239 protein-coding genes, 3 tRNA genes, 3 pseudogenes and 2 riboswitches are annotated in these 230,686 nt (G+C 41.6%); of the genes and pseudogenes, 136 read left to right on the top strand and 109 right to left on the bottom strand.

The features are described from left to right. Positions 1–32: 32 nt before the first annotated feature. Entirely contained in the window at positions 33–161 is a 129-nt protein-coding gene (locus tag ACC612_RS01410; protein WP_371852700.1) for an AN1-type zinc finger domain-containing protein, read from the bottom strand. A 323-nt stretch (positions 162–484) separates the two neighbouring features. On the opposite strand from ACC612_RS01410, the gene ACC612_RS01405 reads away from it, so the two are divergent. Together ACC612_RS01405 and ACC612_RS01400 are read left to right on the top strand one after the other, a co-directional pair. After that, positions 485–1,504, top strand: a complete 1,020-nt coding sequence (locus ACC612_RS01405; RefSeq protein ID WP_371852669.1) for an acyltransferase family protein — start codon at positions 485–487, stop codon at positions 1,502–1,504. 399 nt (positions 1,505–1,903) lie between these two features. Beyond that, complete coding sequence (locus ACC612_RS01400) at positions 1,904–2,350, top strand: tellurite resistance TerB family protein (protein ID WP_371852668.1); 447 nt, start codon at positions 1,904–1,906, stop codon at positions 2,348–2,350. Between the two features lie 106 nt (positions 2,351–2,456). Here ACC612_RS01400 and ygiD read toward each other — a convergent pair whose 3' ends face one another. Together ygiD and ACC612_RS01390 are read right to left on the bottom strand one after the other, a co-directional pair. Beyond that, a complete protein-coding gene (gene ygiD / locus ACC612_RS01395) occupies positions 2,457–3,284 on the bottom strand; it encodes a 4,5-DOPA dioxygenase extradiol (RefSeq protein ID WP_371852667.1) in 828 nt (275 codons plus the stop codon). Positions 3,285–3,342: 58 nt separating this feature from the next. Then, on the bottom strand, positions 3,343–3,564 hold the full coding sequence (locus ACC612_RS01390) for a YwbE family protein (protein ID WP_371852666.1): 222 nt from the start codon (positions 3,562–3,564) through the stop codon (positions 3,343–3,345). A gap of 414 nt (positions 3,565–3,978) precedes the next feature. Here ACC612_RS01390 and ACC612_RS01385 point away from each other — a divergent pair, with 414 nt between their 5' ends. From ACC612_RS01385 to ACC612_RS01375, 3 genes are all read left to right on the top strand, one after another. Continuing rightward, positions 3,979–4,164, top strand: coding sequence for a CxxC-x17-CxxC domain-containing protein (locus tag ACC612_RS01385; protein WP_371852665.1), 186 nt, complete (start codon positions 3,979–3,981; stop codon positions 4,162–4,164). A 512-nt stretch (positions 4,165–4,676) separates the two neighbouring features. Beyond that, complete coding sequence (locus ACC612_RS01380; protein WP_371852664.1) at positions 4,677–5,567, top strand: DMT family transporter; 891 nt, start codon at positions 4,677–4,679, stop codon at positions 5,565–5,567. Positions 5,568–5,666: 99 nt separating this feature from the next. After that, on the top strand, positions 5,667–6,143 hold the full coding sequence (locus ACC612_RS01375; protein WP_371852663.1) for a hypothetical protein: 477 nt from the start codon (positions 5,667–5,669) through the stop codon (positions 6,141–6,143). 67 nt (positions 6,144–6,210) lie between these two features. On the opposite strand, the gene ACC612_RS01370 is transcribed toward ACC612_RS01375, so the two are convergent. From ACC612_RS01370 to ACC612_RS01325, 10 genes are all read right to left on the bottom strand, one after another. Next, the gene (locus ACC612_RS01370) at positions 6,211–6,633 is read right to left on the bottom strand and encodes a phosphate-starvation-inducible PsiE family protein (RefSeq protein ID WP_371852662.1); all 423 of its coding nucleotides are present in this window, start codon (positions 6,631–6,633) and stop codon (positions 6,211–6,213) included. A gap of 275 nt (positions 6,634–6,908) precedes the next feature. After that, positions 6,909–7,991, bottom strand: a complete 1,083-nt coding sequence (locus ACC612_RS01365; protein WP_371852661.1) for an MFS transporter — start codon at positions 7,989–7,991, stop codon at positions 6,909–6,911. Between the two features lie 166 nt (positions 7,992–8,157). Then, the gene (locus ACC612_RS01360) at positions 8,158–8,724 is read right to left on the bottom strand and encodes a LemA family protein (protein WP_371852660.1); all 567 of its coding nucleotides are present in this window, start codon (positions 8,722–8,724) and stop codon (positions 8,158–8,160) included. A 21-nt stretch (positions 8,725–8,745) separates the two neighbouring features. Further along, entirely contained in the window at positions 8,746–10,518 is a 1,773-nt protein-coding gene (locus ACC612_RS01355) for a DUF2207 domain-containing protein (RefSeq protein ID WP_371852659.1), read from the bottom strand. Positions 10,519–10,676: 158 nt separating this feature from the next. Further along, complete coding sequence (locus ACC612_RS01350; protein ID WP_371852658.1) at positions 10,677–11,447, bottom strand: CPBP family intramembrane glutamic endopeptidase; 771 nt, start codon at positions 11,445–11,447, stop codon at positions 10,677–10,679. 152 nt (positions 11,448–11,599) lie between these two features. Further along, positions 11,600–12,181: a flavin reductase family protein gene (locus tag ACC612_RS01345; protein ID WP_371852657.1), complete on the bottom strand. Its 582-nt coding sequence runs from the start codon at positions 12,179–12,181 to the stop codon at positions 11,600–11,602. A 188-nt stretch (positions 12,182–12,369) separates the two neighbouring features. Beyond that, positions 12,370–12,969, bottom strand: a complete 600-nt coding sequence (locus ACC612_RS01340) for a YkgJ family cysteine cluster protein (RefSeq protein ID WP_371852656.1) — start codon at positions 12,967–12,969, stop codon at positions 12,370–12,372. Positions 12,970–13,137: 168 nt separating this feature from the next. Continuing rightward, positions 13,138–13,908 carry an iron export ABC transporter permease subunit FetB gene (gene fetB / locus ACC612_RS01335; protein ID WP_371852655.1) on the bottom strand — a complete coding sequence of 257 codons (771 nt, stop codon included), beginning with the start codon at positions 13,906–13,908 and terminating at the stop codon, positions 13,138–13,140. Further along, positions 13,905–14,561 carry an ATP-binding cassette domain-containing protein gene (locus ACC612_RS01330; protein WP_371852654.1) on the bottom strand — a complete coding sequence of 219 codons (657 nt, stop codon included), beginning with the start codon at positions 14,559–14,561 and terminating at the stop codon, positions 13,905–13,907. Before ACC612_RS01330 ends, fetB begins: the two co-directional genes overlap by 4 nt. A gap of 17 nt (positions 14,562–14,578) precedes the next feature. Then, complete coding sequence (locus tag ACC612_RS01325) at positions 14,579–15,016, bottom strand: MarR family winged helix-turn-helix transcriptional regulator (protein ID WP_371852653.1); 438 nt, start codon at positions 15,014–15,016, stop codon at positions 14,579–14,581. Between the two features lie 616 nt (positions 15,017–15,632). On the opposite strand from ACC612_RS01325, the gene ACC612_RS01320 reads away from it, so the two are divergent. Beyond that, positions 15,633–19,100, top strand: coding sequence for a UvrD-helicase domain-containing protein (locus ACC612_RS01320; protein WP_371852652.1), 3,468 nt, complete (start codon positions 15,633–15,635; stop codon positions 19,098–19,100). A gap of 130 nt (positions 19,101–19,230) precedes the next feature. Here the strand turns inward: ACC612_RS01320 and ACC612_RS01315 are convergent, their stop codons facing one another. From ACC612_RS01315 to ACC612_RS01290, 6 genes are all read right to left on the bottom strand, one after another. Further along, a complete protein-coding gene (locus ACC612_RS01315) occupies positions 19,231–19,782 on the bottom strand; it encodes an adenylate kinase family protein (protein ID WP_371852651.1) in 552 nt (183 codons plus the stop codon). 24 nt (positions 19,783–19,806) lie between these two features. Beyond that, positions 19,807–20,394, bottom strand: coding sequence for an aminodeoxychorismate/anthranilate synthase component II (locus tag ACC612_RS01310; RefSeq protein ID WP_371852650.1), 588 nt, complete (start codon positions 20,392–20,394; stop codon positions 19,807–19,809). Beyond that, on the bottom strand, positions 20,394–21,965 hold the full coding sequence (gene trpE, locus ACC612_RS01305) for an anthranilate synthase component I (RefSeq protein WP_371852649.1): 1,572 nt from the start codon (positions 21,963–21,965) through the stop codon (positions 20,394–20,396). The genes ACC612_RS01310 and trpE overlap by 1 nt, the downstream gene beginning before the upstream one ends. Next, positions 21,958–22,611: a phosphoribosylanthranilate isomerase gene (locus tag ACC612_RS01300; RefSeq protein WP_371852648.1), complete on the bottom strand. Its 654-nt coding sequence runs from the start codon at positions 22,609–22,611 to the stop codon at positions 21,958–21,960. The genes trpE and ACC612_RS01300 overlap by 8 nt, the downstream gene beginning before the upstream one ends. After that, positions 22,598–23,656: an anthranilate phosphoribosyltransferase gene (gene trpD, locus ACC612_RS01295; protein ID WP_371852647.1), complete on the bottom strand. Its 1,059-nt coding sequence runs from the start codon at positions 23,654–23,656 to the stop codon at positions 22,598–22,600. The genes ACC612_RS01300 and trpD overlap by 14 nt, the downstream gene beginning before the upstream one ends. Positions 23,657–24,225: 569 nt before the next feature. After that, entirely contained in the window at positions 24,226–25,704 is a 1,479-nt protein-coding gene (locus tag ACC612_RS01290) for a cobyric acid synthase (protein WP_371852646.1), read from the bottom strand. 120 nt (positions 25,705–25,824) lie between these two features. Between ACC612_RS01290 and cbiT the strand changes: the two genes are divergently transcribed. Genes cbiT through ACC612_RS01255 form a run of 7 tightly spaced genes read left to right on the top strand, consistent with a single transcriptional unit; the run spans position 25,825 to position 30,101 of the window. Next, the gene (gene cbiT, locus ACC612_RS01285) at positions 25,825–26,376 is read left to right on the top strand and encodes a precorrin-6Y C5,15-methyltransferase (decarboxylating) subunit CbiT (RefSeq protein WP_371852645.1); all 552 of its coding nucleotides are present in this window, start codon (positions 25,825–25,827) and stop codon (positions 26,374–26,376) included. A 16-nt stretch (positions 26,377–26,392) separates the two neighbouring features. Then, positions 26,393–27,004 (top strand): cobalt-factor II C(20)-methyltransferase, encoded by a 612-nt coding sequence (locus ACC612_RS01280; protein WP_371852644.1) that lies wholly within the window; start codon positions 26,393–26,395, stop codon positions 27,002–27,004. A 16-nt stretch (positions 27,005–27,020) separates the two neighbouring features. Further along, positions 27,021–27,752, top strand: a complete 732-nt coding sequence (gene cobM, locus ACC612_RS01275; RefSeq protein WP_371852643.1) for a precorrin-4 C(11)-methyltransferase — start codon at positions 27,021–27,023, stop codon at positions 27,750–27,752. Continuing rightward, on the top strand, positions 27,722–28,261 hold the full coding sequence (locus ACC612_RS01270) for a cobalamin biosynthesis protein CbiG (RefSeq protein WP_371852699.1): 540 nt from the start codon (positions 27,722–27,724) through the stop codon (positions 28,259–28,261). Before cobM ends, ACC612_RS01270 begins: the two co-directional genes overlap by 31 nt. Continuing rightward, entirely contained in the window at positions 28,258–28,611 is a 354-nt protein-coding gene (locus ACC612_RS01265; RefSeq protein WP_371852642.1) for a cobalamin biosynthesis protein, read from the top strand. The genes ACC612_RS01270 and ACC612_RS01265 overlap by 4 nt, the downstream gene beginning before the upstream one ends. Next, entirely contained in the window at positions 28,580–29,386 is an 807-nt protein-coding gene (gene cobJ / locus ACC612_RS01260) for a precorrin-3B C(17)-methyltransferase (protein ID WP_371852641.1), read from the top strand. The genes ACC612_RS01265 and cobJ overlap by 32 nt, the downstream gene beginning before the upstream one ends. Then, positions 29,376–30,101 (top strand): precorrin-8X methylmutase, encoded by a 726-nt coding sequence (locus ACC612_RS01255; RefSeq protein ID WP_371852640.1) that lies wholly within the window; start codon positions 29,376–29,378, stop codon positions 30,099–30,101. Before cobJ ends, ACC612_RS01255 begins: the two co-directional genes overlap by 11 nt. A 37-nt stretch (positions 30,102–30,138) precedes the next feature. Here the strand turns inward: ACC612_RS01255 and ACC612_RS01250 are convergent, their stop codons facing one another. From ACC612_RS01250 to ACC612_RS01225, 6 genes are all read right to left on the bottom strand, one after another. Continuing rightward, on the bottom strand, positions 30,139–30,819 hold the full coding sequence (locus ACC612_RS01250; RefSeq protein ID WP_371852639.1) for a cytochrome c biogenesis CcdA family protein: 681 nt from the start codon (positions 30,817–30,819) through the stop codon (positions 30,139–30,141). Then, a complete protein-coding gene (locus ACC612_RS01245; RefSeq protein ID WP_371852638.1) occupies positions 30,816–31,298 on the bottom strand; it encodes a thioredoxin family protein in 483 nt (160 codons plus the stop codon). Before ACC612_RS01245 ends, ACC612_RS01250 begins: the two co-directional genes overlap by 4 nt. 90 nt (positions 31,299–31,388) lie before the next feature. Continuing rightward, complete coding sequence (locus ACC612_RS01240) at positions 31,389–32,075, bottom strand: 2,5-diamino-6-(ribosylamino)-4(3H)-pyrimidinone 5'-phosphate reductase (protein WP_371852637.1); 687 nt, start codon at positions 32,073–32,075, stop codon at positions 31,389–31,391. A 54-nt stretch (positions 32,076–32,129) separates the two neighbouring features. Then, positions 32,130–32,981, bottom strand: coding sequence for a CBS domain-containing protein (locus tag ACC612_RS01235; RefSeq protein WP_371852636.1), 852 nt, complete (start codon positions 32,979–32,981; stop codon positions 32,130–32,132). 18 nt (positions 32,982–32,999) lie between these two features. Beyond that, positions 33,000–33,455: a universal stress protein gene (locus tag ACC612_RS01230; RefSeq protein ID WP_371852635.1), complete on the bottom strand. Its 456-nt coding sequence runs from the start codon at positions 33,453–33,455 to the stop codon at positions 33,000–33,002. Positions 33,456–33,475: 20 nt separating this feature from the next. Then, positions 33,476–34,579 (bottom strand): amidohydrolase family protein, encoded by a 1,104-nt coding sequence (locus tag ACC612_RS01225; RefSeq protein WP_371852634.1) that lies wholly within the window; start codon positions 34,577–34,579, stop codon positions 33,476–33,478. A 426-nt stretch (positions 34,580–35,005) separates the two neighbouring features. On the opposite strand from ACC612_RS01225, the gene ACC612_RS01220 reads away from it, so the two are divergent. The 3 genes from ACC612_RS01220 to ACC612_RS01210 all read left to right on the top strand — a co-directional run bounded on the left by ACC612_RS01220 (position 35,006) and on the right by ACC612_RS01210 (position 36,076). Further along, positions 35,006–35,320 carry a DUF167 domain-containing protein gene (locus ACC612_RS01220; RefSeq protein ID WP_371852633.1) on the top strand — a complete coding sequence of 105 codons (315 nt, stop codon included), beginning with the start codon at positions 35,006–35,008 and terminating at the stop codon, positions 35,318–35,320. 84 nt (positions 35,321–35,404) lie between these two features. After that, positions 35,405–35,530 (top strand): hypothetical protein, encoded by a 126-nt coding sequence (locus tag ACC612_RS01215; RefSeq protein WP_371852632.1) that lies wholly within the window; start codon positions 35,405–35,407, stop codon positions 35,528–35,530. Between the two features lie 24 nt (positions 35,531–35,554). Further along, positions 35,555–36,076 (top strand): toprim domain-containing protein, encoded by a 522-nt coding sequence (locus tag ACC612_RS01210; RefSeq protein ID WP_371852631.1) that lies wholly within the window; start codon positions 35,555–35,557, stop codon positions 36,074–36,076. On the opposite strand, the gene ACC612_RS01205 is transcribed toward ACC612_RS01210, so the two are convergent. The 3 genes from ACC612_RS01205 to ACC612_RS01195 form a co-directional block, all read right to left on the bottom strand. Beyond that, complete coding sequence (locus tag ACC612_RS01205) at positions 36,073–36,495, bottom strand: DUF356 domain-containing protein (RefSeq protein ID WP_321420278.1); 423 nt, start codon at positions 36,493–36,495, stop codon at positions 36,073–36,075. The two genes, ACC612_RS01210 and ACC612_RS01205, sit on opposite strands and share 4 nt — an antisense overlap. Positions 36,496–36,591: 96 nt before the next feature. After that, complete coding sequence (gene proC / locus ACC612_RS01200; RefSeq protein ID WP_371852630.1) at positions 36,592–37,407, bottom strand: pyrroline-5-carboxylate reductase; 816 nt, start codon at positions 37,405–37,407, stop codon at positions 36,592–36,594. A 20-nt stretch (positions 37,408–37,427) separates the two neighbouring features. After that, complete coding sequence (locus tag ACC612_RS01195; protein WP_371852629.1) at positions 37,428–37,910, bottom strand: multiprotein bridging factor aMBF1; 483 nt, start codon at positions 37,908–37,910, stop codon at positions 37,428–37,430. A gap of 83 nt (positions 37,911–37,993) precedes the next feature. Here ACC612_RS01195 and ACC612_RS01190 point away from each other — a divergent pair, with 83 nt between their 5' ends. Together ACC612_RS01190 and ACC612_RS01185 are read left to right on the top strand one after the other, a co-directional pair. After that, positions 37,994–39,286, top strand: coding sequence for a proteasome-activating nucleotidase (locus tag ACC612_RS01190; RefSeq protein WP_371852628.1), 1,293 nt, complete (start codon positions 37,994–37,996; stop codon positions 39,284–39,286). A 49-nt stretch (positions 39,287–39,335) separates the two neighbouring features. Then, positions 39,336–39,926, top strand: a complete 591-nt coding sequence (locus ACC612_RS01185) for a DUF99 family protein (RefSeq protein WP_371852627.1) — start codon at positions 39,336–39,338, stop codon at positions 39,924–39,926. A gap of 7 nt (positions 39,927–39,933) precedes the next feature. On the opposite strand, the gene glmM is transcribed toward ACC612_RS01185, so the two are convergent. After that, positions 39,934–41,274 carry a phosphoglucosamine mutase gene (glmM, locus tag ACC612_RS01180; RefSeq protein WP_371852626.1) on the bottom strand — a complete coding sequence of 447 codons (1,341 nt, stop codon included), beginning with the start codon at positions 41,272–41,274 and terminating at the stop codon, positions 39,934–39,936. 113 nt (positions 41,275–41,387) lie between these two features. Here glmM and larE point away from each other — a divergent pair, with 113 nt between their 5' ends. From larE to ACC612_RS01165, 3 genes are read left to right on the top strand one after another with little or no spacing between them, the layout of a single operon-like run. After that, complete coding sequence (gene larE, locus ACC612_RS01175; RefSeq protein WP_371852625.1) at positions 41,388–42,179, top strand: ATP-dependent sacrificial sulfur transferase LarE; 792 nt, start codon at positions 41,388–41,390, stop codon at positions 42,177–42,179. Further along, positions 42,160–42,600: a GNAT family N-acetyltransferase gene (locus tag ACC612_RS01170; RefSeq protein ID WP_371852624.1), complete on the top strand. Its 441-nt coding sequence runs from the start codon at positions 42,160–42,162 to the stop codon at positions 42,598–42,600. The genes larE and ACC612_RS01170 overlap by 20 nt, the downstream gene beginning before the upstream one ends. 1 nt (position 42,601) lies before the next feature. After that, positions 42,602–43,153: a DUF531 domain-containing protein gene (locus ACC612_RS01165; protein ID WP_371852623.1), complete on the top strand. Its 552-nt coding sequence runs from the start codon at positions 42,602–42,604 to the stop codon at positions 43,151–43,153. Positions 43,154–43,188: 35 nt separating this feature from the next. Here ACC612_RS01165 and ACC612_RS01160 read toward each other — a convergent pair whose 3' ends face one another. The 6 genes from ACC612_RS01160 to ACC612_RS01135 form a co-directional block, all read right to left on the bottom strand. Beyond that, positions 43,189–44,667 (bottom strand): phenylalanine--tRNA ligase subunit alpha, encoded by a 1,479-nt coding sequence (locus ACC612_RS01160; protein ID WP_371852622.1) that lies wholly within the window; start codon positions 44,665–44,667, stop codon positions 43,189–43,191. Positions 44,668–44,697: 30 nt separating this feature from the next. Next, positions 44,698–45,996: a tryptophan--tRNA ligase gene (locus ACC612_RS01155; protein ID WP_371852621.1), complete on the bottom strand. Its 1,299-nt coding sequence runs from the start codon at positions 45,994–45,996 to the stop codon at positions 44,698–44,700. Between the two features lie 113 nt (positions 45,997–46,109). After that, positions 46,110–47,318, bottom strand: coding sequence for a radical SAM/SPASM domain-containing protein (locus ACC612_RS01150; protein WP_371852620.1), 1,209 nt, complete (start codon positions 47,316–47,318; stop codon positions 46,110–46,112). After that, positions 47,319–47,735: an ATPase domain-containing protein gene (locus tag ACC612_RS01145; protein WP_371852698.1), complete on the bottom strand. Its 417-nt coding sequence runs from the start codon at positions 47,733–47,735 to the stop codon at positions 47,319–47,321. Positions 47,736–47,927: 192 nt separating this feature from the next. After that, entirely contained in the window at positions 47,928–48,536 is a 609-nt protein-coding gene (locus ACC612_RS01140) for a translation initiation factor IF-2 subunit beta (protein WP_371852619.1), read from the bottom strand. A 32-nt stretch (positions 48,537–48,568) separates the two neighbouring features. Further along, positions 48,569–49,087, bottom strand: a complete 519-nt coding sequence (locus ACC612_RS01135) for a 50S ribosomal protein L16 (protein WP_371852618.1) — start codon at positions 49,085–49,087, stop codon at positions 48,569–48,571. A gap of 216 nt (positions 49,088–49,303) precedes the next feature. Between ACC612_RS01135 and ACC612_RS01130 the strand changes: the two genes are divergently transcribed. From ACC612_RS01130 to ACC612_RS01120, 3 genes are all read left to right on the top strand, one after another. Beyond that, a complete protein-coding gene (locus ACC612_RS01130; RefSeq protein WP_371852616.1) occupies positions 49,304–49,855 on the top strand; it encodes a molybdenum cofactor biosynthesis protein B in 552 nt (183 codons plus the stop codon). A 111-nt stretch (positions 49,856–49,966) separates the two neighbouring features. Beyond that, a complete protein-coding gene (locus ACC612_RS01125) occupies positions 49,967–50,665 on the top strand; it encodes an RAD55 family ATPase (RefSeq protein WP_371852615.1) in 699 nt (232 codons plus the stop codon). Positions 50,666–50,767: 102 nt separating this feature from the next. After that, positions 50,768–51,028 carry a YhbY family RNA-binding protein gene (locus ACC612_RS01120; protein WP_371852614.1) on the top strand — a complete coding sequence of 87 codons (261 nt, stop codon included), beginning with the start codon at positions 50,768–50,770 and terminating at the stop codon, positions 51,026–51,028. A gap of 9 nt (positions 51,029–51,037) precedes the next feature. Here ACC612_RS01120 and ACC612_RS01115 read toward each other — a convergent pair whose 3' ends face one another. The 5 genes from ACC612_RS01115 to ACC612_RS01095 are packed head-to-tail and all read right to left on the bottom strand — an operon-like array spanning position 51,038 to position 53,647. After that, positions 51,038–51,367: a DUF190 domain-containing protein gene (locus ACC612_RS01115; protein WP_371852612.1), complete on the bottom strand. Its 330-nt coding sequence runs from the start codon at positions 51,365–51,367 to the stop codon at positions 51,038–51,040. A gap of 24 nt (positions 51,368–51,391) precedes the next feature. Continuing rightward, positions 51,392–51,751 carry a CrcB family protein gene (locus tag ACC612_RS01110; RefSeq protein ID WP_371852611.1) on the bottom strand — a complete coding sequence of 120 codons (360 nt, stop codon included), beginning with the start codon at positions 51,749–51,751 and terminating at the stop codon, positions 51,392–51,394. A 1-nt stretch (position 51,752) separates the two neighbouring features. Continuing rightward, positions 51,753–52,127 (bottom strand): fluoride efflux transporter CrcB, encoded by a 375-nt coding sequence (crcB, locus tag ACC612_RS01105; protein WP_371852610.1) that lies wholly within the window; start codon positions 52,125–52,127, stop codon positions 51,753–51,755. 38 nt (positions 52,128–52,165) lie between these two features. Continuing rightward, positions 52,166–53,356: a molybdopterin molybdotransferase MoeA gene (locus ACC612_RS01100; RefSeq protein WP_371852609.1), complete on the bottom strand. Its 1,191-nt coding sequence runs from the start codon at positions 53,354–53,356 to the stop codon at positions 52,166–52,168. Between the two features lie 6 nt (positions 53,357–53,362). After that, on the bottom strand, positions 53,363–53,647 hold the full coding sequence (locus ACC612_RS01095; RefSeq protein WP_371852608.1) for a ubiquitin-like small modifier protein 1: 285 nt from the start codon (positions 53,645–53,647) through the stop codon (positions 53,363–53,365). A gap of 460 nt (positions 53,648–54,107) precedes the next feature. Between ACC612_RS01095 and ACC612_RS01090 the strand changes: the two genes are divergently transcribed. The 4 genes from ACC612_RS01090 (at position 54,108) to dprA (ending at position 57,742) form a co-directional block, all read left to right on the top strand. Continuing rightward, the gene (locus tag ACC612_RS01090; protein ID WP_371852607.1) at positions 54,108–54,704 is read left to right on the top strand and encodes a hypothetical protein; all 597 of its coding nucleotides are present in this window, start codon (positions 54,108–54,110) and stop codon (positions 54,702–54,704) included. A gap of 1 nt (position 54,705) precedes the next feature. Continuing rightward, the gene (locus tag ACC612_RS01085) at positions 54,706–55,716 is read left to right on the top strand and encodes a hypothetical protein (RefSeq protein WP_371852606.1); all 1,011 of its coding nucleotides are present in this window, start codon (positions 54,706–54,708) and stop codon (positions 55,714–55,716) included. 184 nt (positions 55,717–55,900) lie between these two features. Beyond that, a complete protein-coding gene (locus tag ACC612_RS01080) occupies positions 55,901–56,467 on the top strand; it encodes a phosphoribosyltransferase family protein (protein WP_371852605.1) in 567 nt (188 codons plus the stop codon). Between the two features lie 9 nt (positions 56,468–56,476). After that, positions 56,477–57,742, top strand: a complete 1,266-nt coding sequence (gene dprA / locus ACC612_RS01075; protein ID WP_371852604.1) for a DNA-processing protein DprA — start codon at positions 56,477–56,479, stop codon at positions 57,740–57,742. Between the two features lie 55 nt (positions 57,743–57,797). Here the strand turns inward: dprA and ACC612_RS01070 are convergent, their stop codons facing one another. The 4 genes from ACC612_RS01070 to ACC612_RS01055 form a co-directional block, all read right to left on the bottom strand. Beyond that, positions 57,798–60,962 (bottom strand): HEAT repeat domain-containing protein, encoded by a 3,165-nt coding sequence (locus tag ACC612_RS01070; protein WP_371852602.1) that lies wholly within the window; start codon positions 60,960–60,962, stop codon positions 57,798–57,800. A gap of 436 nt (positions 60,963–61,398) precedes the next feature. Then, positions 61,399–62,526, bottom strand: coding sequence for a TIGR04083 family peptide-modifying radical SAM enzyme (locus ACC612_RS01065; protein WP_371852697.1), 1,128 nt, complete (start codon positions 62,524–62,526; stop codon positions 61,399–61,401). A 364-nt stretch (positions 62,527–62,890) separates the two neighbouring features. After that, positions 62,891–63,079 carry a hypothetical protein gene (locus ACC612_RS01060; RefSeq protein ID WP_371852601.1) on the bottom strand — a complete coding sequence of 63 codons (189 nt, stop codon included), beginning with the start codon at positions 63,077–63,079 and terminating at the stop codon, positions 62,891–62,893. Positions 63,080–63,307: 228 nt separating this feature from the next. After that, the gene (locus ACC612_RS01055) at positions 63,308–63,973 is read right to left on the bottom strand and encodes a lysostaphin resistance A-like protein (protein WP_371852600.1); all 666 of its coding nucleotides are present in this window, start codon (positions 63,971–63,973) and stop codon (positions 63,308–63,310) included. A 173-nt stretch (positions 63,974–64,146) separates the two neighbouring features. Between ACC612_RS01055 and ACC612_RS01050 the strand changes: the two genes are divergently transcribed. Continuing rightward, a complete protein-coding gene (locus ACC612_RS01050; RefSeq protein WP_371852599.1) occupies positions 64,147–66,465 on the top strand; it encodes a nitric oxide reductase activation protein NorD in 2,319 nt (772 codons plus the stop codon). Between the two features lie 214 nt (positions 66,466–66,679). Continuing rightward, complete coding sequence (locus ACC612_RS01045; RefSeq protein WP_371852598.1) at positions 66,680–67,405, top strand: alpha/beta fold hydrolase; 726 nt, start codon at positions 66,680–66,682, stop codon at positions 67,403–67,405. 161 nt (positions 67,406–67,566) lie between these two features. Here ACC612_RS01045 and ACC612_RS01040 read toward each other — a convergent pair whose 3' ends face one another. From ACC612_RS01040 to ACC612_RS01010, 7 genes are all read right to left on the bottom strand, one after another. Next, positions 67,567–68,856: an MFS transporter gene (locus tag ACC612_RS01040; protein ID WP_371852597.1), complete on the bottom strand. Its 1,290-nt coding sequence runs from the start codon at positions 68,854–68,856 to the stop codon at positions 67,567–67,569. Continuing rightward, positions 68,853–69,689, bottom strand: coding sequence for an MmRce1 family CPBP family CAAX prenyl protease (gene mmrce1 / locus ACC612_RS01035; RefSeq protein ID WP_371852596.1), 837 nt, complete (start codon positions 69,687–69,689; stop codon positions 68,853–68,855). The genes ACC612_RS01040 and mmrce1 overlap by 4 nt, the downstream gene beginning before the upstream one ends. 302 nt (positions 69,690–69,991) lie before the next feature. Then, the gene (locus tag ACC612_RS01030; RefSeq protein ID WP_371852595.1) at positions 69,992–75,517 is read right to left on the bottom strand and encodes a choice-of-anchor L domain-containing protein; all 5,526 of its coding nucleotides are present in this window, start codon (positions 75,515–75,517) and stop codon (positions 69,992–69,994) included. Between the two features lie 174 nt (positions 75,518–75,691). Continuing rightward, a tRNA-Pro gene (locus tag ACC612_RS01025) sits at positions 75,692–75,769 on the bottom strand. Positions 75,770–75,893: 124 nt separating this feature from the next. Further along, positions 75,894–76,445 (bottom strand): UbiX family flavin prenyltransferase, encoded by a 552-nt coding sequence (locus tag ACC612_RS01020; protein WP_371852696.1) that lies wholly within the window; start codon positions 76,443–76,445, stop codon positions 75,894–75,896. A 5-nt stretch (positions 76,446–76,450) separates the two neighbouring features. Next, positions 76,451–76,801, bottom strand: coding sequence for a hypothetical protein (locus tag ACC612_RS01015; protein ID WP_371852594.1), 351 nt, complete (start codon positions 76,799–76,801; stop codon positions 76,451–76,453). Positions 76,802–76,803: 2 nt separating this feature from the next. Further along, positions 76,804–78,000 (bottom strand): HD domain-containing protein, encoded by a 1,197-nt coding sequence (locus ACC612_RS01010; RefSeq protein WP_371852593.1) that lies wholly within the window; start codon positions 77,998–78,000, stop codon positions 76,804–76,806. 79 nt (positions 78,001–78,079) lie between these two features. On the opposite strand from ACC612_RS01010, the gene cofD reads away from it, so the two are divergent. From cofD to ACC612_RS00960, 10 genes are all read left to right on the top strand, one after another. Beyond that, complete coding sequence (gene cofD, locus ACC612_RS01005; protein WP_371852592.1) at positions 78,080–78,997, top strand: 2-phospho-L-lactate transferase; 918 nt, start codon at positions 78,080–78,082, stop codon at positions 78,995–78,997. A gap of 113 nt (positions 78,998–79,110) precedes the next feature. Beyond that, the gene (hpt, locus tag ACC612_RS01000; RefSeq protein WP_371852591.1) at positions 79,111–79,668 is read left to right on the top strand and encodes a hypoxanthine/guanine phosphoribosyltransferase; all 558 of its coding nucleotides are present in this window, start codon (positions 79,111–79,113) and stop codon (positions 79,666–79,668) included. A 1-nt stretch (position 79,669) separates the two neighbouring features. Beyond that, complete coding sequence (dph2, locus tag ACC612_RS00995; protein ID WP_371852590.1) at positions 79,670–80,662, top strand: diphthamide biosynthesis enzyme Dph2; 993 nt, start codon at positions 79,670–79,672, stop codon at positions 80,660–80,662. Between the two features lie 17 nt (positions 80,663–80,679). Then, positions 80,680–81,282: an METTL5 family protein gene (locus ACC612_RS00990; protein WP_371852589.1), complete on the top strand. Its 603-nt coding sequence runs from the start codon at positions 80,680–80,682 to the stop codon at positions 81,280–81,282. Positions 81,283–81,415: 133 nt separating this feature from the next. Beyond that, positions 81,416–82,144, top strand: a complete 729-nt coding sequence (locus ACC612_RS00985) for an exosome complex RNA-binding protein Csl4 (RefSeq protein WP_371852588.1) — start codon at positions 81,416–81,418, stop codon at positions 82,142–82,144. A 32-nt stretch (positions 82,145–82,176) separates the two neighbouring features. Beyond that, on the top strand, positions 82,177–82,455 hold the full coding sequence (locus tag ACC612_RS00980; RefSeq protein ID WP_371852587.1) for a DNA-directed RNA polymerase subunit L: 279 nt from the start codon (positions 82,177–82,179) through the stop codon (positions 82,453–82,455). Between the two features lie 112 nt (positions 82,456–82,567). Next, the gene (locus ACC612_RS00975) at positions 82,568–83,143 is read left to right on the top strand and encodes a flavodoxin family protein (protein WP_371852586.1); all 576 of its coding nucleotides are present in this window, start codon (positions 82,568–82,570) and stop codon (positions 83,141–83,143) included. Between the two features lie 21 nt (positions 83,144–83,164). Next, positions 83,165–84,328, top strand: coding sequence for an O-phospho-L-seryl-tRNA:Cys-tRNA synthase (gene pscS / locus ACC612_RS00970; protein ID WP_371852585.1), 1,164 nt, complete (start codon positions 83,165–83,167; stop codon positions 84,326–84,328). A 97-nt stretch (positions 84,329–84,425) separates the two neighbouring features. Then, entirely contained in the window at positions 84,426–85,316 is an 891-nt protein-coding gene (locus ACC612_RS00965) for a mechanosensitive ion channel domain-containing protein (RefSeq protein ID WP_371852584.1), read from the top strand. Positions 85,317–85,387: 71 nt separating this feature from the next. After that, a tRNA-Gly gene (locus ACC612_RS00960) sits at positions 85,388–85,459 on the top strand. 28 nt (positions 85,460–85,487) lie between these two features. Here ACC612_RS00960 and ACC612_RS00955 read toward each other — a convergent pair. From ACC612_RS00955 to mer, 4 genes are all read right to left on the bottom strand, one after another. Further along, positions 85,488–85,694, bottom strand: coding sequence for a hypothetical protein (locus tag ACC612_RS00955; RefSeq protein WP_371852583.1), 207 nt, complete (start codon positions 85,692–85,694; stop codon positions 85,488–85,490). 131 nt (positions 85,695–85,825) lie between these two features. Then, positions 85,826–86,344: a nicotinamide-nucleotide adenylyltransferase gene (locus ACC612_RS00950; RefSeq protein WP_371852582.1), complete on the bottom strand. Its 519-nt coding sequence runs from the start codon at positions 86,342–86,344 to the stop codon at positions 85,826–85,828. A 13-nt stretch (positions 86,345–86,357) separates the two neighbouring features. Then, positions 86,358–87,389: a F420H2 dehydrogenase subunit FpoF gene (gene fpoF / locus ACC612_RS00945; protein ID WP_371852581.1), complete on the bottom strand. Its 1,032-nt coding sequence runs from the start codon at positions 87,387–87,389 to the stop codon at positions 86,358–86,360. Positions 87,390–87,403: 14 nt separating this feature from the next. After that, positions 87,404–88,384 carry a 5,10-methylenetetrahydromethanopterin reductase gene (mer, locus tag ACC612_RS00940; protein WP_371852580.1) on the bottom strand — a complete coding sequence of 327 codons (981 nt, stop codon included), beginning with the start codon at positions 88,382–88,384 and terminating at the stop codon, positions 87,404–87,406. Positions 88,385–88,772: 388 nt separating this feature from the next. Between mer and ACC612_RS00935 the strand changes: the two genes are divergently transcribed. From ACC612_RS00935 to afpA, 8 genes are all read left to right on the top strand, one after another. Continuing rightward, a complete protein-coding gene (locus ACC612_RS00935; protein WP_371852579.1) occupies positions 88,773–89,012 on the top strand; it encodes a DUF2180 family protein in 240 nt (79 codons plus the stop codon). Positions 89,013–89,024: 12 nt separating this feature from the next. Continuing rightward, the gene (locus ACC612_RS00930; protein WP_371852578.1) at positions 89,025–89,240 is read left to right on the top strand and encodes a DUF2180 family protein; all 216 of its coding nucleotides are present in this window, start codon (positions 89,025–89,027) and stop codon (positions 89,238–89,240) included. 25 nt (positions 89,241–89,265) lie between these two features. Then, a complete protein-coding gene (locus ACC612_RS00925) occupies positions 89,266–89,631 on the top strand; it encodes a carboxymuconolactone decarboxylase family protein (RefSeq protein WP_371852577.1) in 366 nt (121 codons plus the stop codon). Continuing rightward, positions 89,601–91,133, top strand: a complete 1,533-nt coding sequence (locus ACC612_RS00920; protein ID WP_371852576.1) for a multiheme c-type cytochrome — start codon at positions 89,601–89,603, stop codon at positions 91,131–91,133. Before ACC612_RS00925 ends, ACC612_RS00920 begins: the two co-directional genes overlap by 31 nt. Positions 91,134–91,194: 61 nt before the next feature. Next, positions 91,195–91,386: a ferredoxin family protein gene (locus ACC612_RS00915; RefSeq protein WP_371852575.1), complete on the top strand. Its 192-nt coding sequence runs from the start codon at positions 91,195–91,197 to the stop codon at positions 91,384–91,386. A 35-nt stretch (positions 91,387–91,421) separates the two neighbouring features. Then, positions 91,422–92,066: a flavodoxin family protein gene (locus ACC612_RS00910; protein WP_371852574.1), complete on the top strand. Its 645-nt coding sequence runs from the start codon at positions 91,422–91,424 to the stop codon at positions 92,064–92,066. Then, positions 92,056–92,751, top strand: a complete 696-nt coding sequence (locus ACC612_RS00905) for a ferredoxin--NADP reductase (protein ID WP_371852573.1) — start codon at positions 92,056–92,058, stop codon at positions 92,749–92,751. The genes ACC612_RS00910 and ACC612_RS00905 overlap by 11 nt, the downstream gene beginning before the upstream one ends. A 16-nt stretch (positions 92,752–92,767) precedes the next feature. Continuing rightward, positions 92,768–93,313, top strand: a complete 546-nt coding sequence (gene afpA / locus ACC612_RS00900; RefSeq protein ID WP_371852572.1) for an archaeoflavoprotein AfpA — start codon at positions 92,768–92,770, stop codon at positions 93,311–93,313. A 4-nt stretch (positions 93,314–93,317) separates the two neighbouring features. On the opposite strand, the gene ACC612_RS00895 is transcribed toward afpA, so the two are convergent. Both ACC612_RS00895 and ACC612_RS00890 read right to left on the bottom strand, forming a co-directional pair. Continuing rightward, the gene (locus ACC612_RS00895) at positions 93,318–94,136 is read right to left on the bottom strand and encodes a hypothetical protein (RefSeq protein WP_371852571.1); all 819 of its coding nucleotides are present in this window, start codon (positions 94,134–94,136) and stop codon (positions 93,318–93,320) included. 4 nt (positions 94,137–94,140) lie between these two features. Next, positions 94,141–95,244: an inositol-3-phosphate synthase gene (locus ACC612_RS00890; RefSeq protein WP_371852570.1), complete on the bottom strand. Its 1,104-nt coding sequence runs from the start codon at positions 95,242–95,244 to the stop codon at positions 94,141–94,143. Between the two features lie 270 nt (positions 95,245–95,514). Here ACC612_RS00890 and ACC612_RS00885 point away from each other — a divergent pair, with 270 nt between their 5' ends. The 7 genes from ACC612_RS00885 to ACC612_RS00855 all read left to right on the top strand — a co-directional run bounded on the left by ACC612_RS00885 (position 95,515) and on the right by ACC612_RS00855 (position 102,484). Beyond that, positions 95,515–96,006 (top strand): ferritin family protein, encoded by a 492-nt coding sequence (locus ACC612_RS00885; protein WP_371852569.1) that lies wholly within the window; start codon positions 95,515–95,517, stop codon positions 96,004–96,006. Next, entirely contained in the window at positions 95,978–97,222 is a 1,245-nt protein-coding gene (locus ACC612_RS00880; protein ID WP_371852568.1) for an FprA family A-type flavoprotein, read from the top strand. Before ACC612_RS00885 ends, ACC612_RS00880 begins: the two co-directional genes overlap by 29 nt. A gap of 42 nt (positions 97,223–97,264) precedes the next feature. Then, positions 97,265–97,540, top strand: coding sequence for a ferredoxin-thioredoxin reductase catalytic domain-containing protein (locus ACC612_RS00875; protein WP_371852567.1), 276 nt, complete (start codon positions 97,265–97,267; stop codon positions 97,538–97,540). A gap of 203 nt (positions 97,541–97,743) precedes the next feature. Next, complete coding sequence (locus ACC612_RS00870; RefSeq protein WP_371852566.1) at positions 97,744–98,211, top strand: PAS domain-containing protein; 468 nt, start codon at positions 97,744–97,746, stop codon at positions 98,209–98,211. Next, positions 98,199–99,173 (top strand): carbohydrate kinase, encoded by a 975-nt coding sequence (locus ACC612_RS00865; protein WP_371852565.1) that lies wholly within the window; start codon positions 98,199–98,201, stop codon positions 99,171–99,173. The genes ACC612_RS00870 and ACC612_RS00865 overlap by 13 nt, the downstream gene beginning before the upstream one ends. Continuing rightward, the gene (locus ACC612_RS00860) at positions 99,170–101,848 is read left to right on the top strand and encodes a cation-translocating P-type ATPase (protein WP_371852564.1); all 2,679 of its coding nucleotides are present in this window, start codon (positions 99,170–99,172) and stop codon (positions 101,846–101,848) included. Before ACC612_RS00865 ends, ACC612_RS00860 begins: the two co-directional genes overlap by 4 nt. 285 nt (positions 101,849–102,133) lie before the next feature. Beyond that, a complete protein-coding gene (locus tag ACC612_RS00855) occupies positions 102,134–102,484 on the top strand; it encodes an ArsR/SmtB family transcription factor (RefSeq protein WP_371852563.1) in 351 nt (116 codons plus the stop codon). On the opposite strand, the gene nikR is transcribed toward ACC612_RS00855, so the two are convergent. After that, complete coding sequence (nikR, locus tag ACC612_RS00850; protein WP_321420220.1) at positions 102,481–102,903, bottom strand: nickel-responsive transcriptional regulator NikR; 423 nt, start codon at positions 102,901–102,903, stop codon at positions 102,481–102,483. The genes ACC612_RS00855 and nikR overlap by 4 nt on opposite strands. 148 nt (positions 102,904–103,051) lie before the next feature. On the opposite strand from nikR, the gene purC reads away from it, so the two are divergent. Beyond that, positions 103,052–103,765 carry a phosphoribosylaminoimidazolesuccinocarboxamide synthase gene (gene purC / locus ACC612_RS00845; RefSeq protein WP_371852562.1) on the top strand — a complete coding sequence of 238 codons (714 nt, stop codon included), beginning with the start codon at positions 103,052–103,054 and terminating at the stop codon, positions 103,763–103,765. Positions 103,766–103,786: 21 nt separating this feature from the next. Continuing rightward, entirely contained in the window at positions 103,787–105,262 is a 1,476-nt protein-coding gene (locus ACC612_RS00840) for a phytoene desaturase family protein (RefSeq protein ID WP_371852561.1), read from the top strand. Here ACC612_RS00840 and ACC612_RS00835 read toward each other — a convergent pair. From ACC612_RS00835 to yciH, 7 genes are all read right to left on the bottom strand, one after another. Next, complete coding sequence (locus ACC612_RS00835) at positions 105,251–105,943, bottom strand: TIGR00153 family protein (RefSeq protein ID WP_371852560.1); 693 nt, start codon at positions 105,941–105,943, stop codon at positions 105,251–105,253. The two genes, ACC612_RS00840 and ACC612_RS00835, sit on opposite strands and share 12 nt — an antisense overlap. Next, the gene (locus tag ACC612_RS00830) at positions 105,940–106,977 is read right to left on the bottom strand and encodes an inorganic phosphate transporter (protein ID WP_371852559.1); all 1,038 of its coding nucleotides are present in this window, start codon (positions 106,975–106,977) and stop codon (positions 105,940–105,942) included. Before ACC612_RS00830 ends, ACC612_RS00835 begins: the two co-directional genes overlap by 4 nt. Positions 106,978–107,073: 96 nt before the next feature. Next, positions 107,074–108,297, bottom strand: coding sequence for an Nre family DNA repair protein (locus ACC612_RS00825; protein ID WP_371852558.1), 1,224 nt, complete (start codon positions 108,295–108,297; stop codon positions 107,074–107,076). Next, positions 108,294–108,656: a transcriptional regulator gene (locus tag ACC612_RS00820; protein ID WP_371852557.1), complete on the bottom strand. Its 363-nt coding sequence runs from the start codon at positions 108,654–108,656 to the stop codon at positions 108,294–108,296. The genes ACC612_RS00825 and ACC612_RS00820 overlap by 4 nt, the downstream gene beginning before the upstream one ends. Positions 108,657–108,673: 17 nt before the next feature. After that, complete coding sequence (locus ACC612_RS00815) at positions 108,674–109,048, bottom strand: iron-sulfur cluster assembly scaffold protein (RefSeq protein WP_371852556.1); 375 nt, start codon at positions 109,046–109,048, stop codon at positions 108,674–108,676. Beyond that, positions 109,045–110,208 carry a cysteine desulfurase NifS gene (nifS, locus tag ACC612_RS00810; RefSeq protein ID WP_371852555.1) on the bottom strand — a complete coding sequence of 388 codons (1,164 nt, stop codon included), beginning with the start codon at positions 110,206–110,208 and terminating at the stop codon, positions 109,045–109,047. The genes ACC612_RS00815 and nifS overlap by 4 nt, the downstream gene beginning before the upstream one ends. A gap of 114 nt (positions 110,209–110,322) precedes the next feature. Beyond that, entirely contained in the window at positions 110,323–110,631 is a 309-nt protein-coding gene (gene yciH / locus ACC612_RS00805; protein WP_292351396.1) for a stress response translation initiation inhibitor YciH, read from the bottom strand. 76 nt (positions 110,632–110,707) lie between these two features. On the opposite strand from yciH, the gene ACC612_RS00800 reads away from it, so the two are divergent. After that, the gene (locus ACC612_RS00800; RefSeq protein WP_371852554.1) at positions 110,708–111,061 is read left to right on the top strand and encodes a DUF192 domain-containing protein; all 354 of its coding nucleotides are present in this window, start codon (positions 110,708–110,710) and stop codon (positions 111,059–111,061) included. A gap of 111 nt (positions 111,062–111,172) precedes the next feature. Further along, positions 111,173–113,320 carry a phosphoribosylformylglycinamidine synthase subunit PurL gene (gene purL, locus ACC612_RS00795; RefSeq protein ID WP_371852553.1) on the top strand — a complete coding sequence of 716 codons (2,148 nt, stop codon included), beginning with the start codon at positions 111,173–111,175 and terminating at the stop codon, positions 113,318–113,320. Between the two features lie 39 nt (positions 113,321–113,359). Here the strand turns inward: purL and ACC612_RS00790 are convergent, their stop codons facing one another. Continuing rightward, complete coding sequence (locus ACC612_RS00790; protein WP_371852552.1) at positions 113,360–113,557, bottom strand: DUF378 domain-containing protein; 198 nt, start codon at positions 113,555–113,557, stop codon at positions 113,360–113,362. Positions 113,558–113,808: 251 nt separating this feature from the next. Here ACC612_RS00790 and ACC612_RS00785 point away from each other — a divergent pair, with 251 nt between their 5' ends. Together ACC612_RS00785 and ACC612_RS00780 are read left to right on the top strand one after the other, a co-directional pair. Continuing rightward, positions 113,809–116,046, top strand: a complete 2,238-nt coding sequence (locus ACC612_RS00785; RefSeq protein ID WP_371852551.1) for a CDC48 family AAA ATPase — start codon at positions 113,809–113,811, stop codon at positions 116,044–116,046. A gap of 36 nt (positions 116,047–116,082) precedes the next feature. Next, on the top strand, positions 116,083–116,346 hold the full coding sequence (locus ACC612_RS00780) for a PRC-barrel domain-containing protein (protein WP_371852550.1): 264 nt from the start codon (positions 116,083–116,085) through the stop codon (positions 116,344–116,346). A gap of 22 nt (positions 116,347–116,368) precedes the next feature. Here the strand turns inward: ACC612_RS00780 and ACC612_RS00775 are convergent, their stop codons facing one another. Continuing rightward, a complete protein-coding gene (locus tag ACC612_RS00775; protein ID WP_371852549.1) occupies positions 116,369–117,049 on the bottom strand; it encodes a phosphoglycolate phosphatase in 681 nt (226 codons plus the stop codon). A gap of 37 nt (positions 117,050–117,086) precedes the next feature. Then, positions 117,087–118,064 (bottom strand): DNA repair and recombination protein RadA, encoded by a 978-nt coding sequence (radA, locus tag ACC612_RS00770; RefSeq protein WP_371852548.1) that lies wholly within the window; start codon positions 118,062–118,064, stop codon positions 117,087–117,089. Between the two features lie 194 nt (positions 118,065–118,258). Between radA and ACC612_RS00765 the strand changes: the two genes are divergently transcribed. The 3 genes from ACC612_RS00765 to ACC612_RS00755 are packed head-to-tail and all read left to right on the top strand — an operon-like array spanning position 118,259 to position 119,929. Continuing rightward, complete coding sequence (locus tag ACC612_RS00765) at positions 118,259–118,717, top strand: phosphopantetheine adenylyltransferase (RefSeq protein ID WP_371852547.1); 459 nt, start codon at positions 118,259–118,261, stop codon at positions 118,715–118,717. 43 nt (positions 118,718–118,760) lie between these two features. Further along, a complete protein-coding gene (locus ACC612_RS00760) occupies positions 118,761–119,093 on the top strand; it encodes a hypothetical protein (RefSeq protein WP_371852546.1) in 333 nt (110 codons plus the stop codon). After that, the gene (locus ACC612_RS00755; RefSeq protein WP_371852545.1) at positions 119,093–119,929 is read left to right on the top strand and encodes a TIM barrel protein; all 837 of its coding nucleotides are present in this window, start codon (positions 119,093–119,095) and stop codon (positions 119,927–119,929) included. The genes ACC612_RS00760 and ACC612_RS00755 overlap by 1 nt, the downstream gene beginning before the upstream one ends. Here the strand turns inward: ACC612_RS00755 and ACC612_RS00750 are convergent. The 8 genes from ACC612_RS00750 to mutS form a co-directional block, all read right to left on the bottom strand. After that, a complete protein-coding gene (locus ACC612_RS00750; protein ID WP_371852544.1) occupies positions 119,926–121,317 on the bottom strand; it encodes an energy-coupling factor ABC transporter ATP-binding protein in 1,392 nt (463 codons plus the stop codon). The genes ACC612_RS00755 and ACC612_RS00750 overlap by 4 nt on opposite strands. 8 nt (positions 121,318–121,325) lie before the next feature. Further along, positions 121,326–122,108, bottom strand: a complete 783-nt coding sequence (gene cbiQ, locus ACC612_RS00745) for a cobalt ECF transporter T component CbiQ (protein ID WP_371852543.1) — start codon at positions 122,106–122,108, stop codon at positions 121,326–121,328. A 183-nt stretch (positions 122,109–122,291) separates the two neighbouring features. Beyond that, on the bottom strand, positions 122,292–122,582 hold the full coding sequence (locus ACC612_RS00740; protein WP_371852542.1) for an energy-coupling factor ABC transporter substrate-binding protein: 291 nt from the start codon (positions 122,580–122,582) through the stop codon (positions 122,292–122,294). After that, positions 122,579–123,286 (bottom strand): energy-coupling factor ABC transporter permease, encoded by a 708-nt coding sequence (locus ACC612_RS00735; RefSeq protein WP_371852541.1) that lies wholly within the window; start codon positions 123,284–123,286, stop codon positions 122,579–122,581. Before ACC612_RS00735 ends, ACC612_RS00740 begins: the two co-directional genes overlap by 4 nt. A 222-nt stretch (positions 123,287–123,508) precedes the next feature. Then, positions 123,509–124,093: a cobalt-precorrin-7 (C(5))-methyltransferase gene (locus ACC612_RS00730; protein WP_371852540.1), complete on the bottom strand. Its 585-nt coding sequence runs from the start codon at positions 124,091–124,093 to the stop codon at positions 123,509–123,511. Next, positions 124,090–125,106, bottom strand: a complete 1,017-nt coding sequence (locus tag ACC612_RS00725) for a cobalt-precorrin-5B (C(1))-methyltransferase (protein ID WP_371852539.1) — start codon at positions 125,104–125,106, stop codon at positions 124,090–124,092. Before ACC612_RS00725 ends, ACC612_RS00730 begins: the two co-directional genes overlap by 4 nt. A gap of 41 nt (positions 125,107–125,147) precedes the next feature. After that, positions 125,148–126,980, bottom strand: coding sequence for a DNA mismatch repair endonuclease MutL (mutL, locus tag ACC612_RS00720; protein WP_371852538.1), 1,833 nt, complete (start codon positions 126,978–126,980; stop codon positions 125,148–125,150). 1 nt (position 126,981) lies between these two features. Further along, positions 126,982–129,642 (bottom strand): DNA mismatch repair protein MutS, encoded by a 2,661-nt coding sequence (gene mutS, locus ACC612_RS00715; protein ID WP_371852537.1) that lies wholly within the window; start codon positions 129,640–129,642, stop codon positions 126,982–126,984. Between the two features lie 509 nt (positions 129,643–130,151). On the opposite strand from mutS, the gene ACC612_RS00710 reads away from it, so the two are divergent. From ACC612_RS00710 to ACC612_RS00685, 6 genes are all read left to right on the top strand, one after another. After that, positions 130,152–131,021 (top strand): hypothetical protein, encoded by an 870-nt coding sequence (locus tag ACC612_RS00710; protein ID WP_371852536.1) that lies wholly within the window; start codon positions 130,152–130,154, stop codon positions 131,019–131,021. Positions 131,022–131,151: 130 nt separating this feature from the next. Next, positions 131,152–131,664 carry a hypothetical protein gene (locus ACC612_RS00705; RefSeq protein WP_371852535.1) on the top strand — a complete coding sequence of 171 codons (513 nt, stop codon included), beginning with the start codon at positions 131,152–131,154 and terminating at the stop codon, positions 131,662–131,664. Positions 131,665–131,757: 93 nt separating this feature from the next. Continuing rightward, complete coding sequence (locus tag ACC612_RS00700; RefSeq protein ID WP_371852534.1) at positions 131,758–132,393, top strand: hypothetical protein; 636 nt, start codon at positions 131,758–131,760, stop codon at positions 132,391–132,393. Then, positions 132,383–133,030, top strand: coding sequence for a hypothetical protein (locus tag ACC612_RS00695; RefSeq protein ID WP_371852533.1), 648 nt, complete (start codon positions 132,383–132,385; stop codon positions 133,028–133,030). Before ACC612_RS00700 ends, ACC612_RS00695 begins: the two co-directional genes overlap by 11 nt. A gap of 684 nt (positions 133,031–133,714) precedes the next feature. Then, complete coding sequence (locus ACC612_RS00690; RefSeq protein WP_371852532.1) at positions 133,715–134,764, top strand: hypothetical protein; 1,050 nt, start codon at positions 133,715–133,717, stop codon at positions 134,762–134,764. A 78-nt stretch (positions 134,765–134,842) separates the two neighbouring features. Continuing rightward, the gene (locus ACC612_RS00685) at positions 134,843–135,244 is read left to right on the top strand and encodes a hypothetical protein (RefSeq protein WP_371852531.1); all 402 of its coding nucleotides are present in this window, start codon (positions 134,843–134,845) and stop codon (positions 135,242–135,244) included. A 50-nt stretch (positions 135,245–135,294) separates the two neighbouring features. Here ACC612_RS00685 and ACC612_RS00680 read toward each other — a convergent pair whose 3' ends face one another. Both ACC612_RS00680 and ACC612_RS00675 read right to left on the bottom strand, forming a co-directional pair. Next, positions 135,295–136,581 (bottom strand): hypothetical protein, encoded by a 1,287-nt coding sequence (locus ACC612_RS00680; protein WP_371852530.1) that lies wholly within the window; start codon positions 136,579–136,581, stop codon positions 135,295–135,297. Positions 136,582–136,679: 98 nt separating this feature from the next. Then, positions 136,680–137,498, bottom strand: coding sequence for a Dna2/Cas4 domain-containing protein (locus ACC612_RS00675; RefSeq protein WP_371852529.1), 819 nt, complete (start codon positions 137,496–137,498; stop codon positions 136,680–136,682). Between the two features lie 131 nt (positions 137,499–137,629). Between ACC612_RS00675 and ACC612_RS00670 the strand changes: the two genes are divergently transcribed. From ACC612_RS00670 to cyaB, 5 genes are read left to right on the top strand one after another with little or no spacing between them, the layout of a single operon-like run. Beyond that, the gene (locus ACC612_RS00670) at positions 137,630–138,370 is read left to right on the top strand and encodes a helix-turn-helix domain-containing protein (protein WP_371852528.1); all 741 of its coding nucleotides are present in this window, start codon (positions 137,630–137,632) and stop codon (positions 138,368–138,370) included. A 31-nt stretch (positions 138,371–138,401) separates the two neighbouring features. Further along, entirely contained in the window at positions 138,402–139,451 is a 1,050-nt protein-coding gene (locus ACC612_RS00665; protein WP_371852527.1) for a hydroxymethylglutaryl-CoA synthase, read from the top strand. A 10-nt stretch (positions 139,452–139,461) separates the two neighbouring features. Continuing rightward, entirely contained in the window at positions 139,462–140,634 is a 1,173-nt protein-coding gene (locus ACC612_RS00660; protein WP_371852526.1) for a thiolase domain-containing protein, read from the top strand. A 5-nt stretch (positions 140,635–140,639) separates the two neighbouring features. Next, complete coding sequence (locus tag ACC612_RS00655) at positions 140,640–141,029, top strand: Zn-ribbon domain-containing OB-fold protein (protein WP_371852525.1); 390 nt, start codon at positions 140,640–140,642, stop codon at positions 141,027–141,029. Position 141,030: 1 nt separating this feature from the next. Continuing rightward, complete coding sequence (cyaB, locus tag ACC612_RS00650; protein ID WP_371852524.1) at positions 141,031–141,555, top strand: class IV adenylate cyclase; 525 nt, start codon at positions 141,031–141,033, stop codon at positions 141,553–141,555. Between the two features lie 80 nt (positions 141,556–141,635). Here the strand turns inward: cyaB and metG are convergent, their stop codons facing one another. After that, positions 141,636–143,681: a methionine--tRNA ligase gene (gene metG, locus ACC612_RS00645; RefSeq protein WP_371852523.1), complete on the bottom strand. Its 2,046-nt coding sequence runs from the start codon at positions 143,679–143,681 to the stop codon at positions 141,636–141,638. A 252-nt stretch (positions 143,682–143,933) separates the two neighbouring features. After that, entirely contained in the window at positions 143,934–145,142 is a 1,209-nt protein-coding gene (locus ACC612_RS00640) for an ISL3 family transposase (protein WP_371852522.1), read from the bottom strand. A 123-nt stretch (positions 145,143–145,265) separates the two neighbouring features. Here ACC612_RS00640 and ACC612_RS00635 point away from each other — a divergent pair, with 123 nt between their 5' ends. Next, on the top strand, positions 145,266–145,442 hold the full coding sequence (locus ACC612_RS00635) for a PLDc N-terminal domain-containing protein (RefSeq protein ID WP_371852521.1): 177 nt from the start codon (positions 145,266–145,268) through the stop codon (positions 145,440–145,442). 739 nt (positions 145,443–146,181) lie between these two features. On the opposite strand, the pseudogene ACC612_RS00630 reads toward ACC612_RS00635, so the two are convergent. Together ACC612_RS00630 and ACC612_RS00625 are read right to left on the bottom strand one after the other, a co-directional pair. Next, positions 146,182–146,685: pseudogene (locus tag ACC612_RS00630) on the bottom strand (IS1634 family transposase); the annotation flags it as partial. Beyond that, positions 146,684–147,061, bottom strand: coding sequence for a winged helix-turn-helix transcriptional regulator (locus ACC612_RS00625; RefSeq protein ID WP_371852520.1), 378 nt, complete (start codon positions 147,059–147,061; stop codon positions 146,684–146,686). The pseudogene ACC612_RS00630 and the gene ACC612_RS00625, both read right to left, overlap by 2 nt. 184 nt (positions 147,062–147,245) lie before the next feature. On the opposite strand from ACC612_RS00625, the gene fae reads away from it, so the two are divergent. Then, the gene (gene fae / locus ACC612_RS00620) at positions 147,246–147,749 is read left to right on the top strand and encodes a formaldehyde-activating enzyme (RefSeq protein ID WP_371852519.1); all 504 of its coding nucleotides are present in this window, start codon (positions 147,246–147,248) and stop codon (positions 147,747–147,749) included. Between the two features lie 739 nt (positions 147,750–148,488). Then, on the top strand, positions 148,489–149,562 hold the full coding sequence (sppA, locus tag ACC612_RS00615; protein WP_371852518.1) for a signal peptide peptidase SppA: 1,074 nt from the start codon (positions 148,489–148,491) through the stop codon (positions 149,560–149,562). A gap of 64 nt (positions 149,563–149,626) precedes the next feature. Here sppA and ACC612_RS00610 read toward each other — a convergent pair whose 3' ends face one another. Then, positions 149,627–150,205 (bottom strand): DNA-3-methyladenine glycosylase I, encoded by a 579-nt coding sequence (locus ACC612_RS00610; protein WP_371852517.1) that lies wholly within the window; start codon positions 150,203–150,205, stop codon positions 149,627–149,629. Positions 150,206–150,327: 122 nt separating this feature from the next. On the opposite strand from ACC612_RS00610, the gene ACC612_RS00605 reads away from it, so the two are divergent. The 3 genes from ACC612_RS00605 (at position 150,328) to ACC612_RS00595 (ending at position 152,055) form a co-directional block, all read left to right on the top strand. Next, positions 150,328–150,975 (top strand): class I SAM-dependent methyltransferase, encoded by a 648-nt coding sequence (locus ACC612_RS00605; protein ID WP_371852516.1) that lies wholly within the window; start codon positions 150,328–150,330, stop codon positions 150,973–150,975. A 70-nt stretch (positions 150,976–151,045) separates the two neighbouring features. Then, entirely contained in the window at positions 151,046–151,780 is a 735-nt protein-coding gene (locus tag ACC612_RS00600) for a SagB/ThcOx family dehydrogenase (RefSeq protein WP_371852515.1), read from the top strand. Continuing rightward, positions 151,777–152,055, top strand: a complete 279-nt coding sequence (locus ACC612_RS00595; RefSeq protein ID WP_371852514.1) for a helix-hairpin-helix domain-containing protein — start codon at positions 151,777–151,779, stop codon at positions 152,053–152,055. The genes ACC612_RS00600 and ACC612_RS00595 overlap by 4 nt, the downstream gene beginning before the upstream one ends. Positions 152,056–152,351: 296 nt before the next feature. Here the strand turns inward: ACC612_RS00595 and ACC612_RS00590 are convergent, their stop codons facing one another. From ACC612_RS00590 to ACC612_RS00575, 4 genes are all read right to left on the bottom strand, one after another. Beyond that, a complete protein-coding gene (locus ACC612_RS00590; RefSeq protein WP_371852513.1) occupies positions 152,352–154,124 on the bottom strand; it encodes a histidine kinase N-terminal 7TM domain-containing protein in 1,773 nt (590 codons plus the stop codon). Between the two features lie 434 nt (positions 154,125–154,558). After that, entirely contained in the window at positions 154,559–155,485 is a 927-nt protein-coding gene (locus ACC612_RS00585) for a ribose 1,5-bisphosphate isomerase (protein WP_371852512.1), read from the bottom strand. 71 nt (positions 155,486–155,556) lie between these two features. Then, positions 155,557–156,075, bottom strand: a complete 519-nt coding sequence (locus tag ACC612_RS00580; RefSeq protein ID WP_371852511.1) for a pentapeptide repeat-containing protein — start codon at positions 156,073–156,075, stop codon at positions 155,557–155,559. Between the two features lie 115 nt (positions 156,076–156,190). After that, positions 156,191–156,508, bottom strand: a complete 318-nt coding sequence (locus ACC612_RS00575) for a nucleotidyltransferase domain-containing protein (RefSeq protein ID WP_371852510.1) — start codon at positions 156,506–156,508, stop codon at positions 156,191–156,193. A gap of 128 nt (positions 156,509–156,636) precedes the next feature. On the opposite strand from ACC612_RS00575, the gene ACC612_RS00570 reads away from it, so the two are divergent. The 5 genes from ACC612_RS00570 to ACC612_RS00550 all read left to right on the top strand — a co-directional run bounded on the left by ACC612_RS00570 (position 156,637) and on the right by ACC612_RS00550 (position 161,416). Next, positions 156,637–157,068, top strand: a complete 432-nt coding sequence (locus ACC612_RS00570) for a DUF61 family protein (RefSeq protein WP_371852509.1) — start codon at positions 156,637–156,639, stop codon at positions 157,066–157,068. A 114-nt stretch (positions 157,069–157,182) separates the two neighbouring features. Next, positions 157,183–158,550 (top strand): NAD-dependent succinate-semialdehyde dehydrogenase, encoded by a 1,368-nt coding sequence (locus ACC612_RS00565; protein ID WP_371852508.1) that lies wholly within the window; start codon positions 157,183–157,185, stop codon positions 158,548–158,550. Between the two features lie 14 nt (positions 158,551–158,564). Then, the gene (locus tag ACC612_RS00560) at positions 158,565–160,199 is read left to right on the top strand and encodes an acetolactate synthase large subunit (protein WP_371852507.1); all 1,635 of its coding nucleotides are present in this window, start codon (positions 158,565–158,567) and stop codon (positions 160,197–160,199) included. 244 nt (positions 160,200–160,443) lie between these two features. Continuing rightward, positions 160,444–160,698 (top strand): DUF4405 domain-containing protein, encoded by a 255-nt coding sequence (locus ACC612_RS00555; RefSeq protein ID WP_371852506.1) that lies wholly within the window; start codon positions 160,444–160,446, stop codon positions 160,696–160,698. A 460-nt stretch (positions 160,699–161,158) separates the two neighbouring features. Further along, positions 161,159–161,416 (top strand): DUF4405 domain-containing protein, encoded by a 258-nt coding sequence (locus ACC612_RS00550; RefSeq protein WP_371852695.1) that lies wholly within the window; start codon positions 161,159–161,161, stop codon positions 161,414–161,416. Between the two features lie 62 nt (positions 161,417–161,478). On the opposite strand, the gene ACC612_RS00545 is transcribed toward ACC612_RS00550, so the two are convergent. Then, positions 161,479–161,784 carry an antibiotic biosynthesis monooxygenase gene (locus ACC612_RS00545; protein ID WP_371852505.1) on the bottom strand — a complete coding sequence of 102 codons (306 nt, stop codon included), beginning with the start codon at positions 161,782–161,784 and terminating at the stop codon, positions 161,479–161,481. Positions 161,785–161,890: 106 nt separating this feature from the next. Between ACC612_RS00545 and ACC612_RS00540 the strand changes: the two genes are divergently transcribed. The 11 genes and pseudogenes from ACC612_RS00540 to ACC612_RS00490 all read left to right on the top strand — a co-directional run bounded on the left by ACC612_RS00540 (position 161,891) and on the right by ACC612_RS00490 (position 169,946). Then, a complete protein-coding gene (locus ACC612_RS00540) occupies positions 161,891–162,694 on the top strand; it encodes a class I SAM-dependent methyltransferase family protein (RefSeq protein ID WP_371852504.1) in 804 nt (267 codons plus the stop codon). An 11-nt stretch (positions 162,695–162,705) separates the two neighbouring features. After that, positions 162,706–163,521, top strand: a pseudogene (locus ACC612_RS00535) (D-aminoacyl-tRNA deacylase); the annotation flags it as partial. 432 nt (positions 163,522–163,953) lie between these two features. Then, positions 163,954–164,061, top strand: a pseudogene (locus tag ACC612_RS00530) (ribonuclease Z); the annotation flags it as partial. Between the two features lie 95 nt (positions 164,062–164,156). Continuing rightward, entirely contained in the window at positions 164,157–165,260 is a 1,104-nt protein-coding gene (ftsZ, locus tag ACC612_RS00525) for a cell division protein FtsZ (RefSeq protein WP_371852503.1), read from the top strand. A gap of 195 nt (positions 165,261–165,455) precedes the next feature. Further along, complete coding sequence (locus ACC612_RS00520; protein ID WP_371852694.1) at positions 165,456–165,659, top strand: protein translocase SEC61 complex subunit gamma; 204 nt, start codon at positions 165,456–165,458, stop codon at positions 165,657–165,659. Positions 165,660–165,663: 4 nt separating this feature from the next. After that, positions 165,664–166,125 carry a transcription elongation factor Spt5 gene (locus ACC612_RS00515; protein WP_371852502.1) on the top strand — a complete coding sequence of 154 codons (462 nt, stop codon included), beginning with the start codon at positions 165,664–165,666 and terminating at the stop codon, positions 166,123–166,125. A 45-nt stretch (positions 166,126–166,170) separates the two neighbouring features. Continuing rightward, a complete protein-coding gene (locus ACC612_RS00510) occupies positions 166,171–166,653 on the top strand; it encodes a 50S ribosomal protein L11 (protein WP_371852501.1) in 483 nt (160 codons plus the stop codon). Between the two features lie 150 nt (positions 166,654–166,803). Further along, complete coding sequence (locus ACC612_RS00505; RefSeq protein WP_371852500.1) at positions 166,804–167,445, top strand: 50S ribosomal protein L1; 642 nt, start codon at positions 166,804–166,806, stop codon at positions 167,443–167,445. Beyond that, on the top strand, positions 167,445–168,479 hold the full coding sequence (locus ACC612_RS00500) for a 50S ribosomal protein L10 (protein WP_371852693.1): 1,035 nt from the start codon (positions 167,445–167,447) through the stop codon (positions 168,477–168,479). The genes ACC612_RS00505 and ACC612_RS00500 overlap by 1 nt, the downstream gene beginning before the upstream one ends. 39 nt (positions 168,480–168,518) lie before the next feature. Continuing rightward, positions 168,519–168,830: a 50S ribosomal protein P1 gene (gene rpl12p / locus ACC612_RS00495; RefSeq protein ID WP_371852499.1), complete on the top strand. Its 312-nt coding sequence runs from the start codon at positions 168,519–168,521 to the stop codon at positions 168,828–168,830. 141 nt (positions 168,831–168,971) lie between these two features. After that, positions 168,972–169,946, top strand: a complete 975-nt coding sequence (locus ACC612_RS00490; protein WP_371852498.1) for a radical SAM protein — start codon at positions 168,972–168,974, stop codon at positions 169,944–169,946. Between the two features lie 13 nt (positions 169,947–169,959). Here ACC612_RS00490 and ACC612_RS00485 read toward each other — a convergent pair whose 3' ends face one another. Then, positions 169,960–170,730, bottom strand: a complete 771-nt coding sequence (locus ACC612_RS00485) for an S-adenosyl-l-methionine hydroxide adenosyltransferase family protein (protein WP_371852497.1) — start codon at positions 170,728–170,730, stop codon at positions 169,960–169,962. A 484-nt stretch (positions 170,731–171,214) separates the two neighbouring features. Here ACC612_RS00485 and trkA point away from each other — a divergent pair, with 484 nt between their 5' ends. Both trkA and ACC612_RS00475 read left to right on the top strand, forming a co-directional pair. Further along, positions 171,215–172,549, top strand: coding sequence for a Trk system potassium transporter TrkA (trkA, locus tag ACC612_RS00480; protein WP_371852496.1), 1,335 nt, complete (start codon positions 171,215–171,217; stop codon positions 172,547–172,549). Positions 172,550–172,561: 12 nt separating this feature from the next. Beyond that, positions 172,562–173,995: a TrkH family potassium uptake protein gene (locus tag ACC612_RS00475; RefSeq protein WP_371852495.1), complete on the top strand. Its 1,434-nt coding sequence runs from the start codon at positions 172,562–172,564 to the stop codon at positions 173,993–173,995. Positions 173,996–174,055: 60 nt separating this feature from the next. Here the strand turns inward: ACC612_RS00475 and ACC612_RS00470 are convergent. Then, positions 174,056–174,128, bottom strand: a tRNA-Gln gene (locus ACC612_RS00470). A 71-nt stretch (positions 174,129–174,199) separates the two neighbouring features. Further along, positions 174,200–175,291: an OBG GTPase family GTP-binding protein gene (locus ACC612_RS00465; RefSeq protein WP_371852494.1), complete on the bottom strand. Its 1,092-nt coding sequence runs from the start codon at positions 175,289–175,291 to the stop codon at positions 174,200–174,202. 405 nt (positions 175,292–175,696) lie between these two features. Here ACC612_RS00465 and ACC612_RS00460 point away from each other — a divergent pair, with 405 nt between their 5' ends. The 6 genes from ACC612_RS00460 to ACC612_RS00435 all read left to right on the top strand — a co-directional run bounded on the left by ACC612_RS00460 (position 175,697) and on the right by ACC612_RS00435 (position 184,209). Next, a complete protein-coding gene (locus ACC612_RS00460) occupies positions 175,697–176,851 on the top strand; it encodes a hypothetical protein (RefSeq protein ID WP_371852493.1) in 1,155 nt (384 codons plus the stop codon). 12 nt (positions 176,852–176,863) lie between these two features. Further along, positions 176,864–178,543, top strand: a complete 1,680-nt coding sequence (locus tag ACC612_RS00455; protein WP_371852492.1) for an ATP-binding protein — start codon at positions 176,864–176,866, stop codon at positions 178,541–178,543. A gap of 13 nt (positions 178,544–178,556) precedes the next feature. Beyond that, entirely contained in the window at positions 178,557–180,143 is a 1,587-nt protein-coding gene (locus ACC612_RS00450) for an ATP-binding protein (RefSeq protein WP_371852491.1), read from the top strand. Beyond that, a complete protein-coding gene (locus ACC612_RS00445; protein ID WP_371852490.1) occupies positions 180,140–181,996 on the top strand; it encodes a hypothetical protein in 1,857 nt (618 codons plus the stop codon). The genes ACC612_RS00450 and ACC612_RS00445 overlap by 4 nt, the downstream gene beginning before the upstream one ends. A gap of 241 nt (positions 181,997–182,237) precedes the next feature. Beyond that, positions 182,238–183,551 (top strand): UDP-glucose/GDP-mannose dehydrogenase family protein, encoded by a 1,314-nt coding sequence (locus tag ACC612_RS00440; RefSeq protein WP_371852489.1) that lies wholly within the window; start codon positions 182,238–182,240, stop codon positions 183,549–183,551. 7 nt (positions 183,552–183,558) lie between these two features. Next, positions 183,559–184,209, top strand: a complete 651-nt coding sequence (locus ACC612_RS00435) for a hypothetical protein (protein WP_371852488.1) — start codon at positions 183,559–183,561, stop codon at positions 184,207–184,209. A gap of 16 nt (positions 184,210–184,225) precedes the next feature. On the opposite strand, the gene ACC612_RS00430 is transcribed toward ACC612_RS00435, so the two are convergent. Then, the gene (locus tag ACC612_RS00430; RefSeq protein ID WP_371852487.1) at positions 184,226–184,672 is read right to left on the bottom strand and encodes a hypothetical protein; all 447 of its coding nucleotides are present in this window, start codon (positions 184,670–184,672) and stop codon (positions 184,226–184,228) included. A gap of 20 nt (positions 184,673–184,692) precedes the next feature. Next, positions 184,693–185,193, bottom strand: a complete 501-nt coding sequence (locus ACC612_RS00425; RefSeq protein WP_371852486.1) for a carboxypeptidase-like regulatory domain-containing protein — start codon at positions 185,191–185,193, stop codon at positions 184,693–184,695. Positions 185,194–185,326: 133 nt separating this feature from the next. Here ACC612_RS00425 and hisH point away from each other — a divergent pair, with 133 nt between their 5' ends. Further along, positions 185,327–185,935, top strand: coding sequence for an imidazole glycerol phosphate synthase subunit HisH (gene hisH, locus ACC612_RS00420; protein ID WP_371852485.1), 609 nt, complete (start codon positions 185,327–185,329; stop codon positions 185,933–185,935). A gap of 10 nt (positions 185,936–185,945) precedes the next feature. After that, positions 185,946–187,274, top strand: a complete 1,329-nt coding sequence (locus ACC612_RS00415; RefSeq protein ID WP_371852484.1) for an AIR synthase-related protein — start codon at positions 185,946–185,948, stop codon at positions 187,272–187,274. Between the two features lie 13 nt (positions 187,275–187,287). Here ACC612_RS00415 and ACC612_RS00410 read toward each other — a convergent pair whose 3' ends face one another. Together ACC612_RS00410 and ACC612_RS00405 are read right to left on the bottom strand one after the other, a co-directional pair. Then, on the bottom strand, positions 187,288–188,598 hold the full coding sequence (locus ACC612_RS00410; protein WP_371852483.1) for a nodulation protein NfeD: 1,311 nt from the start codon (positions 188,596–188,598) through the stop codon (positions 187,288–187,290). 13 nt (positions 188,599–188,611) lie between these two features. Continuing rightward, positions 188,612–189,382: a slipin family protein gene (locus ACC612_RS00405; RefSeq protein ID WP_371852482.1), complete on the bottom strand. Its 771-nt coding sequence runs from the start codon at positions 189,380–189,382 to the stop codon at positions 188,612–188,614. A 346-nt stretch (positions 189,383–189,728) separates the two neighbouring features. Here ACC612_RS00405 and ACC612_RS00400 point away from each other — a divergent pair, with 346 nt between their 5' ends. Next, positions 189,729–191,852, top strand: a complete 2,124-nt coding sequence (locus ACC612_RS00400; RefSeq protein WP_371852481.1) for an OB-fold nucleic acid binding domain-containing protein — start codon at positions 189,729–189,731, stop codon at positions 191,850–191,852. A 53-nt stretch (positions 191,853–191,905) separates the two neighbouring features. Here ACC612_RS00400 and ACC612_RS00395 read toward each other — a convergent pair whose 3' ends face one another. Then, positions 191,906–192,517, bottom strand: a complete 612-nt coding sequence (locus ACC612_RS00395; protein ID WP_371852480.1) for an orotate phosphoribosyltransferase-like protein — start codon at positions 192,515–192,517, stop codon at positions 191,906–191,908. A gap of 81 nt (positions 192,518–192,598) precedes the next feature. Next, complete coding sequence (locus ACC612_RS00390) at positions 192,599–193,078, bottom strand: NOB1 family endonuclease (RefSeq protein ID WP_371852479.1); 480 nt, start codon at positions 193,076–193,078, stop codon at positions 192,599–192,601. A 125-nt stretch (positions 193,079–193,203) separates the two neighbouring features. Between ACC612_RS00390 and ACC612_RS00385 the strand changes: the two genes are divergently transcribed. After that, the gene (locus tag ACC612_RS00385) at positions 193,204–193,983 is read left to right on the top strand and encodes an NAD+ synthase (RefSeq protein ID WP_371852478.1); all 780 of its coding nucleotides are present in this window, start codon (positions 193,204–193,206) and stop codon (positions 193,981–193,983) included. Positions 193,984–193,985: 2 nt separating this feature from the next. On the opposite strand, the gene ACC612_RS00380 is transcribed toward ACC612_RS00385, so the two are convergent. Further along, positions 193,986–195,269: a DUF1743 domain-containing protein gene (locus ACC612_RS00380; RefSeq protein WP_371852692.1), complete on the bottom strand. Its 1,284-nt coding sequence runs from the start codon at positions 195,267–195,269 to the stop codon at positions 193,986–193,988. Between the two features lie 125 nt (positions 195,270–195,394). Here ACC612_RS00380 and ACC612_RS00375 point away from each other — a divergent pair, with 125 nt between their 5' ends. The 11 genes from ACC612_RS00375 to ACC612_RS00325 all read left to right on the top strand — a co-directional run bounded on the left by ACC612_RS00375 (position 195,395) and on the right by ACC612_RS00325 (position 205,168). Further along, positions 195,395–196,357, top strand: coding sequence for a transcriptional regulator (locus ACC612_RS00375; protein WP_371852477.1), 963 nt, complete (start codon positions 195,395–195,397; stop codon positions 196,355–196,357). 69 nt (positions 196,358–196,426) lie between these two features. Continuing rightward, complete coding sequence (purN, locus tag ACC612_RS00370) at positions 196,427–197,041, top strand: phosphoribosylglycinamide formyltransferase (RefSeq protein WP_371852476.1); 615 nt, start codon at positions 196,427–196,429, stop codon at positions 197,039–197,041. A 30-nt stretch (positions 197,042–197,071) separates the two neighbouring features. Beyond that, positions 197,072–198,307: a serine hydroxymethyltransferase gene (glyA, locus tag ACC612_RS00365; RefSeq protein ID WP_371852475.1), complete on the top strand. Its 1,236-nt coding sequence runs from the start codon at positions 197,072–197,074 to the stop codon at positions 198,305–198,307. Between the two features lie 20 nt (positions 198,308–198,327). Further along, complete coding sequence (locus ACC612_RS00360; protein ID WP_371852474.1) at positions 198,328–199,197, top strand: bifunctional methylenetetrahydrofolate dehydrogenase/methenyltetrahydrofolate cyclohydrolase; 870 nt, start codon at positions 198,328–198,330, stop codon at positions 199,195–199,197. A gap of 55 nt (positions 199,198–199,252) precedes the next feature. Then, positions 199,253–200,488 carry a dihydropteroate synthase gene (folP, locus tag ACC612_RS00355; RefSeq protein WP_371852473.1) on the top strand — a complete coding sequence of 412 codons (1,236 nt, stop codon included), beginning with the start codon at positions 199,253–199,255 and terminating at the stop codon, positions 200,486–200,488. Further along, positions 200,485–201,096: a methylenetetrahydrofolate reductase C-terminal domain-containing protein gene (locus ACC612_RS00350; protein ID WP_371852472.1), complete on the top strand. Its 612-nt coding sequence runs from the start codon at positions 200,485–200,487 to the stop codon at positions 201,094–201,096. The genes folP and ACC612_RS00350 overlap by 4 nt, the downstream gene beginning before the upstream one ends. Positions 201,097–201,384: 288 nt before the next feature. Then, positions 201,385–201,804: a hypothetical protein gene (locus tag ACC612_RS00345; RefSeq protein WP_371852471.1), complete on the top strand. Its 420-nt coding sequence runs from the start codon at positions 201,385–201,387 to the stop codon at positions 201,802–201,804. Between the two features lie 58 nt (positions 201,805–201,862). Next, positions 201,863–202,258 (top strand): hypothetical protein, encoded by a 396-nt coding sequence (locus ACC612_RS00340; RefSeq protein ID WP_371852470.1) that lies wholly within the window; start codon positions 201,863–201,865, stop codon positions 202,256–202,258. A 121-nt stretch (positions 202,259–202,379) separates the two neighbouring features. Beyond that, a riboswitch (Fluoride riboswitch) is annotated at positions 202,380–202,451 on the top strand. 14 nt (positions 202,452–202,465) lie between these two features. Then, entirely contained in the window at positions 202,466–202,864 is a 399-nt protein-coding gene (gene crcB / locus ACC612_RS00335) for a fluoride efflux transporter CrcB (protein WP_371852469.1), read from the top strand. Then, entirely contained in the window at positions 202,861–203,202 is a 342-nt protein-coding gene (locus ACC612_RS00330; protein ID WP_371852468.1) for a DUF190 domain-containing protein, read from the top strand. Before crcB (ACC612_RS00335) ends, ACC612_RS00330 begins: the two co-directional genes overlap by 4 nt. A gap of 79 nt (positions 203,203–203,281) precedes the next feature. Further along, positions 203,282–205,168 (top strand): dynamin family protein, encoded by a 1,887-nt coding sequence (locus ACC612_RS00325; protein WP_371852467.1) that lies wholly within the window; start codon positions 203,282–203,284, stop codon positions 205,166–205,168. A gap of 32 nt (positions 205,169–205,200) precedes the next feature. Here ACC612_RS00325 and ACC612_RS00320 read toward each other — a convergent pair whose 3' ends face one another. Both ACC612_RS00320 and eno read right to left on the bottom strand, forming a co-directional pair. After that, positions 205,201–205,899 (bottom strand): sulfite exporter TauE/SafE family protein, encoded by a 699-nt coding sequence (locus tag ACC612_RS00320; RefSeq protein ID WP_371852691.1) that lies wholly within the window; start codon positions 205,897–205,899, stop codon positions 205,201–205,203. Positions 205,900–205,981: 82 nt separating this feature from the next. Continuing rightward, a complete protein-coding gene (eno, locus tag ACC612_RS00315) occupies positions 205,982–207,268 on the bottom strand; it encodes a phosphopyruvate hydratase (RefSeq protein ID WP_371852466.1) in 1,287 nt (428 codons plus the stop codon). Between the two features lie 98 nt (positions 207,269–207,366). Next, positions 207,367–207,437, bottom strand: a riboswitch (Fluoride riboswitch). Between the two features lie 344 nt (positions 207,438–207,781). On the opposite strand from eno, the gene ACC612_RS00310 reads away from it, so the two are divergent. From ACC612_RS00310 to ACC612_RS00265, 10 genes are all read left to right on the top strand, one after another. Beyond that, positions 207,782–208,165: a molybdopterin dinucleotide binding domain-containing protein gene (locus ACC612_RS00310; RefSeq protein WP_371852465.1), complete on the top strand. Its 384-nt coding sequence runs from the start codon at positions 207,782–207,784 to the stop codon at positions 208,163–208,165. 5 nt (positions 208,166–208,170) lie between these two features. Beyond that, on the top strand, positions 208,171–209,472 hold the full coding sequence (locus ACC612_RS00305) for a formylmethanofuran dehydrogenase subunit B (RefSeq protein ID WP_371852690.1): 1,302 nt from the start codon (positions 208,171–208,173) through the stop codon (positions 209,470–209,472). Positions 209,473–209,474: 2 nt separating this feature from the next. Beyond that, on the top strand, positions 209,475–211,190 hold the full coding sequence (locus tag ACC612_RS00300; RefSeq protein ID WP_371852464.1) for a formylmethanofuran dehydrogenase subunit A: 1,716 nt from the start codon (positions 209,475–209,477) through the stop codon (positions 211,188–211,190). Position 211,191: 1 nt separating this feature from the next. Continuing rightward, positions 211,192–211,971 (top strand): formylmethanofuran dehydrogenase subunit C, encoded by a 780-nt coding sequence (locus ACC612_RS00295; protein ID WP_371852463.1) that lies wholly within the window; start codon positions 211,192–211,194, stop codon positions 211,969–211,971. 51 nt (positions 211,972–212,022) lie between these two features. Then, the gene (locus ACC612_RS00290; protein WP_371852462.1) at positions 212,023–213,930 is read left to right on the top strand and encodes a molybdopterin biosynthesis protein; all 1,908 of its coding nucleotides are present in this window, start codon (positions 212,023–212,025) and stop codon (positions 213,928–213,930) included. 87 nt (positions 213,931–214,017) lie between these two features. Then, positions 214,018–215,211: a gephyrin-like molybdotransferase Glp gene (glp, locus tag ACC612_RS00285; protein WP_371852461.1), complete on the top strand. Its 1,194-nt coding sequence runs from the start codon at positions 214,018–214,020 to the stop codon at positions 215,209–215,211. Between the two features lie 209 nt (positions 215,212–215,420). Next, positions 215,421–216,209 (top strand): molybdate ABC transporter substrate-binding protein, encoded by a 789-nt coding sequence (gene modA, locus ACC612_RS00280; RefSeq protein ID WP_371852460.1) that lies wholly within the window; start codon positions 215,421–215,423, stop codon positions 216,207–216,209. An 11-nt stretch (positions 216,210–216,220) separates the two neighbouring features. Continuing rightward, on the top strand, positions 216,221–216,889 hold the full coding sequence (modB, locus tag ACC612_RS00275; RefSeq protein WP_371852459.1) for a molybdate ABC transporter permease subunit: 669 nt from the start codon (positions 216,221–216,223) through the stop codon (positions 216,887–216,889). Positions 216,890–216,900: 11 nt separating this feature from the next. Further along, positions 216,901–218,022 (top strand): ABC transporter ATP-binding protein, encoded by a 1,122-nt coding sequence (locus tag ACC612_RS00270; RefSeq protein ID WP_371852458.1) that lies wholly within the window; start codon positions 216,901–216,903, stop codon positions 218,020–218,022. Between the two features lie 11 nt (positions 218,023–218,033). Continuing rightward, entirely contained in the window at positions 218,034–218,840 is an 807-nt protein-coding gene (locus tag ACC612_RS00265) for a sulfite exporter TauE/SafE family protein (RefSeq protein ID WP_371852457.1), read from the top strand. 224 nt (positions 218,841–219,064) lie between these two features. Here the strand turns inward: ACC612_RS00265 and ACC612_RS00260 are convergent, their stop codons facing one another. Beyond that, positions 219,065–219,274, bottom strand: a complete 210-nt coding sequence (locus ACC612_RS00260; RefSeq protein ID WP_371852456.1) for a molybdopterin-binding protein — start codon at positions 219,272–219,274, stop codon at positions 219,065–219,067. Between the two features lie 256 nt (positions 219,275–219,530). Between ACC612_RS00260 and modA (ACC612_RS00255) the strand changes: the two genes are divergently transcribed. The 3 genes from modA (ACC612_RS00255) to ACC612_RS00245 are packed head-to-tail and all read left to right on the top strand — an operon-like array spanning position 219,531 to position 222,231. Beyond that, positions 219,531–220,424: a molybdate ABC transporter substrate-binding protein gene (gene modA / locus ACC612_RS00255; RefSeq protein ID WP_371852455.1), complete on the top strand. Its 894-nt coding sequence runs from the start codon at positions 219,531–219,533 to the stop codon at positions 220,422–220,424. An 8-nt stretch (positions 220,425–220,432) separates the two neighbouring features. Continuing rightward, positions 220,433–221,101: a molybdate ABC transporter permease subunit gene (gene modB / locus ACC612_RS00250; protein ID WP_371852454.1), complete on the top strand. Its 669-nt coding sequence runs from the start codon at positions 220,433–220,435 to the stop codon at positions 221,099–221,101. An 11-nt stretch (positions 221,102–221,112) separates the two neighbouring features. Continuing rightward, a complete protein-coding gene (locus tag ACC612_RS00245) occupies positions 221,113–222,231 on the top strand; it encodes an ABC transporter ATP-binding protein (protein WP_371852453.1) in 1,119 nt (372 codons plus the stop codon). A 28-nt stretch (positions 222,232–222,259) separates the two neighbouring features. Here ACC612_RS00245 and ACC612_RS00240 read toward each other — a convergent pair whose 3' ends face one another. Next, entirely contained in the window at positions 222,260–222,469 is a 210-nt protein-coding gene (locus tag ACC612_RS00240) for a molybdopterin-binding protein (protein ID WP_371852452.1), read from the bottom strand. 403 nt (positions 222,470–222,872) lie between these two features. Here ACC612_RS00240 and ACC612_RS00235 point away from each other — a divergent pair, with 403 nt between their 5' ends. Genes ACC612_RS00235 through ACC612_RS00225 form a run of 3 tightly spaced genes read left to right on the top strand, consistent with a single transcriptional unit; the run spans position 222,873 to position 224,040 of the window. Next, the gene (locus tag ACC612_RS00235; RefSeq protein ID WP_371852451.1) at positions 222,873–223,259 is read left to right on the top strand and encodes a hypothetical protein; all 387 of its coding nucleotides are present in this window, start codon (positions 222,873–222,875) and stop codon (positions 223,257–223,259) included. 18 nt (positions 223,260–223,277) lie between these two features. Then, on the top strand, positions 223,278–223,481 hold the full coding sequence (locus ACC612_RS00230) for a helix-turn-helix transcriptional regulator (protein WP_371852450.1): 204 nt from the start codon (positions 223,278–223,280) through the stop codon (positions 223,479–223,481). A 1-nt stretch (position 223,482) separates the two neighbouring features. Further along, positions 223,483–224,040, top strand: a complete 558-nt coding sequence (locus tag ACC612_RS00225) for a TOBE domain-containing protein (protein ID WP_371852449.1) — start codon at positions 223,483–223,485, stop codon at positions 224,038–224,040. 54 nt (positions 224,041–224,094) lie between these two features. Here the strand turns inward: ACC612_RS00225 and ACC612_RS00220 are convergent, their stop codons facing one another. From ACC612_RS00220 to thsA, 7 genes are all read right to left on the bottom strand, one after another. Then, positions 224,095–225,171: an SO_0444 family Cu/Zn efflux transporter gene (locus ACC612_RS00220; protein ID WP_371852689.1), complete on the bottom strand. Its 1,077-nt coding sequence runs from the start codon at positions 225,169–225,171 to the stop codon at positions 224,095–224,097. A 17-nt stretch (positions 225,172–225,188) separates the two neighbouring features. Next, positions 225,189–225,518, bottom strand: coding sequence for an ArsR/SmtB family transcription factor (locus tag ACC612_RS00215; RefSeq protein WP_371852448.1), 330 nt, complete (start codon positions 225,516–225,518; stop codon positions 225,189–225,191). Between the two features lie 60 nt (positions 225,519–225,578). Then, a complete protein-coding gene (locus ACC612_RS00210) occupies positions 225,579–226,352 on the bottom strand; it encodes an energy-coupling factor transporter transmembrane protein EcfT (protein ID WP_371852447.1) in 774 nt (257 codons plus the stop codon). Beyond that, positions 226,349–227,173, bottom strand: a complete 825-nt coding sequence (locus ACC612_RS00205; protein WP_371852446.1) for an ATP-binding cassette domain-containing protein — start codon at positions 227,171–227,173, stop codon at positions 226,349–226,351. Before ACC612_RS00205 ends, ACC612_RS00210 begins: the two co-directional genes overlap by 4 nt. Next, complete coding sequence (locus ACC612_RS00200; protein WP_371852445.1) at positions 227,158–227,973, bottom strand: ATP-binding cassette domain-containing protein; 816 nt, start codon at positions 227,971–227,973, stop codon at positions 227,158–227,160. Before ACC612_RS00200 ends, ACC612_RS00205 begins: the two co-directional genes overlap by 16 nt. Before the next feature lie 4 nt (positions 227,974–227,977). Then, entirely contained in the window at positions 227,978–228,532 is a 555-nt protein-coding gene (locus ACC612_RS00195; protein ID WP_371852444.1) for a biotin transporter BioY, read from the bottom strand. Positions 228,533–228,649: 117 nt separating this feature from the next. Beyond that, positions 228,650–230,275, bottom strand: coding sequence for a thermosome subunit alpha (thsA, locus tag ACC612_RS00190; protein ID WP_371852688.1), 1,626 nt, complete (start codon positions 230,273–230,275; stop codon positions 228,650–228,652). Positions 230,276–230,686: the final 411 nt, after the last annotated feature.

The raw sequence follows: 230,686 nt of genomic DNA, 5'->3' as shown, positions 1-230,686 counted from the left end.
GAACATTCCATGCTTTATTTAGCAGCTGGAGCTTATTTCTGATCCTTGTCTCTTTTATGGAGATGTGAAGTTTTGCAATCATGATATTCTGGCAAGCGGTGCTTTAGACAGAAAGATCCTCCACAAAAGTGGCATTTATAAGGTATCCTCAAGCACTTCATACCACGTATTTCTCCCTGACAATAATCGCATTTCATACCATATACATTATGCAGAGCAATGTTTTAAAAATATCTGTCAAAGACAGTGAAATAAGAAAAGATGAAAACCAGTTCAGATTAAAAGGGGGGAGGGTGGTACTTAGATAGGGATGAACTGAACTGGTAGTTTAAACTTAAATGAAACGCATATATATTGTTTTTTATTTTGTTTCGACTTTAACACAGTAGGAAATCCAGAGAGAGATTCTTGATGCCCACAGATAGAATATAAATAGCTGAATGCTGAAAATCTATAATGGGAGTGGAAAGGGGTTGGGACCGAGATGCAATCTATTATGGATATTATAACTTCTTCAAAAGAGAAAGTAGAAAGACGTTACGACATTGATTGGATACGCATTTTTGGAATGGCAACTATATTTTTATATCACTGTGGTAGATTTTTCAATATTGAATATTGGCATGTCAAAAACAATGTGCTTTCTCCAGGAAGTTCAATAATTCTGGATGTCCTGGAAATATGGATGATGCCTTTGTTCTTTATGATCTCTGCAATGTCATCTTATTATTCTCTCACGAGGAGATCTCCAAAACAATACATACTTGAGAGATTTAAAAGGCTTATAATACCCCTGATATTTGGTACTTTTGTCATCATAGTGCCTGTGCAGGTATATATTGAAAGAGCATCATACGGTCAGTTTAGTGGTTCTTTCATTGACTTTTATCCGCACTACTTTGATGGCCTCTATGCATTAGGAGGAAATTTTGCATGGGTGGGGTTGCATCTATGGTATTTGGAGTTTCTTTTCATCTTTTCCATGATAACACTTCCATTGTTCATGCTTGTTATAAAGCAAAAAAGCTCCCATATAGCTTCTAGTACATTTTCCGTTTTAACAAAGCCAGGAGCTATTTTCCTGTTGGCAATACCCCTTATCCTTGTGGAGATGTTTGTGGGCCAATATAGACATAACATCATAGGGCTGCAAGATTTTGGAGGTTGGAGTCTTTTGACCTATTTGGTCTTTTTTATAACAGGATTTATCCTGTCACTTGATCCAAAATTCAAGGATACAATTGAGAAACAGAGAATATCAGCCTTACTTAGTGCTGTTGGGATCACTTTGATGGGAATCATGAGTTATCTGTACGACTTTGAATCAGTAGTAAAATATCAGGATATATTAACTGCAGCTGCCTCCTGGTGCTGGCCTCTGACAATATTTGGTTTTGGCAGCAGATACTTAACTTCTAGCAATGCCATCCTTAAATATGCCAATGAGGCTGTTCTTCCATTTTACATACTCCACCAGACTGTAATTGTAATCTTTGGATTCTAGATAAGGGATTGGGGGCTTGGAGTAGCAACAAAGTACATTGTGCTGAGTTCAACTTCATTTTTGACAATAATGCTGGTATATGAATTCCTGATCAGAAGGAATAAAGCGATGCGTTTTTTATTTGGTATGAAGTGAGAAAATATTTCACAATGAACATGACAAAAGAATCGGAGTGGATACACAATTCATTATGCAGTACCACATTCCCCAACTTCAATTGAGATATATACAGAAATTATATATATTTATATTACATAATTACAGGTTTAATCCAGGAAACAAAAGTATAACAAGTGAGGGAATGGACATCATCGCTTGAATAGAGAGATTCTGATCGTGGATGCTAGTCACGATAAAATATCTTTCAACGACCTGGAAAAACAATAGAGGAGAGATATAATGGGTTTATTTGATAAAGTCAAAGGAATCAAAGAAGCAGAGCAAGTAAAACTGAACAAAGAAGAAGCATTTGCAGCAGTTTCCTTGGCTGCAGTAGCTGCAGATGGGGAGATTACAGAAGAGGAAGCAAGAGGTCTCATCACATCATTACTTAGAATGAAGCTGTATGAAAAATTCAATGACAAGCAAATGTCAGCTATGTTCAACAAACTCGTTGGTGTCATAAAACGTCAGGGTGTTGATGCTTTAGTTACATCCTCAAAGGATGTCCTTCCAGCGGACCTTAAAGAAACTGCATTTGCAGTTGCAGCTGACCTTACACTGGCAGATGGTGTACTCGCAAAGGGAGAAAAAGACATCCTTACCAAGATTCAGGAATCTCTGGGTGTCCCTGAGGACAAAGCAGCTAATATTATTGAAGTAATGCTGATCAAGAACAGAGGATGAAAACAGTAAGTGCATTCATTTTCCATAAATGGGACAGGCTTAAAATGCCTGTCCAAACACTTCCTCATAGAATTTCATTTAATATAATGAAACTTTCTGCTATGGATCATCCTATACGGAAACTTCTCATGGAAATAGAACCATACTGGAAGCCTTCATGAACAAATTCAAGGGCATCATCCTTTTCCTGCAAGGCTATAGCGTAGATCATAGGTAAATAATGGTCAAGAGTAGGTACTGCAAAAGGTGCTGTTCTTCCCATATTCCGGTAATCAATAAGGTATTTGTGGTTTCCCGAAAGCAGATTAGATTTTACTTTTTCATCAAATTCAACAGCCCAGTCAAAAGGTTTGGCATCGATATTACTGAAATCAATCATTCCCAGATTGTGCACTATATTGCCACTTCCAATGATCAGAACACCTTTTCTGCGCAATTTTCCAAGCTCTGATGCCAAATCATAATGATACTTGACCGTTTTAGGATTCCATTCGTTAAATGAGTAATCGAGACTCATCTCAAAAATTGGAATATCAGCTTGCGGGTACATGTGTTTTAGCACAGCCCATGAAGCATGGTCTAAACCCCAGTTATTGTTACATTTAACCTGTACACTACGTACGAATTCACTTGTGAATTCTGCAACTTCAGGGGAGCCAAAACTTGGGTACTTGACCTGATACAACTCACTAGGAAAACCGTAAAAGTCGTAAATCAATCGTGGATTTTCATTGCATGTGACATATGTCCCATTTGTTAGCCAGTGTGCAGAAATTACCATTATGGCCTTAGGTTTCGGCAGCTCTTTCCCAAGGCGCACCAGGCTTTCTGTGTAGCTGTTACTCAAAATTATATTTAAGGGTGAACCGTGCCCGATGAAGAGAACTGGCATTTTGTCAGTTTCAGGCAGTTCTTGATAGATTTCCCCTTGCATCACATCACCCATCCAGAAAGAGAAAAGGATTAGTAATAGATTTTTTGGTCACACAGGATCATCTTGTACCTGAAGTAGAGTCTGAAGCATATATCTCCTTCACTCTTCCTACACGACCATCTTCCAATTGAACCTTTATACCATGTGGATGAGATGAGGAATTGGTTAGAATCCTTTTCACAACACCCTTTGTGATTTTTCCGCTGCCCTGATCTTGCTTCAGAACGATTCCTACGTTCAAACCTATCTTAATATTTCCTCTGGTGTTGCCTGCGCTCATGGCACAAATAGATTCTTCATCATATAAGCATGTTCGTTCATAAAATTGCCATGCTACATGAACTGAACTTAGGGGAACAGAGATAACTCCAGAACAAATGAAAATAGTAAAGGTCTACTCTCTTTATAGTAAGTAGATATCACACAGAGATATATATTTAGAAGCATCAATATATTAATAGCAATACGTTTATATAATATATGCGTGTGTATATAAGTAGAGTTCGAGTGTTTGTCGATTTAATAAAAGGATTATCTCATTCTTGTGTTCTTCTTTTAATTGATTGATTTAACAACAAAGAGTTGGTCGTATCAATAAGTTGAGATCTGATTAAGATCAGATCGCACCTGTCATGCGAAAATTCTCGATTTCAGCTATTGCTGAGGCGAACTACCTAAACAAAGGAAAGTAAATATGAGATTCGATAGTAGAGGCGGAAATGGTAGAAGCGGTGGCTTCAGACCAAGTGGTCCAAGAGAAATGCACAAAGCAACTTGCTCAGACTGTAAGCAGGAAACTGAAGTACCTTTCGTGCCATCCGGTGACAGGCCAGTATACTGCAGAGAATGCTACCAGAAGCATAGACCAGCTAGATATTAGATCTGTAACTAACAGATTCCTAATTCTATAATTACACAAAAGGCAGATGTATTAACATATTTCTGCCCAATGATTTTTTTGAGCATTTTTTATTCAAATTACAAAATTACTTAATGTAATTTTGCAAAAGGAAACAAAGGGAGACAGATATGTCAAGTGAAAGCGTAATATGTCCAGGTTGTGGAATTCAAGTTTTCGCTACGGTGCCTTTAGGACAACAGATAATTTGCGTCTCATCAAAACTAGGGAGTCCTAGTAATTTTGGAGCAACATACAGATCTGCATCCAGATGCACTAGCTGCAAAAAGAGCTTTACCTGCTACACCAGCAATAAGCATCAAAAACTCAAAAATGTAATCTGAAGAGTTTCATTTTACCTTTGAATGTGTGATATTTTGTCCTTATTCTGATATAATTGCTAGAAGGAAGATTTATCCAGTATATTGGAAATCCTTTTCTGAGCTATCTAATGTCACGCAATCTTTTTAAGAAACCTTCGGCTTCTCTGCTCTATGTTAGAAGATAGAAAAGGGCATCTGGCCATACTTCTTGGGTGTGTGTTATACGGAACCACGGGAATATTCCTGGCCCATGTACATGGCATGTCCATTCCTTCAATGATCTTCTACAGGCTGTTCTTTGGAGTATTGCTGATACTTCTTGTAATCATTGCTACCGGAAATATATCACAAATCAAGCTTCGAAATAAGAAGAAACTGCTTGCGTTGCAAGGTATTGTAACAGTTGTCAACATGTTTTTCTACTTCTATTGCGTCAAAACCACATGTTTTTCCATTGCCATATTACTTGAGTATACATCACCTATCTATGTGATGATCGCCTCACCTTTCATACTGAAAGAAAAGATCACAAAGCAAAGCGTATATTCAATGATCATAGCCATCATTGGTGTAGTCCTTGTGATACAACCGGAAAGTGGATTTTCGGGATTTAAAACAGATCCAGTATATTTGACAGGTATTCTTTCAGCCTTCTTGATAATGAATATCAGACTCATGAAAGATGAGTACCCGCAAATGGGTATTGCTTTTTGGTCCATGGGACTTAGTTGCTTACTCATGACACCATTTGCTTTCGGTACTCCATGGAATATATTCACCGATAATCTCAGCGTTCTGGCATCATTTGGAGCGGTTTCAGTAGGAATGGGAGCATTCCTTACGATCATAGGATTCTCCCAGGTGGAAGCCCAAACTGGTTCACTCCTTTCATTGATAGAACCGGTGAGCGGCGTATTATTCGATGTCACATTGCTAGGAGTCAAACTTGGAATGAATGTATTCATTGGTTGCATTCTGGTTCTAATCTCAGCATTCCTTGTAAGCATAAAGAGTCAAACAAGGGAAGAGAAATTAGTTAACATCTCTGAGAAGACAACTTGAGACTTTTCTATCTGTCTCATACCCTACTTTTTATTCCGGCCATAAGTTGAAATACTTGAAGTCCCCAATACTTAATAAGTATAATATTGGTGTATTGAAATGTCGAAAAATGAAAACGTACTTGCAATAATAGGACCTCTTAATAAACCAAAATTTATGGGACTTGCCAACGATAGCTTTACTCTCATTGTCACAAAGGAACAGAGTATTTTTGCCAAACTAACATCAGAGATCATGAAGAAAGTGACAGAAGAAGCAAGGCAACAAGCTAAACAGGACGGAAAAGGATTCTTCGGACAATGGAGTAGTCAGATAGCCGGAGGAATGAACTACTCACAGAGGTATTTTACCATGGAGCCTGAAGAGATATTGAAAGAAAATCCTGAAAATTTCTTCATCCCGAATTCCAGTATCAATTATGTTGAAGTCAAGTACAAGGACAATAGTAGCGATGATGGGACTGGTAGATCTGAATGGGCCATTAACATCCATGCGCACTCACAGAAATTGACTTTCAAATGCAATAACGATCCGAGAACTGAACTAAAAAAAGCATATCCAGAAACAGTGAAATAAGTGGAAATTGTAGCTGTAAGATTACCAGCTACACTTTAATACTTTCTTTTTTAGCAGAAGTTGTTTTTCATTTAAGTTCACATTTGAATTCTTTTCCCGAGATGTTGATCAAATAGTAAGCACCGGCAAGGGAAAAGACAAGCACCCCCAGCCCCATAAGGAACAGGGGGGCAGTGGTTTTCAGGTCTATTATTATTACCTTACGGACTATTGCTGTGATCCCCACCAGAATAATTACACCAACATTCATTGTGGATTCAGTGATGATCATCTTTATGGTTTCAAGCAACTCAATGCCAATTATCACCAGAAAGAACAGACCAAATATATCCAAGACTTTTTCCACATTAAGGAAAAAGAAAGGAGGCGTAATAAGACCACGTAAGATTATCCAACCTACCTCCAGAGTGGAACTGAGGATTACAACCACCATTAGAACAATAATAGTCTTTATTACCAGAGTTTGAAAAGCGTTTACATATTTTATCATACGAAAACCATCCAATAACAATACATTCCTCTATTTGCCCTTATAATAGTAAGAGTCCTATAGTTAAAAAAGTGAGGATAAAATCAAGGGATGGGGCAATTGTAATTAAAGAGATTGAGATCAAAACATCTCAAATACCTGATGATTTATAGCCTTTACTTCATCCTAGATGATAAATGACAGGAGTTTTGCCGCCTGCAATTAACAGATACGTGCTTACATTCCATATTTGGAACTCCGACTCCAAAAATGGAAAAACAGATAGCATAACCATCTCATCCTAATTTAGCAGCTTCTGGGAATCGGTTCATATGGAGAAAAATTCCCATAGCTACAATGGAACAAATAACTGCAAAGACCATAGTTTCCCGAAAACCAAAGACTTCAAGAATTGCACCACCCAAAAGAGCTCCTACAATGTTAGCAGCAGATATAATCGAACTTAATATACCTGTGGAACTGGCTTTTTCAATAGTACGCTCTACCAGTAATTGATTTGCACCTACATACATAAAGGACCATCCAAAGGCTACAAGAAACATACCAGGGATAATAAAATAGTAGTTAGATGCAAAGAAATAACTGCCAAAGGCAAGAGCTGATGTTATGAAACCCCATTTCATCAACCATCCATTATTGAAATTGTCCAATTTGCGCATGATAAGAAATTGGATCAACGGGTTAATGGCATAAATGAGACCAATCCAGAAATTAGAAGCACCCAGTGATGACAGGTACAAAGGCATGATAGTCCATACTGAAACTGCACCTACATGCCTGATGAACACAGACAGATAAGTATCGAGGTTTTCCCTGAATACCTCCAGAGAGAAATAACTCACATGAATTGAAGGCTTTTCTACTTCTATAAGTCCTAACGCAACAAGGAACGCAATACAGAATGAAAGTGAAGACAATATGAAGAGGTACTCTATATTCCCTATAAATCCTGCAAGTACATAACCTACCATCCACCCAAGAGCACCGAATGAACTGAACTTACCTATACTTCCTTTATTGTAATAGATACTGACAATAAGTGCAGCAGGATATATCCCCACACTGAAACCCACCATTGCACGAATCACAGCAAGTGATGAAGCATTATAAGCAAATATCTGCAGAAAAAAAGAAACTGCTGAAACTGCAAGACCTGTTAGAATAATAGGACGTATGCGATTTATGTCAGCAGCCTTACCAAAAATAAAAGATGAAATGAAAGAAGCCGAACCATAGAAAGCGCTTATAAGACCGACTTCAAAATATGAAGCTCCCAGAGAAGCTGCAAAAACGGGTATAAAAATACCTGACATCATAAGGGGAGAATAAGATAGAAATTGGATCAGATTTAATCTCATTGCTTATCGATTCCAGAATATATTTCCAGAATAATAATTAAACTATATCTAGTTATTGAATGCAGTAAGCGATCTGAGAATTTCGTCAAATACCTAATTTCCTAAATCAATTGAAATGATAAAAATGAACACGGATATCAACAATGATAGCAAAAAAGGGAGTTTTTTAAAAACTCACTTTTGGAGCTGTTTTTTCCTCTTCGGCAATTTCTAATAATTCCTTCTTTTCAAAAAGGAACATCCCTGCGATTATGTTGTTAGGTATTTGCTGGATGGAAATATTATATTTCATAACAGTATCATTATAGAACTGTCTGCTGTATGCGATCTTATCTTCAGTTTGAGAGAGCTCATCCTGCAATTGCCTGAAGTTTTCATTAGCCTTAAGTTCAGGATAAGCCTCTGCAACAGCAAATAAGGACTTCAGTGCACCTGATAGCATGTTGGAAGCCTGTGCGGCCTCACCGACAGTTGATGCAGACATCCATGCAGATCTGGCTTTAGTGACCTCGTCAAACACAGATTTCTCATGTTTTGCATAACCTTTCACTGTCTCAACGATATTGGGTATCAGATCAAACCTTCTCTTAAGCTGAACATCTACCTGCGCCCATGCATTTTCCACTCTGTTACGTAAAGTTATGAGTTTGTTATATACAGAAAAGACAAACACTGCAATAAGTAGCGCTATAACAAGAACTACGCCTAATATCCACATTATATCCAATACCATCCTTTTCCCTCCGTTCTTAATTTATCTGGCACCGCCTCCGCCACCACCAAAACCACCACCTGCTCCATGGCTTCCTCCTGACGAGGACCTGGGAGCTGATCTCTGGTAAGCGTGGCTGAAGTCCGATGAATAACCTGTAATATATACCCTGTTATGGAAATGGCTCGCCCTGAATTCCACTTTGGGAACTATGACAGACATATTCTTGAGTGCCTCTTCAGCCACACCAAGTGCCATAGCATAGACCATATAATGGTCCCATAACTTCACAGAACCCGGAGGATGTTCCCTCAGATCCGAGAAGTCCGTGATATATTTCTTAAAGTTCTTCCAGCGCTCTACGTAAAGCTTACCTTCCGGAGTCCATCTGCCCAGAAAGGTCCGGTATTTGGCATTGAGGACAAGCACAACAGGTGAAACGAATGCAACAATTATTGGCATGAAACCCAATTTTTCAATTATCGGATATGCAGATGAGTCACCCAGCCAAGGAACTGCGAAAAGACTTAGCAGGGAGACAATAAAAAGTATGCCTGCGAAATAGTCCATTGTTGTGGCACCTTTTTCTATGAACAGCTTCTCAAGGTCTATATGAGCCTTCACCTTTTTATTCCATGAATTTATGAAATTGTAGAAGGATGTACCTTTTTTGAGCTTGGACTGGAACTCTTTCCAATGCAGCTGCCCCCCTTCAGAATGCTGTACTATGAGGTCCAGAACATCCTGCTCGAAGTCAAGAAGTCCTGGAGAATCTCCTTTCTCCCTCTCTTGGCCGGTAATATGCAGCACGATATCCCTGGGATTGCCATCATCGATCCTTAAGTAGTCCCGGTGTATCAGATCCATTACAGTCGCCGCAAACCCATCTATCGTTGGGTTCCCTACATCATCTTTTATCATGGCATTGACTACAGCAGGCTTTGAATCGTAAGGAAGTTCACGCTCATAGATACCTGCATACGTAATGTCAGGTTCCCTTCCATATTTGAAGTATAGATAGAACGGAGCTAAAAGAAGAGATAATGCCAGAAGTACGTATACTATGAAGACCAGATATAGAGCCTTCTGTTTCAGTGCGTATTGGGACTCGATCCGGAATATTTGAAACTTAGCATTCTGATCATACAGGCTCACATATCTAGGACCAGGCGAAGCCAGCCTCGGGAAGATAACTCTTATCTCGTACCAGCTGTTCGCAGGAATATCATCGGCCTGCACTGTGATCGTATTGCCGGTTATGACTGCTGTTTTGGTATAGTCATCCGGATGGATCCAATATGTTATATCAGAGCTATTGGCAGGCAGGACCGTTACTGTTGCTGTGAGACCTTTTAGAGGCTTTTCCCATTCGTCTCCCCAGAATTTGTAATGCAGCTCCGAAACATCGTTGTATACTTTGAGGCCACCATAATAATCGTATGAAGTAACAAATGTCACTTGTTCAGGAGTAGGCGACGGCAACTTGCATACAAGCTCGTAGCCTCCATAGACTTCAGTCACATAAAAATCAGATGAAAAACCATCTAAATGACCCTGCATGTTCTCTATGGACCCGCCAGGAGGAGGGTACACCTGCCTATATACCTCAGAAAATGTGCCATCAAAGTGATAGGTGAGCGATTCCTGCACATGCACTATACCCTCAGATGATACTGTGACATTCACATCGGCACTCTCAAGAGAATAATCCCTGGCTGATGCCATTGGTAAAAGAAGTAACAAAATAAAAGCTACAATAGAAACAAAAGTTATACTTCTTAAACACCCGCTTCTGCCCGTGGAAAATTCGTACACGAAACGCACACCCTAATTAAAAAAAGGAGAGTGTTAATATATACACTTATCGTAATTACATGGCATTTATATTTGGAAACACTACTGTGTGCCATGTACAAAATATTAATAACATTCATCAGCGATTGTATAAAAACGAAAATATAAGATATGCTGCTTCAAATCACTGCTATCAATGGTAAAATCACATGCAAAACTATATCCGCAGAGAAATGCGAGATCATAGCCGATTCTAAACCTTTTCTCCAATAAAGCCATCCAAATATAATTCCACCAACAGCATTTAGAGTAATGGTACGGACAATAACCAGCGGTGTGAGTGTTGTTATAGCCATTACTGCTGGTAAATGGCCAGCGCCAAAGATAACTGCGGCTAAAACAATAGCTAAACACATACCTATATTTGTTGGATTGCCTTCTTCTGTTCTTTTGAGTTTAAAGATAATCCATGCAATAAGAGTCATTATGAATAATCTTAACAGGACCTCTTCATTTATCCCGCCATAAAACGATGCAAGGAAGCCCTGCCATGCCGGAGGATTTATTGAAGCCTGTGCTAGATTGATCGGTACGCCGGCAAAGGAAAACAAATAATCCAGTCCGATTATAAGAATACCAGCGAGGATTCCAAGCCCAATTGATATCCCAAGTATGGATCTTAAATAACTTTTAACTTCCCTGCCTTCAAGCCATCTTTCAAGTATCGGAAGGCCAAGTCCAACTTTCCTGGCAAGATGAAGGCCAACAAAGATAGCAAGACCAAACAGGACCACACTCTGGATAAGCTGAGCAGCCAGGAGAACGTGCAAAGGTACAGGTAAATTCTGAAGTAATTCTCCTTGAAGAGTGAGAGTATAAGGTAGTACAGCTATCGTTCCAAAGATACATGCAATTAGTAAAATCAGAAACAATTTCCTCTCTTTTCCCATATTATATCTCCATATTAGCTATGTAGAATACTCGATGATCAAAATGGATTGGCTAATAGGTGCTTCATATCAACATCCTACAGTAGATCCAGAAAATTATCCACTTAAATCCTGATCTTGAAATAAAGAAGGTCCACGGACCCTTTATCTCATCACTTTTTGGTCGCTCTGCAACCTTCCCCTATCGAGAAAGCTTTTCCAATATTACGTCCCATGCCGTAGTAGCTTCTATTCCCTGTTCCATATATAACAGGCCGGATTTTCTCTATGTCAGGATTTCCGCTTTCGTCAAGTACGGATTCTTCCGCCTTGATATCGACTATCTCTCCAACAAACATGGTATGAAGCCCTATTTCAAATGTGTGGAGCAGTTTGCATTCAAGAACTACAGGGAACTCTCCTACATAAGGAGCATCTACAAGATCGCTCCTTACTGGAGTCAGATCAGCTGTCTTGAATTTATCTTCATTCTTTCCGCTTGCGAGGCCAAAGTAATCAGCTTCTTTTACATAATCTTCGGAAGGAATACTTACGGTAAACGCTTTATTTTCGATGATGCCGGCATAGCTATAGGTAGCCTTCCTTAAAGATACGGTGATACATGGAGGGTTAGAACAGCAGATTCCAGCCCAGGCTACAGTCATGGCATTTGGCTTTCCATTCATATCATAGGTACCCACAACCCAGGTTGGTGTCGGGAATGCAAGTGTCTTTGCTCCAATCGATTGTTTCATGGTTTAATGTTCTTTCAGCTGATATAAAATGGTTTTCAAGCCCATAGCAGCGTTCCAGCCATACAGCATTTATCCTTATATAAAAGAAAACTACTCTGCTCTCAAAGATATTTATAAAATAGAATTACGTTAATGAAAATACAGCGTAAATACTCTTTTTTAGTGGACCAGTCTGGACATAAAAAATACTATCCTAGATCCACACCTGCATTTATCTTCGGAAGGTCCTTCGATGACATGTACATGGCAAACATTTCCAGTTCATCGAATGGAATCTGTATCTCTTTTAAAGTGTTCTTCATGTGGAACCCTGAAAGTTCCTCAGCATAGGATTCAATGGTTTTTTCCCACTCTGCTATAACTTTAGCTTTTTCTTCCTCAGATATACCTGTTTTTGATACATTGGATATCATCCATAACGCAAATTCCTTGATGATCAAGAAACCCACTGGACATGGCTGCAAGCCTATGGAAGTGCCTGAAGTGTTTACCTTAAATGGATACAAACCACACACAATGGGACGCTCATAGTAGACGCCGCACCTGTCATGCGATTTTAAAAAGGAACAAGGCGTCTCTATCCTGTAAAGAGGACTTGCAGGCATCTCGCTCTGTATCTTCTTTGCCTTTTCAGGATCTATCTGAGAGAAATTCCTGTACTCGTCCTCAAAAATATGGATCTGGCCATTCTTGCAGCAATGTGCTTCACATTCCTCAGGACATATGTAGTATTGCAGTATGCTTTGTATCGTACCATAGTGAATGGCTTTTTTGACAGCTTCTCTCATATCCATAAATGATCGTACCGAATTTGATTTGATGATTGTGACCTATATAAGGCGTCTGATAAACTCAATAAGTTGAATATATATGTTTGGTTAAAAAGAAAGGTAATCCCATAGATACCTGCTTCCCTTTGACTCGAAGAAACATTTTTCAAATACTATACCCTACGTTCATTTAATCGACATTAACTGTTTTCTGCTATTGAAAAAGTTCCTGTAGGACAGGTAGCAAGCCACATATGATGAAATAGAAGTGGTCGAAAGCAGCATAAAAGTCACAATGATCTGATATTTTATTGCCTCTATGGGAGATATTCCGGCAAGTATCAATCCCGTCATCATTCCCGGAAGTGATACAACACCTAATGTTTTTGCAGAATCTATTGTTGGGATCATACCAGTTTTTATGGCATCCCGTATAATTCCTATGGAAGAAGGCAGGATATCCGCACCCATAGACAGTTTTGTTTCCACTTCCTCTCTTTTGCTCTTGAAATCAGACAAGAGCTGCTTATAACATACCCCCAGTGCTACCATGGAATTGCTGATGATCATACCGCTCACGGGAATGACCTGATAAGGCTCATACGCTATTGTCCTCGAGAATACAAGTACAGAAAGTGTCACCACAGTACCTATAGAAATGGAACCGAACGATATGATCAATATTTGTTTGATGCCTTTTCCTCTTTTGGAGGCATTGTATGCAGCGTTAAAGGTCATAAAAAGAAGTAGAATAGTTGTAAAAAGGGGGCTTTTAAGACCGAATATGTATTCAAGGATATATCCTACAATAACGAGCTGGACCACAGCCCTTGCAACACTGATCAGGGTTTCCTTCTCAAGTCCCAGCTTTTGTGAGTATGAGAGATAAAAAGACACCAGCACAAGAGAAGAAGCAATGAGCAAAGATGTACTATCAATAGCTACTGAACCATTCATTTTAAAACCTCCAGAGACTTTATCTCGCCTGCTTCTAAGGTAATGATCTTATTTGCATACTTTTGGCTTTGTTCAGGATCATGTGTGATCCACAGAACAGTAATTCCTCCTTTGTTCAGAGAAGAAATCGCATCCTCCGCCATGCGTGTATTTTCCGCATCAAGGGCAGAAGTAACCTCGTCCAGCAGCAGAACTTCAGGAAGGAACAATAAGGTTCTTATCAACGATATCCTTTGCTTTTCGCCCCCGGAGAGGTTTTGAACATCGGAATTCAGAAAAACAGGGGGTATATTGAACAATGAGAATAGTTCTTTTACTCTGCTTTCGTTGAAGGGAATATTCCTGATAGAGAAAGGAAATTCGAGGTTATCCTTCACATTATTGCCAAAAAGGTAAGGGGTTTGGGAGCAATAAGATATGTTTTTTCTTAATTCCGTCGGACTATACCCGGTCATATTTACGCCTTTGTAGAATATGTTTCCGGTTGTCGGACTGATCAAATGACCACAAAGTCTGAGCAATGTACTTTTACCACTACCCGATGGACCAACTATAGAGATAAAGTCTCCAGCATCAGCAACAAAGGATACGTTCCTTAGAATGTCCTTACCATCGTTAGCAAAAGACACGTTCCTAAAATAGAGCAACGGCAAAATGCAATACCTCCTTCCTATTGGCTCTTTGGAGAGAACAGGGATCCTACATCGATATTTTCAAGCAGTTCCTCAAGAAGTGCTTTGAGCTGCTCTTTTTTCTGAGGTACCAGACTATCGAACAGATTCCTTGCAAACATCTGATCCTCTGTTACATGCTTTTGAACAGCCGCCTTTCCATTTTCAGTGGCAATCAGCTCTATGGACCTTCGATCCTTGTTCGTTCTCAACCTTTCAATAAGCTTCTTATTTTCCAGCCTGTCAAGGATCCCCGTAAGCGTGGAGGGAGAAATATTGTATTTGTTAGAAATGTCTTTTGAAAGTATGTTGCTGTGCAGGTATATCCTCTCGAGTACATACATCTCCTGAGAAGGAATACCAGAAGTCTGAAGCTGGTATTCATTTTTGTAGTGAATAATGTCGATGATCCTGTGAAGCAGAGCATTCTCATCCAAATTTCATTTCTCCAGAATATTTTGTCTACCGAATATTACGATATACGAAATAATATATATCCCTTTTGGTTTCGATTTGGAATATCTGGATCTGTGGAAATCCTCTCTTTTCGAGGAACTAACCAAATTGATTTTCAAAAATGTCTGTATATATCGCTCCATTCCAAGCTAATAATGTTGATTTTAATAAGGAAGTGGTTTTAAAACTCATTTTGCATTCATTTAATCAAAGTTCTGTTGAATGGAATTTAATTATAGTTCACAGAGCTTTCATTGTTTGCCTGTTGAGTCAAAAGAAGAATAGTAGGAGTTTTGAAACAAGCTCAAGTATTCTACAGAGCCGATTTTTTAGCAAATTCCATATACGGAAAGCTTAAGGTGAGGAATGTTCGAAAAACAAGGAAAGTATATAGACATGACTTTTTTTACATATGTACAGAAAATATATGAGTTATACTGAGGAAACATATTTAAGTTAGCAAATTTTTATGAGATAGAAGCGTCTAAGCTTCACTTAAAGAAGTATGACATTAATTATAATCATTTTACAAGAAAAAGTTTTTAGATCCACAATTGTAAGCCCAGTTTATTTTCAGTTCCATAGTCGGTAAATATGATGTCATACGAAAAAATAGAACAGCTTAAATCCTTAGTATCAGAAACCAAACGGCAGGATCGTCTGATATTTGCGGGTATACTATTAATCCCTTTAATCATTGGTATATTCATAGCTAAAAGTGCTAAGAAGAAAAAGAAAGAACTAATTACATTAAAACAAAATATTATCAGTAATATTGAAAAAGAGCATGAAGTTCGTACAAAAGAATTCAATGATAACTATAATCCAACTGATGCATTTATTACATACCATGAAAAAATTGAATTAGTCAAAAAATGCAATTCATATCTGGATGACCTTCAAGTTCTTGATAAAAATAAAACACTTTTTGATAACGACTTCAATAGCTCAATTAAAGAATCTATTCAAACAATTGCTTTAATAAAAACAAAAATCGTGGGGGACATTAAAGCAGAGACTAAAATCCGAATCGACGATTTGAAAAATACTAATACATTTGATAAATATATTACCTATCCCGACAGAATCGAATTAGTCAAAAAAATCTATTCATACCTGAGTGACCTTCAAGTTTTCGAGAAAAATATAACACATTTTAATGATGACTTCAATGTTTTTATTAATAAGTCCATTCAAGTGATTGCTTCACTTAATGACAAAATAATAGATAATATCGAAAAAGAAACTAAAATTAGAATTAATGAGTTAATTATTGGTAATAGTGGTTCGGTAGATGGTACATATATTGCAAAAAGAGTCGAATTGGTCAAAAAGTGCAATTCATACCTAGAGGACCTCCAAGTTCTAGAGAAAAATGAAATACATTTTAATTATGACTTTAATAATTTCATCGACAGTTCTATTCAAGCAATTGCTTCAATTAGAGGAAAAATATTAAGTGATATTGAGAAATGGGTTAAAGATCAATCCAAAAAACTAATGGTTGTTCCTGAAAAATGTATTACACATTATGAAAAAGTAAAATTTATCAAAAAATGTAATTCATACTTGGACAATCTCCAAATTCTCAAGAAAAATGAAATAATTCATAATGAAGAATTCAATGACTTTATTGAAGAGTCTTTTCAAAACATTGCTTCAATAAAAGGAAAAATTTTAGACAATATTGAAGCAGAGACTAAAATTCGAATCGAGGAACTGATTAATGATCGCTATTCAATAACTCATACCTATTTTACATATCATAAAAGAGTAAAGTTCGTCGAAAAGTGTAATTCATACCTAAAGGACCTTAAACTTTTCGAGGAGGAAAAAATAGTTTTAAGTGATGAGTTCTGTAGTTTTATTGATGAATCTATTCAAAAAATTACCTCGATAAAAGATGTTTTTGAAAACTACAATAATAGTGATTTTATTGAAAAGCGAATATCAAGATATGACTATTTGTTCAAGAAATCTTCTTTCCCATTAGATCAATCTCAAAAGGTTGCAGTCGTAACGGACGATACTCATAACTTAGTTGTTGCGGGAGCAGGTTCAGGAAAAACAGAAGTCCTGATTACAAGAATAGCTTATTTAATCGAACGTAAACCGGATACAATAGATACTGAAAGAATTCTTGTTCTTGCTTTTCAAAATAAAGCTGCTCGAGAAGTACATGATAGATTAGACTCACGATTTGGTTTTGACACCAAGATTAAAACTTTTCACTCATTGGGTCGTGAAATTCTAATGGAATCATACAGGGATTCAGGTATGGATGCACCTCGAATTGCTGATGAGACTGAGCAGCAACAGTTTGTCCTTACAATTTTTAATGAAAAGACAAAAGACAATATGTTTCAAAATGAGATTGTTAATTATATGAAAGCATATGGAGACAGCGAAATACGTAAGTCAAAATCGGATTTTGATGAAAAAGAGCAATATTACGAATATATGCGAAATTTAACTTATACGGCCTTAGATGGTACCAAAGTGAAAAGTGAAGCTGAAAGAGAGATTCTCAACTTTTTTGTAACTCATGATCTAAATGGAAAAAGAGTGAAAGTTCTATACGAACGTCCTGCTGAATGGATGGAGTATAAGAAGGAAAATGGAGATACTCATATTCCGAAACCTGATTTTTTCTTCCCGGATTATAATATTTATCTTGAACACTGGGCTATAGACGAATACGGAAACGTTCCTGAATGGTTTGAAGGGAAGAATCCTGCAAAAGACTACAAAGAAGGCATGGAGCAAAAAAAGAAGAAATTTGCAGAGCAAGAAAAATATTTGCTTGTAGAAACATCAAATAAAGATTATATACAAATAAATTTCATTGAGATTTTGAAAGACAGACTGCTAAAAGCATTAAATGAAAAAAACCCTGGAAAAAATTTTGAGTTTACACATATTGCATATGACAAGCTTGTGAACAGAGTATGGGAGGAGTGCGTAGTTTCTGTAAGATATCTTCCTCATCATATTGGTAACTTTATAACTATAGCCAAAACATACAATTTAACTCCGGCAGAAATAGAACAAAGAATTAAGAATGAATTTTGGTCTCCAAAGCAAATAGAATTTGCGAATATAGCTCTTAACGTTTATTCAAGTTACGAGAACAGACTGCGGGCTGAGAACAAAATCGATTTCTCAGATATGATAAATCTTGCAGTCAAAAATCTCAAGCAAAATGGAAGTCTATACAAAAATAGGTTTGACCATATTCTTGTTGATGAATATCAGGACATCAGTCAGCAAAGATATGAACTCATCAAATCGCTAATAGAAAAAAATGATGGTTGTAAACTTTTTTGTGTGGGGGATGATTGGCAGAGTATAATGGCCTTCTCTGGTTCGAATCTTGATTTTTTCGTTCATTTTGATCAGTATTTCGACCATCCTGCAGTAACTTACCTGACTGTGAACTATAGAAGCTGCAAATCAATAGTGGATACGGGAGCAGAAATTATAAAGCATAACGGAGATGCTCAGCTTAAAAAGGATGCCATTGCTCAAAATAATAGTATAAAGCCTATAAGAGTTTATATTTCAATCCACAACTCTCACTTTGTGAATGATTACTATACGCAAATTGCTCAACATTGTGTAATTACTATAAATGGTTATTTGCAAAAAGGGTACCAGGAAGAAGATATTATGATCCTGTCGAGGATAGCAAATAGTCCTATAATGAAAAAGAAGTTACAAGAATATTCTAAAACTTATGATGTACCCATTTCCTTTGAAAACAGATTAAATAAAAAGATTCGTTTTATGTCTGTTCATGCAAGTAAAGGTTTGCAAGCAAGAGTTGTATTTTTGCTCAATGTTGTAGATGGACTATATGGTTTCCCTTGTAGAAAGGAGAATCCTGATATTTTTGAGCCTGCTACCAGAGGAAGGAAAAAAGATCGAGAAGAAGAGGAAAGAAGGCTTTTTTATGTAGCAGTGACCAGATCAAAGGAAGATCTAATTATATACAGTCAAATAGATTCGCAAAGTAAGTTTCTTGGAGAAATTGAAAGCCATGTTATTGAAAATTTACTAAACTGAACCCACAAATACAAAAAGCATTGGAGAAATAAGGGATATAAGCATATTAGTGAATAAACAATATACAGCTAGCGACTAGGTTTAAAAATCACTACATTAAAACTGTTTCGATAATTTCTGCTTCAATAAACTATGCGAAAAATTCCTCGCTCCAGTCCACAGAACCGGGTTTGTATTTTGCTGTCACCTGTTCATCCCGGTCTTTGAGCAGAGCATCGAGGATCTCTTCAACATCCGTAATGGTCTCCTCAATGGTCTGGTTAGTGGTGTCTATTTCAAAGACCTTGTCACACCACCCCACTGATTCGAACAGGATTACATCGAGAGCCTCTGCTTCCAGGTTTTCCTGGACTTTGTTCTCAGAATAGTTCCTTTTCTGTAACCTTTCCCGCAGCTTATCAGGAGATGTCCGCAGCACTATGACAATATCAGCAATATGGTGGGAAAGATGGCTGTCCAATATAGTAACAGGGCTGGACCTGTTAACCTTTTCCATGACCCTCTGCTCCACTAGATCCATGTCAGCTACAACACAATCCCTTTCAGTATCCACCTCAGAATAGAGTTTTTCATCTTTTATAAGTTCATTGAGGTGGATTATCTGGTATCCGGGCTTTTTTTCCAGCTGCGCTGTGACCGATGTTTTACCCGTTCCTGGTGTTCCTGTGATTCCGATAAGCATGATTTTGAATAAACACGAAAAGGCTTAATCCTTATGCATGCCAGCTATATTTAGGAAGTTCTCGACGATTTTCATCCCGTTTTCAGTAAGCACTGATTCCGGATGGAACTGCACACCGTATATGGGATACTTAATGTGCTCCACTGCCATGATAATGCCATCTTCTGTCTTTGCCGTCACTTTTAGTTCATCTGCAAGCTTTTCAATTGCAAGGGAATGATATCTTCCACCTTTGAAGGTCTGTGGCACACAATAAAAGAGAGGTGAACTTTCATGGCTGATGCCAGATGTCTTGCCGTGTATCGGGCCACTTTTTGCATGTCCGATGGATCCTCCAAAAGCTGTGTTGATGGCCTGGTGACCGAAACATACACCAAGCACAGGGATCTCAGGACCGAAATCCCTTATAATATCAAGACAAGTTCCCACATCTTCAGCCTTATGCGGTGTACCCGGACCAGGAGATATTACGATGGCATCCGGATTAATCTTCCTTACTTCATCCGGAGAAATAGTATTCGGAACGACTATAGTATCCGGTTCGAATAGGGAAACATAGTCCACAAGGTTCCAAACAAAAGAATCCTTGTTGTTGATGAACAGTACCCTCATTATTTCCCTCCGATGGCCTTTATCATTGCAGCCATTTTCCTTTCGGTTTCCAGATATTCGTATGTCGGATCTGAATCAGCCACGATGCCTGCTCCAGCCTGCACATAGGCAGTATTGTTCTTGATCAGAACAGTCCTGATGACTATAGCAAAGTCGGCGTCACCGTTCCAGGAATAATACCCAACGCCACCACCGTATATGCCCCTTGATGCAGGTTCCAGATCATCTATGATTTCCATTGCCCTTATCTTGGGTGCTCCGGATAACGTGCCTGCTGGGAAGATGGCACGAGTAGCATCGAACTGGTCGCATTCATCTCTCAGTTTTCCACTTACAGTACTCTCGATATGTTGGAGATGCGAATACTTGACAACGCTCATGAGGTCATCAACCTTCACAGTCCCACCTTTTGAAACCATTCTCACATCATTGCGTCCCAGATCTACAAGCATGATATGCTCTGCTCTTTCCTTCTCATCCTGAAGCATGTGGGCTGCAAGTTGTGTGTCCTCCTCTTCATCTTTACCTCTGGGACATGTGCCTGCAATGGGATTGCTGATGACCTTTCTGTTGTAGACCGTCATGAGGGTCTCGGGACTTGCACCTACGATACCGATGTCCTTGAAGTTGAAAATGTACATATATGGACTTGGGTTGATGTCCCTGAGCCGTATGTAGAGTTGCAAAGGGGTCTGACTCATTTTTACGGTGTACCTGCGTGAAAGCACTACCTGAAAAATGTCACCGTCAATTATGTGCTGCTTTGCAGTAAGTACCGCCTTTTCAAAGGTTTCCTGATCGGTACTGGGTACTGGTTCCTCAGACTTTACTCTACCCAGTATATCGGAACTTATGCCTATCACAGAGGACATGTGCAATGAGCGCTCCATGAGCTGTGCATCTGCTAAAGCATGTTCATACACTGCTTCAAGATCACTCTCCTTTGTTACAAAAGGAGTAATAACCAAATATGTCTCGTTGGTGATGTGATCAAAGACAAAAGTCTTGGTCATTATGGCAAAATGCATCTCAGGCGTGTCAGCATCATCCTTCTTCTCACGGCCTATCCAGGAATCATATACAAGGTCATAACTGTTGTAACCAATGGCACCGCCGAGGAATGTTTGTCTCTCAAAACGCTTCTGATTAAGGAGCTCAACATTGTTACTTGTCGGGAATATTTCACGGAATGCAGCAAGATCATCGCTGCCTTCCTTGACTTTTACCCTGAACCTGCCTCCTATTAGAGATTCAGTATTTCCCATAGCCTTTACTTTATCATAGATGAACTTTGAAAGCTCTGAATTCTTCTGGCAATCGATGGTAAGATACTTATCCTTAATGTCCACCACGATTTCAGGTTCAGAACCCACAAATGAGTACCTTGCATGTCTTTTTTCTTTTTCCACCGATTCAAGAAGATATGAATAATTTGCATTCTGCAATGTAGCATACAGTTGCAAAGGATTGCAAACGCTTTCCACCTTTGCCATGAGCTGTACAATTGCAGGTGTTTTTGAATTTTCTACAAGAGAAATAAAATCATTTTTATTAAGATCAAATTCAACCATTTGTACACCTTATCTGTGTAATGAACCTGCTCACTTTATCAGGGTCTTTCTTACCATTTTTCTCAACTCCCGATGCAACATCCACTGCATAGGGCCGTACTTCTTCCACTGCCTGAAGGACGTTTTCGGGATTGAGACCTCCTGCGAGTATCACAGGAGCTTCCATTCTCTCTACGATCTGCCCGCTCACAGACCAATCGTGGACAACGCCAGTTCCACCGACCTGCCCGGCTTTGCTTGAGTCAAGCAGCATGCCATCTATGATATCGTTCTCAAACAGCTTTTCCATTGAATCTATTGACGGAAGTGTCTCTTCAACAATATTTTGTTTTGCAACAGGTATAGAAAAGGTTTTGATGATCTTCTGCCGGACATTATCCCTTATATATTCAAGATCAGAAAGTACGAGGTCATTATGCAGCTGGACGATATCCGGTTTGCATATGTCAATAAGCTCCACAGCTTCCTCTCCGTTTTCCGGCATGATCACAAGTACAGAATCTACGAACAACGGCACCTGTGAGATAAGAGATGATGCAGTTGCAGCATCAAGCTTCCTGGGGCTGTTTACAGGCACTTCTGTAATGAACCCCACAGCATCTGCTCCGTACTTGACGGCCATCTCAATGTCTTCAGCACACTGCATGCCGCAGATCTTCGCTCTTACAGGAACTCTCATATTCTATGCCTTCAAAGGTCTTGTCGCTGAACTGTCTGAGCTTTTCCATGGCCTTTCCTGAATCGATAACCTCTTCCACCATGGGTATGGCTTCCTTCAGAGAATCGGCTGCACCTGCAACATAAAGGGCAGCTGCCGCATTTATCACAATAAGATCTCTTTTAGGTCCTTTTTCTCCTTTGAAGATGTAGATTATGTCCTTCGCATTTTCAGAAGGAGTGCCGCCTACAATATCTGTGGCTTTTGCTCTCTTGATGCCCAGTTCTTCAGGGGAGATAGTGTATGTCTTTATCTTGCCATCTTTAAGTTCCGCTACCTGGGTCTCTGAGATATTGGAGATCTCGTCCATTCCGTCTCCGTGTACAATCATGGCCCGCTTTGCACCCATCTTCTTAAGCACCTGTGCGAAAATCTCACAGAGCCCGGGATCATATACGCCTAGAAGTTGTGCATCAGCGCTTGCTGGATTTGTAAGAGGGCCGAGGATATTGAAAACTGTCCTTACACCCATTTCTTTCCGAACCCCTGCTACTCTCTTCATTGCCGGATGGAACACAGGAGCAAGCATGAATCCGATACCTATCTTTTCGATTGACTCCTTTACGGATTCAGGGTCTTTGTCGATCTTTATGCCCAGCTGTTCCAGTACGTCTGCGCTGCCTGAAAGGGAAGTGATCGCGCGGTTGCCGTGCTTTGCTACGTTCACTCCTGCAGCAGAAGCAATAATTGCAGCAGCTGTGGAAACATTGATGGTCTTGTGCCTGTCCGCTCCGGTTCCCACTACATCCACAAGTGTGCCTTTTACATCAGGGTGTATGCTTCTTGCAGCTTTCTTCATGCCGCATGCAAACCCAGCTATCTCATCAGCAGTCTCACCTTTCATTTTCAAAGCCATGAGCAATCCAGCTATCTGAGCATCAGTAGCTTGTGTGAAAATTTCTGTGATCGCTTTCTCAGCCTCTTGCAATGTCAGGTTCTCACCTGCACTTACTTTTTGTATGTATGACTGCATGATAACACCTTTGAAGACATCAATGTTTTAATTTGTACATTGATGTATAAGTAGATGGATGGTATAAATACTTAACCGTTCGACAAAAATGTACCAAATATAACTAAAACTGAAAAATACGTGCAAAAAGAGTGACATTCATCAAAAATATGAAAAATGTTTACGTGAAAATGACGAAACAAACATCATCAGGATAAGTATGGAGATAACAAATAAAATAGATAAGATTATTGACTAGCTGAAGAATGAAAGCTTGAAAATACTTTTCTCTGCAGATGATTGCATATTATGTAAAATACAAAGCCTTTGATTTGATCGACTTGTATAATTACTTGGACAAAATTAGAAATGTGAATGCTATTTCAGTTGGAATTGGAAATACTTTATAAAAGACATTTGTTGCTTTTAACTATGCCTAATCCATTGGAAAAAACAGGATAGTCAAATATACCCAGAACAACAGATCGGAGACATTTGACTGCATATCAATTTTAAGTTTCACACTCATATGTTTTACAGAAGACTTTATCTCTGACCACATAGAATAAAATCTTCTTAAATTTGAAAATTTAATTTCCTTCTATCATCGCATAGATCTTGTCCATGTCCAGGCAACTACGTACGATATCTGCAAGTTCATTATATGCCTCTTCTTCGGTGGTTGCCTCTTCAGGATGGAACTCCACGCCTTTCTTTTCAGCCAGATAGATCATCAGAGCAGTTCTTATGTTGCTGTTATCGAACAGTCCGTGCAGGTATGTGCCTACGACAGTTCCAGTCTCATCGATGCTGCCATCATCACCAAAAGCGGTTCTGAGAGTCATTGTTTTACCCATGTGGATCTCGTACCCCCAAACTTCCTCACCTTTGATATGCCGGAATATCGGTCCCTCTGCAACTACTTTCTTTTTAACCTGAGTAGTGGTCTTCTTATACTCACCGAAAGCCGTCTCCACATCAAGCAGCCCCAGACCCTCATAATCTGCCTCACGGCCGTTTTCTATACCAGAATCATGTAGAGTCTTACCAAGCATCTGGTAACCGCCGCATATCCCAAAAATTGGTACCTTACCATACATTTTCTGGATCTGCTTATCCATTCCACTTGCTTTAAGGTCTAAAAGATCACTGATAGTATTCTTGGTACCCGGGATAATGATACAATCAGGAGTTCCAAGGTCCTCATGCAGCTCCACATACCTCACCTTTGCCAGGCGCTCCAAGGGTTCAAAATCTGTGAAATTAGATATGCGTGGCAGCCTGATCACTACAATCTCTACATCGTTCAGGCAACCTGAAGAAGTGTTCCTGCTTTTTGAATAGATTGCCATGGAGTCTTCAGATGGGATTTTTAGTTTATAATATGGCAATACACCCAACACAGGGATGCCTGTCATCTCTTCCAATTGCCTCAACCCTGGCTCCAGGATAGCCGGGTCTCCTCTGAATTTGTTGATAACGAAACCTTTTATGTTGCCGCGTATGTCCTCCGGCAAAAGTGCAACTGTGCCATAGAGACTTGCGAACACTCCTCCGGATTCGATGTTGCCCACCAGAATTATCGGCGCCTGTGTGAGCCTTGCTGTGCCCACATTCACGATGTCCCTGTCATAGAGATTTATTTCCGCGGCTCCGCCAGCTCCTTCCATAACAATGAGATCATATTTCTCACCGAGACGATCCAGAGCTCCTCTCACCACTTCCATGGTTTCCGAGATGGAATCATAGTAGTTACCTGCCGATTTATCAGCAAAGGGTTCACCCAAGATAATAACCTGTGAAGTCCTGTCACCTTTGGGTTTCAAGAGCACCGGATTCATATCTGCAGTAGGATCAACACCTGCTGCTTTGGCCTGCACAGCCTGTGCTATGCCTATTTCCTTACCATCTTTAGTGATCCAGGAATTGAGACTCATATTCTGGGCCTTGAACGGAGCCACTCGGTATTTCTCTGAAAGGATCTTGCAAAGGCCTGTGACCATTATGCTTTTGCCCACATCCGAGGCAGTCCCCAGTACCAGTAATTTTTTAGTACTTTTGCCAGTCATATCCAACAACCTTTTAACATGGAAAGCTTTTGTGTTAACGAAGATTTCTCACAAGTTTTATGAGGAACAACTTATATCTACTTAACTCCAGAACTCCAGTTTACTTAAATTAGGTGGAACATGTTTGATCTTTTACGTGTAAGCGGTGGCCCAACAAAACCAGAAATAATCGCTATCGCGGTCTCCAAGTTAGGACTAAGGGACAGCGATATGTTCTTTGATGTAGGGTGTGGTACAGGTGCTGTGTCGATAGAAGCAAGTTCACTTGTTAAGAACCTTCACATCACTGCAATAGATGCAAGGAAAGAAGCTATTGAAGTAGCAGAGAAGAATTTCGAAGCATTTAAGATACCGAACGTGAATCTGGTTTTCGGTGAATCCTCTGAGGTCATCGCTCAAGCGGAAAAAGTAGATTGTGCTTTCGTAGGCGGATCTAAGAACATCCTGGAGGTGCTGGATGCTCTTGCAGCAAAGAATGCCCGTAGTATAGTCGTGGACGCTGTGCGTATAGAGACCGTAGTAAGGGTAATACAGAGGATGAAGGAACTTGGTATATTCCGTGAGGTACTCCATGTAATTGTATCACATGGGGTCGACCTTGTGGGCGAGACCATGTTCAAGCCTGTAAATCCGGTGTATATCATTGTCGGAGGAACAGACAAAACGAATTAAGAGGAGAATCATATAAATGCTAATTGGAGTTGGACTTGGACCGGGATCCCCGGAACTTCTTACATTGAAGGCTGTAGAGACCCTTAAGAAAAGCCACAAAGTCTATGTACCTGGCAGACTGGCCGCTGAGCTTGTTGCTCCTTATGCTGAAGCGGAGATCCTTGATTTCCCGATGCTTACCGATTATAACGTCCTCAACGAAGTATGGACAAAGAACGCAGAACTCATAGCAGAGGAGTCCAGGCATAACCTTGTATCCTTTGGGCTTATAGGCGATCCGAATTTCTTCTCAACTTTTACACATCTTAAAAGAGTGATGAATAGACTTTACCCTGATGTAGAGACAGCTACAATACCAGGTATCAGCTCTATTACATCCTTTGCTTCAAGAGCCGATGCAGAGGTCGATGCTTCATTTGAAGTAAGTGATGGCTCTGAAAAAACATATAAGATTGTTCTTAAGGCAACAAAGCCACTCGAGATCATAGACTCCATGAAAAAAGAGGGTTACAATAAATTTACTTTTGCTCAGCGTCTGTTCATGGACGACGAGATCATCATCAAGGAAATGGAAAAGATCCCGGAGAAAGGCAACTACTTCAGCATAGTGTTCGGGCAAAAGACATAATGGAGGAAAAAATACAATGGCTCGGAAGGTATATTTTGTGGGTTCAGGCCCGGGTAATGCTAAGTACATAACTGTTATGGGCAAGGAACTTCTGGAACAAGCGGACCTTGTAATATACGCTGGTTCCCTCGTGAACCCGAAAGTGCTTAATTATTCAAAGGGAGAGAAAGTGGACAGCTACGGACTGACTCTTGATGAGACAAACAAGCTGATGGTAGATGCCCTCAATGCAGGTAAAAAAGTAGTACGTCTGCACAGCGGCGATCCATCACTCTATGGCTCTATTGTAGAGCAAATAGAGGAATTGAAGAAGTTTGACGTTGAGGTAGAGGTGATCCCAGGCGTTTCCTCAGTCTTTGCAACCGCAGCAGCGCTCAAGACACAGCTGACCCTGAACAACGTTACAGAAACCCTGATTATCACAAGACCAGCAGGCAAGACCCTGGAAGAAGACCAGATAAAGGAACTTTCCCGGCATAATGCCACAATGGCTGTATTCCTGGGTACTCAAAAGATAGAAGAGATCATGAAAAAGGTTGAGTACAGTCCTGATACCCCGGTGGCTGTGGTCTTCCATGCATCCTGGCCTGATCAGAAAATAGTCATCGGTACTGTGGCCGATATAGCTCAGAAGGTCAAGGATGAAGGCATAAAGCGCTCAGCCATGATTCTCATCGGAGGGGTAGTTGACCCAAAGAACTATGGGAGGTCGTACCTATACGGAGTAGCACAAGAACCGCTGTCATAACGTTTGAAAGAAATCTGGAGATCGCCGAGCGTATAGCTAAGCACCTAGATGCTGATGTTCTTCTATATGGAAAAGAGATCTTCAGAAAGGCGTTTGAAGAATATGATGCAATAGTGGCGGTCTTTGCAACTGGTATCGTGGTTAGGGATATAGCACCACTTATCCAGGATAAATGGAAAGATCCGGCTGTAGTTGTAGTTGACTCGAACCTCAACTTCGCTATTTCCCTTCTTGGAGGGCATCATGGCGCCAACGAGCTGGTCCGCAGGATTTCCGAAATAGGTGCTATACCAGTCATCACCACAGCCACAGAAGTTCATAACCGTAACTCTGTGGAAGGTATTGCTAAAGTTCTGGGATGTGATATCGTTAACAAGGATTCCACTCGGCAGGTCAACTGTTCCCTACTGGAACAGGATGTGGAAGTGCTTGAGATAAAGGGTCCCAGGATCGTGATAGTTGGTGATGATGTATCTGTGCTGAAAAAGGAAAAGGCGGGAAACAGATGATCATAGGTATCGGAGCCAGGAAAGGTGTCAACAAAGAAGAGGTCATATCCGCCATTGAGTCTGCACTTATAGAAGTGGGGAAAAATATTGGAGATATTGACATGCTTGCCTCCTCAAAGATAAAGGAAAATGAGGCTGGCCTGCTTGAAGCTGTTACTTTACTTGGGAAGGAGATAAAATTCCTTTCCGATGACGAAATTAATCATTATGATGCGCCATCTGGGTCCCAGGCAAATCGTTTCGGTTTAACAGGGGTGGCAGAACCATCTGCCTTGGCGCTTTCTAAAAAAAAGGAATTAATCTTAAGGAAGAAGGTATATGGAAGGATCACAATCGCAATCGCAGAATAAGACCTCTGCTGGAAAAGGGAGGCTGTACATAATAGGAATTGGACCTGGTTCAGTACCTCAGATGACCATTGCTGCCAGAGATGTATTGCTGAACTCTGACTACATTGTAGGCAATGGCACTTATCTTGACCAGATAGCAGAGCTGATCGATAAACAGGAGATCATTCGCAGCGCCATGGGCAAGGAAGTGGACAGGGCTGTAAAAGCAGTACAACTGGCCAAGGACAAAGTTGTATCCATGATAAGCGGTGGAGATGCCAATATTTATGGCATGGCCGGACTTGTGTTGGAAGTAGCCGAACATGAAGGTCTGGATGTCGATATTGAAGTACTCCCAGGAGTTACAGCCATCACTGCTGCAGCAAGCGTACTGGGTGCACCCATAGTAAATGATTTTGCAGTTATCAGTTTAAGTGACCTCCTCACACCCTGGGAAGTAATCGAAAAAAGGCTGAACGCAGCTGCTTCTGCTGATTTTGTAATCTCGCTCTACAATCCAAAAAGCAGACAGCGAAAATCAAATTTCTCACAGGCTATAGATATAATTAAAAAATACAAGAATGGCTCAGTACCAGTCGGTCTTGTAAAGAATGCATTAAGAACCACTGACCAGGATTATGTTGTCACAACTCTGGACGAGGTTATGAACTATAACGACTGGGTGGATATGAGCACCACTATCCTGATAGCCAATAATGAATCCAGGATCTGGAAAAGCAATAACGGGGAAAAGATCATCACTCCAAGGGGGTATCAGAGAAAGTATGACTACTAAAAGCAAAAAGCAGTCCGGTTCACCTGCTCTTGAAGAGCTTGTGGAGTTCACTACAAAAATAGATCCCACACTTATAGACATCTGCACTGACCTCGGCGCTCAGACTGATGAGGCAAAGGCTATCTACATGACAAGCCGCAACCTAGCTAAACAGATAGTGGGAGACAGAACCATAGAGGATAGGATACGCCAGCGCTGCATGGTTGCAGTGGGCGACCTTTCAATGGCATATCTCATGCATTTCAACAAAGATCCTATAAAGGCAGGTGTGGAAGCTCTGAAGAAAGGTGCACCGATATTTGTGGATATCAACATGGTAAAATATGGTATCACGAAGATGGGACACAAGTCAGAAGTCATCTGTGTGATGGATGAGGACAAGGATGCCGCCATAGCTAAGAAATTCGGTATCACCAGAACTGCAGCAGGTTTTCTTGCATGCAGGGATAGGCTGGAAGGTTCCATCGTTGCCATAGGCAATGCACCTTCTGCAGCACTTGCAGTGTGTCGTATGGTAGAGCATGGCATAAGACCAGCTTTGGTCATAGCAACACCTGTAGGATTCGTGAATGCTGCAGAGTCCAAGGAAGTCGTAAGAGATACAGACATACCTTCCATCACATGTATCGGTACAAGGGGTGGAACTCCCATTGCCGTTGCTTGTGTTAACGAACTTGTGGCAATTGCCAATTCAAAAGATGAATGCGAGGAATAAATTCTCGCATCGTCTTAACTTATTCTGCTTTTAAAATCTAAATAAGTAAGGTTATTTGGCTTGTGTAGGCCATCCATAATCCTGCAAGTATCAGTAAAACGCCAGCTATCTTTTTGACTATAAAGTCATAGCGAGCAATGTTCCTTAATCTCATAGCAGATACATTTGCAGAATATGCGATAATGAGCATAGGCAATGCAAAACCAATAGAATACATAAACAGTAATGATGCGCCGTAGGCCAGATTGCCCTGCATGGCCACCAGCACCAATACACTTCCTAATAAAGGTCCTACACATGGTATCCAGATGATGCCCAAAGAAAGACCTAGCAAGACACCACCCAGTAGTCCTTGCTTATTAGAATTATGGACCTTACTTGTTAAGAAGGATAACCAATTGAAGACCTGAAGGTCAAAAAGCATGATGATCCCAAAAAGGACAATGATAACAGAAGCTATGAGATGCAAATAAGGAATATAGCGTATTAACAAAGCTCCAAAGGCAGATGTAATCGCACCCATAGATGTGAAAGAGATCACCAAACCTGCTATCACTGCAAAAGGGCCATATTTTTCTTCTTTTGTGGAAAAAGCCAGGATAGCAGGCAGCAAGGGAAGAGTACATGGAGAAAGTACACTAATTATGCCTGCAATTAATACCGCCAGAGGACTAATATCAGTAGTCACCATATTCTTAGATATGTCAGTCTCAATCACTTATTCTGCCTTGAAGCAATAGCCAAGTCCAGTGTTTGGGTGAGAATGTCTTTCTCAGTTACACCGATGAACCTTGCAATATTCCTATCTCTGGTAATATTGCCGTCAGATGTCATATAAAGATAGCCTTCTGAATCTCTGTCTGCTATGACGAACATGTCAGGCACAGAATATACATCAAAAAACATGGCAACTTCAGGAGTTTCCCGTGTATCTAAATACATAACTGTAGCCTTTCCAGAATATTCCTGTGCGATTTCCTCAATGGTAGGTTTCATTATTTTGCATGCCGGGCATGAAGCAAAACCCATATCTACAAGCACGGGACCCGAAGCGAGTGCCTCATCTATTTGCTGCTGGTTCTGAACATTTACTATAGCACTAACCACAGTACTGTCTCCAGAAGAGGAAGTTGTATCAAGGCAACCAGAAGCGGCTATGAGTAAAAGTGCAATATAAAAGAAAAGACATTTCTTCATAAATTCACCTGAAACTATCAAGTAGTATAATATCTTCAAAAGATATAGGTTTTGTGAAGTTAGTGCATCACAGCACAAAACCATATAGATTCATTTTCGAAGATTAAGAACTTTCCACTTTAAGAGAAGTCCAGCCTCTATATTCTCGGCTGATATCATTTCAAGAGGCAAAGTGCTGGTGTCCGTAAATCCTTCTCCATCCACCAGAGTGGGAGCCATTTGTCCCCCGATTATAACATTACCCACAAAAGTGTATACTTCATCAACAAGTCCATTTGAAAGCATAGCCCAATTAAGTGTTGCACCACCCTCTACCATTAAACGTTTGATACCAAGATTGTGCAACTGCTCCATTGCATACGGTAGATCAACCTTTGTATCTCCGTTGATAATGATCCTGGCTTTTTCCCTCAATACCTCTACATTATCAGATGGAGCAGAAGAACTTACTACCACTATTCTCTGACCTTCTCCTTTTTTAAAAATATCAGCATCAATTGGGGTCCTTGCCTGACTGTCTATTATAATACGTGCAGGATTCTCACAGAGACCTTTTGCCTTACGTTCTGCTTTCCTTTGAGCAGATTTTACTGTAAGACTGGGATCATCAGCAAGCACCGTGCCTATTCCAACCATTACAGCATCGGATGTAGCCCGCAACTCATCCACCCGGTCAAAGTCAATAGCTCCCGAAATCCGTACCTGTTTTCTCTGCCATGTGGATATTTTACCATCAGCAGACATGGCCGAATTTATAAAAGTAAATGGGCGATTCATTTTAAACCACCATTGATATAATTACCGGATGCAAAAGCACCCGGCAGGGTAAAATTAAAGATTTACAATTGATTTCAAGAGGTCACGATCTCTTAATAGTCCAAGGAACTTCTGGTTCGCATTGACTATAGGGAGCTGATCTATCCTGTTGCGTTTCATCTTAAGGGCGCACTCACTTACACCAGAAATATATGATGCTTTCACAAGGCCGGTGATCATAATATCTTTGGCAAGCACATCCGGCACTCTTATCCTGGAAACACTATAATAAATACTCATAGTATCGCGCATGGATTCCCAGGTCCAGTGATCATCATCAGCACCATTGGACATGTTTGACATCTCTACCGAGTCTTCTATAATACTGGCGCTTATAACATCCCTGTCTGCTATAATACCAATTAGTTCCAGATCAGAATTCAAAACCGGAACTGCCTTTACATTAGCAAGTTCCATTATTCTTGCTACCACATTAAGAGGCGTCTCACTCCATACAGCTACTGATTTATTGCTGCTGTACTGGCCTACGTGATCAGTAAGACTCAGATCTGCAAGAGCGCCAACAATATCAGCTACAGTAAGTAAACCCATCAGTTTTCCATCTTCAACTACAGGAAGCCTTCGAATGTTGTGCTCAATGATCAACCTGGCAGCATCTGTAATATCCTTATCCTGTGTAATACTGACAGGATCCCTTGTCATAAGTAATGCAAGCTGCTCTTCTTCCGGGTTCTGCAAAAGATTTGACCTGCTCACAATACCAACAAGCTTTCCATCTTTTAATACTGGTACACCTGAAACTCTTTTTGCCTTCAGGATCTCAAGGACTTCATCCCTTGAACCAGGAAGTGTTGCACAAGCAACATCTCTAATCATTATATCTGAAACTTTGATGTTTTTAGGCATGTAAATCCTCTTCCACCATCACTCCTTCTTGGAGGAAACACCCTTTACTACAAGAACTGGTACTGTAGAGTTGCGGGTAACTTTCTCTGCAACGCTTCCCAGAAGGAACCTATCAAGACCACTCTTGCCCAGAGTGCCCATTACTATGACATCGATTCCATTCTTTTGTGAAAATTCGATGATCTCGTGACTTGGATGACCTTCAAGTACAACGGTCTCTGTCTCCACACCTGCTTGCTTTGCAAGTACATCAACCTTTTGTACAGCTTCGTTTGCTTCAGTCTCCATAAGCTCATACATCATTTCCCATCCTGCATCCATAGGGATGGAAGCAAAAGCAGCTGTGTCCACTACGTAGCCGACAAATATTTTCCCCCCGGCTATTTTAGCCAGTTCGATCCCATACTCGATGGCTCGTCTGTTTTGCTCGGAGCCATCTGTCGCAATGAATATTTTCTTAAACTCGGCTGTCATTTTCTTATCTCCACAACATATTAATTGATAACTGTAAGGATATCATCAGGCCTTGCCCGGCGCACAATACCTCTGATAGGATCTGTTATACCTATGAGGTTATCAGAACTTCCGTTTAGTACCATTATCTTTGGACTGAAGCCTTTTGCAATGTACCCGATTTCATTGATGTCCAATATTGATGCACCGTTAAGCGTACACATCATAAATACTTGTCTGTCATCAATGCCAAATATCTTTACCAAAACCTCCATTTCAGCAAACATATTAGGAGAATTCAGCATCACATTATCAGTCCCCACACCTACAGTAATCCCAAGATCAAGCATTTTTTCGACTGGAGACATCCCCACCCCTGTTATGAAATTAGATCGTGGACACACTACCACCGATTTTTGCTCATCTGCAACCTGCTTCAGATCACTTGACTCTGCATGTGTCATATGTATCAGAACATGAGGATCCAAAGAGAGAGCCGGACCTATATCATTTCTGTTTTTCTCCCCTGCATGGATGAAAAATGGCTTTCTCCATGATGCTGCAGCTTGCCTTAGAGTTTCTAATACATTCTTTTTTATGTCCAGAGCGCCACTTATGCCAAGCCCATAGGATTCTTTCAGCAGGCGTTCAGCTTCATACTCAACATTAATATTATCTCCTTCTGTTAAACTGATCCGCCCAAGAATTCTACCGATTATATTTTTATCTTCAAGAGCATCCTTTAATGCAAGTGTTCCTGCAACACTACCCTCTCTGAAATCTGCAAAAGCAGATGTTCCGGTATTGATCATATCAAAAATGGTCCTTTTCATTGATTCGACCAGTTTTGACTGCGGAGTAGCCTGTAGTATACGGTGCTTAAGGCCATCAGGCGGCCTTACTAGAGAATCCAGATCACGTTCTATACGATTTCCCACTGTCTTCCCAAGTATAGGATCTTTGAGAACTGAATCTCCGATATGAGTATGAGAGTTCACCAAACAAGGAGAAATAATATTCTCACTTTTCGTGTTCTCTTCTCCGATTTCAGTAATGACTCCATCTCTTAGGCAGATATATCCTTCGATTACTTCCGGTTCCGGTCCCAGGATAATCTTCCCGGAAATTATCTGTTCGCTGGACATTTGAAACTCTTTGCTGTGTCCTTGTTAGTATTAGTAGTAAATCCACAGAAGAAACTGTGAAATTAAGTCGTTAAATGTCTATGATCATTAATAAGATTTCTCATGCTGTAACAGGCTTTTCGTACGACCTTATAGATTTATTAGATATTTGTGCGCAATGTTGATATAGTTATAGTCTAAAGCATGGATTGCGCATTTTTAGGTCCTTGCACAAGAATATGGCAGAGCCTTTCAGTGAGTGTACAGTCAACCATAATGCGCTACATAAGATAATGCAAAATGAGCCTGTCACGAGGGAAACTGGGAAGGACTGCGGACATTCCAGAGGATGAGCTCCCGGAGTTAGTGCGTCAGGCCACAGCATTATCGCTGCTATAGACACATTTTTTCGTTATCGATATATACAATCCGGAGATTACTATATCTATGCCTTTCAAGGATGCATTGAGAGAGGTTAGTGATGGGACAGTAATTGATCTTGAAGTTACTCCTGGTTCTAAACATACATGTATTCCAAGTGGGTATAACCCTTGGAGAAAACGCATCGAAATTAAGCTTTCTCAGGCTGCACAAAAAGGAAAGGCTAATGAACAGTTGATAGAACATCTGGCAATATTATTTGAGATACCCAATTCTTCTGTGAATATAATCAGTGGAACTAAAAACAGCCAGAAGTCCGTACTTCTGAAAGCAGTAGAGATAGATGTTGCAGTGTCTGTTCTCGAGAAAAGGATAAAGTGATTGAACAAACGAACCAATTACTTTCACCCAGCTTGGAACCCGTTAATATATGCTCTTGACCTACGTATATTTGAGGTGAAGAGCATGAATACGCTATTTGATGGTTTGCTTGAAAGGGCACGGTATTACGAGCAGTTCGAACAATTCCACAGATCTATACAAATCACAAATTATCGGGAAACTGATGTATGCCAGACCACAGAAGCATGAAAATGCTTATCAATCTGGGGATTAATGGTTATTGATATAGATCACATGTCTAAGAACGCGAAAAGTTATAGAATACCCGGATCCGAAAAAACGCTCAAAGCACCTATGTTTGTATATAGGAGACGGCTTGAGCTAATTGATGAATTACTTGAGGAGCTTCTCTGTTTTTCCAGAGAAGGAAATATTATTTTAGTAGAGGGAAAAAGAGACCAGATCTCACTAAGAAAGCTTGGGATCGAAGGGAAAATAGAACTTGTTACCCACCATCCATTAACAGATATCTGTGAAAATGTCGCTGCCACTGGAAAAGAGGTAGTCATATTAACAGACTGGGACCGAAGAGGTATGATTCTTGAAAAAAAGATAACTGAGCATCTGGACCATTATGGCATCAAAATACAATGCCAACTGCGAAGGCGTATCCTATCCCTTGTACAAAAGGATATAAAGGACGTGGAAAGCCTATACACCCATATTGTAAAACTTAGGCAAATAGCTGATCCCGACTATCACTATAACAACACTGATGATGACGTTTTCATTTAGCCGTAAGCCGATTGTGTACTTTCCTGAGAAGCGAACTTACGTTCAAACTCAGGGTATAACTCGGCCTTATCAACCAGTTCCTCGTAGACTTTATGCCTGGGACTCACAATAACAATATGTGCCGGCGGATGGATCTTACGAAGCTTACTGATAGCTGCTCCCGCATTATTATCGAGTTCCACCAGCGCTGCAGAGTTGCATTTTGATTTGAGGGGTACTCCTACCACACTCACAAGAACGTTATCTGCATACTGAGGTTCGATACGCTTTGGCTTTGATAGAAAACGTAGATGACCATAATGTTCAAGATCATGCAATGCTACATTAACCTTGTCGGCATTGTCCGCCCTTATGACAGCAAACGACTTAATGTCAATCCCTCTGGTCAAACTACAATCCCCCTTTTTTATTTCAGACATAATTTACAGTTCTCGATATAAGAATTTTGTTATTTTAAATTTCAAATGCTCAACATTTACTAAATTCTATTTTAATATATAGTTTTCCATTAAATTTTATTCGCCGAGTTCTCGGGACCTTTGTGAAGCAGCAATAACTGCATTCATGAAAGCAGCGCGAACACCCCTTTCTTCAAGTACCCGAATACCCCTGATAGTGGTCCCTGCAGGAGATGTTACCATGTCCTTGAGTTCTCCGGGATGGGCATGGTACTCAAGAGCCATCTTTGCTGCGCCAAGAACTGTCTGAGCTGCTAATATAAGTGCGCTTTCTCTATCCAGGCCTTCATATACACCACCGTCAGCCATAGCTTCAATGATAGGGAATATATATGCAGGTCCACTCCCTGAAAGTCCCGTTACCGCATCCATCAGTTTTTCCTGAACGATAATAGCACTTCCCACAGACCTGAAAATCTCAAGGGCGCACTCAGCATCATCCATTGAAACTGTGGGACCGGGACAAAGTGCAGATGCAGCCTCTGCAACAGTTGCGGCTATATTTGGCATCACACGAATGACCTTCGTACCAGGCAACAGTTCCTTTGTGATCTCCTGGAGGGGGACACCAGCAGCTATTGAGATCACAAGTTTATCAGAAGTAATTTGCTCTTTCAGTGGTTTTAGAACACTCTTCAATATCTGAGGTTTTACAGCAAGCAAGAGGATATCAGAATTAGAGACTGTAACAATATTATCAGTGGATACGTTGATACCCAATTCAGACCTCATTTTTTCAAGTCCAACCTCATACACATCACTTGCATAAATATCGGAGGAAGAGATTATGCCTGAATCACATATGCCTTTTATGAGAGCAGATCCCATCTTGCCAGTTCCGATTATTCCCAGTTTCTTGTCCTTAAGGCTCATTAACTTACAACTCCTTTCAATCACTTACGTTTGATATTGACTATATCGCCAAGGGTTGTTCCCTTATGGAGCTTATCTCCTTTCCAGTCATCGCCACTAATCTTTTCAATTAGTTTGACCTCAAGGATACGCTCAAGTTTTTCCCTTACGCTATCTTCAGGAACAAGTTCTCGGCGTTCAAATTTCCTAATGAGCGTAGCCTTTTCCTTTATTTGCGCTGCAAGTTGTTCCGGCGTCCAGCCACGTTTTTCTCTCGCTTCCCGGATAACTTGATCATAGTTGTCCACGATTTCTTCAGCTAGTTTTTCAAATCCAGTCCTCTGGGGTTTTCTTGGCCTGGCATACGCCGGTTGCACCGGAGAAACTTTCCTTGAGACCGGCGAGTGCTTGTTGGCGGGGGTACCGTACTGGGAGCATTTGGTGCATACAGTCAGTTCGCTACCATCGATAGTAATCTTAAAAGGACTTCCACGAATATCTTCACCACATATTTCGCATTGCATACACAAATCACTCTTAAAAGCCTACATAGCCTTTTTTCGAAAGGGCTATATATCGTATGCGCTTAAATAATGTTCGGAGCTGTATGAACGAGACCAGTGAAGCAGACACTAAAAGGTTTGCTCCCGCGGGAGCAGACAGGAAAAACTATGAATATGCTGGTTCAGAAAGTGACGAAGATTTTTCCAAATACCTGCTGGACCGCATGAAACAACTGGAGTCCCGCAACACTCTTCTTAAAGAGCAATGCGACCAGATGGAGTCGGAAAAAAGATATGTAGAAAGCCAAAAACTTAAATTCGAACGCGAAGTTCGCAGGATGCAGGCTGAGATTGATAGATTGAAGACCGCTCCGCTTGTAGTGGCGACTGTAATAGATGTAATTGGTAATGACAAGGTACTTGTTAAAAGCAGTACTGGCCCCCAATTTCTGGTTGGAGTATCCCAATTCATAGACGATGAAGCTCTGGTACCTGGTGCTACTGTGGCTTTGAACCAACAGACACTTGCCGTTGTTGATGTAATACCCTTCACCGAGGAGCCTATGGTAAATGCTATGGAAGTGGTTGATCCACAGGATGTGGATTATGACCAGATAGGCGGTCTTGATGAGCAGGTACAGGAGATAGTGGAATCTGTTGAACTGCCACTTACTAAACCTGAGGCTTTTGCCAAAATAGGCATTTCTCCTCCAAAAGGAGTATTGCTTTTTGGAGAACCAGGTACAGGGAAAACCCTGCTTGCAAAAGCGGTGGCTAACAGGACAGAAGCTACCTTTATCAGAGTCGTTGGTTCGGAGCTTATACAGAAATACATAGGTGACGGGGCAAAACTTGTGCGCGAAATCTTTGCCATGGCAAGGAAAAAAGCACCATCCATTATATTCATCGATGAGCTTGATGCCATTGCCTCAAGGCGTCTTAATGACACCAATGGTGCGGATCGTGAAGTCCAGCGTACGCTTATGCAGCTTCTGGCCGAGATGGATGGTTTTGACAACCGTGGTGAAGTGCGCATAATAGCTGCAACCAACCGTTTGGATGTACTTGATCCCGCCATATTGCGCCCCGGCAGATTTGACAGGATTGTCAACGTACCTATGCCTGATGCCAGTGCAAGAGAACTGATCCTCAAGATCCATACAAGGAATATGAGAATTGCAAAGGATATTGATTTCAAGAAACTTGCAACTCTTGCGGAAGGAGTGAGCGGTGCAGACCTTAGTGCTATCGCTATGGAAGCTGGTATGCTTGCTGTAAGAGAAGATAGAGAACAGGTAGAAATGGATCACTTCCTCAGATCAGTGAAGAAAGTAATGTCACCTGTAAAGTATTCCGTTCAGGTAATTACCGATCAACCACAGACAATGTTTGGCTGATGTTCGTGGTTGACAATTAATTTTTTTTATCAGCGGACAATTTACTCTTGTGTATAGATCATTCCACATAAAAAATGAGATAAGAGTGCTTGGTATAGATGATTCTGCATTGATAAGGGATCAGATAATGATAGTCGGAGCCTTTTTCAGAGGCGGGGGATGGCTCGATGGAGTGATGCGCTCATACGTTACAAAAGATGGTATGGATAGTACGGATGCCATTGTAGAAATGGCAAGATCCAGTAAACATTTCGGACAGATACGTGTCATCATGCTTGATGGAGTAACCTATGCTGGTTTCAATCCGGTGGATATTAATTATACATGGGAACAGACAGGCATCCCCGTAATAGTGGTCATGAGAGCATATCCAAATTTTAGAAAGATAGAAGATGCCCTCGCCTATCTTCCTGAACCAAAAAAAAGAATGGACATCATACTGAAGGCTGGTGAAATAACAAAAGTGCAAACAAAAAAAAGAGCACAGCCAGTATACATCCAGCATGCAGGCATAGAACCAGAACATGCAGCAAAAATCGTACAGCTCACAGCCACCAGGAGTAATATCCCTGAACCTCTTAGGGTGGCTCACCTTATAGCAACGGGAATCGTGCTTGGAGAATCAAGAGGAAAAGCATAAGACAAGCTTATGCATACTTTTCCACTAGTTGAACTCCATTATTCATCAACTCTAAAGCTCTCTCGTTTGTCCTGGATTCTGCAAATATGCGTATAATAGGTTCGGTGCCTGATGGCCTGATCAACACCCATCCATCCTCATACCAGATCTTGACACCGTCCGTAGTATCAACTTTCATTTGGCCAGTAGCGACCTCTGCCTTCAGTTTTTCCATGATAACTTTTGGATCATGGCATTCTACTTTTGTTTTTGAGTTGAAATATGCAGGTACGCTCTTTGCCATTTCAGAAAGCGTTTTTCCGTCTGCCATAATCTCCAGCAGCTTTGCACAGGACATAGCACCATCTCTGCAATACTGGTGCTCAGGGAAGATAAGTCCTCCATTGCCTTCACCACCAAATACTGCTCCCACGTCCATCATCTTACGTGCGACATTGATAGAACCTACGGCAGTCCATATCAGATCCACACCTGCTTCTTTTGCAACATCGAGCATTCTCTGGGAAGAACTTACAGGAGTCACAAGTGTTCCTTTCTTTTGTTGAAGAACGTATTTTGCCATCATTGCAAGCAAAATTTCTTCATCAATGAATTTTCCATTCTCATCAAAAAACACAGCTCTGTCCGCATCACCATCATGTGCGACACCCATCTGAGCCCCTTCCTTAATAACGAGATTAGCGAGATCTGTAAGAGCATCTGGTGTGGGCTCAGGATTACGTGAAGGGAAAGTACCGTCTGCCTGTGCATTGATAGTAATTACCTCGCATCCCAAACGGCGCAACAAGAAAGGCAAAGTAACAGAACCTGCTCCACAACCTGTATCTGCTACTACTTTGAACTTCTTCTGCCTGACAAGATCTGCATTTATAGAGTTGATTATGCCTTCTATGTAAATATCATTGGCATTGACATCATGCCTGAAGTCTCCCGTGTACTCCCAGGCGGCTGGTTTGAATTCCCTAGAGAAATATATCTTTTCTACCTTCCCCTCGTCTTCTCGGGACATCTCAGTACCATCACCGGCTATTAATTTTATACCATTGTATTCTCTGGGATTGTGAGATGCAGTGATAACTATTCCCGCATCGGCATGATCGCGCACATAGTACTGTATGGAAGGAGTTGGGACAATACCTACATCGATAACCGTAAGGCCGGATGATAAAGCACCTGCAATTGCAGCAGATTTGAGCATATCACCTGATATTCGGGTATCTCTGCCAATGGCAACAGTGCCTTTATTGCCCATTAAAGTGCCCAGGCTTCTTACAATATCCATTACCATCCGAGGATTCATATACTCATTAGCTATGCCTCTTACTCCATTAGTTCCAAAAAGTTTCATATTTATCACCGGTAACTGCGATTATTATGACATCTCTATATATTATCTTTAGTGGTCTGCGAGGTGTAAATATACATCTTCGAAGATAGACAATATTGATGTTCTTTGACAAAATGAAACAGATAAAAGAGGCGCTTGCTTCAAAGAGCAGCGCATTAGTCGCGTTCTCAGGCGGAGTGGATAGTTCTACTCTTGCTGCCCTTGCCTACGAAGTATTGGGCAATAATGCACTGGCAGTCACCATCAATATGCATTCCTTGCCAGAAGGAGAGCTGCAAATGGCAGAAAATATTGCCAGAGAGATTGGGATCAGGCACAAAGTTATAGATTTCGATGAGTTTAATGTACCAGAATTTGTAGAGAATTCTCCAAAAAGGTGCTACTACTGCAAGAGATCAATACTTGAACTTCTCCTGGAGGCAGCAAAAAAAGAAGGTTCTGAAGTGGTGATAGAAGGTACGAACATAACAGAAATGCAAGGAAATCGCCCTGGTATGCAGGCTGTTGCAGAAATGAATGAACGAGTTATATCGCCCTTCCTCCAATTCTCAGTGACCAGGGAAGAGATCAGGCAAATGGCCGAATATATGGGATTGTCAGTTGCCAAAAAGCCATCTTCTCCATGCCTTGCATCACGTATTCCCTATGGAAAAAAAATCACACCCGAAGGGATTTCAAGAGTGAAATCTGCAGAAAAATACATATTTAATTTGGGATTTACTCAATTCAGAGTTCGTGACCATGGGGATGTTGCCAGAATAGAAGTAAAATCTTCTGATTTTCCAGCGGTTATAGAAAAAAAAGAAGGTATTGTGAATGAGCTTAAAAGGCTTGGGTTTCATTACGTAACCCTTGACATGGAAGGTTTCAGGAGTGGGAGCCTTGATGAAGTCGTTAGCAAGTGATATCCATACTCGACTTGCAACAGCGCAGGATATGCATGATATTGAGTGCATTGCATCTACTTACTTTCTTGATATTGATGGATTAGGTTATAGTGATTTTATTGTTGCAACATTGGAAAATAAGATAATTGGCATAGCCTCCTTCAAACAAAACGAATGTCCTGAACTGCATACCATTGCAGTGCATCCCAACTACAGGGGAAAAGGCATAGGTGCTTTATTGGTAAAAGAACTTGCCTCTACCCTCTGTAAAGACAATGAACGGATATATGTACGCACTACAGCTTCGGGATTCTTTGAAAAAGTGGGTTTCGTTGCCCTGGAAAATGCAATAAAAAAAGAACTGTGGAACGATTGTATTGCTTGCGACAGATTTAACAATTGCAAGCAAGCTGTTATGTGCCTGGAACTGAGGAAATAATATGCTGACAATGGGAATAATCAACACATATGACAAGATCAAAGTACTGGATGCTCATTACCGTGCCATTGCAAGAGCAGCTCCCATCTGCCATGCATTTGGATTTAGACTTGCACTATACGATTTTCCCTTCAATATGACCGCCGAAGAACTCGTGGAATATGTTACCGATAAGACCACCATAGGTGAATCTGGTAAATACCTGCGTCTGTTATACGAGAAGGGTCATTTCTTTGTTTTCGATTTGCCAAAAAAAGGTTTTCAGCCTCAATTTGGCACAGCGATTGTAACAACTTCGAAACCTGAAAAGAAACGTGCCATAACTCCTGATGAGATTGCAAACGGAATACTCAGGAAAAGTTCATACTTGTTGCTTGTTGGCCTTGGCAGAAAAGGGCTTCCAAAAGAAATGTTCGAACAAGCTCCCCTTCACCTTGATATCACTTCAGCCGGAATATCCCTGGAAACCTGCACGGCTATAGGTTGCATCCCTGCATATATTATGGGAATAGTGCATACAAAGCAAAATTCAAAACCAATGATAAGAGAATAGATTAAAAGAGTGTAGAGCAAATAACAGAGAGGCTCTTAGAGCCTCGGAGAAGGAGTTTTGCGCAACCAATCGATATCCGACTGATACAATTCGCGCAGGTCTTTAAGGTCCAGTTTGAGCATTGCCAGACGGCTTACTCCCAGACCCCAGGCAAGCACAGGGTATTTGATGCCAAGCGGATCGGTAACTTCCTTCCTGAAAACACCTGCACCTCCAAGCTCTACCCAGCCAAGTCCCTCAACGTAAACCTCAGGTTCCACACTGGGTTCTGTGTAAGGGAAGTAGCCAGGCCTGAAGCGCACATCCTTGAATCCCATTCTGTGATAGAATTCTGATAGCAAGCCCAGAAGATTGGCGAAAGTCATATCTTTATCCATGACCACCCCCTCCAGTTGCTCGAATTCCGGAGTGTGGGTCGGATCGATAGTTTCCCTGCGGTATGCTCTGTCAATCGAGAATGCCTTGATAGGTGATTCAGGGTGATCAGCAAGGTATTTGATGGTTACAGCAGTGGTATGTGTCCTGAGAACATTCTTACAGGCAATTTCCTCACTCCACTTGCCACCCCATCCCTTTGATTCAAGATCTCCTCCATGCTCATGCATGGCACATACCTTATCTTTGTACTCCTCTGGAAGATCTGAAGTCTCTTCAAGGTGGAAAGTATCCTGCATCTCTCTGGCAGGATGATCCTGTGGCTGGAAGAGCGCATCGAAGTTCCAGAAAGAACTCTGTACAATGTCACCTTTTATTTCAGTGAAGCCCATTTCCAGGAAGATCTGGCGCATCTGGTCTATAAGACGCTGATATGGATGGATCTTTGCTCCATAAACAGCACGGGGCAGGGGATGAATATTATAGGGCCTGAAATTTTTCTCTTTCCATTCTCCACTCTTTAGCATCTCGGAAGTAAGTTGAGCAACCTCTTCCTCCAAAGTGATGCCCTCAAGTACGAGCTCTTTACCTGCAGAAGTGATCCCTATAGTTCTCAACTTCTCTTCATTCCGGCTTACAAGTTTGCGTTTCAGGAGATCCTGTATAGTAGTAGTATTCACTCCCAGCTGCTCAAGTGTGACCTTGCCATTGCTTAAATTAGCAAGTGCCTTTTCATCATCACCTATCTCTGCTTTACCTGAAGGGACTACATTTCCCTGCTCGATATTGGCCCATCCTTTGCGGCGAAGCCATCCGGTAGCAATCCCCACTGTTTTAGGTGATACTTTTCCTTTAAGCTCTTCCAGAGAAGTGGGACCGGAAATAGCTGAGATCATTTGTCTTTCAGGAAGACCACACCTCGCATACTCTTCGCCCTCTGAAGTAAGGCTGTATGTTTCCAGAACCTGCTCCGACACCTCAGCAAGTCCTTTCTCTTGCAGCATAAAAGCAGACTGGACCAAAGTCTCTATCTTTAGTCCGGAAATCTGCGCAAGTTCTACTGGAGTTGATTTTCCTTGTATCCCCAGCTTTATCAGAACAATTTTCTCGTTAGTAGTAAGATTATACTGGTGGTTCATTATCACACCTGATCTAAGTCATTATCATATTCATAAGCCGTACTCATCAAGTCTTTCCCTGGCCAGTTCCCTTTTCTCCTGGTGATCCTTCAGGAACTTCTCCATTCTTTCGGCAGCCAGATTCTTACAGCTGCCACAGGTCCTTTGTCCCGTGATACACTCCTCACGGATCTGCAAAAGCTCCTGGTCATCTTCCATGAGATGGAAAAGCAAAAGCTCGAACACAGAGCATTTTTCGGGTTCGCCACCGAGTTTCTTTTGCTCCTCAAGGCTCATACGGCCTCCAGTCTTGGCACGCTTTACCTTTTTTGCCCCTTCCTTGGGATCATCGAGAAGAGCAATATGACTTTCAGGGATACTGCTTGACATTTTTCCGCCCTGCAGACCGGACATGAAACGATGATAAGTAGCTGCGGGCGGGACAAATGCATATCCTCCATAACGAAGCTCAACTTCCCTGACCGTCTTTAACAATTGATCAAAGTCATCAGCTTCAAGAACATCCAGATGGCCTTCGAAGAGTTTTGTATTTCCCGGAATGATATCATGCAGTTCTTCTAATGCTCCTTCGGGAGCTGCTTTACTGCGTATACTGAAATAATGCTTACCGTCTTTATCTTCTCTTCCTTCTATTTTGAACATGTTCATCTTGTGACCAAGTCCGCGGGTAAGACGGATATGTGGGTCCTGATCAGCACCTACCGGGATAACAGTTGGTTTTGGACCTCCGTACTCCTCAAGCTGAGGATGAAGGATATCAGCACTCTGCGTTACTGCACTTACCATGTGGGATACACTTGTTTCTCCGGAAAATCCATATATAGCACTTAGTTCTGAAAAATTAGCCTTTGAACCGAGTTCAAAAGAAAGGTCTTTCACATTATCCGAAGTGGACTGGAAATAAATGTGCCCATTTGGTTCAAAACCAAGGGCAATGAGGCTCACGATGTACTCATTGATGCCCGTATCCCTGCATTTCTCCCATGGAATACCTCTTACTGAGTGCGCTTCACGATCAGCTATTCCCACAAATGCATCTGCACCTTTCTGCTGATGCCATATTATCTCTTCCATAACCATCTTATGCCCAAGATGTATTCTGCCGGATGGCATGAATCCACTCATTACGGCAAATGGGTCTTTATTCTGCATTGCATCAAGCACATGCTCATAACTGCGATGGCCGAAGATCAATTTCCTGCGCATTAATCTGTGAGGATCTTCTATACGGGAATATAAAGCATCAAAAGGCATTATTCCAAATTCCTCAAATAATTTAGAATAGTCTTCAATGTTAGTTGAGCTCCACGGATCGAGTTTTACGTTCATGAGGGATCTAGGTCCTATGTATGTTGATATAAATATTATACATGCCGCTGGCTGCCTGGCAATAGTAAAAACACCTAGTTATATGTAAATGTTCTTATTGTAAAAGATAAAGGCTATTTTTCCAACAGCCTGAAATCGTAGGGTGCAGACTCACTCTCCGGGATACTCCTCACCAATCCCAGGAATGCAGGATCATGCATCTTACAGCTATAGCGTTCTCCCCTGTAATGTGAGCTTTTACGTATCCTTTTCCATATAGTTTTAAGAGACTCTTCGCGAACATTACCGTAACTGAACGGAATGTAAGGACAAGGTTTTACAGAACCTTCTACGCATAAATGTATCCAGCGCTGTCCTGCCATGCATCCCAGCATGCGACCTTCAAAATAAGTATTTGCAAATATCCTTGGCCCACCTTTTGTGGAGTTGATACGCTGATAGAAATCAAGGATATATTTACGCTGTAGATCGGAAATAATTGGATCTTCCGGTTTCTTGGGAATGCTCTCCCATAAGGAGAATTCATGCACACCCAGAGAAGCTGCCATCTCATACATTTCAGGGATGTTGTCAATGTTCTTGGGAGAGACATGGGTACACATTGTAACAAGCAATCCTGCCTCAAGACCCATTTTTATCGCAGAAGTAGCTTTCTCAAAAGCACCATCAAGCCTGCGGACCTCATCATGTTTTTTAGGGTCAGTAGAGTAGATGCTTATCAATAGATTGTATAATCCTGCTTCTTTCAGCTTTTTGGCAGCTTCTGGAGTCATTTCAGTACCTGGAGTGTACATATTGACGATAGCACGCTCCTTATCAACATACTCTATAAGCTCGAATATATCCTCACGGAGCATGGGATCACCTTCCGTGAAAGTGATTATGAAAGCACCCATATCCAATGCTTCGTCGATGACCTTTTTTACAGTGGAAGTGTCAAGTTCGCCTTCACCTCCACTTATGACGCAATGCGCACACTGGCACTTACATTTACGCGTGATCTCAAAGGAGACTGTTTCGGGCACATACCTTCCAAGTGCTGTCTGAACCTCAGCAAGCAGCAGCCTGTTGAAAACTTTGCTGGGAATGGGAGGGAGCCATGTAGAAGCGACAATATAATCTTCTGTAACCAGAGCAGGCTTTTCGTCCTTCAAACGCGAATTAATCATATCAAGGAAAGGAGTACAAGCTCTTTTTAGCCCACCTTTTGCTTCGAGTTTGATAAATGCATCACTCTTATGTAATTTAATGGTAAGTCCAGGTATTGACACCAGATTGATATTAGTTTCCAGACCTTCTGATGAAACTTCAGTGGAATTCATTTATATGCTCCTTTTTTGAGAACTGCTGCGGAAAACAACTGCTTGCTGACCTCTGATGGGTTCATGAAGATCAACAATAATTCCAGCGTCTGTGATCCTATAAGGATGGAATAGATTCATCATTTTGACTCCCCTAATCTTAAGGATTTCTATAGAGCTTACCCTTTGATTTCCAATCCTTGATACATGGAGAGGAATCACTCCATCTGCAGGATATTCTTCTACATTAAATGTGTCTGAATCAGATTTATTTCCATTGAGATAAGGGTTGTGCCGTAAAGTCCTCCCATACTTTATAAATTTGAGTAAGAGGAATATGGTACTAACAGAATTAAGAGAAAATTTTACTGTAATGGAGATATGAATAGACTTTTTGCACTTATATCTGCATGACAATTTTATAAAGAAATTATGCACCTTATGAAGAATTATCAAACTCTAGTCCAGAGTAAGTAGAATAAAATCATCTTCGATAAAGCCGCATTTGATAAATTCATAAAAAAGTATTCCTGCAAGCACTACCATGAAGGAAAGTTAAAACAGTATTGAATAGTAAATTATATGTTTGTAAGATATAATCTACTACTCGCTATACTTTAGATACCCCTTTTAAACCCTTTCTGCAAAGGCCAGATTACCACTGATTCTCTTAATCTTAGCTTTTACAGTCTGCCCTTTGGAAGTGTTAGGAACGAATATAGTATATTTGGACAACTTAGCAATACCATCGCCCTTTGAACCGACGGAATCGATCATCAGTTCATATTCCTTTCCTTCTTCGATCTCATCTTTCGGGGCCTGAGCTACAACGCGTCTCTTTTTGACTGGCCTGTGACCACCACATGCAGAACACTTGAGCATTAGTACCCTGTCTACTTTGACAAGCTGTGTATCTGGGCGGCCACATTCAGAACAGATGACATACTCTTCAACATAGGCATCTATGTTGGACTTTAGCATCTCCTTGGTGAAACGACCCTGGAATACAGCCCTGCTTCCTTCGATCTTACCTGCAGTACCGAGTTCACGGGTCAGATATTTCATCAAGTGGTCCGGCTCCCTGTTGAACACGTCCGCTATGTTGCCAAAATTATCCAGGATGGTAGTTTTTCCTTCCACCAATACCCTAGGCTCGGGAACCACGAAACGTTCACCGGTGGTTTCCATATCAGGTAGATCGGCTAACGCGCGGTCAAGCAACTTTTCATAGCTATCCATATATAATACCTCAGGAATGCCGGTATATAGATTTACTGTACAAGTTCTAATCCCTGGTCAATTACTATTCTCACGGGTGTGGGGAGTTTCTGACCTGCACGCCTCAGTGCATCCTTAGCGATAGCGTAGTTCTCTTTGTTCACGGATACGGTGAAGATCTTTTGCCCAGCGGACACCCTGGCAGCAGTTCCCACGTTCTTTCCGTAGGCGCCTCTCATACCGCTTGATACACGGTCTGCTCCTGCACCAGTTGCCTGCTTGTTCTCCCTCAGGACCTCATGAGGATATACCCTGAGTTTCAGGTGGTAACCTGCACGGCCAGCTGCATTCATTACAGCCCTGTTGGCAGTAATACGGGCAGCTTCAAGAGCAGTATGTCTGATCTGACATCTTTCTTTGGCAATTAGGGAGAGTTTTACGGGGAAATCTTCAGTTTTACTACCCATGTCGTAGTGGATGACCTGGCTTCCCGGAACACCACCCATGTATTTTCTGCGAGTGAATGAACGTTGTCTGACGTTCCTGTACATACTTGCTGGCTTTCTTACCATGAATAAAATCTCCTAATAGTGTTATGAATAAGTTCCCAGAATAGAATCTGGCTCCTTATAGATAATGTAGGTATTTGAATCTGTTGAGTCCTCTGGTGAATTACCTAGAGTAAAGGCTCTTCCTTTACTACGTTGGAGTTTATAAGCCTTATTCCCCAATACTTATTATATCTTGCTGACTGTCGAGCGGTTCATATAGATAATTCCAATATATCAATGCTTATGCAATCCTCAACCCCACTATCTCACAAACAAAATATAAAAGGAAACATACGATTCGCGCTAATTACTGTTTCAACATCAAGGTTCAATAAATATGGCCCTGTTAGGTCCCCACAAGAAGCTGAAGACTTATCAGGAGACCTGATGTACAACTTAGTGAAAGAAAGTGGACATGAAGTGATGTCCTATTCATTGGTCCCTGATGACGAAGCTGTCATAAAAGATCTAATTTCACGCATGGTGCATGAAGATGTAAATCTGATCGTAACCAGCGGAGGCACTGGACTCAGTCCGGATGATGTAACTATAGAAGCCGTATCTCCTTTGTTCCATAAGGAAATACAGGGTTTTGGAGAATATTTCAGATATCTTAGTATCGAACAAATAGGTAGTTCGGTGGTCCTTACAAGAGCTTGTGCCGGAACGGTGAATAACAAAGTGATATTTTGTCTTCCAGGATCCCCAAACGCAGTAAAGCTTGCATTTTCAGAGATTATTCTACAGGAAGCAGGTCATATTTTGAAGCATCTTGGGAGAACAGTATAAAAGTAAGATTCTATAATATGTGTTATATACCAGTAAAGATATTATACATCGCTACATTCTACCAAATAGAAGAAAAACGGCAAATTAAAAAAATCATTCAGAAGGTTATGCATGACAGGATATTCATTAGGCATTAAAGAGCTCGATGAGATCCTTGGTGATATCAGGGAGGGAACAAATATTATGATGATAGGTCCCCCCATGAGTTCTAAAGATGAGCTTCTGAACCTTATAGTTTATAACGGCCTTATGAACGGAAATTCATCAATAGTCGTATCTACCCGAGAACCCGGAGAAAGATTCTTTGAATGGTTTAACCGCAACGGAATCAATATATCAGAATCTGATATTGGAGTTGTGGATTGCGTTACTAAGACACTTGGAATGGGAGCCCCTGAGACCGAAAAGATAAAACGTGCTTCCAGTCCTGTAGACCTGACCGGAATTGGTGTGAAGATCAGTCAGTTCTTTGAAGATTTTGTTATGAAAAAGAGAATTCCAAACAGACTTTGTATGAATTCCCTTTCAACGATATTGATGTACTCCAACCTTCAGACAGTATTTAAATTCCTCCATGTGTTCACCGGAAGAGTGAAAGCAGCAGGAGGATTCGGAATATATGTTGTTGAAGACGGAATGCATGACCAACAAACAATAACCACTCTTCAGCAGCTTTTTGATGGCATGATTGAGATCCGTGCAAGCGGAGAACATCACTGTATAAGAGTAGTGGGACTAACTCCAAAACCAACACCTTGGTTTGAATATGAGGTAGAAGGCAAACAACTGAAACTGAGAGACTGTAAATAAAAACGGTCCAAACTGATTTCTATCTGCTGCATACCTTTGACAATAAGAAATGACATTTTATATCACAGATTATTTGAACATGAAAAGAGTTGGGGAACAGCTATGGACAAAGACAAATTATATGAACTTAAAGCACAGGCTTCACAACTGAAACCAATTATAAACATTGGAAAGAACGGGATCACTGACACAGTAGTTGAAGAGATCAAGAAGCATCTTAAAGCAAACCGCATGATAAAAATAAAAACATTAAAAAGCTCAAGGGAAGAAAAAGATACCGAATCAATCGCAAATGAACTTGCAAGCGCCACAGCCTCACAAATAGTAGAAATAAGAGGCAATAGTTTGGTACTGTATAAGTGAAATTAAAGTTCAACTATTTTTAACCTGAGAAGGAGGTATTACCTCCACTTCCTGCAAGATCATAAGTTCACGCGGAAGCATTTGACGCAATTGTGGGATGACATTACGGATATTATCCTCCGTATCTACAGCCTGCACTATAATGGGAAGATCGGCACCAAGCCTGAGCACATTTGCCGTGTGAATGATGTGATCCACACCATAACCTTCCAGGCAATGATGCACTGTCGCCCCGGCAATGCCAGCCCCTTTGAAAAATTCTATTACTGCATGATAAGCAGCTTTTCCTCTATACGAATCTTTTTCGCTGAGGTATATCCTAAGGATCACATGCTTCATTATAATTCACCTATTTGGCGCTTATTAGATTAAGTTTACCAGCAATTGACCAGCTTTTACAGCAGCCAGACACAGAAATAGATTAAGGCCGACATTAAGGATAAAATATCGGGATTCATTGTTTTCAAGAAGGCGAAAGCTCTCATATGAAAAAGTAGAGAAGGTGGTAAATGCACCCAATATCCCGACATTAACAAAATAAACAATTTCACCGTAAGCTCCAGAGAATGTCAGATATGAGAGAATAAAACTTCCGATGACGTTCACGGTTAGAGTACCCGTGGGAATAATAGATGATCTAGGTACTGCTCCAGAGACAAGATATCTTAAAATAGCGCCTATAGTGCCTCCTATTCCTACAAGCAATACTGCTGAGTATGACATGCTAACGCCTCCGTCCCAAATATACCATGCATGCCCGGCCTAGAAGAACACCCATCAAACCTGGCACAATATTGGCACAGATGAATATCACAGAAGCTGCAAAACTCATCTGGAAAGCATACACTGCAAAACTTGAAAAGGTTGTGAATGCTCCCAAGAAACCTATACCTGTGAAAAGACGAATACGGGTGGGAACGTAACCTAGAAACTCACTGTGATACATGAGCAAGCCCAGGCAAAAGCTCCCCAGGACATTAACGGTCAGGGTCCCTAGAACAGATGTCAGGCTCTGTGCGAACATGAACCTGGCCACTGCACCCAGAAATCCCCCGCAGCCAATTGCCAGGAGATCTTTTAAATCCCAGTCTCTGGACATTCGTATTTCTCGGCTTTTACTCGGTAGCTATTCGATCACTATTCGATCAGCACGACATCGACTTCGCTTTCTTTCTCATATCCTTCGACGTGTTCCGGTATGATAACGAATCCCTGGGATTTGGCAATGGAACTAAGGATACCAGCCCCGGCAGTCATCAGAGGATGAGCGATCTTACCATCGAGTATCACTCTGGCATAACTGAGATACCCTTCGCGCGAGGTGATCTTAGAGCTCAGCTGTGCCTTTACTATGATAAAGGGCACATCGGGAGCATTTGCCACCTTTCTGAGTGCGGGCCTGCCAAAAACGAACAATGCCACAAGACCCGCAGCAGGATAACCTGGCATACATACAACAGGTTTATCATTGACTAGACCAAGAGCAGTGGGCTTTCCGGGACTCAGACCCACGCCGTGCACCAGCAGTTCTCCCATGGAAGATACAACACCCGGAACGAAGTCCTTCTCTCCTACGGATGTGCCACCGGAAATGATCAACATATCTGCATCCAGGTTCTCTTTAATAGCCTGCTCGATCTGAGCAATATCCTCCGGCACTATATCATGATACTTGGATATACCACCCCATTGTTCCACGTACAGTCCTATCATGAGGCTGTTGCTCTCCAGGCTCTTACCGGCAGGTGGCAACTCTGTGTATGAGAGAGGTACTAGATCATCGCCAACTGGAATTATGGCAACCACAGGCTTACAGTATACTTTTACTTCCCGGATACCCAGGGAGGCCAATACCCCTACATCACATGCCCTCAGCAGATGACCTTTGTTAAAAAGGATCTCGTTCTTGCGGATATCCTCACCTATGTCACCCACGTTCTTCCCGGGGTGCAGCTGTGCCCTTATTTCTATCATATCGCCCATGGATACGGTGTCTTCGATCATCATCACCGCATCAGCGCCTTCCGGCATATACTGGCCTGTGCCTACCCTTGCACATCTGCCTTCGTCCACAACATCAGAAAGCTCTAACATCACAGGATTAAGAGGAGATGCACCAAGAGTGTCCGCAGCCCTCATGGCATAACCGTCCATTGCAGACCGCCTGAAATGGGGCACATTTCTGGGAGCTATGGTATGTGTGGCCAGCACCCTGCCGGGACATTCCCGGATACTGATATCTTCCGTCCTTGTGATAGGAGCAATAGATTCTAGGAATTTCTCTCTGGCCAAGCCTACGGACATGCGTTCCCTGAATATCCTGTCCATCCGTCATCACCCGCCGGACACCGGAGGCAATACGCCCAGCTCATCGCAGTCGCTAACCTTTGTGTTAAGACCATCAAGATGATGGATATTGTCACCGTTAAGAAAAACATTCACATAGCCACATAGTTTGGGATCAGAAGTAGTTGTTTCAAAAACCCTGTCCTTCAGACCCGGAAATTGCCTCACGAGGGCTTCCAGCACCTCAAGCACCGTCTCTCCCCCGAGCTTCAACTCGGAAGTCCCTGCTATCTCTTTAAGGTTTGCAAAGAGCCTTACCTTAACCTCTGTCATGGGCGTGTATTTATAAAGATATTAGATAAACCTTGTGTCAAAGGGGGAGTTTATAAGATGAGATTTTTTTGGGGGATGTGAAGGGGAGGGGGTTTTGGAGAGGATATAGGTTTTAGTGCAAGGGTAGAAGAGAAATTCATACTAAAAAGTTTATGTCGTGACTGAAAAGTGTGAACTTCTAATTATAGCTCAGTTAGTTGACGATGTTGCATAGTAAAGAGCAATTGTGACAATATTTTGTAAAAGAGGCTAGAAGCTGCCCGGAGTGGGCATAAATCTCTATTTTCAGTTCCTTTTAATAAATTTTAGTTAAAGGCCGATTGATTGAAAGCTATTGCATTGAAAGACCAATAGAATGTGATTTAATCGGTTATAAGTTACGAACCATAAGTTTTTAACTTTAAATCTGTGAGAGATTGATATGAGAAAGGATTAATATCTTGATTCGAAATATAGAATTATGCAAAAAGCAGGAAAAATTATGTTATTTTTTTCATCGTACTTACTCCTTTTTGTCATTTTATTTATAAGGGAAGTGGGAAATTATTTTTCAAATAGTTCTAGTATTGAGTCATTTCCTGCTATGGTAAAAATTCTCACATACTTTATTTTATGTGTACTTTCAGTTGCATCCATTATATTCTTTAAGAAAAGCTATGCATTTTCATCGATAGACGAAAAAGTTCTAATTTCCATCAATAATGTATCAAATGGCAATCAAGAAATTGTCTCTTATCTATTAACAATCGTAATCCCATTAGTTAGTGATATATCATATTCAATTTCAACAAATGATTGGATAAATCTTATAACTATGATACTAATTTTATTGTTTATGTTACTCATTTATGTCAATTCAAATTTGGTTGTAATAAATCCATTGTTAGTTATTTTTGGATATTCAATTAACAAGATAAATTTTTACTATGATAATAATTCCCAAATTGAATTTGAAGGAGTTTTACTTAGCAAGAAAAATTATGATTTGACCTCTATTTTAAATAAAACCATTGTTAATGAAATTGATGAACATGTGTTTATCTTACAGGGGATCTAAAATGCACAAGGATAAAGTAGAAACACTGTTACAGCAAATATCAAATTATGCGATTTCAAAATGTAGAATTAATCCATTCATCTGCCTTTATGGAGAAGAAAATGATGGAAAAGAATCTATAAAATCAAATCACTATGCAATTGATTCTATCAATAGTTTTGAAGAAATTATTAAGATGTTAACGGGTTACAAAGATAGAATTAATAAATACATATATTCTGGAAAATCTGTAGATGAATTAAAATCGGGCTCTGAAAGTAAATTGTTATTTCATAAAATGAATGAACAGGATTTTGAAATGACCTTGAGTTTTATTCGTAAGAACAATGAAAAATGCAATTTTGATGATTTCTTGAAACCAAATAAATTCAAAAATTCATTTTTAATAATTGAAATTGACCTAGATAGTTCAAATCAAAAAAAGTTATTGTTTTTAAAATCAATTCCTCAAAATTACTACTCTGCAAAACATCACAACTTTTCTATAACATCGGTATATAATAATAACCCAAAAATAACGTTCATTAATCGTAAACGTGATTTGCTACTTAGTGATGAATTTGAGATGGTAGCTTTCTTAGATAATAAAAATCCTGATACTTCATTCTTCATTATCCAAAATATTGATCGATTCGAAGAACTATATCGATATCTTAGAAGATATACTGAAGCTTACGACAAATTATCTAAAATGCTGGATTTTGTCGAGTGGAAAAATGTTGAACCAAGTCCATCTGCTAAGAAAAAATGTTTTGAACTTATGAATAATGAGTTCTTTGAGGAATGCATTCACCAACTAAAGATCAATTTGGCATCAAAAGAAGATAACCAAATAAAAAAAGCTTTCTTTTCTAAGCAAATAAAATATTATGTTGATAACGAGGGAAATATAAAGATTGTACCTCAATCTAAAAATGAGCTTAAAGCATTGCTTCGGATAATAAACGATGAAGTCGCCTCAACAGCACTTTTGCATCGAAGTGTTATTGGATCAAATTACGAAATTATTTAAATAACTTGTGAGATGCGATAGGATACTTTGACAAGTACCTCTTCATACAATAATGTGATTTACGATGGAATTGTACTAAAGTAAGTTATCCGATGAGGTACCCGTAAGTTTATTGTTTTTTGAGAAATGTATTTTTGAAATAAAAAACACGTTTTAAACTCTTCTGTGTTGGATTGGTGAGAAGATGAATAACACAAAATGCACTATCTTCAAAGATGAAGAAAACAATGAAATGTGGATGAACAATCAATTAGAACCACTTTACTTTTATGAATATCACCCTTATGATGAAGGTACAAATCCTGCATGGTATCAGCCAACTGATGGCCGAATATTAGATGTAAAAGATAATTTAGATGTAGGGGTTAATTTTTTTGTCTCAAAGCTACAACAAATATTATCCAGTACTGAGTACACGATTTGTGTTATACCTTCTAGGAAAATTGGAACTCAACCATCTGGTATAAGGAGTATTGCAAAAAAACTATGTTTCCATTCAATAATAGATGGGACAGAAGTTTTGCATCGAATTAAAGAAACGGAGAAAAAAGCAACGGGTGGACATAGAGATCTTAATTTGCAAATTGAATCATTGGAAGTTAGAAATGAAAACTTAATTAAGAATCAGCAAGTATTGTTACTTGATGATGTTACAACATCTGGGAATTCACTAAAGGCAGGTCAAATATTGTTAGAAGAAGCGGGAGCAGATCTTATTGTCAAATTTGCACTTGGGAAAACTGTGCGATAAGGATTCACTATGGAGCCATTGCCTATATTAGCCTTACAAAATATTTCTGGAATTGGAAATACAACTTTGAGAAACATATCGTCTTTATCCAACATAGTTGAACCTGAAAATAGCCATGATTTATATAAAGTTATTGTTAAAGCAAAATCAAATTTCAATAGAATTCCAGCAGTAGATTTCAGTGTAGTTGATACTGCATGGAATAAAGCTCTTGAAATAATTGAGTTATCCGAAAAAAACGATATAAAAATAATAGGAAGAAATAGCCCTTATTATCCTTCCTCGCTTTCCAAAATAGACAATCCTCCAGAGTTACTTCATATAAAAGGAAATATTGAAGCTTTAAAGGAAAACTGCGTGGCAATTATTGGAACTAGAAATCCTACTGAAGACGGATTTTACATGGCAACAAATTCTGGAGAGGGAATGGCAAAAAATGGTTACGCAGTTGTTAGTGGATTGGCAAAAGGAATTGACACCGCGGCACACGAGGGAGCATTAAAAGCAAATGGTAGAACTATAGCCGTGTTGGCCCACGGATTAGACACTGTTTACCCAAAACAAAATGAAAAGTTGGCCGAAAAAATAATTGAAAATCAGGGCGCATTAATTTCTGAATATTTCTATGGTAAAAAGAGTACAAAGAGTTCTTTTGTAGAACGTGATAGAATTCAAAGTGGACTATCCTTAAGTGTTTTAGTTATTGAAACCGCAGAGAAAGGAGGAACCATGCATACTGTCAAATTTTGTACTGAACAGGAAAAACTGTTACTAGTATTTGAACCCCCTGTTGATCCTTCTACAAATAAGTATTATTCAGGAAATAACCAACTAATAAAAAATAAACTGGCAGATTTCATTATGAAGTATGACAATAATTCCTTAAATTGTTTTTTTACGTACAATTATTTTAGAAATTCGAAATTTGATTTCATGCATGAGTATTTAAATACAGATACTCAAAATAAGTACTTTCATATTTATTCAAGGACTTCCTTAAAATCAGACCCCGAAAAGAGCCAATATTACATGGACATCAAAAAAGAATTAGGAAACAAATTAAAAAATAACGCTATCACTCATTTTGTAGAATTAATTTCAACAATAAAATTTGCCTGTAAAAAGGATTGTCAAAATTGTGAACATTTTAATGATTGCAAACTAATCGATCAGGGATTTTCGGAGTTATGTCCATTTAAAGAAATGAATCTGAATAAACTTCCGCCAAAAAAAGAAACTTCGAAAAAGAAGAATAAATCAATTTATTCATACTGAAACTGCGTTTTCTTATATTGATACGACATTAACTTAACAACAGACAGCAAAAATCCTATTTCTTACCCATCATCATCAACTTTTTTAAATCATCAATCCTGTCCACAAGGAACTTAGGAGCATTTGTTTCCAGTTCATAAGAAACAAGCATTGGAATTATTGGAAGAGCAACTTTTAATTTCTGATCTACATCCATCGGAGAATAAAGTTCATACAGAATCTCATCAATCTGCTTCTTCATTCCTGGAATCTCATCTTTGATTTCTTCTAGGTTTCGCAGGATTGCATCAACATATTCCTGTGGGTTTGACTGCTCATTGATTGTTGTTATTAATTGCTCTACATCTATACTCATAAAGTCTACTTTTGCTTCAAGAGAAGCCATTCTTGAAGGCATTGACATCGTTGGAATTAAGGGAATTATCATCGAAAGAATTGCCATCTGATCTTCAACTTTCATACAATCCTTCATTTCGTCAATTTTAGAGATGATTTGCTTGTTTTCAGGAACGCTTGGAATCTGAATCTTTAAAGAGAAAACTAGATTATCAAGACTTGTTGCCATTTGTCCCTGATTTTCAACTTGCCACCCTCGTATTTCTTGGCTAATAGTACATGCTACTGACTCGGCAGCTGTTCCCTTCGCCTCCTTACAAGCCTCCTCAGCTTTCTCTTTTAAATCTTTAAGTAGATCTTTTATGTTGTTATCAAATAATGGTTTAACTTTCCCATATAAATCATGAAAAGCAGGTGTTACTTCACGATTTTCATCTATCAGCCGATCAGCATAATTGCAAATTTCAGAGCAATACTTAAGTAATTCTTTGTATTCAACACAATCTTCATTAACAGTTTGTACAGTTCTAAGGACTTCAGATAACTTTTCAACTGCTTCTAGAAGCTTCTGTTTGCTTTTGGATTTACCAACTTCTTTCTTTGCAGCAGTGATATACCTGTCAATTTCCTTCTTTGAACATGTCCTTTTGAAAAAAATAGCATCAAATGAACGATAAAATATACTACAGAATCTTGCAGGGTTGGAGTAACTACTTTCACCTGCAGCTTTTTCAAAATACTTAATTGCTTCTTCTAACAAGGTTCTAGAATCGCTACTATTTTCAGATTTGGAGGCTTTATATATGCAGATTTTCCCCAATGAATGATTTGCACTCATTCTTACATAATGATTCTTGTCTTTAGTTAGCTCATTTAAATCATTCCACACTACAGATTTGTCAAGAGCATGAGTAAAAACAGAACCTAAAATCTCAGCGGCATTGCTTCTCACAGAAGTATTCGGTTCTGTTGTTAGCTTATGGAGATCAGTCCATGCATTAAATTTGTCTGGAACATATGGAAAAGCAGAACCTAATACCTTCGCAACGTTTGTAGGCAATTGCTTTTCATTAGCAAGCTGAATTAACTGAGACCAAGCAGTAGATTTGTACTCCTCAGGAATATGTGGAAAAGCGGAACCTAGAGCCTTACTAACAGTTGAACTAATATCCCATCTTGAACGATCTACAAGTCCGATTAAACATTCCCAAGCAGCAAATTTATCAGGAACAAACTCAAACGCATGACTGAGAGTGGTAACAGCTGCCTGTTTGATATGTGTATCCTGGTCGAGAATCAACATCCTTAGATCATTCCAAGCAGCAGATTTATCTGGGGCAAACTCAAATGCATGGCCCAGAGCAGAAGCAGCAGCCTGTCTGATACGTAGATCCCGATCGAGAATCAGCTTTCTGAGACCAAACCAAGCAATAGACTTATCAGGAACATATGGAAAAGCAGAACCTAAAGCTCTAGCAGCATTCCAGCTAACTTGCATATTCAAATCACATATAAGCTTAATCAAATCATTCCAAGCAGCAGATTTGTTTGGTATAAACTTAAACACATGACCAATAGTAGCAGCTGCACTACTTCTTACAGATGGATGTTCATCAATTGCAAATTTATGAATGTCTGACCAAGCAGCAAGTTTGTCAGGAATGTATACAAAAAAATAGCGAATAGCAATAGCGACGTTTGACCGAACATTTACATTTTTATCAGTTGCTAACCTATGTATATCAGACCAAGCAGTAGATTTGTCGGGCACAAATTCAAATGCACGACGAAGAACGTAGAGGACTATTAATCTAACAGATGGATTCTCATCAGTGATAAATTTGTGCAAGTCGGACCATGCAGCATATTTATCAGGAACAGATGAAAGAGTGGAACCAAGAATATCAGCAATTTTTAATGTAACGTCTGAATGTTCATCAATTATAAATCTAGCAGGGTCATTCCAAGCAGGATATTTCCACTCATCGGTGATATAATAAAAATTTGAACTAAAAGAAACAGATGTATTCTTTAGAACATCCAAATTCCTAGAAATTAGCATCCGATACAAATCTGACCAAGCAGAAGACTTATACTCTTCTGGAACATATGAAAAAACATAATTGAGAGATTCAGCAGCTTTCAATCTTACATTTGAATCTGTATCAATTGTTAGTCGGCGAAAATCATCCCACGCAACAAATTTGTATTCGTGAGGGATATGTGCATAAGAAGAAATAAGAGCAGAGACTACTTTTCCTTTCAGATCCATATTTTCGTCGCTTATTAACCTATACAATTCAGACCAAGCAAAGTACTTGTATTCGCGAGGAAGAGATTGATTAGCAGAAATAAGGGCTTCCGCTGCACTCCATCTTACATTTAAATCATCATCATTTATTGACTTGTATAAGTCACACCACACAACATATTTGTATTCTTTAGGAATGGAAGAATAAGACGAAACAAGCACGTAAGCAGCATTCCATCTAACAAATGATTCCTTATCAAATGTTAGCCTGTGCAAATCAGACATAATAATATATTTGTTTTTATCAGGCACATGTAAGAAAATAGAGACCAGAACATCAGCAAGTTTCCACCTGACAATAGAATCGCCATCAATTACAAGTCTATGCAAATCAGACAAAGCAGCAGTTTTGTGTTCTTCGGTGATGTCAGAAAAAACGAAACCAATGGCATCAAGGGCACTTATTATAATAAATAAATTTGTATCAGTTATCAATCTATGTAAATTTGACCAATAAGTATTTTTGTCAACAAGTAATGAAAAACTACTTTTAAGTAATCTGGCAGCTTCTAACCTATCATCCACATTTTCACTCAAACTAAGTCGGTGAATCTCTTCCTGATCTACTGCCATCTAATCCAGATGTGCTCTTTCAGTATAAATAAAATACTTTTTGATGCTGTACTTAACATTTTACTGCTTTCGACCAGCTTACTTATGTTCAAAGACCTGGGAAACAGTAGAAAAGTTATGTATATGCATAATAAGGATCAAGCACACAAACTCTTTCCACAACACTAAAAAAAGAAAAAATAAATCAAAATACAACCAACAGTACATAAAACAAGGTCAAACTAACAACACTGAAGCGATATTCTTCGTCCAGAACGAACGCCTATACCTAATCCCCTTGGATTGCAATAAACTGTACATCTTTCTTTTATCCAACCTGAACTGATTATGGCAAATGCCACATGTTCCGTATAGCCTTCCACCATGCTAATAGATGTGATCTCTACTCAAAAAAGAAAAGATATAGATGTACTGCATTACACAGGACCTATTCCACTCATGTTTTCTTAAACATCAGGGACATTATTCCTGGCTTTGAAGGTTTCATCGGGTTCTGGAAGAAGCCCATTTCCATGCTTGGACCCCCGAACATCTCATTATTGACCCTTTCGGTTATTTCATCGAATATCATTTTGTAGGAGACACAGTGGGGGTCGACTCCCTTTATTTCCCCGCCGGTGGGAGTTATGGCATTGTAAGGGCAGCCTCCTCTGCAGTATGTAATATGGGCGCAGTCCTTGCAGTTCTGGTCAACGTACTCTTTGTAATCGAACATGAGCTTCCAGGCATCTGACTTCGCAAGTTCTTCAATGCTTGGGTTGTCGTAGACATTGCCCATGACGTATTCCGGCATGCCTACAAAGCGATAGCAGGGATATATGCCTCCGTCAGGGCCTACGGCTAAGACATCTCCCATACAGTCCACGAAGGTGCAGACAGCACCTTTACCACTAAATACGCCTTTACAGAGGTGGTCGATGTTCATGACCTCGATCCGGTCCATGTTTTCCAGGTATTTGTCCAGGAGGTAGATCAGGAGCTTCCCGTATTCTTCCGGGTCAAGAGCCCATTTTTCGGGTTCGTCGCCGCGTAAAGAAGGCAGAGCAGGATGGAACTTGAGGATCCAGCCGTTTTCCAGGTAAAAATTGAAAATTTCCTCCCTATATTTTTCAGAATGAGATGTGAAAGTGGTGATGAACCTTACGGAAAGTCCATGTTCTTTTGCTATCCTGTATCCACGCATGGTTTTTTCGAAATATCCCTCTCCTCTCTGGAAATCATTAAGCTCTTTCGGACCGTCAAGGCTGGAACCGATGGGAATGTCATATTCCGCAAAAATTTCAGCTATTTCGTCTGTCATCTTCCAGAGGTTAGTCTGTATGGCAAAAGCCACTTTCTTCGGCTTTACTCCTTCAGCAAGCATCGGTAAAGCCTCTCTGTAGAAATCCGCGCCTGCCAGGAGCGGTTCCCCCCCATGGAAGGTAAAGGTAACCGAATCTTCCCTGAAGTTTTTGAGCCATTCAACTACTTCTTTTATGGTCTCAATACTCATTATAGGGGATTTCTCCTCAGAACTCCAGCAGTAACTACAGTTCCCAGGACAGCCCAAGGTGGGGATCAGCATGACGTGAAAGGACATTTTTATAGCACCTTTTTTGTAAGGTTTTTCAAATTATTAGTAGTTTTCTAAAAGTCATCCCCCATAAATCAGTGGTAGGATAGTTCTTCCGAATAGGTTTTTATTTTCAACTTTCTCTGAGCAGGAATGATAATAGTGTAAAGAAGTATCTGAAAGCAACGTCTCTTATTGATGTTCTTGGTTGCAGTGGCAAGCTACCTGATTAGAAAGTAAAGATGACACCACAGAGGTACCTGGATACTAGAGGGCAGGTACCTCCTCCTTTTAGAATTGTTTAAGCATTTATCATATAGATATTATATATTAAAAAAATACGAATTTACCCATAATGTTGTAAAGATCCTTCCTTTTATTGATACTTTTTAAAATTGTATTTCTCAGCAACTTTTGCTTTTTCTTCTGATGGAAGTGACGTGAAATATTTTTTCCAACCCGGGCAAAAATTGATGTGCCAACGCCAGAATCGTCCGGCAAGAGACTTCGGCTTGTTATCATGTTTTGCTCGCAACTTGCAGTTACTACAATTGTTTTCAGCCATAACAATACTCCTCTCAATAATACGACTACCCGTAAGATAAATTATAGTTGTAGCCATTACTTTATATTCATAACGTCTGAACTTACCCGGCAGACACTTGTAGAAATTGTATGGATCAATTGATTAGGAACCGCACGATGTATATAGATAAGTGTAGATGGATTGCCTACGTGCATCTGTGCTTATCTGCATTTTTAAGAAAAATTGATGATCGCTACATAGTTAACTTTACCACAACCCATACACCGGACCGAAAAAGAAGAATCCTAACAAGCCGATAGTGTTGCTTGCCCCGTGAGCAATGATCGCAGCCCATAGGTTGTTATCGTAATGCATCTTTATCAGGCTGAAGAAAATCGCATCCAGAAAAGTGAGAATGACCCCTATTGTTCCCTGTTCCGTATGTGCAAGTCCGAATAGTAAAGAAGAAATACCCACAGCAAGAATTATCCCGATCCTTGTATCCCCAAAGAGATCCCGTATCCTTTTTTGGAGATAACCTCTATACACGATCTCTTCTCCAAATGCAGCTAAAGTCCATGTCAGCGCCAGGAAGAACAACAGCTGGTTGAAATTTCCTTTAAGGTTTTCGAATGCACTCAGGTCTTGTGTTGTTCCTGTTAAGTGATTGAGTACCGGCATGAATACACTTAGATGCAAAATGGTCCAGAAGATCACTAATACTATAATAGTGACTACCATCTTAAGCCAGCTACTGTTTTTTCTGAAACCTAAAGTTTGCAGTTTTTCTTTGCGTATCAAAAGCGAGATTGCGATAATTCCCAGAATAATGATAGTCGGGATGAACAGGTCCAGAACGATGACCGCAATGGCAATGAGCAATTCAACAATTGATATCAATTTCCAGACATTTTCCCTATCCATTCCACCCATCATATCACCCTGCTATCGGCTTTGCAGTATCCTGAAACATCTTTGAGACACATTTGAATGTATTGTTAACATGGCTGATCGCTTGAATATAGATTTTTCTACATAGCCGGAAAATACAAACTTTTTTTATTCATGAAGCAAGACAATCTATCATCATATTAAAGGATAAGGATATGGAAGATAAAGATCCCACTAAAGACGAGATAGTCGGGCTTATAGGATCAAGGTTCCCGGAAAAGGACTATCACAAGAACTTCCTCAGCGTTCTGGAAAAGAGCAGCCCGATATATTGTAGTGAACTTCTCAGAACTGTCCGCATGCTGCTTGATAAAGACCTCATGCTTGCAGAGGTTCTCTTTGAGGCTCTTCCTGTAGCACAGCACATCGGGCCTGAAGGCATAAGGAAATGGGCTGGCATTGGCATAAAGATATTTGACCTGGACAAGGAGCTGGCAATCGATTATTTTTCCCATTCATCTTCCCTCTTAAAGGACCTGGATATCGGTGAACTTGAAGAGTGGGCTCTGAACGGCATAGCTATCTTTGAAGAAGAACCATTCCAGGGAAGAACTTATTTTTCCCTGAGATCTGAGAGCTCAAAAGAATTCATCAAAGGGCTTACCGGGTCAGCGGCACTCAATGAGATCGTAAGCGTTCTAAAGTACTATGCCCTTGGTTTATCAGGTGTCAATTTTAACATTCTTTCCCGAAGGATGTTACAGATGGAGGAAGAAAACAATTCCATAAATCCTGTGGTCGCAGGCAGGACCATCTACCTTGCACCCTGGATCAGGAGATACGGTGATCTTGAAGATAACTTCAGGATATACAAGCTGAGCATAATGCATGAGGTCGGACATGTGCAGTTCAGTTCTCACAAGATAGAACGCGATAGTGCAGCGGAACTGATGGCAAACATCAGAAACCGGTACACTACCATTATGAAAAGAACTTATCTGTCTGGAGTGCAAACTGAGGGTTTCATTGACATTGCTGATGTTATAGCTCTGTTCCCTAACAAAGCACTGGCCGGAACGATACTTGGCATTCTGGAAGATGCCAGGATCGAGTACATGATAATGCAACACTACAAAGGAGTGCGCTCAGACCTTGAGAGAATAAGATACCAGATGCTTCTGACAAGACCTGCTCCAAAAGGTGATCTTGAAGAGTTCATGGAATCACTGCTATGGCTCTCGACAGGACATGAACCCGCCTGCAAGATAAATAAAGGAACAGAGGAGCTTATGGGAGAGATAAGCACCCTTCTAGAGGATAAAATATTCCATGAGAGATCATCCATCCTTGGTTCCCTTGATACGACCTTCAGGATATATACCATGCTTGATGACCAGATCGGCCCATTAAGCCAGAAAGAGTATACGGTCCTGAAGAATATCGATTACCGCGGAGTGGATATCGGGGCGTATCGTAAGAAGGGCTCTCTTTCTTCGGATCCACATGAGAATATAATCAGAAGCTTCATCCCCAAAAGCGAAGTGGAACCGGAAGCAGAAAAAGAAGAGCCAGAAGAAGAGATCAAACGCCGGCCCACCTATGCTACTAGCAAGAACTGGAAGATACTGGGCAGTTACAGGTATAATGAATGGGACACCGTGATAAATGACTATAAAACAGATTGGTGTACGGTCAACGAGATAGAGCCCTTCGGCATGTCCAGTGATTACTACAAGGATGCTTCAGAACAGTACAGGCATGAGATAGCTTTGATCAAGCATGTATTCAACAGGATGAAACCGGAAGCATTCCGCAGGATGAAAGGACAGACCGATGGAACTGAGATCGATATCGATGCATTCATCGATGCCCTGATACAGAAGAAATGCGGGATAAATCCCGATGACGGGCTCTACCTAAGATGGGACAAGCATGAAAGGGATGTTGCAACTCTTTTCCTTATAGATGTCAGTTATTCCACCCATAAAAAGATAGGCTATGAGGAAAAGAGCATAGTGGATGTTGAAAAAGACTCTCTTATCATCATGATACAGGCTTTTGAAAGCATAGGTGACAAGTATGCAATCTACGCATTTTCCGGCCAGACAAGAGATGATGTTGAATACTTTGTCATAAAGGAGTTCGATGAGGAACTATCGGACAACGTTGCTCGCAGGATTAGTGTGCTGGAACCGGCATCCAACACAAGGCTCGGACCTGCCATCCGCCATTCGATCAGAAAACTTGACAAAGTAGATGCAAGAACAAAGATCATAATACTGTTATCCGATGGCGAACCCTTTGATACCTCCCGGGGAGAAAGCGCATACAAAGAAAGAATTGCTGAAGAGGACACTAGAATAGCGATAAAGGAATGCAATGCCAAGGGAATTAATTTCTTTTGCATAACCGTAGATCCAGATCCCGGCAAATATCTCGACAATATTTTCTCTGATGCCGGATACATAATAATAGATGATGCCAGTTCACTTCCAGAGAGGCTTCCGATACTGTATAAGAGGATCACTACCTGATCCTGTAATACCGGTGCAGTGATACTCATGTGTATAACTGTTCTTCAAATTCAAATTTAACTTCAAATGCATATTATTTCTGAGTATCAAAGTTTGCTCATAAAGTATATAACATAGGAAATGCCAGATTCGGTATGGGTTTACATCTATGGATGAGGTCAATATAGGTGGATTACGCATAGCATTCCAACGGAAGGGCAAGGGGTCGCCCCTTGTGCTCCTACACGGTGGCCTTAGCGACAGCCGGATGTGGCGCAGGCAGCTTGATGAACTGTCCGATGAATTTACAGTGGTGGCTTGGGATGCACCCGGATGTGGTCGTTCAGCAGATCCGCCGGAGACCTTCCGTTTGCCTGATTTTGCAGACTGCCTTGCTGCATTTATTGAGGAAATAGGTTTAGTAAAGCCTCATATTCTCGGCCTGTCATTCGGTGCCGGACTTGCACTTGAGTTATACCATCGATATCCTGCCATCCCGAGATCTCTCATACTGGCTTCGGCTTATGCCGGATGGTCGGGATCGCTTCCTTCCGATGTAGTAGAACAACGCTTGCAACAAGGGCTTAAACAATCCGAATTGCCACCCGAGCAGGTAGTTAAGATGTGGATTCCGACGCTCTTCGTTAAATCTGTATCTAACAAGGTAATTGAGGAGACAGCAGCGATTATGTCCGAATTTCATCCAGTCGGGATGAGAACTATGCTGCTTTCTTTCGCTGAGGCCGATCTTCGTGACATGCTTCCAACCATCAAAGTACCTACACTATTGCTTTACGGTGAAGCCGATCAGCGTTCTCCTCTGAACGTTGCAGAGAACCTGCACGCAGAGATTCCAACTTCAAGGCTTGTGATCATACCTGCCGTTGGCCATGAGATCAGCCTAGAGGCACCAGAGATATTCAATGCCGAAGTACGCAGCTTTTTTCGAGCAAATCCGTAAGAATTGGCACCTAAATTGATTAGAAAAAGGCGTGCAATTTGAGCCTGTAGAAATCCTCGAGATTCTTATGAGAATTCAGTGCCAGTATTCTTAGTATACTCTCCGATATTGATGAGAATTATCCAGTTTATCCTGTTGATACATTTTAGGAGAGAGGGCGTCTACATAGCCGCATCTTCTAATCCCTTTATTTCTCTATTTTGCCAGATAAACAAAGAGATCACAGATATCATTGCCCCGGAGATCACAAACATCAAAGCAATTCCCCTGCCTTCTCCCACTCCGATAATATAACCAGCTGTTCCAGCCAATAGGCCATCCACTTCCAGAAGCGGATTGAAAACATTATCTGCTAAAAAACCTGCAACTAAAAAGGCTACGAATGAGCCAAGATATGTGACCATGGAAATGATAGACCACACACGACCTTGTTTTTTGTTTTCAATGTTTTTGCGGATCAGGACTTCAATGGAGGTGTTTATGAACGGCAAGGTTGCAAAGAACATAAATCCTGCCAGAGTGATCAGAATGATATTCGTTGATAATCCAAGACCGGCAAAGAATATTCCAGAAAGAAATAGCGATATTGATAATATAATTACATGTTTGTGTTTGCTACCGAATAATCCGATGAACAGGCTTCCAAGAATTATACCTGAAGCGCAGACGGATTGGGAGATTCCCACTATTTTTACTGTTGTCAGGTTGAGCAGCATTGGAATTATAAGGGATTGAAGCAATCCGACAAAAAAGAGCACGAGCATTGTTGTAATAACCAGATGAACTACGCCTTTGATTTGTGAAAATTCCTGAATGCCCTCTCTAAGGTCAGCCATGATGTTTTGTTCGGGGTGCTTTAGAGTTATGCCGCCTAAGATACTTCTGACCCAGATAACGATGAAACTGGAGATCAAGAGAGTGCTGATGTCTATCAAAAATATAAATTTGATATCAATTACCGATAATAAGAGACCAGCGAGGAACGGAGAGATCAGGTATTGAGCAGAACTTGCTAATTGCATTAATCCGCTTGCTTTGGCATATTGAGTTTCGGGTAGAAGGTCAGTGACAAGGGCTTTGTAAGCGGGTTCCTGAAAAGCTGAAAAAATGGAACTGATCCCAATCCCAAGATAAATATGCCAGATTTCAATGTTGCCATTCAGCATCATGAAAAATATAAAGAGAAGCCCGAGAGTTGCACCAAGATCACCAAATACCATCATTAGGCGCCTGTCATGACGATCTGCCAATATGCCCCCATAGGGTTTTAGCAACATGGGCGGTAAAAGAGCACAGATGAGTATGAAGACGTAACTTGAAGCTGTATTGGTTTGTTGGTATACATATACACCCAGGGAAAAAATAGTAAGACCAGTACCTATTATTGAGATAAACTGCCCAATCCAGATAAGAAGGAATTTGGAATAGAGATCCTGAGGTTTATTGGTCATTTTTTAACCTCTGGGATTAGGTGCTCTTTGGAAAATAACATATCTTTTTCCAGTACAATAATAATGGCGACAACAACAATAAGCACTACGGTTTCGATACATTTTGTAATTTGGGTAATTGCCAGTATCTCCTGTGAGAGGTTGATGACAAAATGAAAGAGGATTGCAGAAAGCACACTTTTTCCGTTCTTTATGCACATCCAGCTGATGATCACTCCCATGGGGATGATGCTGATGAAAAAATTCACACCAAACCAGATGTTCTGATGAAATATCTCATACTGATAGGAATTGTTGACAAATATAAGCGGAAAATGCCATAGCGACCAAAGTATGCTGAAAACTACGGATGCTTTAAAGTATGTGTACCGGCTCTGGAGGCTGTCAAAGGCATATCCTCGCCATCCAAGTTCTTCAAAACCCGCAGCAAGCAACAGAAGAAGCAATACAGGGACAAATCCGGATGAAAAAGAGAAACCTTCGGCAAATTGAAACTGTGAAAACGATCCTCCGAAAGGAAGCGAAAGAGCGATAGATACCAGAACAGTAAGCGGCATTATTAAAAGCAATGTGGGCAGCATTTTTAGACGTATCAGTCGGATATTGATGAGCCTGTTGACAAAATCCTTATTCAGATCTGAATTTTTAGACGTAAAGATCATGACAAGCGAAATCAGAAAAGGTGCCATCAGCCCGGGCAGCATAAAAAGCATATACATTCCGCTTTTATCATCATGAAAACTTACATATGCCCCTGCAAACCAGAGAATATAAGTGACTATAAAGGTCGCAATAAAGTAGACCCTGGGTTTATATTTGTAGTTCGGGATCATCGCTCCTCCAGATTCAAAATTCCATGGTATGTACCTCAGCGTATCAAACAAAATACTACAGTCAACACTTATAAAATATGGGTCTATAGAAAAGCTGATGTTATTCTTATATTCTTTTTTGAAGACTTACAGCAATATATGAAGACCAGCTTTTTGTAAAGCTGATGCTGCATCAACAAATTTAAACGTCTGTTAAGCAAAAAGAAATGGATAAGAAAAATAAAAACATATAATAGAAAGAATATAAATAAAATATTACTCCCACCTTTTTTAAAGGTGAGAGGGATACATATTTTCTTCAGTTACTTCTCTTCTTCTCTCTTCTTTTTATACAGGAAGAAAATCAATACTGCAGCAACTAGTAGTACGGTTCCAGCGGCAAATATGTTGCTGCTTCTGTTGTTACTACCTTCATCACCTGTGACCTGGATATCATCATTGGTTTGCATGTTCTCACTGGTTACTGTTTCAGTACCTGTTGAGCTTCCTGTACTCGTTGATACTTCAGAACCTGCCGGACCAGAAGATGTGGATCCTCCCGTCTTACCAGAATCTTCTTGTGATGACCAGAGACCTGCAATGGCTTTACCAATGCCTGACCCCGATCCTGAGCCTGAAGAGTACTCGTAGTTTGCTGTTATTGCAAACGGCGAGAAACCGGAAATATTGCGGACAATGAAATACGAATATGTACCATCATTGCTCAGCAGTTCCGGAACATAGCTTTCCCATGCCGGATTGCCCCAGTGCTTGAGTATGACGGAAGTTATGGCAAGGGAGCCACCATCACGTTCGTTCAGGACTCTGAACTCGATACTCCTGTTAAGACCCGTTGTATCAACAAGGGTCTGGTTATTGAAACTAATATCAAGATACTGGTACACTGAGTCCTGAGAGAATCCTGCTTCTGATTCATTCAATGATGACTTGTCCAGAACTTCAACCTTAATACGGAGGTTAGAAGCATTACCCGGAGTATTGAAGGAAACAAACGTAATGCTTCCGGTCAGATTACTATTATCAATGTTCTCGTCATCAGTCGTGTCGAATCCTACGTATGACATGTTCCCTGATGAAGTGATATCTGGAGTCGTTGATATCACAAACTCGATATCCTCACTGTCCTCTACAGAAGAATTCGTTACTGTCCAGTCCCAGGAGAAAGTATCTGACATACCTGTGCTTCCATTACTTACTACAACAGATATGTTGTAATCATCCACAAAGAAATCATCCTGATCGATGTACTCACTTGTGTTAATAGCACAAAATGAGACTGTTGAGGAATCGTCATCATTCGAGGATATGGTAACACCATCACCGCTTATTGGCTCACCATCGATGTACCAGCTGAAGCTTGAGAGGATGTTGGTTGATACGCTAAAGTTCTTCTCTTCAGCGTATATTGAAACCGGGTCAGAGTCTTGCGGAGATGTGGTGCAGTTAAGTGGCTCAGCAGCCTTTATGTTGAGCAGCTGACTGGAAGTGCCATTGTTATTCGTCACTGTCAGGTTGACACTGAAATTACCTGATCCGAATGTATGGACAGGATTCTGCTCTGTAGAAGTACTGCCGTCTCCGAAGTCCCAGTGCCAGTCTTCTACCCGACCAGATGAATCATCCTCAAAACTTACTGTAAGAGGAGAATTGCCTCTGGTTGCGCTTGCCGTGAAATCAGCGATGGGCAAAATGGATACATTTAGCAGGATATCACCTGTGCTTCCCACATTACCTGCAAGATCACTGAAAGTGCAGCTATAGATCACCTGACTTACGAGTGATCCTGAATCACTGGCAGGGATGTCAACGGTCCACAAGTAGTTGCCTGAATCGGTGTCCATCTGATGCTCTTCACCGTCAACAGTTATGGTGCACTCTGAAACGGAATCCACGTCAGTCACGTTCAGTTCGATGGTAACACTATCTCCTGTATCTGCATTCAGAGGTTTCTGTATCCAGGTATATTCAGGGGCAGTGTTGTCCAGCCTGAAGTTCGAAGAGACCGAGTAATTAGTATTGATTGCATTATCAATTGCCCTTATGTGCAGGTACCAGTCACCGTCACCCGAATTCTTTGTAAGGGTAGCTCCATTGGTAAAAGATGTCCACTGGGATACTGAATCCACGTCAATGTCTTGGGTCCAGGCATAACCAAGCTGATTGATACCTGAAAGTGCATCAGACACTGTTACATCAGTGCTGTGACTCTTCGCATAGGTATCGCTTCCATCGGTACCGAAGTGTATCACAGGCAAACCATTATCAAACCTGAATACATTGGACACGGAATAATTGACATTACCAGCATTATCGATAGACCTTACATGGAGATACCAGTTGCCGTTCGCAGAACCCTTTGTTACCGTATCACCGCTGCTACATGCAGTCCAGGAGGAAACTGAACCCACATTGGAACTCTGGGTCCAGGAATAGGCAAGGGACTGCACACCGGAAAGGTCGTCCAGGGATGTTATAGTGGAACCATGGCTCTTAGCGTATGTGCTGTTACCAGCCGGCTCAAGATCTATTGACGGAAGCACAGTATCAATATATGATACTGTAAAGGTGGTGACATTCTCATTACCAACTGCATCCATGGCATATACAGTATAATTACCGTTCTCTGAGACCTCGAACGAATATGGATAAGCTATAGTCGTACCGTTCGAGCTGAAATATGTAGTATCTAGTATGCCACTGTCCCATTTTACCAGAGATGCACCCGAGAGGTCATCTATGGTTACGTTGATAGTAGCACTGGTGTTCTGCCAGCTGGTCGGATTACCTGTGATACTCATAATAGGAAGGGTATTATCCAGCGCAAAAGCAGTGGACACAGAGTAATTGGTATTGCTTGCATTGTCAGTAGCTCTGATGTGCAGATACCAGTCACCTTCTACGGAGTCTTTGGTAAGGATATCACCATTGAAAAAAGAAGTCCATTCAGAGACTGAACTCACATTGGAATCATTGGTCCAAGCATACGATAATTCATTGATACCTGAAAGCGCATCAATCACTGTTACATCAGTGCTGTGGCTCTGTGCACAAGTGGCGTTGCCATCAGTACCGAAATATATCACAGGCAGAGCATTGTCAAGCTTGAATACATTAGATACGGAAAAATTGACATTACCAGCATTATCAGTAGAATTTATGTGCAGATACCAGTCACCGTTGACAGTATCCTTAGTTAACGTAGAGCCATTTACAAAATTGGTCCATGAGGATACCGACCCAACATCTGAACTTTGAGTCCATGAATAAGATATCTGAGCAAGACCTGCAAGAGCATCTGATCCTGTTACAGTTGTGCTATGAATTTTGGAATATGTCATATTGCCATTTGTACCGTAGGTAACCACAGGTTCCAGAGAATCGACAGTAAATGTTACATCCCTTGCAGAAGAATTATCCTGGGTATCATTTGAATATACACGGAATATTGCACTGTTAGTATTGTCTGCTGGGAGTGTGAATGTCTTACTGTTGAGACTCAACAGATTCCCTATCTTTGTCCAGCTTCCATTGAAGAACCACAGATCATACTTGACAGCATCACCCTCAGGGTCTGTAGACACACCCCAGTTGACATTTATTGACTGGCCACCTTTCTTTATCTGATCATTTGTAGGGGATGTGAAAGCTCCGGGAGTTGTCGGAGCATCATTGATAGAGTTAATACTTATTACAATGGTGGCAGTAAGCTGTGGAAGTGTTTCAGGATCTCCTTCCATTCCACCGTATTCTACAAGATAATAATTGACACTAGATGAATCAGGATAGTCATTCCAAGTTTTACCTGCTTCATTTCCATACATGTGTGCATAATCCTCACCAGTACCACAATCGTTTGGTTCTTCTGAGGCCCAATTATTATAGCCTATTGCAATTCCGGGATAGTTCCCATTATAGAACAGGGTTCCATTTTCTGGTCCTGATACCCATTTCCATTGACCTTCTTGTGCCTCATCACTTGCTCCAATCCAAGCGTTTGCACTCACTTTTGACCCCAAGAATGCATTTTCTTCAGCGGATGTGATCGTAGCAAGATATCCCTGCATTCCAGAGAGGGTCCTTGATGCGGCTGCAATTTTTGCATTGGTCCATGAGATCGATGAACTTTCGTAAACACTTTCATAGTAGTGTCCGGTGTCTTGAGAATAAATTGCATTGTCGCCTAATACAAATGTAATATTTCTGTTAGCAGTATTAGGGTTTTCATTTACATTATAATAGGTAATATTCCTGAAAGCTGCCTGGTATGCAGCTGCATCTCCATTTCCTGTAAGTGTTAAGACTCCATTTGATTCACTAAAACTTCCGGTTATACCGTTAGTAGTTGTATATGCAAGGTAATCTTCGCCACTAATATAACCATCACCAATGTAAACCCTGGCAGATGTAAAAGAACTGTCACTGGAAACAGTTATACCAGAATCCACATTAATATGGTCGTTTTCATTATAAGTGACTGAGGTATGAGAAGCATTCACTCTGGTCGCTACTACTACAGTGATATAATCCACTTGGGTGCTTGTGTTGCTTCCAGCGGTGTTTGTTGCACTGAGACTGACGGTATAAGTGCCTCCACTTGTATAGGTGTGGGTAGGACTTTGATCATTTGAAGTGCTCCCGTCACCGAAGTCCCATAACCAGGATGCGGGTGTGTTGGTTGAGAGATCAGTGAAGTTCACTGCAAGTGGAGCTGGACCAGATGTAACGTTAGCTGTGAAATTGGCAACAGGAGAGAGGATTTCTTCTGCAGTTGTGAAAGTTTGATTTTCACAGTATGGGCCTGCAGCATTATTGTTATCCCATGTTCTTATTCTCCAATAGTACGTAGTACTGTAATCCAGATCGGAGCCAGCATAAGAGATATTGGTTGATGAAGAACTTGTGACTTGGCCACTGTCCCACATATCACTTCCACCTTCGGTTGTTCCTACCTGAATCTGGTAAGCACCCTGTGTATCACCAGCATCCGGATCAGAGAAAGTCCAGCTAAATTCAGGGGTCAGATCTGTTATATCTGTTGGATTCGTCTCACCTTCACACATAGGGGATGCTGGTGCGTTAGGAATTGTATTGGATACGAAAGAACCGCCCTCTATGAAAACACCAGAATCCCAAACACCATCTCTTGCGTCTGCAATGGCAAATTTCATGTGGTTCAAAGTATCTGGTACTACTTCCGCTGTAGCTGTCAGTATTATACTGGACCCATTAAAACAATTATTAAGAGGACCTGGCTCATAGTAAGTGCCATTTCCAATATTAATTACACTGACTGGATTTCCATTCGGCAGCAGAGCAATATTCTCCCCATTTACAAAAAGGCCAAAAGCATCATCATACACGTCTGTAAAATTTTCTTCAGAGCTAAACCGATAATTAAAATTGATACCGCTTTTTTCAGGGACAAAATCAAATTCAAGAATAATGGCATCGAAAGTAGTATCATTGACAAGCGTACTCAGATCACTGTCCCCTGACTGACTATTATTAGTGTCAGCGAAGTTAGACATATCATTGGATATGTTCGAGATTAAACCGGTACTCATTACAACACCAGTATCAAATCCCAGCGAGCCACCATTACTGAAGTGACCGATCGCCGCATTACTGCCTGTAATTGAGATATTGGAAACAGTAACATTACTGTCTTCTCCAAGCAGTATGTTCACCAGATCAGCGGCAGTGACACTATCTGATACATTTTCAACAGAAATTGTCGCTGCACTACCGATTCCGGCAAATAAGATCGAAAAGAAGAAAAAAGTTGTCAACAACGATACTGAGATTTTAGTGTGTATGAATAACGCCATACAAATAGATATACACTAATTATATAAAAATAACTCTATTTTTGTACAGTTGCCGCTGAGCTCAGTTGTGTATGAAATAATGGAGAAAGAGGACATGTGGAAATTGAAATTTAAACTATTGAAAAAGTAAACTTGAAAAGAATGAACAATAAAAAAGAAGTCTTAAAAGAAGTTTGGTGGGATAGCGCGGATTTGAACCGCAGTCCAAGCGTCCCAAACGCTCGAGGATGGACCAGGCTACCCTACTATCCCAAGGGGGTAAGCTCTGGAATGGAGCTTATAGGTTAAAAACCTTCCGTAAGAAATCACTTAAAAAATGTAAACTTGAACTAAAAATGGTTAGAAAATGGGAAATGAAGGTCTGAGATAACATAACTCATTTCCATCTTTTATACACTTCATTGTCTATTCCCGCGAGGTCTAAAGCGCGCCCGGCAATGGAATTTACAAGGTCATCAATAGTCTTCGGCCTGGAATAGAAGCCCGGGCATGCAGGCAGGATTACAGCACCTGCCCTGGTGAGTTTGAGCATATTCTCAAGATGTATCTCGTTCAAAGGGGTCTCACGCGGCACAATAACAAGTCTGCGTCTTTCCTTGAGGCACACATCAGCAGTTCTTTCCAATAAGTTATCAGACATACCATTTGCAATGGAACCGACAGTTTTCATGCTGCATGGAGCCACGATCATACCATGGAATCGATGTGATCCGCTGGCTATAGGTGCAGTGAACTCTCGTTCTTCATATACATAGCTTGCAATATCCTCTACTTCCACAACGGAATAGTCAGTTTCTATTTCTATGATCTGCCTTGCTGATCTGGTTATAACAAGGTGTGTGACTATATCCATCCTGGAAAGGATCTCAAGCAGCCTTATGCCGTAAATAGACCCTGATGCCCCACTTATGCCAACTACTATTTCCATTTTGCTCATCTTATGACCTCAATAACATCGTCGATCATTTTTTCAGAAGCCTTTACAATGGCTTGGATCTCATCAACTGTTATGTCATCTACGTGAATACCGACCATAAATACTGTTGTACTCTGAGTAACAGAGCTAACCTTTCTTGCCCCTTTTAAGGCGATCTCATCTTCCCTGTGACCAGGTGCGCTGATCACCGAAGATGATGCGCGTCCGCTTTCCTTGTTATAGATGCCCATAGCAACCGCACCTATGTGCTCCCTGCCGCCTGACAGTACGAAGAACATGTCCTTGTCTACAGATTCGCCTTTTAGAAGAAGCTGCACCCTGCCAACTTCTTTTATTATCTCGATCATGATCACAGCTCCGTGAGCCTGAACTGCTTTGTGGTCTTTTTAACCTCAAAGAACTCCCTTGCGGCTTTGCCTACTTCCTCACGGAACTCCTTTGGCGTGTAGACACCCATCTTCCAGTTATCCCAGTGAGCCTGCTCAAGAGTAGCCACCACATAAGATGCCTCGTCCAGCCGTACCATCTTGCCATTGAGCTTCACAAGCGCCTTAAGTTCGGGGATATCAGGAGAACGAGGTATGTCTATGAGTACATCTGTGGGTTCAATGCCAGCCATAGATGCTATTTCGGCTTCGATCCTACGTATGTTGCCCCTGTGTTTCAAAACGCCTTCTGTAACTTCCTCAAAACCGACATATAAAGCTCTTTTGTAAAGTCTCCGTTCTTCAAGCCGCCGAGCAAGGTCACCGGCATATCCGTCAGTTGAACGCATTATATGTAACAGATGAGCATCGTCCATCTGCCGCAGTTCCATAGGATTTATCGCATTGTCCTTAATAAGTTCTTCAATCGCCCTAATGCACATTGTTTCTGCTATACGCGAAACATGATGATAGTAAACAGATGGATGCATGAGGAACCTGGAAACAAGCAAAGACTCTGCAGCTTTGACACCACCTGAGCCTACCACCAGTTTGTCTTCATAGAAATGCATCTCATGAATAAGCCGCACATGATCCACCAACCCGAATGCAACCCCGGTATAATATGAATCCCTTACCAGGTAATCCATACGGTCAACATCGATCTCACTGCTCAGGATCTTACCCAGATCGGTCTCGCCTTTGATATGTTTCTGGATTGAAGTGGGACTAAGGTCATGTTTTTCCAATATTTCAGCGATCTCGCCCTTGCGTAGCAAGTGAAGTATATCTTCGTGCTTCTGCCGTGTATACTGAATTATAAAACTCTCAGATACATGCGAGAGAGGACCATGGCCGATATCATGTAGCAAGGCTGCAACTCTTAATTCATCCTTCTCCTGCTGGGACACTGAGTCTATCTGCCTTGTCAGCATGGTCGCAAGATGCATTACACCCAGAGAATGCTCAAAACGTGAATGATTGGCACCCGGATACACAAGGTTTGAAAGGCCTAGCTGCCTAATCCTGCGCAGGCGCTGCATGGGAGGAGTATCTATAAGAGAAAGCGTAAGCTCATCGAGTTCGATGTAACCGTGAATGGGATCACGAACAACATTCATATTGTTTAAATATCCCCTCATCCTATAATGCTGTTCCTCTATCATAACTAATTTCTATAAGGACTATCCGAGGACATACATGCTCGTACTTTCCGGTGGGACCGGAACTCCCAAACTTCTTGAAGGATTAAAGAACATATTACCTGAAGAGGAAATCACTGTTGTTGTGAATACTGCAGAGGACATGTGGGTATCAGGAAACCTCGTGACACCGGACATAGATACAGTTCTATACCTGTTTTCCGGAAAACTTGATACGGCTAAGTGGTGGGGAATAAAAAATGATACTTTCATGACCTACGAGGCTCTAAGATCAATGGGACATAACGAAACCATGATGCTTGGAGACCAGGACCGTGCTACAAACATCATGCGTTCTGACCTTTTAAGAGCAGGTTATTCTCTCACAGAAGCAACACAGGAACTTGCAAGAGCTTTTGGCATACGCTCAAAGATACTGCCCATGTCAGATGATCCTGTAAAGACGATGATAACAACACCTGCAGGAAAAATGCATTTCCAGGAATTCTGGATAAAGGAACATGGTAAACCTGAAGTTATAGAAGTGGTTCAGGAAGGCATAGAAAAAGCCTCTATTTCACCTGCTGTCCTTGAAGCACTGGAAAAGGAAGAATATGTGCTTATAGGACCCAGTAACCCCATCACAAGCATCGGACCTATACTTGCCTTGAAAGGAATGAAAGAACTGCTGAGAAAGAAAACTGTGATCTCAGTAAGTCCCATTATTGGAAAGGAGCCAGTAAGCGGCCCTGCAGGAAAATTAATGACTGCAAGGGGTTTAGATGTCTCTTCTGCCGGTGTTGTCGACTGTTATGGCGACATCCTGGACATAATGATACTGGATGAAAGAGATACTTACGGCATATCTGCTCTCAAGGATGCTGCATGCAAGATACTCATTGCAGATACGCTGATGAAAAATGTAGAAAAAAGTACGGCTCTTGCCAGATTTGTTGTAGATGCTCTCGACTTTTGAAGTTAATGAGACCAGATTTTATTTGAAAAATAATTCAAACCAAAATTTATTTTGTAGGCTCTCTTTTATAGGTGTATACATATATGTGGCAATCTAATTAAGGGGTATTTGAGATGCTAGAGATATTAAAAAAATCCTTCAAAGGCATCCCCATAGTGAAAAGGGGAGATTATAGTTATTTTATCCATCCGATCTCTGATGGAGTTCCTGCAATTGAACCGGAACTTCTGGAAGAGATAGCTGAGTTCATTGTGGAAAGAGCGGATCTGGATGTGGACAAAATATTAACCATTGAAGCTATGGGTATTCCGCTGGCTACCACCGTCTCTTTGATGACCGATATACCTTTTGCTATTGTCCGTAAAAGAAAGTACGAATTGGAAGGAGAGGTGCTCCTTTCTCAGAGTACAGGCTATTCTAAAGGTGAACTGTACATCAATGGCATAAAAGAAGGGGATCGTGTGCTTATAGTTGACGATGTGATCAGTACAGGCGGCACTTTGTTGGCGCTGGTAAGAGCACTGAAGAATATTGGAGCCATAATTACAGGTATCTTTGTTGTCATTGAACGCGGCGAAGGAGTTGCAAATCTTCGAAAAGAAGGCATAGAAGTGACAACACTTGTGCGTATAGATGTGGATGAGTATGGTGTGCGCATACTGGAGGACTAAGTTGGCGGATATTGAGGCATTTGATTTCCAGATAGCAAGGATCATTAGTATAATAAGAGATACAAATGCAAAGATAGTGGGCTTACAGTTTCCTGAGGGCTTTAAGCGTAGAGCTACAGGAATAACCCGCGAGATAGAAGAAGAAACAAATGCGCAGATATTGATATCCGGCAATCCATGCTTTGGGGCATGTGATGTGGATGTTGATCTTGCATGTAAGGTAGATATACTGTTCCATTTCGGGCATGCTGTGCTTGATGACAGCAACTACGTTAAAAATGTGTATTTTATTGAAGTAAGGTCCAATGCAGAAGTGGAGAAAGTGGTTGAGAAGTCTCTGGAAATGCTAAAAGGACAGAGAATAGGACTTATCACCACGGTTCAGCATGTACATAAGCTTCAGGAAGCATCTGAAATATTACGATCACATGGCAAAGCATGCGTAATAGCAAAGGGAGATGCAAAAATAGCGTATTCTGGACAGGTTCTGGGATGTAACTTCTCATCTGCAAGGGCCGAACAGTGTGATGAATACCTGTACATTGGCAGTGGCTATTTCCACCCCATGGGAGTGGCACTATCTACTGGAAAAAGAGTACTCATAGCAGATCCCTTTGTAAATGAGGTAAGAGAACTGGATATTTCAAAAGTGCTCAAGCAACGCAGTGCTGTTATTGGAAAATCCCTTGATGCAAATCTTTTTGGAATAATTGTGTGTTCCAAACCCGGACAGGAGCGTATGACACTTGCCCTGAAGTTGCAGGATATGATACGTAAACATGGTAAATCTGCCAGGATCATAATGATGGATCTTGTTACCCCCGACCAGTTACTCCAGTTCAAAGTAGAAGCTTTTGTAAATACAGCATGTCCAAGACTTGCCATTGATGAAGTTGGCCGGTTCAATGCTCCAATGCTCACTCCGCCAGAACTTGAAATAGTGTTGGGTGAGAAGAAATGGGAAGATCTGGCGTTTGATGAGATCACAGCCTGAAAATTGCAGGTAATAAAATGAAGCAGAGAAAACTTGAGATCATGCTGGAAAAGGTAAAAGGGTTTGAGAAACCCGATGTCAACCTTGAACAATATGCTACGCCTGCCCCCATAGCTGCAGAAGTGCTTCATTTTGCATTCATGCATGGAGATCTGCAAGGTACAGTATATGACCTTGGATGTGGCACCGGTGTCCTTGCAATTGGTGCAAAGCTCCTTGGTGCTGAGAAAGTAGTGGGTTTTGATCTGGACCCCAGTGCACTGGAAATAGCAAGACAGAACGCAGCCATGATGGGAGTTGATGTGGAGTTTGTGCAGTGTGATATATCAGGCGTACCAGAACACGCGGATACTGTTATAATGAACCCCCCTTTTGGTGCCCAGTCCAAAGGTAATGATCGGCCTTTCCTTTCAACAGCCCTGAGAGTTGCAGATGTGATATATTCCGTACATAATTGTGGAAGTTACAGATTCATAAAGAGTTTCATAGAACCTGCAACTATTAGTGAATGGTATGAAACCGGTTTTCCTATAAAACGAACATTTAAATTTCATAAAAAGGATGTAGAACTGGTTAAGGTTGAGATCTACCGGATAGTCCGGTGTGATGGCAGCATATAATCTGCCTTTATTTGCAACTGCTTTATATAGCGGGAAACATATGTCTTGCAAACTGGCGTTCAATTATATAAATATAATTTCATCATGAGGGATTTTTATTCGGATAAGGAGTAGAAAAAAGGTTTCACGCAGGATGATAAAAGGTTCCGGCGAGGAATCAGAAAGTGTACAGTCACCTGATAAAACAGAGCAAAAGGGGACTGAAGAAAAGAGAGGGCCAGCAACCGGAGTTGCAAAAAGGCCTAAGCACAGCAGTGTAAAACCTTCAAAGAAAGAGAAAGAGGAAGAGAACATGGAGGAAGGAGAAATGATCTTTGTTATGCCTGGTGACATTATCGGTACTACTGAAGAATTTAGTCCGGGCATTGGAACATTCCTGCATGTTGCAGATATCCATGCTGCCTCTACAGGTGTTGTGAAAATAAACAGAAAATCGCGCGTTATATCTGTCGTACCCAGCACCAAGTACCCACCAGCTATTGCTGTAGGAAATATTGTAGTTGGTGCCATAACAGGACTCAGAGAAAGTGTTGCTCTTGTTGAGATCGCTGCTATAAAAGATGAAGGAGAACGCGAATTCCAGAAAGTGGGACTTGCTGCCGTACATGTGTCAAATGTCAAAGACTCTTACTGTAAGAGACTTGATGAAGAGTTTGCTGTAGGCGACATAATAAAAGCAAAGGTTCTGAACACTGAGAACATGAGGCTTAGTACCGCGGAGAAGGAATTTGGTGTAATGAAAGCTCATTGCTCCAACTGCCGTACCGTTATGGTAAAGGACGATAATAAACTGAAATGCCCGGAATGCGGAAGAGTAGAGAAACGTAAGCTCTCCTCAGACTATGGAACTGGCATTGTATAAAATCAAAATATAGGGTTATATGGGTGAAGTCCATGGAATTAAAAATCATAGATAAGACAGAAGATGAGATGCACCTTGAAATTAAAGGTGAGACACATACCCTTCTCAACATGCTGAAATCTGTGTTACTGGAAGATAAAAGAGTACACACTGCTTCTTATGATATGAAGCATGTGTCCATAAGTGAACCAATACTGTATATAAAAACAGATGGCACAGATCCAATAATTATCGTAAAAGAAGCTGCAGAAATACTTGCTTCACGTTGTGAAGAGTTCATTAGCGTTTTTGGCAAAGCCGTGGAAGTGTAAGAATTTCCACGACTCTTGTTCTTTTCTAATATTTACCTGGCATTAGTTATTTACCGATTTAGATCGCTTAGCCTTGTAAGTAAGCGATCGGATTGATTGGGAGATGTAATACATGAAAGTAGTGGCATTCAATGGTAGCCCAAGAAAGGAAGGCAATACTTCAACGCTTATAAAATATGTCTTTGAGGAGCTGGAAAAAGAAGGCATTGAAACAGAGCTTGTAAATATTGGAGGAAAAAGGACTATAGGGTGTACTGCCTGCATGAAATGCTTCCAGAACAAAGACAAAAAATGTATCTTTGATGATGATTTTGTCAATGGATGCATTCAGAAAATGATAGAGGCTGATGGTATTATTTTGGCCTCTCCAACCTACTTTACTGACATAACCACCGAAATGAAAGCTCTTATCGACAGAGCTGGTTTTGTATCAAAAGCCAATGGCGATCTGTTCAGAAGGAAGGTCGGTGCATCTGTTGTAGCAGTACGCAGGGCGGGTTCACTCCATGCTTTCACTACCATGAATAATTTCTTTACCATCGGTCAGATGATAATACCCGGATCAAGCTACTGGAACATGGGTATTGGGGGAGCTCCGGGAGATGTACAAAAGGACGAGGAAGGCATCCGTACAATGCAGACTCTGGGACAGAACATGGCATGGCTTATGAAAAAACTATACAGCTAAATAGGAAACAGAGGACATATAATGGTACTTGATGAAGCGGCACTAAAGAAGTTTGGGTTCATACCGCGCGAACCTAAGGATGCGATCAACATAGACCCCTTGCAGACGGCAGGAAAGTTAACCGAAGATGCCAGGCGTGCCCTGCTTGAATGGGGAGACGGGTACTCTGTCTGCGATTTCTGTGGTGGTGTGCTGGACCTTATAAAAAAGCCACCTATCGAAGAATTCGTGCATAGTGCACTCCCGGAATTCCTGAATGTAGATGCAGTTAGGATCACACACGGAGCAAGAGAAGCAAAGTTTGCGGTAATGCACTCCATTGCACAGGAAGGCGACTATGTTGTGATGGACGAGGTTGCACATTACTCTTCTGTTGTTGCAGCTCAGCGTGCCAGGCTTAACATAAAGAAAGTACCTCATAGCGGCAGCCCGGAATATATGACAGATGTAGAAGGATATGCTACTGCTATTGAAGAGGTTATAAAGGAAACAGGTAAAGCACCAGCTTTGGCTCTTATCACTTATCCTGACGGAAATTATGGAAACCTTACTGATGTGCAGCGCATCTCTAAGATCTGCCATGATTATGATGTGCCCCTGCTTCTAAACGGCGCATACGCAGTAGGCAGGATGCCAGTGGATGCAAAAAAGCTGGGTGCAGACTTTGTTGCAGGAAGCGGACATAAATCAATGGCTTCATCAGGCCCAATCGGACTGTTGGGCGTAAGTTCGGAATATGCAGACATTGTGTTCAGAAAATCACCTACTAACAAGAATAAGGAAATAGAATTATTGGGATGCACAGCCAGGGGCGCTACGATCATGACCATGATAGCCTCATTCCCTCATGTAGTTAAGCGGGTGAACAACTGGGACCAGGAAGTACAGGATGCACGCTGGTTCTCGGTTAAACTGGAAGAGATGGGGATAGTCCAGAAGGGACAGAAACCACACAACCATGATCTGATGTTCTTTGAAGCACCAGTTTTCTACGAGATATCCCAGAAGGCAAAGAAAGGAAGGTACTTCTTGTACAGGGAACTTAAGGAACGTAATATCCACGGCATCAAGTCCGGTCTTACCAAATACTTCAAACTGAGCACATTCCAGGTTGGCAGGGAGAATCTGCAATATGTGGTTGACTCCTTCCAGAGTATCATTGACAAATACGAAGCAGAGAATTAGATCTGGTCATAAGGTATGTATATTTATATTCAAAGCAGTTGTCTCATCACAATAATATAAATATAATTGAATAATATGTTGTATTACAGGTACAGCAATGGATAAAGACTCAATTCTTAGACCTTCAAGAGAGAAACTAAATAAAGTGAAGATGAAATTCGCCCATGAGCAACTCAATAAGGCGATATTATTCTTTTTGATAGTGATACTTCCAATAATTGCCATTGATATGGCCGGGCGACAGGATATGATCCCTGTGCCCGAAGTATTACTGAAAATACTGGAAGGCGCAATGGTAGTCTTACTGTCTTTTGGTGGGGCTACCTTATTCATAAGGCTTACCATTAACTTCATTACTGACAGATTTGAAGGCATTGGACAACAGGAAGAAAGAATCCTGTTAAGCAAGCTATACATTTTCCTTATATATGTACTGGCTACAGTGATTGTTTTCTTGTACATGGGAATTGGAATGGAAAACATTGCGCTGTTTTTAGGACTGGCAGCTACCGGTTTTGCCTTTGCTATTCGTGATGTGGTACTTTCCTACATAATATGGTTCATGCTGTTAACCAAGAAACCGTTCAAAATAGGCGATTATATAAATGTAGCTGGGCAGGAAGGGCAGGTCAAACATATTGGTGTGTTCTATGTAGTTGTTGATGCATCCCCATATACATATGCAGACTATACTAAAATACCCAACAAGATTTTCCTTGAAAAACCCATTCGGAATTATGGCAGTGACAAGTTCTTTGCTGAATTCGAACTATATTTGGAGAATATTTCATCTGATATCCTTGACAGGATTGAAAGGATCAGAGAAAAAGGAAAAACACTGAAAGGGGCAGACCCTACATTCAACCTAAATAGTGATAGCGATGGGATTAAGATCAGTGTAGAGTTCAAAACAACTTACGAAGATAGGGATATCCTTAGAGACCGTCTATTATCTATAATGTTACAGGAATTGAACCTGGCTGTTTGAAATAAGGTAATCGGCTGACACCACAAACTCTATAATGAAAGAAGTCTTATATTTTTTGCTCTTTTCAAGATGCGGCTGTGGTTTAGTGGCTATGACCTGGGCTTCCCAAGCCTAGAACCCGGGTTCGAATCCCGGCAGCCGCATATATTTTGAAAAACAAAGTGCATTGGATTATTTTTTTGCTTTTTCGGGTATTTTCTGGTCAGGCGTGACACCGTAGAATTTTGTTCTTGCTTTGCCCCAGATACAGCCTGTTTTACCAAATATCTTCAGTTCCAGGTTCTGTATAACTTTGCATATGCTATTACCTGCCCTTGCTCCTTTGCATACAACGCAATATTTTTCACAGAATACAGGTGCTTTTCCTTTCTCTGCCATATCCTTACCTCCTACAGGTCAAAATAAACCTATATGTAAAATGGAGATATCAATTTATAAAAGATGCGTCTGCGTATGAGAAAAACTTTTTGGGGCAATTAAGTGTTGGAAAATATAGAAAAAATAAACGCTCATTCCATGTCTTTTGAAGAAACATTGCGAAGCCTGGTTACACCATCGATCTCGTCTATGACATCCGCTACAGCGACTGGAACGAGTTCTCGCCACTCATCGCCTTCAAGCATCTTTTTGCGGATCTCAGTTCCGGAATAGCCTTTTCTGTTGAACATGGGAGGCTGTCTCACATTCATATTAGATTCCTTGAAAAGCTGAATAACAAGAGGATTGTTAGAATAGACTACATCAAAAGGAGGAGCCATGGAAACAATGTGCGACACCCACACAGCATTACGCTGCAGATCTTCAATGGGTATTGCATAATGTTTCACATCTGCATCTTCCAATGCATGTTTTATCATCATAACCCTTTCACCCGCAGTAAACGGATTTTCAGGGTCATGACTCTTCTGGGCACTGCCGATACCTATTACCACCTCATCCACTTCCTTTGCAATAGTGCAAATCGTGGAATAATGCCCAAGATGGAATGGTTGGAAACGTCCTATATAGAAAGCTCTTTTCATGTGCATATATCACAACTGTTCAACGTATGCCACAATCGTCAAATGAGAATTTCTCACAGACTTCAACGTAATGGCCTGAGTTGGCATCATGTTTCATTTTAGTCAGTTTCTTTATAAGATCGATTCCCGGAGGAGCAGGAGTTTCCATAATCTCCAGTGCATCTTTCACAATATTGAAGTATTTCTGCCCTACATCAGTGCGTATGAACACAGAGTTCCAGCCGTCCGGAGTACCTACAGAACCTACGGATATATCTGCAGATACAGCTGTGTAGTCACAACAATGGTGGCATGGGTGCCTTGCATGCGGTGCAACATCAGGGATCTTAACACTGTGCTCTTGGCCATCCTTTGTGTGGCACCAGAACTTACCTTTTGTGAAATTCATTTTCACAATATCTTCGGTCTTGAGCTTCATTATGTCAGGAATGATCTCATCGAGCATTACATCATGATAAAAACTTTCCATGCAGAACAAACCCAATATAAGGACTATCTTGTCATTAACATTTTCTGATATAAGACGAGCTCCGTGAGCCTGACAGGGAACACCTACAACTGCTATTTTATCATATTTTGCAAAGGGCTCTTTTAATGCCTGCAATACAGAATCATAAGTGTACTTGGTACCAGGGATCTTGTCTACATCTTCTGGTTTTGTCATGAGAACAAGCTCTGTTTCCCATTTCTCATTCCGGGAGATGCCTACCACACAGTCGATTTCACCTTTTCTGAGCAGCTCTTTAATAATCAGAGAGCTCACACCTCCATCCTGACCTGCAATAGAGCTCTTTGCACCAAAGAAGGATTTCACGTTGAAAAATTCATCTTCATGATACCCGTCAACTACAGGGCAAACTCTTCCGCAAGTAAAACAACCTTCACATACATTAGGCGCTGCACCTTTCTCATACAACTCGAGATTGTCAGGGTCGCGAACCTCTGCTCTCTTGTTAACAACTATTGCACCGGCAGGGCATGCTGATGCGCATGCCCCACAAGCAGTACAGACGTCATATTCAATGACCTCTAAGATCTTTGGATGAACCATCCAGATCCTCCTAATTATCCGATTATTTCCTTACCGATGAGCTTTATTGCTTTCTCTTTGTCCGGGCCTATCGGAGAGCCAGCAACGATCTGTGTAACGCCTATGTCCAGGAGTTCATTGATCCTTGTCTTGCAGTCGTCAGGTGTACCGCATATAGAGAACGCATCTATCATCTGAGGGGTAACCATACCGCCCATAAGGGCACCGAAATCGCCTTTTGCAATAGCTCCTCCGATTGCTGCCTTTGCAGCTACATCAATACCATGGCGCTGAAGGACCATGTCAGGGGAACCTGCAACTATGAATGCAACAACTACTTTTGCAGCATTTACTGCCTTTGCTGCATCCTTATCAATTGAAAAACATGCATAAGCTGCAACATCTACATCTTTGGGGTTGCGGCCAGCTTTCTTTGCACCGGAAGCAATCTGCTTAACAGCCTCTTCGAAGTCCCTGGGGTGAGATGCATTGATCAATACTCCATCGGCTACCTCTCCGGCGAGTTCCAGCATCTTGGGGCCCTGTGCACCCATATAGACGGGTACATTGCCTGCCTTGAATCCCATCTTTGCACCGCTGAACTTAACAGCTTCGCCACTTACGCTAACCTTCTTGCCTTCGAAGAAAGTGCGCAGTGCCTGAATGCTTTCTTTTGTAGTAGTAAGAGGTTTATCCCATGAGATGCCCATTGCATCAAATGTTGCTTTATCTCCTGGACCGAGACCAAGAATGGCACGTCCGCCTGAGATCTCATTAATGGAAGCAATGCTTGATGCAGTCACTGCTATGTTTCTGGTGTAGGGGTTGGTCACACCAGTACCGAGCTTGATACGGTTGGTGTTCATTGCTAATACGGCAAGAGTAGAGTATACGTCACGGTTGTTGTAATGGTCTGTGATCCATACATTGTCAAAGCCCTGATCTTCAGCAAGCTTGGCATAGTATGCGATCTTAAGGACGGGGTCGTTGGGTACAAATTCTATTCCGAATGTCATTTTTATTCTCCATGATAGAGTGTTGTTAGTTTGGTAACTATACACACTTATATATTTGTTGGTATAGCACCCGATATTGCCCTAGCAGATGAAGGATTGATTGAATAAGAGAATCGTTAGACATTATTCATTAACAATCAATCATGCACTCGATTTCTTAAAATTGCACAAAATATGACCAGAAATATAGAAAAATGTAGGATAAGTAAGAACAAACGTGAACCAACACAGATATATCAATTGAAATAAAGAATGTTATTTAAGTGGCCAGGAGGTGAGATGGGGCAAATCACTTTTCTGGGGGAACAATAAGGATATCCGGACAACTGGATGCATCGTTTTATTTTATTGTGCATCAAGCATCAAAAAGGAGAAAAGAGTGATACTCATGAAATGTTACGAATGTTCAAAAACCGGGAAAGAAACAGACACTGTAGCTGTTTGTATAATTTGTGGAAGAGGGGTATGTAAGGACCATCTTGTCCGGGAAGAAACCCCTATATGGGAAGGCGAGTACAGCATAAAACTGAGGTGTGGCATGGGAGTAGAATGTAAGCTAGACGATGTTAACCGCTGGAAAAAGATACTCTGCATACCCTGCCACAAAGCCCTCAAGGAAAATTATTAGGTGATATGAATGATGAAATGTTATGACTGCATGGAAGAAGAGAAAGATACTGTTGCTGTGTGCGTTTGTATCTCTTGTGGCAAGGGGCTGTGCATGGACCATGCAAAAGAACTCGAACTCCCTGTGACCGTAGGGATACCACCTGATTTGAAAAGACTACCGAATAGCCTGCCACACCTTGTATGTAACTATTGTTTGAACCAGACCATAGAAGATGGATTTGATTAAACTTAAAATAACAGGAGGAGGAGATATGACTCGACATAAAGAGATGCTTGAAGACAAAGAACTTATCAGATCGATGTCAGAGAAGCTTGGCTTTACCCCAGAGATTCTTAACGTTCTTGGTGAACTTGAACCTGAGTTCCTGATGAAATATAACAGGTGTAACCACAGGTTGTTACAGGATGGAGCACTACCTGCAAAGGTAAAGATACTCATGGCACTTGCGGTAGTGGCCTCTAAGCAGTGCGAAAGATGTGTGGTTTCCCAGATGAAGAGCGCTTTGGAGAATGGCGCTACAAAGGAAGAGATAATGGAAACATTGGATGTAATTTCCATTACTTCCGGGGCACCTGCAGTTGCAGCATGCAGGGATGCGCTCAAGTTGCTGAAGTAATTTTTCCATGGAAGGTCATCACACAGATGGCCTTCTGCCGGAATACAACCATCTTCCATATTTTTTGGATTATATGCCTTAAGGGGGTGCAAGCTATCGGGGACTTCAAAATCAGATACATAGTAATAGTTATGGTCACAGCTCTGTTCACGATAACTTGCAATGCACTTGCGGCTGCCCCTACCGAACATGGAGAACTGACATCAGACATGTTCACAGATAATACAAAATGTGCACAATGCCATGCGATCATTCATTACCAATGGGAAGGAACCATGCATTACAATGCTTTTGAAGACCCATTTTATCAGCGAGAGTTTGCTGCAGCAAGCAATGATACTGAAGGCTCGCTGGATATTTTCTGCTCCAGATGTCATACTCCTATTGGGGTTGTATCTGGTGAGATACCACCTATTGATGGTTCCCAGCTCAGCACTAAAGCAAGGCAGGGGGTACAATGTGATTTCTGCCATGTGGTATCAGATAGCAATGGTACAGGCAATGCACCTTTTGTAGTTACACCCGGAAAAACTAAATGGGGACCTTTTAATGATTCAAAGTCTGCATATCACGAATCTGAATATCTTGAACTGTATACTCGTTCTGAATACTGCGGCATGTGCCACGAAGTAGTACATCCTCTTAATGGCCTTGTGGTCGATGACACCTATACAACATGGAAGGAAGGACCTTATGCTGAAGAAGGAGTAGTATGTCAGGACTGCCATATGACTCCAGGTATTACCAAATTTGAAGCAAATCCTGGAAGAGCGGGCTCAAGCACACAAAAAAGAGAACACATATCAACTCATGATATAGTTGGTGGGAATGCATTCGTTACGGCGATACTCGGAGAAAAAAGATATAGTGAAATGGCCGTGGAAAGGCTTGAAAAAACTGCAACTGTTTTCATTGATGCACCCGAGGTAGCTCAAAGAGGAGATAATGTCAGCATGAATATCTCCATTACCAATTCAGGCGCAGGGCACAAGATACCCACCGGAGTTTCTGAGATACGACAAATGTGGGTGGCAGTAAGCGTGAAGGATCGTAACGGAAAGGAAGTGTACACTACAGGCGAAATAGATGATGACGGAAATATTATGAACGCCACAAAGATGTACAACACCGTGCTTGGTGACGCACAAGGACAGCCAACACTCAGTTTCTGGCTTGCTGAATCAGTTCTTGTGGATAACAGGATACCACCAAAAGGAACTGCCACCGAAAGACATAACTTCAAAATACCTGTTGATGTGGTATACCCGCTTACTGTGAAAGCAACACTAAAGTACCGTTCGGCTCCGCAGGAAACTGTAGACTATCTCTTCGGAGACAATCTATATGAAGTACCAGTTATCAACATGAGAATAGTATCCTCAAACATCTATGAGAATGAAGGAGAAGCAACGGAAGCACCCTCTACACCAGGGATTACGGCCTTGGGATCGATAACTTTCGTCATATGTGCAGCATTCTGCATTCGCAGAAGGAAAATATGATATGAGTTATCCTATATTGTGAAAATCCATCTTGAATTTATATGAATAGGAGATTATGAAAATGCCAGCAAAAGTAGACCCTAGCAAGTGCGAAGGGATCGGAGCATGTAAAGAATCATGTCCTACAGCAGTTTTTGAGTTGGAGGACGATGGAAAAGGAAATCTCAAATCTGTCGTTGCACGTCCTGATGACTGCATTGAATGTGGATTATGTGTAGATGCATGTCCAATGGAAGCAATAACCATCGAATGAATGTTGAATGAAACTAAACATAATGGAGTGTATTGATGACAGGTGATGGCACTATAAGATTACTTGGCATCTCCGGAAGCCCGCGAAAGAAAGCCACCGATTATATCGTAAATGAGGCACTAAGATACGCCCAAGAGAAATTCGATGTGGAAACAGATTATTTCTCTGCCAGCGGAAAGGAACTGAAGTTCTGCATCCACTGCGACTATTGTGTTCGCAAGCAACAGGGATGCATCCATAAAGATGACATCGTGGGACTTTATGAGAAAATGCTATGGGCTGACGCCTGGATAATCGGTACTCCTGTGTACCAGGGTACGTTGAGTGCCCAGACAAAGACTATTATGGATAGATGCCGGGCGGTTGTGGCACGTGATCCAAAAGCCTTTCGGAATAAAGTTGGTGCTGCCACTGCTGTCGGTGGAGATCGTATAGGAGGCCAGGAACCTGCAATCCAGAGCATACTAAATTTCTATGTAATCAGCGAGATGCTACCAATTGCAGGCGGATCTTTTGGTTCTAATCTGGGAGGAACGTTCTGGTCACACGATAAAGGTGCAGAAGGCGCAGCCGAGGATGCAGAAGGTATAAGAAGCCTTCATCGTACAGTAAATAAGCTGATAAAGACTGCCCAATTGATAAAAAAGGCTCAACAGGAAGGATTGAATCTTGAAGTTTGAACTGAAGGTCCTTGAGATCATAAAACGGACACATGATGCAAAGAGCTTCAGATTTCCACGGCCTGAAGGTTTTGATTACAAACCGGGCCAGTATGTACTTGTGAGCCTCACTGTAGAAGGAAGCGTGGTTACAAAACCATTAACCCTTTCCAGCAGCCCCACTGAAGATCACATTGAATTTACAAAAAAACTCACAGGTCATCCTTTTTCAAATGTGCTTGATAATATGAAAATTGGAGATAGTGCTGTGGTCAGCGGGCCTTTCGGGAAGATGACCTTTGAAGGCGAGCATGAAAAGGTACTATTGTTAAGTGGTGGAATAGGTATCACACCTATGATCAGTATATGCAAATACTGTACCGATATGCATATTGACTCTAATATTGTGCTTATATGCAGCAACAAGACAGAAAACGACCTTGTCTTCAGGAAAGAACTTGATGAGATGATGCACAGCAATAGCAATTTAAAAATAATGTATACCCTGACCCGTGCATCAGAAAGCTGGATAGGCTACAAGGAACGTATTTCTGACAAAATGATAATTAATGAAGTTCCTGATTATATGGAAAGGCGCTTTTACATATGCGGCCCACCTGAGATGGTACATTCCATGGAAGAAACGTTGGCCTCAATGAATATTCAAAAGGAAATGGTCAAAAAAGAATTACTCACAGGCTACTGATAACTTGAGGGATTGTATGAAAAGAATAGCATGGGGAATAACAGGTTCTGGAGATCTGATCAAGGAAACATATAATGTAATGGTGGACATAAAGAAAAAGACAAATGTAGATTTCATGGTGTTCCTCTCCAAGGAAGGAGAAACGGTTATGAAATGGTATCGGATGTGGGAGGACATACAGCATGACTTCCCGAATTTTAAGACGGATGCTGGACCAAATTCACCATTCATCGCCGGACCTCTGCAGCTTGGACATTATGACATGCTCATAATCGCCCCTGCCACAGCCAACACTGTGGCCAAGATAGTGCATGGAATTGCAGATAACCTTGTAACAAATTCAGTTGCGCAGACTGCAAAAGGTGACACGCCGATCTATATCCTTCCGGTGGACAGAAAGAAGGGAACGGTGACCACTTATTCTCCAAAAGGCAAGGAAATGAAACTCAAAATGCGAGATATTGATGTTGAAAACACACAGAAACTATCCACGATGGAAAACATAACGGTGCTTGAAAGCCCTGATGATCTATACAGGATAATAGGTATTTCAAAAGACTAAGGCATCACATAAAAGTGAAGCCTTCCCTTATGTAAAGCTCACATAGTGTGTTTTGATGCCCCAGCACATTTTTGGCTCTAAAAACAGAATAAGCTGCGATAATACTATCTAAGGCGTCACCATCAGCGTTCTGCAAAGCCTTGTCTCTTATGCCTGTGGACATATCCACTGCTTTTTTTTCAAGATGATCAAGAATATGCTCTCTATTTGCTTTTTCCTTTGATCCTTTTCCTTTATATGGATTATATAATCCTTCTTTTTTCAGAGTAGAGGCGGGGCATATCTCCATAAGCCATGGAACATCATTCCTCAGGGGCTGCATGGGTAATATACTGGCAGCATCCGAGATCACAAGAGGTCTTATGATGTCACGTATACCAAAATATGTCTGCCTGTACAGCCTGAGGTTATAAACACAGAATGGAGCTTTTACTTCTTTGTCTGTTAATCTTTTGAGCTCTACGTTTCCGGAAAGTTGACGGTTGATATCCCTGAACTCATATTCATTGCTATAGAGTTTTGGAAAATCGCGAATAAACTCATCCCAACTAAGACCTTTCATCAGCTGAACCGGGATTCCAAATGGGAAATCCATTCCAAAAATAGAATGTTTACTGGAAAGTATGAGGTCAAGCAGGGTAAGAAGGCAATCCTCCCTGCTCATTTTAGACAAACTTAATTCACTGAGAGGATAACAGTCCGAAATACATAGTCTTGTGTCAGCCACTTCTGCGCGGCTGACCCATATTTTGTTACAGGCGGCCTTTGCACCACTGAAATCTACACCAAAGATTTCGCGATGGCCAGATGCCGCCAGGGTCATATTTTTAGTTTTCCCTCGTACCCGCAATGAATTCAAGGGTCATATTGTAGGCTTCATCGTCAGTGAATTGTTTTGGAGGGTGCTTCATGAAATATGCGGATGGAGAATAAAGTATGCCACCAATACCTCTGTCCAGCGCAAGTCTGCAGCACCTTACAGCATCAATTACAACACCAGCAGAGTTAGGAGAATCCTCCACCGACAGACGCAACTCAATGTCCATAGGCACATCGCCGAAAAGTTTCCCCTCCATCCTGAGGAAACATACTTTATTATCGTTCTGCCATGGCACATAATCGCTTGGACCTACATGGATATTATCATCATCCAGGCGCTCTCCTACTACGGACTGCACGGCTTCTGTCTTGGATTCTTTCTTGGAAGCAAGCCTGCTGCGATTAAGCATATTAAGGAAATCGGTGTTACCGCCGGTATTCAACTGATAGGTCCGCTCAAGTTTGACACCTCTTTTACGGAAAAGGTCAACAAGCATGCGATGAGTAATAGTGGCACCAAGCTGCGCTTTGATGTCATCCCCAATGATAGGGATACCTTTTTCAGCGAATTTCGCTGCCCACTCTGGTCTGCTTGCAATGAAGACTGGCATGTTATTTATGAAAGCTACACCTGCCTCCAGGGCACATTCAGCATAGAACTGCGTGGCCAGTTCAGAACCAACAGGCATATAATTCAAAAGGATCTCAGCACCTGAATCCTTCAGTTCCTTAACTACATCTTCCTTTTCAGATTCAGGCTCTGTTGAGACTATGAACCTGCGAGAATCAGCATAAGATGCCATGTGTTCTGAAACACCGTCAAGTACCTTTCCCATCTTTACAGTGACACCCTTTCTAGGAACATCACTGCAGAACACTGCTGTACAATTGGGTAGTGCAAAGATAGCTTCTGATACATCCTTTCCGACTTTTCGGACATCTATATCAAAGGCAGCTACCACTTCGATATCAAATGGTCTATAGCCCCCCAGATCCCAGTGCATAAGCCCTATGGCATCCTTTGAAGATTTATCTTTATAATACTCAATACCTTGAATGAGCGAACTGGCACAGTTACCAATCCCGGCAATAGCTATCTTTATTTTGCCCATTAGATTACCTCATGATCAAAATAACTGAAGAATAACGAAGTCACACGATAAATTTAAACTTCATAATGGAGGCAGGTCAATAAAAAGTTTTCTAAAAACAAATATTCACTGGTTGCCTTTTTATCAATATTAAGCAGGCTTATATCAAGTGATGCACATATATTCGAAAGTTATATAATTTTATAGACTCTACGTTTAAAAGGGAGTATTTTAGCACATTGGTTTTGACCATGGTGCTTATGGGATTATAGTAGATGGAGATGAGTTACAATGAAAGATGTATTACACGAGATCTCTGAGGAACTTGACCAATTGAATACATTGGAAGAAGCCGTTGATGTGGCTATCAAGCTTGAAGAGGATGGACGGGCATACTATCTGAAAAAGGCAGAATCAATGCAAAACCCGGCTGCTCGTGAGCTGTATACATTCCTTGCCGGAGAAGAGAAAAAGCATGCTGAGATGCTGAGAAAGTTTCTAAATGGAGATATGAAAGCTGCACACGCGGAACATCATTTTCCAGATTTTACTCCTTCTTTAACACAGGAGTTCTCTGACAAGAAGCTCGAAGAAATAGGTATTTTGCTTGCTGCTTTGCGTTTTGAATACAAGAGCGAGTATTTTTACATGGAGCTTGGAAAAAGAGCAACAAAACCGGAACAAAAGGAGTTCTTTGAGAAGATAGCTGCAGCGGAAAGAGGGCATTACAGACTTATAGATGAAATGCTGCAAAATGCTACGGAATTCAGAATGCAGACTTGATGGAGAGATGCAATTGGGAAATGAGATACAACCTATAGAGATAGCTGAAGGTGTTTACTGGGTAGGTGTTGTGGACTGGAATCTTAGAGATTTCCATGGATATGAAACACCCAAAGGCGGAACCTACAATTCATATCTGATAATAGATGAGAAAATAACCCTCATCGATACTGTCAAAGGGCCTTTCTTTGACGAGATGATCGGAAGAATTTCACAGATAGTAGACCCTGCTAAAATAGACTATATAGTATCTAACCATGTTGAAATGGACCATTCCAGTTCCCTGCCAGCTATCATGCAAGTAGTTCCTAAGGCCAAGATATTTAGTTCAGCAAAAGGCAAAAAGGGTCTGCTCGAACACTATCGTGAAATGGGATTTCAGAACTGGGACATAGAGGTGGTGAAGACAGGCGACGAGATCAGCATCGGCAAAAAAACTCTGCAATTCATCGAAGTGGTGATGCTGCACTGGCCAGACAGTATGCATACGTACCTTAAAGAAGACAAGATTCTCTTTTCCAATGATGCATTCGGTCAACATATAGCCACCTCAGAAAGGTTCGAGGACCAGGTAGAAGGCGTGATGGAAGATGCCGAAATATATTACGCAAATATCCTCATGCCTTTTGGAAAGCAAGTATTGACATATGCTGAGAAGATCAAGCAGATGGGACTTAAGTTCGACATGATTGCCCCTGCTCATGGAGTTATCTGGAGAAAGGAACCTGAAAGGATAATCGAGGCTTACGTTAAATGGGCTAATGCTGAAGCAAAACAATCGGTACTTATAATTTATGATACCATGTGGGGCAGCACAGAGATAATGGCAAAGGAAATCCTTTATGGAGTTGAATCTGCAGGAGTTGATGTGAAACTCAGGAACCTGCGCAAGAACGACTGGAGTAAAATGGTCAAGGAGCTGATGGATGCATCAGTAGTGGCCATCGGTTCTCCCACACAGAACAATGGAATGTTCTTCACAATTGCAGGATTCCTTAGCTACATGAAAGGACTCCGGCCAAAAGGCAAAAAGTTCTTTGTTTTCGGGTCTTATGGCTGGGGCGGTGGCGCAGTGAAGGGAATTGAAAAGGAACTCACTGAATCAGGTTTTGAAATAGTGGAGCCTGGGTTCCAGGTTAACTTCAAGCCTTTTGAAGAGGATCGGGAAAAATGCAGAGAGATTGGCAGCAGGCTTGCTTCCCTGGCAAAGAAATAAATGATTAGAGATAAAATAGTCATAGGAATAAGGAGGTTTAACATGAAATTTAACAGCGATTTGGAAGAAGAGTTCTATAACAGATCTAAGAAAAATGCTATGGAAACCGGATACAAGCTGAACCCGGACTATGATGTGATCACTACAGCTGTAAAAGGTATAGCCAACAATAAAAAACAATATGGAGAATGGTATTGTTTCTGTCAGAAGCGTACCGGGGATAAAGAAGCTGATAAGAAGATCATCTGTCCATGCGTAGCCAGAAGCAAAGATGTAGAGACTCGTGGATCCTGCAGATGTGGATTGTACATTAAATAATAAATTAATACTATATCGTATATCCTTGTGGAAAGGATATACTAACTTTTTTAAATATCTGCTTTTTTCAGAGATGCATAAAACAGTTGGTCATAATTAATTCTATGCCTTCAATTTAATAGTTGCTGACCAATAAGCTTCCGAAAATGCATAAATAGTACTTGGTTAAATCTTTATTCTAGTATCAATGGGGGATACGGGGAATGAAAACAAATACTGAAAACTCATGCACCATAGAAAAAGAACTGAGCAAAGAAGAATTGCTCTACATAATGGAAAAGCAGAAAGAAGCATTTGAAAAACTGAAAGTCCTTGAATCCATAATCAATAACAGCCCTTTTATTGCTCTATCAAGAGACGCTTCTAAGGATTTTTCCGTTTTGTTCATTTCTGAAAATATCTCACAATTTGGCTACAAAGCAGAGGATTTCATTTGTAAAATGGCGTACTATGATATCATACAGCCAGATGAACGCGAATATGTAAAGCTGGAACTAATGGAAAACTGCAGAGAAGGTAGCAAATATATCACATTGAAATACAGGATCATGACAAAGAAAGGAGAAGCAAGGCCTGTTGAGGAGAAAATATTCATACAGCGAGACGCTCAGGGAAATCCCTTGTATCTGCAAAGCATCATATTTGAAACACAAACAAAATGCAGTGTCTGAATAGTTCAGAATATCCGGCAGGCAATGAAATGAAAAGAACATTTGCCATAGGTGAAACATTTTACGACATAACATTTCAGGAAAAAAGGCCGATATCTGCAAATCCTGGAGGTGCAATTCTCAATACTGCCATTTCTCTTGCAAGATGCGGAATAGATGTAACCCTGATCACCGAATTCTCCACTGATCATTTAGGCGATATAGTAAATGAATTCCTCAAATTCAATGGTGTGAATACTGAAAATATATATAAATATAAAGAGGGAGAAACGCCCCTTGCACTTGCTTTTCTGGACGAGAGGAATGATGCAAAATATGTTTTTTATGAAACCTATCCTCCTGAAAGATTACAGATAGCAACTCCTGCTTTTAGAAAAGAGGACATTGTACTTTTTGGCTCCCTGATAGCGGTATCGGAGCAAGCAAGAGAAAAACTTTTGGACATACTAAAAGCCGCGAAAGATGCAGGAGCTATCCTGATATATGATCCAAACCTGCGGGAGTCACTTCTAAATCGTATTGAAAGTGTAAGGAGCATGGTAAAGGAAAACATATCACTTGCACATATTGTCCGGGGTTCACATAGGGATTTTGAGATAGCTTTTGGTAAAGAGGATGTAGAAGAAGTATATGGGCACGTAAAAGAATGTGGTTGTAACTGCCTGATATATACAAAAGATAACAGAGGAGTCTGGCTAAGAACTACTGGAGACAAAAAACATTACTCAACGCCACCTGTAAAAGTCGTGAGTACTATAGGAGCAGGAGACAGTTTTAATGCGGGCCTGATATGCGGCATGCTGTCTGTAAATGACAATAAGTTTTTTGCAGAATGGGATAACAACGATGTATGGGAAAATATAATTTCCATTGCAATAAGCTTTGCTACCCATGTGTGTACACACTCTGAGAATTATATATCTAAGGATTTTGCATCTTTGTTGACCAGGAGAATGGTATGAGAACCGAAGAAGCCTTTTTGAAACTGGAAAGCTCTCCAACAGGACTATCAAATGAAGAAGCTAAGAAAAGGCTTGTAAGGTATGGGCCTAACCAGCTTGAAGAAAAGAATAGAGTTACACCTTTAAAAGTATTGATCAGGCAGCTTGCAAACGTAATAGTATGGGTACTGGCTGCTGCTGCCATAATAGCTTTACTGGCCCATGAAATAATCAATTTCTGGGCGATAATCGGCATAATTCTTTTTGTAATAATAATGGGATTCCTGCAGGAATACAGAGCAGAAAAGGCTATGGAAGCCCTTAAGAAGTTCGTGCAGCCGGTCACAAGGGTGCGCAGGGACGGAACATTAAAAGAAATAACTTCCAGAGATGTCGTACCAGGAGACATACTTGTACTGGAAAGTGGGGACATGATCCCCGCAGATGCCCTTGTTATCGAGATGGTGGGGCTGCGTATAGAAGAGGCTGCACTTACCGGAGAAAGTGTACCTGTGAACAAAGAAATGGATGATATGATCTTTGCAGGCACCCAGATTGTACACGGTAAATGCAATGCTCTTGTGATCTCCACGGGCATGAAAACAAAACTTGGAGAAATCGCAGGATTGGTGCAGCAGGAAGAAGAGGCCACTCCTTTGCAAGAGAAGATCACAAAGCTTGCACGTACACTTGCCGCCATAGCGCTTATTGCATCCCTGGTTACTCTGATAACTGGCCTATTCAAAGGAGCACCTGTTGCAGAGATGCTCTTGATCGCCATCGCCCTGGCCGTTGCAGCCGTTCCTGAGGGCTTACCCCTTACCATGACAATCACTCTTGCCAATGGAATGCGTCACATGGCTCAGCATAATGCTATTGTAAGAAAAATGCTGGGTGTGGAAACACTGGGTTCCACCACTGTCATCTGCACTGACAAGACGGGTACTCTTACCCGCAATGAGATGACCGTAAGGAAGATCGTACTTCCCGGCAGAGAACTGGATGTTACAGGAATGGGATATGGGCCCATAGGGGAATTGCTTATTGATGGCACTCCTGTGGAGATAGAAAATAACAAAGGTTTGGAAATGCTGCTCAGAGCTGCAGCCTTGTGCAACAATGCAGCACTGGAAGAATCCAATAATGAGTGGAAGGGGATAGGAGATCCAACAGAAATAGCTTTGCTGGTAGCTGCCGCTAAAGCAGGAATATGGAAACAGAAACTGGATGATGAACTTCCAAGGTTGCAGGAAGTTATCTTCACATCCGAAAGGAAAATGATGAGCACATTGCATGATATGGAAGAGCAGGAGGTAGCCTTTACAAAAGGTGCTCTTGAAATGGTGCTCGAAAGGTGCACACGCATATATGACCCTTCAGGTGTGAGACCTCTCACCGAAGAGGACAGGGCAGAAATGCTTAAGAAGAACTATGAGCTTGCACAGAAAACGTATCGTGTACTTGCTTTGGCATACAGACCGATGACTGGTACGGGCGAAGAACTAGAAAAAGACATGACTTTTCTGGGGCTTGTAGCTATGCTTGACCCACCACGAGAAGAGGCAAAGGAAGCCATTGAGACTTGCCATAGAGCAGGGATCAAGGTTGTTATGATCACAGGAGATAACCAGGAGACTGCAAAAGCTATTGCCATTGATATCGGTCTTTCGGATGGTATCGTACACCTTGATGGAATCACTGATGAAAAGGTAAAACGTATTTTGGAAGATGGGGCTATCACGGGCAATGAACTGGATGAACTTAATGAGGAAGAATTCAGCAGCGTGGTGGAAAAGGTAAACATATATGCAAGAGCACGTCCTGAACAAAAACTTAGGATAGTCAAAGCTCTGCAGAACAAAGGACATGTTGTAGCAATGACAGGAGATGGTGTTAATGATGCACCTGCCCTTAGAAAAGCTGATATCGGCATCTCAATGGGCATCAAAGGAACGGATGTGTCACGGGAAGCAAGTGTGATGGTATTGCAGGATGATAACTTTGCAACCATCGTGGAAGCTGTGAAGATGGGAAGGAGCATTTACTCTAACATAGAGAAATTCACTACATACCTTGTTTCCCGGAACTTCACAGAAATGATATTGATTCTTATTACAATAGCTCTTCTGGGGTTCGAGTACATACCCTTGCTGGCGCTGCAGATCCTTTTCATTAATATGTTCAGCGAAGTTGTACCGGCTATCTCCCTAGGTATGGACCCGGTAAGGGAGGGTATTATGCGCATAAAACCCCGTGACCCAAAGGAGGAGATTCTAAATAGAAGGAATCTGACCCTTGTGATCAGCATAGCTTTCGTCATGAGCATAATTTCGTTCTTGGTGTTCCTTGTCGCCGACCCCTTTACTGACATTCAAAGGGCACGAACACTTACGTTTGTCACTAAGATCAGTATGGCCCTGTTTGTTCCCGCCTCCTTCAGATCCCTGGATGAGTCAGTTATCAAGATAGGACTGTTCTCTAACCGATCGATGCTGATAGGAATGGTTGTCACTTCCCTGCTGATCGTGGGTGTGGTATATATCCCCCTCTTCCAGCTGGTGTTTGAACTGACACCTTTAACAGCCATTGATTGGGTGCTGCCTTTGGGTGCTGCTTTCCTCACACTGCTTATTGTAGAAGGAATCAAGTTTGTCGTAAGGACGGAAAGAAAGAGAGCAAATGTAAGAAACAATTAAAAGACACAGGAAAATCCGCTATTCAGTTTTTAAGGAGCATGTGAAGCATTCAGATCCCTGTATTATTCAGGACATCTTATTTTGGTTGGTTGGTTATGCATATTTATAGGATGTCTTCGCAGCAGGGTGTTGTTGGTAGCTTCACATCCGACTCCTTGTTTTAAACAAACTGCCTAACGTATTTGAATCTTTCTAAATTATTCCACAAGATATACGACTAGCTGCATCCCTAAAACAAAATGGTGTAAAAAGATTATTAATACATCACGACATCATCCAATAATAATGAATGGAAAAGAAAGACTGCTGGAGCCTGAACCCTATATCCTACCAGACACGGTCATGCAGAAAGTCCATGCAACCATGCAGGAAAATGTAACCGGGTTGGTGGAACTGTTCAAAGTCCTATCAGATCCTGTGAGGATACACATTCTGAAAGCACTTGAAGTACAACAGCTCTGCGTTTGTGTGCTCGTGGAAATCACGGACTATAAACACTCTGCATTATCATACCATCTGAAGCTTCTGAAAGAAGCAGGACTCGTGGATTCCACGAGAAACAAAAACTTCCAGATCTATTATCTTACAGATCTGGGAAAAAACCTGCTTAAAAATATTGAAAAAACTTTTGATTAGTGGCCTTCTGTAGGCTGTGCAGTATTAAGCTTTACATACTTCACACCCTTAAGGGACATCAACTTCTCAGCTATTGTCTTGACCTCCTGACCTTCCCCATCCAGGATTATAACTTCAAGGCAGTTATCATGGTCCAGATGGATATGTATCGAGGTCTTGATCAGAGAAGAATGGTCATGCTGTATCTCAGTAAGAGAGTTTGCCAATCCACGCTTCGTGTGATCGTATATCAAAGTGATAGTAGCAACACGCCTACCCTTAACATCGCTCATCCATTCGTAATGCGTAATGTAGCTTCTGATGGCATCCCTTATACCCTCAGAACGAGAGGAATATCCTCTTTGCTCTATTATGCCGTCGAATTTCGTAAGAAGATTCTCTGGCAGCGAAACACCAATTCTCATTAATTCTTGTTCCATAAGATCACCATGTAAATAAAAGATATGAACCTATCAATGAAAGTAAAGGCTAATAACATTTTGTATGTCTCAATGATAGGTTTATTAAGATAAATAGTACTTATATGGGAAAATATAATAAAAGAACATTTCCATAGAGAGGGACATGATGAAAGGCGAAAAATTATACTCAGGAAAAGCAAAGACTATCTACAGAACAGAAGATCCTTCTAAATTCATATCCGAGTTCAGAGACAGCCTTACTGCTTTTGATGGGAAGAAAAAGAGCGAAGCTTCAAAAAAGGGTTATTACAACGCACAGATCTCAAAAAAGCTCTTTGAGCTACTGGAAAGCAAGGGTATCAAGACCCATTATGTAAAGATGGTCTCAGACATTGAAATGCTTGTGGAAGCTGTAGATATTATAAAGATAGAAGTCATACCCCGCAATATTGCTGCAGGCTCTATCACCCGTAAATACCCCATAAAAGAGGGCACGGTGTTCAAAAAGCCAGTCATCGTCATGGACTACAAGAGCGACGAGTACGGAGACCCGATGCTCAACGAAGACATCGCAGTAGCTCTGGATGTTGCCACATACGAAGAAATAGCCACTATTCGCCAGCTTGCTCTGCGGGTCAATGAGATCCTTATTGAGTATCTTGATGAACGCGGCATAGTTCTGCCCGACTTCAAACTGGAGTTTGGAAGAAAAGATGGACAAATTCTGGTAGCTGATGAAATATCCTGTGATACTTGCCGTTTCTGGGACAAGGAAACTGGAAAATCTATGGATAAAGACATTTTCCGCTTTGACAAGGGTGACCTGACAAAAGCATACGAAGAAGTAGCAAAACGTATAGCTCCTGAGATATTCCAATGAGCCTGTAAAGGAGTTAGCATCATGAAAAAATATGATGTTATAGTTGTTGGCGCAGGTGTTACAGGACTACTCTCGGCTTTAGTACTTGCAAAGCATGGAAAAAAAGTACTGATACTGGAAAAAAGCAAACATGTCGGCGGAAATTGTAATAGTTATGTAGTTGATGGTTTCCAGGTAGATACGGGACCTCATGCCATCACACACCTTATAGAAGGTCCTCTGAAAAGGCTCATGGACAGCTACTTTGACTATATACCTGTCTTTGAGGACTACGGGAACTATTTCATCCGAACTGATAAGCGCCTCGTTAAAGTGCCTTCCAACATCAAGGAGTTCGTGACATTCGATGTGCTGCCGAGGATGGACAGGCTGGCACTTAGCCAAGCTGTTACCAAAGCCCTTACATATACAACCTTTGGCATGGACCTCTCCAAGCAATCGGTACATGAATTCCTTCCCAAGAACCTCTCAAAAGATACATATGATTTTGCTGATACCATCTCTTATTTCCTTTCAGGCAAGGATATGAAACACACATCGGCAAAAAGAGTGCTTGAAGGAAGTGCATTTGTGCGGGATAGTGTAACACCCGAGCAGTTAGAGGAAATCTTGAAAACAGACGAGAAGAATGGTCATGAGGAAAAAGTACTGCAGAATCTTATTCCCTTGAACCTCCATACTTCGCTGCAAACCCGCCTGAACAAAGTATCAAGCCCTCTTACAACCCTAGGCAGGCTTGCTACTAACAAGGTAAGCTATTCACAGGGATACCCACGTAAGGGCCTAAAATCACTCCTTAATGCTATACTATATTCCCTGCCAAAGACGGTAGAGATAATGGTAGAAAACCCTGTGCATAAGATACTAGTAGAGGAAGGAGTGGCAAAAGGAGTAGTAGCAGACGACACATATCTTGCCGACATGGTGATCCACACGGGTTTTGCAAAGGACCTGCCACAGCTTGTAGAAGAACTGCCATCTTTTTATGTCAAGGATCTTGATGGAATAGCGCAGACAAAAAGTCTTACGATCTGGATTGGGCTGGACACTACAATGGAAGCTTTCAATTATATCGGCTCAGAGATCTGGTTTAAGGAAAAAGCCTACTGGGCAATGCCCATCAGCAACTACGACTCATCCCTCGCACCTGAAGGAAAACAATTGATAGGTTTCAGTTTTATAATGAACCCTGAAAAGGACAACAGTTCAGAGATAAAAATGGCCTATGAAACAATATACAATGCCATACCAAGTATCGAAGAACATATAGAGATGAAACATGAACAGATAATCATCCCTGAAAAAGCTGCAGTAACCATTGATGGGAATTTTGCAGATATTAGAACACCGATCAGAAACCTGTACGTAGCAGGCACAGATACTGACCGACGCAGCATGGGAATCACCCGCGCAGCCTATTCTGTCATAGAAATGCTGCGTGTTCTAAACGCAGATGGTAACCTTCACAGGAGAGGAGTTAAAAACTCATCTCCTTAATACCATAGTACGCAATCTATCAGCAGCACTCTCAGTACGGTCAGCAATCCTGCCTATATTCTTAGTAAGTTCCACAAAGAAATAAACGCCCCCGCCGCCCAGTAACTCTTCTTTTTCAAATATAATTTTCATCAATTGTTTCTCAATGAGATCAACCTGATGTTCCATTTCCTCAACCTTGACAACAAGCTCCAGAGTTTCTTCCACATCTTTCTTTCCAAATGAAGATTCTAGAAGCTCACTTAGAGTATCTACAAGAAGCTCATACATTTCAACTGTTGCCAGAGTCCGGGACATTAGTTCACGGAACCCTTCTTCAAGTTCTTTTGGCACCTGGCAATCCCGCAGAGTAAGCCAGTAAGCGGCGTCCTGGCATTCATCGCAGATAGAGTCCTGCGGCTTCAGGAAATTTAGAAGATCATCCGCATTTACCGGCAGCATGATACTAGAAGATAGTTCTGCTCTTATAGTCTGTTTAATGATATCTGCTTCATGCTCTAGGATATCTACCTCATTGTTGAGTCTGGCCACTGTCGGCATGTCACAGGCAAAGTAAGCAGAAAGCTCCTCATCCAACTTCCGAACAGCATCTCCTCCTTTGGTGGCATGCACATGCAGAGGCCTGAAAGGAGATTTTGCAAAAACGCTTAGCACTGAGCGTATATATTCCCTCTTTGTCAAATACCTATCCCCATAAGTCCTGTAAATATTAGAGCTGATGTTAACGCTGCCACAGGCACCGTAATTATCCAGGATATTGCTATCTTTCCTATCACACTTAAATCAACCGCTGCAAGACCGCCTGCAAGACCTACTCCTATTACAGACCCAACAAGTGTATGAGTAGTTGAGATCGGCAGAGAACTATAACTATGCAGCACCACCACAGAAGCAGTGGCGAATTCTGCACAGAAACCCCTTGTAGGAGTAAGTTCAGTGATCTTGGTACCAATGGTTTGTATTACTTTGTAACCCCATGTCGCAAGTCCCAATACCATGCCAAACCCACCAATAACCATGACCCACGTGGGTATTTGGTCACTATTCATTCCCAGAACATTGAGCCCCGCATATAAAGGACCTATAGCATTGGCAACGTCATTTGAGCCGTGAGCAAATGCCATATAACATGCTGTCATGGTCTGAAAGGCTATGAACTTCTTTTCAATAGCAAAAGGATCTTCAGTACGTTGGAGGATAAAATGGGACACCAGCATGAATAGAATATATGCAATAAGAGCACCAAGCAAAGGTGAGACTAACCAGCTTGCTATAATCTTAACCAGAACTGGCCAGTGGATCTCACTGTAAGGAATAATTCCATGATAAGCTGCAACTAAACCAAAACCAAGAACAGCCCCAACAATAGAATGAGTAGTAGAGACAGGTAAATTGTAGAATGTGGTTAATGTTACCCAAAAACCTGCAGCCAGAATTGCCGCAAGCATACCGACAATAACAAGATGAGAATCAATCATTTTAATGTGATCTAATGGGACTATACCATTTGCAATAGTCGAAACAACTCGTTTGCCAAAAAATATAGCACCACAGAATTCGAATACCGCTGCAACCAAGATCACCTGCTTAAGGGAAAGAGCACCGCTCCCCACCGAAGTTCCCATAGCATTGGCAAGATCATTAGCCCCTATGTTCCAGGCCATATATAATGCCGCAGCCAGCAGAGCGATTACAAAAGGATTAAAAATATCCATTTACCATTATCCTCCTATTAACTACGTGGACAATTTAGTAAGATATAGATAAATGTAGGTACCATATTCTATATATCAATATATAGTCATATAGAATCAGAGGAAAAAATCAAGAGTTTTCTGACACTTTAGCTCTTTGACCAAGCTTGCTTTTGGCTTCCATGATCCAATAGGAGTTTTGAGCCTTGAAGACATCTCCAATAAAGCCGAGTCTATGCTCTCAAACTTCTGTGGAGGGTTCTGCAAAGCCTTACGTGCAGCCTCCCTTACTACCCAAACCCCCAAAGGAGCCCAGTAATCAGGTCTTATCTCCCTCACCATGAATACAGCTGCCTGCCTCTTGATACTCTTCAGATACTCCAAAGCTCCTAAACGTGCCGCATAATAACCGCCAGCAAGATTAGAATATCCTTTTTTGCCATCCACACCTTCCCTATCAGCGTCTACCCACGTTGAATCTCCTGACCATACAGCTCTCGGCATCCATATCTCTATAAGTTCATAGGAAAATGAACGTGGGATAAAAAGGATCTCAAAATGATTACCAAAAGCCCCTCCACTAAAGAGCATTATATCACTGATCTGAGGAAAATCACGCACTTTGTGCAATACTTCCTTACCGAACATATCATCTACTGCAGTTATGGACCAACGAGTAGGCACTAGCTTGCGCTCTTTTCCAAGAAGGCCTATAGAAAGCAGACGAGTAATATGCTCTTGAGAGATATTTGACGAGATGAGTTCTGAAACTGCATCTTTTGCCAGAGCATCGTCGTCATATACCAGATAATCGACCTTCTTTGGAACATTAGGATTCTCAGTAATGTCCAAATCTTTAAGATCACCTGATGGTCCCATAGGAGTGAGCACATTATCGAACTTCAATTTATTACTGAGAGGCTTATTGAACCAGGCTTCAGTATCCACAGGGGTCATGGAAAGAGCCAGTTCCTGAGATTTAAGAAGCAGCGGGTCCCTTGGATCTGCAGCATCCTTTACGTTCATACGGGCACCCGCCCTCACAAGCCTAGAACGTGCTGCAATGATCTGACCAATATCCATGCTTAACAGCTTCTTTGGATCCTCTAGTAAGGAAGATTCATCACCCCCCATGTCAGGAGGTACCATTGGACCCGACATAACAGAAGGATAATCATGCCTGCCTATGAAAACTGCCGGAGGAGAAGCACCAAAAATTGAAGTTGCTCCTTTACTGGCCGTGACAGATAACTCTATAGAGCGGAACTTTTCTAGTATAGGACATGTAGGACGCCCACAAAATCCTCTGCCCTTGCATTGAACACACTGATTATGGCTCAAATCTGCTCTTTATCCCCACATATAATACATGATCCTGCTTCAGGTATGTTCTTATAGAACCAGCCTGACCGCTGCACGAACTTGCAGATATTGCACATTCCCTGCACTTGGTCTTTTTGATCCATGCCTTTGAGAAGCCTGGCAGAGAATTTTCTTACCTCCACACGGACTTCTTCGGGAAAATCAACTTCAGCTCCTCTTTTCTCACTCATGTATTGTGAAACAGCAGCTCTGGAAAGGCAGAGGATATCAGCGATCTCCTGCTGAGTACATCTATGTTCAGAGAACATCACGCGTGCAATTTCCGCACGTATAGCAGGGAGAACTTTCTGCACCATGATCTCGCATGTTGTTTTCAAAAGACCATCCTCCAGAATCAAACCTTTTGCTTTTTCAGATAATCTTCAATAGCCACTCTTAAAGTATCCGGAGCAAAATTGGAGCAATCCATCTTGCCTGGGGGAAGGCCACCAAGAGCATCTGCTACCTCTTCCTTTGTGAGGTTCAAAGCCTCCTCTATGGTCTTGCCTTTAGCCATTTGAGTGACCATGCTTGAAGTAGCGATAGCTGCCGCACAACCAAATGTTTTGAACTTCACATCGTCCAATATACCGTCCTTGACCTTGATATAGATGGTTATAACATCACCGTCAGCAGGATTTCCCAGTTGCCCCACACCATCTGCATCCTCAATGACACCTACGTTCTTAGGATTTGTAAATTCTTCGAGAAGTTTTCTACTATATTTCATACTTCCTCCTCAAACGGAGACAGTTGGCGCAGCTTCATCACTGCTTCTTCCAAAAGATCAACTACAATATCTATCTCTTCCATGATATTCTCCCTTCCTAGAGTGAACCTCAGAGAACCATGTATATATTCAACGCCTGGATCAATGGCTGTAAGCACATGAGATGCTTTTTGGGATTTTGAAGAACAGGCCGAGCCGGTAGAAACAGCAACACCGTTCATATCCAGAAGCATAAGCAAAGATTCACCTTCCACATGCCTGAAACTCATATTGACATTATTTGGAAGGCGGGTTTTTTCATGCCCATTAAGCCTGACATGTGGGATCCGGCTTTGTATATTTTTAATCATGGAATCACGCAGATGTTGCATGTGCTTTGAATCCTCTTCCAGTTGTTCTTTGGAAATGGACATCGCCTTGGCAAAACCCACAATACCCGGAATATTTTCAGTACCCGGACGTAACCCACGTTCATGCCCCCCACCCTGCACAAGAGGCATGATATTGACACCACTTCGCAGATACAGGGCACCAACTCCTTTGGGACCGTGGAGCTTGTGAGAAGAAATTGATAGCATATCCACACCCAGTTCATTAACATCTGTGGATATCTTACCCACAGACTGGACAGCATCCGTATGCAGGATGATTTCCCGCCCTGAAATGAGCTCACTTATTTTTTTTATAGGCTGGATAGTTCCAATTTCATTATTAGCATGCATTATGCTTATGAGAATGGTATCGTGCCTTATAGAATCCTCAAGGAATTTCAGATCAAGTATGCCTTCACTGTCCACCGGCACATAGGTAACCTCAAAACCTTCTCTTTCGAGTTCCTCGCAAGTGCGTAACACTGCAGGATGCTCTATAACAGAAGTGATGACATGCCTTCCTTTTGAAGAATGCATGTACGCCGCACCTTTTATTGCGATATTATCGGATTCGGTGCCACCTGATGTGAAAATGATCTCCCGGGGATTGGCTCCTAGTGCTGCAGCGACAAGTTCACGGGAAATAGCAAGTGCTTCTGCAGCTTCCTGGCCAAAGGAGTGCAAACTCGAAGCATTTCCGAACTTTTCAGAAAAATATGGAAGCATGGCTTCTAATACTCTGGTATCTACATGTGTTGTTGCACTGTGATCCAGATATATGCGTTTCATGCTTCACCTTACAAACATGCAGATGATGTGCACACCTTTCCTTAAAATATGAAAGTTATTGCTTTTGAATATTTAAGTTATAGTGATGTGGAGACAGTAATGATATTGAAGAGATTAATCTTTGATCTGTTCCGGAGAAAAACCTCTTTCAACAAGAACGTCTTTCATGCGAGACAGATGGTTGCCCTGCAACTCAACAGCATTATCCCTGACAGTCCCCCCACAGGCGAACTTGGATTTAAGATATGTAGATAGCTCGTGAAGATCGATCTCATGTGCATCGAAACCTTCTACGACGGTTACTTCTTTTCCGTACCTTCTTCTGTTGACCTTCACAGTAATTCTTTGTTGCTCTTTTGCTACTTCTTCGCAGATGCACAATTCCATTGGCAATCCGCATACAGGGCACATCTCTGAACTCATCTAGTGATATTTCCTCCGAATTTATTAAGATCTTGACCATAAACTATACTTAAATAGCCGTATAAAGTAAACAGCAATGATATTAAAACCTAATGGTGAAGTAATTGCATCTGACGTTGAATTTGCAGAGGGTATAATCAGTCAGTCAAGGGGGCTTATGTTCCGAAAAAGAATTGCAGAAAAATACGCCCTTGTTTTCATACTACCCACCCCTAAATCGGTTTCCGTACACATGCTTTTTGTATTTTTTCCAATAGATGTACTCTTTCTAGACACTAATCAGAAAATACTTAGAGCTACTAGATTAAAATCCTGGACTGGACTTACTAAATCTCCTAAAAATACAAAATATATTATCGAAATGTCTGCTGGCTCTATCGAGCGCTATGGACTTATTAAAGGTGAATGGATCAAAATAGATCGTAGATGAGGACATAAATATAGATCTATTTGTGCCAGTGAAATTGAAGGAATCTTTTTTAAACTTGAGTGCTTTTAAGCCTACAGAAACACAGAAATGAATAGTATTCTGAGGCACACAATGTTACCAGAGAACGACTTGAAGCTTATCACTGAAAAAATGGGAAGAGAACCCAATATAGTGGAACAGGGATGTTTCCTCAATTTGTGGAGCGAGCATTGTTCATATCGTTCCAGTGGACCTTTATTAAAGACTTTTACCACCACCGGAGAGAAAGTGATCATAGGACCGGGAGACGATGCGGCTATTGTGGATTTTGAAGACGGCTGGGTGCTTGCAATAGGCATGGAAAGCCATAATCATCCATCATATGTTGACCCACATAATGGTGCTGCAACTGGTGTTGGAGGCATTGTAAGAGATATAATATCCATGGGTGCAAGACCCATAGCCCTGATGGATCCTCTGTATTTCGGACCCCTAAATACACCTAAGAACCTTTACCTTTTCGAACACATCATAGAAGGTATTTCAAGTTATGGTAACTGCATAGGTGTCCCAGTAGTAAGAGGAGAAGCATTCTTTGATGAAACCTATAGCGGTAACCCTCTTGTAAATGTTGCATGTATTGGCCTTGCAAAGAAAGAGAACATAGTGACAGCAAAATCTCAGTGTGCCGGCAATAAAATGGTTCTCATGGGATCTACAACTGGAAGGGACGGTCTGGGCGGTGCATCCTTTGCTTCCAGGGACCTGTCCGAGAGTTCAGAAGCAGAAGACAGACCAAGCATCCAGATCGGAGATCCATTTACTGAGAAACTGCTTATAGAAGCTACTCTGGAAGTCGTGGAAAGAGGATATGCGAAATCCTGCAGAGACCTGGGAGCGGCAGGCCTTGCCGGAGCAAGCTCTGAAATGGCATCCAAAGGAGATCTGGGAATGCACATAATAGCTGATAATGTTATACTCAGAGAAAAGGGAATGGTGCCTTATGAGATACTCATTGCAGAATCCCAGGAGCGTATGCTTTTCGAAGTGGATCCACAGGATGTAGAGGCTGTACTGGCCATAGCAAAGAAGTATGATCTCAACGCCAGTATGATCGGAGAACTTACTGAGAGACTATATTATACAGTAGAGTTTAAGGGCGAAATCGTTGCCGATATCCCAATTAAATTGCTTGCAGAAGGTGCACCAACCTGCGAAATGCCAGCTAGTGAACCTGCTGAGAAAAGAGAATGGGAAAAACCAAAACTGCCAGCTGATCTTAAACAGACACTTATGGATGTGTTATCCTCTCACAACGTGGCATCAAAGGAATGGATATACAGGCAATATGATCACGAAGTGCAGATAAGGACTACAGTAAAACCTGGCGATGATGCCTCAGTACTTCGAATAGAGGGTGATAAAGGAATAGTACTCTCCTGCGGCTGTAATCCGCGGCATACTATGCTGGATCCCTATCAGGGAGGAAAGGGCACTGTATACGAAAATGCAATGAACATCGCAGTTAAAGGCGGCAAGGGACTTGCTCTTGTGGATTGTCTTAATTTCGGCAACCCACAAAGACCAGATATATATTGGTACCTCAAACATGCCATACTTGGATTGGGTGATGGTTCAAGAGAACTGCAAATACCTGTAGTCGGTGGAAATGTATCGTTATACAACGAAAGTGATGAATTTGATACAGCAATCTTACCCACTCCATCCATAGGCGTAGTGGGAACAACAAATAACGTGTCAAGCACACCCCTCTCATCATTTGCCAATAAGGGAGATACCATAATCCTTGTTGGAGAAACAAAGGACGAACTTGGTGGCTCTGAATATTATAGCCTATTAGGTAAGAAGATGAATGGCAATGCTCCGAAAGTACCGGAGAATGCGGTAGAAATGGTGGATTCCGTGATCAAGGCAGTGAATACAGGAAAGGTCACATCTTCCCATGACGTTTCACTTGGGGGACTCGGAGTTGCACTCGCTGAAATGTGCACCTTCATAGGCGCAAATGTGGATCTAAGCAAAGCATGTGCTGGATTAAGAGCAGATGATGCTCTGTTCTCAGAATCCTATGTAAGAGCTATCCTTACAACATCTGAACCTGAATCCCTTAAAGAGGCTCTTAAAGGAGTTCCATATACCATAATAGGTATTGTGGGCGGAAACTGTTTGAGGATACAACTGGCCGACAAGTCCATTGAGATCTCACTTTCTGAGATGGAAATGGCAAGAAGTAGCCTCACAAAACAAATGATGGAATAAAAAAGAAGATTAAGTCAGATCATACAGATCTGACCACCTTTATTTCTTGGTCGCATAATAGACCATATACAATGCAGACAGGCCTACCAGGATATAAACTATCCTTGCTACAATGCTGTAGCCGAATAAAAGTGCCACCAGGTTCAAACCCTGGGATATACCAAAGAGTCCCCAATTGAGACCTCCAATTATAACTAGCACTAATGCTATCCAGTCTAACGTACTTTTCTCTGCCAAAAACTCACCCCCATGGTTTTGGTTAATAAAAGTATGCATATGATAATATATAAGCAACACGACTGTATGAATAAAAATGATTTGTAGTGAACATATTTTGTGTAGACATGTGTTTTTGAAGAGATTTTTATCTTGTCATAGATATGCTTTCGGTTTAAACCCAAGTAACCGGCACATGTATTTTTATGCAGTAGATAAAAATAAATACCTATAATCGGACTATATATGAGATTCAATTACAGGATGACATCATGGACGAAGTACAGATTAAGGTTGAAAAAGCACATCCGAACGATTTCGGACGCGGCATCATTCGTCTGGACCCCAGCACACTCCTGAGCTTGCAGCTCTCTCCCGGGGACATTGTGGAAATAACCGGGAAGAGGCGGACATGCGCTAAAGTATGGAGAGCAGACCGTCAGGATTGGGGACAGGGAATTGTCAGAATAGATGGTTTCATCCGCCAAAATGCAGGAGTGGGCATAGGAGAAAGAGTAACCATCAAAAGAGCGGAGTTTGAACCCGCTACACACTTAGTACTGGCGCCTCCGGAAGGAGTGGTGATGGAATACGGAGACCATATAAGGGAGATTATAAAAAGGAACATACTAAAAAGGCCTTTTGTAGTGGGTGACGTGATACCGATCATCAGTTCTATGACACAACCCATGGCAACCCAGTCTTCAGGGGGACAGGCAATACCCCTTATAGCGGTTGAAGCCGAACCACACGATTTAGTACTTATAGTCAATGACACCACAGAGATAGAACTGCGCCAAAAACCAGTAAGAGGATATGAGAGTGCAGCAAGGGGCATTACCTATGAGGATATAGGAGGACTCGGGGATGAGATACAGAGAGTACGGGAAATGATAGAACTGCCTCTCAAGCATCCTGAACTCTTCCAGAGGTTAAACATAGAACCTCCAAAAGGAATAATATTATATGGACCTCCCGGAACTGGAAAGACCCTCATCGCCAAGGCAGTGGCAAACGAATCCAGAGCCAATTTCCTCTATATCGCTGGCCCTGAGATCATGGGAAAATACTATGGTGAAAGTGAAGAGCGTATCCGCAAGATATTCGAAGAAGCTGAAGAGGATGCACCATCTATAGTATTCATCGATGAGATTGATTCTATTGCTCCAAAAAGACAGAACGTTACGGGCGAAGTTGAACGCAGAGTAGTAGCCCAATTGCTCACTATGATGGATGGCCTAGAAGAGCGTGGACAGGTAGTGGTAATAGGAGCCACTAACCGGTTGGATGCTATTGATCCTGCATTGCGCAGGCCAGGACGGTTCGATAGGGAAATAGAGATAGGTGTTCCTGACGCTGAAGGGCGGTTGGAGATCCTGCAGATCCATACAAGAGGTGTGCCTCTAGGAAGCGATGTTGATGAGAAGTACCTTGAAGACATAGCTAAGAATACACAGGCATTCGTAGGTGCAGACCTGCTGGCCCTTGTACAGGAAGCTGCCATGAGGGCATTAAGAAGAGTGTTGCCGGATATAAACCTTGATGACGAGATGATCCCGCAGGAGAAACTTGAGCAAATAGTGCTGACCAGATCTGACTTTGAGAACGCCTCAAGAGAAATAGGGCCTTCTGCAATGCGTGAAGTACTCGTGGAGATACCATCTGTGAAATGGGAGGACGTTGGAGGATTAGACAACGTCAAACAGGAGATCATAGAGGCTGTGGAATGGCCAATCACAAAACCAGAGAAATTCGTGCAGATGGGCATAAAGCCTCCGAAAGGTATCTTACTATTTGGGCCTCCTGGTACTGGTAAAACCCTGGTAGCGCAGGCTGTTGCAAATGAATCCAATGCCAATTTCATAAGCATCAAAGGACCGGAAATGCTCTCTAAATGGGTAGGGGAATCCGAACGTGCCATAAGGGAAATATTCAAGAAGGCAAGACAGGTAGCCCCATGTGTGATATTCTTTGACGAGATAGATTCCATTGCATCTGCAAGAAGTTCCATGTCAGAGGATGCAAAGGTCTCTGAAAGAGTGGTCAACCAATTGCTTACTGAACTCGATGGACTGGAAGCACTCAAGGAAATTGTTGTCATTGCTGCCACCAACAGGCCGGATATGATAGATCCTGCTTTACTGCGTGCAGGAAGGTTTGACCGACTGGTGCTTGTTGGACAATCCACAAGAGAAGGAAGAAGGAGCATCTTCCAGATACATACAAGGGATATACCACTTGCAAGCAATGTATCTATTGATGAACTTGCGGACATTACCGAAGGATACGTAGGCGCTGACATAGAAGCAGTGTGCAGAGAAGCTGTGATGCTGGCACTCAGAGAGAACTTTAGTGTAGAGAAAATAGACATGAAGCATTTCAGGGAAGCACTAAACAAGGTGAGACCTACGCTTTCTGAGAATCTTATGGGCTACTATAAGAAGATACATGAGCTTTTCAAGGGCGGGATGCCGAAAGAAGAAACAAGCTCTTATATAGGATACAGATAAAATATATGAACAGTTTAGAGTAATAGGGTGAATTACATGACGAAGGTATTTGCTAAGAACCTCTCCAGCAAACAGGTAATGGCTACGGATGGCACTGAACTGGGTGTGCTCTTCAACATAGTCATGGACGGGAAAACGGGAGATCTTATAGATCTTATAGTTAAGCCAGACATGAGTCTGGATACTTCCAAGTACAGGACAGATGACCAGTACATTCTCCTTCCATTTACTTCTGTAAGAGCCATTAAGGACTACATAGTAGTAGATAAAAATGTTGCATTAGGCAAACCTGTTGAATAACCGGCTTTGCCTATTCTGTTTTTTAAATAAGGTCGTGTTCTTTGAGGTAGGTTATGCCTTCGGCTGTGCCAGCCCCATAAGATGAAGAAGCAGTAAAATTGGCAATTTGTTTCAATTCAATATCGGCGTTGTCCACAGCTATGCTGAAGCCTGCGAGCTCAAGCATTTCTATATCATTTACAGAGTCACCTATGGCAACAAAATCCTTCGGCCCAATACCCATCAACTCTGCAGCTTTGATAAGACCTGTGCCTTTGTTGATCTCCTTGCTCTTGATATGAATAGCAAAATGCGTGTCAATGATCTCCACTTTAAAACCGTAATCATGAAGCATTTGCCTTGCATGGCCTACGTCAAAGTTCCTTCTAAGCACTATCTCTGTCTTGCGATGCTCTGAATCCAGTTTAATCAGGTTGAATTTATCAGATAAGATATCAAAAGCCCTTTGACACTCTTTAATAGATTCAGACATGATAGGAACTGTATCAAAACCGGGAGATACAATACCACCGTTTTCGGCTATCACGATACCACCCACACCTATAAGCCTTGCAGCAGCATGCGCATAACAGAGGATATTACCTGTGGAAAGCACCACAGGTACATTGAGATTACGCAGGCTCTCAATTGCGATCAGATCGAGTTTTCTGTCCATGGAAGTAATTGTGCCGTCAATATCAACTGCAATGGCTTTGAAGCTCATGCAGGTAAATTAGAAAAAAAGTTTAAAAACCTGCTGTTCAGGGATCACGCAGGCCGGCTGTAGTAACTGAGATCACTGCCTCAGCGTCAGGAAGGTTTGGGGCATCCACAAGCTTGACTATTCTTTTGTCACCCTTGGATTTACGCATATATAACCTAAATGTAGAAGTATGGCCGAGTATGTGCCCTCCTATGGGCTTTGTTGGATCGCCAAAGAAGGCATCCGGTTTTGCCATGACCTGATTTGTTACCAAGACCACAGCGTTGTTGAGGTCACCGAATCTCTGGATGTCGTGGAGGTGTTTGTTGAGCTTTTGCTGCCTGTCAGCAAGGGTCCCACGCCCTATGTACTCAGCCCTGAAATGCGCTGTCAGGGAGTCAACTATGAGTAGTCTCACCGGTTTGTCAGAATCTTTGAGCTGATTAGCAAGTTCCGATGCTGCATCCACGAGCAGGATCTGATGGTTTGAGTTGTATGCCCTTGCCACATGTATGTGCTTGAGGAATTCTTCTACATCATAGTCTTCACCGTATAACTCTGAAAGGCCATCTACCATCTGTTTTATCCTCTCAGGCCTGAAAGTGTTCTCGGTATCTATTATTACCACAGAACCATCCAATCCTCCTTTTTCACGGGGCAACTGTACATTGACAGCTAACTGGTGAGCAACTTGAGTCTTACCTGACCCAAATTCGCCATATACCTCAGTTATGGCCTGGGAGTCTATTCCTCCTCCCATGATATCATTGAACTCTTTGCAACCTGTTGAGAGCTTACCTACCAGCTTCCTGCGTTCCATTACCACATCACCTGTCTCAAAACCACCTATATCAGCAGCTTTACGAGCTGCCTGGATGATCTTAGATGCTGTAGACTCACCTATATCAGCAGTAGCCGCAAGTTCTGCGGGAGAAGATACAGCAATGGCCTCTACGGTTGAAAAGCCTGCTTCCACTAGTTTTTGTGCTGTTGCGGGACCGACATGGTCCAGATCCTCAAGTAGTATTTCTGACATTTAAAGACTCCTTATGGTGCACATGTTAACTTCCGGTGCACAATTCGATGAATTATTGGTCTTTAGAATATATATACATGAAGAGAGCGGAGTGAAAGTAATAGTATCGCTAAATAGACAAACTAATTTTACAGTTACAACTACGTACATTTTCAGGCAAACATTTATTTTATAAAATACCCTTTATACCACCAATGCCCAAAGTAGTAGTCGGTGGAACTTTTGAGTGTCTTCATGATGGACACAGGAAACTATTAAGAAAAGCCTTTGAGCTTTCCGGCAATGGAGAAGTTGACATAGGACTCACATCCAACGAAATGGCAAACAAGCGCCCTCGCAAGATACCTGATTACAGTATTCGTAAGGAAAGGGTCATTAGATATATAGATCAAATTGCAGAAGGCCAAAAGTACACTATTATAGAGCTGAATGACTCCTTTGGAAAGACCCTTACAAAGGATTACGACTACATTGTAGTTTCTCCTGAAACATATCCTGTTGCCCTGAAAATAAACAAACTCAGAGCCGAGAAGAGCATAAAGGATATCGAGATCGTAAAGATAGATTACGTCCTCGCTGAGGATCAGATACGTATCTCTTCCACAAGAATTGTGCAGGGAGAGATAGATATCCACGGGCATCTGAAGGGTTAAACCGGAACATAATTTTATAAACTAGCTTTTACAACTAAAATCCATGAGCAGAGTATTCAGCGACATGGATAAGCAGATATTCGACAAGCTTGCACCCGAACTTAGCGGGAACACAACATCATCAGCAGGACATAATTATCCTTTCATCCTCAGACCAATATCCCACAAGATAGCAGAATCTGCTGAGGATTTCAGGGAGAGAATGGAGCGCCTGAATGTGGAAGAATTGGATTATCTGGTGAAACTTGCACTGGAAGACAAAGAAGACATACACTCTCTTGAGCCTGAAGATATCGACACTATCATGGAACTGGTAGAGCAGAAAATATCTGCACAGCGCATGAAAGAACTCAAACAGCATCTGGGCATAGTCTGATGAACCACAAAGAATTACTGTTTGGTACAGCCGGTGCACCTTACTCCTCAGCTAAAGGCACCACGATAGAAGGCATCCGCAGAGTGAAGGAACTTGGGCTTGGGTGCATGGAAATTGAGTTCGTGCGCGGAGTAAAGATGGGAGCTAATTCTGCAAGAGAAGTGCAGAAAATAGCCACATCTGAGAATATAGCCCTTAGCGTGCATGCACCATACTATATCAACCTGAATTCACCTGAACCTGAGAAGATAGATGCAAGTATCAAGAGGATATACGACTCTGCACTCATAGGTTCCACCTGCGGAGCTCACTCTATTGTATTTCATCCCGCCTACTACCAGAAAGATAAGCCAGAAGACGTATTCTCCAATGTTCTGCAAAAACTGCAGGAGCTCACAGCCAAAATGGCTGAAGAAGGAATTGATGCGATACTAAGACCAGAAACCACAGGTAAACCAACACAATTCGGTAGCCTCGATGAAACACTCAATATGTGCAGCCAATTGGAGAAAGTCTTACCATGTATCGATTTTGCACATCTGCACGCAAGAAGCAATGGCAAAGAGAATTCCTATGAAGAGTTCGCTGCTGTATTTGAGAAAGTCGAAAACGGGCTTGGAAGAGAAGCTCTGGAAAACATGCATGTCCATATTTCAGGTATTGAATATGGACCAAAGGGAGAAAAGAACCACTTGCGTCTGCAAGAATCCGATCTTAAGTACGTTGAACTGTTACAGGCCTTCAAAGACTTTCGAGTAAAAGGCCTTGTGATATCCGAAAGTCCTGATAATGAAGGAGATGCTTTGCTTCTCAAAAAAACATATAGGGAGCTTTAATTACCCTTAATGTGATGCTCTTCTGAAGGTTGAACGCATGATACCTGCCCGGTGCAGGCTGTTGCAAGAGAGGAAATATCCCCATTCTCATTTATGATATCAACATGGATATTGATACCGCTTTCTCCAATATAATGAGTGATACGTTCAAATGCATGGTAGATCATCCCTCCATGTGTGATTATAAGGCACCTCTGCCCACAGAGAGCATTGAGAATGGAGCGGTCGATGACCCCTGAAGTGATATCAAGGTGTATGTCATCCCTTTCAGCTATGAGTTTGCTCCTTTTGCCCATGGCACCCACAGTATCCACATCCCCGTTGGCGATGAACAAACGTAGGAAGCCAGCATCATGATGGTCAGTATCATAGATCATGATAGAGCCTGCACGCACGTAACGCCTGCTGAGTTCCACTATTGCCATACAGTCTTCATGTATGTGGAGTACCTTACCATTTACAGCCTCCATAGGATAGTTCAGTGCAAACTCACCGTGAAGCAGCCCCAGGTTCACACTATCCCCGACTTTAACATCAGGGGAAACTTTTACCCACATTAGCTCCGGCTCTTTTAGTATCCTTACAAGACCCGGAATATCCTTAGGACAGCCATTTGTCTTGACAAGACTGCGCCTGCGTAGTTCTTCATGCACTTCAAGGATCTGGGGCTTTCTCAGATAAGCCCTCTGGAGAAGTTCCTCATTCCTGAAAATATCTTCAGGCGTTCCTTCTCCGATCATCTGGTGATTGGTCATGATGAAAACATAATCCGCCCATTTATACGCCAGATCGACATCATGGGTAGAGATGATTATCGTTTTACCAAAATAATTCAGTTCGTTCAGAAGGTCCATAACCTCATCCGCACCCACTGGATCCAGATTTGACAGAGGTTCATCGAGAATAATAACCTCCGGCTCCATGGCAACAATACCTGCAATGGCAACTCTCTTTTTCTGACCTCCGCTTAAGTGATGCGGGGGTTTTTTCTTAAGCGGGTTGAGCCCCACATAATCAAGGGTACTCTGCACTACAGAATTGACTTTCTCCTTAGAGTAACCCAGGTTCGTGGGACCAAAAGCCACATCCTGATAAATGCTGGGTGCAAAAAGCTGGTCATCAGAATTCTGGAATACAATGCCCACATTTTTCCTAAGTTCACGCAGGGATTTTGCATCGTACTTAACAGGCTCACCGTGGAAAAATACCTCGCCTTTCTTTGGGACCAGTGTGCCGTTAAGGGTAAGAAATAGAGTTGATTTCCCGGAACCATTGCGGCCTACAAAGGCTATTTTTTTACCTATATCGATCCTGACGCTCACATTATCCAGGGCAATTGTGCCGTCCGGATAACTGTATACAAGATTCTTGGTTTCCAGGATTGTCATAATATACCTCAGATAAGAAGGACGTGTCTCGTGGAATAGAAAACTACAAGCACTAAGATAAAATACGCGGACGTAAATGCCACTTCGGACCTCTTTATAGGACGATCCTCTTCCAGCAATATAAGCCTGCCATCATAGCACCTAGAGTTCATTGAAACATAAAGTTTTTCTCCCTGCTCCCATGCCCTTATGAAAAGAGATGTGCCCAGCATTCCCATAGACCTAAAAGAAGTCTTAAAATCCTTGTAACCCAGCCTGACGGTCTGGGCGTACTTGATACCCATTGCCACTTCCATGAAGACAAAGATATACCGATACATCATCATGGCTATCTCTATGAAAGAATCCGGGAAACGTGTTGCTTTCAGTACGGAGAAAAGTTCAATCATAGGAGTTGAAAGCGAGAGGAAAAAAAGGCAAGACATGCCGCTGATGGTTCTGGCAAGCACTAAGAAAGCCATGTTAAGACCGCCAACGGTAACAGCAAATCTGTGGCTGAATATATCAAAACCAAAAACTTCACTGCCGGCTCCTGAAAAGAAAGCAATGATCGCAGCGCTTACCATAACAAATCCTGCAGGTGCAGCAAGAATTTTAAAGTAGAACTTTGCAGGCACCTTGCTGAAATGAATCGTTGCAATGCTCATGCAGAGAGCTATAATAAAAGGTGTGACAGGAGAATTGGAAGAAACACCCATAATTATCCCGAAAGCTGTTATGGCGATTTTGAGCCAGTTGTTCTTTTCTCGCAGGGGACTGTTAAGGGCGTAATCATCCAGCATTTGAGTCATAATGTTTCCTGCTCTGCCTCTTTTTTAAATCAAGCAAATTTGTTTTTATAAAAAAGCTCCATTCTAAGGAGGATTAAAAGTCATATTAGATAAGAGTTCCGTTTTATCATGGCAACTTTGAAGCATGAGAATTTAGACTTAAGATGCCGCAAGGATATTAAAAAGGGCTTCACATGAAGCCCATTACTGCCCTGCTTTGTTCTTTCCCCTATAGTAGCCAAAGAAGTATCCTATAACTAAGGCACCGATTGCCGCCTGAAGAGCAAAGAGCAAGCTTTCGATCTCTCCGCTTGGAGGCTCAAAGGTAGGAAGCCCAGGGTCCCAAGGTTCGTAATTAGGATCAATGGAAGTTATTACATTCTCTGCCTCACCATCTGCTCCGCCAAACTCGGCATCTGGATGGACCGCAATTCCATAGAAGAACTGGACTACGAAAAGAAGCAGAATTGCACCTACAATATACTCCAGCTTCATGCCATAGCCCCCTTTAGCTTGTTCACTGCATCTGATGTGAGAACCTGTAGATTTACAAGTACATCACTCTTGACCTGAACCACATACTTCATGATAAGAGCTGTGAGCGCACCTTCCATGATAGCAAGCGGAACCTGAGTAGTGGCAAAAACTGCCGCAAAAGCTGCAAATGAAGACATGAAACCTGATAATGTGAGGGCTCCACCTGCTGGGAAAGCCAAAGCAAGCTCAACAGAGGTTGTCACATACGTCACCCAGTCAGCTATTGCTGTTGCAAGGAATATGTTTAGATAAAAGTTCATATTCATTTTTGCAGCTGCCTTATAGAATGCATAAGCCACAAAAGGACCTACTATACCCATAGATGCTACATTAGCACCAAGTGTACTGATACCGCCGTGGGCAAGGAAGAGGGCTTGATAAATTAGAACAATCAAACCAAGCACAGAAGTGATTGCAGGCCCGAAAAGTACTGCTGCCATACCTGTACCTGTGGGATGGGAGCAACTTCCGGTCACTGATGGAAGTTTTAATGAGGATAGTACAAAAATAAATGCACCAGCAACTGCTAGCAGAGGCACTACCTCCCGGCGTTCGCCCACGAGTTTATTCAAGCGATACATACCGAATAAAATAATGGGTATGGAGAAAACGAACCATAACTGCCACCAAGGTGATGGCAAGAAACCTTCGAATATATGCATAATTATCACCTTCCTATCGTTTTCCAACTAGATAATCAAGTTAATTTGAGTTAGGTAAATGTGACTAACGTGTTATTATACATAAAGGTAACGATTCTTGTTTCAAACGATTAAAGGTTTAGTAGTAAAAGAGATAGATATACCCCATAACTTAATCAATATTACAGAAAGGAGCTGCACATATAACAAAGTATAAAAAAATGATTCAAGATCAGATAGAACTCAGTGCTGCACGACCAGAAGACAATACATATCAGACTCTGCAAGCGGAGGTTTTTGTACAGAACCAGCTACTGCTCGTTCTTCAGGATAACCGATGTTCTCATAAAGACAGATCTTTGCCTCAACACCCATTTCACGCAACAGGTCAGCCACTTCCTGCGAACCAAAATTCTCTGCGGGCAACAGAAATATGTCCTTTCCGAGTTCGACCTCTCTTATGAGAGCCTCCCTGGCAGGTGATGGGTCACGCCCATGTGCCGTGATCATAGCAAGATTTGACATCTCTACATGAAAACGGGCACATGATGCCTGAATTGAGGAGACACCTGTGATCACCCTGTCGTTTTCACCAGCGAACTTCCCAAGCCCAGAGAACATAGGATCACCTGTAGAGAGTACTACAGCATCTGCTGGCAGCAGATGAAGCTCCCTGTAGTTCTTGATGATATGAGTTTCACAATTGATGAAATCCTTTACAAGCTCGATGGACCTGCCTGAACCATAAATCACAGGAGCATTACGGATGGCTTCAATAGCCTCCTGAGTAAGCATATTAGGACCAACGCCCACGCCTACAATAATCATGCCTTTTCCCCACTGTCCATGAGCACTGTACCATCTCTATCTACAACCACGACCCTTGCACCATTGGCTTTTTCCACTGCCATATCAAAAGCCTTCTTAAGCCTCTCGTTACCCGGGTCCAGTTCCAGCATTTCGACCACAGTGGCATAACCGCTGCCTTCGAGCATATTAGGGTTCCCCCACTTGAGGACAAGACCGGGAAGCCCACAAATAATAACATCACCCTTAGCTGCAGCTACAGCTTCTGATATACGGCTGCCTGCAAGTACAACAGTATATCCAGGGAATAGCATGGTGGAATAGCGTATGCCGATCCTGCCAGTAGTAAGGACAACCTTATCGGCACTGCGTATCAGATCCTCTTTCATCTCACCCAGATGGTCGTTCCAGGGCTCCACAAAGCCAGTAGTACCTAGTATGGATATGCCACCTTCAACACCAATACGGCTGTTCAGTGTCTGTTTGGCGACCTCTGCGCCGCGAGGCAAGGACAAAGTGACCTCAGCACCCTCAAGACCAAGTTCTTCCACAGCTTCAGTAATAGCTGCCTTTATCTGTTGCATGGGTTTGGGATTGATGGCCGGATAACCTTTCTTTGATTCCAGACCATCCCTTGTAACGATACCGATGCCCTCGCCGACCATAATAAAAATTCCATCGGCCTCTCTGGCATCTGCTACAAACTCAAGGCCACGAGTGATATCGGATTCATGATCATTATATATCTTCACAGCAACTGCATGACCATTAACAGCATGCACATCCATCTCAGCCCGCAACCCTACAGGTGTAGGCACAGATATATGTGAGACAGGCTTGCGTAGTGAAAGTACTGCCGCCTTGGCTGCAGCTGTTGCTGTTGTCCCGGTGGTGTAGCCCCTCTTTAGCACAGAACCATCGCTTAAGAGGACAAGTCTTCCATTTTCAATACCTTTTATTAGCTCGTCCCTGGGTACTTTGGAACGTGCAACCCACTCGTCTGGGATCTTGGATTTATTCACCGGGTCTATCATTGAAAACTCAATTGTGGTACAAAGTTATAAAAGTAGCGAATTCATCCTGTTCTTTTGAACATGCGGTCCAGTTCTTCCCTTGTGAAAGATATCATTGTCGGACGGCCATGTGGACATGTATATGGATTCTTGCATTTCTTAAGCTGGCGGATGAGGTCGGCCATCTGATCCTTATTGCACACTGCACCTGCCTTTATAGCAGCCCTGCAAGCCATGGTACTGAAAACATGATCATATATCTCCGTATCATCCTTGATCCTGCCAACAGAGAGCAGATCAGATACAATGTCATGTATCACATCGGGACTTTCCATCCTGCCGAATATCGTAGGCACTGTAGTAACTACATAGGTACTTGGACCAAACTCGGAGATGCTGAACCCCACCTCTTCCAGAAAGGGAATGAACTCCTCCAGGATTATCTTCTCCTTAGGATTAAGCTCAAGTGTCACAGGATTCATAAGCTCTTGCCATCCCATATCCCGGTAATCCAGCACCCGTTCATACATGACACGCTCATGTGCAGCATGCTGATCTATCAGCAGCAGTTTTTTCTCCACCTCTGCAACTATATAGAGGTCCTCAAACTGGCCCATTATCTTCACATCATCTGCAACGAAAGCACTCTCTTCTTCACGAGGAGATGCTTCCAGCCTGGACTGAAGGCGTGAGCTTGCTTTGAGCCGTCTTTCAGTATCCTTTGCAGGAGGATGATAAGAAGCTGGTTCTTCAAGAAGTTGAGATGAAGCCTGTATCTGTACCTTATTTTGGAACTTAGTTCCTTCCTCATCTTTCTCTTCGTACAACACCTTCTGAACAGGAATAGGCTTATCCTTTACTTTAATTTCAGGAACAAGATGAGTTGAACGTAAGGCTGAGTCTACAGCAGCAGTAACAGTATCCATGATCTCTTTCTCATGGCTGAGCCTCACTTCTGTTTTACGCGGATGCACGTTCACATCCACAATCTTAGGGTCGATCTCAAGATTGAGGAAAGCTGCTGGATACCTACCCTTCGGAAGAAGAGTGTAGTAACCAAGCCTTATGGCGTTGCTTATAGCTTTTGAGGAAATGCTGCGCCCATTGATATAGAAGGACTGTAGATCAGAACCGCTGCGACTGAGTTCAGGTTTGGAGATATATCCCGAGATTTTTACAAGATCATTTTCCCATACAACTGGCACCAGCGATCTGGCAACCTCTGCACCGTGGATGTGCACAATGTTATCAAACATATTATTGCTGGCAGGAGAACGTAAAACAACCTTGCCTTCGTTCAGGAGAGTAAAAGAGATATTCGGATGGGCTATGGCATAGTTAGTAAGGACTTCAGTGATATGTGCCAGCTCGGTACGGCTGCTCTTCAAGTACTTTCTCCGGGCAGGAGTACTGTGAAACAGATCAGCCACATCCACAGTAGTACCCACCGGAGCGCCTACTTCGGAGAGGGACTCTACACCATCACTGCCTGCTGTCACCTTTGTGCCTGCCACATCCCGGCTCCTGCGGGTGATGAGGGTAACTTTTGCAACAGCAGCCATTGAGGAAAGAGCCTCGCCTCTGAATCCCAGTGTACGGACAGTTTCCAGATCATCGATGCTGGAAAGCTTGCTAGTAGCATGTTTCTTGAAAGCCATAGAGGCATCCGCATGGCTCATACCACAACCGTTGTCCCTGATGGATATTCTCTTGACACCAGAGCCTTCTATTTCCACTTTTACCTCAGTGGCTCCCGCATCGATAGAATTGTCAAGCAACTCTTTCACTGCAGAGGCAGGTCTTTCTATTACTTCCCCGGCAGCTATCTTGCTGATAGTGGCCTCATCAAGCAGGTGTATCCTGTTGCTGTTCACATCACATGCATCATCGACCATATCATTCCCCACTTTCATTCAGTAATTTCTTAAGGCTATTGAGCCTGTTCAAAGCATCAACAGGAGTAAGAGTATTAACATCAAGAGACTTCAGCTCCTCCAGTACAGGATGCTGTACATTGGCTTTAGGAGAACTACCACCATCGAACAGCATAAGCTGTGTATATCTGGCAGTACTCTTACCCTTGCCTTTCTTTGGCCTGCCCTCCCGGTTGATAGCACTCTCACTTTCTATCTCCTTTAGCACTTCCTTTGCGCGGGAAGTAACAGCATGAGGCACACCTGCAAGCCTTGCCACATGAATACCGTAGCTCCTGTCAGTGGCCCCTGGCACAATCTTACGCAGGAACACCAGATCATCGCCTTCTTCTTTCACTGCTATGTGTAGGTTCTTTACCCGCTTGAGAGTGCCTTCCAGTTCAGTGAGCTGGTGGTAGTGAGTAGCGAACATGGACCTCACACCCACCTTACTCTTATTATGAATGTATTCTACAACAGCCTTTGCGATACTGTACCCGTCGTAAGTGCTTGTACCCCTACCAATCTCATCCAGCAGCACCAGGCTTTTTGGAGTGGAATTGTTAAGGATGTTGGCAAGCTCCACCATCTCCACCATGAAAGTACTTTGTCCGCTGGCAAGGTCATCAAAGGCTCCTACCCTTGTGAAGACCCTGTCCACTATACCTATGGAAGCATGGGAAGCAGGCACGAAAGAACCCACCTGTGCCATGATGACAATGAGCGCTGTCTGCCGCATGTATGTAGATTTACCTGCCATATTGGGACCAGTGATCAGCAGAAACTGGTTATCCTCGCAATCAATCTCTGCATCGTTAGGTACGAAACCACCCGGAACTGTACTTTCCACCACAGGATGACGGCCATCCCTGATAAGTATCCTGCAATCGCTTGTAACTGCCGGCCTGACAAAGTTATTATGTACAGCAACCTCAGCAAGGTTCACCAAGACATCGAACTGCCCTATGAGAAAAGCAGCCCTCTGCAACTGCTTTGAATAGGAAGCAACAGTAGCATTGATCTCGCTCAGCAGTTCATATTCCAGAGCATGCGCCTTCTCATCTGCATTGAGGATAGAAGTTTCCATCTCTTTAAGTTCTGGAGTGTAAAAACGTTCGGCGTTGGCCATGGTCTGCTTACGAATATAATCATCCGGCACCTGAGAGCTGTTAGAACTGGTAACTTCCAGATAGTAGCCGAACACTCTGTTGTAACCCACTTTCAGAGATTTGATACCTGTCCTTTCCCTTTCCTTTTGCTGGAAATCGGCCACCCACTTTTTGCCGTTGCGGGAAAGGTCTTTGAGTTTATCAAGTTCGGTATTGTAGCCGGGTCTGATCATGCCACCTTCCCTAACACTTAGAGGGGGCTCATCAACTATGGCATTGCCTATGAGTTCCACAAGGGAACCAAGCTCTTCAAAACCCCGCAATTCCCCTATTACATTTCGGATAAGCGCAGAAGAAATATCTTCTTCCATACATTGAATCAGCAGAGGTACTGCCTCCAGAGATAGTTTCAATGCAAATAAGTCTCTTGCATTGGAATTACCATACATGACCCTGCCTACAAGCCGCTCGATATCCTTTACATAAGAAAGGTTGGAACGTAGATCAAACCTCACCAGCGTCTTACCGGAAAGTTCCTCCACAGCATCAAGGCGTTCATTTATTTCACTCACGGATATCAGAGGTTTTAGCAGCCATTTCTTAAGCATCCTGCCGCCCATGGGTGTACTGGTCTGGTCCAGTATCTTAAGGAGGGATGTATCATTACCCTCGCCCCGGACATTATGAACAATCTCAAGATTGCGCAGGGTGATAGAATCCAGGATCATGAACTCGGATTCAGAATATGTGGATAGTGACTGCACATGTCCCAGTTCCCTCATCTGGGTTGTGATGGCATAGTTAAGGGCAGCTCCGGCAGCGGCTATTGCCTGAGGCAGGGTATCGCAACCCATGCCTTCCAGAGTAGAAACACCGAAATGCTGCTTCAGATGTTCTCGTGCGTTAGTTGTATCGAAGGCCATTTGATCGAATTCATGAACTATGACTTTTAGTTCCTCAATGCGCTGCATTAGGTGTTCATTACCATAGAGATGTAACGGAACTATACATTCAGCAGGCAGCATGCGGGCTACTTCGCTGGCTATCCTGTCATAGGGTGGCTCATCGAAGAACTGGGTTGCCATGAACTCACCGGTAGACACGTCCAGGAAAGACACACCGAAATCGTCATTCTTCCCTGATAGTGCCATGAGATAATTGTTAGTGGCATCGCTGAACATGGATGGGTCTATGGCTGTGCCGGGTGTGACTACACGCACAACACCCCGTTTCACAACTCCTTTGGCTAATTTGGGATCTTCAAGCTGCTCACATATGGCAACCTTGTAGCCTTTCTTGATGAGGCGGGGCAGATATGTATCAATGGCATGATACGGTATGCCTGCAAGAGGCATGTTCTTGCCGTCCTCCCCTTTGCCCCGGGTGGTGAGAGTGATCTCCAGCTCCCTGGCAATGGTCTTCGCGTCCTCTCCGAAAGACTCATAAAAATCCCCCATCCTGAAAAAGATCAGGGCATCACTATACTCTTTCTTTGCCGTATAGTACTGGTGCATGGCGGGGGTCATCTTGCTCATGGTGCTGTGGTTTATCTGTGTGGTACTATTTTAGTGCTTTCATGGGAAAGAGAAAAGGTAGTGCCATATTTTTTCTTGAATATATGAAAAATGTTATACTCAATAGATAATGGAGCTAATGCACAGAGGAAAGAGTTAGGAACTTAAATATTCTCAAGAAAATTAGCATGCATTAGACACTGAATAAATAGTTACACAAAGAATACAATAAGTATAGTTTCAGATATTATTGCACGATCTGATTCTTAATGAAAAAGAAGGGGTGATTTTTTTTCCCTATATGCAAAAATGATTTGCAAACACGTTAACTATATAACATATCATAAATATTGTGCTTTGTGTAAGGGGTTCAGAGATCTTGACGGAACACTTGAACCCCCTACTGCCCAAAGGCAAGGTTATAGTTTGTTTTGATGTTGCTTAAAACTTACGTCTTCTTGCCTCTGGAGTAACGGAAATTAGGTAAGATAATGAATTTGTTTAAAAGAATTAGAATAACTTCGCTTTTAATGGCGATAGTGATGCTGGCCACGTTATTCGTGCCAGCTGTGAGTGCAAAGACTGATGTTTCAAATGTGCCCACTGCTGATAAAAAACAGGTGGTAGTTGAAAATCTGCCTGAAATTGAAGCAATAGAAATGACGGACACCTTGAATGTGATAAAAGTAGGAGATATAGTTATAAGATTTGAATCAAACCCAGAGCATACTGAAGCTGTAATGAGCATTGAAAATACAACTACCGGGGAGAAAGCAATCGTCAATTATGATGTTGAAAAAAAAGAGGGAAAATTCAAAACAAAAGTTTATGTCGATGGGAAGGCCGTTAACACCCTTGATACAGACTATAATCCTCTTGATCCAAGTGCAACTAAAAAGATTCTTTCGGACAATAGCAAGGCAATTGCAAACGGCATAGATGGACAAGTAACAACATCTAAAGCCTCCCCTACTAAATATAAATGGGATGGTGTGAATTTTATCAAAGGTTCGGGCATAAAGTATCCACACCCTGATTACGACAAGTATAGCGGTGAGGTTTGGGATACTTGGAGTATTTCGGGTACACAATTAAAACACTGCCATATATCTGATGATAGCTCTGCAACTATATCTAAAATGACACCAGCCCTTGCTGGAGCTGCAATAGGTGCCTGGGGAGGTATACCTGGAGCACTACTTGGAGCAATATTAGCAGAAGCTATGGGAAACTCTGTATCTGGAGTCCTAGTTGACGAAGAAGGTTGTATATGGTATTGGAAGTCATATAAAGGAGCATATATCTTACTTCCAGTAGTTCTGATTTTTAAAAATGTTCCCAAGTATTTTAGAGTTGCAAATTATGAATTGTGGGATAAAATAGGTATTTCAAATCCATAACTAATTTCATAATTTCAACATAGTTCTGGGTTATATGAGGTAAAATAATAAGTCATCTAATAACCCTTACTTTTTAATTATAGTTACACACTCATGGTTTGTAATTTATGAATGCTAAAATCGCATGGTTGTGAAAAATAGAGATCTGTCGAAAAATATAGAAATATATAAAGCAAAAATTAAAACATATTTTGAGGATATATATATGCCAACTAAAATACATAAAGAAGAAATATATGGTTTGTTGATTGGAATAGTGTGTTGCTATTCGTGGATATTTATGATAATGGATCTAAAAATGAAGTTTTTCTCAACGGATTTAGTAACAAATGGAACTACAATAACCATTGCGTATAACTGGGGCCAGGTTGACAACTGGCTTGAAGCAGGCATTATTCCTTTGTTCTTGATTGCTGGACACTATTTTGCATCTAGTAAGGTCATTTCTGAAAACAAAAAAGTAAAAGAAATAATTGGAATGAAAAGTAGCTTATTGGGCTTTTTTATATGGCTCATCGTAACAATTACAACATTCTTACTTGAAATCAACATGAGCTATAAAATTACCTTAGCAGGAGGGTACATTACAATAGTACTAATATACCTCTTCATGAAAATAAACATTAATAGAAGGTTAGAATAAATCATTGAGAATTTATAATAGTACTAATTCTTAGGCACTCTAAAAATACTCATTTGAACAATAGAAGAGAATTATATTCAAGCGGAGAAATAGATGAATATAAAATTTATAAAATGTCCTGAAGTTTACTTAATTCTTATATCATTTACATTTTTAGCTATGTGGATTCTAGGTACTATATCTTTAGCGTTGGGTTCATTAGTGCATAATTCATTAGTCGCTCTCGAAACATCCAGACAGATATATCTTTTGCTTCTTTACATTTTTTCCATGCTCTTCCCCGCTATTGGGATTATATTATTCACATACACTGTCAAAAAAAGTTCGGCTAGATGGTACTGGGGAATACCACTTTTTATTGCAGTGTTTTTGATTACGTTCCTCAGGGATAATATATATATGGTACAATTCTACAATATTTCTTTTATTTCTGCTTACGATAAGTTGCATGTTTTGGATTCTCAGACTGGAAAAGCCTTTATTTCAATATTTTTTGCCTTATCGTCTTTATTATTCACGCTTTCAGTACCTGAAAATAGAAGAAAAACTATGGTGATGCCACTTAGAATGGCAATCCTTGCTTCTGCTTCGATTATCATTTATAATATAGTGGATTTATCTTCAAAGATATATGTGAGTGAGGCTCAAATATTTGGCATATTGCATGTATTAGGTGTTTTCCTTTTTGGATTATCACTAGTCAGAGTGGCGATTAATTATGACAAATAGACTGATGGAAGCAAGGTGGATAGATAAAACACCAATCAAAAAACCCGGTATATACCTGATACTAATATCATCTGCTTTCTTAGCTATGTGGATCTTGGGAGCTTTATCACTGGCTCAGATCATACGTGAAGATTCCCACCATATATTCCTATTCTATTTGTTGTCTCTGTTTATTCCCTTAGTAGGAATCATATTATTTATGAATAATATAAGAAATAAGTCTCCAAGATGGTATTGGGGAATACCGCTTTTATTTTCACTTGTATTGATTACACTACAAAGAGATATGGGAATCTTGGGTTTTTACTATGGCATCTCTTTTATTGAAAAATATGATACATCAAGTATTTTACGTAATGATGCTCTAGTATATTTCTCTCAACTAGCATTCATAATTTCATCAGCACTATTCACACTTTCAGTTCCAGAAGAAAACAAAGCCAAAATGATAATTCCCTTTAGGATATCGTTGATAACTCTGACTTCGGTCCTAATTTTCATAATAATTAATATCCTAGTGGACTGGAAGATCATAAGTTTCACAACAATACAGAGTAATTTCTGGGGCTTATATGTAGTTGGAATATTTATCTTTGGTCTATCCCTTATTTGGGTTGCATTTAGATATAAAAACTGAAATAATTGAGGTGGTGTAAACGGATAAGTTTGGAAAATCCACCTAACTCCTTAAAATACTATGACAGAATGAAAAACATTTAGAATCATAGAGGGGAGAACATAAAAGATCATGATGCAGTGGACTCTTTCTTTGCCGTATAGTACTGGTGCATGGCGGAGGTCATCTTGCTCATGGTGTTGTGGTTTATCTGTGTGGTACTATTTTAGTGCTTTCATGGGAGAATAGAAAAGTTAGTGCCATATTTTTTCATGAATATATTAAAAATGTTATACCCAGTAGATAATGGAGCTAATGCGCAGAGGAAAGAGTTAGGAGCTTAAATGTTCTCAAGAAAATTAGCATGCATTAGACACTGAATAAATCGTTACACAAAGAATACAATAAGTATAGTTTCAGATATTATTGCACTATCTGATTCTTAATGAAAAAGAAGGGGTGATTTTTTTCCCTATATGCAAAAATGATTTGCAAACACGTTAACTATATAACATATCACAAATATTGTGCTTTGTGTAAGGGGTTCAGAGATCTTGACGGAACACTTGAACCCCCTACTGCCCAAAGGCAAGGTTATAGTTTGTTTTGATGTTGCTTAAAACTTACGTCTTCTTGCCTCTGGAGTAACGGAAATTAGGTAAGATAATGAATTTGTTTAAAAGAATTAGAATAACTTCGCTTTTAATGGCGATAGTGATGCTGGCTACGCTATTTGTGCCAGCTGTGAGTGCAAAGGCGGATGTATTTACCGCAGAAGAAAAATCAGAAGTTGATACTCTCGATGATGTGAACATAAACTATACTGAAACCCAATTACAGGACATGTACAAAAAATATAATATTACTAATAATGACTTGAAATTTGCTAATAATGAGTTACCCAACTATTTAGAAGAGACAATTCTTGACAGTGATTTAAGGGTGATAGCAAGTGAGACTGGAGAAGCCCCAGAGAATCTAAAACAAGGAGAAGATTATGATATCCTCATAACTGAGAAAGAAATGATCTCCATAATAGAGGAAGCAAGAACTAAATACATCCAAAAGTATGGAGTAGACCCAAACAACCCAAAAGTGGATGTAGTTAATGGCGTTGCTTTACCTAGGGAAAAAGTAAAAAAGCTTGTTAGAAATAATCAGGAATCAGTAGAGAGTGAATTATTCACCTTTGGTAAATCACTAATAAGTACCGAGGATTCTACTAAAGCATTCCAGTCTGTTTATAGAAATCCTCGAAAAATTAACGGTAAAATAGAAGTGCATATTTTTCCTGCAAAGGATACTAGCCATAAACCCACTGAAGCATACTCTCAAGATACGACAAATGCCTTGATTAGATTCCAAACTTTTAGTGTTACAATGACCCGTTTTTGGCATTATAATTACTGGGATGCGAGTGATGTAAACGAAGAATCAAGTCTTCTTCTCAACGACCTTGAAGAAGATACTACTTGGGTAATTAATGCCAATAACGACATTGTAGTTGGCTGGGTGAAAACTATGGGTAATAATGGAATAGCATGGAGACCAGGGTCATTTTCAGTTTGTGGAACTAGAGCATGGGGTATCGATTGGCCACACGACAGTATAGTTCAGCATGAAGTATCTCACAATTTTGATGCGAATGATCATTATACTGTAGATTGTATTATGGATTATGAAGATGCCTATTCAGGAGTAGATACTTGGTGTGGAAACTGTAGAAATATAGTGAGGAATGGAATACTCAATTGAAGATCTAACCTTTTCTAATTTCATAGAGGATAATTGGCATACGCAGAGCATCCTCTTCCTATTTATTGAGGTATACAAATGAAACATGAAAATAGAGATATATACATTGCCGGATTAGTAGTTCTCATTTTAATTAGCTTTTTAATGACCGTGCCTTTCCTTCTCGTTGGCCCACCGGTGCCACTCTACTCGATTCAGAATGGGGATTCTATTAACCATACGATTAATATTGAAATTATCATTTTGAATAAGATACCCATACATAAAAATGAATATCATCTAACACCTATGGAAGAAGTAGTCAAGGACAAAAGCATGCTTTCACTGTTATATTTACCACTTATAGGAGACAAATGTACCATAAAAACTACTCTTGATTCCAATCCATCTGAAATTAGAGAAGTGACATTAGGCATCTGGGAAATGCCACATATTTCCATAATAAATTCAACTATTAATATTGCATATAGTGTTGTTTAAGCATCGCGTGATAAGCTGTAAGGATCATTGGGGATGGAATTTCTCACACATCAATATTCTATCTCAATATCCTTCTCGAAAAGCCCTTTGATCTCCATGCTCAGACCTGATCTTAAAAGCTCCGATTCTTCTGTGAGAGTGTCGAAGTGCTTCTTTTCTGTATCACAATCTTCCTCTGTGGTCTTCAGCATGTGCTCATCACGAGATATTTGCTTTACAAGCTCTTCTTTGTCCCTGTAAACGCTCAGACTGTTCAACTCGTTCATTGCACTTTCAAGCTGTATTGAATATTCTTTTCTCTTTTCTCTTAGAGATGACAGGTCTTTGGAATTGTGCAGTTTCTCTACCTGTTGCATGGCTTTTTCACACATCTGATCTTTAAGGCCAAGACTTCCGTTCTCTATCCTAGGTTTGACCTCGGCAAAAAAAGAATCAAGATCATGCTCAAGAGCAGAAGCAGGGTCGTGCGTGATCTTTTCAAGAATTTGCCTGTGTTCAGGAGAGAGCACACATATCTCACTTTTATCCTGTTTTTCCATTCTGGAGAATACCTTGGACAGAGGGGAGAATAATCTCTGAATATTGTGATCTACATCCGATAAGATCTCTTTAAGAGAGATGACTTCATCTTCAAGTTGTTTTGCCCTTTCAAACTCCCGGCTGTTTTCGAGTTCATTGAGGTGGTTCTTAGCATCAATGATATCTTTTTTCATTGAACTTATACGGGATTCAAAATGCTCTACTTTAGTCCTACTTTCCTGAATATGCTTTTTCATCCGGTTATAGTTCCCGATCTCTTCAGAAAACTTATCAAAGGAATCCATTCTGGCTTTCTTGTCCCTAAGAGCCTCTAATAACCCATGTACTGGGTCTTCAAGCTTTGATAGTGCAGAGATGATATTCTCTGACTCCTCGGGGTAGATGGCTTTGATATAAAGCTGACTTCGGTGTGTATTTTCCAGAACAGTTTTAAGAGTGGATTTGGCAAGTATACAGAATTCAAAAGCACTCTGAAGAGAAGCATCCTCAGGAATTACCACTTTTTCAAGGAGAGAACGCAGGTTATTGACTATATTATCCCTGTTGGCATCCCCTACCTTCTCCACTCTCTTATTAGCATTTTCAACAACCTCGGCAGAAAGTAGGCTTTCTATGACCCCAGGTATCTCATTGAGTGAATTATGAATCTCTTTGTACTTTTTGAGGATAAAGGGTTTCAGTTCATTGAACTCTTTTTCAGATTCATCTGAGATGAACTGAGGAATCTCATCGATCTTCAACTTAAGAGAAAGATTTTCTGCCTTCTTCTTCCCAAAAAGCTTGTCAATGAATTTCATGTTCTTACCAAAAAAAGTGAATTCTGATACAGATTATGGATGGCATTGATTGCATATAAGTAAGATGGGAACACAAAAAAAGAAGATCTGATCGAAGATCAGAAGAACTTAGACACAAGGGATGATTTTACATCACAGCTTTCGAGATATTCACAGTCATGACACAAAGGTACCTCTTTTCTTTCCGGCAGGAAACCTTCTTTGATCTTCTTTATGTTACTGCATACTCCAAGAACCTGTCTTCTGTCGTTTGCTCTTATTTTTACAGGTCTTATGCAACCAGATCTCGAATAAATAACAATTCCATCATCTATAGATCTATTATGAATCTCCTGCGCAAGCATTGAAAAGGCAGTCAGATGAAGCCGGTCATCTGCCCATACTCCATATTCCGGGCACTTGCCAGTTTTGACGATAACCGGAACCTTCGATCCTTCAAGTTCAACTACACCCGCAGGTATTCCGGAAACTTTCATTTTTGACCCAAATAGCACAGGCTGCACTTCCATGCCGCACAACGCCTTTGCCAAAGATACATTGCTTGCATCCTCAAGCAGCTCTGCCACATTAAGGGCAACATCTCCAAGGCAGGCATTTACTTTTTCAATGGCTCCAGATACTGTTTCTTCTGAAACCCCTTCAAGATCAGAAGCATATATGATGCTCAATTCAGTACATACTTCATTGAATACGCTTTGGATTTTGTCTTTCTTGTCATCGGCTTTTGACGAAACATACCCTAAAAGCTGTGGATATCTCAATCCAAGTTCCTTAAGGAGAAGATGCTCAACAAAGGAAACATTATCCTTCGGCTTTGTTTTTTGAGCACGCTTTGAATAGTATACTTTTCGTGGACACTTTAGATACAATACTATGTCAGAGACGTTTGTGTTTTGTTCAGCGTTATTAGAAGACATGTATATATAATATAAGAAATTTTTAATATAAATAAGTAGATACAACTTTGGTTGATGGTTTCCTTTTGTTCGTCAATCAACGATTTGACGTTCGTTAAATATATATAAGTATGCCTCGTTTAGAATATGAAATGGCTGACAATGCATCTCGTGAGAATATACGCCAACGTCTCGCAGAAAAGATGGCCGGTGAAATAACACTTTCAGAGAAACCAGGCGAAGCTCTGAAAAAATGGAGGTTAAACTTCGAGATTCCTCAGACGGACCTGTCAAGCTACCTTGGAGTATCCCCTTCAGTTATAAGTGACTATGAAAGTGGAAGGAGAAAATCCCCGGGTACGCTGATAGTAAGCAGGATCGTAGAGGCGCTACTGGAAATAGACTCACTGAGAGGCGGACAGAAGATACATTCCTATGAAAGTATACTTTTTTCAGATCTCACATCAAGAGCTGTCTATGCAACCTACGAGTACACATTTCCTATGCAACTTGCCAAACTGGCGAGCCTGATAGAAGCTGATTTCGTAAACAGGGGTATAGAAAAACCCCTATATGGATTTACAGTAGTTGACAGCCAGAAAGCCATTCTCGAACTTTCATCACATGAGTTTCAGAAACTTTATGGATGGAGTACCGAAAGAGCTTTGATATTCACAAAAGTGACAACCGGAAAATCGCCACTTGTAGCCATAAGGGTCACAAATCTGAAGCCAGGAGCAGTGGTAATACACGGACTTAGAGGCAATGAACTGGATCCCATGGCAAAAAAGATGGCAGAGATAGACAGGTTGCCTCTTTTAGCCACCACAATGGATCTTGACCAATTGATCGAGAACCTTAAAAAGTATAGTCAGTACCACGTAATGGAATAACACTTATATAATATCTAATATCGGTGAAAAAATGAGTGCAGGGATAATCTCATACGGAGCCTATATCCCAAGATATAGGATTAAAGTGGACGAGATCGCCCGGGTTTGGGGCGATGATGCCAACAGCCTGAAATCAGGTCTTATGGTATACGAAAAATCATTACCTGATTTTGATGAGGACGCAGCTACAATTGCAGTAGAAGCTGCAAGGAATGCAGTAAAGAGATCAGGAATCGATGCCCAGAGGATAGGAGCAGTATACACAGGATCCGAAAGCCATCCGTATGCTGTAAAACCTACCAGTACCATTGTTGCAGAAGCTGTGGAAGCTACTCCCGTCCTGACAGCGGCAGATTATGAATTTGCCTGCAAGGCAGGAACTGCTGCCATACAGACATGTATGGGACTTGTGCAGTCCGGAATGATAGACTTGGGATTGGCAATAGGATCTGATGTTGCACAGGGAGCACCTGGCGATGCACTGGAATACACTGCTGCTGCCGGAGGTGTAGCCTTTGTAATAGGCAGCAAGGAGTCAGAATTTGTAGCAGTCATTGAAGACACATACTCTTTTACCACTGATACACCTGACTTCTGGAGAAGAGAAGGCATGCCATATCCAGAGCATGGAGGACGCTTCACCGGAGAACCAGGATACTTTAAGCACGTAACAAATGCAGCAAAAGGATTGCTTGCAAAAATGGGTACAAAACCAGAAGATTATGATTATGCTGTGTTCCACCAGCCAAATGGTAAATTCCCATCCCGTGCAGCATCCATGCTGGGTTTCAGCAAGGAACAGATAAAACCAGGCCTTGTAGTTCCAAAGCTTGGTAACACATATTCAGGATCATGCATGATGGGAATTGCTGCAACTCTTGACCAGGCAAAACCCGGGGACAGGATCTTTGCCACTGCTTTTGGATCAGGTGCCGGTGCAGACGCTTTTAGTTTCACAGTAACTGACAAGATAGAAGAGATACGCAATAAAGCCCCTACTGTACTGGAGCTTCTGGCAGATCCAATATACGTGGATTATGCAACATATGCCAAGCATAAGGGAAAAATAAGACTGGCATGAGGTGAGAAAAATGAGAGACGTAGCAATTATTGGTATAAAGACCACCAGATTTGGAGAAAACTGGGATGTTTCCTTAAGGGACATCATTACCGAAGCCGGTGTCGGTGCGTTGGAAGATGCCAGAGTTACCGGAGAAGAGATCGACGCGATCATAGTAGGTAACATGAGCGGTGGCCAGTTCATAGAACAGGAACACATAGGCGCTTTAATAGCAGACTATGCGGGACTTGCAAAGGAACTCCACGTGCCGGCAACCCGTGTGGAAGCTGCCTGTGCTTCCGGAGGATTAGCCCTTAGACAAGGTATACATGCAGTAGCATCCGGATACGAGGATATAGTAGTAGCTGCCGGCGTAGAAAAAATGACGGATATCTCCTCCTCAAGTGCATCGACTGCCCTTGCAGCCGCCGCAGACAGAGAATGGGAAGGCATAATGGGAGCAACTTTCCCTGGGCTCTATGCCATGATAGCAAAATTACATATGCATAAGTACGGCACTACCAGCGAACAGCTGGCACAGGTAGCTGTAAAGAACCACGCTAACGGCATTCATAACCCCATAGCACAGTATCGGAACAATATAACCGTAGATAATGTTCTGAAATCCATTATGGTTGCTGATCCGCTGCACATATTCGATTGCTCGCCCATTACAGACGGTGCAGCAGCGGTAATACTTGCACCTGCAGATATTGCCCACAAATATACTGATACACCAATTTACGTAAAAGCCACAAGTCAGGCCAGCGATACCATTGCTCTTCACGACCGCAGGGACATCACAACCCTGGATGCTAGTGTAGAAGCAGGTAAAAGAGCCTTCAAGATGGCTAAACTCACACCCAATGATATAGACCTGGTGGAAGTACACGATTGCTTCACCATTGCAGAGATCTGTGCTATTGAAGACCTTGGCTTTGTCAAGAAAGGAGAAGGTGGCAGATTCACCGAAGAAGGAAACACAGCTATCGGAGGCAAGATACCTGTGAACACATCAGGTGGACTTAAATCATGTGGACACCCCGTTGGTGCCACGGGTATCAAGCAGGCTGCGGAAATAGTCGAACAGTTGCGCGGAGATGCCGGAAAACGCCAGGTGGACGGAGCCGAGATTGGTATGACCCATAATGTTGGAGGTTCTGGTGCCACTGCTGTAGTACACATATTTTCGAGGGACAGGTGATCACGATGTCAGTACCGAGATTCTGGAGAAAACAGGTTGCCAGGTATAACCTGATAGGTACCCACTGCACTAACTGTGGAGCATACTACTATCCGCCCCGCAACATGTGCCCCACATGCCGACGTGATGGTAAACTGGAAAACTTCAAGTTTAGTGGAAAGGGAGAAATTCTTACATATACAGTAATCCACACTGCTGCCGAGGGTTTCGAGAAACAGACACCTTACGTGCTTGGCATCGTGAAACTTGAAGAAGGACCAAGCCTCACCAGCCAGATCATAGGTGATCCGGCATCCATGAAGATAGGCATGAAAGTAAGACCCGTGTTCAGGAAGCTTGGCCAGAGCGGCGAGAAAGGCATGATATATTACGGCACCAAGTTCGTGCCTGAGTGAAATGATAGAGATAGAAGTAAAAGCCCGGGCAAGCCACATTTCACTTCGTGAGAAACTTGCCTCTATGGGTGCAAAGCCGGAAGGTATCCAGAAACACCTGGATACCTATTATAACTCTCCTGTGAGAGATTTTTCAGAAACAGACGAAGCATTGAGGATACGCTCTGTGGATGGAAGATCTGTGCTCACATATAAAGGAAAAAAGCTTGATTCCGTTTCCAAGACCCGTCCGGAATTCGAAACCGAAGTAGAAGGTGACAGCGCAAGGAGTATTCTTGTAGCCCTTGGTTTTTTTGAATCGGGGATAGTCCGTAAGAGAAGAGAAATCTTCAGCTGTCAAGGTATGACCATTGCTCTTGATTCAGTTGAAGGGCTTGGAGAATTCATCGAGGTTGAGAAACAGGCTGAAAGTAACATTGAAGAGCACCGCGAAGAGATATTTAGATTTCTTGAAACATTAGGCATCCGAAAGGAAGACTCCATAAGAACATCTTACCTTGAGATGGTGCTTGAAAAGAAGGAATAAAGAATTAGCAACAGGTGCAATTACAAATGCACCTGTGTACAGACTCCTAATTTGGAGTTAGATTTTTGATTTTTGATCCTTTATCTGACAATAGATCCTGGTTTCATTTCCTTGTCAGGAGTCAGCAGAGACACACGTTCGCCTGCATCAGCTGCCAATAGCATGCCCTGAGACTCCACACCACAAAGTTTTGCAGGCTGGAGATTTACAAGAACGTTGACGATCTTGCCCACAAGTTCTTCCGGCTGATAATAATCCGCAAGACCTGCAACTATCTGCCTGGGCTTTGGTTCACCGACATCGACCATCAGTTTTAGCAGTTTCTTGGATTTCTTTATCTTCTCTGCACTAAGGACCTTACCGACACGGATATCCACCTTTGCGAAATCCTCGTAGGTAATCTGGTCTTTCAGAGGAACTACCACAGGTTCCTCTTCGATTATACCTGCTTCCTTTGCAAGAGCTTTGCGTACCCTCTCATTGGAAATGGCAGTCATCTCATCGATCTTGGCATCTTCGATCTTATCAAAGAGAATGCTGGGGTTGGAAAGCTTTGTACCTGCTACGACAGGCACCAGAGCTTCTTCATATCCTGCTGTATGCACATCTGAGTCCATACCTATCTGTTTCCAGGCGATCTCCATCTTTTCAGGAAGGGTTGGTTCGAACAGGAGGATCAATGCCTTTGCTATCTGTATGCAGTTTGCCAGCACTTCAGCACATGCTTCCTTATTCTCTTTAATTAGCTTCCATGGTTCATTGGACTGGAAATAGGAGTTGCCGAAAGAAGCCAGTGCCATAGCAGTATCAATGGCCTTCTTGAACTCGAATTCATCCATTGCAACTGTGACCTCATTAATGGTGGACCTTATCTTTTCCATTATCTCAGGTGATATCTTGCCTGCCGGAATCTCTCCGAAGTTCTTGAAATCGAACAGTAGACTGCGATAAAGGAAATTACCCAGCACAGCCACAAGCTCAGTGTTTATCCTTTCCTGGAATACCTTCCATGAGAAATTGACTTCCTTGGTATGGGATGTGTAACTTATCAAGTAATATCTCAGCAAATCAGCATGGAAACCATGGTCCAGGTAATCCTCCTGTACCCACACAACATATCCGCGGCTCTTGGAGAATTTCTTGTCTTCGATCTTCACCATGCCTGAAGACACCACTGCCCAGGGTTGGCTGTAATCGGCACCCTTGAGCATGGCAGGCCAGAATATACAGTGGTGGTAGATGATATCTCCACCAATGAAATGGACAATAGGACAATCACCTTTCCAGAACTTCTCCCAGCTTTCGTTATTCGCCTTAGCCCATTGCTCTGTGAAGGCAATGTAACCGATAGGTGCATCCACCCATACATACACAACAAGATCATCGTGACCCGGGAACTTCACACCCCATTCCAGTGTCCTTGTGATACACCAGTCGGTAAGCTCCTGTTTCACCCAGCCAAGGGCATAGTTTCTGGCATTGGAAGTGCCTTCGAGATGTTCCAGGTGTTCCAGCAGAAAGTCCTTGAATTCGGAAAGCTTGAAGAAGAAATGTTCCTGTTCCTTATATTGTGCAGGACCACGGCAAATGGTGCATGCAGGTTCTTTAAGCTCCCCGGGTTCCAGGTGTTTACCGCAACCCTGGTCACATTCGTCCCCTCTTGCATTCTGGCCGCAGTGAGGACAGACGCCTGCCACATATCTGTCAGGAAGAAAACGGTCACATGCGGGACAATATGCTATCTCGATTACCTTTGGATAAACATATCCTTTTTCAATAAGCCGGTTAACGATATCCAGCGTACGGTTGTGATTTTCCGGATCATCTGTTGTTCCAAAGGCATCGAACGTGACACCCATGGACCCGAATACCTCATAAAAATGCTTATGGTATATTTCCACAAGCTCTTTAGGGGTCATCTTCAATTCTTCTGCATTCACAACTATAGGCGTTCCATGCGTATCTGAACCGCAAATGAAAGTTACTTCTTTCCCACGTTTTTTCAGGGATCTCACATAGATGTCCGCAGGAATGTACGTTCGCAGATGGCCTACATGGGCTTTGCCGTTAGCGTAAGGAAGGCCGCATGTAACAAGTACAGGTTTATCTTCAGGTAGTTTTGACATGTATGATCTCCGAAATGATATGAGCAGTATATCAGATCCTTATTGAATAGATTTACTTGATGAGGATAGAATGCTATTATAAAATATATTACGCTTGGGTTCTGTAGAAATTATCATGAAAACATCAGCATCAAAATAACCATATAGAACACAGAATTCACAGATAAGAAGATTGAGTGTACATAAGTATAGGGAATTTGTGACAAAGTTACAACTGCCTAATAGAAAAAACATGTATAAAAATGGCTCTCTTCAACATCGTGTGGGTAGTGTCAATTTTCCCGCCATCAGATAGATCATCGTATTCCTGTATTTTTCCGTCTTTAGACCATAAGATCTTTTAAAAGCGGTTTTAATTTTATTGTTTAGCCCTTCTGCAACTCCATTGTTTAGACCATTCTTCATTGCTTCAAGAATCCCTTGTGCATGTTTTTTGATTGCTTTTGACACTGAAATTATCTCCGGGATATTGCTATGGGTTCCCCAATAATGCCATTTATCAAGATATTCCCTTGCTACTGATATCTCTTTTATTTTCCACAATCTTTGAAGGGCCAATCTAAACTGGTATGCCTTAGCAGTTTTTGTATCAAGGTTCTTGATAGATTCCATGATTACGTTTTCTTTTTCTGACAATCTCTCAGGGTTCTTTAACCACATAAACCTGGTATTCTTAAGAACATGGTTTTCTTTTGATTCAGTTCTTCTTACTCTATCAACTGAATCATTCATCATCTTTATCACATGGAACTTATCAAAAACGATCGTAGCTTTTGGGAAATATTCCCTGGCCCCACTTTTGAATGCAGGATACATATCCATAGATATGTATTGGATCTGTTCATGATCTACCTTGCCAGCGATCTCTGTTCTGAATTTTTGGAACACATCCTTCCTTTTTCCATTTTCGATGTGTATGACCCTTGCTTCTTCCATATCATAGAACAAAGTGACGTAGTTATGGCCCTTTTTAACAGCTATCTCGTCTACTCCGACCGTTTTAAGATCTGATATATCTCTTTCCTCTTTTGCTTTGTCTACATAATGACTGAGTATTCTCCACACTGAATCCTCATGAATATGTACTATATCAGCTACGGAAGCAACTGACATTTCTTTGCACATAGCAACGATCAATGCTTCAAAGAACAAGGTAAACCCCGTGTTCTGTCTGGTCCATGGAAGATCGGTCAACTTCACACCATGTCCATTACACTTTATTCTGGGAACCTTTGCATGAAGATAGGTTTCGTAATGGAAGAAATCCAGGTGTCTCCATACTCTTTCTTTTGTATCATGAATAGGGCACAATTCATTACATACAGGACAGAGGAATTTACTTCCTTTTATAAAATCAAGGTAAATATCCATCCTTTTCTCAGAAGTATCGAGGTTTAGTTCTTTTACAAACCAGGGAGGTGTTATTCCCAGAGCAAGTTGAATGAGGTCTTTGTCTTCCATTAAAAAGGGTTTAGATGAAATAACATATTAACTTACCCACTCAATGTTGTGGAGATCCATAAAAATTAAGCAACTCTTATATAATAATATTGAATTAGTATAATATAGAGAAGTGATTCAAAGATGATAGAAACAATATGGGGCCTTATTGTATTGATTTCTGTTATCTGGGTTTTATATGATGTATTAACCCAGAACAAGGGTCTGAGTACTGTAATGAAAATTGTGTGGATACTTGCAGCACTTATATTTGGTATCCTTGGGGCCATTGCTTATTATTTCCTTGGAAAGAAAGGATGAAGATTAAAAAATATGATTTTTTTGGCTTTGTAGAAATGCTCTAAATTCAATCAATTATGTAAATCAGTAAAATTTCTATATGTCATCCTGAATCATGATTATTCCCTTAAAATATGGTCTATGGATAGTGATTTTAATAGGATTCCTACAGAGCCGAAAAATCTCACATTCACCAAGAAAATGAGATCGAAAAAGCAACTCAAGAAAGAGATGTTTTTCATAGTGAAAAGGTTTTGATAAACTGCTTATTTGTGTTGCTGAAGCTGAAGAAACCAACGAAAACATTGACAACTAAAAGATAACAGTTGATTAAAAGAGTTAATAAGATGGCCACAAGGTTTACCTGCTACAATGAAGTTTATTGGATCGGTTTTTAATCCGTCCTGAGTGCGCTTCCCTTTCCATCTTACGCGTTACTCAAGCTTGTTACGGGTTACGCGTTATTGAAGCTTTTACGGGATCAGATATTAATCCGTATTAAATGCGCTTCATTCTACATCTTACGCGTCAATGAAGCCTGTTACGGGATCGGGTTTCAATCCGTCCTGAATGTACTTCATTCTACATCTTGTGCCTCAATGAAGTTTGTTAATGGATCAGATTTTACTCCGTCCGGAATGCGCTTCATTTCACAGTTTATTCCCTTATGACCAATTTATAATATGTAAGTAATGAGATAAAACACTGGCGTTTAGATCACTGTGAGTTATTCAATGAGATGATTTCCAAATTCTAAACAGTGTCTATAGATCAGACCTTCCGCAGATGTCTCCTTAGAAAGGGTCAGTGTTTGAGGAACTCTGGTGATCCATTTCATGCTTTCTCCCATCGATCTTATGTTATCCTCAGAATAGAAAGCACTGTCAGCTATGTAATAAACATCATCAGGAAAAGTTATGTTTTCCTTAAGTCGTTTCATGGCTTTGATTATGCTCTCCTTGTCTGAAGTGTTACCCGAATAAGCCTTTGTGAATAATGGAATCACACATTGATTCGTGATCATTCCCAATCCAAAACGTTTTAAGTCATCTCTTTTGTCTTTGGCATGACCATAAGTTATCTCAATTGTAGATCCATCACCGCTATGTTCATAATTGCCGTAAACACTGAAATTCGTGGTATCACAATGCAGTAGTTGAGTTTTTAGATTGATCTTCCCCCTCATTTTCAGGGAGAGTTTCATGAAAAGCTGAGTTGGATTAACATCATGAATACTATCCAATGTCCTACCTAGAACTGTTTCAATCTTCGATGCCCAATATTTCTTTGGTCAGCTCATAGCTATGTTCTGTACATTCAGGAGCAGATTCATCAACACATTCATTATAAGCAAATCCTGAGATCTCATAAAGCAGTTTGTTCAAATTCCTACCTTTGCTTGTTAGGTGATATTCTATAGTTAAAGGTGTCTTAGAGACGATTACTTTTTCTATAAGCTCATCTTGTTCCAGCTGATGCAATTTCTCTGATAGGACCTTGCTGCTAAGTTTTGGGTTATTCTTCAAAAAATCATTGAAGTGTTTGCTTCCGCAGAACATATCTCTTATAATGTTAAGAGTCCATTTCTTGCTTATTATTTTGATCGCTTTATCTATAGGGCTGCATTCTAATTTTCCCATGAATTCTCACCTGATTACTAATTGGTTAGCTTAAGTATTTAAATTACTATTAGTAATTAGGGTGTGCAAGACGATATTGTAGAAAACCTTTCATACATAATCCAAAATCCATGAATGTTCGAACCATCTGAACTTGAGCATTCAATGTGGGTATTTCTACAAAGTCCAAAAGGAGAAAATCAACATGGCAAAAATAACACAGAGTCTTATTGGAGAAGCATTGGTAGGAGAAGGACCTGAAGTTGCACACATCGATCTTGTTATCGGTACAAAGGGAAGTGCAGTTGAGAACGCATTCATGAACGCACTTGCAAACCCACAGCGTGGCCATTCCCCATTACTTGCAGTACTCGAACCAAATGTTATGCCAAAACCAGCAACACTTCTGGTGAACAAGGTAACCATCAAGAACGTAGCCCAGGCTTCCCTGATGTTCGGACCTGCACAGGCAGCTATTGCAAAAGCTGTAATGGACAGTGTAGCTGACGGGGTTATTCCAAAAGAAGAAGCAGAGAATCTTCTTGTCATTGTTTCAGTATTTCTCGAGTGGGATGCAACAGACAAGGAAAAGATCTACGAGTTCAACTACAAAGCAACAAAGCTTGCAATAAAGCGCGCTATCGACGGAACTCCAACAGTTGATGAGGCACTTGCAAAGAAGGACACTGCAGAGCACCCATTTGCTTAAAAAAGATTTCCTGCGAGCAAAATCGCAGGATGCTTATCTTTTTGAATTCAAAACAATGACTTAGTTTTCTATATATTTTTTGGAGCTAACATGGAAATCAACAATCAAATTTCTTATGGGATTTATTCCAAATTGATTTTTTGTGTAGTTATATTTGAACTTTCAGGGCACCTTATATCCCATAGCTGAGTGCTTAAAGGATCCATAATAACCAATGATCTTTGGTATTGGTTCTTTAGCTCAGTAGCGCAGAGCTTTGAAGAAAACCTGCAATCAATAAAAAAGGGCTTATAAGGACATGGTGATAAAATTAAAATATATTATAGAATGGTTTTGCACTTCATGACCATTCTTATAGTATGCACCTTATTAGGATACCTATCTCATGATTTATTGAAAGAAATATATGCAGGTATTTTTGCTGGAATTGGATTTGTTTTAGCAGAACATTTTATTAAGTTTTGACGCTTCCACGGTACTCTGCACTCCTGTTTCTCATGAAAAAGCTATGAAGAGATTCTAGTTTTTATTTGGATGATAGGGCCATAAGTCCTTAGTAATTAATTGATAGATATTTGCTTACTACATGAGGAAATGTAGCCGAAATCCAGACAATATTGTTGATATTGTGTCAGAAACATTCCAGACATCTTGAAATTATATAAAACCCGCGTTTAATTAGTCAAGATAAGTATTTCAATGTTCATGTACATTCTCTTGCCAAGAAGGTATAATCCAGATGAATCCTGAAGATGTGGCAAATAGTCCCGATACAACTTATGGGGAAGAAACACCGGCCATGGAGAATGATCCTTATTCAGCAGGAAAAGTGGAAAGGGATGCTCCGATAAGCGGAACTTCGGCCTATACCCGAAATACACCTCCGCCTATGGCACCCCGTAAAAGCAGATGGAAAATGTACCTGTTGCTGGCAGGATTTCTTGTTATCCTCATTGTCGCAAGCCTTGCAGCCATCATGGGTACGTTCGATGGCAATCTGTATTCCACAGGTGATAAGATAGCAGTGATCTACGTGGAAGGCTCAATTGTTTCCGGCAGCATATACAATGGATTGGGATATGCCACTCCTGACGGGATAAATGAGAATATCCGTAAGGCTGTAGAAGATGAAAGCGTAAAAGCTATCGTATTAAGGGTAGATAGCCCCGGAGGCTCGTCAACTGCGGGTGAGGAGATATATGAAGAAGTTAAAAGAGCTCATGAAGAAGGTATGCCTATAGTGATATCCATGGGTAACGTAGCTGCCAGTGCAGCATACCATATATCAGTACCTGCTGACGTGATAGTGGCAAACCCTTCTACGATGACGGGTAGCATAGGTGTGATATGGACCTTTGAGAACATGTCTGCTTACTATGACCAGGAAGGAATAGAATTCCATGTAGCTAAATCCGGAGAATTCAAGGATATGGGAGGCTCATGGAGAGGCCTCTCTGACGAGGAAAAGGAATACGCCGACAGTGTAATAATGGAAGTTTACGATACCTTCGTGACAAATGTCGCAGAAGGCCGTAATATGTCCGTAAGTGAAGTCAAGGATATTGCAGACGGCAGAATATACACTGGCAAAAAGGCAAAGGAACTGGGCCTTGTGGATGAACTTGGAAATTTCTATGATGCTATTGAGATTGCCACGGAACTGGCTGGCATAGAAGGAGAGCCTACCGTAGTATATATGAACAAGCCTTCCCTTTCAAGCCTGTTATTCGGCTCAGAATCCGGAACTTCGAACTTATCTCTTGAAACAGCATTAGAACGGTATGAGAAGAACCCGTACGGGTATTTGTCCTAAGGGAACTGGACAAATATCCTTGTATTTCTATATAGTTCATCCTTAAAACAGAATAAAGAGATGGCTATTTTCGTTCAAGCTCCCTGCATTGCTCATGCCTGAAACAATCCACAACATGATCATTGACCATGCCTACTGCCTGCATGAACGCATAGACCATTATCGGACCCACGAAACTGAAACCTCTTTTTTTCAGGTCCTTACTTACCTTTTCTGCAATTTCGGTCTTTGAAGGAATCTCTGCCAGCGATGTCCATGAGTTCTGCACTGGCCTATGGTTCACAAAGCCCCATATGTAAGCATCAAAAGAACCGAATTCATCCCTCACTTTTTTGAAAGCCCGGGCATTATTAATGGCAGACCGCACCTTAAGTTTGTTGCGGATTATGCCTTCGTTCTTAAGCAGATCCTCCACTTTTGCATCATCATAGACTGCAACCTTCTCATGATCAAAATTATCAAATGCCTTCCTGAAATTATCCCTTTTTTTGAGGATCGTTTCCCAGCTTAAGCCTGCCTGTGCACCTTCCAGCACAAGAAATTCAAAAAGTGACCGGTCATCGTGTATCGGCACGCCCCACTCCTCATCATGGTATTTAAGAGCAAGATCACTGAAAGAAGCCCATTCACATCTTACTGGCATAAGAGGTGGATTTATGCTATAGAATATTTATTTTACTGATGTTTTTTGGTTATTAGTTTATAAACGTGCAGATGAAAAAGAATCCATAGAGGATTTATTTGATGTTCTGTTAAGAGGCTGGAATGAAAACATCGTTCGATCTGCACGCACTGGAATACGATTCCTGGTATGATGAGCACAGTAAAGTGTTCGATTCTGAGCTGGCGGCTATAAACAAAGTGCTGGGACATATCCATCCGGAACAAAGGTCCATCGAGATTGGAGTAGGTACTGGCAGATTTGCTGAGGGCCTGCATATCACCTATGGTTTAGATACTTCCATAGAAATGCTTAAAATAACCAGGGAACGAAAAATAATTTGCACACAGGCTGTGGCTGAAAACTTGCCTTTCAAGGAGAAAAGCTTTGATATTGTTCTGATGGTCACTGTAGCCTGCTTTCTGACCAACCCGCATCAAGCATTCTCTGAGGTTTACAGGATACTAAAACCAGATGGCAGACTTGTCCTGGGAATGATAGACAGGAACAGTGAACTTGGAAAGACATATGAGAAAAAACAACAGGAAAATAGGTTTTACAGATATGCAAGATTCCGTTCAGTAGAAGAAATCTCCGAATTCCTCCATGAAGCATGTTTAAGAGAAGTTACTACAGTCCAGACACTTTTTAGACCACTTGGAATGATAGAAAATGCTGAACCCGTAAAATATGGTTATGGAGAAGGAGGATTTGTGGTTATTAGTGCAATCAAGGAAAAACATGACAGTTGATAAGTACTCAAAGATCAATATATCAATAAGGATTTGAGTACACTAAAATATGCAATAAGGGGAGTATGAAATGCAAGAGATAGGTAAAGATTTCATGAAATTGACAAGGTTCCAGTACCTTGCAAAAGCACCACAAACAGAAGGATATCCTCAGCCACCTCTGCAAAAGGATCCAGATGATGCTCTAGAGATAATAGAACTACCTAATCCGGATACTGTTCATGTCAAAGACATGAATTTAAGGCGTGCCATCGAACATCGTACCAGTGTGCGCAGCTATTCTGATAAGCCCCTTACACTTAACGAACTCTCATACCTCCTGTGGTGTACACAGGGAGTGAAAGAAACTATAGAGAATGTTGTCACTTTCAGGACTGTGCCCTCGGCAGGAGCAAGGCATGCACTGGAAACATACTTGTTGATCAACAATGTGGAGGACCTTGAGCCCGGATTGTATAGATTCCTTGCTATAGGGCATAAACTGCTCCAATTAGATATTGAGACCGACATGGCAAAAGAGATTACAGAAGCCTGCCTGGGACAGGATTTTGTAAAGAAAAGCGCAGTGACTTTCATATGGACAGCTTTTGCATACAGGATGAAATGGAGATACGGCGAGAGAGGGTATCGTTACCTGCACCTTGATGCTGGCCATGTATGCCAGAACCTGTACCTGAGCGCAGAAGCCATTGATTGCGGGGTTTGCTCCATAGGAGCATTTCTGGATGATGACATGAACGAACTTCTGGATATTGACGGTGAGCATGAGTTTGTGATCTATATTGCCACAGTAGGAAAGAAATGAAAGATGGGAACAAGATAAGAGTTCTCATGGAATTGCAGGTTATTCCGGGTGTAGGTGAAAAAACTGCAGAGGATCTCTGGGAATTGGGTATTCGTTCCGTCAAAGATCTAAAGGGGAAAGACCCTGAAGAACTCTACCTGAGACTCTGTGATAATGCAGGAATGAAGATAGACAGGTGCATGCTCTATGTCTTCAGGTGTGCAGTGTATTATGCATCGAATGAGGAGCATGATCCACAGCTTCTGAAATGGTGGAACTGGAAGGATAATAAATAGTGTTCCCGGAAAACATCAATAAATCGACACCTTTTGCCTTAAGTTCTATATTCCTTCAATCAAGGACCAATTGATCAAAGGAATAAAACCTTTATCTATTGTTGGGCCGGATCACATTTCCATATCCCGATCAAATGTGATAAATTTACTGAAGGATAACATTATATGTTTTCTACATTAGTGATCTTCACGTATGTTTCTAGGTTCCAGATGAAATTCCAACTCAGGGTAATACTATTAATCAGGTAATTGAACACCTGAATATGAAAATAGGATCAATGCCTGTAGTTATAGGGTTAAACTATACTGGGTTGAACAATGGGTATGTCAAAAGAGAATTTAGAGCCTTTACCTACCTCGCTCTGCACCCATATCCTGCCGCGATGTAATTCAACCAATTCTTTGGTCAATGCAAGTCCAAGCCCAGTACCCTGATACTTGCGACCGTAAGATGAATCCAGTTGCGTGAATGGCCTGAAAAGTTTCTTCTGATCCTCCACAGATATGCCTATGCCGGTGTCAATAATAGAGATACGTACCATGTTTTCTACTATACTTATATTAATGTCGATTTCCCCTCCTTCAGGTGTGAACTTGATAGCATTTCCAAGCAAATTGTACATGATCTGTTTTAGTTTAGCCTCATCAGCCACTAAAATATTCACGTCTTTGTCCCTTTGTACTCTTAAAATTAGTTGCTTTTTCCTTGAAAGGGACTGCATAGTCCCTAGTATTTCTGCCATAAGTGGTTCAATGTAGATCTTCTCAGGAGAAAATTCCATCCTACCGGCTTCTACTTTTGCTATGTCAAGTATTCCATTGATAAGGTTAAGCAGGTGTTTTCCACTATTAGAGATGTACTGAAGACAATGATCCTGTTTTGGAAGAAGCTCCCCTAGATCTCCTTCCAACATGACATCAGAAAAACCAATTATGGAGTTCAGAGGTGTCCGCAGTTCATGGCTCATATTGGCAAGGAATTCACTCTTTGTGCGGCTTGCAGCCTCTGCAATAACCTTAGCCTGAAGCAAGGATTCTTCCAACTGTTTACGATCAGTGATATCCTTTATGATAACCATCTGACCCATTGTGTTACGATGTTTATCATGCAATGTAAGGAATGTAATACTAAACCAGAAATCAGAACCTTCAATTTCCTCTAGGACCTCTATATCATTTCTCTCACCGGTATCAGGTTTTCTTTTTAAAAGATTACACCATGGTTCAGACAATTCCGATACATGTGTTCCTATTTCCTTTGGTTTTATGTAACAACTATTCACAGCAGAATCATTATAATCCACAATTCTCTGCTCCGTATCAAAAACTATGACACTTTCAGGCAGATTCTCAAAAAGCAGACTGCGAGCCAGAGGGGTAAGATTGAACAATTTGTATCGTGTAAATCCTATAAATATAATGATCGCACTCAATGTGAGGGAAAAAGGAAATGGATCAATACCCCAGGGAAACATTCCAGCCAAATAGATTAAAAGGGTTAAAAGGGGGACGGAGGAGCCGATTATTACAATGGCAATTTGTTTACGGAAAACCGGAAGTGTTCCTGGCAGCATACTGAAAAGTAGAATCAGACCAAGGACAATGCAGATGAAAGTATATGAAAAATGTACCCAGTACCATACACCTGGATCAAAGTCTAACACTGGAAAGATACCATCATAATTTATGTAATATGTTTTGTGGAACAATGTATGATATTTTGTGGTGAAAACAAGTAGAACCGTTGTGATGGGAATTACCAGAAATAAGGCCAATAAAGGCATTGGCAATAAGTTTTTTTTACCACTATAGTTCACTATGAACAACAGAAAGAATAAAGGTACAAAAGGAATTCCGATATATTCTAGCTTATAAAACAGAATGAATGTTTGAAGATTAGTGGAAGAAATCTCAAGTCCATAAAAAAATGAATAAATTGCTATGGAACCCAGAAGCAGGGGCATATATTTTGAACCTGGAGTTGTTTTGTAGTCTTTTGAATAATAGAGAATAATACAGACAATGATGCACGATGTGAATACAGGGATGGAGTAAGCATTAAAATACATCTTCACTTCCTCATTGTCAATAAAAAACTCGTTCACTGAAGGTTATTCCTGTCACAAAACAGGAAGATTCGATACATAATGAAGAACGGACTTATGTAAGGAATCCTTCACATGTACCATAGATTACTATCCGATTTCAGATAAATGACTGCCAACTAACCACCCAGAGAACATATGAAGCTAAAGTAGTAGCTTTTTAAAGCCTTATTCGGTTCTGAGGTAATACTATATAAAAGTACCTATGACGCATGTTCCAATTCCAGCTCTTTACATTGCCTTCCATGCTTGGTATTAATACATAAAAAGCAATCCACACAAATATCGAGTAAGTTATTACAAAATATTGTTTTATTGAGTCCTCGCCTAATATCGATAGCAGGAATTTCTACTGAGCCTGGATAGCCTTCATGTGCATAAATGTGGATATGTTAGAATTACTTCAAATCCACCAGGTCCAGCCCAAGATATTCTTTAATAACCATGTATGCCATTGCAGGAGGAAAAGCACCTGCATCAGTAATAATGAGGTCAATGTATTCCGGTGGCGTGATGTCAAAAGCTGGATTCCTCACTTTTACATTGGGCATCTCTTTGAGTAGATTGGGGTCTATGACCTCATCACTTGAACGATCTTCAATCTCTACCATCTGTCCCAGAATAGTGTTGGGGCTGAACTTGTAAGTCTCAGCTGCAACTAAAACGTTCTTGCGAGCTTCCCTGGCTGCCAGTGCAAGCTGGGAAGTACCGATCTTATTGACCAATGCACCGTTAACTGCAATGGAATCCGCACCTACTACCACAAGGTCCACATCTTTCATGACCAGCCTCACAGCAGAGTCCACAATGAGTGTTGTGGGAATCCCTGCATCGTTCAGTTCACGGATAGTAATGAAACCCTGCCTGCGGGGCCTGGATTCCGTAGCTATCACTGAGATCTTCTTGCCTTGCTTAAATGCTGTCTTGATGATAGCAATTGCAGCATGAGAATTGCAATGGGTCATAATAACGTCCCCATCACGGATACGCCTGGCACCGACCTTACCAATCTTTTCCAGTGCTTCATTTGCATTCTTTATGAATTTCTCGGAATTAGCAACGATCTCAGCAATAGCTTTGCTGACATCATGAGATGAATGCTTTTTTGTAAGAGCTACCGCATTCGGAAGGGAAACAGCTGTGGGTCTGGTTTCCACAAGTAGTCCTGCAGCTTCATTGATACTATTCTCGAACTCTTCGGGAGACAGGGAACTAAGGGTCTGTGCATGATCCCTCATAGCTGCCGAAGCTGCAACTGCTATCCTGCCGGCTCCACGGATTTCCATGGTACGGATCTTTTCTGCAGTGTCCATCAGGTCGTACATAATAAAGAGGTTGTAAGGAAGGAATTTATATGTGTTGGCAAATGCAGTTCTTTTTTTGATTTGCCAACTGCTTATTCCAGCTCTATATCATAGATATTTAAAAGAGAGATTACCTCAGGAATAGAAAATTTGGTCTTTTTCAGGAAATTGTTGTTTGGATCTATATTGTAGTTCTTTGCATTCCTGAAAGACGTGAAACTAAGGTTTGTGTGTCCAAATAGACTATTTTTAAGATCAGATCCTTCAAAATTTGCATTTTTGAGGTTGGTATTGAGAAAATCACAGTCATATATCTGGCAGTTAATGAAATCCGTGTTTTCTAAATTCATATCTGAAAAAATAGAATATGAAAGAAAAGAATCTTCAAATCCCATACTGAGCATAAAGTCATTGCATTTTGAAAAATCCAATCCCAGAATTTTACATTTCCTGAATCTGATATCCTTGAACTTTGTGCCATTCAGGTCTACGTTTGACAAGTTGCAATTCTCAAAATTACAATCTATGAACTTTGAGCTTTTGAAAGATGTACCTGTCAGATCAAGGTCCTTGAATGTTTCCCCTTCATACTCTTCATTCTGGAATTTCATGATTAGAGGATGCATTTCAAGTTAATATAATTTCTTTGTAGGAGGAGAATTTTTAGCTAAAGAAGATCATTTCAAAGAAGAAAAATCAAATGAAATAATTGTGATTAAATGCACCTTATTCCCAACCCTTCCAGAGATCACCGCCTTCCAGCAAGTGATTTCTGAGACTTTCCGAAACCCTGGAAAGATCTATAAGATCCACAGTGTATGGGAAATTAATTTCCTCTATCTTTTCCATCGAATAAATCAACTTTTTTCGATTATAGGGAGAACGGGGAAGTATACCTATGGCAACCTCCATTGAATTGCGGGAAGATCTTGGCTCACCAAGATTAAGAAGTATTATCTTAACATCCTCCCCATCAAATGTTTCCAGCAAGATGGCCTTTATCTGCTGAAGCTGTTCTTCATAAAGAAAATATGGTGTCGGCATGGGATCAACTTATTAGTAAGAAATATCTTGCATTGCTTAAATTGTTGCTCTATACAGAAACAATAATACTACAAACTGCTAAACAAATGATCGTAAGCAATCTTTGTATAAAACAGGAAGTATCTAATATGCAGGAAAGACGCCCCCTGAGTGATGATTCAGTTCTCATGAGGTGGATGAGAACAGAGATCAATAAGATGAACGAAAGCATAGTGTTCGAAAGAAAAAGCCTTACTCAGCTCCTGCAGGAAGAAAAGCCCTCGGCAAAAACAAAAGCTGACAAGGATCACTTTTTTGAGATCGCGACACTCAAGAAACTCGGCGAAAAGCTACCAGAAAAACTGCAAGATAAACTAAAACTTCCAATGCTGTTCTTCTTTGATAACCAAGTCCCAGGCAGCTGTTACCTTAATGATGCATATGCTTTGGAAGCCTTACAGGCTTTGGGAGAGATCAGCCGCCTGCGCACAATGCAGCAGGGTAGGCTATGGGTTGGCAGATCAATAGCCTACATAATTATGAAAAAATATCCAACGGTTGTACAGATAGTGATGGGGTGACAACAAGTTATCCTACATCATCTACCTAACATCTTTAGATTCCCCAGCTAACTTTATACCCCATACCTTCCTCTTTTCTATCCAGAGAAACAATCATCTATTGGAAGTTTCACCATGAATCTTATCTCATCCATCAACCCAACAACTGGAAAAACTATCAAACAATTTAAACCCTATTCTGAAGAGCAAATAAACACAGGCCTAAAGAAAGCTAATGCAGCTTTTCACGAATGGAAAGAACTTGATGTATCGGAACGTGGTGAAGTTCTAAATGGCGTATCAAAGCTGCTGAGAGAAAGAAAACAAGATCTTGGGGAACTCATCACTCAGGAGATGGGGAAGGTCATAAAACAATCCGTTGGCGAGATTGTAAAATGCGCCGATACCATCGACTATTTTGCTGCACATGCAGAGGAGCTTATGCATCCGGAACAGATAGAAACAGATGCTTCTGAGTCCATGGTATCATACGAGCCTATGGGTCCGGTATTGGCTATAAAGCCCTGGAATTTCCCTTTCTGGCAAGTTCTTAGTGCAGCTTCCCATATCCTTGCTGCAGGGAATGTGATGCTGCTCAAGCACTCCAGTTATGTGCCCATGTGTGCCCTGAAGATGGAAGAACTATTTCTGGAAGCAGGAGTTACTGAAGGAGTATTCCAGACATTGCTCATTGACGGACCCACAGCTTCCTCTCTCATATCAAAGAATGAGATTAAAGCCGTCTCGTTCACAGGTGGCGATGCTGCCGGAAAAAAAGTCGCAGAACTCGCAGCCCGCAACATGAAGAAATTTGTGCTGGAACTCGGGGGTAGTGATCCATTTATAGTGCTGTCTGACGCAGATGTAGAGAAAGCAGCAAGTGTCGCTGTCCCCAGCAGGTGCATCAACACGGGACAGACATGCATTGCAGCCAAGAGGTTCATAGTAGCACAGGAGGTTGCGGAAGAGTTCACCAATAAGTTTGTGGAACTAACAGAGAAACTAAGACTTGGAGACCCTATGGACAAAAACACAGATATTGGGCCCTTGGTGCGTGAGGAACAAATAACCATGCTTGAACAGCAGGTGAAAGATGCCACCTCAAAAGGAGCAAAAGTCCTTGTACCTGGAGGAAGAGTAAACAGTGAAGGGTTCTTCTATTCTCCTACTGTTCTTGCCGATGCTACACCCGATATGAAAGTGATGGCAGAAGAGACATTTGGACCAATAGCTCCTATAATCACCGTCAAGGATGAGCAGGAAGCCATCCAGATTGCCAACAAAACCCGGTTCGGCCTGGGGGCAAGTATCTGGACAGAAGATAGAGAGAAAGGAAAACTTCTTGCCAGACAGCTCGAAACTGGAATGGTAGCTGTCAATGCTTTCTTTAGGCCAGAAGCATGCATGCCTTTTGGAGGAGTAAAGGGAAGTGGAATGGGGAGAGAAATGGCAAAGCATGGATTCTATGAGTTTATCAACCTCAAGTCAATAAAGATATATTAGAAGGTGTTCTGAAAATGAAAGGCAGTGATCTCCTGGTGAAATGTCTCGAAAATGAGGGCGTAGAATATATTTTTGGTATTCCGGGTGAAGAGACCCTGGACCTGACCGACTCACTTTCCAGATCAAAAATCAAGTTCATAGTAACAAGACATGAACAATCCGCAGCCTTTATGGCAGATGTCTATGGCAGGCTCACCCATAAACCTGGAGTATGTCTTGCAACTCTTGGTCCTGGTGCAACCAACCTTATAACTGGTGTCGCTGATGCACACCTGGACAGAGCACCATTGGTAGCTATTACCGGACAGGCTGGACTTGAAAAGACTCACAAAGAAGCCCATCAGTATCTGAATATAGTACAAGCTTTCCGAGAGTTCACAACATGGAACTCCAGCGTGACCAGAGCAGATTTCATACCTGAGATCGTTAGCAAGGCTTTTGATACAGCCAGGGATAGACCAGGAGCAACACACATAGAAATTCCTGAAGATATAGCTGCGGAGCAAACTAACAAGGTACCGCTTGTAAAGAAACCATATTCTCATATACGAATGCCTGATGAGGATGAACTGCAGCGTTCTGCCATGCTTATAGGAGCTGCCGATATGCCTGTAATTCTGGCAGGTAATGGCGTTATAAGAGAAGATGCATCTGAAGAATTATGTAATTTTGTAAGAAATACAGGTATTCCTGTAGTTACAACTTTTATGGGAAAAGGTGCATTCCCGGCTGATGATGGACTTTACATGGGATCCATGGGTATCAGGGACAGGGACCATATCATGTGCGGTTTTGAAAGAGCTGATCTGGTAATCTGCATAGGATTCGATCATGTGGAATATAGTCCCAGGTTCTGGAATCCGGATGGCTCCAAGAAAATAATACATATTCACTCCCACCATCACGAGATAGACGAAAAATATATCCCAGACCTTTCACTGATAGGAAACATTCGCACTGCCCTGAAACAATTAACACCCTTTTGCAAAAAAAAGGAAATGCTCGAATATTTCTCACGGGTTAGAAAGAACATGGAAAGAGAACTCCTTGATTTTAAGGATGATCTGGCGTTTCCCATGAAACCTCAGAAGATAATATACGATATAAGACAGACCATGGATAGAGAAGATGTAGTCATCAGCGATGTGGGTGCCCATAAACTCTGGATAGGACGTCTTTATCCTGCTTATGAACCCAACACAGTCCAAATATCAAATGGTCTTGCGTCCATGGGATTTGCACTTCCGGGAGCCATTGCCGCAAAACTCCTGAAACCTGAAAGAAAAGTAGTAGCTGTAGCTGGAGACGGTGGATTCCTTATGAATGTACAGGATCTTGAAACTGCGGTGCGTTTAAGCTGCGATATAGTTATAGTTATATTCAATGATGCCAAGTTCGGACTCATTGAATGGCATGAAAAGAAAAAATTCGATTCCAGCTTTGGTATAGACTTCTTGAATCCTGACTTTGTTAAACTTGCCGAGAGCTTCGGAGCCCATGGAATAAGAATCGAAAAGGCAGAAGATTTCAGGCCACAGCTTGAATACGCATTAAAAGCAGGTGGAGTATGGCTCATGGATGTAAAAGTGGACTATTCTGAAAATATGAGGCTTACAGAAAAATTGCGCAATAATTTATGTATTATCTGAACGATCCAAGATATATTTCGTGCAGAAAAGTGATTTAGAAGTATATTGAAGCTTGATATAGACTTCTAAACCGTATTAAACTTTTAATTTTTATTGTCTATTCGTTGATAGTGTAAGTGTCTTTTTATTTTAATTTCTTTCATTATGCCATGTGAAGAGCAAGATTGTGCTGATAGGAAATTGAAAGCAGATCTAAGCTGTAGTCTCAAAAACAAAAGAAGACACTAAGGAGTTGAAGATTCGAATGAAACGAGCACTGATTAATTATATTGTAGATATACCATTATTAATATTAACAGTCCTGGAAGGAGTTTCAGGCCTCATTCTCCAGTTTGGAGGAAGAGGTATGTCTGAATGGAGACATATTCACGAATTATGTGGAGTGCCAATGGTGATTTTATTCGTCATCCACCTTGCATTGCACTGGAGATGGGTAATCTGTGTAACAAAGAATACCTTTGGACTTAATAAGCCAGCACAAGCATGTTCTATAGAGTGACCTGCTATACCATGAGGGATTTCTACATCCCGTATTCTACTTTTTTCGACTGGATTTTAATAAATATATCGCTTTTACATGGATGATATTAAATACTAGAGAATTGGATGTGCCGTAAATAGAGAAGGGAGTCTCAGGATCACATAGAAATGTGATTTTCATACTCTATTTTTATATAGACGTATTAAATAGAATATTTGTCAGAATGTGAAAACATAAAATACAACTGTTTCACACCTCCTTCTAAGGACATATCAAGCTTAATTTACAGTTCTATGCTTTAATGAACCTTTAAAGGAGATCACTTAAAACTTCAACATACAAAAAAATGTAAGTTTCTTTTTATTATAATGCAACCCATTGGGATGAATAAGGAGAAGTATTGAGCCAATAAAATACTCACATCAAAAATTAAATACTGGGTTAAAACACAGAAAAATTGGAGGAGTTTAGAGTGAAAATGACAAAAACCCATTTTATTATAGATGTGCCATTAATGGCATTGATGCTATTACAGGGAATTTCAGAGATAGTGCTGCTAGTAGGGTCAAATGACTCCACATATATAGGAATTGGCGGATATGAATGGAAGTATATTCATGAAATTATTGGAATCCCAATAATGATACTATTTACTCTGCACTTTATAGAATACTGTAGATGGTTCATTAATGAAACAAAAGACGTTTTCAGAATAGGCTTGTTTGATAGTGTTTAGCAGGGCTATAAGATGCACTGCCCTAATGCTATACAAGCGACTTATTGAAATTCAGGTCACATTTAAGGATACTTTTGACTTTGCGTGAAATGCATCATTTGAAATGAGGTATCATCAATGAAGCCAAAATATGCAAGACATAAAGGAAGTTTCATTACATCATCTGTAGCTTTCAATGCATTCTCCATGCTTTTCCAATGAACCATATCTGTCCACTGGCCGTTGTCACCTTTGAGCAATTCCCTATCAATGAAGCCTGATAGTTTGCCCAGCTCCTGCATCATATCAGCAGATGCCTTGAGAAATTCCTGCTCATTGGTTCCCGGCTTGACTTTGAAATGTACAATTTCCACAGCTATTGATGGCACTGAGATCACTGTATAAACGTGAAACATCAAGATTAATAAGGGTTATGGAATATTGGAAGTGGAAATCTCAGGCAAAACAAGGAAATCAACAATAAGGGAACAGACAATGAGCCTTAGAGATATATTGAAAAAATCACTCACACAACAAGAACTGATGATATTGCCCGGAAGATTCGATGTAATAGGCAACATAGCTATTGTATCAATACCTATAGAGCTTGACGCGCATAAATATGAGATCGCGAGTGCACTTATAGCTGGCCAGGGAGGAGTAAGAGCTGTGGTGAACAAGACCTCCAAGCTCAGAGGAGAACATAGAATCGCATCCTATGAGCTGCTTGCTGGCAGTAGTACCAAAACAATACATAGAGAATTTGGTTTTGCCTATGAACTTGATCTGCAGGAGGCTTTTTTCAATAGTAGATTATCCTATGAAAGAAGCAGGATCACCAATCTGGTACAAAAAGGAGAAAGGATAATAGTACCTTTCTGTGGTGTTGGGCCTTTTGCAGTACCTGCTGCTGCTAAAGGTGCTCATGTGGTCGCATTGGAGAAGAACATCGCAGCCTGTCATATGCTTCAGAAGAATGCTTTCAGGAATGGAGTTCTGGAAAACCTTTCAGTGATACGTGCCGATGCCACGAACATTCCTTCAATGCTAAAATGTCATTTTCACAGGGCCATAATTCCCACACCTTATGGCATGGACCAGTTCCTTGACATATTATCACAAGTAGTTATGCCAGAAGGAATGATACATTTCTATACATTTAAGAAACAACATCAAATAGAAGACCTTATTGCAGATTATAAGAGCAGGGGATTTAATGTGCTGAACTACCGCAGATGCGGCAACGTGGCGCCTGGCGTGAGCAGATGGGTATTTGATATTATAAAAGGTTCAAGTTGAGGAGATAGGCTGTGAAAAGCGATGAAAAGGATGCAAAAATAACTATTCTCTGCTCTACAGTTGACAGCGCTAGCCAGAACATCAAGGAACATATACTGAAAAAAAGAGAATGGGTTCCTTTGAACATAACTAGCGATAAGTGGAAGGAACTTGTATGTGCTTATTCATCCGAAGATTTCTGGCTTGTAGAGATTGATGGGCATCACATATACCAGGATGGCATAGACCGTAAAATTGAAGCATGCGGATTAAAAACACGGCTTATTATAGTGGCCTCAAAACATAAGAGCAAAGATGGGAACAGGGTTGTTACCGCTCATTATACAGGCAACAGCGGCAATGCGGAGTTTGGCGGACACAGCGGGGAATTATCCTATCCTGCGCCCTTTGCCTTGAGATCCATTTTGAAAAACATGCAAAAAATGGTGAAAAATAGTGGCTATGAGGTTACCATGGAATCCACACACCATGGCCCTACTGATGTGTCTTTACCGATGGTCTATGCAGAGATAGGCAGTGCAGAAGAACAGTGGAAAGACCCTGTGGCAGGGGAGATAGCTGCCTGCGCAATATTAAATGTTAAAGAAGATATTGTACCAATAGCTGTTGGCTTTGGGGGTGGCCACTATGCAAAAAGGCAATCCAAATTGTTGCTTGAGAACAATATAACATTTGGGCACAATTTTCCGAATCATCAGCTTGATAACCTGGACCTGGGACTTGTTAAGCAGGCTATTGAGAAATCAAATGCTGATTTTGTATATTTTGATCGAAGGGCAATGTCATCAGCACATAAAGAAAAGATCACTGGTATTATCAAAGGTATTGGACTTGAATTGCTTCGGGAAAGTGATATATTAGATATGCAGGGATTGCCCTGGAATATATATTCCCATATGTTTAGGCTGGCAGACAGGTTGTGTCCCGGGAGCCGCCTGAGGATAACAAGTGGATTCAGACAGGATATAAACAACACAAAAGGAATAAAGACAGAGGATATTCAGATCTTTGAGATGGATGAAGGGGTCTTCAGTGAAGCAGTAGCTGTTGATAAGAAAAAAGTGATTGAATTAATTGAGATGTTGGATGTGGTGTACCTTGAAAAGGATAATGGGACATTACCCGGTATAATGATGTGCAAACAAGGCAAAGAAAAGGCTTCAGCTGATATGCTTATAGATGAATGCATTAAAATACTAAAAGAGCATTATGAAATAAAATATATCCCGGAAGAGATGACGCTATATATTACAGAGGAGAGGTTCAACCCGGAACTTGCCCGGGAGCTGGGTGTGCCTCCTGGCCCTATGTTCGCAGAGTTGAAAAAAGGGAACCCTGTAACTGCCAATGGCAGAATTGTAGAACCATTAATGGTTTATACAAAAACCACAAGAAGAATTACATTAGGAAATACCATTACTCTTAAATAAATACTACGATTTTCACTCAAGGGAGAAGAAGAATGAGATCCATAGTTGAAGAGGCGCTTGCTAGGGCCGAAGAGGAAGGACGCCTCCATACACGTGTGCCGGAACCGAACGATATCAATGCAGAGCTTGAAGAGATGCTTCGAGATCTGAGAACTGTGATAAAGGTAGTAGGCTGTGGTGGAGGAGGGTCAAACAGTACCCAGAGAATGGCCAATGAGGGAATAAAAGGAGCAGAATTAGTTGCTATAAACACTGATGCTCAGCACCTTCTTAGAGTCAATGCAGATAAGAAGATATTGATAGGAAAGAAAAAGACAAGAGGTCTTGGTGCTGGTAGCCTTCCCCAAGTTGGAGAAGAGGCAGCTCTGGAAAGTGTTGATGAAATCAAGGCTTTCGTAGAGGGCAGCGATATGGTATTCATCACAGCAGGTCTTGGAGGCGGTACTGGTACGGGTTCTGCCCCAGTAGTTGCAGAAGCTGCCAGGGACGCAGGAGCACTTACAATTGCAGTAGTTACGCTTCCTTTTGGAGTTGAAGGGCATGTAAGGCGTATGAACGCTGAAGCTGGCCTTGAGAGGCTAAGAGAAGTTGCTGACACAGTAATAGTAGTACCAAATGACAAGCTTCTTGAAGTTGTTCCAAGACTTCCACTGCAAGCTGCATTCAAAGTATCTGACGAAGTTTTGATGAGAGCTGTAAAAGGAATTACCGAACTGATCACAAAACCGGGACTTGTCAACCTTGACTTTGCCGATGTCAGGACAGTTATGCAGAATGGTGGCGTTGCAATGATCGGCCTTGGCGAGGCAGAAGGAGAGATGAAAGCCGTTGAAGCGGTTCAAAAGGCATTGAGAAGTCCACTGCTCGACGTAGACATATCCGGTGCTACATCAGCTCTTGTGAACGTGGTAGGTGGACCTGATATGACCATTGCAGAAGCTGAAAGCGTGGTCCAAGAGGTATATAGCCGTATAGACCCCGACGCAAGGATCATTTGGGGTGCCCAGGTAGACGAAGAGTTGGAAAATACCGTGAGGGTAATGCTTGTTGTCACTGGTGTTAAATCGCCTCAGATCTACGGTCATGGCGGCGCTAGAAATATTACACGTAAGTATGGAATTGATTTTGTAAAATGAATACGATTTAGGCAGACAGCCAGAGTCTGCCTACCTAAATGATCGAAAAGTATTTTAGAGAAGAAGTGATAGATAGTCGGTACTATTTTATAGCATAATTAAAATCTGACTACTCATTATTAGATAAATGCGTCCAGACATTGGATTAGAGAACATAAGGCTTAATCGGTTGTGAAGATATTGGCAGGGAATAATATAGATTCAAGCAAGTTAAATGCCACAGTGGACTCTGTGGGTTCTATTTTAAGGGCGCACCTTAGGGTTCTAAAACTAACAAAAAAGCCCTCAAGAGAAGAATTTTTGACCATTGCTAAAGTAGCCGGTCTTGGAATCCTTGCCATTGGTATGATGGGATTCCTTATCTATGTCGCAATGGTAGAAATACCAAAGTGGGTGTGAATTAATGGCTGAAGCTTCTGCTGTATTCGTGGTGAAAACAACTGCTAATCAGGAACGTTCCGTAGCAAACATGATCGCAATGGTGGCAAGGAAAGAGCACTTAGATATTCGTGCCATCCTGGCGCCAGACGAGCTGAAAGGATACGTATTAGTAGAAAGCACATCACCCGGTATAGTTGAACAGGTAATCCAAACAGTTCCGCATGCACGTGCGGTGATCAAGGGACAATCGAGCATAGAAGAGATATCTCATTTCCTTACACCAAAGCCCACAGTGACAGGTATAACAGAAGGCGCAATAATAGAGATTACTTCCGGACCCTTTAAAGGAGAAAGGGCACGTGTCAAGCGGGTCGATGAAGGACATGAGGAGATTACAGTTGAACTGTTTGATGCTGTAGTACCGATACCTATAACTATACGTGGTGACACTGTAAGGGTCCTCAGGAAAGAGGAAGAGTCCTGAACATATTAAATTTATAACATAATAGATGTAACTGGTGATACTCACATGGCAAATGTTGTAGAAGCACTGGTCTCTGGAGGAAAAGCCAATCCCGGACCGCCTCTTGGCCCGGCCCTTGGACCTCTTGGGATCAATATAAAGGCAGTTATAGACAAGATCAACGAGAAAACAAAAGATTATAATGGCATGCAGGTGCCTGTCAAAGTGATAGTTGCCGATGACAAGAGCTTTGAGATCGAAGTTGGTACACCACCAACCGCTGCGTTGATCAAGAAAGAACTGGGTATCGAAAAAGGATCTGGCGAACCAAAGACAACTAAAGTTGGAGATCTGAAGATAGACCAGGCTATGAAGATAGCACGCATGAAGAGGGACGTAATGCTGGCATATTCCATGAAAGCTGCAGTAAAGGAAGTGCTGGGCGTATGCGTAACTCTGGGCGTTACTGCAGAAGGAATGGACCCAAGAGAATGCCAAAAAGCCATCGACGACGGAAAGTACGATGATGTGCTTGCTGCAGAAGCTTGATCCAAGCCACATAACCGATAGATATAAGAACTATGCTCCACGATGGGGCAATGTTATAGTAATGGACTGAGGTTATCCTTGGTCCTTTAATCAACCGTAGTAGGCCGAAGTGGCCGAAGGACGGCAGTTCAGCACTACGGGAGGAACAGAATGGTAAATAAAGCAACAGTAGAAGCTGTTAATAAATTATTAGAGGAATCGCCGCAACGCAAGTTTATGGAAAGCGTTGATCTGGCTATCAACCTAAAACACCTCGATATGAGTCAGCCTAAGAACCGTGTTGACGAAGAAATAATACTTCCACATGGTCTTGGAAAGGACTTGAAAGTTGCTGTTTTCGCAAAAGGTGAGGTTGGTCTCCAGGCAAAAGAGGCCGGTGCTACATACATCTTCACTGAGGAAGATATCAATGCAATGAAAGAGGACAAGGCACGCGCAAGGGCTGTTGCCAACGAATGTGACTTTTTCATAGCCGAAGTGCAGTACATGCCACTCATTGGTAAGAGCCTCGGTGTAGTTTTAGGTCCCAGGGGAAAGATGCCAATACCACTCCAACCTGGCAAGAACGTAGCCGATGTAATCAACTCCTCAAAGAATTCCGTGCGTATAAGGTCAAAGGATAAACTGACCTTCCACGTAGCAGTTGGGCGCAGGGACATGGAAGTTGAGAAGCTTGCCGATAACATAGAAACGGTGATCTCCAGACTAGAACAGTCCCTTGAAAAAGGTAGTCAGAACATCAGGTCGATCCATTTGACGACCACAATGGGCAAGTCCGTGAAGGTGATGTAATTATGGAGATGGAACATCACTCATCACACATACCAAAATGGAAGGCTAAGGAAGTCGAGGAGATTAAAGAGCTCATCAAATCCTACCACCTATTTGGTATAGCAGGAATTGAAGGCATTCCTGCAAAGCAGCTCCAGAAAATGAGGAGAGACCTCCAAGGAACTGCACATATCAAAGTGGCCAGAAATACCCTTATAAGAAGGGCACTTGAGGAAATGGGCCAGGATGTAAAGGATATGAGCGAATATATTGATGTCCAGTCGGCATTAGTATTTTCAAACCAGAATCCTTTTAAGCTGTATAAGCTTCTCGAAAAGAGCAAGACACCTTCACCAATCAGATCAGGAGCTATAGCCCCTAAGGACATTGTTGTGGAAGCAAGGCCAACAAGCTTCCCACCAGGACCTATACTGGGTGACCTGCAGCGTGCAGGCATACCAGCAGCTATTGATGGAGGCAAGGTCGTTGTAAAAGAAACAAAGACCGTACTGAAAGAGGGAGAAAAAGTCCCACAATTGCTCGCAGCCATGCTGAACAGGCTTGAGATCTATCCAATAGTAGTAGGATTGGACTTGAGAGCAGTTCTGGAAGAAGGATCCATTTTCCGTCCAGACGTACTGGCTGTGGATGAGACACAGTACTTCAACGACATAGCTCTGGCCGCAAAGCAGGCATTCAACTTGTCAGTATACGCAGCATATCCAACTGCAGACAACATAACCACGCTTATCGCAAAAGCTTCAACAGAATCCAAGAACCTCGGTATCAATGCCGCTGTGTTCGAACCGGAACTGATGGGCGCATTGATGGGCAAGGCTCAGTCACAGATGCTGGCCGTAGCTGCTGCAGCTTCAACTAAGAATGAAGAAGCAGTAGATGACGAGCTTAAGCAGGCTCTCGGTGCCGCAGCTGCAGCAGCAGTAAGCACAACCACCGAAACACAGGGCAATGAAGCCGCCGAGGCAAAGGAAGAGAAGGAAGAAGAGAGTTCAGAAGAGGACGGTATGGCCGGTCTTGGAGCACTCTTTGGATAAGACAGACATATAACTTACATTGATAAAAGGTGATTTCACATGGAATATATATACGCAGCACTTTTACTGCACAAAGCAGGTAAAGAGATTACAGAAGATGCAATAACTGCCGTTCTTCAGGCAGCTGGTACCGCAGTCAACGAATCACGTGTAAAGGCACTCATTGCAGCCCTTGAAGGCGTAGACATCGAGGAAGCAATGGCAACTGCAGCAGTTGCAGCAGCTCCAGCAGCAGCAGCTCCAGCAGCAGCAGCAGCAGCAGCTCCAGCCGCTGAGGCAGCAAAGGAAGAAGAGTCCAAGGAAGAAGCAGAAGAGAGCGGAATGGCCGGTCTCGGTGCACTCTTTGGATAAACATCTCAAACAACTTACACATATCTACATGCCCGTGTTCTGCGGGCACATTTTCTTTTTTAAAATTACAACTTACATTGCAGCTTTTGCTGTACTCTAGAACAGAATATTTAAACTAGCAACCAATGTAGATACTGAATCATGTCCAGATCACCCTTTATGGCAGCAAAAGCATTCTGGCAAACCAGAGTAAGGAGGAGACCTCTTGTACTTTCCCACGCCATCAACTCCCGCTGCAACATGAAATGCGATTTCTGTGAATACTGGAAACAGAATGGACCTGAAATGACACTTCAGGAAATAATCAGACTACTGGATGACGCAAAAGACTTCGGGATAATGATATATAACGCATGGACCGCTGAACCCTTGCTGAGAGAGGACCTTCCACAGATACTCCAACACGCCAGAGAAATAGGAATAACAACTTTTCTTATAACCAATGGCCTGTTGCTGGAAAAAAGAGCTGAAGACCTTAAAGATCTGGATTACCTTTCCGTATCTGTTGATGGCATAAACAGCTACAAAGAGATAAGAGGAGTAGATTTCAAAAAGAAAATACTTCCAGGAATAGTCAAAGCAAAGGGGCTGATGAAAAATCCATTGCTAATGAACTGTGTGATTAGTGGTCGGAACCTCGAGGATATTGAAGAACTTATTAGGCTTGCTTCAGAACTGAAAGTGACCATAGCTTTCGAGCCGATGTACGAATTCTCCGGAATACAAGATGATGTCTGGAAGAACATCGGGGTAAGAGATACTGAAAAATATCGCAGGACAGTGGACAGGATAATTGAAATGAAAAAAGAAGGTTATCCTATTATAAATTCATACACGTATCTGAAAATGATAAAGGACATGGACACTGATTTCAAATGCCATGCCGGAGAACTTATACTTAATGTGACGGCCGATGGCACTATAGAACATTGCAGAGCGGAAAGGCAATCTCTTGGAAAAGTAAAAGACGGTCTTGAGAAAGTATGGGTGAACAGCCGGAAAAAAAGAAAGCAAATACCTCTTAACTGTCACAAATGCTTGTTTTTCGGATATGTGGAGAATAGCCTCCTCTATGACATCAACCTTGAAGTGATGAAGCATTACAAGTGGATGTGAAATAGCAGGAAGATCAGCTTTTTTTAATCCTTACCTCATCACCACATTTTATATTCAGTACTTTTGCAGCGCTGCTTCCATTCACAGCTATTTCGAGAAAACCATGACTACCAATTAAAGCGAGTAGTCCCTCTTTCTCTGCATATCCATAGGTTTGAAGAAAAGGCATCGTATTGCCGAATAAGATTACGTGTTCTTCAATGAGAAACGTTTTAAACGCATCAGAAGCCTGTATATTAGTAATGATGTTACCGAAATCATCAATATAGATCACTTGCCCTGAAATGAAATCATCTCTTACATCGACTTTTCCAAAATCAAGGTGAACATAATCAGCTGTCATTTCACCTACTTCTTCTAGCGGCATACCTTCTGAGAGATAAGCACCAATACGGGCAAACACATCCCTCCCATGAAAAGTGGTAGAGATATCACCCAAAAGACCGAAATTTGTTATTTTGTAGATACCCATGTCGCCCAGCCTGGAAGCTGCAGGAACCATCAAACCATTGTCCGGACCTACAAAGAAATGGCCTCCAGCAGAAATAACTATTGAATTTCGTGATGTACCCACACCCGGATCTATCACGGCGATATGAACAGTTCCTTTTGGGAAATAAGGAACTACAGAGTATAGAGCAAATGCTCCGGCACGTATATCAGCATGAGGAACGCTATGAGTAATATCCACAATAGTAGCCTGTGGATCAATACTCAATATCACCCCTTTCATAGCAGCAGGATAAACCGAACCAAAATCTGTAGTTAGGGTTATAAGTGACATATAATAAGATTTAACTTTGTAATATAAAAGATGAGGTGTGAGTGCTCTTTTTTAGAGCACTCAGACTTTTGAGGTGGAGGAGGTACCTGTCTCTAGACAGTGGATACTACAATACATCACATCGCGGACGCACTTGCTCAGGACGTACATCTTATTACCACAGTTTTTGCAGGTTACAGTTACTAATTGCATATATTTGCCCTCCTCTTGCAGATCTGCTATGGCGAACACACCAGAAGGATAATTTGGAATCATTGTCGGAGCAATGATTACAAGTCTAGAGACCCTTGTTTGAAGTGTATTTACCACTTTGCTACTGATCTAGTAGATACCTACTTGAATGCAATATATAATAATTTCTACACTGCATGATATACTGATTGTCATTATGATGATACAGAAAAGAGAACATTTTTTCGTAGTGTGAGAAGTAAAAAACATATTTTTTTAATAATAGTATACAATATTAATAAGAAGGTGTTTCATGAAAGCTGTCATAATAGGCGCAGGGGCAGTAGGTTATCACATAGCAAAAGCACTGTATGCCACTAATGATGTAATAGTTATAGAACAGAATCAAGAAGCTTGCAAGCGGGTTGATGAGCTGGATGTCCAGGTCATTCAGGGCAATGGAGCGAATGTATCGATATTGTCCAAGATCCTTAAAGGAACTGACATCCTGATGGCTGTCACTGGTTCTGATGAGGTCAACATAGTAGCATGCATGGCTGCTAAGCTCATTGCAGGAGATAAAAGCAAACTTAAGACAATGGCAAGGGTAAGTAATCCGGATTACATTGATAAGCCAATAGCCAAGCGTGCTAGTATAGGCATCGATGTGATGATATGCCCTGAGCTTGCTATGGCTTCGGAAGTCGCACAGATACTTGCAATACCATCTGCTATTGATGCTGAATCATTTGCAGAAGGCAAAGTGGAAATGATGGAGCTTGTGGTTTCCAAAGGAAGTTATTTTGCCAATAAGATGTTGAAAGACCTTCACCTTGCTGATTCTTGTATAGTAAGTGCTATTTTTCGTAAAGATGACGTAATCATCCCTCATGGGAATGATTCTATGCAGGAGAACGACCACATAGTAGTGATTGGCCAACCTTCTGCAATGAAGGAGATAAGGGAACTTCTGGGGGAGATAGCTGGCAGGCGTAGTAAGGTCATGATCATAGGTGGAGGTATAGTTGGTTTTTACCTTGCAAAACTCATTGCTAACAGCGAGACAGATATTAAGATCATAGAATCGCGCAGGGCTCGCTGTGAAGAGATCGCAGACAAACTTTCCGGGGCTCTTGTATTGAATGGAGATGGAACAGACATCAACCTCCTAAAAGACGAGGGTATCAATGAGATGGATGTGGTCATTTCCGTCACGGATAGTGATGAGAAAAACCTCTTATGTTCTCTTATAGCTAAAAAACTGGGTGCGAAGAAAGTTATTGCCAGATCAGATCGATCTGATTACATCTCTCTGTTTGAAATGGTAGGAGTGGACAGTGCGGTAAGTCCCAGAGGAGCAACTGTAAACGAGGTACTTAAACTGACCATGGGAACAGGCATTGGGACTATGACCACAATCGAAGGACAAAAAGCTGGGATCATTGAATACACTGCTTCAGCCAAATCAAAAATAGTTGGTAAACTATTGCGTGAAGTGAAATTCCCTCCAGGTGCCATTGTAAGCATGATAGTGCACAATGGAAGGACCATCGTTCCCCGTGGAAGTCATGTGGTTGAGGAGAATGACAGAGTTGTGGTGTTCACTCTCCCATCATCCATAGCAGCAGTGGAAAAACTTTTCAAGTAATAAAGGTGGTTCATGAACTCAAAGGTCATACTGAGCGTGTTAGGAACTCTCCTGCGTTTTCTGGGACTTATGATGATAGTTCCCTTGCTTTTGGCTTTATATTATCATGAAAGCTCAGTTCCTTTTCTTGTAGGCATGGGATTAACAGAGATTGCAGGCATATATCTCTGGTTGCGCTACAAGTCAGATGATGACTGGAAGCTAAGGGAAGCTTTTGCTGTTGTAGCCCTCAGTTGGTTAGTAGCTATGTTTTTTGGATCCATCCCATTCATTGTAGGAGGTATGTCTCCGCTAAATGCTTTTTTTGAAACCATGTCGGGCTTTACCACTACTGGTGCAACTATCCTTGATCAAATCGAAAGCCAGTCAAGAAGCATTCTTTTCTGGCGTTGTATGATCCAGTGGATAGGTGGAATGGGTATCATTGTGCTGTTCGTTGCTATTCTTCCAAAATTGTCCACCGCTGGTAAACTACTTTTTCGTGCTGAGGCTCCTGGCCCGACAGAGGATAAGATAAAACCCAGAATAAGGGATACAGCCAAGATACTCTGGATGGTATATGTGGTAATATCGGCCTTACAGATCGCAGCATTGCACCTGGCTGGCATGTCAACCTATGATGCTGTCACCCATACGTTCACCACAATGGCTACGGGTGGTTTTTCCCCTTATGGGCAGGGTATTGCAGCTTTTGACAGCCCTTTAATAGAAGCTATAATCACAATTTTTATGTTCATAGCAGGAGCAAACTTTGCACTGCTTTACAGGACTCTTTATACTGATCATAAAATTCTCTTTAAGGATGAAGAATTCAAGTTCTACACAGCTGTAGTTGTAGTAGCAAGTGCTATGCTCATCCTTGCATTGAGATATGGAATAGGTGCAGATCCCCTAACCTGCTTGCGTTATTCTGTGTTCCAGGTAGTATCTCTCCTTACAACCACGGGTTTCGCTAGTATAGATTTCAATTTATGGCCTGACTCTTCAAGGATAGTACTGTTACTGGTAATGTTCATCGGAGGATGTGCCGGATCAACTGCTGGTGGGCCGAAAGCAGTAAGGATGTTATTGTTACTGAAGTATGCCAGATGGGAGCTATTTAAATCAATTCATCCAAAAGCAGTAAAGCCTATCAAGTTCAATGGAAAAACTGTCCCGGAAAATATGATACAAGAAACTGTGTCTTTTGTAGTGATGTACTTCCTTATATTCATGACAAGTACATTTATTATTTCATTGATGGGAGTGGATATTCTTACTTCGATAACTGCATCCATCACAACTCTGGGTAACATAGGTCCAGGATTCAATCTTATAGGACCAATGGGAAGTTTCAACGCCCTACCAGCACTTGTTAAAGTGGTATTGATAGCAAATATGTGGATAGGGAGGCTTGAAGTATTTACAGTGCTGGTAATGTTCACTCCAGAGTTCTGGAAAAAGTAAAAGAAAATATACACAAGAAAACTGGATGGGTAGAGTAGATGACTAACAAAAATATATTGATAGTCCTGGGCGGATTCGAACCACCGTCTTCGGCTCCAAAGGCCGAAAGGATTGACCACTACCCTACAGGACTATGCTGTTTTGTTAAGGCAGAACTGACGCAGGTCCTGATATAGACCTGCTGGTTCTTATTTGTGTCGATTGTCACTTATTGATAATAAGCGTTACCAGGTCTTCATCTTTGAGCACATGATCAAGACCTGCCCTCTGACCTGGATGTTTGGCAGACCTGCCCCATATCTGGGAATATCTGAACTTCCTGCGGAAATCCCTGTGCAGCTTGTCACATACATCACCCACAGTGGTACCACTTTGCACTATCATGGGTTCTTCAAGGTCTGCAGGTCCACCCTGCGGTTTAAGATATATTCTGATGAAATCCAGAGCATCGTAGATGTTATCCCGCACGGCATCGAGATTCATATCCAGGTCTGCGGAAATGAAAGCTGCATCTGGAAACCTTCTCTTTGCTGCTTCCAAGGTTGTCGGATCAGCCAGGTCGACCTTATTCACAGCAATAATAGACGGGATGTATACCCTGTTGCCCATGACGACATCAATGAGCTGGTCAACGTTTATATTTTCCCTGATAAGCACATGGGCATTGTGTATCTTGTATTCATTAAGGATGTCTTTGATAAGGTCGTCATCCAGCTCCAGTTCCATTGTCGAGCTTATAATGACGCCTCCGCGATCCTGCCTCTTGATAATTACATCCGGGCCTCTCTGGTCGAGCCTTATGCCTGCCTGATACAATTCTTCCTTAAGGACATCATAATGCTGCAGCTGGAAAATATCCAGCATGAACAAAACGAGGTTGGTATTCCTTACCACTGCTATGACTTCTTTTCCCCTGCCTCTGCCACTTGCTGCACCCTTCACAAGTCCAGGTACGTCCAGAACCTGGATAGTGGCATTCTTATATTCCATGGCACCGGGAATGACATCCAGCGTGGTGAACTCGTAGGCCCCCACCTCGGAATTGGCATCAGTGAGCTTGTTGAGCAGCGTGGACTTACCCACCGAAGGGAATCCCACGAGAGTAACGGTGGCATCACCCGATTTTTTTACGGAATAGCCTTCTCCTCCGGATTTGCTTGCAGCTCTCTTTACAACCTCATCCCTAAGACGTGCAAGCTTGGCCTTCAGCTTGCCTATGTGATGGGACGTGGCCTTGTTATAGATCGTGTTCTTTAACTCTTCCTCGACCTCAGCGATCTCCTCTTGTATACTCATCTGGACCTGCCATTATAATAATATAAGAAATATAATTTACTTTCGCTGCAATTGCAGCTTTGAATCTTGTCACATGATGGCAATTAGAGTATAAAAAGACATTGTATAAGGAGATAGTGAGAAGGAAGAGGAATTGGAAAAACTAGTTAAACAGAAATAGTTATCCATAAAAAGAAAGGAAGAACGCAGCTTTCCCAAAAAATCTTCTCTGCGCATGCATGAGATCCTGATCCATCGGTAAAAGAGTATTATCTAAAAATAGTTAGATCCAAAACTTTCAAATATAATAGACAAGCTTCATATGATTAATATATAATATATTTTATCAATAGACTGGCAGTAAATTATTTTGCAAAGCCTTTAAAAAGTAAAGCATTTGATTCAACAGATTGATGGTGACAAATCATGGGGGACGTTATTAAAACGATTGAAGAAGAAACTGATGGTAAAAGTTATCGTTCACATAAATACTGTCACGATGTGACTCCAACTGCTGGAATTTATTATGATGATACTACTGGCGTAGTGTGGAAAAATTATGGTGAAACCGTAAGACATGCACGTCCAGTAGATGTAAAAAAATTAGCAACTAGAATTGCTGAAAATGACTCATTGTTTACATATTTCTTAGATGGGTCGCGCCATACATACAAAGTTGACGATATCTCATATAACAACAATGTATATCCCATAATTGCAGGACAGATTGGTGTGGGATGTTGCAAACGCGTAAACAAAGAATTGAAAAAAGAGATTTTTAAAAGAAAACTCATAATAGTCTTACCAGACGTTGCTAATAATGATGAATGGGGAGCTACTATGTTTTTTGAGAAATTACTTCAAAAAGTCAATGAATCTAACGAGCTCCAAAACAAATATAGAATTCAATTTGACGAAATTACTCAATACAATCGAAATAAAGATGATAAACTAGAAAATAAAGGAATTGCTGTTGTTCAAGAGAGAATGATAGAGATGGAAAAAGATACCGTAGAAGATTTGGTCCTTGCGGGTAAATTAAATCAAGATCATTATCTAGTAAAAGACGGTTCTATAGAGTATAAAGTTTCATCTAAGAACTCAAATAAAAAGAAAAATCTTAATGACAAGAAAATAGCAAATTATTATAGGTATGTAATAGGTGTTTCCAAATCTTTTGACCCTACTAAATGCAAAACAAAATCTGGCGGAACTAATTCAGATATAATCGCTAATTTGAAACCTTTTGAAAGAACTCCAGCATATATGTATCAGTCGGAAATTGCGGGTAATGTTAGTTTTGTTATTTGGTATTTGAGAATAAGAGAAGCCAGATATACAAAAAACATATTTGATGGTGTGGTTAAAATTGAAAAGTTAGTCATTACCACTGATGAAGAAGAAAAAGGCCTAGATTCAGACCTTGTTGATTTGATTTCTGCCAATATAATGAATGAACGCAATCCTGTATGTTATGGGAATGATGGCAGGTGGGCAAATCACCTATATCCGGTTTATTTGACAGAGTCTTTTGTAAAGAGTCAATATATGAGCAACGACTTGTTTATGCAGCTTTTTTAGAAGGGATATAAAATGACTTTAATAGGGAAAGTTATAGCAACTGAAAAGAATCCAACAACAATTGATGACTTTTGTTTTTGGACTGATAAAAATTTGATACTCAATCCTTTTGATGTTGTTAAAGTAGAGCATATAAATGGAAGTAACACGTTTGCTGTAATTGAAGAGATATCTCACATCACTGATTCTGCCAGTTTTTTATCCAACTTTATATCTAGTGATTTTGGTGATGTTAATGCAACAGAAGGCACCCACAGGATAGGGATGAACTATGTGAAATCAAAGGTTGTTGGAAATGATAAAAACATATTTATTCCAGTGCAAAGCAATTCCAAAGTTTATTTGGCAACAAAGAATGAAGTTGCCATAGCACTTGGATTGAATGACATTCGAAATCCACTTGCTTGCGGTTATCTTGAGATGTATGAAAATGTTGAAAATTGCGAGAGAATTACCCTTCCTGTAAACATTGACTCGAATTTCCTAATTGGACCTGAAGGAGCACATCTAAATATCTCCGGTATTTCTGGCCTTGCTGCAAAAACATCTTATGCAATGTTTTTACTCAAGTCTATCCAAGACAAACAGATAAAAGAGGAACTAGATAGTGATGTTGCATTTGTGGTATTCAATGTGAAAGGAAAAGACTTGCTTGCAATTGATGAAAAGAATGATTTTGGTGGAAATAAATCTGAAGAAGAAGAAACAAAAAAAATATATGAAGAAATGCTACGTATTGACTCTACTCCCTTTGAAAATGTAACATATTTATATCCTTATTCAGACCCACGATCTTCAAATACTCATATGGATAAAACCTTGCTCGAAAAACAATTAAAAGATGGAAAAGCTTTCAGGTATAAATTTGATTACAAGCTGGACAAAGATAATCTGGAATTAATGTTTGCAAACATTGATGACCCTACTCAGTCAATAGAGTCCATTCTTAATTATATTATAAACAATGAGGGAGAGTTTGGCAGTATTGAAGGATGGAAGCAATTTTTAGAAGCTATTGACAAAAAATGTGTAGCTGGAAATCCTGCCTCTAGTAGAGAAATTACTGTGCAAAGTTGGCGCAAATTCTACAGACTTGTCAGAAAATCCATACATAATAACCCTATGTTTTCAAATGTCTCCGAAAAGAAAAAAGAAGTAAGAATTGCTGAACAGATTGCTGGATTAAAAAAGAACCATATTTATGTGATTGATATTGCAAAGTTAGACTCTGATATGCAGGCTTTTGTATTTGGTCATACAATTAGAGAGCTCTACAACCTGCAACTTGGTGACAAAGGAGAGTTGATAGGCGGGGAATCACCGTCAAAAATTATAGTATTTATTGATGAATTAAACAAATTTGCTTCTAGTGAAGTTCCGAAGAGCTCACCTATATTAAAACAACTACTTGATATCGCTGAAAGAGGACGCTCTTTAGGAATTATTTTGTTTGGAGCGGAGCAGTTTAAGAGTGCTCTTCATAAAAGAGTATCTGGAAACTGTTCAACGTTTGCGTTTGGAAGAACTAATGCAATAGAACTTGCTACAGGAGGAGATTACACATATATTCCGCCTGTTTACAAAGGCATGATGACGAGACTAAAACAAGGTGAGTATATCATTCAGAACCCCGTCTTCAGATCGCTACTTAATGTTAAATTCCCAAAGCCTCTCTACAAACAGTTCAAATGATGGGTGAGAATTGATGCCTAATATCAAAATCGGTAAAAATGCACTTGAAAATCTCACTATTGGGATGTATAGTGATTCAAAAATAATCTATCGTGAATACATACAAAATGCTGCTGATTCGATTGATCTTGCCTGTAAAAACGGGATATATAATGGAGACGAGAAGCCACAAATTGAGATAGAGCTTAATAGCAAGGAACGCATTGTCAGTATAAAGGATAATGCTTATGGGGTAAAGGCATCTGATATTTGGAGAAAACTTGTTTATATTGCCGATTCTGAGAAGGATAGAGGTGTGAATAAAGGATTTAGGGGCATTGGTAGATTAGGTGGTCTGGCATATTGTGAGACGTTACGATTTATAACAACATACCCAGGCGAAGCAATCCAAACAACCATGACTTGGAATGCTAAAGAACTCATTAGTATGATCGACGATCCAACTGTAAAAGATAGTGCTGAAGATGTATTATATAAGATTATTAGTTGCTCTGAGGAACCATGTGATTCTGAAGCGCACTATTTTATTGTTGAGTTAGAACACATCAGAGATGAAAATAGTGAATTATTGGATGTTGCTGAAGTAAAAAAATATATCTCTGCTAATGTGCCTGTTGACTACAACAGTAAGTTCTACCTAAAATCTAAAATTAAAGAATTTATATCTAAAAATAACTTAAGTTTTTCGGAATATAGAATATTCGTAGATGGGGAAGACGTTTTTAAAGATTACAGCCATGTATTATATGAAAAAAGTGGAGAGTGTTTAAAACAATATGATGAAATAGATTCTCTTGAATTTAAAGAGTTTAAAAATAAACAGAACGAGTTACTAGCTTGGATGTGGTTTGGTGTAGGTGCATTCGACAAACAGATACCCTCGTGTAACGACATGCGGGGAATAAGGCTTAGAAAAGATAACATTCAGGTAGGGGACGACCAGACACTAATCAGATTTTTTAAACAACAACGTGGAAATTATTATTATATAGGCGAATTACATGCTGTTCATAGGAACCTTATACCAAATGCCAGACGTGACTACTTCAATGAAAATCCTACACGTGTGGAGCTTGAAACAGAAGTTGAACGTTTTTTTGGGGATGCCTTACATTCTCTTTATATTGATGCAAATCGGGCGAAAAATGCATATAAAAAAGAAAACCTGTTGCATGAAATAGAGGTTAAATATGCTGAAAAAGAAAAAACTGGATTTATAAATAAAGACGAAGAGATAAATCTTAAAAAAGAGATTGATGCGGCTAAAAAAGAAATCGAACAATCGCAGAAAGAGATAGATAAATTAAAAGAAAAATCTAAGAAAAATCCGACATTGTCCAAAGTAATGAAGTCAGTTGAAAAGAACCACAAAAAAACTGTGAGTCCAAAAAACTTGGGAAATAAGGAATCAATAACAACGGAAAAATCTTCGCATAATCTAAATAAAGGAACACCCCTGTTAACAGACAAGCTTATTCATCTGACAGAAAATGAACGCAAACTTGTCGGGCATATTTATACAGTTATACAGGATGTTTTACCTCCTATACAAAGCTCTAGCTTAATTCAAAAAATACAGGATGAAATAAATAAGAAATGAATCGTAAAGTGTTACTTGTAGAGCCAAATTATAGGAACAAATATCCTCCAATAGGGCTAATGAAGCTTTCTACCTATCATAAGCTTTTGGGCGATGATGTTACCTTTTATAAAGGTACATTTCGTGACTTCGTTGTAGAAGAAATTTACTCTGAGCTGCTCAGAAAACTCACAGTCAATGATAGTTCTATTTTATGGGAAGAAAAAAAAGATCTTATTCAACGTTATATCAAACTGGGTCATGAGTCCGATTTTCAAAAGTTATCATCACTTAGCTCGGATGTATTTGTATTAGAAAATCTGAGATACTATAAGAATTTGTATAAGAAGAAAGAATACCTGAAAACGCCCAAATGGGATCGAATTTGCATCACTACTTTATTCACATTTCATTGGAAAATAACTATCGATACTATAAATTCATTCAAGCTAATGTGTAAAAACCCAGAACAAGTATTTGTTGGTGGCATTGCTGCTTCATTGGTTCCAAAGGAAATATACAAGGAAACAAGAATCAAACCAATTGAGGGACTTCTTGACAAAACTAGTGCTCTGGATGACAATGACATAATTATTGATGAATTACCATTAGATTATTCTATTCTCCATGAGATTGATTATGTTTACCCTGAAAATGAAGGCTATTATGGATACATGACAAGAGGTTGCGTAAACAAATGTAATTTTTGTGCTGTTCCTGTTCTAGAACCGGAATATCGTAATTATATCAGCATTAAAAATCAGATTCAACAGACAAATGAGAAATTTGGTCAGAGAAGGAACTTATTGTTACTTGACAATAACGTTCTTGCTTCTGCCAAATTTAATGACATAATTGAAGAAATAAAAGCTTGTGGGTTTACAAATGGGGCAACTTATCTTCCTCCCAATGAATACGAGGTCGCTATAAAGGGGTTACAATCTGGTTATAATGATAAGGGATATACCAAATTAATAATCAAGCTTTACAGACTATTGATCAAGAAAAGTAATGAAAATACTCAGAAAGAAATTTATCACGTACTTAGTGACCATAATTTACTAAGCAGTAATACTGCTAAAAAGGAAAATATTATAGAAGTCAATAGTTATTTCGAACCACTATTCAGAAAAATTAGTCCTGCAACTCAAAGAAAGCGATTTGTCGATTTTAATCAAGGCATTGATGCCAGACTAATTAATGAAGATAATATAAAAAAATTAGCAGAAATCCCAATACAACCTTTGAGAATTGCTTTTGATTCTTGGAACTATAGACATGTGTATGAGAATGCAATTAGACTAGCAGCAAAAAATGGTATTAAAAAAATGTCCAATTATATGCTGTATAATTATAATGATAAGCCAATTGATCTTTATCGTAGATTGAAATTGAATATAGATTTGTGTGAAGAATTAGGAATCAGTATCTATTCTTTCCCTATGAAGTATCATCCTATAAAGGATCCAAAATATTTTAAAAATAGAACCTACACTGGAAGACATTGGAACCGAAAATTTGTCAGAGCGATCCAGGCTGTTCTAAATTCTACAAAAGGAAAAATTGGTACAGGAAAATCTTTCTTTGAAGAAGCTTTTGGTTGTAATGATGAGGAGTTTGAGAAAATCCTGTACATGCCAGAAACATTTATAATTTACAGAATGTATTACAAATCTGGACTTACTCAGGAATGGTGGAATGCCTTTCAGAATTTATCAGAAAATAAATTAGCAAAAGCAAAGGAGATAATACATCTAAATAATTTTGAATCAATTACAGAAATTACAAGAGATGAGGATATTCTGAAGGTTCTTCGATACTATACAATTAAACATGAGGACACTGAAAGAGATATTCTAATTGAAAACTATTGACTGTCTCATTTTTATCTTCTCCCAGACACAATGCAAAGATTCGTATTCAATTGTTTTAAGCAATTTTTATATCGCCTCTGTAGAAATACTCTCTTTTCGAGGAACGAATTAGATTGATAGGTTTTCATAAATAAAAAAATGAATATTTTCCGATATAATATGTGATAGATGATATGCTAATTATCATCTCGCCATACTAATATATATTTTACAACAATTTATTACTGTAGGAGAGTTCATTATGAGAGTATCAGTTATCGGTACCGGTTATGTTGGATCAGTTACTGCCGCATGTTTTGCAGAACTTGGTCATGAAGTGATCTGCGTTGATGTGGATGAGAAGAAGGTCAGCATGATCAATGCCGGCAAAGCTCCCATCTGGGAGGATGGCCTGGAAGAGCTGCTGACCAAACATGCCGAGAAACGCATCATAGCCACATCGGACTATGATTATGCCGTCCAGAAGTCGGATGTATCTTTTATCTGCGTGGGCACGCCTTCCGATGAAATGGGCAACATCGATCTGTCCATAGTGGAGTCTGCTGCTGTGAGTCTGGGAGAAGCCATGGCAAAGAAGGAGCATTACCATGTGGTAGTTGTGAAAAGCACGGTAGTGCCAGAAACTACAGAGAAGTTCGTTATGCCCCTGCTGGAGAGCTATTCAGGGAAAAAGGCTGGCAAAGACTTCGGTGTTTCTATGAATCCCGAGTTCTTGCGAGAAGGCAAAGCTGTATATGACTTCATGCATCCTGATAAGATCGTGGTGGGAGCCATTGACGAAAGAACGTTCTTCATCGTGTCCGAGCTGTACCGGGAACTTGACTGTGAGGTCACGCACACCAAACCTACTACCGCAGAGATGATCAAATACACCAACAACTCCCTGCTGGCCACCAAGATCTCCTTTGCCAACGAGATCGGCAACATCTGCAAGAGACTTGGCATCGACACTTATGCCGTTATGGAGGAAGTGGGCAAGGACTACAGAATATCCCCTTACTTCCTCAATTCCGGGGCAGGCTTCGGAGGCTCCTGCTTCCCCAAGGATGTGCGGGCGATAATAGGAAAGGCAGAGGAGATCGGCTATACACCTAAACTGCTACGTTCGGTCATCGATGTTAATGAAGAACAGCCTCTGGGCATGATCAGATTGCTCAAGCAAAAGATGGGAGAATTGAAAGACAAACGCATCGCAGTGCTTGGACTTGCTTTCAAGAATGATACAGACGACATCCGGGAATCCAGATCCATACCTGTCATTGCAGAACTCCTGCACCAGGAAGCCCACGTATTTGCTTATGACCCAATGGCAATGGAACACATGAAGAAGGTCTTCCCAAACATCACCTATTGTGACAGCGCAGCTGAAGCCCTTACAGATGCTGATGCCTGCCTGCTCATGACAGAATGGAACCAGTTCCGCAGACTGGATAAGGAATTCGCAGCTATGAGAACATGTCTTTGGAGTTGCATGCCCTTAGTCATAGACGGCCGACACCTTATAGATCCAAAAGAACTGTCCGTGAAGATCGAATACGAAGGGCTCTGCTGGTGAGCTGAGAATGGCTACCGATGAAAAAACGAGGGATGACCTGCACGGCAGGATCAATTCCTTCGACCAGAACCTCAGAAGCCTGGAGAGAAGGCTTCGGGCAGTTGAACGCAGGCTTTCCATGGAAGTTCCTCCCCAGGACCTTATGGACGATCCTGCACACATGCAAGCCGATCTTTTGCAACAAATGCAGAGGGAGATCGCAGAACTGCGGGAACAGATAGGTTCGCCGGATGTAAAAGGCTCCGATCCACAGGAAAGCGATATCAGCAGCCTGAAGCAGCAGATGGAAGAACTAAAACAACAAGTTGACACGCTGAGCGAAGGGTATCAGCAGACAAAGCACGAACTCCTGAACAGCAAGAACGACGACCAGATGCTCACGCTTACCCAAAACATGAACAAGCAACTTGAGGACATGGAAAAGAGGCTTAAAAAAGCAGAAGAGAGGAACAGGATCACCATCGGGTCTGTGAAAGTGCCCATGGAACTCTCAGGACTTGTGGCAGCAGCCATCATTTTCGTTACAGGCGTGCTGATCATGAGTAATAGATGGGACATAATAAGATCCCCTTATTTCTCATTCACCGTTGCGCTGGTGCTTGCCGGGACTGCCCTTGTCAGATTTTATATGGCAAACAGAGATTCTGACAGAGCATAAAATATAGAAAAATGTATCAGGTGGATCTGACCTTTATGAAATACTGCTCTTCCAGATCCAGATACCCTTCCTGTATCACTTTGACAGCAATATATCCCTCACTTTTTCCTGTGGGCAGAGACATGTTTTCCAGTTGGAAGATGAACTCTCCAAAAGAGTCCGTAGTTCCTGCTTTAGCTGTCCTGTGGTCAGGAGACCAGATAACCACACTTGCCCCTGGCACTGGTTCATCTTCTGAATTGAGTACATTTAGCTGAATATACGGAGAATCATCTGTAGTTCCACTCATGGAAAAGGAAGTGGTGTTGGAAATTACGTAGAGCACACTAGGAGTGGTATGAATGCCTGCAAGTGCAGATAGTATCATGGTTAGACCCACAAGACCCACTATAGTCAATACCACCATCCTTATGGGAAGACCCAGTGCAGCCCCATCATCCCTTAAAAAGCTTCTCTCCGTCATAGTATTAAAAAATAAAATGGTCAGGCAGTCCTGACGATCATCACAGCATCTTCCTTCTCATAGTCGTAGAACCCGTTAGCTGAGATGGTAAGGTCCATTGTGCCTTCGTTCTGGTTAGGCCCCATTGTTACCATTGCCGGGTCAGTGATAAGCACAGCCCTGCCATCACTGCCTGTGGTGGCTGTAGCAACCCCTCCTAAGCCCCTTAGCACCACGCTGGCATCTCTTACGGGATTGCCATCAGTGTCTGTAGCTGAGAGAGTTACCCTTACATAGAATGGGTTCTGTGCTGTAGCTGAATCCACTATAACCGCATTGCCATCGGTCATGGTTATAGCGGTAGTATCAGAAGCTCCAGCACTATCAATATAAACCGACATGTTTTTGGTAGGTGGAGGAATAATGGCGACAAGGGCTGCAAGTGCTACCATTCCAACAACCAGCATAACGACAATATTAATTGGCAGTTCCATGGCATCATCACTGCGGAACAAAGTTCTAGCATTCTTTCTGTTTTTCATACTTCTCACCAGATTGGTTTAATGTTTAAAAAGAATACAAAGTATATAAGTCATACTATATTATTTAATAATTGGAAATGAGATATCCACCGATACGTTAAATTGATGTACAAGGAACAAGCTCTAACTTCCGATGAAAAATATCGTGATCATAGACTATGGGCTTGGTAACCTGCGCAGTGTGTACAAGGGACTTGAACATGCAGGTGCCTCTGTTTCCATCTCCAGCGATCCCGAAAAGATGCTTGCAGCAGATGGGGTAATTCTCCCTGGAGTGGGCGCTTTCATGGATGCCATGAAAAATATAGAGTGTCTGAAAGATACTATTACCGAATATGTGAATTCCGGCAAGCCTATGCTTGGTATCTGTCTGGGTGAGCAGATACTTACGGACTGGTCCGAGGAAGGAAGGTTAACGGATGGATTGGGACTTGTGAAAGGAAATGTAGTAAGATTCCCTCATTCTGAACTCAAAGTGCCTCACATGGGATGGAACTCCATACAGATCACCCAGGAACATCCACTATTCAAAGGCATACCAAACGGATCTTATGTTTATTTTGTACATTCATACTACGTCAATACTGCACAAAAGAACACGCTTGCATCATGTGAATATGGACAAAACTTTGCATCTGCCATAGTCAACGATTTAGGGAATGTAATGGGCACACAGTTCCACCCTGAAAAAAGCGGAGATATTGGTCTGAAGATGCTTCGCAACTTTGTAGAAATGTGCTGAGGTAAAAAACATGGATATCGAAGGATATGCAAAAAGAGGCCTACGTGCCAATGACACCGAACTTGAGGATAAACTAACAACAAGAATCCTGGAAATAAAAAGGACCACACCACAGCATGCACGTAAGCTTGCGCAGGCAACAATTGTTGAAGCTCAAAACACGCTGAATGTGAAAGGTGACATTCTGGAACCTACCATATCTGGAGTCACCATGGGTGAGTTTGGCGTAGGTTCAAGGGGCACAGGCGACTTTTACACACACGAGAAAATAGCAGAAGTAATTGGAAAAACAGGAGCGGTAGTTGATAGTGCACAGCTTGATGATTCCGGCGTGGTCTTAGGTAACGGCACAGACAAATACATAATAGTCACCATAGACGGAATACACTCACGGCTTAGCGATTTCCCATTCCTTGCCGGTTTCCATGTGGCAAGAGCTTCACTGCGGGACGTGTATGTGATGGGAGCCCGGCCTATTGCTCTGCTCTCAGATATTCATGTCGCGGATGACGGGGATGTAGCAAAGATATTCGATCATATCGCAGGCATCACCACAGTATCTGAACTTACCGGCATACCCCTTATCACAGGCAGTACACTGCGTATAGGAGGCGATATGGTCATCGGAGAACGCATGACAGGGGGTGTAGGTGCCGTGGGGACGACATCGGACCTTACAGCCCGAACTCAGACATGCGTTGGAGATGTGATCCTCATGACCGAAGGTGCAGGAGGAGGCACGGTTTCCACTACAGCCCTATACTACAACATGCATCATGTTGTCAGCGAGACCATGAATGTAAAGTTCCTGGAGGCTTGTGAAGCTCTCATTGGTTCCGGCCTTTTGCCGCACATTCATGCCATGACTGATGTCACAAACGGTGGTATCCGCGGTGATGCGAAAGAGATATCAAAGACTGCTGGCGTAAAATTGGTATTTGAAGAAGAGAAAATGAGAGCATTGGTCAATCCAGTGGTCCTTGACATGCTCGAAACGCTCAAGATCGATTATCTGGGAGTCTCCCTCGATGCTCTGCTCATCATAGCCCCTCTGGAGCATGCGCAGGATATCATGCATGCTGTGAAAAAAGCAGGTGTTGCCATAGATATCATAGGGCGTGTGGAAGAAGGTGTCGGCTCAGAGATTAGAATTAACGGAGAGATCAGGGATTTCACACCTCGTTTCAGAGAATCTGCATACACCCCTGTCAAGAAAATGATAGGAGAAGAGGAGCCACGGGATTTCATTGAAATGAAGAATGCAATTGATAAGGCAGCTGAGAATGCAATTGAGAAAAAGCGCAGAGTAATAGAAATCATAAAGAAAGGATCTGCTTAAGTAAAAGAGCAGATCATTTTTCTGAAATACGCTGTATTTCATCAATCTTTTTTACGATCAAAACCGTTCCATCCTTTTCCAGGATCTCCACTTTGTCCGCTTTTTCGATGGCTTCCCCGGAACGTGCTTTCCAGTTTTCGCTTTTGTGCCTCACATATCCGAACTCTCCGGGCACAAAGGAGTCCTGTGCAACAGCAATATCGCCTAAAAGCTCACCGAACTTAGGTTTGGAGTGTCGTACAATTGCTATTTTATACAGAACAAACAACAAAAAAGCACCAATAGCGATGGTCGGGGCTACAACAGAAAGCAAGATGGTCTGCTGGAATTCAGCTGGCGTATAATTTCGTGGAAAATCTGTTGGTGCAAGCAGTACACTGCCTACAACTATGCATACAAGCCCTGCAATACCGAAAACCCCGAAACCCGGAGACTGGAACTCTATTATGATCAATGCGACACCTACCAGTATAAGGAATATTGATGCGATATTAACATCGAAACCCGTACCTACAAGCCCTAAGGATATAGATATAAGACCAAATACTTCTCCTCCGACCCCTGGATGAGAGAGACCTAATATTAAAGCGTATATACCAAGCAACAGTAACAAGGAGGAAATGATAGGATCTGAAATTATGTCCAGGAAAGAAAGCCTTAAGGATGGTTCATAGAAAACTATACTTGCATCTCTGGTCTTAAGTTCCCGACCCTTGATTTCCTGTCCATCGACCTGGTCCAGCAGGTCATTGAGATCTGAAGCTACGTATTCTATTACTCCATATTCCAGGGCTTTTTCAGGATTCAAATTGAGATTTTCAGTAATGAATAGTCCTGCAGCAGTTTCATTGCGCCCGTATTTGCGGGCATTTTCCTGTGCTGTTGCAACTAGAGCGTTCACTACCTTGGAATCGTTTATGGGTTCTGAACCTGAAGGAGTTATTGTGACAGGCTGAGCCGAGCCTATAACTGTAAAAGGAGCCATTGCTGCTACATCCGTGCTAATAAGGAGAAGAGTACCAGCAGACCACGACTTAGTACCTTCCGGATACACGTAACCGATCACAGGCACATCAGTGTTAGCTATTTGTTCCATCATATTGAGGGTCGCATCCACTACACCGCCAGGCGTGTTGAGAGTAATCACCAAAGCCTGATAATCACCTTCTTCGGCAAAAGCAATAGCATCAGCTAAAATGTCATCCGATGCAGGAGTTATGGAATCCTCTATCTGCAACACCAATACCTGTTCCGCAGAGGCACAGGGTGTGCAGCACAACAAAAAGAAAAAAAGGAAAAAAGAGAATCCAAACCTGGATACCATCCTGATCTTTCCTTCAGCTCTTGTTCTTCTCGCTGAACGCCTTCGACATAGCCGCTATCCCCCCAATTTCCATAGAACTGGAAATAACTATCAGGTTCTTCTCCCTCGCAACTTCGGATATGGTCTGCAATTCACGCAGTTTAAGTCCCGCAGGCATATCTTGGTATAACTGTGCAGCTTCCTTCATCTTTTCAGCAGCTATGAACTCCCCCTCTGAAAGAATGATACGTGCACGTTTCTCACGCTCTGCCTCAGCCTGCTTTGCAATGGCACGCAGCATAGTATCATCTATTTTCACATCTCTGAGGGTAACTCCTGTAACCTTTATACCCCATGGATCAGTAGCTACATCCAGCATTTCCTGGATATCCTTATTGATCTCCTCCCTATTGGAAAGGAGTTCATCAAGTTCAATCTGACCTATCACATCACGTAATGTAGTCTGGGACAAAGTTGAAGTAGCGTACCTGTAATTTTCCACTTCATTGACAGCAGAAGAGGGGTCCACTACCTTATAATACACGATAGCATCCACGTCCACTGTCACATTATCCTTGGTAATCACATTCTGCTTGGGCACATCGATGGTAACCACACGCAGATCAATTTTCACCACCGTATCTATGACAGGTATTATGAAAAACAGGCCCGGACCTTTGATACCGCTTAGCCGTCCTAAACGAAAAATAACAACGCGTTCATATTCATTAACGATCTTGATCGCTTTTGATAAAATAAAGATTGCTACGATAAGTAATGGAAAAAGAAAATCGAATAAAGCCATAGTACCTCCCTTTCAATCAGTGAAATTACTGATTTCATATAAATAAAGGGTCACTACATGTTAAAAACTTAATGCTGGTTGTAGATAAAATGGTAGAAAGGAGTTTGGGTCCGAACCGTTTTTCGAGGGGATGGATAGAGCATGAAAGCAAACATTTTCCTTGTATTTCAGACCCAACAAGTAATAAGAGGATTTTATGGTTTATTAATCTGATTGATTTTGTGGTGTGAAATTACAAACTAACTCAAATTGTATCAAGTGTAGCTTGATATCGATTTTTGACATACTTTATACGGCTGGAAACCAAAGACATAAATCCCACATATTACATTTAAGGCATGATAAAATGAGTGAAAGATGTCCAGAGTGCGAGGGAAAGGGATACATTGTTACCTCCTCGAAGAAATGCCCGGAATGTAAAGGAAGCGGGAAATCCAAATCAATAGACTTTATGAAACTCTCTGAAAAAGATGTTTCAAATTTCCTTAGTAGTGGCTCAGCATGTCTAAAATGCGGTGGAACCGGAGAGATGGAAGAAAAAGATGCTTGCAAGGCATGTAAAGGAAAGGGTGTCCTCTACTCTTGTAAAACATGCGGTTCACCCATAGACAAGCTTGTAGACGGAGAAGAAGTGTGTGAAAGCTGCAGCAAGAAACAGGTAGTTTACAAGCTTGATGATTCTTGCACTATCGACGAGATAGAGATCGGAAAGCTATATCATTGTGTTGTCAACAGCAACGTTACATTTGGGACTTTTGTAGATATCAATTCAAAACTGAGAGGGCTTATCCATTCGAGCAATATAAAGGAAACTCCAAAGATCGGAGACAACCTCGTTATTAGTGTGAAGGAAATAAGGAACAATAACAAATTGGACCTACTACCTAGGAATATCAGCACATATCAAACCGTGGAACTTGAAAAAGAGCTTCCAGAGCTTAACTCCTCCAAACTCTCTGAAAACGTAGGTAAGACAGTAAGAGTCCATGGAGAGGTAATACAGGTAAAACAAACAGCAGGCCCTACCATATTTACCATTGATGACGAGACCGGCCAGATATCTGCTGCAGCCTTTGAAAGTGCCGGAGAGAGAGCATATCCTCACATAGATGCTGATATGATAGTATCTGTTACCGGGGAAGTACAGCTTAGAGGAGAGAACGTTCAGCTTGAAGTCCGCAGTATGAAACGGCTGATCGGAGAAAAGGAAACTGCTATAAGAACACGCATAGAAAATGCAATTGACAACAGAGCTGAGCCACATGAGATTGAGTTCCTGGTTAAGAGCGACATACTGGAAAAGCTCAGACCGGCCATGAAAGCGGTCGCAAAGGAGATACGTAAAGCAGTCATTAAGTCCAAACCCATTCTACTGAGACACCATGCCGATGCAGATGGCATGACTGCAGCAGTTGCCATTGAGAGGGCTATCCTGCCTCTCATAAAAGAAGTGAATGGATCAGACGGAGAGTATTATTTCTACAAAAGAGCTCCTTCAAAGGCTCCGTTCTACGAATTGACAGATGTGACCAGAGACTTATCCTTTGCTCTGGAAGATGCTGTCAGGCATGGGCAAAAAATGCCTCTCGTAGTGAGCGTGGATAACGGTTCCACATTGGAGGACCTGCCTTCTTTCAGAATAGCCAAGGTATATAATATAGACATGGTTGTAGTGGACCATCACCACCCTGACAAGGAAGTCGATGAATTCCTGAAAGCTCATGTCAATCCGGCACATGTTGGCGGGGATTACAGTATTACTGCAGGGATGCTCTGTACTGAAGTTGCCCGCATGATAAACCCGGATGTTGAGACAGAGATCCTGCACCTTCCTGCTGTTGCAGGAGTGGGTGACCGTGCGGATTCGGAAGAAGCAAGGGATTACATAAAGCTTGTATCTGACAGATACTCGTTGCAAGACCTGAAAGATATGGCACTATCATTAGACTATGCTGCATATTGGCTCAAATTCAGCAGTGGAAAAGGAATAATTGATGATATACTTGAGATGGGAGACCATAACACCCATAAGAAACTTGTCAGCCTGTTCTGCGAACAAGCCAACGGTATGATCAACGAGCAACTTGAAGCCTGCATGGCACATGTAAAAGCCCAGAAACTTCCAAATGGTGCTATACTTAACGTTTTGGACGTAGAGAACTTCGCTCACAAATTTACGTTCCCCCCACCTGGGAAAACATCGGGTGAGGTCCATGATAGACTTTGTCGGAAATACGAAGGTCAGCCAGTTGTTACTCTGGGATATGGCCCTGACTTTGCTGTCATCCGCTCAAAATACGTTAAGATGAACATACCAAAAATGGTCAGAGAACTTCATGATGAGATCGAAGGTGGTGGCGTAAACGGTGGAGGACACCTTGTGGTAGGCAGTATAAAATTTGTAGAAGGAATGCGCAGCCAGGTACTGGCAAAACTTGCAGAAAAGATCGGAGCAGCGGAAGTGGAATAGAGATCCCTTCCAACTGCATTTATTTTTGAATATTTTACTTATTATTGGATCTATCAGTCCACACGGACTATACGAACCAATGGCCTTACAGGCACATCAGAGATTAGTTCAGCGCCTTTCTTGTCTACCAGAACTGCTATTGCCACGGGTTTGCAATCTTCTTCCCGCAGGCGTTTTATGACTTCCATCATAGTATAGCCGCTTGTGATGACATCATCCACTATGACACATTTTTTACCCTTCACAGAACTGAAATTACCGCTGAAATCACCTTTTAGATGCTTGTCATCAGCCGGATCATAATGCGTATGGAATACTGCAAGGTCGGTACCAAACTCTTCTGCCATAAGGCTTGCAAGCGGCACACCGCTAAGACCAATACCAACAATGAGATCAACGTCATCGTCAGTTTGCTCTAATGTTTCCAATGCCATATCGCAGAGAACTTTTGAGATATTACGCAGCCTGTAAGCGTTCTTTCCGATGTTGACCCAGTTGACGGAAATGTCCTTGGGTGCTGGAGTGCTTACATCTTTCTTTGCACGGGTGAGAAGCCATGTCACAGTATCCCTGGAAACGTTAAGCTCATCTGCTATTTGTCTTGAGGTAAGCCCGTTGGACTGTAACTCCACTGCTTTCTGAATCAAATTCTCTATATTCTTCATGTGATCCCTGCCTGTGATCTTCTTAACGGGTATTCTATAAGATATTCTATAAAGACGTCATTACTACATATACAAGTATTGTTATAATTTTCTTTTGCGTCCTTTTCTCATAGGAGAGCCACACACAGGACAGATATCACCTGAATCGAACTTTCGCTTACATCCAATGCAAACTTTCTGCCATATAAGCACATCCTTTATCTTCTTTTGGACTACCGGCTCTACTTTTATACCCAAAATGCTGGCAACGTTCTGCACTGCATAATCGTCTGTAAGAAGCACTGCTTCCTCCTTGCGGTCATATGCCCTGGCAAGCACTTCAATATCAGTGCTGGATAATACCTCATGGTCCTTTGATAATCCGGAAACCTCAGCAACTCTGTTGAGAGCCTCCTGAGAAGGCAATTCCACTGACAGACCCAGTTCCCTTGCAAGGTCAAAGCGAAGCCGGGATTCACTGCTTTTCAGCTCATCCACCACTGAAGGGACAGTAATGGTGCACATGGCATCAACTGGCTTTCCCATGATGAATACCGCAGAGTCTGCTATATAAATAGGCATGAGGCTGAGTTACAACTTCCAGATAGATTAAACCTTTGAGCAGGATACTTTATTTAAGTAGGATGTAGCAATAAGGACAGAAATAGAATTGAATTTTCACTTAAGCCACTACAGAGGACAGGAACATGGAAACAGAAAAAGTAAGAGAAGCAGTTGTTGAATTTATAAGGGAAAAAGTAAGGGAAGCAAATGCTGAAGGAGCTGTCCTTGGTATCAGTGGGGGTATCGACTCTGCACTTGTAGCATATTTAGCAGTTGAGGCTCTCGGCAAGGATAAAGTGCTAGGCATACACCTACCGGAATTCAATCTTACACCTGCTGAAGATGTTCTTGATGCAACTGAAGTGGCTCATAGATTAGGCATAGAGTTTAAAGCTATAGATATATCAGGGATGCTCACTGCTTACCTTGAGAACATTCCGGATGGAAAGAAAGCTACACCCCACGCCAAAGGGAATCTGAAGGCACGCATCCGAATGTCAGTGCTTTATTACCATGCTAACTTATTCAACAGAATTGTCATCGGTACTGGAAATAAAACTGAACTGCTGTTGGGCTATTTCACAAAACATGGTGATGGAGGAGTAGATATACTTCCTATCGGAGACATGTATAAGACCGATGTGAGAGAGCTTTCTGCCTTAATGGGAATTCCGGAAGCTATTGTTAATAAAGCACCTTCTGCCGGCCTTTGGAGTGGACAGACGGATGAAAAAGAACTGGGTATTACTTATAAAGAAGTGGACAGGTTCCTTTCCCTCCTGCTGGAAGGAGAAACACCTGATGTTGCCCGGAACACTGTGGGTATTACAAAAGAACAGGCCGATTCAGTAATATGCAGGATAAAAATGAATGCGCACAAACTGAAAACTTCACCTGTGGCAGACCTTAGCCATTTAAGATAATGTCATCGGGATGGGAATATTTTTACTGAAGGATCCTTGAATCTTACAAGTGGTTTAGCTAGATGTCTGCGGGCACATGGTGGTACCTCGTATATACCTGGTTCTATATCTCTTTTCATTTCTACCTGCACCAAGACCGAAGATTTAGTACCACATTTCCTGCACCTGTATCCTTGCCCTTTACCTGCTGATTCCATTCTTTTTCTGCATGAAGGACATTCCGGGTTATGGGAAGCTACCAGAGGGGCAAGGGAAACTATTTCCATCTTTTCAATGTTCAGACTTTTGTTCATGAAACTTCCATAAATCTTAACAATATCTCCTTGAACGAGCTTGCGCACCAATGATCTGAAGTTCTTTGTTGGTTCAAAGGCAGCACATTCTATAGAAGCACCGCTCTTATCTGATATAGAGAAGATAGTATGTCCTCCTGGTATCGTAAATGGATCACCTGACACAATGCCTGATACAATGTAGGACTGCATCTCCTTTATCTTGGATATACTGTCAACTGGAATTAGATGCATGTCTGTGCCCTGGTTCGTGCAGTATACGCATGACCTTCCCAGTGGTTCTGTAGATAGCTTTTCTGCTGTTCTTTTTACGACTTCCGGATCTTTACCTCTTATTCCATAAAGAACCGGGTCCGGAGAATGAGGTACACACACCACCAGTTCATTATAAACATCAATAGTATCCCATGTTTCAGGATAAGTGGTACTGTCGGCTCTAAAGAAGCTTTCTTTATCCACATTTCTGGGAGTTCCCCATTTTTCTCTTTGCCTGTAGGCCAGATACTCGAAAGTGTGATCCCAGCCGGGATTCAACATTGAACCGCATGCTGCAAGGGCTCCTATTAGACCTCTGCCATTTTTGAAACCTTTAGATTTCAGGCCAGTTTTCTCAATAAAGGATTTTGCTTCTTCAATTGAGATCACTTCCCTTACAGCACGCTGGAAAAAAATGCCCAGGGTATCTCGGACACTTTCATATTCATCATCCTGTACAAATACAACTCCTGGATTTGTCATGTCACAATCCAGTGCAGCCATTGTTGAAACTCTCGAAATTACGTGTTCTATTACCTTATCCGGGCAAGAGGTGTCTATATTTATCCCCACGCACGCATTGCCTCTAGTTTTGTAAGGAATTGTAGGATTGAGACGAACAAGCACCGGGAGTTCTATTATACTACCATACTGCCTCAGTTCTTCCATGAGAAGGGCTCCCAGATATGTTGTGCACATGCCTTCCCTGGAATCTGTATCATCTATACCTATGAGCATGTTATGACCCTGATAATTTGGCTTACTGATGAGTTGCATACAATTAAGTTTTCTGCAGGAAAGATGAGTTAAGTAATAGATAAGAGTAAAAAAGATATAGATGCGCAAACAATCATTTCTTTGTCATGACAAAAGACATCCTCATACATCAGATAGTAGATGTACTGAGACAGGCAAACTTCATTGTCTCAAAGCGCTGTAACATCAGACCGCGGAGTTTCGATCTTGCTGCAAGGAAAGACAACATCCTTCTTTTTTGCAAAGTATTGTATAATATAGATGGGCTCAACGAGGAAACAGCTCATGAGATGAAAGCTCTTGCAAGATATCTAGGAGGATCAGCAATCCTGGTGGGAGCTAAAACCCGGGACCAGATGCTTGAAGATAGCGTAGTCTACATGAGATATGATATACCTGCAGTCAATGTCCAGACTCTTTATGATTACTTTGTGGAGAATGTGCCTCCACTTGTATCCGCAGCACCTGGAGGACTGTATGTCTCGATAGATGGTGATGTCCTGAAAGAAGCACGTACAAAGCAGGCGATGTCACTGGGCACCCTTGCTTCAGAACTGGGAGTATCCAGAAGAACCATCAGTAAATACGAAGAAGGGGGAATGGATGCATCAATAGATGTAGTGCTGCACCTGGAAGAACTGCTTGATGTTGCACTTGCAAAATCCATAGATATACTGCAGGCTTTTGAAAAGAAACTCAAGGAACCGCCAATGCCAATTGAGGAAAAGAAATACCCGCAAGAGGATAACGTTCTTGATATGCTTCATTCCCTTGGATACCAGGTGGTTTCAACATCACAGGCACCCTTCAAAGCAATATCCAAAGATAACTACGATACAATGCTTACAGGAGTCAGCACTTACAGCAGTGCGATGATAAAAAGAGCTGATCTGATGAGCAGCATCTCCTATGTAACACAGACAAGGTCTGTGTTTATAATAAAAGGTCCAAGCAAGTCAGAAACTGTGGAGAACACAGTTCTTATAGAAGAAAAAGAACTGGATAAAATGGCTGGACCAGAGGAGTTTGTAAGCCTCATTGACGAGAAAACAAAGTACAAAAAGCATTGATATTTTTTTAGTTAGGTTGTGGGCCAAATCCAAAAATCTAATTATATGAAGATACTTTAAGAGCCTATAATGACCACCAATATAGGAGTTTTAGTATCAGGCAGAGGTTCCAACCTCCAGTCTATCATTGACCATGTGGAAAGCGGCTATTTAAAGGACATTAAGCTCAGCGTGGTCATTAGTGATATTAAAGATGCTTATGCATTAGAACGTGCAAAAATGCATGGTATTGATGCTGTTTTTATCGATCCGCGGGCCTATGGAAGCAAGATAGAGTTTGAAAAAAAGATGATCGAAACATTGCAGCTTTATGGTGTGGACCTGGTGCTGCTTGCAGGATACATGAGGATTTTAGGAAGTGAAGTGATCCAGACATACAGAGACAGGATCATGAACATACATCCTGCATTACTACCTTCTTTTAAAGGGCTGCATGGCCCAAAGCAAGCACTTGAATACGGCGTCAAAGTCGCCGGATGCACAGTGCATTTCGTTGATGAAGGAATGGATAGCGGACCTATAATTCTGCAGAGCTGTGTACCCGTAAAAGATGATGACACGGAGAACACGCTCGCCTCCAGGATATTGGAGCAAGAACACAGGATATTCCCAGAGGCAGTAAAACTGTTCACTGAGGGTAAACTTAAAGTGGATGGCAGGATTGTACTACGCAGAGATAACTAAACCTTAAAAAGCTTGTAATTGGATGATATCATGTCCTATATTTCAGAGATTGACCCCGAGATCGCTGAAGCACTGAAGCTTGAAGCGAACCGCCAGGATTACAAACTCAACCTTATAGCATCTGAGAACTACACGAGCCGTGCAGTTATGGAAGCACAGGGCTCGATAATGACAAACAAATATGCTGAAGGTTATCCAGGTAAGAGATATTACGGTGGCTGCGAATTTGTAGACATTGCTGAAAACCTTGCAAGGGACAGAGCAAAAACCATATTTGGTGCAGAGCATGTGAACGTGCAACCCCATTCGGGATCAGGTGCCAATATGGGCGTATATTTCTCTGTACTCAAACCAGGGGACACAATAATGTCCATGGACCTTTCGCATGGCGGTCATCTTTCACATGGAAGCCCTGTTAACTTCGCTGGCCAGCTTTACAATATAGTACCTTATGGAGTGTCCAAGGAAACGGAAGCATTGGACTACGATGTACTTATGGAAATGGCAAAGCGGACAAAGCCACGTATGATCGTTTGCGGTGCATCTGCTTATTCCCGTACCCTTGACTTCAAGCGTTTCAGAGAGATAGCCGATGAAGTGGGCGCATATCTGCTGGCTGATATTGCCCATATTGCCGGACTTGTGGCAGTTGGAGCACATCCCAGTCCTGTTCCTTATGCTGATTTTGTTACTACGACCACCCATAAGACCCTGCGTGGACCAAGAGGCGGAATGGTCATGTGCAAGGAAGAGTATGCAAAAGCACTTGATAAGGCCATATTCCCCGGAATACAGGGCGGACCTCTGATGCACATAATAGCTGCAAAGGCCGTGGCTTTCAAGGAAGCACAAAGCAAGCAGTTCAAACAGGACCAGGAGCAGACCGTCAAGAATGCAAAGATGCTCTCTGAGAGCCTTATTGAGAGGGATTTCAACATAGTATCAGGTGGAACAGATAACCACGTAATGCTCCTCAATCTCAATAAGTTTAACATCACCGGAAAAGAGGCAGAAGCGGCCATGAGCAAGGCTGGTATTATCCTCAACAAAAACACCATACCTTTCGAAACCAAAAGCCCGTTCATTACAAGTGGTATAAGGATAGGTACTCCTGCTTCAACCACCCGTGGCATGAAAGAAAGAGAAATGGTGGACATTGCCGGTTTCATAGAGAATGTGATCGCTAACATCGGTAATGATAAAATCCTTATGGAGATCAGTTCTGATGTTGAGCAGCTGGTCAGCAGATTCCCCATTTATAAGTAAAAAGTAAAGAGGCGGACATAGTGGTGGCAGAGGAATATAGCACGAGAATAATCGATGGGCGTGCCCTTGCAAAAAAGGTGGAGGAAGAAGTAAAAGAAGGTGTTCAGAAGCTCAAAGCCGAAAAGGGTATCATACCCGGCCTTGCCACCATTCTGGTAGGAGAAGACCCGGCTTCAAAGATGTATGTGCGCCTCAAGCACAAAGCATGCGAAAGGATAGGAATACATGCTGAAGATCACAACCTTCCAGCCTCTACCTCACAGGAAGAGCTTACCACCCATATAAAGCAACTCAACCTTAGAAACGACATCCATGGTATCCTGCTTCAACTACCTCTTCCAAAGCATCTTAACGACAAGGAAGCTATGCTGGCTATCGACCCTAAGAAAGATGCCGATGGGTTTCATCCATACAACATGGGAAATCTACTCATAGGAAATGAAGGATTTGTGCCATGCACTCCAAAGGGAGTTATTCGGGCAATGGAAGAGCATGGTGTCCAGGTACAGGGAAAACATGCTGTAATTGTCGGACACAGTAATGTCGTAGGAAAACCCATGGCTGCAATGTTGATAAACCGCAATGCAACTGTTTCGGTATGCCATGTGTTCACTAAGGACCTGAAACAATACACCCTGGATGCGGACATACTTGTAGTTGGTACAGGCGTCAAACACCTCATAAAAGCCGATATGGTAAAAGAAGGCGTTGTCGTTTTTGATGTAGGTATCACCGAAGAGAATGGAAAAGTCTATGGAGATGTGGACTTTGAGAATGTTATCAAGAAGGCCTCACTAATAACCCCTGTTCCCGGGGGCGTGGGGCCTATGACAATTTCCATACTCATGCAGCATGTGTTAATGGCAGCAAAAGATACATTTAAAACATAAATACCGATAGACCAACAAGAATTAGTTACTTATCTTATACTTTTTTGGGTAGATAATGTTCGTTGATACAGAGATCTGCAGTTTGAAAGTTGGGGATGAGCACCCGGTACGGATAATGGGAGTTATAAACCTCAGCAAGGAGTCTTTTTATAAGTCATCTGTGGTGGACGTAGATTCCATATTGGAAAAGGCGCATGAGATGGTAGACAGCGGTGCTACTATACTGGACATCGGAGCACGTTCCACATGGATGCTCGCAAAGCCTGTAATAAGCAGGGAAGAGGAACTTCAAAGGCTTGTACCTGCACTTGATATTTTGAAAGACAATGTCGATGCTCTTATTTCTGTAGATACGATGTTTGCTGATATTGCCGAAAGGTCCCTTGAACTGGGAGCTGACATTATCAATGACGTTTCTGGTTTCAAAGCAGATGAGGGAATGCTGGATGTTCTGGTCAAACATGAATGCCCTGCAGTGGCTATGGCCACGGAAAAGATACCCGGTGATCCGATAGGCATGGATGCTATAATGGGATCATTATCTGACATTATAATGCATGCACAGGATAAAGGCATGGACCCTAGTAAGCTTATTCTTGACCCTGCTATTGGAAAATGGGTTGCTGAAAAGGGACCAATATACGATTTTGAGACAATTGACCAGTTCGAAAGACTGAAAGTGTTCCAAAAACCAATTCTTGCAGCGATATCACGTAAGTCCTGTATCGATGCAGTGCTGCATAAACCTGCAGAAGAGAGATTATATGGAACCCTTGCTGCCACTGCTATTGTTGTACATAAGGGAGCACATATTATAAGGACACACGATATAGCGCAGACAATGGATGTAGTAAAGGTGGCTGCAGCTATGCGCAGCAGAGAGCCGAAAGTTAAAGAGAATAATTTTGAGGTATCTGTGCTGGACATTATTAACCCTGAAGATGCTGTCAGAACCATGAAAGAGATGGGTGTTACAGGAACTGGTGCCCAGATCATGAAAAAGAAATGCATTTCCCGAGTACTGAGGATATCTAATATAACCACCACAGAAGCCCTGATCATTAAGCAAGAGATACTGGCAAGAGGAGGCGATGCAGCCCTTGAACGCAATGCAGTATCCCATGAGACTGAAAGCACTGATGTCCTTGTGATCGGTACGATACTACAACTGGAAAAGCTTGCACAGAAATTGGAATGCCAGGCCCGTAATCTACCCCTTATTTCAAGAATGATCAAAGATACACTGAAACTTGATGATAACGTAGAGTATCGTTATTTGAGGGATTTATGATCATCTCTTCTTCAAAACCGTTTGATGAAGTACTTGCTTCCCTTGAAGGAATTGACAATATATTTGTTGTAGGATGTAATGTCTGTGCTGCAAGACTACACGTTGGAGGCGAACCTGAAGTTCTCGCCATGTGCGAGAAACTGAAAGAAGCCGGAAAGCATGTTGTTGGTTGGGTTTTACCCACTGCCGCTTGTAGCATACAGTCCTACGCAATGCTGGTGGACAAGAACCCAGATATACAGAAAGCTGATGCTATTCTTGTCATGGCATGTGGCAGCGGCACTTCAGTTGTATCCAGACTGGCGGACATACCTGTTTATCCATCCAATAACACTGATTCTCTGGGAGGGCGTTCAGAAGAGCAGGTACTTCCACAACTATGCGAAATGTGCGGTGAATGCAATGTCCAGCAATTCGGCGGTATATGCCCTAAAGCCAGTTGTCCAAAAGGTTTGCTCAACGGCCCCTGTGGGGGTTCCACATCCCGAAAATGTGAGGTTAATTCGGAAAAGGACTGTGCATGGGAACTAATATACAAACAGCTTGAAAAAACAGATAGGCTGGAACTGCTGGAAAAGGTATTTGAGCCCAGGAAATACAGCAGATAAGTTTCATTTTTTCTATCAGATTAGTGCTAATATCTATAATAAATTTAATCTATTTTTTATAGGCATGTGATTAGTTTCTAATTGCATAAACTACATAACCTTTAACAAATATTAACTTCCAGTATAAGTATTTACGTGGTTCAAAGGAAAGCTTGAAAGCACTAGTCCCTGAAGGTAAGGTTGTAGTTTGCTTGATGTTGTTTAAAATTACGTTGTTTTGCCTATGGGGTAAACGAAGTCAGAATATGTAAAAAAAAATGAGATTTCAAAGTTTTAGGTGTATGTCCAATGTCAGCCAAACCACGTATAGAGGAATTATTTGGAGTAATAGTTGGAACAGTGTGTTTTTATTCATGGATTTTTATGTTACTTGCCTTGAAAATGAAGTTCTTTTCAACTGACTTCATAACAAATGGCACTGTAATGACCGTAGCACATAACTGGGGCCAAATTGATAACTGGCTTGAAGCTGGTATCCTTCCTTTCTTCTTGATTGCTGGACACTATTTTGCATCTGGTAAAGTCATTTCTGAAAAAGGAAGAATAAATGACATAATTGGAATGAAAAGCAGCTTAATGGGCTTTATTATATGGTTTGTTGTAACAATTACAACATTCTTACTTGAAATCGATATGAATTATAGAGTAACTTTAGGAGGAGGATACATTCTGATTGCAATAATTTACTTTTTCATTAAAAGAAGGTAACCAGGTAAGGTAAGGAATATTCTTCTAAAAGTTCACTAAAATAAAGGGAAAAAATGCTGTGACATCAATCAGTACAAAATTCACAGAGCTTATTGGAGCCTTCTTTGGAGCTTTACTCTATTTTATATGGATGTTTTTTGTTCTTGCCATTCAACCACAGGATTTAGGCCAGATAGGAATGTGGCTTACATTAGGTCCCATCATTTTCTTTGTAACCTTAGGACACTATCTATTCTCTCGTGACCTGGTTTCTGAAAAGAGGCGAATAGACGATATAGTGGGATTAAGAAGCACTTTATGGGGATATTTTCTGTGGCTTATTGTAATGATACTAACATATCGACCAGAGGCGGATATAAGGTCCACTTATACTGTAGGAGTAGGCTACCTTTTCATATTATTGATCCACCTCTTAATGAAAAAGAACTATTACAAAAATGTCGTCGCTGGATAAAATGCCTCATAAGGAACATTTCCTACATGGAAATACCTAACATATTCAATATTATAACAGCTTTAGTAATATATCCTGAATGACCAAAAAACATAATCTGTTTATTTGATGGGCACAAAAGGCAGTTAAAGGTGATGAGGTCCGCCTTGACTAGTATGTCAAAACCGCTTATGCTGATGACTTCTGCATAATTAGAGAGGTGTACTCTTGTATACAGTTTTATTAATAGGCATAGGCGGATTTATAGGTGCTATCCTGAGATATACTATAGGTGGATGGGTACAGAACAGTTTTTCCAATTTCCCTTTCGGTACTTTAACAGTGAATATAATTGGAAGCTTCTTTTTGGGTTTAATAATGTACCTTTCTGAATACCAAGGAGTATTTAGTGATCAAACTAGGATGTTTTTAACAATTGGAATGATAGGCGCATTCACTACACTATCTACATTCAGTTATGAGTCTTTTAGACTTTTGGAGAGATCCGAGTTTACGTTATTAACTATTAATCTAACAGCTACAGTATTACTATCCATGTTTGCAGTATACATAGGAAAGACCGTAGCATTGAGTTTTGCCACAGGTATATGGAGGGGGTTTAGGTGAGAAATGAGTCCACGGCAATATTGCTGAGAATATTCATTGGAGAATCTGATAAGCACAAAGGCAAACCATTATACATGTATATAGTTGAAATGCTGAAGTCTGAAGGCATAGCAGGGGCAACCGTTTTCAGAGGTATCACGGGTTTTGGAAAGAACAGCTATATCCATACGACCTCTATACTGCGTTTATCAACCGACCTTCCAATACTTATCGAAGTCGCTGATACTGAAGAAAATATTGCCAGGATCAGGCCGAAATTAGATGAGGTAATCAATCAAGGACTAATAACTGAGGAAAAAATAAAAGTTGTATTTTATGATGGGAACGTGAAAAAGTAAAGTATTCATCATCACTTTTTAAAAAGATGGGTCTTTGTAACTCATTACACTAATGAATACACTGAGCAGGGGTAATTTGATGGGTGAAAATTCCTATTCTTCAGAGCCTACTCCAGAAACAGAGTTCAGACGATTCATTCCTGAAAAATTGCATGATACCCTGAATACAGGAAAACAACTTGTTGGAGCTATGGGTTCTGCTTATGAAATATATGCGCAGAAGCTCAATGAGCTGGAACAACGTCTTTCAGAAGGGAGATTCCATCTGGCAGTGCTCGGACAGGTAAAGAGGGGAAAGAGCACTCTCATCAATGCACTTCTTGGAGAAGAGGTGCTGCCTAGCTCGGTAATCCCCCTGACTGCAATTCCCACATTTATCCAATATGGAGAGCAGCGAGGGCTCAAGATAAAATATCTGGATGATAGAGCAGATGTTATACTTAACAGCGAATCCCGGCATTTAACCAAAGACAAAGATTCCCCCGGTTCCCCTGAAGATCTCTCAGAAATAGAATGGTTGAAAAAACAACTAATTGATTTTGTTACTGAAGGCAACAATCCTAACAACGAGAAAGAAGTGCTTCAGGTCGAGGTTACTCACCCTGCTCCCATTCTTCGCGATGTTGTGATCATTGATACACCTGGTATTGGTTCTACTTATCTGCACAATACTGAAGTGACTATTAATTTCCTTCCACAATGCGATGCAGCGCTCTTTGTAGTTTCAGCTGACCCGCCCATCACAGAGGTTGAGTTAACATTCCTCAAGGATATCAAAAATAAGATCTCAAAATTATTTTTTGTACTAAATAAAGTGGATTATCTTAATGAAGCTGAACTTGCCAATGCATTTGATTTTTATAAAAAAGTGCTGATAAAAGAAGTAGGTATAGATCCCAATACTCCAATTTTTCCCATATCTGCAAGAAAAGCTTTGCAGGCAAAGGAGTCAAATGACATACAGAAATGGAATGAAAGCAACCTTTCTAAAGTCTCTGATTACCTGACAAATTTTCTGGCCCACGAAAAGGATATTGTTCTGAAGGATGCAATAGGGAGAAAAGCCCTTGATATTTTCAACCAAACATACCTTCAGATAGAGCTGGAGATCCGGTCCCTTGAACTGCCACTCACTGAATTGGAAAGTAGGCTATCTCTTTTTGAAAAAAAGATTGTTGAAGCTGAACAACAACGAATCCACACACAGGACATCCTCAATGGTGATCGGAAAAGGGTTAGAGATCTGCTGGAAGAGCACATAAGAGGCCTTCAAACTCCTTTGTGTTCAAGGCTCGTAGAGATTTCCGAAAAAGTCATGCTAGAATCACCAGACGATACAGAGAATGCAGCACAAAAGGCAGTAGCGGATGCTATCCCAGAGTTGTTCAAACATGAACTTGACTCTATTTCAGAGATAATGGATAAGGAGATAGCAGTCCGTATGAAAGATCAAGAGCAACGTATTGATAACTTGGTCGAATCTATCAGAAAAACAGCATCTGAGGTCTTTGAAATTCCTTATCATGCTTATATTGGTGGACATGTATACGATGATAGAAGAAAACCATATTTTGTACAATATGATCAGGAAGATTTATTTATCCAGATATCTCCTAATTTCATCGAACGTTTAATGCCAGCAAAAATGCGTGAGAAACGAGTAAAAGAGAGAATGAATAAGCAAATAGATAAACTGGTGCTACGCAATCTTGAGAATATTCGATGGGAAACCCTGCAAAACATTGACACTACATTCAGGAAGTTCAGCTCCAGCCTCGATAACAATCTCTCTATGACCATTAAAGCGACCCATGGCACTATCCGCTCATCAGTTGCAGAGAGAAAAATGCATGAGGAGAATGCCGTTGATAAAATTGTTAAATTAAAAAATATGGCGTTAGACATTCAGAATGTGATCAGGTTGTTGGGATATCGAGAAAACTCCTCCGCCGAAAAAAGATGGTAACTTATCCTCAGATAAGTAAATACACTTGTGCCTTATCCAAATAACAGCATCTGTAATCCAATTATGCACAACAATGTCCCTACAAACTTATTGAATTTATCTTTGGGGATACTACCTATGATCCTCATTCCTGCCCATGTTCCAAGAACCATAGAAATGCCAATAAATAAACCCGTTGACAAAGCTGGCAACCCTATGCCTAAATATTTTTGATATACTATGATCTTGGTAATGTGCATTGCTATTGCAGTCATGGCCTCACTTGCGATGTAAGAAACAGGCGGCAGATTTAAAGATAAGAACAATGCAGCGCCAATCGGTCCTGCACTACCCACAAGTCCTGAAATGAAACCTACTAGCCCACCTCCCAAAACCATTGTACTATCAGTGGGATTAAATTTTAGGATTTTAAAGTATTTCAATACTACAAACAGGATAATTGCAAGTCCTATGAGTTGGGATATTATTTCTTTTGGCACTTCTACAAATGAATATGCTCCTAAAACACTCATCGGTACAGCACCCAGCATAAACAATAAAACTGGCTTCCACTTAATTTGCTTAAACCCAAAAAATGCTCTTGATAGGTTGCCAATTAACTGCGCTATCGTTAAAACCGGAATTGCCATTGTTGTGCCTATCGTTTTTGTTAATAGCGGCAATAGAAGCAATGCTCCTCCAAACCCGGCTGCACCTGATATTGTGGCAGCTAAAAAGCCGCCTACAAACAGTGCTAATAAATCAATGAAATCTACTATTTTATTCCCGACCTTCTTTATCTGTTATGTTACGATGAACACGCTATGAAACTTCTTATCCTCTCACAAATGCGCTTCTACCGGCATAGACTGCCTTGCTTCCCAGTTCTTCTTCTATACGAAGCAGCTGGTTGTATTTCTCCACTCTTTCACCCCTGCAGGGAGCACCTGTCTTGAGCTTTCCAGCGCTGGTAGCTACGGTAAAATCAGAGATGAAAGAATCAATTGTCTCGCCGCTGCGGTGGGAGACATTCAAGCCCCAGCCAGCACTCTTGGCTAGATCCATGGTTGCAAGTGTTTCGGTAACTGTCCCGATCTGATTGAGTTTTATCAGTACGGAGTTCGCAATCCCCTCTTTAATTCCTCGCTTAACAAGTTCAGGAGAAGTAACAAAAATGTCATCCCCGATCAGTTCGATCTTTTTTCCCAGTTCCTTTGTCAGCAACTTCCATCCCTGCCAGTCTTCTTCGGCCAGTCCGTCCTCGATGGAGATAATAGAGTAATTCTCCACAAGCATTTCGTAATACTTGACCATGCCTTCGGCAGTCAGCATTTTTTGTTCCCTTCGTAGTTCGTACCGTCCGTCATGATAGAAACCACTGGATGCCGGATCAAGTGAGATGCAGATATCCTTACCGGGCCGATATCCTGCTTCTTCGATCGCAGATGTGATGAGTTCAAGAGGCTCCTCGTTGGATGCAACTTTTGGTGCAAAACCACCTTCATCACCTATTGCTGTGGGATAACCTTTCTTTTTTAGAACGTTCTGTAATGCATGGTATGTTTCAGCGCCCCATTGCAGAGCATTCTGGAAATCTGGAGCACCAAGAGGAACAATCATATACTCCTGGAAATCGGCTCCCTGCCATTGTGCATGCACCCCGCCGTTTAGCACGTTCATCATCGGAACCGGTAAAAGATTACTTTTATCAGGGCTCAAATACTCAAAGAGCTGCACTCCTGTGGCCTGTGCAGCAGCCCTAGCGGTTGCCATAGATACACCAAGGATAGCATTTGCACCCAAAAGCGCTTTATTAGGCGAACCATCAATTCCGATCATAGTTTTATCGATCTGCTCCTGATCAAGAGCATTCATCCCGATTAGAGCATCAACTATTTGATTGTTCACTTTAGCAACAGCAGTAAGTACACCTTTTCCACCATAACGCTTCGGATTGCTGTCACGAAGTTCATATGCCTCATTTTTTCCTGTAGATGCACCGGAAGGCACTGCAGCCCTTGCACGTGTGCCATCTTGCAGTAAGATATCTACTTCAACTGTCGGGTTACCCCTTGAATCAAGGATCTCACGTCCGTGAATATTTTGTATGGTCGTATTCATCTCGTTCTACTCCTGTATTCGCATCGCTGGGTATACTTTAGAAAATAGCACTGATAAAGCCGCCTCTACCTACTAAAATATACAACTAAAGTCTAAACACTCACGTAGAAGTCATCAGCTTAAGCGGTTTAGACTGGGAAGTCTAGGCGGACCCATCACCTTTCTTATAAGGTCTATTTACATTAAATAAATAAATTTCGCAAACTTAGATTTTGAATTGCTAATTGGTCGAAATTCAATGATTCAATAAAAATTACATATCGTCACTTATTTTCTAACTGATCTGCTAAAGCAGCGGTCACTACGAAGTTATAATGTGAACACGAGACCAGTTTGAATGCAGACTTAAGTTCCATGCAGAAATCTTTTATATGAGTATACAGAAGACATTACAGCTATGTTCAATTCAACATAACGCGACTGATACCATTTTATTGAGGTGAAGCAACCATCTCGTCAAAAAAGCATACACCTCTATTTAAATAAAATTTAGAAGCTGCCTCCGGAGGAATTTTGATAAAACTCAAAGCAAATTTAATATCGGGAAGAACTGCCAAACAGGGTGCAAACCTGGAAGCAAAGACACACACAGCTTATTTTAAAGCCTGCAGTTACTGTGAACTTAAATCAAGTGACCTCGAGAAACTGGAAGTCTCCGAAGGAAACAGCTTAAAAATCACAACTGAGTTTGGTGAAGTTGTGGTATTTGCAAAGGCTAATGAAGGGAACCCGGAAGGACTTGCTTTTATCCCTATGGGACCCTGGGCAAATGCAGTGCTAAACCCAGATACTCATGGGTGCGGAATGCCTGGGTTTAAAGGCGTGCCTGCGGAAATTGAAGTTACGGATGAAAAGCCTCTGGATATGAAATCTCTCATGAAGAAGTACCTGGAATGAAAAATATGCAAGTAATTAAAGACGCAGTTTGTTCCTTATGCGGATGCCTCTGCGATGATATCACAGTCACTGTTAAGGAAAACAAGATAGTAACTATAGAAAACGCCTGCATCCTTGGGCACAGCAAGTTTGTCGGAATTTTTGAACACGACAGAATAGAAAAACCGATGATCAGAAAAGACGGAGAGCTTGTCCCGGTCTCTTATGAAGAAGCTATTGAGGCTGCCGCAAAAATTCTGGTAAATTCCAGGAGGACTCTTTTTTATGGTTGGTGTTCTACTTCATGTGAAGCCATCAGCGGAGCTATCCAGCTTGCAGAAGAAAACGGTTCAGTTATTGACTCCACAGCAAATGTATGCCATGGACCATCAGCTCTTGCTGCTCAGGAAAAAGGATCTCCTTCAGCCTCTTTAGGAGAGATTAAGAACAGGGCGGATGTAATCGTATTTTGGGGTTGCAATCCCATTCATGCCCACCCTAGGCACATGAGCCGTTATTCAATTTCAAAAGGCTTCTTTACCAAGAAGGGGCGAGACGACAGGACAATGGTAGTCATTGATGTCAGAAAAACAGATACCGCAAAAATAGCTGATGAATACGTAGAAATCGACCAGGGGTCAGATCTGCTCTTGGTAACTGCTCTGCGCTCAGTCATAAACAGGCATGAAGATGTAATACCCGAAACCGTTGCTGGCATTCCTAAAGCCCAAGTTCTCAAGATTGCAGAAATCCTTAAGAACGCAAAGTTCGTCTGCATCTTTTTCGGGATGGGAGTCACGCAATCAAGATCCAAATATAAGAATGGAGACGCAGTGTCATCCCTCATTTCTGATCTTAACCAGCACACAAAGGCTGTGATGATCGGAATGCGGGGCCATTATAACGTTACAGGGTTCGGACAGGTGGCAACCTGGGAAACAGGTTTTCCTATGGCGATTGACTTTTCGAAAGGATATCCATATTACAACCCCGGAGAGACGGGGGCAAACGACCTGCTTATACGTGAGGAAGCAGATGCTGCAATTATATCCGCAGCAGATCCAGGAGCTCACTTTCCACAAAAAGCTGTCAGGCATCTTGCAAGAATCCCCTTGATCCAGATCGATCCATATGCAAACCCTACGACCGAACTTGCAGATGTGGTAATTCCATCTGCGATCGTGGGGATCGAAGCAGAGGGGACAGCTTACCGTATGGATGCTGTCTCTCTGCGTATGAAAAAATTGATTGATACTAAGTTCAAGACAGATGAAGAGATCGTAAAAGACCTGACAATAAAGGTGAGGGAGCTAAAGAGAGGGGAATAAAGATGTCGGAAATCCTGATTAAAAATGCTACTGTCTGTGATCCTATCCAGGGAATAAACTGCGAAAAAATGGACCTGTGCATAAAAGACGGCAAAATTGTGGAAAATGTATCTTCTTCTGCAAGACAAATTGATGCTGGCGGAAGACTCACAATGGCAGGAGGTATAGACGGACATACTCATAGCGCTGGCAAAATCAATGTCGGAAGGTTTATGAATCCAAATGATGCCCGGAAGAACCTGGTCCAAGGTCTCTCGGGTCCAGAGCCCCGTACGGATAAGACAAGGGCTCAGGTAGGGTACAACACGCCGAATACCTACGCAATTGGTTACAGGTATGCAAAGTTGGGTTATACTACAATCTGTGAGGCTGCAATGCCACCTCTTACAGCAAGACATACCCACGAAGAATTCAAGGAAATCCCTATTCTTGATAAGATGGGTCTTACTCTTTTTGGAAGCAACTGGCAGGTTATGGAATACATCCGGGATAAAGAGCCGGAGAAACTCGCAGCTTATGTTGCCTGGGCCCTTAAAGCCTCAAGGGGTTACGGTATAAAGATTGTGAATGCAGGTGGCGGAGAGGCTTGGGGATGGGGTAAAAATGTCAGTGGACTATACGATCCGGTCCCATATTTTGATGTGACGCCTGCTCAAATATTACAGAGTCTGGGAGAAACAAATGAAAAGCTGGACCTACCCCACTCAGTTCATGTACACTGTAACAATCTGGGTCATCCTGGAAACTACAAGACCACTATCGAGACAATGAAGCTTTTTGAAGGGATAAAAACCAAGCGTAACAGGCAAAGCCTGCATGTGACTCATGTCCAGTTCAACGCCTATGCGGGCACTTCCTGGCGTGATTTTGAGACCGGGGCACCTATGGTTGCTGACTACATAAATAGTGTCAACCACCTGACCTTTGACCTGGGACAGGTCATTTTTGGACCTGCTGTTACCATGACAGCAGACGGACCGGTGGAATATGCAAACTCAAGGATGCTAAAGGAAAAATGGAGTAACCAGGATGTGGAGCTGGAAGACGCATCTGGAGTGGTGCCACTTAACTATTCCCCCAAGAGCTTTGTAAATGCAGTTCAGTGGGCAATCGGACTTGAGCTTGCCCTGCTTGTAAAAGACCCATGGAAGGTCATGTTTGCAACAGATAGCCCTAACGGCGGGTCCTTTGTGAACTATCCTGAAGCATATACTTACCTTATGAGTGAAAAGAAGAGACAGCAGATAATGTCTGATTTCCCGGAAACGGCTTTTTCCAGGATGGTTCTGCCTGGCCTTGACAGAGAACTGAGTTTTTATGAACTTGCGACTAGTACCAGAAGTATCCAGTCAAGGATGTACAGCAGGCCTGAAAAAGGAAACCTTGCAGTGGGTGCGGATGCTGACATTGCCATATATGATATTCTTCCTGATTCAATTGATCCTTCCGTTGAGCATGAAAAGTTAAAGAAGGCCTTCAGTGCTGCAACTTATACCCTCAAGGGTGGAGATATAGTTGTCAAGGATGGGAGTATCGAAGATACTCCTAAGGGCAGAACTTACTGGGTGAACGCAAAAGTTCCGAAAGATATTGAAAATGCAATGCATAAAGACCTTGACATCAAGTTCATGCAATACTATACCGTAAGCAAATCCAACTACATGGTAGAGGATGCATATATTCCAAAACCAGTTGAAGTCGAAACGGAGTGGTCCTAAAATGCAGATAGTAACAATATCCTTGAAACAACGAAATAAAATTCCTATCGAAGCTGATTCCATAAATCCGGACAACATTGCCGGAAAGACAGAGGACGAGATCAAAACTATGCTGGTATGGTATGGGAATAGGCAATGCCCGCTTGGAGAACTGTTCAATGTAAAAGTTGAAGGTAAAGACAGTACAGAAAACACCATAATTGTGATCAACGGTGACGTTTCAAGGGTAAAACGCATTGGTCAGGGCATGAGTTCAGGCGAGATCGAAATTAACGGTAATGTGGACATGCACTGCGGTTCAAATATGAAAGGCGGGAAGATCGTGATCAATGGAAACGCAGATAGCTGGCTCGGCTGCGAGATGATGGGTGGAGAAATTGTCCTTAATGGAAACGGTGGTTATTATGTGGGAGGAGGCTATCGCGGAGAAGCCTGCGGCATGAAGGGAGGAAAAATCACTGTAAATGGAAATGTCAGGGACTACCTCGGAGAACACATGTGCGGAGGGGAGATCCATGTGATGGGCAATGCCGGTCTCCTTCCTGCAATTATGAATAATGGAGGCAACATAATCATCGAGGGTAACACAGAAATGCCTGCAAGCGAAATGAAAAAAGGTACTGTTATAATTAAAGGGGAAGTAAGGGATCTGCTACCTTCCTATCTAGAGGAAGGAACCGAAGAAGTGAATGGTGTGCTCTATCACAGGTTCATAGGAGATGTGAATAACGGTGGCAAAGGTGTCCTCCTCATAAATAAACTACAAGATAACTTAACGTAGTTTATAGAGAATAAGAATGGGCCTAGAACCTCAAGAATCAATCTGCTGGAAATGGAACCTAAAGAATTCAGAGAACTTGTATCTTCAGAAGAAGCACACAGGATACTTAATGGTATCAAAATCAAGCCTAAGCTGCAAACATTACCTCTTGAACATGCAGATGGATATATTCTCGCAGAAGATATTTTTTCAGGCATTGATGTGCCTGCTTTTGACAGGTCCGTTAAAGATGGATTTGCTGTGCGAGCACAGGATACCTATGCAGCCTCTGAAAGAAAAACAGTGATATTGACCAGGGCCGGATCGATTTCAGCTGGCTTTGTCTCGGATATAACTATTGGTTGCAAAGAAGCTACAGAAATTGCCACTGGTGCACCAATACCCGAAGGTGCCGATGCTGTAGTAATGGTAGAACATACAACAAGAGAAGCTGAAAACATAATTGTACAGCGACCAGTGCACATAAACGAGAATATCATGCGTATAGGTGCCGACATTATGGTGGGCGAGCGTGTATTGCGCAGGAATGTGCGCATAGGTTCACAGGAGATTGGTGTTCTTGCTTCCATAGGTATTAACAAAGTGACTGTGAAAAAACTTTATGTTGGAATCATCTCTACGGGAGATGAACTTGTGCAACCAGGTTTTAAACTGGACCCCGGCAAGATATATGATGCCAATTCCTATGCTGTGGCTTCCAGTATCAGAGAATGCGGTGCGCATCCCATAATATACGGTATTGTAAAAGATGATTATCGGGCAATATCCGATGTTATAGACCGGGCACTACAGGAATGTAACATGATCCTCACATCCGGTAGTACCTCTGCGGGAGTGGGAGATGTTATGTATAAAATAGTAGCTGAAAAGGGCAGGACACTGTTGCACGGGATCTCTATAAAACCAGGGAAACCGACGATTGTCGGTGTTGTCGGAGATATACCACTTATCGGGCTTCCGGGAAATCCTGCTTCAGCACTCATTATTATTACTGAATTTATAGCTCCGCTTATACATAGATCACTTGAAACCAGTTCTTTGTTAAAAACAAAAACAAAAGCATTGCTTGGAACAAGCATCAGATCAGAAGGCCGGAGGGAGCTTTATCCGGTAGGACTTGTCAGAGGCAGAGCATATCCTGCGGACAAAACATCAGGAGCCATTACCACCCTTTCTGAAGCTGATGGGATCATAGAGATAGGTGAAAAGACCGAATACCTGGAATTCGGAGAAACAGTAGATATCACGCTTTTTGGGAATAGAGTCCCTATTGACCTTATGTTTGTGGGTGGACAATGCCCTGGGATTGACCTTCTGGAAGATCTTACAGGAATGAACTTCAGAGTGATAAGCACGGGTTCAGGCCGTGGATTAAGTGCCATGGCTGGCGGCATGACGGATATTGCGGGCATTAACCTAGCAGGATCCGGGGAATACAACATCGAAGCTGTCACAAGCAGAGGCATATGCAATTCGGTTCTTGTAAAAGGATATCGTAGAGAACAAGGGCTTATATTCCGCCCGGAAACGAATATAGAAAAACTTGAGGACATGATTGGGAAAAAACTGGTGAATCGCAATAGGGGCTCAGGCACTAGGGCATTGCTGGATAAATTGCTGGAAGAAATGTCTTTGAGGAAGGGGATCACAAAAACAGAGCTTACAAAAATGATTCCCGGTTACAGCTCCGGCTCAAGGACGCACAGATCAGTGTGCATGGCAGTAATCAAAGGAAAGGCAGAAGTAGGATTTGGCATCAGACCATTTGCAGAAGCAATGGGACTTAAGTTTATACCACTTGCCGTAGAAGATTTTGATTTTCTTATAAACAAAGAGATAATAGATACACCGCAATTAAAGAATATGTTGTCAGTGTTACAATCCCGCAATTTTGCCGAAAGGCTTCCTTCTGGCCTATTTACCTATGAGAGAACTGGTGAAATGGTAGAATACTTTTGATAAGGAATCGGCTTTCATTAAGCAGATTGCCTCACTGCACAAAGATCAATTAAGAGGATTTGTAAAATTTCATCCAGAGGGATGTACGTGGGCAGGATATTGAAAAAGAGAACTTCTATTGATGATGCATTGAGATGTTTCCTTGAGAATGTATTTCCCTTGAGGAAAACAGAAGAAATTACATTTGAATTTTGCACAGACCGGATTCTGGCAGAAACTCTAGTATCCGGAAGGGATGTTCTTCATTACCGGCGTGCTGCTATGGACGGATATGCTGTAAGGGCTTCTGATACTGCAGGTGCTTCTCCTGCCAATCCTGCTCAATTGCAGCTTTCTGATCGCATAGAGACAGGAAGTGCCATCTGGGTACACACAGGAACTTTAATGCCAATAGGGGCTGATGCAGTTGTAGTTGTAGAGGACACGAGCATCGAGGGAGATATTATAGAAGTAAGGGCACAGGTATATCCGAACAGGAACGTGGCAGATGTAGGTGAGGACATAAAAAGGGGTGACCTGATATTTGAAGAAGGACATCTTCTGCGCCCTTGCGATGCTGCTGTGCTCGCATCTATGGGACTTGACAGGGTGAAAGTATTTCAAAAACCTATTGTGGCCATCATTCCAACTGGTGATGAGCTGGTTAGCCGTGAGAGGGCAGGAGAGGTTCCGCCTCCCGGAATGGTTCTTGAGACCAATGGACTGATGACCGCTCTCTATGTACGGAAATGGGGCGGAATTCCTCGGCATACAGGGATAGTGCCTGATAATCCGGACAGTATTAAAAAAGCAGTAGAAGCAAACCTTGATGCCGATATGATCATTCTTTCAGGCGGAACGTCTGTCGGAAAAAGAGATCATGTCCCGGATGTTCTGGCATCGCTGGGAGATGTGCTTGTGCAGGGTATCAAAGTGAGTCCTGGAAAACCTACAGTTCTTGGTATTGTAGATCAGAAACCTGTAGTTTGCCTTCCAGGTTATCCGGTTGCCGGATTTGTTGCCCTTTATTTTTTGGTTCGACCCGTAATCAAGAGGCTGGCATCGATCGCTAGCCCTAACGAATGCGTACTAAGAAAACGTTTAGCTACAAAAATCACTTCAAAAAAAGGATATGCCAATTTTATCTGTGTTTTCTTTGAGGGGGATAAAGCACATCCCTTTACCGGAGCCAAGGCTGGTTCTCTTAGCACGGTTGCAAAAGCTGACGGTTTTGTGCTGGTACCCGAAAATGTGGAAGTTTATGATGAAGGAGAGGAAATTGATGTATTCTTGCTTGAATGATCATTGGAGGTGATTGTTTTACGATCCACTCGTGAGGGGGAGGAAAAAGCAACTCCTGAAGATAAGGACTTCCAATCTAATTTGAAGTGACTTTTTCGAAAACGATATATACTAAAACGCGGAACGTATGCGTTGTGTTAGACAACACATAACGAGAAGAGAACTGTCTTCTCCGTTGATTCAGGCCAATGGAAAGAAGGGTACTAATCATGGCATTAAACAAAAATCTCATCCTGGCTATTACAGCTATACTGACAATTGCGCTCTTTGTGAGCGGATGCACAGATAAAGAAACCGATCAATCACCGGTTACGCTGACAGTATCTGCTTCTGCAGTAATGACAGAAGCTTTCACTGAAATGGAGAAAGAGTTTGAGGCAGACAATTCGAACATAGACCTCATAATGAACTTTGGAAATGCCGGTTCCCTGAGAATGCAGATAGAAGGAGGTGCACCCATAGATGTGTTTGCTCCGGCAGATGTGAATCACATGGACATGTTAGCATCAAAGGGATTGGTTTACAACGATTCACGAAAAGATTTCGCAGGCAACTCCCTTGTGATAATAGTCCCAAAAGGCAACGTGCTTAATATTACAGATATGAAAGACTTGGCTAAACCTGAAGTGAAGAAGATAGCACTTAGTGATACAGAGGCTTCAACTGTAGGCAGATATGCAAAACAATCGCTGATAGAAGAGGGCCTATGGACCAGTGTGCAGAATAAACTGCTTACTGGAGACACGGTGAAAAATTCACTGGTCTATGTAGAAAGAGGAGAAGCTGATGCTGGATTTGTGTTCATGACCGATGTATCATCAGCACAGCCAGACACAATAGAGATGGCCACTTCCGTTCCTTTGAGTGCGCCCATTATTTACCCCATAGCCGTGGTTTCAGCTACCCAGCATGCTGAAGAATCTCAGCTGTTCGTAGATTTCGTCACAGGGGAAAAAGGTAGATCCACACTGGAACATTATGGTTTCATTATTCCATAAATAGGATCAATATGCTTGACCAGATATGGTTTCCCTTATACATAACACTTAAGATATCACTGGTATCCTCGGTAATAGTAGCAATCCTGGGTACCATAATATCTTATATCCTGGCCAGAAAGGAATTTATGGGCAAGTGGATTATTGATTCACTGGTCACTCTTCCCATGGTACTTCCTCCCACTGTAACCGGATACATGCTTGTTGTGCTTCTGGGGAAAAAAGGGATTATTGGAAAAGTTATATTCAACCTTACTGGAATCAGCATACTTTTCACCTGGGAGGCAGCAGTTATAGCTGCATTTGTTGTATCCCTGCCTCTCATGATTAAGACCACCACAGCAGCTATAGAGGCTGTGGACAGAGAGCTGGAATATGTGGCTTATACATTGGGAAAAAGCGAGCTTGAAACTGCATTTTTTATTACATTTCCCCTGGCCAAAAGAGGAATACTTGCAGGTATCGTGCTAAGCTTTGCAAGAGCAGTAGGGGAATTTGGTGCAACGCTAATGGTTGCCGGGAATATCCTTGGAAGAACTAACACTATGGCCGTATCAATATACAGCGCCTTCCAGGGTGGCAACAGTGAACTTGCAAACACACTTGTGATCATACTCGTCCTGATGTCCTTGATATCCATGGCCGTTACTACTAAACTTATCAATAGCTGGAAGATCTGAGGTGTGTACCCATGGGAATAAAAGTCAACCTGAGAAAGCAATTTTACAGGAGCAACGGCCGCAAGAAAGAAATAGAACCGTCATTCACCCTGGCTGCCGAGTTTGAGGTAGGAGATGAGCTTGTAGTGTTCCTGGGACACTCGGGTTGTGGAAAAACAACAACCTTAAGATGCATTGCTGGTCTTGAAAAACCCGACAGAGGAGAGATACAAGTCAATGGCAAGATATATTTGGATTGCCATAAAAGGATCAACCTGCAGGTACAGCAACGCAGCTTAGGATACGTGTTCCAGAACTATGCTCTTTTTCCCCATATGGATGTGAAGACAAACATCACATACGGTCTTAATGGATGGCATGAAGAGGACAAGAAGAAGAGAATGAAAGAAATGCTCCAGTTATTGAACATAGAAGGACTGGAAGACCGTTATCCAGCACAGCTTTCAGGCGGACAGAAGCAGCGGGTTGCCCTGGCCCGTGCTCTTGCACCAAAACCGGACATACTACTATTGGATGAGCCTTTCTCAGCACTGGATATGATCGTGCGTATGAAACTAAGGGAAAGGATCAAGCGGATCCAGAAAGAGCTGATGATACCTGTACTTTTCATTACTCATAACCCTGTGGAAGCTTTCACCCTCGCAGACAGAATAGTTGTCTTCCACGAGGGGAACGTACAACAGATAGGAGCACCGAATGATGTGTTCTATAATCCTAAAAACAGGTATGTAGCAGAACTGGTCGGTGTGAGCAACATATTCGACGAGGCAGTAGTGGTTGATGATACAAAGCCGGATCTGACACTTATCAAGGACGGGAATATGAATATAGTCACCATGAGGCATGCCAGCTTCAAAAAAGGTGATAAGGTTTCATGGGGTATCCGGCCAGAGAACGTGATCCTTCTGACATCTAACAATCCTTCTGATATAAATAGTGGGAACTGCTTCAACGGAGTGGTTACGAGCATTGTTAATAAAGGTTCAAGTAAGCTTGTAGCAGTAGAATTGGATACTTACGGGAAGATGATGATAGCTGAGGTTTCTAACATGGCGTTCGATAAACTTGACCTCAATATAAGATCACGATGTATTGTGAGATTTGCACCCAAAGACACACTGTTATTTGACTAAGAGGAAAAAACATGGGAGAATCTGTGAAGAACATATGGAGCTTTATTTCAGGTACAGTTATCGGTATACTGGGAGGATTAATGGGCCTTGGGGGAGCTGAATTCAGGCTGCCTGTCCTGGTAGGATTTTTCAGGTTCACTACATTCCAGGGAATAATTATTAACCTGGTCGTAAGTTTGGTAACAGTCTCATTCTCCCTGATTTTCAGGAGCGCTTCCATACCATTATCCAGCGTGGCAGACAATTACGGAATAATACTGAACCTGCTGGCAGGTTCAATAATTGGTGCCTTTATGGGAGTCAGACTTGCAACTAGGATCAATCCTGAAAAATTGGATGATATTGTGTTTGTTTTCCTGACGTTGCTTGGGATTTTCATGATAAGTCACTCGCTCATCCATTTCAGTTACCTTGAGTTGGCGCCGATTGTCAGAATCATGGCAGGATTCCTTGCAGGAATAGTTATAGGGATTTTCAGCAGCATGCTTGGAGTTGCAGGCGGCGAATTGATAATACCGACAATAATACTGCTATATTCCATCGATATTAAGCTGGCAGGGAGCCTGAGTTTGTGCATAAGTTTTCCTACCTTATTGATAGGGATCATGAAATACAGGAAAAACGAGAAATTCATGGTTATAAAGGACAACATAAACTTTGTGATTTTCATGGCAATAGGCTCTGTTGTGGGAGCATTCATAGGCAGTAGGATGCTTATTGGAGTTGGTGCAGGCACGTTGCAGGTAATATTAGGAACAATCCTGTTGGTTTCTGCTATCAAGATATTCAGGAAGAGGAGTAAATCACAAGTTCATTGATATATGAAAACATCTAAGAAGATTTTTAAGTTGAATGAGCTGATTCGGATTGCTTTGCTTCAAATTTTTGACAACTGCAATCCTGCAGACTTGCAATAAGATACCTTCTTCCATGTTGTTAATAAAGAAGCCAATGAACCTGAAAGTCTTATCATAATTTAGGCTGATAAGCTGCTGAATTTGCCCGCATGGAAAATAAATAAATAAATAAATAGACAAGGATTTTAATCTGTTGTGAGTGTTATGCTTGAAGCCTTAATAAATGCGTATATTTCGTTTCCCACTTTGACTACAAGGCTTTTTGGAGCTGTTTTTGTGATTACTGAGACAATTTCAATTCCATTTCCCAGATCGATAGTAACCTCAGCAGTGACATTTCCAGCCTTAATATGCTTCACTTTGCCTTTCAGTACATTACGTGCACTTATCTTCATAGTATCACCTTTTTTAAAAATAATGACGCCGAAAAGTTCTTGCAGGCATTGTCATGGATTTTGCAAGAGTGGGGAGAGAATTTGGAACTAGTCCCCATGCAGAAACCTATTTATAACATAATAAGGAATCATCTGTGATATGTCTACTCCGACATAACGCTGCTGACAGCACTTAATAGACAAGACTACCTGACAAAACCTGTCAGCAGCGAAATATCCTGAATTATTTTGATCTAAAGAAGTTAAGGTGCTCTGCATGGATAAAAAGAACCAGACATTACTTACGGTTTCCATAGCAATTGTAATAATAGTAGCCCTTGCAGCTATTTTCATGGGCTCAGATGATGAGAAGCAACAAGACCAACAACTTGGGCAACAGCAGGATCAACAACAGACCCAGACCCAGCCGCAAGACCAACAAGAAGCAACACAACAACAAACTTCTGAGACTACACAGATCAATGTTGCTGCTGCTGCAAGCCTCACTGAAGCGTTCACGGATATGGAAAAAGAATTTGAAGCCGAGAATCCGGGTATCGATGTTGTTTATAACTTTGGAGCATCTGGCACTCTTCGTACACAGATTGAAGGTGGAGCACCCGTAGATGTATTTGCTTCAGCAGCCGAGGATCAAATGGATATGCTTGCAACCAAGGGATTCGTATATAACGATACCAGAGAAGATTTTGTAGAGAACTCACTTGTAATGATAGCTCCAAAGGGAAATACACTTGGACTTACCGGCATGCAAGATCTTACCAAAACTGAAGTGGAAAAGATCTCCATTGGTAATCCCGATAGCGTACCTGCTGGAAAATATGCAAAGGAAGCAATAACAAACGCAGGACTATGGGATAGTGTTTCAGGCAAGATGCTTATGGCAGAGAATGTGAAACAGGCACTCGTCTATGTGGAAAGAGGAGAAGCGGAAGCAGGATTTGTGTTCAGTACAGATGCATCATCTGCAGAGAACGGTTCAATTGAAGTCATTACTTCAGTTCCTGTGACCACGCCCATTACTTACCCAATAGCTGTAGTCTCATCTACACAGAACCAGGATGATTCCCAGCTGTTTATAGATTTCGTTACTGGGGAAAAAGGTAAATCCATACTGGAACAATATGGCTTCAGTATTCCTCAGACCGGATGAAATAGAATATGCTTGACCAAGTATGGTTTCCCTTATACATAACACTTAAGATATCACTGGTATCCTCGTTAATAGTGGCAATACTGGGTACCGTAATATCTTATCTCCTAGCCAGAAGGGAATTCATGGGCAAGTGGCTTATTGATTCACTGGTCACCCTCCCCATGATACTCCCACCTACAGTAACGGGGTACATGCTGGTCGTGCTTCTTGGAAAAAGAGGAATTATTGGACAAACATTATTCAACCTGACAGGAATCAGCATTCTTTTCACCTGGCAGGTAGCAGTTATAGCTGCATTTGTTGTATCCTTACCTCTAATGGTTAAGACCACTACGGCAGCTATTGAAGCTGTTGACAGAGAACTGGAATATGTGGCTTATACATTGGGAAAGGCCGAGCTTGAAACTGCACTTTTTATAACCCTCCCTCTTGCAAAAAAAGGTATACTAGCAGGCGTGATCCTGAGTTTTGCAAGGGCAGTTGGAGAGTTCGGTGCGACACTTATGGTCGCCGGGAATATACCCGGAAGAACTAACACTATGGCAATTTCCATTTATAGTGCCTTTCAGGGTGGCAACAGTGAACTCGCAAATACACTCGTGATAATACTCGTGCTGATATCGCTATTGTCCATGGCTATCACTACAAAGCTTGTTAATAGATGGAAACTGTGAGGAAATAGACCATGGGAATTAAAGTTGACTTCAGAAAACGATTTTACAAAGACAATGGAAAAAAGAAAGGAAAAGAACCTTCTTTCACTGTGGATGTCAACTTTGAAGCAGGCAACGAACTTGTAGTGCTTTTTGGCCAGTCCGGCTCCGGAAAGACCACGACCTTAAGATGTATCGCTGGTCTGGAAAAACCCAATGGGGGAAAAATAAAGGTCAACGAAAAAGTCTACTTTGATTGCCATAAAAGGATAGACCTCCCGCCCCAGCAACGTGGTCTTGGCTACGTCTTTCAGAACTATGCACTTTTTCCACACATGGATGTAAAGAAAAACATCACATATGGACTCAATGGCTGGAAAGAGGATGAAAAGGAAAAAAGATTGAAAGAAATGCTCCAGCTTTTGCATATCGAAGGGCTGGAAGACCATTATCCTGCACAGCTTTCAGGTGGACAGAAACAACGTGTTGCTCTGGCTCGTGCTCTGGCTCCGAAACCAGATATATTGCTGTTAGATGAGCCATTTTCTGCACTTGATATAATAGTGAGGATGAAATTGCGGGATAAGATAAAACAGATCCAGAAAGATTTGGATATACCTGTCCTTTTCATCACCCATAACCATGTAGAAGCTTTTACTCTTGCTGACAAGGTCGTGGTGTACCATGAAGGAAGAGTACAGCAGGTAGGGACTCCTGAAGAAGTATTCTACAATCCTAAAAATCGGCATGTTGCAGAACTAGTGGGTGTGAACAATATATTCGATAATGCTGAAATTGTGGACTGTGGTAATTCTGACAAGACGGAAATCAGAAGCGGAAACATGAACATAATTGCTAGGCGAACACATCACAAAAACGGTGAAAAGGTAGCATGGGGAGTACGTCCAGAGAACCTATACCTATTATCACCTCATAAAGAAGAGGTTGGAAATGGAATAAACGTTTTCAAAGGAACAGTTACGACAGTGGTAAACAAAGGTGCAAGTAAAGTGGTAGCTGTAGAATTGGATATTGACAGGAAAATGATTCTAGCAGAAATTTCCAATAGGGTCTTCGAAGAACTGAAAACTAAACCCGGGTCAGAATGCCTTGTTAAAATTGAGCCTGAGGACATGCTTATATTCGGGTAGCACATATATAAAAAAGAAAATAATATATTTAATCTGTTGCGATCATCACACTGGAAGCCTTGATTACAGCATAAACTTCCTTTCCGACTTTTATGCCAAGGTTTTCCACAGAATTCTTTGTGATGACAGAAACGATCTCTTTTCCGTTGCCCAAATCAATGGTTACCTCAGCACTAACCTGGCCAATGACCACATTCTTCACTTTACCTTTTATTGAGTTACGTGCACTTATCTTCATAATTCGATTCTCCTAGCCAATTACGGGCAAAACAAGATACAAGTCCTTACTACAAAACCCATAATCTAATATAATAGAAGGCGGAAACCAATTATATAACTTACGAGAGAAATAAAAGAGAAGTAGATGTGTATATATATATATATCCAAACTTGATGTGTGAAACACATTTTATTTTACTGATTCTCATGAAAATATGGCACCTACACAAAGATTCTCTGTAGAATACGCGAGCAGTGGAACTTTTTTACATAAATTCATTAAATAATCAGTCCAAAAAGAAGACTTGACATTAGCTTTATTAAAAGTCATTCAAAGTGGAGTAAGTTAAATATTTATAGCATAATGTTAGAAATAAATCACTTAATGCGAGTTAAATCTAATAATTCAAGAGGCAATCAACATGGATAACAGGTACAAATATAGCCTTTATGCAGCAATTGCAGCCGTTGTGATAGGAATAATGGCGAGTATCCTGCAAGTTGGCGATGAAGAAATCTCAAATATATTGATCAACATCGGTGTGGCAATTATTGCTGTACTGCTGGTAAGACTTAGAAGAACTGGGAACCTGCCGGAAAAGGATGAAAGGACAAAGAAATTAGGTGCTTATGGGCTGTCTTACTCATGGTTTATCACATTTCTGGCTTTGAACCTGCTTTTCTGGATAGACCGCCTGCACTTTGCACAACTCAGTGTATCCACTGTGATATTCATTCTGTTCATTCTTATGCTTGTGACCGCAAAGGGCTTCCAATGGCATTTCCTTTCCAAAGGCGATGTGGACTAATTACGCAAGAGGTGCTGAATGCAGACAAGGATCAAAGAGTTCAGGGCACGATACAATCTTACACAGGAAGAACTGGCACAAAAAGTAGGAGTGCGCAGAGAGACAATAGGTTTTCTGGAAAAAGGAAAATACAATCCATCTCTGAAGCTTGCCTACAAGGTAGCAAAGTGTCTGAACTCGACATTAGACGAACTTTTTATATTCGATGACAGTGACCTCTAGAATGAGAGATATGGAAACAAGAGCAAAAGTATGGATTACAGAAGACGGTAAACCCGTTATAGGAGAAGGAAAAGTTGAGTTTCTTAAAGCCATAGATGAAGAAGGCTCACTAAGCAAAGCCTGCAAAAAAATAGGGATTTCCTACAAGCATGCATGGCTGGTGCTCAATAAGATGAGCGAACGCCTGGGCGAAGACGTTGTAGTAACGATAAGAGGAGGAAAAGAGCAAGGGACTTTTCTCACTGATGCTGGCCGCAAACTCATAAAAGAATACGATATGAACAAACAGTTGCTCAACAACACAATGCATGATGAGACTTATAGGGAACATCTCGGACTGCATATTTCCGCACGCAACAGGATACCTGCAAAGATCATAGAAGTGGAAAAAGGAGATATAGCCTCCAGAGTAAAATTATCCATAGAAGCTGCAGTTTTAAGTTCACTGATCACCAGTGAGGCAGTGGAAAAACTGGATCTTAAAGAAGGTGACGAGGTTTTTGCAGTCATTAAGTCTACTGAAGTCCTCATTGGGAAAACGGCAATGAAGAAAGATTGATCCGATTATCCTCTACATGCCTTTTTTCTAAAAGCCAATAAACTAACCAATCGATCAGTTGCACTTTTTTCGAGTAATACCATAGGCCATAAGAGGCAGCAGCACAAGTGCAAATACAAACTGGATGGAAGCTGGTACAATATCCCCACCAGTTCCTACAACGGCAGCTGCTTTAACTCCAAGACTCATATAGATGAAATCCAGAAGCAATCCAAAGCCTATGGAACATACTGCTATCGTACCAACATAGATCATTGCAGTCTTCTTGCCGAGAAACTTCATTACCATGGTAATAGTTGCAGCGTTTGTCGCCGGGCCTGCAAGGAGGAATACAAAAGCTGTTCCAGGACTCATACCTTTTGCAACTAATGCTGCAGCAAGGGGTGTGGAGGTAGTGGCACAAATATACAGAGGAATCCCTATGAGGAGCATAATCATCATCGAAAAAATGCCACCTCCCAGATAGGAGCTAATGACCTCTTCAGGTATTAAGTACGCAATAACTCCCGCAAGCAGGGTTCCTATAATGAGCCATTTTGAGATATCTCCAAGAAGGTCTACAAATGCATATCTTATACCAGCAGCTATCCTGGAAGCTGCATTGGCATTACCATTGGAAGAGCATGCTCCATCTGAACAGGAACAGCCACACCCCGGGGTAGCAGAAGCATGCATCATAACAAGGGGCTTGCTTAAGAGAGGTTTCTTCTCATTTGCCGATGAAAAGTTTTCGATTATGCCTGCTGCAATAGCTGTAAACAATGTAGCAAGCGGCCTGAATACTGTCATGAGTGGATCCAGCAGAGCATAGGTAATTGCGATGGAGTCAACTCCTGTTTCTGGTGTTGAGATCATAAAAGACAAAGCTGCTCCTTTTGTAGCACCCCTTTTCTTCAGAGACAGAGCTGTAGGTACAACACCACACGAACATAGTGGCAGCGGCAACCCCATAAGGGAGGCATTGATCACAGACCTTACCTTTCCTGCTGATTCCCCCAGATAGGAAAGTATTTTCTCATCAGGGACCAGCACATGAAGTATGCCAGCAATCAAAAATCCCAGGAATAAATAAGGAGACATCTCCAAGAAAAGTGACCACGATTCAAATAAAATTCCATAAATAATATGTATTATAGATATTTCAGATATCAGTTTTCCATCTCCTTTGCGTGTTGCTGGCACATATCAACCAGTACGCTTACGTGCTCATCTGCCAGATGATATAGAGTAAAACGTCCTTCTCTTTTGGTCCTCACAAGGTCTAACTGTCGTAAAGTACGCAAATTATGAGAGATAGCAGACTGGGATTGACCCAGGACATTTTCAAGGTCAGTCACACAAAGAGGGCCATGCTGCAAGAGTAAGAGAATTTGCAGACGAGTTGTGCATTGCAATGCTCCGAATATCTGACAGATACGGTTTATCACTTGTTCAGAGGGAAGAGCATTGGTCATGGTTTTAACAGCTGCATCATCCATACATGAATGGGACATGTATATGAACATATGAACAATCATTCATATAATTAACCGTTCGATCTAGAAACAGAAGAAAAAGATCACCATACATGCCACAATGAATAGAGAAAAACAATCTGCTTTGTGCATCTTCAACTCGAACATAGAAGTTCTGCGGACACCCTGGTAACAGCGGCTTTCCATAGCCATTGCCAGATCCTCTGCCATGCGCATGGTGCTGTGGATCATGGGCACAGCCATTGAAGAAACCCCCCTAAGGGGATGTCGATTTAGATCCATGCCTCTGGAAAACTGTGCCTGCAATATTTGTGACAAGTTCCCATTCATCAAGGGTACAAAACGCATAGATATCGACATCATGATAGCAAGGTCGTAAGATGAGATACCAATGATAGAAAGAGGCAGTGGGCGCAGCATCTTTTCTATCCCCAGAGTCAGAAGAGCAGGACGTGTTGTTGAAAGAAGTAACGAAGCAAAGAGGACAAGCAGAATGAATCGCGAAGTAACAAGCCCCCCTTTCCAGATTCCTTCGGAACTTATGACCACTGGCCCTATAGAAAACAGGCTCTCTCCCCCCGAGGACATGGCCTGTACTGCGAAAATGAAGATGAAGAACAATAACATAGGACGAAGAGAGTTAAGATGATGTCTGATACCCAATCTTGCAATCAGCGAGAGTGTAAAAAAGATACAAAATAGCAAACCTATGGTCTTAAAAGTAGATGCCCTCAGCACAACAATACTGAGCAGCATTACTGAAATCAGTTTTGTGCGGGGATCCAAGCTATGAAGAATAGATTTTCCCGGAAGATAGGAAAAGAACATGTCATTCATGTGCCTGTCCTCATCTTTTTGATATGCATTATTTCCCTGAATGCTTCTTCCACAGTGAAAACATCATCATTCACATCTAGCCCGGATTTACGCAGCTCTCTCATCAGCAAAGGAATATCCTGAACCTGTGAATACCCTGATAAAAAGTAGTCTTCAGGAGAACCTTCAAAAGCTATCTTTCCCCTTTCCATGAAAAACACCCTTGTGGCAAGGGGCAATACATGATGTATATTATGGGTTACGACCACAACGGTGATACCAGTAGCATGAATCTCTCGTAACGCTTTAAATAGCTCGTTCCTGCTCTTGGGATCAAGACCTGTAGAAGGTTCATCAAGAACCAGATATTTAGGACTTGCAGCAATGATGCCTGCAAGAGCTACTAATCTCATATGACCGTTACTCAAACTAAAAGGAGACTTGGAAACTATATTCTCATCCAATCCCACCAATTTCAAGGACTCGATCACCTTTGTAAGCAGTTCCTTACCGGATATCCCAAAGTTCGAGGGTGCAAAAGCAACATCTTCAAACACCGTCCGTCCAAAAAGTTGCTGTTGGGGAAATTGAAAAAGCATGCCTACAAGCTTCCTGACCTGGACTGATGTAGCATTATACCCATCTACTGTTACTTTTCCTGAAAGGGGTTTTAAAAGACCATTAAAATGTTTTACAAGAGTAGATTTTCCGGACCCGATTTCGCCCATGATGACCAGGAACTCACCTTGATTTATGTTCATACTCACCCTGTCAAGCACTATTGACCCTAGCTGAGTATTGCGTGTATAAGAGAAGCTGACATCTTCTACAGTGATCGGCATATTTCCTCCGTCAGCGAAAGTGGGGAAATTTCACAACCATTCAGGCGAATAACACCTGCATCTTCCAGTTTCAATGCAAGCTTCATTAAAGGAGGAATCTCAAAAAGATCATGGTCAAAGCCAAGTTCCCTGATAACGGCAAGTGGAGTTCCATCAGCTACTATCCTGCCCTGATCCATCACCAATATACGATCGGCAATAAGAATTTCTTCCGGCCTGTGGGTGATGTAAAGCAAACCTATTCCTTTGTTCTTAAGAGAAATAACGATGTTAAGCACTTCCGTACATGAGTGGGGGTCCAGCATGGAAGTGACTTCGTCCAATACTAGGAATTTGGAACCCATAGCCAATGCTCCTGCAATGGCTGCTTTCTGTTTCTGGCCACCGCTCAAAGAACCCGGAGAAAAGCATCTATATTTCTCCATATCAGTGACTGCCAATGCCTCTGAAACTAGCTTTTTGATCTCATCTGGTGGAAGAGCAAGATTCTCCAATCCAAAAGCTATATCTTCTTCCACAGTGCTGCCAATGAACTGCACATTAGGGTCCTGGAATACCATTCCTACAGACTGCCTTATTCTCCAGAGAGAAGAAGGATCTATAGTATCCATTCCCATCACTTTTACAGAACCAGTTGTGGGTCTTAAGAGGCCATTCAAGTGCCTTGAAAAAGTGGATTTACCACAACCATTGGGACCCACTAAAACAACGAATTCACCCGCTTCGAGCTCCAGGTCTATGGAATCAAGTACATTTGTGCCATCTGGATAGTTGTATGAAAGAGCCTCAATGGATATCACGTGCTTAGACCTCGTATCGTGTAGCTATGAATGCAGCAATTATTAATGAGATCGCATCGCCTATAATGAAGGGCAATACTCCTGCAACCATTGTTTGCTGGAATGTAAGATCAGCTACTTGCATAAGCCGGAAAGCACCGAAAATGTAAATGATGCACAAGCCAACGATCATATGCAGACTATTTTTCAGTAAAGAACGCTTAGGCATGATTTCTGAGAGCTTGCCAGTTACAAATGCTGCAAATACAAAGCCTATTAGATAACCACCCGTTGGACCAAAGAGCACTCCCAGTCCGGAAGATCCTCCTGAGAATACAGGAAACCCTACTATACCGAGCAAAAGGTACACAATCATGCTGATAGTTCCCCATCGGCTACCTAGGATACAGCCAGTTAGCAATACGAAAAATACCTGCATTGTCACCGGAACAGGTGTAAGAGGAAGAGGGATCTTTACATACGCACCAACTGCCATCAGAGAGGCGAATAAGGCAGCAAATACCATTTTTTTCAGATCACCAGTAGAGATTCCAGTATCCAGAGAGGGATTGTAAACCATGATTGTAAAAGTGGTTTACAATACATTTAAACATTATCCCAGAAGGAACTGGAAAATAAAGATGAAAAGAATGCCAATAATAGAACAGAGAATAGATAAGAAAAGAAATGAATGGGCTTACTCGCCCATTTCAGCACTGGCGCCTGGCATGCCTCCTGCGCCTGCCTTGCTCTTGCCGGAAGATGCAACAATATCATCGATCCTGAGGATCATAACAGCAGCTTCAGTAGCTGAGTTTATGGCCTGAGTCTTTACCCTCAGTGGCTCAATGACATTTTCTTCCCACATGTCAACTACCTTGCCAGTATATACGTTCACACCAGCTTTTTTGTTACCCTTCTCGTGCTGGGAACGCATCTCAACAAGTATGTCAATGGGATCAAGTCCGCCATTCTCTGCAAGAGTTTGCGGAATAATTTCCAATGCATCTGCAAATCCATTTACTGCAAGCTGTTCCCTGCCTTTAAGGGTTGCAGCGTACTGCCTGAGCTTCAGTGCAAGTTCAACTTCAATTGCACCTCCGCCTACTACTACCTTCCCATCTTCCAGGGAAACGCCTACGACCCTCAGTGCATCATTGAGTGCACGCTTGAGACCATCGACTATATGTGTAGTACCTCCGTGAAGAACGAGAGATGCGGTCTTTGTGTTCTTACAGTCCATCACAAAGGTCATCTTGGTACCTTTGATTTCTCTTTCTTCAACATAGCCTGCGTAACCAAGGTCATCGATAAGGATCTCAGTGTCATCCTGAACGATAGTAGCGCCTGTTGCCCGGGCTAGCTTTTCCATATCGCTCTTCTTGATCCTTCTGCATGCGTAGATACCAGCTTTCTCCAGATAGTACTGAGCGAGGTCATCGATGCCTTTCTGACAGAACACCACATTTGCACCGGTCTTGATGATATTGTCGACCTTTGCCTTGATCATCCTTTCTTCCTGATCCACGAACAGCTGCATCTGTTCTGGGGAAGTGATCTTTATCTCAGCATCCTTCTCGATCTTGTTAAACTCAATAGCAAAGCTTGTCAGCATGACCTTGGCATTGTCGATCCTTTGTGGCATGTTGGGCCTGACACGGTCCTTGTCTATTACAAGCCCCTTGATCAGTTCTGTATCCTTTATACTGCCGCCTTCACGCTTCTCAATAGTAATATCCTCTATGTCTACGACATAGCCTGATTCGGTCTTCTCAGCCACTGAGAGTGCTGCATCAAGAGCTAATTCAGAAAGGAAATCCTTGTATTCCCCTGCACCTTTTCCTGTAAGAGCAGTTGAAGCTATCTTCTTCAATGCCACTCTGTCTTCAGGTGAAACATCAACAGTAATAGTATTCAGGATCTCTTCACATTTTGCAGCTGCCTGCCTATATCCACTGGTGATAATGGTTGGGTGGATACCTTTGTTCATCAGTTCTTCTGCTTTTGTGAGTAATTCGCCTGTAAGTATTGCTGCAGTGGTGGTTCCGTCCCCAACTTCGTCATCCTGGGTCTTGGACACTTCCACTACCATTTTGGCAGCTGGGTGCTCAATATCCATTTCCTTAAGAATGGTGGCTCCGTCATTGGTGATAACTATGTCACCCAATGAGTCTACAAGCATTTTGTCCATGCCTTTGGGGCCCAGTGTGCTCCTCACTGCATTTGCCACAGCCTTTCCTGCAAGGATATTGATGCTCAGAGCATCTCTACCCCTGGTCCTCTGATTCCTGTTACCTGCATAGTGTGCTGGTTGTCCAGCCATTCGTGCTGCCAAATCATTAACCTCCTAGTAATAATTGAACGATCAATTTGAACATTGAAGTGCCGTTATCGAAGATATTCAACACTCGATAGTTGAATCTAGATGCAAGCAGTTCTATATAAAGGTAACCAATGATATATAAACGAGAAATCGAACTTATATGAAGGAGAATCTCAAATTAGGATTTTGATTTAAAAACCTATTCCTTTTTTCTTTGATACTGCTATTCTCTTTTTTTGGGGGGGGCGGTAGCTATAAATAGCATAAATTTTGCCCCTCCATGTATAAAAAATCTATAGAGTATAAAGGAGTCCTCTTCGAGGACTCCATAGAAAACTATCTTTACAGAGAAACTGCCTCTATTTGCCAATTTCTTCATTTTCTCTGTATAGAAGACATTTCACAATACGT

Origin of the sequence: Methanomethylovorans sp., assembly GCF_041447285.1 — an archaeon.
In the GTDB taxonomy this organism is placed as follows: domain Archaea; phylum Halobacteriota; class Methanosarcinia; order Methanosarcinales; family Methanosarcinaceae; genus Methanomethylovorans.
Note: the sequence above shows the minus strand (reverse complement) of the source record. Positions and strands in the feature narration are given on the sequence as shown.

Coding starts and splice junctions, on each gene's coding strand:
- fpoF (WP_371852581.1), bottom strand. CDS start 87,389: ATGGTTCATCCAAAGATCTTAGAGGTCATTGAATATGACGTCTGTACT.
- ACC612_RS01080 (WP_371852605.1), top strand. CDS start 55,901: ATGAATAACACAAAATGCACTATCTTCAAAGATGAAGAAAACAATGAA.
- cofD (WP_371852592.1), top strand. CDS start 78,080: ATGCTCGTACTTTCCGGTGGGACCGGAACTCCCAAACTTCTTGAAGGA.
- hpt (WP_371852591.1), top strand. CDS start 79,111: ATGCTAGAGATATTAAAAAAATCCTTCAAAGGCATCCCCATAGTGAAA.
- ACC612_RS00380 (WP_371852692.1), bottom strand. CDS start 195,269: ATGCTCATAGGTATAGATGATACAGATTCCAGGGAAGGCATGTGCACA.
- ACC612_RS00390 (WP_371852479.1), bottom strand. CDS start 193,078: ATGCCTATTTATATAGCAGACTCTGCGGTATTCATCATGGGAAAGCCA.
- ACC612_RS00325 (WP_371852467.1), top strand. CDS start 203,282: ATGGGTGAAAATTCCTATTCTTCAGAGCCTACTCCAGAAACAGAGTTC.
- trpD (WP_371852647.1), bottom strand. CDS start 23,656: ATGCAGTCATACATACAAAAAGTAAGTGCAGGTGAGAACCTGACATTG.
- ACC612_RS00555 (WP_371852506.1), top strand. CDS start 160,444: ATGAAACGAGCACTGATTAATTATATTGTAGATATACCATTATTAATA.
- mmrce1 (WP_371852596.1), bottom strand. CDS start 69,689: ATGATCCCGAACTACAAATATAAACCCAGGGTCTACTTTATTGCGACC.
- ACC612_RS00885 (WP_371852569.1), top strand. CDS start 95,515: ATGAAAGATGTATTACACGAGATCTCTGAGGAACTTGACCAATTGAAT.
- ACC612_RS00540 (WP_371852504.1), top strand. CDS start 161,891: ATGAGCCTTAGAGATATATTGAAAAAATCACTCACACAACAAGAACTG.
- ACC612_RS01265 (WP_371852642.1), top strand. CDS start 28,258: ATGATCATAGGTATCGGAGCCAGGAAAGGTGTCAACAAAGAAGAGGTC.
- ACC612_RS00755 (WP_371852545.1), top strand. CDS start 119,093: ATGAACCACAAAGAATTACTGTTTGGTACAGCCGGTGCACCTTACTCC.
- ACC612_RS01070 (WP_371852602.1), bottom strand. CDS start 60,962: ATGGCAGTAGATCAGGAAGAGATTCACCGACTTAGTTTGAGTGAAAAT.
- ACC612_RS00205 (WP_371852446.1), bottom strand. CDS start 227,173: ATGCCGATCACTGTAGAAGATGTCAGCTTCTCTTATACACGCAATACT.
- ACC612_RS01220 (WP_371852633.1), top strand. CDS start 35,006: ATGCCTTTCAAGGATGCATTGAGAGAGGTTAGTGATGGGACAGTAATT.
- ACC612_RS00925 (WP_371852577.1), top strand. CDS start 89,266: ATGACTCGACATAAAGAGATGCTTGAAGACAAAGAACTTATCAGATCG.
- ACC612_RS01360 (WP_371852660.1), bottom strand. CDS start 8,724: ATGGTATTGGATATAATGTGGATATTAGGCGTAGTTCTTGTTATAGCG.
- mutS (WP_371852537.1), bottom strand. CDS start 129,642: ATGAGCAAGATGACCCCCGCCATGCACCAGTACTATACGGCAAAGAAA.
- ACC612_RS00870 (WP_371852566.1), top strand. CDS start 97,744: ATGAAAACAAATACTGAAAACTCATGCACCATAGAAAAAGAACTGAGC.
- ACC612_RS01125 (WP_371852615.1), top strand. CDS start 49,967: ATGACAGGATATTCATTAGGCATTAAAGAGCTCGATGAGATCCTTGGT.
- ACC612_RS00780 (WP_371852550.1), top strand. CDS start 116,083: ATGACGAAGGTATTTGCTAAGAACCTCTCCAGCAAACAGGTAATGGCT.
- ACC612_RS00665 (WP_371852527.1), top strand. CDS start 138,402: ATGAGTGCAGGGATAATCTCATACGGAGCCTATATCCCAAGATATAGG.
- trpE (WP_371852649.1), bottom strand. CDS start 21,965: ATGGTTGAATTTGATCTTAATAAAAATGATTTTATTTCTCTTGTAGAA.
- ACC612_RS00930 (WP_371852578.1), top strand. CDS start 89,025: ATGAAATGTTATGACTGCATGGAAGAAGAGAAAGATACTGTTGCTGTG.
- ACC612_RS00505 (WP_371852500.1), top strand. CDS start 166,804: ATGGTAAATAAAGCAACAGTAGAAGCTGTTAATAAATTATTAGAGGAA.
- ACC612_RS00840 (WP_371852561.1), top strand. CDS start 103,787: ATGAAAAAATATGATGTTATAGTTGTTGGCGCAGGTGTTACAGGACTA.
- ACC612_RS00635 (WP_371852521.1), top strand. CDS start 145,266: ATGATAGAAACAATATGGGGCCTTATTGTATTGATTTCTGTTATCTGG.
- ACC612_RS01300 (WP_371852648.1), bottom strand. CDS start 22,611: ATGCAGTGTGCTGAAGACATTGAGATGGCCGTCAAGTACGGAGCAGAT.
- ACC612_RS00195 (WP_371852444.1), bottom strand. CDS start 228,532: ATGGTTTACAATCCCTCTCTGGATACTGGAATCTCTACTGGTGATCTG.
- ACC612_RS01350 (WP_371852658.1), bottom strand. CDS start 11,447: ATGGGAAAAGAGAGGAAATTGTTTCTGATTTTACTAATTGCATGTATC.
- ACC612_RS00440 (WP_371852489.1), top strand. CDS start 182,238: ATGAGAGTATCAGTTATCGGTACCGGTTATGTTGGATCAGTTACTGCC.
- ACC612_RS00580 (WP_371852511.1), bottom strand. CDS start 156,075: ATGAAATTCCAGAATGAAGAGTATGAAGGGGAAACATTCAAGGACCTT.
- ACC612_RS00610 (WP_371852517.1), bottom strand. CDS start 150,205: ATGCCAGTAAGATGTGAATGGGCTTCTTTCAGTGATCTTGCTCTTAAA.
- ACC612_RS00680 (WP_371852530.1), bottom strand. CDS start 136,581: ATGAAATTCATTGACAAGCTTTTTGGGAAGAAGAAGGCAGAAAATCTT.
- ACC612_RS00240 (WP_371852452.1), bottom strand. CDS start 222,469: ATGAAGATAAGTGCACGTAACTCAATAAAAGGTAAAGTGAAGAATGTG.
- ACC612_RS01195 (WP_371852629.1), bottom strand. CDS start 37,910: ATGCAATGCGAAATATGTGGTGAAGATATTCGTGGAAGTCCTTTTAAG.
- sppA (WP_371852518.1), top strand. CDS start 148,489: ATGAATCCTGAAGATGTGGCAAATAGTCCCGATACAACTTATGGGGAA.
- ACC612_RS00570 (WP_371852509.1), top strand. CDS start 156,637: ATGCAGGAAAGACGCCCCCTGAGTGATGATTCAGTTCTCATGAGGTGG.
- ACC612_RS00400 (WP_371852481.1), top strand. CDS start 189,729: ATGAGTGAAAGATGTCCAGAGTGCGAGGGAAAGGGATACATTGTTACC.
- ACC612_RS01095 (WP_371852608.1), bottom strand. CDS start 53,647: ATGACAGAGGTTAAGGTAAGGCTCTTTGCAAACCTTAAAGAGATAGCA.
- purL (WP_371852553.1), top strand. CDS start 111,173: ATGTTACCAGAGAACGACTTGAAGCTTATCACTGAAAAAATGGGAAGA.
- ACC612_RS00455 (WP_371852492.1), top strand. CDS start 176,864: ATGACTTTAATAGGGAAAGTTATAGCAACTGAAAAGAATCCAACAACA.
- ACC612_RS01365 (WP_371852661.1), bottom strand. CDS start 7,991: ATGAGATTAAATCTGATCCAATTTCTATCTTATTCTCCCCTTATGATG.
- ACC612_RS00560 (WP_371852507.1), top strand. CDS start 158,565: ATGAAAGGCAGTGATCTCCTGGTGAAATGTCTCGAAAATGAGGGCGTA.
- ACC612_RS00730 (WP_371852540.1), bottom strand. CDS start 124,093: ATGATTATTGTAGGCGTGGGCGTTGGTCCTAATATGCTTACTCAGGAG.
- ACC612_RS00710 (WP_371852536.1), top strand. CDS start 130,152: ATGGCGATAGTGATGCTGGCCACGTTATTCGTGCCAGCTGTGAGTGCA.
- ACC612_RS00450 (WP_371852491.1), top strand. CDS start 178,557: ATGCCTAATATCAAAATCGGTAAAAATGCACTTGAAAATCTCACTATT.
- ACC612_RS01110 (WP_371852611.1), bottom strand. CDS start 51,751: ATGTCATACTCAGCAGTATTGCTTGTAGGAATAGGAGGCACTATAGGC.
- ACC612_RS01410 (WP_371852700.1), bottom strand. CDS start 161: ATGAAGTGCTTGAGGATACCTTATAAATGCCACTTTTGTGGAGGATCT.
- ACC612_RS00855 (WP_371852563.1), top strand. CDS start 102,134: ATGAATGGAAAAGAAAGACTGCTGGAGCCTGAACCCTATATCCTACCA.
- ACC612_RS00345 (WP_371852471.1), top strand. CDS start 201,385: ATGTCAGCCAAACCACGTATAGAGGAATTATTTGGAGTAATAGTTGGA.
- ACC612_RS00760 (WP_371852546.1), top strand. CDS start 118,761: ATGAGCAGAGTATTCAGCGACATGGATAAGCAGATATTCGACAAGCTT.
- ACC612_RS00750 (WP_371852544.1), bottom strand. CDS start 121,317: ATGACAATCCTGGAAACCAAGAATCTTGTATACAGTTATCCGGACGGC.
- ACC612_RS00235 (WP_371852451.1), top strand. CDS start 222,873: ATGGATAACAGGTACAAATATAGCCTTTATGCAGCAATTGCAGCCGTT.
- ACC612_RS01140 (WP_371852619.1), bottom strand. CDS start 48,536: ATGGATAGCTATGAAAAGTTGCTTGACCGCGCGTTAGCCGATCTACCT.
- ACC612_RS00430 (WP_371852487.1), bottom strand. CDS start 184,672: ATGACGGAGAGAAGCTTTTTAAGGGATGATGGGGCTGCACTGGGTCTT.
- cobM (WP_371852643.1), top strand. CDS start 27,021: ATGGCTCGGAAGGTATATTTTGTGGGTTCAGGCCCGGGTAATGCTAAG.
- ACC612_RS00765 (WP_371852547.1), top strand. CDS start 118,259: ATGCCCAAAGTAGTAGTCGGTGGAACTTTTGAGTGTCTTCATGATGGA.
- ACC612_RS01255 (WP_371852640.1), top strand. CDS start 29,376: ATGACTACTAAAAGCAAAAAGCAGTCCGGTTCACCTGCTCTTGAAGAG.
- ACC612_RS00695 (WP_371852533.1), top strand. CDS start 132,383: ATGACAAATAGACTGATGGAAGCAAGGTGGATAGATAAAACACCAATC.
- ACC612_RS01060 (WP_371852601.1), bottom strand. CDS start 63,079: ATGGCTGAAAACAATTGTAGTAACTGCAAGTTGCGAGCAAAACATGAT.
- ACC612_RS00490 (WP_371852498.1), top strand. CDS start 168,972: ATGTCCAGATCACCCTTTATGGCAGCAAAAGCATTCTGGCAAACCAGA.
- ACC612_RS00290 (WP_371852462.1), top strand. CDS start 212,023: ATGGAACCTAAAGAATTCAGAGAACTTGTATCTTCAGAAGAAGCACAC.
- ACC612_RS01090 (WP_371852607.1), top strand. CDS start 54,108: ATGCAAAAAGCAGGAAAAATTATGTTATTTTTTTCATCGTACTTACTC.
- ACC612_RS00485 (WP_371852497.1), bottom strand. CDS start 170,730: ATGTCACTTATAACCCTAACTACAGATTTTGGTTCGGTTTATCCTGCT.
- radA (WP_371852548.1), bottom strand. CDS start 118,064: ATGTCAGAAATACTACTTGAGGATCTGGACCATGTCGGTCCCGCAACA.
- ACC612_RS00785 (WP_371852551.1), top strand. CDS start 113,809: ATGGACGAAGTACAGATTAAGGTTGAAAAAGCACATCCGAACGATTTC.
- ACC612_RS00910 (WP_371852574.1), top strand. CDS start 91,422: ATGACAGGTGATGGCACTATAAGATTACTTGGCATCTCCGGAAGCCCG.
- ACC612_RS00230 (WP_371852450.1), top strand. CDS start 223,278: ATGCAGACAAGGATCAAAGAGTTCAGGGCACGATACAATCTTACACAG.
- ACC612_RS00590 (WP_371852513.1), bottom strand. CDS start 154,124: ATGTATTTTAATGCTTACTCCATCCCTGTATTCACATCGTGCATCATT.
- ACC612_RS00300 (WP_371852464.1), top strand. CDS start 209,475: ATGTCGGAAATCCTGATTAAAAATGCTACTGTCTGTGATCCTATCCAG.
- ACC612_RS01245 (WP_371852638.1), bottom strand. CDS start 31,298: ATGAAGAAATGTCTTTTCTTTTATATTGCACTTTTACTCATAGCCGCT.
- ACC612_RS00775 (WP_371852549.1), bottom strand. CDS start 117,049: ATGAGCTTCAAAGCCATTGCAGTTGATATTGACGGCACAATTACTTCC.
- ACC612_RS00950 (WP_371852582.1), bottom strand. CDS start 86,344: ATGCACATGAAAAGAGCTTTCTATATAGGACGTTTCCAACCATTCCAT.
- ACC612_RS00350 (WP_371852472.1), top strand. CDS start 200,485: ATGATCATCTCTTCTTCAAAACCGTTTGATGAAGTACTTGCTTCCCTT.
- ACC612_RS00215 (WP_371852448.1), bottom strand. CDS start 225,518: ATGGATGATGCAGCTGTTAAAACCATGACCAATGCTCTTCCCTCTGAA.
- ACC612_RS00975 (WP_371852586.1), top strand. CDS start 82,568: ATGAAAGTAGTGGCATTCAATGGTAGCCCAAGAAAGGAAGGCAATACT.
- ACC612_RS01230 (WP_371852635.1), bottom strand. CDS start 33,455: ATGACAGCCGAGTTTAAGAAAATATTCATTGCGACAGATGGCTCCGAG.
- ACC612_RS00265 (WP_371852457.1), top strand. CDS start 218,034: ATGGGAGAATCTGTGAAGAACATATGGAGCTTTATTTCAGGTACAGTT.
- ACC612_RS01405 (WP_371852669.1), top strand. CDS start 485: ATGCAATCTATTATGGATATTATAACTTCTTCAAAAGAGAAAGTAGAA.
- ACC612_RS00575 (WP_371852510.1), bottom strand. CDS start 156,508: ATGCCGACACCATATTTTCTTTATGAAGAACAGCTTCAGCAGATAAAG.
- glmM (WP_371852626.1), bottom strand. CDS start 41,274: ATGAAACTTTTTGGAACTAATGGAGTAAGAGGCATAGCTAATGAGTAT.
- ACC612_RS01010 (WP_371852593.1), bottom strand. CDS start 78,000: ATGAATGTTGTTCGTGATCCCATTCACGGTTACATCGAACTCGATGAG.
- ACC612_RS00625 (WP_371852520.1), bottom strand. CDS start 147,061: ATGGGAAAATTAGAATGCAGCCCTATAGATAAAGCGATCAAAATAATA.
- ACC612_RS01375 (WP_371852663.1), top strand. CDS start 5,667: ATGTCGAAAAATGAAAACGTACTTGCAATAATAGGACCTCTTAATAAA.
- ACC612_RS00890 (WP_371852570.1), bottom strand. CDS start 95,244: ATGGGCAAAATAAAGATAGCTATTGCCGGGATTGGTAACTGTGCCAGT.
- ACC612_RS00860 (WP_371852564.1), top strand. CDS start 99,170: ATGAGAACCGAAGAAGCCTTTTTGAAACTGGAAAGCTCTCCAACAGGA.
- ACC612_RS00600 (WP_371852515.1), top strand. CDS start 151,046: ATGCAAGAGATAGGTAAAGATTTCATGAAATTGACAAGGTTCCAGTAC.
- cobJ (WP_371852641.1), top strand. CDS start 28,580: ATGGAAGGATCACAATCGCAATCGCAGAATAAGACCTCTGCTGGAAAA.
- ACC612_RS00660 (WP_371852526.1), top strand. CDS start 139,462: ATGAGAGACGTAGCAATTATTGGTATAAAGACCACCAGATTTGGAGAA.
- ACC612_RS00515 (WP_371852502.1), top strand. CDS start 165,664: ATGGCTGAAGCTTCTGCTGTATTCGTGGTGAAAACAACTGCTAATCAG.
- ACC612_RS01380 (WP_371852664.1), top strand. CDS start 4,677: ATGTTAGAAGATAGAAAAGGGCATCTGGCCATACTTCTTGGGTGTGTG.
- ACC612_RS01135 (WP_371852618.1), bottom strand. CDS start 49,087: ATGGTAAGAAAGCCAGCAAGTATGTACAGGAACGTCAGACAACGTTCA.
- ACC612_RS01020 (WP_371852696.1), bottom strand. CDS start 76,445: ATGGAAATAGTAGTTGGCATAAGTGGGGCATCAGGGTCTATTTACGGC.
- ACC612_RS00465 (WP_371852494.1), bottom strand. CDS start 175,291: ATGAGTATACAAGAGGAGATCGCTGAGGTCGAGGAAGAGTTAAAGAAC.
- ACC612_RS00565 (WP_371852508.1), top strand. CDS start 157,183: ATGAATCTTATCTCATCCATCAACCCAACAACTGGAAAAACTATCAAA.
- ACC612_RS00395 (WP_371852480.1), bottom strand. CDS start 192,517: ATGAAGAATATAGAGAATTTGATTCAGAAAGCAGTGGAGTTACAGTCC.
- ACC612_RS00415 (WP_371852484.1), top strand. CDS start 185,946: ATGGATATCGAAGGATATGCAAAAAGAGGCCTACGTGCCAATGACACC.
- ACC612_RS01165 (WP_371852623.1), top strand. CDS start 42,602: ATGCTGACAATGGGAATAATCAACACATATGACAAGATCAAAGTACTG.
- ACC612_RS00425 (WP_371852486.1), bottom strand. CDS start 185,193: ATGAAAAACAGAAAGAATGCTAGAACTTTGTTCCGCAGTGATGATGCC.
- nifS (WP_371852555.1), bottom strand. CDS start 110,208: ATGAAACGCATATATCTGGATCACAGTGCAACAACACATGTAGATACC.
- ACC612_RS00920 (WP_371852576.1), top strand. CDS start 89,601: ATGCAGGGATGCGCTCAAGTTGCTGAAGTAATTTTTCCATGGAAGGTC.
- ACC612_RS00295 (WP_371852463.1), top strand. CDS start 211,192: ATGCAGATAGTAACAATATCCTTGAAACAACGAAATAAAATTCCTATC.
- ACC612_RS01155 (WP_371852621.1), bottom strand. CDS start 45,996: ATGAACGTAAAACTCGATCCGTGGAGCTCAACTAACATTGAAGACTAT.
- modA (WP_371852455.1), top strand. CDS start 219,531: ATGGATAAAAAGAACCAGACATTACTTACGGTTTCCATAGCAATTGTA.
- mer (WP_371852580.1), bottom strand. CDS start 88,384: ATGACATTCGGAATAGAATTTGTACCCAACGACCCCGTCCTTAAGATC.
- ygiD (WP_371852667.1), bottom strand. CDS start 3,284: ATGCAAGGGGAAATCTATCAAGAACTGCCTGAAACTGACAAAATGCCA.
- ACC612_RS00385 (WP_371852478.1), top strand. CDS start 193,204: ATGGAAACAGAAAAAGTAAGAGAAGCAGTTGTTGAATTTATAAGGGAA.
- cbiT (WP_371852645.1), top strand. CDS start 25,825: ATGTTTGATCTTTTACGTGTAAGCGGTGGCCCAACAAAACCAGAAATA.
- hisH (WP_371852485.1), top strand. CDS start 185,327: ATGAAAAATATCGTGATCATAGACTATGGGCTTGGTAACCTGCGCAGT.
- ACC612_RS00595 (WP_371852514.1), top strand. CDS start 151,777: ATGAAAGATGGGAACAAGATAAGAGTTCTCATGGAATTGCAGGTTATT.
- ACC612_RS01055 (WP_371852600.1), bottom strand. CDS start 63,973: ATGGGTGGAATGGATAGGGAAAATGTCTGGAAATTGATATCAATTGTT.
- eno (WP_371852466.1), bottom strand. CDS start 207,268: ATGAATACGACCATACAAAATATTCACGGACGTGAGATCCTTGATTCA.
- ACC612_RS00980 (WP_371852587.1), top strand. CDS start 82,177: ATGGAATTAAAAATCATAGATAAGACAGAAGATGAGATGCACCTTGAA.
- ftsZ (WP_371852503.1), top strand. CDS start 164,157: ATGAGATCCATAGTTGAAGAGGCGCTTGCTAGGGCCGAAGAGGAAGGA.
- ACC612_RS01065 (WP_371852697.1), bottom strand. CDS start 62,526: ATGCTGATCCCCACCTTGGGCTGTCCTGGGAACTGTAGTTACTGCTGG.
- ACC612_RS00880 (WP_371852568.1), top strand. CDS start 95,978: ATGCTACGGAATTCAGAATGCAGACTTGATGGAGAGATGCAATTGGGA.
- fetB (WP_371852655.1), bottom strand. CDS start 13,908: ATGAATGGTTCAGTAGCTATTGATAGTACATCTTTGCTCATTGCTTCT.
- larE (WP_371852625.1), top strand. CDS start 41,388: ATGAAACAGATAAAAGAGGCGCTTGCTTCAAAGAGCAGCGCATTAGTC.
- ACC612_RS01120 (WP_371852614.1), top strand. CDS start 50,768: ATGGACAAAGACAAATTATATGAACTTAAAGCACAGGCTTCACAACTG.
- ACC612_RS00210 (WP_371852447.1), bottom strand. CDS start 226,352: ATGAATGACATGTTCTTTTCCTATCTTCCGGGAAAATCTATTCTTCAT.
- ACC612_RS00815 (WP_371852556.1), bottom strand. CDS start 109,048: ATGAAATATAGTAGAAAACTTCTCGAAGAATTTACAAATCCTAAGAAC.
- ACC612_RS00700 (WP_371852534.1), top strand. CDS start 131,758: ATGAATATAAAATTTATAAAATGTCCTGAAGTTTACTTAATTCTTATA.
- ACC612_RS00990 (WP_371852589.1), top strand. CDS start 80,680: ATGAAGCAGAGAAAACTTGAGATCATGCTGGAAAAGGTAAAAGGGTTT.
- ACC612_RS00865 (WP_371852565.1), top strand. CDS start 98,199: ATGCAGTGTCTGAATAGTTCAGAATATCCGGCAGGCAATGAAATGAAA.
- pscS (WP_371852585.1), top strand. CDS start 83,165: ATGGTACTTGATGAAGCGGCACTAAAGAAGTTTGGGTTCATACCGCGC.
- ACC612_RS00245 (WP_371852453.1), top strand. CDS start 221,113: ATGGGAATTAAAGTTGACTTCAGAAAACGATTTTACAAAGACAATGGA.
- cbiQ (WP_371852543.1), bottom strand. CDS start 122,108: ATGACTCAAATGCTGGATGATTACGCCCTTAACAGTCCCCTGCGAGAA.
- cyaB (WP_371852524.1), top strand. CDS start 141,031: ATGATAGAGATAGAAGTAAAAGCCCGGGCAAGCCACATTTCACTTCGT.
- ACC612_RS00375 (WP_371852477.1), top strand. CDS start 195,395: ATGACAAAAGACATCCTCATACATCAGATAGTAGATGTACTGAGACAG.
- ACC612_RS00670 (WP_371852528.1), top strand. CDS start 137,630: ATGGCTGACAATGCATCTCGTGAGAATATACGCCAACGTCTCGCAGAA.
- folP (WP_371852473.1), top strand. CDS start 199,253: ATGTTCGTTGATACAGAGATCTGCAGTTTGAAAGTTGGGGATGAGCAC.
- ACC612_RS01015 (WP_371852594.1), bottom strand. CDS start 76,801: ATGATCGAGATAATAAAAGAAGTTGGCAGGGTGCAGCTTCTTCTAAAA.
- ACC612_RS00655 (WP_371852525.1), top strand. CDS start 140,640: ATGTCAGTACCGAGATTCTGGAGAAAACAGGTTGCCAGGTATAACCTG.
- ACC612_RS01050 (WP_371852599.1), top strand. CDS start 64,147: ATGGAAGATAAAGATCCCACTAAAGACGAGATAGTCGGGCTTATAGGA.
- rpl12p (WP_371852499.1), top strand. CDS start 168,519: ATGGAATATATATACGCAGCACTTTTACTGCACAAAGCAGGTAAAGAG.
- ACC612_RS01390 (WP_371852666.1), bottom strand. CDS start 3,564: ATGAGCGCAGGCAACACCAGAGGAAATATTAAGATAGGTTTGAACGTA.
- glyA (WP_371852475.1), top strand. CDS start 197,072: ATGTCCTATATTTCAGAGATTGACCCCGAGATCGCTGAAGCACTGAAG.
- ACC612_RS01170 (WP_371852624.1), top strand. CDS start 42,160: ATGAAGTCGTTAGCAAGTGATATCCATACTCGACTTGCAACAGCGCAG.
- ACC612_RS00460 (WP_371852493.1), top strand. CDS start 175,697: ATGGGGGACGTTATTAAAACGATTGAAGAAGAAACTGATGGTAAAAGT.
- ACC612_RS00550 (WP_371852695.1), top strand. CDS start 161,159: ATGACAAAAACCCATTTTATTATAGATGTGCCATTAATGGCATTGATG.
- metG (WP_371852523.1), bottom strand. CDS start 143,681: ATGTCAAAACTACCTGAAGATAAACCTGTACTTGTTACATGCGGCCTT.
- ACC612_RS00640 (WP_371852522.1), bottom strand. CDS start 145,142: ATGGAAGACAAAGACCTCATTCAACTTGCTCTGGGAATAACACCTCCC.
- crcB (WP_371852610.1), bottom strand. CDS start 52,127: ATGTCCAGAGACTGGGATTTAAAAGATCTCCTGGCAATTGGCTGCGGG.
- ACC612_RS01160 (WP_371852622.1), bottom strand. CDS start 44,667: ATGAACCACCAGTATAATCTTACTACTAACGAGAAAATTGTTCTGATA.
- ACC612_RS00915 (WP_371852575.1), top strand. CDS start 91,195: ATGCCAGCAAAAGTAGACCCTAGCAAGTGCGAAGGGATCGGAGCATGT.
- ACC612_RS01385 (WP_371852665.1), top strand. CDS start 3,979: ATGAGATTCGATAGTAGAGGCGGAAATGGTAGAAGCGGTGGCTTCAGA.
- ACC612_RS00895 (WP_371852571.1), bottom strand. CDS start 94,136: ATGACCCTGGCGGCATCTGGCCATCGCGAAATCTTTGGTGTAGATTTC.
- ACC612_RS01215 (WP_371852632.1), top strand. CDS start 35,405: ATGAATACGCTATTTGATGGTTTGCTTGAAAGGGCACGGTATTACGAG.
- ACC612_RS00445 (WP_371852490.1), top strand. CDS start 180,140: ATGAATCGTAAAGTGTTACTTGTAGAGCCAAATTATAGGAACAAATAT.
- mutL (WP_371852538.1), bottom strand. CDS start 126,980: ATGGTCGATGATGCATGTGATGTGAACAGCAACAGGATACACCTGCTT.
- ACC612_RS00685 (WP_371852531.1), top strand. CDS start 134,843: ATGAAACATGAAAATAGAGATATATACATTGCCGGATTAGTAGTTCTC.
- ACC612_RS00690 (WP_371852532.1), top strand. CDS start 133,715: ATGGCGATAGTGATGCTGGCTACGCTATTTGTGCCAGCTGTGAGTGCA.
- ACC612_RS01235 (WP_371852636.1), bottom strand. CDS start 32,981: ATGCCTAAAAACATCAAAGTTTCAGATATAATGATTAGAGATGTTGCT.
- ACC612_RS00985 (WP_371852588.1), top strand. CDS start 81,416: ATGATAAAAGGTTCCGGCGAGGAATCAGAAAGTGTACAGTCACCTGAT.
- ACC612_RS01370 (WP_371852662.1), bottom strand. CDS start 6,633: ATGATAAAATATGTAAACGCTTTTCAAACTCTGGTAATAAAGACTATT.
- ACC612_RS01085 (WP_371852606.1), top strand. CDS start 54,706: ATGCACAAGGATAAAGTAGAAACACTGTTACAGCAAATATCAAATTAT.
- ACC612_RS00955 (WP_371852583.1), bottom strand. CDS start 85,694: ATGGCAGAGAAAGGAAAAGCACCTGTATTCTGTGAAAAATATTGCGTT.
- ACC612_RS01130 (WP_371852616.1), top strand. CDS start 49,304: ATGCTTATGCAATCCTCAACCCCACTATCTCACAAACAAAATATAAAA.
- ACC612_RS01320 (WP_371852652.1), top strand. CDS start 15,633: ATGTCATACGAAAAAATAGAACAGCTTAAATCCTTAGTATCAGAAACC.
- ACC612_RS00830 (WP_371852559.1), bottom strand. CDS start 106,977: ATGGATATTTTTAATCCTTTTGTAATCGCTCTGCTGGCTGCGGCATTA.
- modA (WP_371852460.1), top strand. CDS start 215,421: ATGGCATTAAACAAAAATCTCATCCTGGCTATTACAGCTATACTGACA.
- ACC612_RS01190 (WP_371852628.1), top strand. CDS start 37,994: ATGAACGAGACCAGTGAAGCAGACACTAAAAGGTTTGCTCCCGCGGGA.
- ACC612_RS00800 (WP_371852554.1), top strand. CDS start 110,708: ATGATATTAAAACCTAATGGTGAAGTAATTGCATCTGACGTTGAATTT.
- ACC612_RS00270 (WP_371852458.1), top strand. CDS start 216,901: ATGGGAATAAAAGTCAACCTGAGAAAGCAATTTTACAGGAGCAACGGC.
- thsA (WP_371852688.1), bottom strand. CDS start 230,275: ATGGCTGGACAACCAGCACACTATGCAGGTAACAGGAATCAGAGGACC.
- purN (WP_371852476.1), top strand. CDS start 196,427: ATGACCACCAATATAGGAGTTTTAGTATCAGGCAGAGGTTCCAACCTC.
- ACC612_RS00305 (WP_371852690.1), top strand. CDS start 208,171: ATGCAAGTAATTAAAGACGCAGTTTGTTCCTTATGCGGATGCCTCTGC.
- ACC612_RS01225 (WP_371852634.1), bottom strand. CDS start 34,579: ATGTCCAGCGAACAGATAATTTCCGGGAAGATTATCCTGGGACCGGAA.
- ACC612_RS01210 (WP_371852631.1), top strand. CDS start 35,555: ATGGTTATTGATATAGATCACATGTCTAAGAACGCGAAAAGTTATAGA.
- ACC612_RS00410 (WP_371852483.1), bottom strand. CDS start 188,598: ATGGTATCCAGGTTTGGATTCTCTTTTTTCCTTTTTTTCTTTTTGTTG.
- nikR (WP_321420220.1), bottom strand. CDS start 102,903: ATGGAACAAGAATTAATGAGAATTGGTGTTTCGCTGCCAGAGAATCTT.
- ACC612_RS00735 (WP_371852541.1), bottom strand. CDS start 123,286: ATGCATATATTCGAAGGTTTCTTGCCATCACCTTGGTGGCAGTTATGG.
- ACC612_RS01040 (WP_371852597.1), bottom strand. CDS start 68,856: ATGACCAATAAACCTCAGGATCTCTATTCCAAATTCCTTCTTATCTGG.
- ACC612_RS01345 (WP_371852657.1), bottom strand. CDS start 12,181: ATGAAACAATCGATTGGAGCAAAGACACTTGCATTCCCGACACCAACC.
- afpA (WP_371852572.1), top strand. CDS start 92,768: ATGAAAAGAATAGCATGGGGAATAACAGGTTCTGGAGATCTGATCAAG.
- ACC612_RS01290 (WP_371852646.1), bottom strand. CDS start 25,704: ATGACTGGCAAAAGTACTAAAAAATTACTGGTACTGGGGACTGCCTCG.
- fae (WP_371852519.1), top strand. CDS start 147,246: ATGGCAAAAATAACACAGAGTCTTATTGGAGAAGCATTGGTAGGAGAA.
- ACC612_RS00260 (WP_371852456.1), bottom strand. CDS start 219,274: ATGAAGATAAGTGCACGTAATGTACTGAAAGGCAAAGTGAAGCATATT.
- ACC612_RS00435 (WP_371852488.1), top strand. CDS start 183,559: ATGGCTACCGATGAAAAAACGAGGGATGACCTGCACGGCAGGATCAAT.
- ACC612_RS01205 (WP_321420278.1), bottom strand. CDS start 36,495: ATGTCTGAAATAAAAAAGGGGGATTGTAGTTTGACCAGAGGGATTGAC.
- ACC612_RS01240 (WP_371852637.1), bottom strand. CDS start 32,075: ATGAATCGCCCATTTACTTTTATAAATTCGGCCATGTCTGCTGATGGT.
- ACC612_RS00935 (WP_371852579.1), top strand. CDS start 88,773: ATGAAATGTTACGAATGTTCAAAAACCGGGAAAGAAACAGACACTGTA.
- ACC612_RS00740 (WP_371852542.1), bottom strand. CDS start 122,582: ATGAAGCTGGAGTATATTGTAGGTGCAATTCTGCTTCTTTTCGTAGTC.
- ACC612_RS00405 (WP_371852482.1), bottom strand. CDS start 189,382: ATGGCTTTATTCGATTTTCTTTTTCCATTACTTATCGTAGCAATCTTT.
- ACC612_RS01310 (WP_371852650.1), bottom strand. CDS start 20,394: ATGAGGGTACTGTTCATCAACAACAAGGATTCTTTTGTTTGGAACCTT.
- ACC612_RS00675 (WP_371852529.1), bottom strand. CDS start 137,498: ATGTCTTCTAATAACGCTGAACAAAACACAAACGTCTCTGACATAGTA.
- ACC612_RS00510 (WP_371852501.1), top strand. CDS start 166,171: ATGGCAAATGTTGTAGAAGCACTGGTCTCTGGAGGAAAAGCCAATCCC.
- ACC612_RS01030 (WP_371852595.1), bottom strand. CDS start 75,517: ATGGCGTTATTCATACACACTAAAATCTCAGTATCGTTGTTGACAACT.
- ACC612_RS00725 (WP_371852539.1), bottom strand. CDS start 125,106: ATGATAGACCCGGTGAATAAATCCAAGATCCCAGACGAGTGGGTTGCA.
- ACC612_RS01115 (WP_371852612.1), bottom strand. CDS start 51,367: ATGAAGCATGTGATCCTTAGGATATACCTCAGCGAAAAAGATTCGTAT.
- ACC612_RS00965 (WP_371852584.1), top strand. CDS start 84,426: ATGGATAAAGACTCAATTCTTAGACCTTCAAGAGAGAAACTAAATAAA.
- proC (WP_371852630.1), bottom strand. CDS start 37,407: ATGAGCCTTAAGGACAAGAAACTGGGAATAATCGGAACTGGCAAGATG.
- ACC612_RS01340 (WP_371852656.1), bottom strand. CDS start 12,969: ATGAGAGAAGCTGTCAAAAAAGCCATTCACTATGGTACGATACAAAGC.
- ACC612_RS00585 (WP_371852512.1), bottom strand. CDS start 155,485: ATGTACGACCTGATGGACACTGCAGAAAAGATCCGTACCATGGAAATC.
- ACC612_RS00875 (WP_371852567.1), top strand. CDS start 97,265: ATGAAATTTAACAGCGATTTGGAAGAAGAGTTCTATAACAGATCTAAG.
- trkA (WP_371852496.1), top strand. CDS start 171,215: ATGAAAGCTGTCATAATAGGCGCAGGGGCAGTAGGTTATCACATAGCA.
- ACC612_RS01400 (WP_371852668.1), top strand. CDS start 1,904: ATGGGTTTATTTGATAAAGTCAAAGGAATCAAAGAAGCAGAGCAAGTA.
- modB (WP_371852454.1), top strand. CDS start 220,433: ATGCTTGACCAAGTATGGTTTCCCTTATACATAACACTTAAGATATCA.
- ACC612_RS01100 (WP_371852609.1), bottom strand. CDS start 53,356: ATGGACAGGATATTCAGGGAACGCATGTCCGTAGGCTTGGCCAGAGAG.
- ACC612_RS00225 (WP_371852449.1), top strand. CDS start 223,483: ATGAGAGATATGGAAACAAGAGCAAAAGTATGGATTACAGAAGACGGT.
- modB (WP_371852459.1), top strand. CDS start 216,221: ATGCTTGACCAGATATGGTTTCCCTTATACATAACACTTAAGATATCA.
- ACC612_RS00475 (WP_371852495.1), top strand. CDS start 172,562: ATGAACTCAAAGGTCATACTGAGCGTGTTAGGAACTCTCCTGCGTTTT.
- ACC612_RS00605 (WP_371852516.1), top strand. CDS start 150,328: ATGAAAACATCGTTCGATCTGCACGCACTGGAATACGATTCCTGGTAT.
- ACC612_RS01150 (WP_371852620.1), bottom strand. CDS start 47,318: ATGAATTCCACTGAAGTTTCATCAGAAGGTCTGGAAACTAATATCAAT.
- purC (WP_371852562.1), top strand. CDS start 103,052: ATGAAAGGCGAAAAATTATACTCAGGAAAAGCAAAGACTATCTACAGA.
- dprA (WP_371852604.1), top strand. CDS start 56,477: ATGGAGCCATTGCCTATATTAGCCTTACAAAATATTTCTGGAATTGGA.
- ACC612_RS01280 (WP_371852644.1), top strand. CDS start 26,393: ATGCTAATTGGAGTTGGACTTGGACCGGGATCCCCGGAACTTCTTACA.
- yciH (WP_292351396.1), bottom strand. CDS start 110,631: ATGAGTTCAGAGATGTGCCCTGTATGCGGATTGCCAATGGAATTGTGC.
- ACC612_RS01315 (WP_371852651.1), bottom strand. CDS start 19,782: ATGCTTATCGGAATCACAGGAACACCAGGAACGGGTAAAACATCGGTC.